The 230,686-nt window shown below is 40.0% G+C and carries 160 protein-coding genes and 2 tRNA genes (2 of these 162 running past the window's edge); 45 read left to right on the forward strand and 117 right to left on the reverse strand.

Features of this window, described 5'->3' with window-relative positions; all coding sequences use genetic code 11:
* From IFO69_RS11410 to IFO69_RS11450, 9 genes are all read right to left on the reverse strand, one after another.
* Positions 1-1,871, reverse strand: the 5' portion of a protein-coding gene (locus IFO69_RS11410) for a xanthine dehydrogenase family protein molybdopterin-binding subunit (RefSeq protein ID WP_192010227.1). Its footprint begins 265 nt before the window's first position; the window shows 1,871 of its 2,136 coding nt (coding positions 1-1,871); its start codon is at positions 1,869-1,871; the stop codon falls past the left edge of the window.
* The gene (locus IFO69_RS11415) at positions 1,868-2,329 is read right to left on the reverse strand and encodes a (2Fe-2S)-binding protein (RefSeq protein WP_192010228.1); all 462 of its coding nucleotides are present in this window, start codon (positions 2,327-2,329) and stop codon (positions 1,868-1,870) included. The genes IFO69_RS11410 and IFO69_RS11415 overlap by 4 nt, the downstream gene beginning before the upstream one ends.
* A 141-nt stretch (positions 2,330-2,470) precedes the next feature.
* Complete coding sequence (locus IFO69_RS11420; RefSeq protein WP_192010229.1) at positions 2,471-3,610, reverse strand: BamA/TamA family outer membrane protein; 1,140 nt, start codon at positions 3,608-3,610, stop codon at positions 2,471-2,473.
* 127 nt (positions 3,611-3,737) lie between these two features.
* Positions 3,738-5,450, reverse strand: coding sequence for an acyl-CoA dehydrogenase family protein (locus tag IFO69_RS11425; RefSeq protein ID WP_192010230.1), 1,713 nt, complete (start codon positions 5,448-5,450; stop codon positions 3,738-3,740).
* Between the two features lie 275 nt (positions 5,451-5,725).
* Positions 5,726-7,021, reverse strand: a complete 1,296-nt coding sequence (locus tag IFO69_RS11430) for a TRAP transporter large permease (protein ID WP_192010231.1) — start codon at positions 7,019-7,021, stop codon at positions 5,726-5,728.
* Between the two features lie 2 nt (positions 7,022-7,023).
* Positions 7,024-7,518 (reverse strand): TRAP transporter small permease, encoded by a 495-nt coding sequence (locus IFO69_RS11435; RefSeq protein ID WP_192010232.1) that lies wholly within the window; start codon positions 7,516-7,518, stop codon positions 7,024-7,026.
* Positions 7,511-8,515, reverse strand: coding sequence for a TRAP transporter substrate-binding protein (locus tag IFO69_RS11440; protein ID WP_192010233.1), 1,005 nt, complete (start codon positions 8,513-8,515; stop codon positions 7,511-7,513). The genes IFO69_RS11435 and IFO69_RS11440 overlap by 8 nt, the downstream gene beginning before the upstream one ends.
* A gap of 6 nt (positions 8,516-8,521) precedes the next feature.
* Positions 8,522-9,190, reverse strand: a complete 669-nt coding sequence (locus tag IFO69_RS11445) for a bifunctional 4-hydroxy-2-oxoglutarate aldolase/2-dehydro-3-deoxy-phosphogluconate aldolase (protein ID WP_192010234.1) — start codon at positions 9,188-9,190, stop codon at positions 8,522-8,524.
* An 8-nt stretch (positions 9,191-9,198) separates the two neighbouring features.
* The gene (locus IFO69_RS11450) at positions 9,199-10,194 is read right to left on the reverse strand and encodes a sugar kinase (protein WP_192010235.1); all 996 of its coding nucleotides are present in this window, start codon (positions 10,192-10,194) and stop codon (positions 9,199-9,201) included.
* A gap of 135 nt (positions 10,195-10,329) precedes the next feature.
* Between IFO69_RS11450 and IFO69_RS11455 the strand changes: the two genes are divergently transcribed.
* From IFO69_RS11455 to IFO69_RS11465, 3 genes are all read left to right on the forward strand, one after another.
* Complete coding sequence (locus IFO69_RS11455) at positions 10,330-11,976, forward strand: UxaA family hydrolase (protein WP_192010236.1); 1,647 nt, start codon at positions 10,330-10,332, stop codon at positions 11,974-11,976.
* A 241-nt stretch (positions 11,977-12,217) separates the two neighbouring features.
* The gene (locus IFO69_RS11460; protein WP_192010237.1) at positions 12,218-13,609 is read left to right on the forward strand and encodes a 3-keto-disaccharide hydrolase; all 1,392 of its coding nucleotides are present in this window, start codon (positions 12,218-12,220) and stop codon (positions 13,607-13,609) included.
* Between the two features lie 150 nt (positions 13,610-13,759).
* A complete protein-coding gene (locus tag IFO69_RS11465; protein WP_192010238.1) occupies positions 13,760-15,115 on the forward strand; it encodes a Gfo/Idh/MocA family protein in 1,356 nt (451 codons plus the stop codon).
* Between the two features lie 41 nt (positions 15,116-15,156).
* Here IFO69_RS11465 and trmB read toward each other — a convergent pair whose 3' ends face one another.
* The 9 genes from trmB to holA all read right to left on the reverse strand — a co-directional run bounded on the left by trmB (position 15,157) and on the right by holA (position 25,891).
* Positions 15,157-15,816 carry a tRNA (guanosine(46)-N7)-methyltransferase TrmB gene (trmB, locus tag IFO69_RS11470; protein WP_192010239.1) on the reverse strand — a complete coding sequence of 220 codons (660 nt, stop codon included), beginning with the start codon at positions 15,814-15,816 and terminating at the stop codon, positions 15,157-15,159.
* A gap of 1 nt (position 15,817) precedes the next feature.
* Entirely contained in the window at positions 15,818-17,110 is a 1,293-nt protein-coding gene (locus IFO69_RS11475; protein WP_192010240.1) for a bifunctional folylpolyglutamate synthase/dihydrofolate synthase, read from the reverse strand.
* A 7-nt stretch (positions 17,111-17,117) separates the two neighbouring features.
* Positions 17,118-18,074, reverse strand: a complete 957-nt coding sequence (locus IFO69_RS11480; protein ID WP_192010241.1) for an energy transducer TonB — start codon at positions 18,072-18,074, stop codon at positions 17,118-17,120.
* A 4-nt stretch (positions 18,075-18,078) separates the two neighbouring features.
* Entirely contained in the window at positions 18,079-18,471 is a 393-nt protein-coding gene (locus tag IFO69_RS11485) for an ExbD/TolR family protein (protein WP_192010242.1), read from the reverse strand.
* 1 nt (position 18,472) lies between these two features.
* Positions 18,473-19,168: a MotA/TolQ/ExbB proton channel family protein gene (locus IFO69_RS11490; protein ID WP_192010243.1), complete on the reverse strand. Its 696-nt coding sequence runs from the start codon at positions 19,166-19,168 to the stop codon at positions 18,473-18,475.
* A 1-nt stretch (position 19,169) separates the two neighbouring features.
* On the reverse strand, positions 19,170-20,021 hold the full coding sequence (locus tag IFO69_RS11495) for an SPOR domain-containing protein (protein WP_192010244.1): 852 nt from the start codon (positions 20,019-20,021) through the stop codon (positions 19,170-19,172).
* 108 nt (positions 20,022-20,129) lie between these two features.
* Positions 20,130-21,833 (reverse strand): TonB-dependent receptor, encoded by a 1,704-nt coding sequence (locus IFO69_RS11500; protein ID WP_192010245.1) that lies wholly within the window; start codon positions 21,831-21,833, stop codon positions 20,130-20,132.
* 31 nt (positions 21,834-21,864) lie between these two features.
* A complete protein-coding gene (locus IFO69_RS11505; protein ID WP_192010246.1) occupies positions 21,865-24,852 on the reverse strand; it encodes a tetratricopeptide repeat protein in 2,988 nt (995 codons plus the stop codon).
* Between the two features lie 16 nt (positions 24,853-24,868).
* Complete coding sequence (gene holA / locus IFO69_RS11510; protein ID WP_192010247.1) at positions 24,869-25,891, reverse strand: DNA polymerase III subunit delta; 1,023 nt, start codon at positions 25,889-25,891, stop codon at positions 24,869-24,871.
* A gap of 218 nt (positions 25,892-26,109) precedes the next feature.
* Between holA and IFO69_RS11515 the strand changes: the two genes are divergently transcribed.
* Complete coding sequence (locus IFO69_RS11515) at positions 26,110-26,829, forward strand: tetratricopeptide repeat protein (protein WP_192010248.1); 720 nt, start codon at positions 26,110-26,112, stop codon at positions 26,827-26,829.
* Here the strand turns inward: IFO69_RS11515 and IFO69_RS11520 are convergent, their stop codons facing one another.
* From IFO69_RS11520 to IFO69_RS11530, 3 genes are read right to left on the reverse strand one after another with little or no spacing between them, the layout of a single operon-like run.
* Positions 26,830-27,663 carry a universal stress protein gene (locus IFO69_RS11520; RefSeq protein WP_192010249.1) on the reverse strand — a complete coding sequence of 278 codons (834 nt, stop codon included), beginning with the start codon at positions 27,661-27,663 and terminating at the stop codon, positions 26,830-26,832. It lies immediately after the preceding gene.
* 30 nt (positions 27,664-27,693) lie between these two features.
* Entirely contained in the window at positions 27,694-28,614 is a 921-nt protein-coding gene (locus tag IFO69_RS11525; RefSeq protein WP_192010250.1) for a 2-hydroxyacid dehydrogenase, read from the reverse strand.
* Positions 28,615-29,223: a DNA-3-methyladenine glycosylase gene (locus IFO69_RS11530; protein ID WP_192010251.1), complete on the reverse strand. Its 609-nt coding sequence runs from the start codon at positions 29,221-29,223 to the stop codon at positions 28,615-28,617.
* A 90-nt stretch (positions 29,224-29,313) separates the two neighbouring features.
* On the opposite strand from IFO69_RS11530, the gene IFO69_RS11535 reads away from it, so the two are divergent.
* Positions 29,314-30,165, forward strand: coding sequence for a DUF2911 domain-containing protein (locus IFO69_RS11535; RefSeq protein ID WP_192010252.1), 852 nt, complete (start codon positions 29,314-29,316; stop codon positions 30,163-30,165).
* A 58-nt stretch (positions 30,166-30,223) separates the two neighbouring features.
* On the opposite strand, the gene IFO69_RS11540 is transcribed toward IFO69_RS11535, so the two are convergent.
* Positions 30,224-31,939: a sodium:solute symporter gene (locus IFO69_RS11540; RefSeq protein WP_192010253.1), complete on the reverse strand. Its 1,716-nt coding sequence runs from the start codon at positions 31,937-31,939 to the stop codon at positions 30,224-30,226.
* Positions 31,940-32,032: 93 nt separating this feature from the next.
* Positions 32,033-34,504, reverse strand: coding sequence for a PIG-L family deacetylase (locus tag IFO69_RS11545; RefSeq protein WP_192010254.1), 2,472 nt, complete (start codon positions 34,502-34,504; stop codon positions 32,033-32,035).
* Positions 34,505-34,785: 281 nt separating this feature from the next.
* On the opposite strand from IFO69_RS11545, the gene IFO69_RS11550 reads away from it, so the two are divergent.
* Genes IFO69_RS11550 through IFO69_RS11565 form a run of 4 tightly spaced genes read left to right on the forward strand, consistent with a single transcriptional unit; the run spans position 34,786 to position 37,274 of the window.
* Positions 34,786-35,454 carry a DUF4136 domain-containing protein gene (locus IFO69_RS11550; RefSeq protein WP_192010255.1) on the forward strand — a complete coding sequence of 223 codons (669 nt, stop codon included), beginning with the start codon at positions 34,786-34,788 and terminating at the stop codon, positions 35,452-35,454.
* A 9-nt stretch (positions 35,455-35,463) separates the two neighbouring features.
* Positions 35,464-36,072, forward strand: coding sequence for an OmpW family outer membrane protein (locus IFO69_RS11555; protein ID WP_225444102.1), 609 nt, complete (start codon positions 35,464-35,466; stop codon positions 36,070-36,072).
* 24 nt (positions 36,073-36,096) lie between these two features.
* Complete coding sequence (locus tag IFO69_RS11560) at positions 36,097-36,645, forward strand: DUF4136 domain-containing protein (RefSeq protein ID WP_192010256.1); 549 nt, start codon at positions 36,097-36,099, stop codon at positions 36,643-36,645.
* 26 nt (positions 36,646-36,671) lie between these two features.
* The gene (locus tag IFO69_RS11565) at positions 36,672-37,274 is read left to right on the forward strand and encodes a hypothetical protein (protein WP_192010257.1); all 603 of its coding nucleotides are present in this window, start codon (positions 36,672-36,674) and stop codon (positions 37,272-37,274) included.
* 96 nt (positions 37,275-37,370) lie between these two features.
* Here IFO69_RS11565 and IFO69_RS11570 read toward each other — a convergent pair whose 3' ends face one another.
* Both IFO69_RS11570 and IFO69_RS11575 read right to left on the reverse strand, forming a co-directional pair.
* The gene (locus tag IFO69_RS11570; protein ID WP_192010258.1) at positions 37,371-41,687 is read right to left on the reverse strand and encodes a cache domain-containing protein; all 4,317 of its coding nucleotides are present in this window, start codon (positions 41,685-41,687) and stop codon (positions 37,371-37,373) included.
* A gap of 318 nt (positions 41,688-42,005) precedes the next feature.
* Positions 42,006-42,494 (reverse strand): hypothetical protein, encoded by a 489-nt coding sequence (locus IFO69_RS11575; RefSeq protein WP_192010259.1) that lies wholly within the window; start codon positions 42,492-42,494, stop codon positions 42,006-42,008.
* 158 nt (positions 42,495-42,652) lie between these two features.
* On the opposite strand from IFO69_RS11575, the gene IFO69_RS11580 reads away from it, so the two are divergent.
* The 5 genes from IFO69_RS11580 (at position 42,653) to IFO69_RS11600 (ending at position 53,580) form a co-directional block, all read left to right on the forward strand.
* A complete protein-coding gene (locus tag IFO69_RS11580; RefSeq protein WP_192010260.1) occupies positions 42,653-49,288 on the forward strand; it encodes an alpha-2-macroglobulin family protein in 6,636 nt (2,211 codons plus the stop codon).
* 116 nt (positions 49,289-49,404) lie between these two features.
* Positions 49,405-49,770, forward strand: a complete 366-nt coding sequence (locus IFO69_RS11585; protein ID WP_192010261.1) for a hypothetical protein — start codon at positions 49,405-49,407, stop codon at positions 49,768-49,770.
* A 287-nt stretch (positions 49,771-50,057) separates the two neighbouring features.
* On the forward strand, positions 50,058-51,206 hold the full coding sequence (locus IFO69_RS11590) for a Gfo/Idh/MocA family protein (RefSeq protein ID WP_192010262.1): 1,149 nt from the start codon (positions 50,058-50,060) through the stop codon (positions 51,204-51,206).
* A gap of 75 nt (positions 51,207-51,281) precedes the next feature.
* Positions 51,282-51,986, forward strand: coding sequence for a pseudouridine synthase (locus IFO69_RS11595; protein WP_192010263.1), 705 nt, complete (start codon positions 51,282-51,284; stop codon positions 51,984-51,986).
* A gap of 112 nt (positions 51,987-52,098) precedes the next feature.
* A complete protein-coding gene (locus tag IFO69_RS11600; RefSeq protein ID WP_192010264.1) occupies positions 52,099-53,580 on the forward strand; it encodes a M28 family peptidase in 1,482 nt (493 codons plus the stop codon).
* A gap of 57 nt (positions 53,581-53,637) precedes the next feature.
* Here the strand turns inward: IFO69_RS11600 and IFO69_RS11605 are convergent, their stop codons facing one another.
* From IFO69_RS11605 to IFO69_RS11615, 3 genes are read right to left on the reverse strand one after another with little or no spacing between them, the layout of a single operon-like run.
* The gene (locus IFO69_RS11605; protein WP_225444103.1) at positions 53,638-54,588 is read right to left on the reverse strand and encodes a DUF4097 family beta strand repeat-containing protein; all 951 of its coding nucleotides are present in this window, start codon (positions 54,586-54,588) and stop codon (positions 53,638-53,640) included.
* An 8-nt stretch (positions 54,589-54,596) separates the two neighbouring features.
* Entirely contained in the window at positions 54,597-54,995 is a 399-nt protein-coding gene (locus IFO69_RS11610) for a TM2 domain-containing protein (protein ID WP_192010266.1), read from the reverse strand.
* A complete protein-coding gene (locus IFO69_RS11615; protein WP_192010267.1) occupies positions 54,988-55,293 on the reverse strand; it encodes a DUF2752 domain-containing protein in 306 nt (101 codons plus the stop codon). The genes IFO69_RS11610 and IFO69_RS11615 overlap by 8 nt, the downstream gene beginning before the upstream one ends.
* A 224-nt stretch (positions 55,294-55,517) precedes the next feature.
* Here IFO69_RS11615 and IFO69_RS11620 point away from each other — a divergent pair, with 224 nt between their 5' ends.
* The 4 genes from IFO69_RS11620 (at position 55,518) to IFO69_RS11635 (ending at position 59,802) form a co-directional block, all read left to right on the forward strand.
* Positions 55,518-56,444 (forward strand): TolB-like translocation protein, encoded by a 927-nt coding sequence (locus tag IFO69_RS11620; RefSeq protein WP_192010268.1) that lies wholly within the window; start codon positions 55,518-55,520, stop codon positions 56,442-56,444.
* 108 nt (positions 56,445-56,552) lie between these two features.
* Complete coding sequence (tyrS, locus tag IFO69_RS11625) at positions 56,553-57,851, forward strand: tyrosine--tRNA ligase (RefSeq protein WP_192010269.1); 1,299 nt, start codon at positions 56,553-56,555, stop codon at positions 57,849-57,851.
* Positions 57,852-58,085: 234 nt separating this feature from the next.
* Positions 58,086-58,787 carry a TetR/AcrR family transcriptional regulator gene (locus IFO69_RS11630; RefSeq protein WP_192010270.1) on the forward strand — a complete coding sequence of 234 codons (702 nt, stop codon included), beginning with the start codon at positions 58,086-58,088 and terminating at the stop codon, positions 58,785-58,787.
* A 247-nt stretch (positions 58,788-59,034) separates the two neighbouring features.
* The gene (locus IFO69_RS11635) at positions 59,035-59,802 is read left to right on the forward strand and encodes an SDR family NAD(P)-dependent oxidoreductase (protein ID WP_192010271.1); all 768 of its coding nucleotides are present in this window, start codon (positions 59,035-59,037) and stop codon (positions 59,800-59,802) included.
* A 4-nt stretch (positions 59,803-59,806) separates the two neighbouring features.
* Here the strand turns inward: IFO69_RS11635 and IFO69_RS11640 are convergent, their stop codons facing one another.
* The 8 genes from IFO69_RS11640 to IFO69_RS11675 all read right to left on the reverse strand — a co-directional run bounded on the left by IFO69_RS11640 (position 59,807) and on the right by IFO69_RS11675 (position 65,430).
* Positions 59,807-60,715 (reverse strand): YihY/virulence factor BrkB family protein, encoded by a 909-nt coding sequence (locus IFO69_RS11640; protein WP_192010272.1) that lies wholly within the window; start codon positions 60,713-60,715, stop codon positions 59,807-59,809.
* Positions 60,716-60,801: 86 nt separating this feature from the next.
* Positions 60,802-61,362 (reverse strand): 1-acyl-sn-glycerol-3-phosphate acyltransferase, encoded by a 561-nt coding sequence (locus tag IFO69_RS11645; RefSeq protein WP_192010273.1) that lies wholly within the window; start codon positions 61,360-61,362, stop codon positions 60,802-60,804.
* A 5-nt stretch (positions 61,363-61,367) separates the two neighbouring features.
* Positions 61,368-62,165, reverse strand: coding sequence for a patatin-like phospholipase family protein (locus tag IFO69_RS11650; RefSeq protein ID WP_192010274.1), 798 nt, complete (start codon positions 62,163-62,165; stop codon positions 61,368-61,370).
* Complete coding sequence (locus tag IFO69_RS11655; RefSeq protein WP_192010275.1) at positions 62,155-62,997, reverse strand: MBL fold metallo-hydrolase; 843 nt, start codon at positions 62,995-62,997, stop codon at positions 62,155-62,157. The genes IFO69_RS11650 and IFO69_RS11655 overlap by 11 nt, the downstream gene beginning before the upstream one ends.
* Before the next feature lie 118 nt (positions 62,998-63,115).
* Positions 63,116-64,063 carry an acetyl-CoA carboxylase carboxyltransferase subunit alpha gene (locus IFO69_RS11660; RefSeq protein ID WP_192010276.1) on the reverse strand — a complete coding sequence of 316 codons (948 nt, stop codon included), beginning with the start codon at positions 64,061-64,063 and terminating at the stop codon, positions 63,116-63,118.
* A gap of 224 nt (positions 64,064-64,287) precedes the next feature.
* Positions 64,288-64,893: a DUF502 domain-containing protein gene (locus IFO69_RS11665; RefSeq protein WP_192010277.1), complete on the reverse strand. Its 606-nt coding sequence runs from the start codon at positions 64,891-64,893 to the stop codon at positions 64,288-64,290.
* 360 nt (positions 64,894-65,253) lie between these two features.
* Positions 65,254-65,327, reverse strand: a tRNA-Asp gene (locus IFO69_RS11670).
* Between the two features lie 29 nt (positions 65,328-65,356).
* Positions 65,357-65,430: transfer RNA gene (locus IFO69_RS11675), tRNA-Asp, on the reverse strand.
* A gap of 300 nt (positions 65,431-65,730) precedes the next feature.
* Between IFO69_RS11675 and ilvA the strand changes: the two genes are divergently transcribed.
* Positions 65,731-66,981: a threonine ammonia-lyase IlvA gene (gene ilvA, locus IFO69_RS11680; RefSeq protein ID WP_192010278.1), complete on the forward strand. Its 1,251-nt coding sequence runs from the start codon at positions 65,731-65,733 to the stop codon at positions 66,979-66,981.
* 981 nt (positions 66,982-67,962) lie between these two features.
* Here the strand turns inward: ilvA and IFO69_RS11685 are convergent.
* Positions 67,963-71,055, reverse strand: coding sequence for a hypothetical protein (locus IFO69_RS11685; RefSeq protein ID WP_192010279.1), 3,093 nt, complete (start codon positions 71,053-71,055; stop codon positions 67,963-67,965).
* Positions 71,056-71,538: 483 nt separating this feature from the next.
* A complete protein-coding gene (locus IFO69_RS11690; RefSeq protein WP_317173455.1) occupies positions 71,539-74,595 on the reverse strand; it encodes a PKD domain-containing protein in 3,057 nt (1,018 codons plus the stop codon).
* A 453-nt stretch (positions 74,596-75,048) separates the two neighbouring features.
* Between IFO69_RS11690 and IFO69_RS11695 the strand changes: the two genes are divergently transcribed.
* From IFO69_RS11695 to IFO69_RS11705, 3 genes are all read left to right on the forward strand, one after another.
* The gene (locus tag IFO69_RS11695) at positions 75,049-76,284 is read left to right on the forward strand and encodes a Bcr/CflA family multidrug efflux MFS transporter (RefSeq protein ID WP_192010281.1); all 1,236 of its coding nucleotides are present in this window, start codon (positions 75,049-75,051) and stop codon (positions 76,282-76,284) included.
* Between the two features lie 211 nt (positions 76,285-76,495).
* Complete coding sequence (locus IFO69_RS11700; protein WP_192010282.1) at positions 76,496-78,115, forward strand: ABC-F family ATP-binding cassette domain-containing protein; 1,620 nt, start codon at positions 76,496-76,498, stop codon at positions 78,113-78,115.
* Between the two features lie 87 nt (positions 78,116-78,202).
* Entirely contained in the window at positions 78,203-79,387 is a 1,185-nt protein-coding gene (locus IFO69_RS11705) for a class I SAM-dependent rRNA methyltransferase (protein ID WP_192010283.1), read from the forward strand.
* A 36-nt stretch (positions 79,388-79,423) separates the two neighbouring features.
* Here IFO69_RS11705 and IFO69_RS11710 read toward each other — a convergent pair whose 3' ends face one another.
* Entirely contained in the window at positions 79,424-80,281 is an 858-nt protein-coding gene (locus IFO69_RS11710) for a formate/nitrite transporter family protein (RefSeq protein WP_192010284.1), read from the reverse strand.
* 56 nt (positions 80,282-80,337) lie between these two features.
* A complete protein-coding gene (locus tag IFO69_RS11715; protein ID WP_192010285.1) occupies positions 80,338-80,946 on the reverse strand; it encodes a hypothetical protein in 609 nt (202 codons plus the stop codon).
* Between the two features lie 257 nt (positions 80,947-81,203).
* On the opposite strand from IFO69_RS11715, the gene lhgO reads away from it, so the two are divergent.
* Complete coding sequence (gene lhgO, locus IFO69_RS11720) at positions 81,204-82,406, forward strand: L-2-hydroxyglutarate oxidase (protein ID WP_192010286.1); 1,203 nt, start codon at positions 81,204-81,206, stop codon at positions 82,404-82,406.
* Between the two features lie 30 nt (positions 82,407-82,436).
* Here lhgO and IFO69_RS11725 read toward each other — a convergent pair whose 3' ends face one another.
* The 7 genes from IFO69_RS11725 to IFO69_RS11755 all read right to left on the reverse strand — a co-directional run bounded on the left by IFO69_RS11725 (position 82,437) and on the right by IFO69_RS11755 (position 89,293).
* Entirely contained in the window at positions 82,437-83,945 is a 1,509-nt protein-coding gene (locus IFO69_RS11725; RefSeq protein WP_192010287.1) for an FMN-binding glutamate synthase family protein, read from the reverse strand.
* 114 nt (positions 83,946-84,059) lie between these two features.
* Positions 84,060-85,022 (reverse strand): YheT family hydrolase, encoded by a 963-nt coding sequence (locus IFO69_RS11730; RefSeq protein WP_192010288.1) that lies wholly within the window; start codon positions 85,020-85,022, stop codon positions 84,060-84,062.
* 70 nt (positions 85,023-85,092) lie between these two features.
* A complete protein-coding gene (locus IFO69_RS11735; RefSeq protein WP_192010289.1) occupies positions 85,093-85,470 on the reverse strand; it encodes a hypothetical protein in 378 nt (125 codons plus the stop codon).
* Entirely contained in the window at positions 85,467-86,681 is a 1,215-nt protein-coding gene (locus IFO69_RS11740; RefSeq protein WP_192010290.1) for a BaiN/RdsA family NAD(P)/FAD-dependent oxidoreductase, read from the reverse strand. Before IFO69_RS11740 ends, IFO69_RS11735 begins: the two co-directional genes overlap by 4 nt.
* Positions 86,682-86,783: 102 nt before the next feature.
* A complete protein-coding gene (locus IFO69_RS11745; protein ID WP_192010291.1) occupies positions 86,784-88,322 on the reverse strand; it encodes a helicase HerA-like domain-containing protein in 1,539 nt (512 codons plus the stop codon).
* Between the two features lie 87 nt (positions 88,323-88,409).
* A complete protein-coding gene (locus IFO69_RS11750) occupies positions 88,410-88,817 on the reverse strand; it encodes a DUF4332 domain-containing protein (protein WP_192010292.1) in 408 nt (135 codons plus the stop codon).
* Positions 88,818-88,843: 26 nt separating this feature from the next.
* On the reverse strand, positions 88,844-89,293 hold the full coding sequence (locus IFO69_RS11755) for a DUF937 domain-containing protein (protein WP_192010293.1): 450 nt from the start codon (positions 89,291-89,293) through the stop codon (positions 88,844-88,846).
* Positions 89,294-89,607: 314 nt separating this feature from the next.
* Between IFO69_RS11755 and IFO69_RS11760 the strand changes: the two genes are divergently transcribed.
* Positions 89,608-90,363 (forward strand): molecular chaperone DnaJ, encoded by a 756-nt coding sequence (locus IFO69_RS11760; RefSeq protein WP_225444104.1) that lies wholly within the window; start codon positions 89,608-89,610, stop codon positions 90,361-90,363.
* Between the two features lie 63 nt (positions 90,364-90,426).
* On the opposite strand, the gene IFO69_RS11765 is transcribed toward IFO69_RS11760, so the two are convergent.
* On the reverse strand, positions 90,427-91,029 hold the full coding sequence (locus IFO69_RS11765; RefSeq protein ID WP_225444105.1) for a tetratricopeptide repeat protein: 603 nt from the start codon (positions 91,027-91,029) through the stop codon (positions 90,427-90,429).
* A gap of 8 nt (positions 91,030-91,037) precedes the next feature.
* A complete protein-coding gene (locus IFO69_RS11770; RefSeq protein ID WP_192010294.1) occupies positions 91,038-91,853 on the reverse strand; it encodes a 2,3,4,5-tetrahydropyridine-2,6-dicarboxylate N-succinyltransferase in 816 nt (271 codons plus the stop codon).
* Positions 91,854-91,895: 42 nt separating this feature from the next.
* On the opposite strand from IFO69_RS11770, the gene IFO69_RS11775 reads away from it, so the two are divergent.
* From IFO69_RS11775 to IFO69_RS11800, 6 genes are all read left to right on the forward strand, one after another.
* Positions 91,896-93,014, forward strand: a complete 1,119-nt coding sequence (locus IFO69_RS11775) for a glycosyltransferase (protein ID WP_192010295.1) — start codon at positions 91,896-91,898, stop codon at positions 93,012-93,014.
* A gap of 455 nt (positions 93,015-93,469) precedes the next feature.
* Complete coding sequence (locus IFO69_RS11780; RefSeq protein ID WP_192010296.1) at positions 93,470-94,135, forward strand: metal-dependent transcriptional regulator; 666 nt, start codon at positions 93,470-93,472, stop codon at positions 94,133-94,135.
* Positions 94,132-95,058: a metal ABC transporter solute-binding protein, Zn/Mn family gene (locus IFO69_RS11785; protein ID WP_225444106.1), complete on the forward strand. Its 927-nt coding sequence runs from the start codon at positions 94,132-94,134 to the stop codon at positions 95,056-95,058. Before IFO69_RS11780 ends, IFO69_RS11785 begins: the two co-directional genes overlap by 4 nt.
* The gene (locus tag IFO69_RS11790) at positions 95,055-95,843 is read left to right on the forward strand and encodes a metal ABC transporter ATP-binding protein (protein WP_192010297.1); all 789 of its coding nucleotides are present in this window, start codon (positions 95,055-95,057) and stop codon (positions 95,841-95,843) included. The genes IFO69_RS11785 and IFO69_RS11790 overlap by 4 nt, the downstream gene beginning before the upstream one ends.
* 1 nt (position 95,844) lies before the next feature.
* Positions 95,845-97,137: a metal ABC transporter permease gene (locus IFO69_RS11795; protein ID WP_192010298.1), complete on the forward strand. Its 1,293-nt coding sequence runs from the start codon at positions 95,845-95,847 to the stop codon at positions 97,135-97,137.
* Entirely contained in the window at positions 97,134-98,024 is an 891-nt protein-coding gene (locus IFO69_RS11800; RefSeq protein ID WP_192010299.1) for a metal ABC transporter permease, read from the forward strand. Before IFO69_RS11795 ends, IFO69_RS11800 begins: the two co-directional genes overlap by 4 nt.
* Positions 98,025-98,055: 31 nt before the next feature.
* Here IFO69_RS11800 and IFO69_RS11805 read toward each other — a convergent pair whose 3' ends face one another.
* Positions 98,056-99,147: an AI-2E family transporter gene (locus tag IFO69_RS11805; RefSeq protein ID WP_192010300.1), complete on the reverse strand. Its 1,092-nt coding sequence runs from the start codon at positions 99,145-99,147 to the stop codon at positions 98,056-98,058.
* Positions 99,148-99,331: 184 nt separating this feature from the next.
* Between IFO69_RS11805 and IFO69_RS11810 the strand changes: the two genes are divergently transcribed.
* Together IFO69_RS11810 and mnmE are read left to right on the forward strand one after the other, a co-directional pair.
* Positions 99,332-99,784, forward strand: a complete 453-nt coding sequence (locus IFO69_RS11810) for a thioredoxin family protein (protein ID WP_192010301.1) — start codon at positions 99,332-99,334, stop codon at positions 99,782-99,784.
* A 136-nt stretch (positions 99,785-99,920) separates the two neighbouring features.
* Positions 99,921-101,303 (forward strand): tRNA uridine-5-carboxymethylaminomethyl(34) synthesis GTPase MnmE, encoded by a 1,383-nt coding sequence (mnmE, locus tag IFO69_RS11815; protein WP_192010302.1) that lies wholly within the window; start codon positions 99,921-99,923, stop codon positions 101,301-101,303.
* Positions 101,304-101,338: 35 nt separating this feature from the next.
* Here mnmE and IFO69_RS11820 read toward each other — a convergent pair whose 3' ends face one another.
* The 4 genes from IFO69_RS11820 to IFO69_RS11835 all read right to left on the reverse strand — a co-directional run bounded on the left by IFO69_RS11820 (position 101,339) and on the right by IFO69_RS11835 (position 105,365).
* Positions 101,339-101,929, reverse strand: a complete 591-nt coding sequence (locus tag IFO69_RS11820; RefSeq protein ID WP_192010303.1) for a hypothetical protein — start codon at positions 101,927-101,929, stop codon at positions 101,339-101,341.
* Between the two features lie 191 nt (positions 101,930-102,120).
* Positions 102,121-102,975: an alpha/beta hydrolase gene (locus tag IFO69_RS11825; protein ID WP_192010304.1), complete on the reverse strand. Its 855-nt coding sequence runs from the start codon at positions 102,973-102,975 to the stop codon at positions 102,121-102,123.
* A 104-nt stretch (positions 102,976-103,079) separates the two neighbouring features.
* The gene (locus tag IFO69_RS11830; RefSeq protein ID WP_192010305.1) at positions 103,080-104,183 is read right to left on the reverse strand and encodes a glycoside hydrolase family 43 protein; all 1,104 of its coding nucleotides are present in this window, start codon (positions 104,181-104,183) and stop codon (positions 103,080-103,082) included.
* Positions 104,184-104,237: 54 nt separating this feature from the next.
* Positions 104,238-105,365: an endo-1,4-beta-xylanase gene (locus tag IFO69_RS11835; protein WP_192010306.1), complete on the reverse strand. Its 1,128-nt coding sequence runs from the start codon at positions 105,363-105,365 to the stop codon at positions 104,238-104,240.
* Between the two features lie 537 nt (positions 105,366-105,902).
* On the opposite strand from IFO69_RS11835, the gene IFO69_RS11840 reads away from it, so the two are divergent.
* Positions 105,903-107,771, forward strand: a complete 1,869-nt coding sequence (locus IFO69_RS11840; RefSeq protein ID WP_192010307.1) for a 7TM diverse intracellular signaling domain-containing protein — start codon at positions 105,903-105,905, stop codon at positions 107,769-107,771.
* A gap of 258 nt (positions 107,772-108,029) precedes the next feature.
* Here IFO69_RS11840 and IFO69_RS11845 read toward each other — a convergent pair whose 3' ends face one another.
* The 48 genes from IFO69_RS11845 to IFO69_RS12080 all read right to left on the reverse strand — a co-directional run bounded on the left by IFO69_RS11845 (position 108,030) and on the right by IFO69_RS12080 (position 189,393).
* Positions 108,030-110,750 (reverse strand): glycoside hydrolase family 3 protein, encoded by a 2,721-nt coding sequence (locus IFO69_RS11845; RefSeq protein WP_192010308.1) that lies wholly within the window; start codon positions 110,748-110,750, stop codon positions 108,030-108,032.
* A 43-nt stretch (positions 110,751-110,793) separates the two neighbouring features.
* Positions 110,794-112,152, reverse strand: coding sequence for a DUF1593 domain-containing protein (locus IFO69_RS11850; RefSeq protein ID WP_192010309.1), 1,359 nt, complete (start codon positions 112,150-112,152; stop codon positions 110,794-110,796).
* 152 nt (positions 112,153-112,304) lie between these two features.
* The gene (locus tag IFO69_RS11855) at positions 112,305-113,453 is read right to left on the reverse strand and encodes an endo-1,4-beta-xylanase (protein WP_192010310.1); all 1,149 of its coding nucleotides are present in this window, start codon (positions 113,451-113,453) and stop codon (positions 112,305-112,307) included.
* 728 nt (positions 113,454-114,181) lie between these two features.
* Positions 114,182-115,102 carry an alpha/beta hydrolase gene (locus IFO69_RS11860; protein ID WP_225444107.1) on the reverse strand — a complete coding sequence of 307 codons (921 nt, stop codon included), beginning with the start codon at positions 115,100-115,102 and terminating at the stop codon, positions 114,182-114,184.
* A 243-nt stretch (positions 115,103-115,345) separates the two neighbouring features.
* Positions 115,346-117,088 carry a glycoside hydrolase family 43 protein gene (locus IFO69_RS11865; protein WP_192010312.1) on the reverse strand — a complete coding sequence of 581 codons (1,743 nt, stop codon included), beginning with the start codon at positions 117,086-117,088 and terminating at the stop codon, positions 115,346-115,348.
* 233 nt (positions 117,089-117,321) lie between these two features.
* On the reverse strand, positions 117,322-118,695 hold the full coding sequence (locus IFO69_RS11870) for a glycoside hydrolase family 43 protein (RefSeq protein WP_192010313.1): 1,374 nt from the start codon (positions 118,693-118,695) through the stop codon (positions 117,322-117,324).
* A 13-nt stretch (positions 118,696-118,708) separates the two neighbouring features.
* Complete coding sequence (locus tag IFO69_RS11875) at positions 118,709-120,073, reverse strand: glycoside hydrolase family 43 protein (RefSeq protein WP_192010314.1); 1,365 nt, start codon at positions 120,071-120,073, stop codon at positions 118,709-118,711.
* 8 nt (positions 120,074-120,081) lie between these two features.
* Positions 120,082-122,028, reverse strand: coding sequence for a glycoside hydrolase family 97 protein (locus IFO69_RS11880; protein ID WP_192010315.1), 1,947 nt, complete (start codon positions 122,026-122,028; stop codon positions 120,082-120,084).
* A 105-nt stretch (positions 122,029-122,133) separates the two neighbouring features.
* Positions 122,134-124,053 (reverse strand): alpha/beta hydrolase-fold protein, encoded by a 1,920-nt coding sequence (locus IFO69_RS11885; RefSeq protein WP_192010316.1) that lies wholly within the window; start codon positions 124,051-124,053, stop codon positions 122,134-122,136.
* A gap of 13 nt (positions 124,054-124,066) precedes the next feature.
* Positions 124,067-124,903 (reverse strand): sialate O-acetylesterase, encoded by an 837-nt coding sequence (locus IFO69_RS11890; protein WP_192010317.1) that lies wholly within the window; start codon positions 124,901-124,903, stop codon positions 124,067-124,069.
* A 164-nt stretch (positions 124,904-125,067) separates the two neighbouring features.
* Complete coding sequence (locus IFO69_RS11895) at positions 125,068-125,277, reverse strand: hypothetical protein (RefSeq protein ID WP_192010318.1); 210 nt, start codon at positions 125,275-125,277, stop codon at positions 125,068-125,070.
* A 210-nt stretch (positions 125,278-125,487) separates the two neighbouring features.
* Entirely contained in the window at positions 125,488-126,447 is a 960-nt protein-coding gene (locus tag IFO69_RS11900) for a glycoside hydrolase family 43 protein (protein ID WP_192010319.1), read from the reverse strand.
* A 27-nt stretch (positions 126,448-126,474) separates the two neighbouring features.
* Positions 126,475-127,890: a glucuronyl esterase domain-containing protein gene (locus tag IFO69_RS11905; protein WP_192010320.1), complete on the reverse strand. Its 1,416-nt coding sequence runs from the start codon at positions 127,888-127,890 to the stop codon at positions 126,475-126,477.
* An 18-nt stretch (positions 127,891-127,908) separates the two neighbouring features.
* Entirely contained in the window at positions 127,909-130,386 is a 2,478-nt protein-coding gene (locus IFO69_RS11910) for a glycoside hydrolase family 95 protein (RefSeq protein ID WP_192010321.1), read from the reverse strand.
* Between the two features lie 374 nt (positions 130,387-130,760).
* Positions 130,761-132,146: a family 43 glycosylhydrolase gene (locus IFO69_RS11915; protein WP_192010322.1), complete on the reverse strand. Its 1,386-nt coding sequence runs from the start codon at positions 132,144-132,146 to the stop codon at positions 130,761-130,763.
* Positions 132,147-132,295: 149 nt separating this feature from the next.
* A complete protein-coding gene (locus IFO69_RS11920; protein WP_394354470.1) occupies positions 132,296-133,822 on the reverse strand; it encodes a glycoside hydrolase family 43 protein in 1,527 nt (508 codons plus the stop codon).
* 84 nt (positions 133,823-133,906) lie between these two features.
* Positions 133,907-134,968, reverse strand: coding sequence for an endo-1,4-beta-xylanase (locus IFO69_RS11925; RefSeq protein ID WP_317173457.1), 1,062 nt, complete (start codon positions 134,966-134,968; stop codon positions 133,907-133,909).
* 620 nt (positions 134,969-135,588) lie between these two features.
* Positions 135,589-135,957, reverse strand: a complete 369-nt coding sequence (locus tag IFO69_RS11930) for a hypothetical protein (protein ID WP_192010325.1) — start codon at positions 135,955-135,957, stop codon at positions 135,589-135,591.
* 45 nt (positions 135,958-136,002) lie between these two features.
* Positions 136,003-136,377, reverse strand: a complete 375-nt coding sequence (locus IFO69_RS11935; RefSeq protein WP_192010326.1) for a hypothetical protein — start codon at positions 136,375-136,377, stop codon at positions 136,003-136,005.
* Between the two features lie 85 nt (positions 136,378-136,462).
* Positions 136,463-138,064, reverse strand: a complete 1,602-nt coding sequence (locus IFO69_RS11940; RefSeq protein ID WP_192010327.1) for a peptidylprolyl isomerase — start codon at positions 138,062-138,064, stop codon at positions 136,463-136,465.
* Between the two features lie 210 nt (positions 138,065-138,274).
* A complete protein-coding gene (locus tag IFO69_RS11945; protein ID WP_192010328.1) occupies positions 138,275-139,531 on the reverse strand; it encodes a cellulase family glycosylhydrolase in 1,257 nt (418 codons plus the stop codon).
* Positions 139,532-139,605: 74 nt separating this feature from the next.
* A complete protein-coding gene (locus IFO69_RS11950) occupies positions 139,606-141,744 on the reverse strand; it encodes an endo-1,4-beta-xylanase (RefSeq protein WP_192010329.1) in 2,139 nt (712 codons plus the stop codon).
* Between the two features lie 29 nt (positions 141,745-141,773).
* Positions 141,774-142,799 carry a DUF5627 domain-containing protein gene (locus IFO69_RS11955; protein WP_192010330.1) on the reverse strand — a complete coding sequence of 342 codons (1,026 nt, stop codon included), beginning with the start codon at positions 142,797-142,799 and terminating at the stop codon, positions 141,774-141,776.
* Between the two features lie 52 nt (positions 142,800-142,851).
* A complete protein-coding gene (locus IFO69_RS11960; protein ID WP_225444108.1) occupies positions 142,852-144,615 on the reverse strand; it encodes a RagB/SusD family nutrient uptake outer membrane protein in 1,764 nt (587 codons plus the stop codon).
* A gap of 30 nt (positions 144,616-144,645) precedes the next feature.
* Complete coding sequence (locus tag IFO69_RS11965; protein WP_317173458.1) at positions 144,646-147,666, reverse strand: SusC/RagA family TonB-linked outer membrane protein; 3,021 nt, start codon at positions 147,664-147,666, stop codon at positions 144,646-144,648.
* 40 nt (positions 147,667-147,706) lie between these two features.
* Positions 147,707-149,605: a RagB/SusD family nutrient uptake outer membrane protein gene (locus IFO69_RS11970; protein WP_192010332.1), complete on the reverse strand. Its 1,899-nt coding sequence runs from the start codon at positions 149,603-149,605 to the stop codon at positions 147,707-147,709.
* Between the two features lie 13 nt (positions 149,606-149,618).
* The gene (locus tag IFO69_RS11975) at positions 149,619-152,972 is read right to left on the reverse strand and encodes a SusC/RagA family TonB-linked outer membrane protein (protein ID WP_225444109.1); all 3,354 of its coding nucleotides are present in this window, start codon (positions 152,970-152,972) and stop codon (positions 149,619-149,621) included.
* 230 nt (positions 152,973-153,202) lie between these two features.
* Complete coding sequence (locus IFO69_RS11980; RefSeq protein WP_192010333.1) at positions 153,203-154,231, reverse strand: FecR family protein; 1,029 nt, start codon at positions 154,229-154,231, stop codon at positions 153,203-153,205.
* Positions 154,232-154,268: 37 nt separating this feature from the next.
* Positions 154,269-154,916 (reverse strand): RNA polymerase sigma factor, encoded by a 648-nt coding sequence (locus tag IFO69_RS11985; protein WP_192010334.1) that lies wholly within the window; start codon positions 154,914-154,916, stop codon positions 154,269-154,271.
* A gap of 1,102 nt (positions 154,917-156,018) precedes the next feature.
* Complete coding sequence (locus tag IFO69_RS11990; protein ID WP_192010335.1) at positions 156,019-157,182, reverse strand: DUF1254 domain-containing protein; 1,164 nt, start codon at positions 157,180-157,182, stop codon at positions 156,019-156,021.
* A gap of 30 nt (positions 157,183-157,212) precedes the next feature.
* The gene (locus IFO69_RS11995) at positions 157,213-158,766 is read right to left on the reverse strand and encodes a DUF1254 domain-containing protein (protein WP_192010336.1); all 1,554 of its coding nucleotides are present in this window, start codon (positions 158,764-158,766) and stop codon (positions 157,213-157,215) included.
* 55 nt (positions 158,767-158,821) lie between these two features.
* Positions 158,822-160,345 (reverse strand): DUF1254 domain-containing protein, encoded by a 1,524-nt coding sequence (locus tag IFO69_RS12000; protein ID WP_192010337.1) that lies wholly within the window; start codon positions 160,343-160,345, stop codon positions 158,822-158,824.
* A gap of 14 nt (positions 160,346-160,359) precedes the next feature.
* Positions 160,360-162,747, reverse strand: a complete 2,388-nt coding sequence (locus IFO69_RS12005) for an arylsulfatase (RefSeq protein ID WP_192010338.1) — start codon at positions 162,745-162,747, stop codon at positions 160,360-160,362.
* A gap of 12 nt (positions 162,748-162,759) precedes the next feature.
* The gene (locus IFO69_RS12010) at positions 162,760-165,135 is read right to left on the reverse strand and encodes an arylsulfatase (protein WP_192010339.1); all 2,376 of its coding nucleotides are present in this window, start codon (positions 165,133-165,135) and stop codon (positions 162,760-162,762) included.
* A 750-nt stretch (positions 165,136-165,885) separates the two neighbouring features.
* On the reverse strand, positions 165,886-167,493 hold the full coding sequence (locus IFO69_RS12015; protein WP_192010340.1) for a DUF4127 family protein: 1,608 nt from the start codon (positions 167,491-167,493) through the stop codon (positions 165,886-165,888).
* Between the two features lie 223 nt (positions 167,494-167,716).
* Positions 167,717-169,279, reverse strand: coding sequence for a RagB/SusD family nutrient uptake outer membrane protein (locus IFO69_RS12020; protein WP_192010341.1), 1,563 nt, complete (start codon positions 169,277-169,279; stop codon positions 167,717-167,719).
* 29 nt (positions 169,280-169,308) lie between these two features.
* Positions 169,309-172,764 (reverse strand): SusC/RagA family TonB-linked outer membrane protein, encoded by a 3,456-nt coding sequence (locus IFO69_RS12025; protein WP_225444110.1) that lies wholly within the window; start codon positions 172,762-172,764, stop codon positions 169,309-169,311.
* Positions 172,765-172,927: 163 nt separating this feature from the next.
* Complete coding sequence (locus IFO69_RS12030; protein ID WP_192010342.1) at positions 172,928-173,965, reverse strand: FecR family protein; 1,038 nt, start codon at positions 173,963-173,965, stop codon at positions 172,928-172,930.
* A 130-nt stretch (positions 173,966-174,095) separates the two neighbouring features.
* Positions 174,096-174,743, reverse strand: coding sequence for an RNA polymerase sigma factor (locus IFO69_RS12035; protein WP_192010343.1), 648 nt, complete (start codon positions 174,741-174,743; stop codon positions 174,096-174,098).
* 456 nt (positions 174,744-175,199) lie between these two features.
* The gene (locus tag IFO69_RS12040; protein ID WP_225444111.1) at positions 175,200-177,644 is read right to left on the reverse strand and encodes a glycoside hydrolase family 95 protein; all 2,445 of its coding nucleotides are present in this window, start codon (positions 177,642-177,644) and stop codon (positions 175,200-175,202) included.
* A gap of 89 nt (positions 177,645-177,733) precedes the next feature.
* Positions 177,734-179,251, reverse strand: a complete 1,518-nt coding sequence (locus IFO69_RS12045) for a RagB/SusD family nutrient uptake outer membrane protein (RefSeq protein ID WP_192010345.1) — start codon at positions 179,249-179,251, stop codon at positions 177,734-177,736.
* A gap of 23 nt (positions 179,252-179,274) precedes the next feature.
* Complete coding sequence (locus tag IFO69_RS12050; protein WP_225444112.1) at positions 179,275-182,661, reverse strand: SusC/RagA family TonB-linked outer membrane protein; 3,387 nt, start codon at positions 182,659-182,661, stop codon at positions 179,275-179,277.
* A gap of 68 nt (positions 182,662-182,729) precedes the next feature.
* Positions 182,730-183,776, reverse strand: coding sequence for a FecR family protein (locus IFO69_RS12055; RefSeq protein ID WP_192010346.1), 1,047 nt, complete (start codon positions 183,774-183,776; stop codon positions 182,730-182,732).
* 129 nt (positions 183,777-183,905) lie between these two features.
* A complete protein-coding gene (locus tag IFO69_RS12060; protein WP_192010347.1) occupies positions 183,906-184,589 on the reverse strand; it encodes an RNA polymerase sigma factor in 684 nt (227 codons plus the stop codon).
* Positions 184,590-184,728: 139 nt separating this feature from the next.
* Positions 184,729-186,906, reverse strand: a complete 2,178-nt coding sequence (locus tag IFO69_RS12065) for a hypothetical protein (protein ID WP_192010348.1) — start codon at positions 186,904-186,906, stop codon at positions 184,729-184,731.
* A 28-nt stretch (positions 186,907-186,934) separates the two neighbouring features.
* Positions 186,935-187,438: a hypothetical protein gene (locus IFO69_RS12070; protein WP_192010349.1), complete on the reverse strand. Its 504-nt coding sequence runs from the start codon at positions 187,436-187,438 to the stop codon at positions 186,935-186,937.
* A 364-nt stretch (positions 187,439-187,802) separates the two neighbouring features.
* Positions 187,803-188,387: a hypothetical protein gene (locus tag IFO69_RS12075; protein ID WP_192010350.1), complete on the reverse strand. Its 585-nt coding sequence runs from the start codon at positions 188,385-188,387 to the stop codon at positions 187,803-187,805.
* A 211-nt stretch (positions 188,388-188,598) separates the two neighbouring features.
* Entirely contained in the window at positions 188,599-189,393 is a 795-nt protein-coding gene (locus IFO69_RS12080) for a LuxR C-terminal-related transcriptional regulator (RefSeq protein ID WP_192010351.1), read from the reverse strand.
* Positions 189,394-189,952: 559 nt separating this feature from the next.
* On the opposite strand from IFO69_RS12080, the gene IFO69_RS12085 reads away from it, so the two are divergent.
* Genes IFO69_RS12085 through IFO69_RS12105 form a run of 5 tightly spaced genes read left to right on the forward strand, consistent with a single transcriptional unit; the run spans position 189,953 to position 197,365 of the window.
* Positions 189,953-191,686 carry an FISUMP domain-containing protein gene (locus tag IFO69_RS12085; protein ID WP_192010352.1) on the forward strand — a complete coding sequence of 578 codons (1,734 nt, stop codon included), beginning with the start codon at positions 189,953-189,955 and terminating at the stop codon, positions 191,684-191,686.
* 24 nt (positions 191,687-191,710) lie between these two features.
* Positions 191,711-193,072 carry a fibrobacter succinogenes major paralogous domain-containing protein gene (locus IFO69_RS12090; protein ID WP_192010353.1) on the forward strand — a complete coding sequence of 454 codons (1,362 nt, stop codon included), beginning with the start codon at positions 191,711-191,713 and terminating at the stop codon, positions 193,070-193,072.
* Between the two features lie 24 nt (positions 193,073-193,096).
* On the forward strand, positions 193,097-194,500 hold the full coding sequence (locus IFO69_RS12095; protein ID WP_192010354.1) for a fibrobacter succinogenes major paralogous domain-containing protein: 1,404 nt from the start codon (positions 193,097-193,099) through the stop codon (positions 194,498-194,500).
* Between the two features lie 24 nt (positions 194,501-194,524).
* Entirely contained in the window at positions 194,525-195,943 is a 1,419-nt protein-coding gene (locus IFO69_RS12100) for a fibrobacter succinogenes major paralogous domain-containing protein (protein ID WP_192010355.1), read from the forward strand.
* A gap of 24 nt (positions 195,944-195,967) precedes the next feature.
* A complete protein-coding gene (locus IFO69_RS12105) occupies positions 195,968-197,365 on the forward strand; it encodes a fibrobacter succinogenes major paralogous domain-containing protein (RefSeq protein WP_192010356.1) in 1,398 nt (465 codons plus the stop codon).
* Between the two features lie 84 nt (positions 197,366-197,449).
* Here IFO69_RS12105 and IFO69_RS12110 read toward each other — a convergent pair whose 3' ends face one another.
* Entirely contained in the window at positions 197,450-198,010 is a 561-nt protein-coding gene (locus IFO69_RS12110; RefSeq protein WP_192010357.1) for a type 1 glutamine amidotransferase domain-containing protein, read from the reverse strand.
* 674 nt (positions 198,011-198,684) lie between these two features.
* Here IFO69_RS12110 and IFO69_RS12115 point away from each other — a divergent pair.
* Entirely contained in the window at positions 198,685-199,128 is a 444-nt protein-coding gene (locus IFO69_RS12115; protein WP_192010358.1) for a rhodanese-like domain-containing protein, read from the forward strand.
* Between the two features lie 96 nt (positions 199,129-199,224).
* Here the strand turns inward: IFO69_RS12115 and IFO69_RS12120 are convergent, their stop codons facing one another.
* The 5 genes from IFO69_RS12120 to IFO69_RS12140 all read right to left on the reverse strand — a co-directional run bounded on the left by IFO69_RS12120 (position 199,225) and on the right by IFO69_RS12140 (position 207,197).
* Positions 199,225-202,017: an NPCBM/NEW2 domain-containing protein gene (locus IFO69_RS12120; protein WP_225444113.1), complete on the reverse strand. Its 2,793-nt coding sequence runs from the start codon at positions 202,015-202,017 to the stop codon at positions 199,225-199,227.
* 24 nt (positions 202,018-202,041) lie between these two features.
* Positions 202,042-203,550, reverse strand: coding sequence for a sulfatase (locus IFO69_RS12125; RefSeq protein ID WP_192010359.1), 1,509 nt, complete (start codon positions 203,548-203,550; stop codon positions 202,042-202,044).
* A gap of 14 nt (positions 203,551-203,564) precedes the next feature.
* On the reverse strand, positions 203,565-204,620 hold the full coding sequence (locus IFO69_RS12130) for an alpha-L-fucosidase (RefSeq protein ID WP_192010360.1): 1,056 nt from the start codon (positions 204,618-204,620) through the stop codon (positions 203,565-203,567).
* Positions 204,617-205,714, reverse strand: coding sequence for a glycoside hydrolase family protein (locus IFO69_RS12135; protein ID WP_192010361.1), 1,098 nt, complete (start codon positions 205,712-205,714; stop codon positions 204,617-204,619). Before IFO69_RS12135 ends, IFO69_RS12130 begins: the two co-directional genes overlap by 4 nt.
* A gap of 73 nt (positions 205,715-205,787) precedes the next feature.
* Positions 205,788-207,197, reverse strand: a complete 1,410-nt coding sequence (locus tag IFO69_RS12140; protein WP_225444114.1) for a sialate O-acetylesterase — start codon at positions 207,195-207,197, stop codon at positions 205,788-205,790.
* 450 nt (positions 207,198-207,647) lie between these two features.
* Between IFO69_RS12140 and IFO69_RS12145 the strand changes: the two genes are divergently transcribed.
* Positions 207,648-208,316: a Rossmann-fold NAD(P)-binding domain-containing protein gene (locus tag IFO69_RS12145; RefSeq protein WP_225444115.1), complete on the forward strand. Its 669-nt coding sequence runs from the start codon at positions 207,648-207,650 to the stop codon at positions 208,314-208,316.
* Positions 208,317-208,380: 64 nt separating this feature from the next.
* On the opposite strand, the gene ppsA is transcribed toward IFO69_RS12145, so the two are convergent.
* Positions 208,381-210,819, reverse strand: coding sequence for a phosphoenolpyruvate synthase (gene ppsA / locus IFO69_RS12150; protein ID WP_192010362.1), 2,439 nt, complete (start codon positions 210,817-210,819; stop codon positions 208,381-208,383).
* A gap of 706 nt (positions 210,820-211,525) precedes the next feature.
* Between ppsA and IFO69_RS12155 the strand changes: the two genes are divergently transcribed.
* Complete coding sequence (locus IFO69_RS12155) at positions 211,526-211,756, forward strand: hypothetical protein (RefSeq protein WP_192010363.1); 231 nt, start codon at positions 211,526-211,528, stop codon at positions 211,754-211,756.
* Between the two features lie 18 nt (positions 211,757-211,774).
* On the opposite strand, the gene IFO69_RS12160 is transcribed toward IFO69_RS12155, so the two are convergent.
* Positions 211,775-213,097 (reverse strand): DUF5690 family protein, encoded by a 1,323-nt coding sequence (locus IFO69_RS12160; protein ID WP_192010364.1) that lies wholly within the window; start codon positions 213,095-213,097, stop codon positions 211,775-211,777.
* A 377-nt stretch (positions 213,098-213,474) separates the two neighbouring features.
* On the opposite strand from IFO69_RS12160, the gene IFO69_RS12165 reads away from it, so the two are divergent.
* Both IFO69_RS12165 and IFO69_RS12170 read left to right on the forward strand, forming a co-directional pair.
* Complete coding sequence (locus IFO69_RS12165) at positions 213,475-214,395, forward strand: alkaline phosphatase family protein (protein ID WP_225444116.1); 921 nt, start codon at positions 213,475-213,477, stop codon at positions 214,393-214,395.
* A 13-nt stretch (positions 214,396-214,408) separates the two neighbouring features.
* Entirely contained in the window at positions 214,409-215,383 is a 975-nt protein-coding gene (locus IFO69_RS12170; protein WP_192010366.1) for a metallophosphoesterase family protein, read from the forward strand.
* A 337-nt stretch (positions 215,384-215,720) separates the two neighbouring features.
* On the opposite strand, the gene IFO69_RS12175 is transcribed toward IFO69_RS12170, so the two are convergent.
* The 5 genes from IFO69_RS12175 to IFO69_RS12195 all read right to left on the reverse strand — a co-directional run bounded on the left by IFO69_RS12175 (position 215,721) and on the right by IFO69_RS12195 (position 225,730).
* Positions 215,721-218,207 carry an outer membrane protein assembly factor BamB family protein gene (locus tag IFO69_RS12175; protein ID WP_192010367.1) on the reverse strand — a complete coding sequence of 829 codons (2,487 nt, stop codon included), beginning with the start codon at positions 218,205-218,207 and terminating at the stop codon, positions 215,721-215,723.
* Positions 218,208-218,475: 268 nt separating this feature from the next.
* Positions 218,476-218,898: a DUF5018-related domain-containing protein gene (locus IFO69_RS12180; RefSeq protein ID WP_192010368.1), complete on the reverse strand. Its 423-nt coding sequence runs from the start codon at positions 218,896-218,898 to the stop codon at positions 218,476-218,478.
* A gap of 24 nt (positions 218,899-218,922) precedes the next feature.
* Positions 218,923-220,758: a RagB/SusD family nutrient uptake outer membrane protein gene (locus tag IFO69_RS12185; protein WP_192010369.1), complete on the reverse strand. Its 1,836-nt coding sequence runs from the start codon at positions 220,756-220,758 to the stop codon at positions 218,923-218,925.
* Positions 220,759-220,778: 20 nt separating this feature from the next.
* The gene (locus IFO69_RS12190) at positions 220,779-224,003 is read right to left on the reverse strand and encodes a SusC/RagA family TonB-linked outer membrane protein (RefSeq protein ID WP_192010370.1); all 3,225 of its coding nucleotides are present in this window, start codon (positions 224,001-224,003) and stop codon (positions 220,779-220,781) included.
* A gap of 431 nt (positions 224,004-224,434) precedes the next feature.
* Positions 224,435-225,730, reverse strand: coding sequence for a DUF5690 family protein (locus IFO69_RS12195; protein WP_192010371.1), 1,296 nt, complete (start codon positions 225,728-225,730; stop codon positions 224,435-224,437).
* Positions 225,731-225,967: 237 nt separating this feature from the next.
* Between IFO69_RS12195 and IFO69_RS12200 the strand changes: the two genes are divergently transcribed.
* A complete protein-coding gene (locus IFO69_RS12200; RefSeq protein WP_192010372.1) occupies positions 225,968-226,552 on the forward strand; it encodes a helix-turn-helix domain-containing protein in 585 nt (194 codons plus the stop codon).
* A gap of 9 nt (positions 226,553-226,561) precedes the next feature.
* The gene (locus IFO69_RS12205; RefSeq protein WP_192010373.1) at positions 226,562-227,635 is read left to right on the forward strand and encodes a zinc-binding dehydrogenase; all 1,074 of its coding nucleotides are present in this window, start codon (positions 226,562-226,564) and stop codon (positions 227,633-227,635) included.
* Positions 227,636-227,657: 22 nt separating this feature from the next.
* Here the strand turns inward: IFO69_RS12205 and IFO69_RS12210 are convergent, their stop codons facing one another.
* Together IFO69_RS12210 and IFO69_RS12215 are read right to left on the reverse strand one after the other, a co-directional pair.
* Complete coding sequence (locus IFO69_RS12210) at positions 227,658-229,634, reverse strand: SGNH/GDSL hydrolase family protein (protein WP_192010374.1); 1,977 nt, start codon at positions 229,632-229,634, stop codon at positions 227,658-227,660.
* Between the two features lie 61 nt (positions 229,635-229,695).
* On the reverse strand, positions 229,696-230,686 hold the 3' end of the coding sequence (locus IFO69_RS12215) for an alpha-L-fucosidase (RefSeq protein ID WP_192010375.1). Its footprint extends 1,253 nt past the window's final position; 991 of the gene's 2,244 nt are visible here — the last part of the coding sequence; the start codon falls outside the window, past its right edge; it ends in the stop codon at positions 229,696-229,698.

The raw sequence follows: 230,686 nt of genomic DNA on the forward strand, positions 1-230,686 counted from the left end.
ATAATCCCACCCTCAACCTGTGTTTCTGCACCACTTTTATTAATCACTATCCCACAATCCACCGCACAATACACTTTCTTTATTTTGAGCTTTCCATCATTCATTTTTTCTAATTCTACCACTTCAGCAACATAGGAGCCAAAGGAAAAATGAGCAGCCAAACCTTGATATATTCCGTCCGGTTTTACTTTGTTCCATCCTGCCATGTCAGCTACTTTCTTCAGCACATTCGCATATCGCTCAGTATCATAATCAACTTTTCCTACAGGATTATCCTCTGCCTGCTTGAGTAGTTCCAGCCGAAATGTAAGCGGATCCTTTCCGGTTCTATTGGCTATTTCATCAACAAAAGACTCCTCAGTAAAGGCTATAAAATTATGATTGGGTGCTCTCCAAGGCCCTGTTGTGACAGGTGTTTCGTATAACCTAGAATCTACCCTAAAGTTTTCCACTGCCCCTGCTGGGAAATTATCCTGGCGGGAAAGATTACCAGAACAACCAATTGAATCATGATGCCAAGCGATTAAATTATGGTCCGCATCTAATGCAGCTTTGTATCTGTAATAGCCCATTGGACGGTAAAATCCTCCTCCCATATCATCCTCTCTGGTCCAGATCACATTTACTGGAACCTGAGCAAGCTTGGAGACCATGGCTGCCTCTTCTACAAAATCAGACATTAATCGCCTACCGAAACCTCCTCCCATTCGGGTTAATCCCAACTGGATTTTTTCTTCCGGAATTCCAATCTGCTCAGCTACTCTTTTTCTTGTTCTTTCTGGTGTTTGAATGGGTCCATATAGTTCAGCACTATCTGTTTTCACATCTGCAAAGAAATTCATCGGCTCCAAGGTATTATGGGGAAGAAATGGTGCTTCAAAATCAAGGCTAATGATTTCTTCAACTCCCTCAAAAGCAGTATCTATATTTCCATCATTCCGTTTTGGATCCTGATTTGACTTGGTCTCCAGCGCTTTCTTAAAATTAGTAAGATAATCTTTTGTACTGTCAAAGCTTTCATTGCCTGTCCATTCAATCTTCAAAGCTTTGACACCCTGCATGGCAGCCCAGGTATTATTGGCGAGTACTGCGATTTTATGATCAAAGTCGATTACTTTCTCCACCCCAGAGACTTTTAGACTTTCTGTCGAATCATAAGAAACTAGTTCCTGACCAAAAGCAGGTGGCCGAGAAATACATACATATTTCATTCCCTCTCGCTTCGTATCAATCCCGTACAATTGTTTACCTGTAACAATTGCATCATTATCTACATTAGCAATTCGCTTCCCTAATAGTTTGTATGTCCCTGGTGATTTTAGAGGCACATCTTCAGGAACTTTTTGTGCAACAGCTGAATTAACCAAATCACCATATTTGAATTGTTTGTCACTATCCTTATGATAAACCGATCCGGCTGATGTATAGCATGAAGAAGACTCAACGCCCCATGCTGCAGCAGCTGCATTGATCAACATTACCCTTGCAGTTGCCCCTGCTTTTCTAAAAGAATCCCAGCTTGACCTAATAGAACCACTTCCTCCAGCTACCTGCCTGCTATACTTTTCTGTATCCAAACCCGCTTGTTCTATTTTTACGTTTTTCCAATCTACATCCAGCTCTTCAGCAACAATCATAGGAAGTGATGTTTTTACCCCTTGTCCTATTTCAGGATTGGGAGACATTAAGGTGACCATTCCTGAAGAATCTATCTTGACAAATGCATTGAAATCTACCTGCTCATGAATCACTCCCTCTCCTGATGAGTTATTACAGGCTCCCAACCAACTAAATCCCAATAGCATTCCTCCTCCAGAAGCCAAGCTTACTTTCATAAAGCCTCTACGGTTCATAACTCCTAACTCCTTCATGACTTACCTCCTTCAGCAGCCAATTTGATGGCCGATTTGATACGATTATACGTTCCACATCGACAAACATTGGTCATCCCTCTATGGATATCCTCATCCGAGGGATTGGGCTTTTTATTTATTAGGTCAACAGCGGCCATGATTTGGCCGGCCTGACAATAGCCACATTGGGGCACATCCATTTCCTTCCAGGCCACTTGTGTGGGATGACTTCCATCATCAGAAAGTCCTTCTATCGTGGTAATTTTAGCATCACCTACATTCGAAATCGGCAATACACATGAGCGCATCGCTTTTCCATCAAAATGAATCGTACAAGCCCCACATTGGGCTATTCCACATCCATATTTGGTACCTGTGAGGCCAATGATATCCCTGATTACCCACAAAAGTGGCATTTGGGGATCAACATCAACGTCATATTTCTTTTGGTTGATTGTCAGATTAAATTGGGACATTTTATTTGATTTTAGGTTAGTGACGAGATCAAAACTCATAGCATTGCTTGTGTTGTCTACATTCAATTTACCAATCAAATTTTAAAAAAGATAGCCGGATGAATTTATTTCTATGAACGGCATATCTAAGCCCAATATGGATTAAAAAGCCTCTCCAATATAAATATAAAAACCATGACCTTCTTGGGTAAAAGCAGCATCCAGTCTGGTATAAATATCCTTATTGGGAAATAGCAGGAAGCGGATACCAGCACCAGCAGACCACACCATTTTATCCAAAGATAAATTACTGAAATCGGAAAATACAGTTCCAGTGCCGGCAAACATTGCTGCTCCAAAACGATTGGAAAAACCTAAGGGCAAAGGTAAAAACCTAAGCTCTACTTGTGAGGAAATGTAATTTTTATCCCTAAATCTTCCATAATAATAGCCCCTCATCATACTCTCACCGCCAAGAGCACTCATCATATTGAAAGGGACATCTCCTGTATTGAACTGTCCAAAAAGTTGAGCTGCAAAAACATTGTCCTTGCCTACTGGACGATAAATTCTATTATCTGAAACTATCGTTCCAAACTCATAAGTAGCTTCCCAAAACGGTGCGTATTTTAGATAAGCTAACTCAGAGAACAAACCATTTCGAACATTGAGCACATTATGACGGTTATCATAAACAAAGCCAAGACCTAATCCTAAATTCGTTGATCCCTCACTCCCGATCGGCATTTCAATGCTCGCTCCTTCTTCCTTGGGATGAAATTCCACCGAACCAAAACGGTTCAAGTCAAGTTCCATCCCTACATAAAAGTCTTTCTTTAGTTTCCTCAGCACCCTCTCTTTAATGAGCACTTGCCGAGAATCCACTAAAGCCAAGTATTCTTCAGGTGTATCCGGTCCCAATCCATAGTAATACATCGGAAACCTTTGGAACCTCAAACGTCCCAAGAAAAACCAATCCTCTTTATCGGAATAAACTGCATGATCAAACCAAAATCCATATTGCCCTTCCAAAGTAACAAAAGTAAACCCATTGATTTCACTCAAGCGATTCGCTGTATCTTTTTTGGCGTAGTAAACATATAAGGAGCTCAGTCCAATTTCCCAACTTGTCTCTGGCGCATAGGCCAAGGTAGGGTAAACAAAAAACTGGGGTTCGGAAACATCACTGGAATCATTGATAATGCTATTCCAATATCGCTTTATAAAGCTTTGTTTTTGTGCCTCAGCTAAGGTGTAACTCAGTAGCCACACCATAAAAGACAAAAATATATTTTTCCTCATGAACAATCTGCTAAAGATTCTAGATTAGCTTTATAACGCTAATACTTTAAGATGGTTGGCAAATTATCAAAATAGAAGAAAAATAATGCTTAAATGACATTATAATTACATGAGAGTTGTAATATAATCAAAATCCCCAACCAATCATTCTTATGATTTCATCAGTAGAAGGAGGAACAACTGTCCCTGAAGGCCTTCCATAAATTTTTTCATTGAGGTATTTTAGGGCCGGACCAATCCAATAAGTGCTCTCACTGTCTTCAGCCCTCAATAAGAAACCTTTTTGCACAAATAAAGTTAATTCTTTAAAAATATATTCAGAATTAATTTCCATATGGTCTTTATCCATGCTCCTAAGCTCTGCCATATCCGACAATAAAACTGTTAACCTGTTTTTATCCTTCTCATACTCATTTCCCAAAATCAAATGTTTATGAGTGTTTTCCATCAAAGGAATTAAACCATTATTCTTATTGTAAGTTCTTAGCATATCCAAGACCATCATATTGCTGGTACCTTCCCAAATTGGTAAAACAAGTGTGTCTCTCATAAATTTGGGGAGAATGGTATCTTCCATATACCCCATCCCTCCCATCAGTTCCATACATTCCCGTATTCCATATACAGCTGTTTCAGCTGTTTGTCTTTTCACCATAGGAGTAATCATTCTCAAAACTTGTCCACTTGAAGCATCCCCACTATCTGCCTTATCCAGGAATGATATGGCTTTCCAAGTCAGGTAAAAGTCTGCCGTATACCTGCAACATAAATCATATAATTTGTTCCTAACAAGTGCATGATCCAAAACTCTCCTACCAAAAGAGTGACGATGTGAAAGAAATTGATAAGCCTCTATCAAACACCTTCTAAAAGCTGAAACTGCAATCACCGAATTCCACAATCGGGAGAGGTTGATCATTTCAACCATGATTTTGAAGCCTTCACCTTCTTTGCCTATCAATTTCCCAAAAGTATCTGTCAAGATGATTTCAGCACTAGCCATTGATTTAGTTCCCAACTTATCTTTTAGCCGAATGATATCCATAGGGTTAATTTGCCCGTCAGGCTTATGCTTTTCAACTAAAAATAAAGAAAGACCTTCAGTTCCTTTCACATCAGGATTGGTCCTAGCTAAAACCAACTTGATTTCTGCATTTGCATTACTACAGAACCACTTTTCACCATTCAATAAGTAATAGCTACTATCAATTCTTTGAGCAGAAACCAAATTTTTACCTACATCAGACCCACCTGATTTTTCAGTTAAAAACATGGCACCGGTAAACAATTGTTCTACATCATTGGTATAAATATGTTTCATTAACCGATCCCTATCTTCTGCATCCGCAAAACTATTGATCACCCTTGCTACCCCATCAGTCATACAAAGAGGACAGCTTACACCGCTTTCACCCATCCCGTAGAGAAATGCCAAACTAAAGCACAATCGATTGGAATAACCCTTGTATTCTTCTCTGAGTTCGGGATCCCATTTGACAGAGAGCATACCTGACTCTACTGCTATCTGCAACAGTTTTTTATAATCTGGATGAAAAACAATTTCATTTATGGTCCTTCCATAAGCATCTCTTTTTTTTAAAAAAGGTGGATTTTTGTCAGCAGAAAGAGAAAAATGATCTAATAATGATGCAGCTTTATAGCCTAAACGACTTAGTTTTGGTTGCATAAACGCCCATGCCTCTTTGGATATCTCCTTTTGAAGAAAATGAACAAAAATTTGATCACTGACAAAAAAATTTTTGCTAGGCATGTAGGCATTGTCTAGCACAGTGTCGGAAGTGAATAATTTACCATAAGAAAAATTTAGAACTCCTTCCATAAATTAAATTTAACCTATTAGTTAATCTAATAAAATTTTAGGTGAGAAGTAAACAATAATTAACAACATTTATCAATTTAGCCCTCATCCCTTTTAATAAGAACGAAAAAACAATTGAATCGTTTGTTGAAATATTACTTTAACCCTTAACAGTAATGTAAAAGGTTTAAAAACCAAAACAAGACGCATCTATTTGTCACAGCGACCCTATAAAACACTAAAGACTGTCCAAGTGACAGTCTTTAGTGTTTTATAGGGTAAGAAAGCTGTTAATTTTATAGCCCAAATAAGTTTGGCAACCAAAGGACCATCTGAGGCCAAAGGGTAATCACTGCCAAGCCAATGATCATGGCCACAAAGAATGGCAAAAGTGGTTTTACAACATTAGCAATTGAAGTTTTCGCAACACCCACTCCAATAAACAGTACAGAGCCAACTGGAGGGGTACACAATCCAATGCATAAATTTAAAACCATTATGATTCCGAAATGAACTGGGTCTATTCCTAGTTCGGTTACTACAGGCAAGAATATTGGAGTAAAGATCAATACAGCTGGAGTCATATCCATAAATATCCCAACAAAAAGAAGGATAAGGTTGATGATAATTAGTATCACATATTTATTATCACTTAAAGAAAGTAAAACACTACTTATGGACTGAGGAATATCTTCACTTGACATGACCCAAGACATCGCCATTGATGTGGCAATCAACATGGCCACAACTGCTGTGGTTGCAGAGGACTTTAATAAAATGGCGTGAAGATCCTTCACCTTTAATTCTCTATACAAGAAAGAAAGCCCCAAACAATATAGAACAGCAATTGCCGAAGCTTCTGTAGCGGTAAATATACCTGCTACAATTCCACCAATTACAATGACCAACAAAGTCAAACTTGGAGCAGCATCTATAAATACTTTCCCCAATTCTTTAAAAGAAGTACTTTCACCCGCTGGTAATTTTTTCTTTTTGATAAAATACGCTGCTGTAAGCATCAATAAAAGCCCAATAAATAATCCAGGAATGTAACCTGCCACAAACAAAGCTGCGATAGACACACCACCACTGGCCAAAGAATATACAATCAGTACATTAGAAGGAGGAATCACCAAGCCAGTAGTGGAAGAAGTCACATTGACAGCTACCCCTAACTCTTTTGGATAACCTTCATCTTCCATTCTCTTACCCAAGATCCCACCCAAAGCAGAAGCTGCGGCCACAGCCGAACCAGCGATGGCTCCAAATAGCATGGCTGCAATCACATTCACATACAATAACCCACCTGGCAACCTTCCACTGAGCGCTTTGGCAAGATTAATCAAGCGATTGGCAATACCTCCTTTATTCATGATTTCCCCAGCGAGGATAAAGAAAGGAATGGCCAAAAGGGAAAAACTATTCAACCCTGCTCCCATCCGTTGAGCAATAGTCGTCATGGACGGCACAGCAGCAACAGTGACCAATAGTGTCAATAAACTGGAAAAACCTAAACTCCAGGCCACAGGTACCCCTAGCCCCATCAAGGTTATAAAGCTTAAAACTAATATGATTATAGTAATATATTCCATGATTAAAATTTTGGGTTATGTTGAAGAATAAGCTTGATGTCTGCCACTTGGTAGATAAAAATCAATATCCCACTCAGAGGAATCACGGTGTAAACATAGGCCAGTGGAATTTGTAAAGTGGTTGATTTCTGTCCCAGCATATAAGTGATATAGACCAAATTGCTACCTCCAAAAATCATAACCGGCACTGCAAATCCAATGATGATTAGGTGAATAAATACCATCAAATTATTCTTAGCTTTTCCGGTTAACTTACTTGGCAAAATATCAATGGCCAAGTGCTCATTATGCCCCGCTACATATGCTGCTCCCAACATACCCAACCAGATCAAAAGGAAACGAGCCAACTCATCAGTAAATGAACTAGGAGACATAAAAACATACCTGGACAATACCTGCCAGGTTACATTAATCACCATAAGCGCCATAATTACAATCAAAACGTAACCTACCTTATGGTTGATTTTATTCTTTAAAGAATTGCTTGGGTTATTCATGGTTTCTGATCTTTTCAATGATTTCGTACATTTCCGGTTGGGTTCTTTTGATTTCTTCATACATCGGCTCCACAGCTTTTCTGAAAGGCTCCTTGTCCGGATATGTAATGGTCACACCAGCTTCTTCCAACTGTTTCATCGACTCCTCTTCAGCCTCTGCCCAAATCTTGTACTCGTATACCGCTGATTCATCAGCTGCTTCCTGAAGCCATTCTCTTTCCTGATCACTCAATCTGTCCCAAACCTTGGTACTAACAATCAACATATCAGGTACCGCTGTATGCTCATCAATGGAATAAAACTTGCAGATTTCATAGTGTCTGGAACTGATCACACTCGGAGGATTATTTTCTGCTCCATCTACTATACCTTGTTGCAAAGCAGTGTAAAGCTCCCCCCAAGATACCGGTGTAGGTGAGCCTCCAAAGCTCTTGACCATATTAATAGCTGTATTACTTTCCATTACCCGGATTTTCTTTCCTACCAAGTCATCTGGAGATTCTACAGGTTTATCTTTACTATAAAAACTTCTCGACCCAGCATCATAAAAACAAAGTCCTTTTAGCCAAAATTGGGTACCCTCATTTAGTAGCATTTTTCCAATTTCTCCATTCAACACCCTTTCCCTGTGTGCATCATCTCTGAATAAATAAGGCTGACTGAGCACTTGGATTTTAGGCGCAAAACTTTCCATGACGGCTGAGCTAACTTTGGTCATCCCAAGGCTTCCTATTTGAAGTAACTCAACCAATTCCCTTTCATTTCCAAGCTGAGCATTGGGATAAACCTTTAGCTCCATCTTTCCTCCAGATTTCTCTTCTAGCTTATCAGCCATGTACAACATCGCGGAGTGAACCGGATGGTTGGTATCTAGCCCATGCCCCAATTTAATAACTGTTTTACCACCTGTACCTTTACATGAATAGAGGGAAAATAATGAAATAAAAATCAGTAGTTTAAGAAAAATATTGGGCTTAAAATAATTGACAAACTTCATTTTAGATTATTTAGAATTTCGGATTGTTTCTATAATGCCTAATGCTTGTGAAATCTGTTTTTCAAGCGCATCAAATTGCTTCTGTTTGATCCATTCTTTATTGAACAATTGGGAGCCCATACCTACGCAGGTCACCCCTGCATCAAACCAAGTGGAGAGGTTATCCTCAGTTGGTTCTACACCTCCAGTAGGCATGATCTTGATCTCTGGCAATACTGCTTTGACAGCTGACACAAATGATGGCCCCAATACATTTCCAGGAAAAGCCTTCACCACTTCAGCTCCCATTTCCTTGGCATTAAAAATCTCTGTCACCGTTCCACAGCCTGGAATCCAAAGTACATCCGCTTTAGAACAGGTCACAATGACATTGGGGATCAAAGCCGGAGAGACCACAAAATCAGCTCCCGCTTCCAAAAATTCTTCCACTTGCTTAGGGGTAAAGATGGTGCCTATCCCCAAAATCAATCCTTCATACTGGGAAGCATGACTCTTTAACTCCTTAAAAACTTCCAGTGCATTTTCTCCCCTATTGGTAAATTCAAACACGCGGACACCTGCTTTAAAGGAAGCATCCAATACATCTTTGGCCACAGCAATATCTGAATGATTGAAAACAGGAATCATTCCTGTCTCTTCCATTGCCGCGATAACCTCACTCTTACTGAATTTCATAAATCTATTTATCTTAATAATTTCCCTATATTTTCTCCTTTTACCAACTGGCTCACCTCATCCACAGACACAAAATTGGCATCCCCGGGGATACTGTGTTTCAAAACAGATGCTGCTACCGCAAATTCCAAAGCCTCCTGGTCTCCCGACCCCAACAAGCCATAAATCAATCCGGCCATATAAGCATCTCCACCACCTACCCTGTCAACAATATGGGTCATGTCATAAGTCTTTGACTCTAGAAGTTCTTCTCCATTCCATAGCACCCCGCACAACTTGTTATGGGAAGCACTGATGGACTCCCTGTAAGTGGTCGAAACATACTTAATTGAGGGGCATTTCTCCTGGGCCTTTTTGCAGGCCGTTACATAATCTTCCTCATGGATATCCATGCAGTTTTCAAAATCCGTAAGGCCGGCAATAATAAGGTCCGTTTGGGCAATCAGATCGGGCATAATATCCAAAGGCTGCTTGCCATATTGCCATAGATTCCTTCTGTAATTAATGTCTCCACTAATTTTGACTCCTTGGGCCTTGGCAGCCTTGACAGCATCCTGGCAAAGTTTAGCAGCTGAGGCTGAAATGGCAGGCGTAATTCCTGTCCAATGGAACCAATCCGCTCCTTCAAAGATTTTTTTCCAATCAACTTTGGAAGGGTCAAAATTAGCAAAAACGGAGTCGAAACGATCATAAATGATTTTAGATGAACGCTGCATGGCCCCGTTTTCCACAAAGTATAAACCCATTCTCCCTTCATCAAAATAAACGTGTGAGGTATCCAAACCGGCAAACCTAAGATATTGCACTGCTGATTTACCGATATCATGGTTTGGAAAGGCAGTGACATGAGCAGCGGAGACTCCCCAGTTGGCCAAGGATATGGCTACATTGGCTTCTGCTCCTCCAAAAACTACGTTGTAACTGTCTGCACTGATGAATCTTTCGTACCCTGGAGTGGATAATCTCATCATGATTTCCCCAAGGCTAATCACTCGTTTATTCATGGATAAGTTCAATTTTATTTCCCGAATTAAGCCCAAAATAATTTCCTTTAGAAAAAAAACGGGAATTTTATTCTCATTAATATTTTTTTACCTAAATTGTGCAATCGATTGCGCAATATATAAATTTTAATTCACATGCTACATAAAATTTTAAAGATTCATCCAAATGACAATGTGTTGGTGGCTCTTACAGACCTTAAAGCAGGAGAAAATATTTCTTTTGAAGGTAAAGAGATCACATTGACACATGATGTCAAGGCGAAGCATAAATTTGCCGAGATGGATTTTGCCAAAGATCATGACATCTACATGTATGGTATTATCTGTGGCAAAGCCATGAATGACATTGCTGAAGGTGAAGTATTAACAACCCAAAATGTTGCCCACAAGACATCTGAATTCACTGGAAAAAGAGATTTTAAATCTTGGACGGCTCCAGATGTATCAAAATGGGCAAATCGAACCTTTATGGGCTATCACAGAGAAGATGGCCAAGTAGGAACAGCGAATTATTGGCTGGTCATTCCTTTGGTTTTCTGTGAAAACAGAAATATCGAAATTATGAAGCAAGCCTTTGTAGAAGAGCTTGGTTTTGCCAAACCAAATAAGTATAAGACTTTTGTAAAGCAAATGCGTGACCTATATACCCAAGGGGAAAAAGAAAAGATTGCCCAATTGAGTGTGGAAACGATTGATCAAGATGGGGAAACCCGAATCTTCAAAAACATAGATGGCATTAAGTTTCTGACTCATCAGGGAGGTTGCGGAGGAATTCGACAGGACTCTGAAATGCTGTGTGCCCTAATAGCAGGATATATAAACAACCCCAACGTAGCAGGTGCCACTATTTTAAGTTTGGGCTGCCAAAATGCTCAACCTACTATCCTGCAAGAGAAGCTGGACAAGATCAATCCTGACTTGAAGAAACCAGTGATATTACTGGAGCAGCAAAAGGAAGGGACAGAAAGTACTTTGCTGACCAACGCTATTCAAAAGACATTCTTGGCACTGACAGAAGCTGATCAAACCGATCGAAAACCTGCTCCTTTGAGCAAATTGACCATTGGCCTTGAATGCGGCGGATCTGATGGTTTCTCTGGGATTTCGGCGAACCCATCTGTAGGCCATGCTTCTGATTTAGTGGTTGCTTTAGGAGGAAAAACTATCCTCTCCGAATTCCCAGAACTATGTGGAGTGGAGCAGGAGTTAATCAACAGATGCACAACAGATGAAGCGGCTGATAAGTTTGTGAACTTAATGAGAGCTTATGCTGCATCTGCTGAAGCTGTGGGCTCTGGGTTCGATATGAACCCAAGTCCTGGAAACATCAAGGATGGCCTGATCACTGATGCTATGAAATCTGCTGGAGCTGCAAAAAAAGGAGGTACCTCTCCTATTGTGGATGTTTTGGATTACGCAGAATATGTCACCAAGCCCGGCCTTAATCTTTTGTGCACTCCTGGAAATGATGTGGAAAGCACTACTGCCATGGCAGGATCTGGAGCCAATGTTATTCTCTTCACCACTGGCTTGGGCACTCCTACTGGAAACCCAGTAACCCCAGTTCTTAAAGTCTCCTCCAACCATATATTAGCAGAAAAAATGTCTGATATTATTGATATCAATACTGGAGGTGTGATTTCTGGAGACAAAAGTATTGATCAAATGGGTGAGGAAATCTTGGAACACATCATCGAAGTGGCTAGTGGAAATAAAAAAGCAAAAGCTATGACTTTGAATCAAGATGATTTTATTCCTTGGAAAAGAGGGGTCTCTTTATAAGACCTTAACTTCACTTCAGAAAATATCAAAAGGGCACCAAATGGTGTCCTTCTATTTTTACTACCATGCACCAAATATTAAAAGTCACAAAAACATATTTACTTTAAGCAAATACATTTACCACTTCATATAAATTGACATTATCGGAATCGATTTCGTAATTAAACTTTTTCCATTATTTGACAAGCAAAGATTAAATCCTCATTTTTAGATTACTAAAATCAATAAAACTGAGTATAACATGTTTAAGAAATTTTCTTTTCCACTTGCAGTAATTATTAGTGGAATAATTTGCTTTTCCTGCTCCGAAAAGGCTGTTAGTTCTGAAGATAGTAAAGATGGTGAATGGACCTCTCTCTTCGACGGTAAGTCTCTTGAAGGCTGGAAGCCACTTGGTGGTGAAGCAGAATTTGTAATCGAAGATGGTACCATCGTCGGAATCTCTAAAATCAATACACCCAATACATTTTTATCCACAGAAAAAGAGTATAGTGATTATATTCTTGAATTGGATCTTAAAATAGAAGATGTTACCAGTAATTCTGGTGTAATGACTCGTGGTCAATATGACGCTGAAAAAAACAGGGTATTTGGTTATCAGATTGAAGCAGACCCGAAAGAGAGAGCCTGGTCTGGTGGTTTGTATGATGAAGCAAGGAGAGGCTGGATTTATCCGCTCACTCTCAATCCAGAAGCGAGAAGTGCTTTCAAAATGGGTGAATTCAATCATTACAGAATAGAAGCCATTGGAAATGTAATTAAAACATGGGTAAACGATCAACCTGTGGCTTATGTGGTAGATGATATGGACAGCAAAGGATTCATTGGACTCCAAGTTCATAGCATTGGTAAAAACCCTGACCATGCGGGAAGAAAAACCTATTTCAAGAATATTAAAATCCAAACAGAAAACCTTGAGTCAAAGCCTTTCCCTAAAGGAATTTATGTTGTAAGTACCAAGGACAATACCCTTACTGACTATGAAAAAGAAGATGGTTGGAAATTACTTTTCAATGGTCAAAATAGCGATGGTTGGAGATCTGCAAACGGAGATGAATTCCCGTCAAAAGGATGGTCTGTAAATGATGGAGAGTTGACCATTGCAGAGTCTGATGGCAGTGAATCCCAATCTTATGGAGACATAGTTACAAAAGATCAGTACAGTGCTTTCGATCTATCTTTTAACTTCAAACTTTCCGAAGGTGCCAATAGCGGTGTAAAATACTTTGTAACCCTTGATGAACAAACTTCTGGGTCTGCTATTGGGTTAGAATATCAAATTTTGGATGACGAAAAGCATCCTGATGCCAAAATGGGCAGAGATGGCAATAGAACTTTATCCTCCCTTTATGACCTTATTACAGCAGCCAAAGAAGGTAGGTTTACCAAAAAAATAGGTGAATGGAACCTAGGCCGAGTGGTAGTCTATCCTAACAATCATGTAGAGCATTATTTGAACGGCATTAAAGTTTTGGAATACGAAAGAGGTTCTGAAGATTTCAGAAAGCTTGTTTCAGAAAGTAAGTACAAAAAATGGGAAAACTTTGGTGAAGCTGAAAAAGGTCATATCCTATTACAAGATCATGGCAACTTGGTAAGCTTTAAAAACATCAAAATCAAAGAGCTTAAATAATCCCATATCTCATTAGGGCATATGATATAAACCACAGCAACTGAAATGACTCTGATACTCATATAAACTTGAGCTATCAGGGTCTTTCTTCCTTAATAGGCGTTGTGGAGTTGAAAACCCAGCATAACCATTAATCCTAAATTAGAAAAAATGAAGACCAATAATAATAGAAGAGAGTTTATCAAAAAATCAGCTTTGGCCACTGCAGGTCTATCCAGCTTGGGAGCATTAGGCTTTTCGGCCAAAAGCTACGGAAATATCCTTGGAGCCAATGAAAGATTAAATGTAGCTATTTGTGGCTTGGGAAGAAGATTAGGAGCTTACTATGATCCTATTGCTTTGCCTCAATCAAATGTAAACTTGGTTTACCTGTGTGATGTCATGAAATCTCAAAGGGAAAATGCTGCCAAGAACTTTTCTAAAAGACTGGATTATGTTCCTCAATTGGAAAACAGCATTTTTAAAGTAATAGAAGATCCCAAAGTGGACGCTATCATCAATGCCACTCCTGATCACTGGCATGCGCCAGGAACTTGGATGGCTGTTGAAGCAGGCAAACATGTCTATGTGGAAAAACCATGTAGCCATAATCCAAGAGAAGGTGAACTTTTGGTAGAGTACCAAGAGAAGTATAACAAAGTGATTCAAATGGGGAATCAACAGCGTTCTTCAGAACCAAGTATTGAAATCATAAAGGCCATCCATGAAGGGGCTATTGGAAAAGCCTATAAAGCCACTGCCTTTTACTCCAATGCCAGAGGTGAGGTGGTCAATCCTACCAAAGCCCCCATACCAGAAGGGTTAGATTGGGATCTTTTCCAAGGACCTTCCCCTAGAAAAGAATACATGCATGACACTTGGAACTATAATTGGCACTGGTATGGTTGGGATTTTGGTACTGCCGAAACAGGAAATAACGCCACTCACGAGTTGGATATCGCCAGATGGGCACTCCAAGTTGAATTTCCCAACCGCGTCATGGTTGATTCTGGAAAGTATCATTGGCCTGAAGACGGTTGGACCATGTACGACACCATGGATGCTGTATTCAAATTTGAAGAAAACAAGACCATCCAATGGGACGGAAAAAGCCGGAACAGCATGCAAACCTACGGTGGTGGCAGAGGAACTATCATTTATGGAACTGAAGGATCGGTATTTATTGACAGAAGTGGCTACAAGCAATATGACCGTGATGGCAAATTGGTAAAAGAAAATTACGGATCTGGTTCTGAAGCTGGTACTGCACTTGGTGGCGGAGGTGATGTTTCCACTACCCACGTCTACAATTTCTTTGAAGCCATTAGAGGCAAGCAAGTTCAAAATTCTCCAATTGGAGAAGGAGCTAAAAGTACCTTGTTATGTCATTTGGCAAATATTGCTTCCAGAACAGGAGAAATATTGGAATGTGATACTAAAAATGGCCATATCACCAACAGTAAGGCCGCTCAAAAACTTTGGTCTAGAGAGTATGAAAAAGGCTATGAACCAACAATTAAGGTTTAAGTTATTTTAATATAAAAAAACGCCCTTGGGAGGGCGTTTTTTTATTTGAACCTGAATTTCAGGTATTTTATTTTTTCTCCTTTTTCACTGAAGATTGCTTCATAGCGGGTCTTAATTCCATGATGGTCATCCTTGAATTCTGAAGTATAAAAATCATGGGTATACACTAAATCTTTAATATCTTCCCTTGAATTTAATAGCTCCAAAGTATAATCAAATAGACCTGTATTGTCTGTTTTGAAATGGATTATTCCGTCTCCTTTGATCATTGGTTTGTACATTTCTAAAAAGCGAGGTGATGTCAACCTTTTTTTCTCATCCCCATCTCTTGGTCTTGGGTCAGGGAAAGTTATCCACAGTTCATCGATCTCCTTTTCATCAAAAAACCGCTCCAATAGCTCAATCTGAGTTCTCAAAAAAGCCACATTCTCCAGTCCCTCAGCAATGGCTATGGTGCTTCCTTTCCATATTCTTGAACCTTTAATATCCACACCGATAAAGTTTTGCTCTGGATATTCACGGGCCAAACCTACCGTAAATTCTCCCCTTCCACAGGCCAATTCTACCACAAGCGGTTGATCATTATGAAATTGTTCTTTTCCCCAGTTTCCTTTGATGCGTTCAAAAATCTCTTTTCCTTCCTGAACAACATTTCTGTTTTCTTCGTTGGCTTTAAATCTGGCCAGCTTATTTCTACCCATTTTACAAGTTTTCGATTTCGGCGACCACAAAGGTACTTCCTCCTATAAAAATTAAGTCCTTTTTATCCGCTTTTTTTAATGATATCGCCAATGCCTCATTTACATCTTTCACAATATCACCTTTCAAGCCATGCTCTAACGCTTTTTGTTGAAGCTGTTCAGCTGGCAGAGCCCTAGGGATGTTGGCCTGACAGAAGATGTATTGAGCCATTTTGGGCAATAAAGCCAGTGCTTTGCTGATATCTTTATCATTGACCATACCCAAAATAATATATAATTGCTCAAAATGCATTTCACCGATCTGCTCCATCACTATGGAAAGCCCTTCCACATTGTGGCCTGTATCGCAATAAACAAATGGGTCTTCTTGAAGTTTTTGAAAACGTCCTTTCAAACCTGATGTTTGTGCCGCTGAAGCCAAACCTTTGTGGATAACTTCATCATCCAGCTTCAGCCCCTGCTCCTTTAGCACCTCAAAGGCCATCAATATACCTGGCAAATTTTTCTCTTGATACTTCCCAAAAAGATCCATCTTAAAGACCGATCTCTCTCCATTCTTTGCAACCTCATAATCACATAGTAATGTCTCATTATTAATACCCAGCTGTTTCACTTGATAAAATTGGTCTGCAAAGAAAATGGGAGCATTCCTATTCATGGCCTGCTCTTTAAACACAGAAAAGGTTTCAGGCTGGTTTTGGCTGATAATGACAGGAGTTTTTTCTTTAATTATTCCTGCCTTTTCTCCGGCTATTTCCGCCAAGGTTTCTCCCAAAAACTGGGTATGGTCCAAACCAATATTGGTAATCAAACAAAGCTCTGGGCTTAGTACATTGGTGCTATCAAGCCTTCCTCCCATTCCAACTTCCACCACAGCGTAGTCCACTTCCTGTTTGGCAAAATGATCAAATGCCAAACCAACTGTCATCTCAAAAAAACTAGGCTTTAATTCATCTAAAAAAAACCGATGATCAGTTACAAAATTGACCACGGATTGCTCCGGAATTTCCAGTCCGTTTATTCTTATCCTTTCTGTAAAAGACTTCAAATGGGGAGAGGTATATAGACCAACCTTATAACCTGCTTCTTGAAGTACCGCAGCTATAGCATGCGAGGAACTTCCTTTTCCATTTGTTCCTGCTACATGGATGGATTTAAATTGATGTTGGGGATTGCCGAGGTGATCACATAATTTGATCGTATTGCTGAGGTCTTTCTTGAACGCAGCTGCACCGATTCTTTGAAACATCGGCAAGGCATTGAACAGATAGTCCAACGTTTCCTGATAAGTCATCTTAAATCTAATCTACTTTGATGATGAAGGTGATTTTTCCTTCGGAGTATTCTGCAGTAGGATTACCGCTTTTTCTTTTGAAATTGAGCTTATTTACAACTCCTCTGTAATAAGCCAATACTTCGTTGCTGACATTGTATTCCAAAGGTATAGCCTGTGCTATCCGGCCATTGTCATCCACAACAATCTTAAAAACTATTCTACCATTCCGGTTGGAAACCCTATCCTGAATGTTGGGTTTACTGGCAAAATCCCATCCAGCAAGGTCCAAATTATATCCGGCACCATTCCCGGCATTTCCTTGGCCTGATTGCATAATAGAGCGTCCATCGATAGTACCTTCAGGATTTCCTTGGTCGCCTTTCTGAGTGGAAGTTCCTTGGCTACTTCCTGCAGAAGATTCACTACTTCTTCCTTTGTTCCCTCCTGCTCCCAAAATAGCTCTTTGGTCAATTTTTGGTTTTTCTTCTACTTTTTCCTCAACCTTCTTTTCTTCTTTCTCCGCAGGTTGAGTAACTGGTTTTGAAGTCTCTTTGGGTTGATTGGTCTCCTTGACAGCTTCTGTGGTTTTTTCAGCTCCTTTGAGAGGGCTTGTCACATTGGATTTGGTTTCCAAACTGCTTTTGGATTCAATTGGCTGAGGTTTGGCAGCAGGCTTGGTTTCTGGCTGTACCACAGGTTGTGCCGGTTCTGTAACCTGCTCTACTGGAGTACCAGGTGCTGGAGATTCCGTATTGATTTGCTCACTTTCTGAAGGAGGAGTTTCAGTTTGGTTGTTTCCACTTCCCGCATTGGTAAAGCCAAGATTAAGTTCCAAACCAAATTGGGCCATGGGTGGCACAGGTGGACGCCAAACCACAATAAAGTAGATTCCCACCAATACCAGCACATTCACAATGATGGTAATGATAGTAGCTTTCTTCTTGCTATCTAATTCTTCTTTATTGATACTCTGTACTTCCATGAAATTATTGATAAGGTTTAGTAGCTATGGAAACATTGGCCTCCAACATGGCAGCTATACCTCCTATTTCTACCAAATATTCAACAGGAACTTCTTTGTCAATGTGCAAGACAACTTGTCCATCTTTACCCTTTAATAACGCAGTCAATTCATTTTTGATTTCCTCTCTGCTCACAATCTTATCATTAACTGAGTATTTCAGGTCCTTGGTCACCGTAACCGTTACCTCCTGCATCACAATATCAGATGCCTCACTGGAGGGTAAATTGACAGGAAGTCCTGAAGGTGTTATGAAAGAGGAAGTAAGCATAAAGAAAATCAAAAGCAAGAAGATAATGTCTGTCATGGATGACATGCTAAATGCTGCATTGACCTTATGTTTGGATTGAAGCGCCATATTACTTTTTATCCTGAAGTAAATCCATAAACTCTACAGTAGTGTATTCCATACTATGAATCAGCTTGGAAACCCTAGCCACAAGGTAATTATACCCTAAATAGGCAATGATCCCAACAACCAAACCTGTTGCGGTCGTGATCATGGCTTCATAAATCCCAGTGGATAGTAGTTTTGGGGAAACCATACCTTCTTCTTGGGCAACTCCAATAAAAGCCCTAATCATACCCGCTACAGTACCCAAGAACCCGATCATAGGAGCCGCACCTGAGACAGTCGCCAATAGGTTTAGGTTTTTCTCCAATTTATAAATTTCTATTTTTCCTACGTTCTCAATCGCTACTTCAATATTCTTTAACGGGCTACCAATTCTTTCCAAACCTTTGGAAATCATATTCGCCACAGGGGTATCTTCCTCTTGGCAGATCATTTTAGCACCCCCAATATCCCCTGTTTGGACCATCATTTTTACTTGGTCCATCATTCCTTTAGGTGTTTGGGCTGCTTTTTTCAAAGTAATGATCCTTTCCACAAAAATGTAAATTGCCAAAATAAAAAGGGCGTACAAAGGGATCATCATGTATCCACCTTTGATCAGCAAATCCAATAATCCAATGCTGTCCGAACTGTTTTCCATGACAGCAAGCGAGTCAGCTACAGCTTCCCCGTTAGTTGATAAAGTTTGTAGTAGTATCATATTAGTATTTAAAAACCCATAAAGTTTCTTCAAAATTGGCCTGCTCTTTTTCGATCATGGCCGTGGCGTCCACCACATTGTCAAAATCTGCTATGGCCAACTTGTAGAACGAAGAACCATAGCCGGGAAGTATTAGGTAGGTATTATATCCTTTATTGTTCAATTTCTTAGAGAAGTCTTTGGCCAAGTCACCATCAATAAATGCACCAACTGTCACCAAATACCTTGGCAGATCACCCTTTTCATTAATTTCAGTCATTGATGGAGCACTAGAAGCTTCTGGAGCACTAACTTCCGGTTCTACTGGAGCTGGAAGTTCCTCACTTTCCTTTGGCTGAACTGGTTGAATTGCTTCCTCCGCTTGATTCAAATTTGAATCTGCATTGACATCCACAGGCTGATAATTGAAGTAGTATACCGCATAGCCTATGATCCCCAACAAAAAGATAAGAAGAACAATCAACCATGTTTTACTACTGCTTTCATCCTTCTCTTCAACTGTGTTGGATGGGGGCACGATAGGTTGATTAGTTTTAGGCTCATCCACCACAGTAGGCTTGGTTTCTTCTACCTTGGCTTTTTCTTCTGTTACGGTAGGAACCACCACGGGCTTTACAATTTTTGGCTCTTCCTGTTTACTAATAGGTTCCTCTTTGCTTTTCTCTTCTGATTGTTTTGTATCATCCTTTTTCTCAGCAGTATTTGAGATGGGCACAGCTAAAGGGGTAGCTTCGGGAGCAGGTTTGGATTTTTCTTCTTCGCTGGAGATAGGTGTGATCTCGATTTCAGGCAAGCCAAAATCCTTATCTTCATCTTTTCGTTTAGAATGTTTTCCCTGATCCTTTTTAGCCATTATCGTCTTTTTTCTTGGTGGTTTAAATTGCTAAGCTAAGATAAAACCTGCAATTACTCAATACAGCAAATGTGTTTAATTCCATATTTTCAGTAATACTAACTGAAACTAAAATTTAAAGGTCAAACCACCAATCCCTTGAATTCCACGCGATTGATAATTCCAAAATCGTTCATTTTTTTGATTCAATAAATTATTTCCCTGTGCAAAGACAGAAAAGCGATCTGTGATCTTATAATCTATTTTTGCATTTAAATCAATGATTGGATTCAAAGTATCTGTGGTAAATGAATTCCCATCAGATTGAAGGTTGAGCACATCAATGCCTCCCATCATATCCAAGCCAGCTTGAATCAACCACTTTTCATCTGGCGTAAAGGTATTGTGCACATTGATTTCCCAATTGGGTCTTTGCCATGCCACAGCAGTCTGGTCGAGCCCCGGCATCAATGCATCAATATCATCCAAGCTATAGTGATAATAATTACCTTCCGCGGTCAAGTGATAAAAATCGCCAAAGCTGTATCCTAATGTTCCGGTATAATTTAATACGGTTCCATTATTGTACATCAATTGGAATCTGGTGCTATCTTGTGCACCGTTCGCAAAGAAATGCATATTATTATAATCACCATAAGCTATACCAAGCTTATAAGTAAATGCATCACTGACACTTCCTTTTATTCCTCCCTCTGCCCTAAATTTCTGAATGGTATTCAACAATTGATCACTAGGCCCCAAATAAGGATTTTCCATAGCAAAACTGTAGTAAGTATTTCTCTTTACATCCCCTTCATAACTGGCATATACTGCAAATTCTTCTTGTAAATTATAGCTGGCATTTATGGTAGGAAAAATGTGAAAATCACTGTCTTTTCCTTCATAAACATCATTTTCCAGAATCACGTTAGCTCCTGCCCTTACTTCAAATGATTCATTCTGATAAGCCACAAAAGGTGTAAACTTCACATAATTTCTATTAAGATCAGCATAAGTAGCATCTGAAGGAGATGTCAAGAATGCGGCTACATCAACACCTGCTTTAGTCTCATCATTGAAATAATAAGAAGTCTTTCCCGATAAATTGATCTCGTGCTCTCTGGCAGCATAATCATCATTAAAAAGTCTGGCTCCTATGGCTACTTCATAATTGAAAGGCTCATCTTTATCTATATTCCTAATTCCTGCTTGACCATAAATGGTATGGAAGAATTGCTGGATATCATCTGCCATCACCTCAAGTCCTGGCGTGTATCCATAAAAATGATAACGGTCACGATTATAACCCAACTGACCGAATACCTCAAAGTATTCATGAAAATAGTTGGCATTTAATCTAATCTGCGTATGGTCCTCTGCTGAATTTTCCTTGTCTACCGGACCTTCATAAAAGCCTTGATGCTTCAAGTAAACGCCATAATTCAAGTAATCACTTTCTAAATTATTAAGGTATAGTTCGGCTAATGGCGACTGATAATTACCAAAACCCAACCTTACCAATCCATGGTAAGCCTCATCAGTATTGGATAGAAACTTCTTCTGATATGGTGTCAGAGGTGAATTGGTCGGTGCCAAATCAAAAAAGAAATCCCGAACATCATAATTAAAATTACTATGTCCTTCAGGTTGCGGCAAAGCAGGAACCCTTTCAAAGTTTCTTGGCCGCTTTGGCAAACTCAATACCCGGTCCTTCCTAATAATGAATTCCGCATCAGTTACCTCTCCACGCTCGTTTCCTTTTTGGTCTTGAGCATTCACCAAAGCCACCGGAAATAAAACTGATAAATATATGATTTTTAATATTTTATTCATCTTCAATTAAATCGATACATCAATTAAAAATTTATTGAATTGCTTCTAGTTCTGCTTTGGCCTCTTGAATAATTTGTTCATTCTTAGCATTTTCAATGACAGATTCCAAAGTAGCTTTAGCTTGAAAATTTTCATTTAGACCTTTATAGTTTTTAGCCAAAAGCACAAAGCATTTTCCATACCAGTAATCATACACAGCATACTTTTCAGAGAAACTAAAGATGGTTTCATTGGACTGGGTGAAGTTGCCACTTTCATGGAAAGAAAGAGAAAGTAAGTAAAGTGCTTCCGCTCCTTGAATTGATTCACTTTCATTTAATAACACCATTAACTCATCCTGGGCTGCTGCTGTTTTTCCTGTTTTCAAGAGCGACTTGGCTTTAATCAGCAAAGCATTGGCTTCTGCGTCTGCTGTGATATCTCCCAATGCAATCACTTTATCGGCATAGAAGCTGGCCGAATCAAACTTACTGGTTTCATAATAAGCCGTCATCAAACCTTTATAAGCTTCATACTCTTCTATCCTATCTCTGGCTACTTTACTGCTGCTGATAAAATATGGAATCGCTTTTTGATAATTCTTTTTCTCAAATTCAATTTCAGCAATTCGTTGAATGGCTTTCGCGCGTTGACTTGATGCCCCCATTCCCTCTAAATCATAGAAGGTCTGCAGCGCTTGGTCTTTTTGGTCCAAACGATAATAGGCATCCCCAATAAAATAATTGGCTTCTTGCTTTTGACCTGAATTAGGGTAACTCTTCAAATAGGTTTCAAAAGCTCGGATAGATTCCTGATAAGATTGATTGAAAAATAGGTTTTTAGCCGCTTCAAATTCAATGGACTGGAGGCTTTCATTTCCTGGATTGGCCGTTTTATAATCAGAGAGGTAATTTGAAAACTCTCCAGACCTACCTTGAAGTGAAAGCGCTTCTTGAAGTCCTACCAAAGCTGCATCAGCATTGGTGGCATTTGGATAGCTGTCCAAGATCTTCTTATAGTCATTGATCGTCTGATCATAATTTTTCAATGAATAACTTGCAATCGCCCTACCTTCCAAAGCAAAAGGCACGAATGGACTGTTAGGGCTTTGATTGATCAGTTGAGAATATCCCTGTCTGGCCTCAGCATAATTGGATTCTTCCATATTGATCTGAGCTTTTTGGAAAACTATATCATCCTTAAATCTGCTATTTGGATACCTACTTAACCCCCTATCCAGTTCCGCAATCGCTTCCCGGTTTCTATTTTGAAAATTGAGTACTACGCCTGCCATATAATGGGCATAGTCTGCTGCTGGATTGCGATCATCTATGGCTCTTCTAAATGTACTTAGAGCATTATCAAATTTCTTTTGGATATAATAACAGTCTCCCAGACGCATCACTGCATCATCATAGTAACTCTGTACATCAGATTTCTTTATTTTATCGATGTACGACCTAAATTGATTTTCAGCTTTGGCATATTGTTGGGTATTGAAATAAGCATAGCCTAGTCCATAATGGCTCCTGATCAACGCTGGATCCAAAGAAGTCAGACGCATGCCGGTTACCTGCTCATAAGCCCTGATAGCTTCTTTCGTGTTATCTCCTGCAGCATAAGCTTCTGCCTTCCAAAAAAATGCTTCATGTACAATGCTTTTATCTACTGGGTATGCAATTGACTTATCGAAATAGTTAATGGCTTCTTTGTACCTTTTATTTCTATAATAAGTTATTCCTTGATAGTAAGTAACCTTTTGGTAGGCTGCCCTGATTCGAGGAGACTTATTGCTCATTCTTTCAATATGCTCAATTGCCCTCAAGTAGTTGTTGGTATTGATCAGGGCATCGCTTAGCAAGTTCTCCACTTCTGCTACATTCTGGCCTTGGGGATACTTTTGAAGGTAGGAATCCATGGCATTGATAGCTTCCTGAAAGCTTCCTTTTTCTAGATTTAACTTAGCAAAATTGAAAAGCGCTTCTTCTTGGATATTGGAGTCAAAATCACTCTTGTAAGCTGTGCTGAAACTGGTAACAGCATATTGAGGATTGTTGAGTTTCAAATAGGAATGGCCCAAATAATAACTGGAAACCTGACCCAATCGATCATTCTCCAATGCTACCTTTTTAAAATAATCTGTTGACTGTTGGTATTTTTGAACTTTGAATTGGGCAACTCCAGCCTTGTACATTTGCTCACGACTCATATTTCCCCTGCCTGTTTTGGAAAAAGCATCATAATAAGTCGCAGCATTATTAAAATCACGACGTTCATAATAAGCTTCTGCTAACAACAGGTAGATTCCTTCCTTCCTATCCAAATTATTCCTTGATTGGATAATTGGTGTAGCATAATCGATTAATTCATCATATTGCTGCTGTCTGTAGTACAGCTCAGAAAGCATGTAAGGCACTTTTGGCTGGTATTCAGGGTAGCGGTCTGCTTGTTTGAAATCTGCAATGGCCTGATCATGTTTTTGTAGTTCCATGGCCACATACCCTGCATAATAGTAGCCATCTCCCGTGTATGAAGTCTGCATTTTCTTTACCGGATCAAAATACCTGGCCGCATTGGCATAATCCTTCAATTGGAAATAAGCATAGCCTGTTTTGAAATAAAGCTTAGAGCGATCCTCCAAACTGACCACATCCACATTGACCATGTTGTACTTTTCTATGGCCACTTTATAGTGACGTTTCTCGAAATAATAGTCTCCTAAAAGAAATGCTGCTTCATTGGCTTTAGGGTCGGTAGGATAATTTTTGGTAATATTTTCCACCAAACTTGGACCGTCTGGATTCTCAATCTTCAAGGCAGAAACTGCATGATAAAAATCCACATCTATCCTTTGCGATGGAGTCAGTTCCTCTTCCTTGAGGTTTTCAAACTCGAGTTTGGAGGCACTGTAATGGTGTTTATCAAAAAGCTCATAGGCATCATCTATCTTTTTTTCCAGGCCTGTTTGATAAAGACCTGATTGTGCTTTTGCCTGATAGAAAAAACCGGAGGCAATAAACAATAGTAGTATTTTTCTCATGGTAAAGTCTTGCAAATTAATGCATCAATTTGAAAATGAGTTCTTTTAATATTTCGGCTTCACTCATTCCGCTGGCATCAATACCCTTTGAACGAAGGTCGGCTTCTTTTAAGTATCCGATGTTATCAATAACCTTGCCTAAAGGATAGTTTTTGGAGGCAATCATGTATTCTTTCATAAAGTATGGATTCACTTTAAGTTTTCCTGCTAACTCACGCTCACCAAGCTTTTTGTTGGAATGTACCAAAAGTAAACGGGAAAAATGAAGGTATAAAAGTGCTATAATTGGTATTAAAGGGTTTGATTTAGGATTTTGACTGAAATAGCTGATGATTTTGTTGGCTTTCAAAATATCCCTAAAACTCAAAGCCTTGGTCAGTTCAAAGTTGTTATAGTCCTTGTTGATCCCTATAAACTGTTGGATATGGTTACTGTCAATCTGAATAGGCTCACTGAAGTTGATCAACATCTTATCAATCTCATTGGTCAACACTTCCAAGTTATTGCCGATGGATTCTGCAATAATCTGACATGCCTTCGGCTCAATGGTAAAGGACTTGCTTTTAAGGTAACTGTCTATCCAAGGACTTAATTTGTATTCGGGGACTTTGTCAGACTTCACCAATACAGCTTTTTTATCCAAGTCTTTGGCCAATGCTTTTCGACCATCCAACACCTTGTACTTATGGGCAAATACTAAAATCGTACTGGGTAATGGATTGGAAAGGTAATTGATCAAAAGACTGTCCCCTGCTTCCTTGCCCAGATCAGGAAGATTTTGAGCTTCTTTGACAATAACCACTTGTCTTTCTGCCATCATGGGAAACCTTCTGGCATTGGTCAGCACCTGACTCATGGTGGCATCTTTGCCATACATCATGATCTGATTAAAACCCTTCTCATGCTCAGGGATGGCATTTTTTTCAATAAATGAAGTAATCTGATCAATGAAATAAGGCTCGTCACCCTGTAAAAAATAAACGGGAGCATATTTCCCGCTTTTCAACTCTTTTAAAACTGCATCAGGTTGGTTTGGCATAGCTCTATATTTCTACTCAAATATAGAAATTATTGACTTGATAGGAATAATAAAAGGCTATATTCCTGCCATAAAACACCACTGACCCTGAGTCAATTTTAATGAACTTCGTCCAGTTGTAGTTTTAGCTTTTTCTACCCTGAATAAACTTCTTGACAGGATAGTCTGTTAAGTATAATGTTATTAATTTTGACCAAAATTTAAAACAGTACTAGATCGTGAGTGATATCAATCAGGGAATAGCTTATTACAAAGAAGGGAAGTTTGAAGAAGCTTTGGATATTTTTAATCCATTGGTTTCAGAGGATCCTAAAAATGCCATGCTTTTGCTGCACCGAGGAAGAATATTATCCCGGCTTGGCAAATTGGATCAAGCGCTGGCAGACTTTGATAATTTGATTCAAATTGATGCTTTCAACCCAGATTTTATAAGCGATCGGGCGGTAGTTCTTCATCTGCTTCAGAGAAACGAAGAGGCATTGAGTGAATTGGACCGTTCTTTAAATTTAGATCCTAAGAACCCCTACCGATATTCAAGCAGGGCTTTCTTGAAAGATAGAACTGGGGACTTAAAGGGAGCCATAGCCGATTATGAAAAAGCCATTGAGCTTGATCCGGAAGATGCAGTTTCATATAACAATAAGGGCATTGTGGAAGAAAAGTTAGGATACAAACAAAGATCCAAACAAAGTTTTGACAAAGCCGATAAACTGGTAGGTTATCAACCTAAAGAATACAAGAGCACATCAGCCCCCAAGGAAAAGCCGCAGCTAGAACCTGAAAAGAATATTCCGTCCCAACTTGAACCTGACCAAAGTGATCCTAAGTCGGTAAGCTTTAAAGATTATTGGAAGACTGTTGGTAAAGTCTTAGGTGACAAGGACACCAGGGCTGAATTCTTTAGCTTTCTCCAGTCCAAGTTTGGGAAAAGGAAGTGATCAAACTTCTTTGATCACTAATAATGGTTTATTGATAAAATAAGACATTTTCTTCGAGAGATTTTGAGTAAAGAGTTGGTCAAACCAGCTCTTTTTTTTGCTCAAGGTCACAAGAATATCCCCCTTTGCTGTGATGAGGTAATTTTCCAAACCCAAACCAGGTTCATCTCTATAGGTCTTCAGCACATAACTAATTTTCTCATACCTGATAAAGGGCTTGATCTCTCCCACCATGGTTTGGTGCAAAGCTCTATCGATAATTTTGTTTTTGGTCCCTACGTGGACTATATCGATCTCACTATCGTAAAAATTGGCCAATTCCACCACCTTTTGTATAGCCAACTTATCTTCTTCCAAATAGTCAGTTGCATAAACAAATTTCCGGGGAGATTTGAAAAACACCTTTCTCGGCACAATCAAAACATCCTTTGAAGAATCCTCTATTACCTTGCTGGATTTGGTGCCGATAAAATTGGTTTTGATATCATTGACTCCTTCCGTGCCCATCACAATGAGATCAATATCATTTTCATTGGCAAACTGGATGATGGTCTCTACTGTTTTTCCCTCTTTTACGGCTGCAGTGCAGGATATAAGGCCTTTGTCCACACTTTCTAAAACCACCTCAGCAATCAGGTTATCCATCTTCTTTTTCACAAATTCCAGTGATTCCTCCTTGGGTTGTCTAAAAAGCTTTCGATAATCTTCCATACTAGGTACATGGAAAAGTATCAACTCTGCCTTGTATTTCTCTCCTAACTTCGCCGCGTACTCTAATGCATTCAGCGAGCATTCTGAAAAATCAGTTGGGCAAAGAATCTTAAAAGTTTTCATGGTTACTCTAATTAGTTATTTTTGGTATTGTTAATATCCTTTATTTCGATCAATTTGATTAATGAGTCCTTTTCCTTCTATTACGTTAAAGTAATTCTTTATTATCTGGGGAGCAGCTGCATCGGGATTGGTTATACTAGCAATGTGCGGTGTAATGGTAATTTTAGGATGTTCCCAAAATGTATGCTCCTTAGACAAAGGTTCCTGTCTAAAAACGTCCAAAAGTGCTCCGGACATATAACCTTCGTCGATCGCTTCAATCAAATCCCCTTCATTCAAATGTTTTCCCCTAGCCACATTGATCAAATAGGTGTCTTTTTTACAAAGTTTGAACAAATCCATATTTAAAAAACCTTCTGTCTCTGGTGTTAATGGTAATAAGCATACTATTACGTTTACCTTTTGTAGAAACAATGGGAGTTGTTCACCAAAGTAATAGGGATGTCTGAAATCGCTTTTATTGCTGTTACCATAGCCATAAACTTCTATACCCAATTGCGCCAATTTATCCAACACATCTCCTCCTAGTTCTCCAACACCCAAAACACCCACCCTAATGGGTATTTCTGGATTGGACATGTCCCAGACTTTCTTTGCTTTGTCTTTCTTATAACGATCAATTTGACGGTGATAATTCAACACCCCCATGACTACATAATTGGTCATTGAAAAAGTAAGTCTAGGATCTACAATTCTGGTAATGGGAATGTCTTTTGGGATGGTTTCATCCCCCAAAATATGGTCTACTCCAGCTCCCATTGAACAAATTAGCTTGAGATTTGGAAAAGCTTGTAGAGAACCTTTGGGGTGCTGCCATACCATCGCCACTTCAACATTATCCGGATCTTTAATGTCAGGGTAGATTTCCAAAGGGATCTCTGAAGCCGTATCTGCTAAAATTTTTAACCAAGGTGCTATATCCCTATTGGGTGATATGATCGCTAAACTCATTTACTTTTTACTGATATGTGGATTACCTTTAATATAATACCTCCAAGGTAGCAATGCATCCTCTTCCGCATAATCTACACCTACCCTAGTGCTTACACATATTTCAAAAATAGTGTTATTCATTTCACTTCCAATGTAAATTATACCATTTTCTTGAAATAACAACTTATCATTATGTTTTAAGTTTAATCCCAAAGCCTGCGCTACTTTGCCTGGTCCATTACCAAGTAACAATTCACTGGAGGTATTTCTTCTATTTTTCATGATCTCTACTCCTTCAATGGGCTGAACAGCACGCACTAAAACTGCATTGGCAACTCCCTCCTCATGTGTCACAATATTAAAAAGATGATGGATTCCATAGCAAAGATAAACATAACTCCTCCCACCTTCTTTAAACATTACTTCGGTTCTTTTCGTAAGCTTGTTTGGAAAAGCATGGCACGCTTTATCAATGGTTCCATCATAGGCTTCAGTTTCGACTATCCTAGCCGCAGTGTATAACCCGTCAATCTGTGTGACTATGATTTTCCCTAAAAGATCTTTGGCTATTTCTGTGACATTTTTCTTCAAAAAGAATTCCTTTGGAAGAATTTTAATATCTTTCATTGCTTGTTAATGTACATTAATATCTAAAATTTAGTGGTCATTTAAAACCTTTGTCAAAACTAATTACAATTTATCAAATCCGTTTACCTTATGAATTTCAGAACAAGTTTCCTGTTGATTTTCTTGATGGCTTTCTCCACAGGAGTCTTGACAGCCCAGCAAATCCAAATGCCACAGGCCAGTCCTGCTGCTAGCATTAGTCAAAAAATTGGTCTTACAGACGTCAAAGTCGATTACAGTAGACCCAGTGTAAAAGGTAGAAAGATCTTTGGTACTTTGGTGCCCTATGGAGAAGTCTGGAGAACAGGTGCCAATTCCAGTACAAAAATCACTTTCAGTACAGATGTAATTCTAGAGGGTAATAAAGTGCCTGCAGGTACCTATGCCTTGTATACCATTCCTGGTAAAAAGGATTGGACCTTTATTTTATCCAATAACCTTGAACTTTGGGGGGCTATTGGGTATATGGATGACAAAGATGTTGTTAGATTTACTGTCCCAAGCAAAAAAAGCCCTGAAGCGTATGAAACCATGGAAATCAGTTTTAATGACATGACTGATTCAGGTGCTTCTTTGAACCTACATTGGGAAAAAACTGCTGTTGGCTTTAAGATTGATACTGAGGTAGAACCTGTAGTAATGAATCAAATCCAAGAAATGGTAATTGATCAAAACACGGAAAATCCAGGATTACTGTATCAAGCTGCTTCTTACTACTATTCTGTTGATAAGGATATGGAGCAGGCTCATGAATGGATTGAAAAGTCAGTTGAGGCAGATCCCAAATATTGGACCATGCACTTAAAAGCTAAGATTGAGGAAAAATTAGGCATGAAAGATGAGGCCATTGCCAGTGCCCAGCTTTCCAGCGAAATGGCCAAAGAAGCCAAGAACATGGATTATGTAGGACTTAACGAAAGGTTGATCAAAGCAATCAAATAGTTAGAAAAATATAATCAATACAAAACGGCCATCCGCCTAGGCGGATGGCCGTTTTGTATTATGCTTTGGCTTTCGGAGGACTAAACAATTGGAAAACTGCTGATAACAGCATTAAGAGTAAACAGCCAATGGCATTATACCATAAGTAGCCAATATCAATAGAAATACCGAAAAGCTCACTTCTATTTTTCCAGTGAATCAATAGAATAACTACTTCAGTGACTAAAGCGGCAAGAAATACTGCATTACCCCTCACCCATTTCATGTAAAAACCTACTAAGAATATACCCAAAATGGTTCCATAAAAAAGGGATCCCAATAGATTTACTGCCTGGATAAGGTTCTCAAACAAGGTCGCATAGGTAGCAAAAAGTATGGCAAAGACTCCCCAAATTGCTGTCATTAACTTTGAAGACAGCGTATAGTGACGTTCATTTTGGTTTTTGTTGATTGACCTTTTATAAATATCGATAGTAGAAGTGGCTCCCAAAGCATTCAATTCTGAGGCCGTACTGGACATGGCTGCTGAGAAAATGACAGCAAATAATAAGCCCACTACTCCCTGAGGCAGATAGTCCATCACAAAACGCATAAAAACGTAATCTGTGTCTCGGGTTTCTGCATTAGGTTCATTTTTTATGATCAGTTCCTTGACATCCGATCGGATGGCTTCCTGCTCTTCCTGTTTGGTGCTTATTTCTGCTCTTAGCTCATTAACTTTTTCCTCATCACCCTCTTTTTGCGCTTGGATCATTGATCTCAACACTAAATTCTTTTCTTCAAAAGTGGCAGAATAATCAGACTGCAGTTGTTCGAAATCATCTTTGTACTCACTTTGAGCCAATTTTTCGGTTTGTACCTTATTGAAAAATATAGGTGGTTCATAAAATTGATAAAACACAAACACCATCACACCTATAAATAATATAATAAACTGCATGGGGACTTTCAGAAAGCCATTTGTAATCAAGCCCATTCTACTTTCCTTCAAGGAACGACCGTTAAGGTATCTTTGTACCTGAGACTGATCAGTACCAAAATAAGACAGAAAAAGAAACAAAGCTCCAGTGATACCCGACCAGAAATTATAACGATCTCCCAAATCAAATTCAAAATTAACGATGTTCAACTTACCCATTTTTCCAGCTACGTGCATGGCATCGTTAAATGAGACGGGAAGCATATTGATCACCAAAATCCCGGCCAATATCATTCCCCCCATCATTACAGTCATCTGCTGTTTTTGAGTGATTGAAACTGCTTTTGTCCCCCCTGATACAGTGTAAATGATCACAACCAAACCAATAAAAATATTGGTAAAGGTCAAGTTCCAATTCAATAAGGTAGAAAGAATAATGGCTGGTCCATAGATAGTAATTCCTGCGGCCAGGCCTCTTTGAACCAGAAAAAGCAAAGCAGCTAATGTTCTTGTTTTTAAATCAAACCTAGATTCCAAAAACTCATAAGCTGTGTACACCTTTAACCTATAATAAATTGGAATAAAAGTAACCGATAAAATAATCATGGCTATTGGTAGGCCAAAGTAGAACTGGACGAAACGCATTCCATCCTGATAGGCCTGACCTGGAGTGCTCAAAAAAGTAATGGCGGATGCTTGGGTAGCCATAATCGAAAGGCCTATTGTCCACCAACCCAGTTCACCTCCTCCACTCAAATAGCTATACATATCCTTGGGACCATAGGTTTTATAGATCCCATAACCAATAATGGATATTAGCGTCCCAAAAAGGACGATCCAGTCTAGATTACTCATGAATAATAATGGGTAATGGCAGAGAAAATCAAAATCATTCCAGCCAGTGCAAGAATTAGTAATAAATACAGTTTATTCCAGTTTACCGACGGTTCATCCATTCCCTTGTTCAATTAAATTAACAAATAGCTTTATTGCTCCAGGCACACCTGCTGGCAAAAGTCTAAACCAAGATATGCCCGAATATGTATAGGCCCCTTTTCCATAATTCACTAAAAGTAGACTTCCTTTGCTAGGGCTTTCACCTAGGTCATGCATGGAAATAGGCGTTACATAATGCTCATCCCAATGATCAGGAAAGTAAAGTCCCCGTTCTTGAATCCAATTATCAAAGTCCTCTATACTGATCTTGTTGGGACCTTGGAGCACTTTATGGGCTTTGAAATCAATCTCCACTGGCGAGTCTTCCACGGAGACTCTTTTTCTGGATATGTCAAATGGATATGGCCCGAGATGATTTGTTTTCAACGAAGCGGTAGTATTATATTGGACAATTAGGTTTCCTCCACTTTCCACATATTCCATCAAATCATTGAATTGTTCAACTACCTGATCATTAACATTGAAAGCCCTGATACCGATGATGATAGTGTTAAAAGGAGCTAAACTTTCTTTGGTCAGTCTTCCACTTTCCAACATGGTTACATTGTATCCCAAGCTTTTGAGCACCTCAGGAACATCATCACCTGCTCCCGGAATATACCCAATACGTTGATCACTCATTTTCAAATCTAGCTTGATCAAATCAAAAGTAGCTTCGGGAAAATAAGTCAATTCAGGAATATGCTTGTAAGAAATATGCCTTAACCCTGTATCAAAAATATCACCTGACACTGTTACGTATTGCGCCTTTACGGTTGTTTTTCCCAACTTGGCATCTCCATTAATGCTGAGCTGATAAATTTTTTCTTTTTTCTCAGGATGACTAAATTCATTGAGGACTTTATAAGCTCCTTGGGGAAGTCCAATCAACTCCAACTTTCCATCCACGATATCTTTGGCAAAACTTACATTTATACTGAAAATTGCAGGCTTACCCGAAATGGCATATACTTGTTCTTGTTCAATAGAAAGTTGTACGGGTGGTAAAACGACAAAAGGCTGATTAACCTCCCCATCTACAGGGTCATTGTATTTATATTTTAAAGGAATATCCATTTCCAACAATTCATCAGCTACCTTGAATGTCACTTTTCCCGAAACGGTTGGACCGTTAAAAGGCATACCAATTTTGCTCTGCTCTTTGACTTGAAATAAATTATCCTTTGGTTCATTTTCAATCCAGTAAGGCTGAGAAATGGGACTATCCTTTCCAAATTCCAACCTGATAGGCTCCCTCTTCACTTCATTGTTTGTCAAAGTAGTATTGATCGAATGGTTTCCTCCTTGTACATCAATCTTTACTAACTCAACAGGCACAGGGGATGGATTATTAAAAAGTAAAGTTGAAGACAGTTCTTCTCCTAAGTAAGCTTGCTGCTTTTCCGCTAAAAATTCAATCTTCAAACCTAGTGACTGGGCTATAATTTCGTTGATTAGTTTTTTCTTGTCCAATACCCACTTTTCCGAGGAATCAACATCATCTAAAAGTTTTTTTATCTCAATCAAGGCCGGAATATTTTTATCCAAATGGACAAAATCAAATTCCTTAATCACTTTATCCAAAGCCACTTTTATCTGATCTCCATGAGCTACATTATTCCATCTGTTTTCTATTCCTTCAAATGGGCTAGATTCAAACTTCTCACCCTCCACCAATTCTATGACATCTTCACTATTCCCAACTGAGGCCGTTGAACCAAAACCTTGAGATTTGTGCATGGTCCTACTATCCGCTGCTATTTGGGCATAGGTGGTTCCAAGCAGATCATTGTATTCTCCTACTGGAAAAGCATGATATAAACTTCCAGCTTCAGGCTCATAAGGTCTTCCCCAACTGTAAGCGTTCCAAAATACCCTCTTTGCTTTCCAGGTTTCTACCATGTCCAATTGTTCCGGAAACGCATTGGGATCAGCTGCTGCAGAAAAGGCTTCTATGGATAGAATAGCAGAAGTAGTATGGTGCCCATGTGTGGTTCCTGGAGTAGTGTTAAAGCGATTGATAATGATGTCTGGCTGATAATTTCTGATTATCCAAACTACATCAGAAAGGAGCTTTTCTTTGTCCCAGTTGTTCAGCGTTTCATTTGGATTTTTACTGTATCCAAAGTCAATCGCCCTTGAAAAAAATTGCTGACCTCCATCAGTTTCCCTAGCCCTGAGGAGTTCTTGAGTCCTGATCATGCCTAATTCTACTCCTAATTCCTTTCCTATCAGGTTTTGTCCCCCATCTCCTCTGGTCAAAGAAAGGTAACCTACTTGTAAATGTTCCTTATTACCTAAATAGGCAATGAGCCTTGTATTTTCATCATCCGGGTGGGCAGCGATGTACAACACACGCTTGGTTTCCCTAAGCTTCAATAACTGATGATATATTTCTGATGATGGGTGTCTGTCAGCACTCCATGAAACGAGAGGACACAATACAGAAAAAAGAAACAAAAAAAGCGAGGTATTAAGCTTCATATAAATCGGGTTAACTAGACGAATCTAAAATAAGTAATTAAGATGGGAAACCACTTTTATACCAATGGTTAATCAACGGAAAAGAAGCGAAAGTGTTTTTTCATATTTTCAGTCATTCTCGCATCAAAAAGTCAAACAACTGTGAATCAGGCTTTGCTATTATACAAATTGGCAACATTCATAAATTTTAGCAAACCAATAAAAAGTATTAAAAGGTAGATGCTTTTAATTTCATTAATTGAATTGTAATTGAATGTCGTTTTATATAATCATTTTCCTTTATGTTAAGAAAGCTTAAAACCAACATTTTAGTCGCCAGTATTTTTATGGCAATGGGTTGCACACCCAATGGTGCAGAGTTTGTCGACGAACTGGACCTGGTGTTGACTGTCGAAGATCCCGATGTCAATTATGACGACTACGAAACCTATTATATGCCCGATAGTATTGTCCTTATATCAAATGACAATAATTCTAAACTGGATAAAGTCACCGAGCAATTGATCTTGGTAAAGATTGATGAACATTTCCAACAAATGGGCTGGGAGAAAAGGGTAAATGCAGAAACCGATGGGTCAGATGTGGTGCTACTTGTATCAGTTATAGATTTGGTGAATTTCCAGATTGTCGGCTGGTGGGATTATTGGGGCTGGTGGCCAGGATGGGGATGGTATGGCCCTGTTTATCCTCCCGGAGGATGGTATCCAGGTTATCCAGGTGGCTGTTGTTATTTTGGTGGGGTATATTCTTATAGAGAAGGGACACTGATCATTGAAATGGTTGATCCGAACAATGCTACGGCAAATTCTGATAGTGAACCAGATCCACTTCCTATTTTATGGGCAGGAGGGTTAAATGGCCTCTTGGAAGGCAGCCAAAGCAATCTCAATAATAGAATTGATCGTGGCCTTGACCAGATTTTCACGGACTCACCTTATTTGAACAAATAATCCCACAGCATGATGAAATTGAAAATATTATTAATAGCAATACTAACAATTGTGGGACTTAACACAGTTAATGCCCAGCAAGGATATTCTGAATTCCAACTTAACTACTTACCATCATTACCACTTGGTGAAACTAAGGACTTTACCAGCAAGTTCTCATTTAGAGGCTTAGGGATCGAATACAATTATTATATCCAGGATCATCTTTCTGTAGGACTAGCCACTGGAATTGTCACATATTACGAAGCGAGCGATGGAATACAAAGCCTAACCGTAGTAGAAGATGGTAATAATGTTACCCTGAGTGCCAAACAATATAACTACACCAATGTAATCCCTATCCTAGCCAATGGCACTTATTACTTACAGCCTTCTGGTCAGGTACAACCATATATTGGCTTGGGGATAGGTGGATACTATGTCATGCGCTGGGTAGAGATGGGACTTTATCAAGTAAAGGATGATAAAATGCAGTTTGGAGTAGCACCTAAAGTTGGTGTCATGGCTCCTTTGTCCTATGGACTGGCCCTTAACCTTGGCCTTCAATACAACAGTGCTTTTGGTGACCAACCTTTCAACAGTCTGGATTTCAAAATAGGATTAGCTTGGAAATATTAGCATTAACCTAATTAATTACCAAAAATGAAAACATACATAGCAATTGCAAGTGCCCTATTGGTTTCAATTATTCTTGATTCCTGTTCTGTAGGTAAAGTATTGGACACCTCTTCTGCTCCGGATTTCAGCATCAGTGATTACCAAAGTTTTGATTTTTACAAAACGGATTTGGATATCACTGAAATGCCAGAATATGGAAAACGAGTGGATTGGATCAAAGAAGCCATTAAGAGTAAATTGTCCACGATGGGCATAGAACAGGACACTGACAATCCTGATCTATTGGTAAACATCGGTATCGTTCTGGAAGAAAAAGTACAAACAAGAGAAACAGACCTGAGAAGTGACCCTCTCATGTATGTAGGCCAACGAAATTACCACTGGGAAGTCCAAGAGGTACCAGTGGGAACCTATAAGGAAGGTACTTTTACCGTTGATTTGGTAGATAAAGAAACAGACAAAATGGTATGGCAAGGCATATCCCAAGGCGTTATCACAGAAAATGATGAAAAAGCTAAAAAATACATCGTTGAAGGAGTGAATAATCTTATGTCAGAAATAGAAGAAAAATAATCGTTAAAATAAAATATTCAACAATCATGAAAAACAAAATATTCTTATTCGCATTTCTCTTTTGTGCTTGCTCGAGCTCTACCTCAATTGTCAGTTCTTGGAAAAACCCAGATGTACAAATGGGTGATGTTGATTTTTCCAAAATCATTGTAGCAGTACTAGGTAACTCTGAGGCCAATAGAAGAATTGCTGAGGACAAGGTAGCTGGACTAAATGACAAACTTTTTCCATCCTATCAAGTTCTAACCAATGAAGCCACTGCAACTGATAAAGATAAAACCGGGGACATTCTTAAATCTGAAGGCTTTGATGGAATCATTGTAATGAAGCTGTTGGATAAAGAGAAAAGTCAAAACTATGTCCCAGGAACATATACGGGTGGATATTGGAATATGCACCCGTATTACTGGGGAGGTTTTGGATACGGTGGATACTATGATCCAGGATATTATACCGAAGACACTAATTATGTCATAGAAACCAGCTTATACGATTTGAAAGACAACTCCCTCGTTTGGTCTAGTATTTCCAATACCGTCAACCCCTCCTCTGTAGAAAAAACGGTAGAACATATCGCAGTACAATCTTATAAGCAAATGAAAGAAGATGGTTTAATTCCAGCTGAATAAATTATAATTGATTCCATGAATCAGTAAATCAAAACAACAAAGCGGCCGCAATTGCGGCCGCTTTGTTTAGCTTCTATTTTTCCCAGCCTTCCTCCCCTATCCTTTTACGGACTTACCTATAGCAAATAGCCCTCCTAACCTCAAGAGTAAGGTTAATGCAGCACCAGCAGAAGCTACAACCGTATTTACCTCACTCAGCACATGGACTTTTCCAAAAGAAATAAAGACCAATAAACTAATCACCACAAGTACAAGTACTGCTGAGGCAGTATTCCAAGTGCCCTTTTGTTTAGACTCCAATTCTCTTGCCAAGGCCTCATTGCTATTAACCTTTGAGAGGACAAAATTGGTAAAACTCTCATTCATCAACCTCAGCGAATGATCAAATATCAAAATCCCTTTGTGCAAAAGGTCAATGATCCCATCAACATTATTGGTATTTACAAATTTATCCTTTGCGATATCAAATACTATGTACCTTTCTTCTTTGGAAAGGCTATTCCAAATGGAGTAATAATAAGAATAAGAAGTCTCTTGGATGTTCAGGATTACGTCTTCATCGGAAACATCTTCAGCATAGAAATCTGACTTTAGGTAAAGCTGATTGAGATACTGTCCATGACTCAATTCCTCCTTTAGGGTTTCATTGTTATGGCTGGCAAGAACCTTTTCTTCCCATTTATCTGGTAATGGATCAAAAGCAATGCTGATTCGGTAAAATCCTCCTAACAAATACAGCCACATTTTATAATCAGACTTCAACCGGTCCATTTCTTCAAAATTGACATCCTTTCCGGCTGATAGGGCTTTATCAAATTTCTTAATCTCATCTTCGTAATGCTCATAGATTTTGACCGGACTGATACAAGATGAAATTACCACTCTAATGGATGGATTATTGACTAATCGCTGTAGAATATTAAGTTTAACGCGATTTAGCGCAAAATCATCATAATCAAATTCAAAATGCTCAATGTACACCATTACCTGAAAAGGAAAGGCTCCAGCATATGATTCTGCATCAAATTTATTGGACAATGCCCTTTTCAATGAATCATGTCCTCCCCTGGCAGCAATAAATAGGTACTCCAAGGGAATATTCATACCCAATTCCTTGTTTTCAAAAGTATAATCCTTGACAATGGCAGTACCTGTAGAAGAAGACTCATTTACCAAACGATCCAAATCCATATTCAACAAGTTGGGTAACTGCATCAGATCAAGTGTATAAAAATCGTTTTTATACTCCTTTTTGAGGCAATTGTAAATATTCCTGATATGCGAAGCATTGATACCTACCAGCAATGTATTGTTGAAATTGTCCAGTTGGATATTGTTCGCATTGATTCTTCTCAATCGGTCTGACTCTGCATAAATCTGGATTAATTGTTCCCCATGCTTTTCAAGGTTGTTGTTCAAAATCAACTTGTCTGCATAAGCCTTAAAGTCCAAACCGAATATTTTCTGGGTTGTTGCTCGCAACAAAACATAGTTTAAAATGACCAAAACTACCATTAACGCTAAAAACAGTATTTTATACTTTCCCAATAAGGCCGAAAATGACATTACATCACCACTAGCAGTTATCCCATTTTGCTGCCCCTGCCCCATCAGGTAAAAAGTGTCATCCCCTACAAAATACCACTTATGATCACATGCTTTATCTTTGACATAACCTTCTGAATCGTTACCATATTGGTTGAAGTCGATCCGCATTTTAGGATAAACTTTATCAAAATACGAGATAGCTTTTGACAGTCCTCCTGTTTCCAAAACAACATTTTCAGTTACTATGTCAGAATAAGCTTGGTACAGTTTTTCCTTTGTTTTCATACCCCTGATAAATTCCTCTGCACCTATTACCTTTTCGATCTTCTTGTTTTCCACCCAATCGTAGTACTGTGCTACTTTTGCACCCTCCCAAGCTAAATATTTATTGACAAGTTCATGCTTTGCATACTTGAGAAGTATTTCATTTTCCTTGTTATAGCTAATAGAGAAAAAAATAAAAGTGGGAACTACTGAAATCAATGTCAACAATGAAAAGACAAATATCTTATATGACATATAAGTCTTCCATTTTTCTCCGGACTTCACTTCTTTATGGCTATGTGTATCCTTTAAGACATAATCCAACAAGAAATAAATTATATAGGCCACGATGGCCATAAATATTACATCTGTAACTACAGATACTGCAGAAATTTGAAGATTTCTATACAAGTGAATAGAACTAAATATAAAGCATAGACCTACGATAATGAATAAAATCCTCAGAGAAACCGTATTTTCTCCCTTATGAAATAATGTGTAGAGTTTCTTACTATTGGGCAATCTTTTGGATAAAACAATATAATTGATGGCCATCCATATCGCTCCGATCATAAGGGTCTTCTGAATCAACATATCGGGATAGTTTGAAAACTTTCCCCAACATATAAGAATATACAGGACTCCCAATGCATTGATATATCCCAATACCATATAGGCTACTTTAAACTCATTTAAAGGATAGGTGTATGGTCGAAGCCAATTAAAAATAAATATCTTTTGCCTCAGTTTATTGGCTTTAACTGAGAATAAATACATCAATGCATAAAACAGGAAAAGCAAAGTCAAATATCCCAATTGCATCTCTAATGTAAGGTTTATGGCAATAGCATTAGGGGAATTGATATATTGCTGATCAGCAAAGGTGGCCAAATAATAACCATCCACAAATTCCAGCTTGTTCACTGACATATAATGCGGCTTATTCATATAATTGACCGATTCAAAAACCGAAGTGCCACTTTTCATATAAGGCTGAAACTTTTCTCCTGTTTCCTCCAAAAAATTTTCGTTTAGGTTTCTCACCTTTTCAGAGTGAAACAAGGTTTTACCTGTTTCGTCAAACAGACAAAAGCCATATCCCTTATCCAATATAGGGTCAATTAATGATGATAAAGAAAAGCTGCAGGCCAAGGCTTTTAGGTATGGGTGTCCTGTGGGTATGCCAATGCCAATCTCATAATTCCCGTCACTCACCGACCTTATGGACTCAAAATAAATAGGTACTTTGTCAATTTTTTTACTTTCACCATTGATATTTTTCATCACATAGTTTCTGTGACTAAGGTCTGATAACTGTTTGGGTTTATTTTCGCTGGAAATATAAATCTTAACCTTTCCTGCTGAATCGGTCCAAAAAATCGAGTTAAAGTAGCCAAAAGTATCAACCAATTTATCCAAGTCAACTGGATTTTCAGATGGTAAGGCGTTTTTAAAATCCTTTCCCCTTACATTATGAAATGCAGCATAATATGGCCCATTAGCTGATTTCATACCAGTCTCATCTGGTAGGCTATAGAAAAATCCTGAAACCGATTTTAACTGGTTGATCATCGGATCAAACTCATATTTGCTACCATTTTTCCATTCTTTTTCATTATTAAGTAGTTTTTGGTAGTCCAATTCAGAAGTATCCGGCAGTTGATCTTTGATGATGTTCAGCAACGCAATAACATTCCGAAATTCTGTTTGAAGATTATTACTTAAGGTACTGTTTAATACCTCTAAATTCACTTTTGTATCATGCCTCGATTGTATCAATTGGGTGGTAAAAAACATGAAAAGCAGGATAATTACAGCCGGAAGAATGGTTATGGATGCTCCTGTAAAGAAGACGTCTTTGATATACAACCTTTCTACATTGCTCATGATGAACAACTTAATAATCGGTAAGGCCAACACTATAAGAATAACCAATATAATTGCAAAAGATATAAAGAATACGGAGACCTCTCGCTTTTCGTCATTAAACCGATCCGCATCAATAAACCCACATACATATATCATGCTTTCTTCATCATTGATATGAAGGCTGTTAAAGGTTGTGTAGCTGGCATAGCCTAAGTCGAGCTCGAATATATTCTTGGTCTGAAAAACATTGACAATACTGTCCTTTGAGTAATAAAGGCTTCCAATGTCCTTGTTACTGTACAATGTGATAAGGTCTTGCTTTTCCCCCAGCTTGATTTTAATAATACTTACAAAGTCAAAAACATCCTTTCTGTATACCAAAGGATTATCAAATATTTCATCATACTTTTCGCTGGCAACTGTAACAGTATCATTTTGTTTAGCCTCGCCCTTGATAGTAATATCCCTTATTTGTTTATAAAGAATTTGATGATCCTTATATTCAAAGAAAATTTCACCTCTATTCTTCAATGAATCACTATTACTGATGATCTTCCTATTATTTTCCAGCAGGTTTTCAATATTGTGGTTGATATTATTGAGCACCCTTTGATTATTGGAAATCAGGGTTTTTTCATTGCTTTTTACATACACAAAAAAATAGAACATAAAGGAAAGCGCAATCAGCACCATGGTTGTCAAAATGACAACCCCTTTCTTGGAGACATGCATAAGTCAAAATTTATATTATAACTAGCGATGTGTGGTTCTTAGAATCAATCCTATGCAGCTGGATCTTTCTATCATGAAGACCATCCAGACTTGGTGAGGGCTGGACGACTTACCTTTTTCCAGAAATGTGGCAGTTTGGATTCTCCTGATCAAAAACTTCAATAGTTTATATACTCGCAGCTATTGCCTTAAGTACTTTGGGGAGAAAAATAATCTAAGCGTAAGAAATGGTAATGTATTACAATTTATTCTATTTGTTATAAATTTAACTGGTTTTTAGTGATTTTTCAATACCCAATACACGGTATTCTCAAGTAATTATTGATTGATGTTATGAGCCAATTCTGCAAAAAGTTCCTGATAGTCATACTGCAAGTCTTCATGTAAACCTCCTATCAGTTTTTCAATCTTATTTAATTGCATGACATAAAGATTATTGATCACAGGATGATTAAAGGATAAAAAATCATGATCACTTAACTCTCGGCAAAAAAAGGCAATCAGCTCAATCTGAATGGTTTTGTCCTTGGTAAACTTTAAGTATTTATTCAGCTTTCTCCTAATGGCTTGGGCTGATTTTTTGGCAAAATGAGCGTGGTCCAAATTGGCATTTTCAAATGCTTTCTGAAGCTCTTCTTCTACCATTTCCTGAAAGAAACTCGGGTTCTCCCGTCCATAAACTTTAAAAAATAGAAATTGCTTATTGTCTGTAGTGAACTTCGCTGTTTCCATTAACAGGCCAATCAATTCTTCTTCAGGCAAATGGGAAAGCTCTTTTTTAATCTGGGCAAGGCTTGGAAGTTTCATAGATTCCCAAAAATATCAAAGATTAACTTTTGGTCAACACAATTTACCCAACTTTCTGTAGAATATCTCCGTAACATTAAATTATTAGTTTAGCAGCACGCGCTATTCTGCTTCTGAAAAAAACATTGACTTTTACAAACCCATCAAAAATTACTTTTATGCCAAAATTCTTATTGTTATGCTGTTTAAGCATTTTAGCCCTTCCTGTATTTTCACAATCCGACTATCAAAGTCAATGGGATCGGGTAGAAAAGTTAGAGATTAAAAATTTACCCAAGTCCGCCCTTCAGCTTACCGATTCTATTTATACCGTGGCCAAAGAAGAAGGCAATTCCCCTCAGTGGATCAAGGCCCTTATTTACAAATCCAAGTTTGCCAGAACTCTGGAAGAAGAGGCTCAAATGAGTATTATCCAGCAGTTTCAACAGGAAATCAAAACTGCCCAAGCACCAGAAAAGAATATCCTAGAGAGTATGCTGGCCCAATTTTATCATGCCTATTTCCAGCAAAACAGGTGGAGGTTTTATAATAGGAGTAATACAGCAAGCATCGTAGACAGTACCGATTTCCGTACCTGGGATTTAAAGAACCTTTATAGTATTATCCATAAACATTTCCAGTATTCACTGCAGGACGCCAAGCTTCTGCAAAATACAGCTTTAGAAGAATTTTCCGCTATTCTAAACAAGGAAGAGCAAACTATTCCTCTCAGACCTAGTCTATTTGACTTCTTAGCCCATAAGGCCATTGATTTTTATCAAAATGATGAAAGTAGCATTAACCAGCCTGTGGCACCATTTAAGATTGATAAACCTGTCTTTTTTGAAAAAGAGAACTATCTCCCACCTTATGAATCGAACAGCTTCTCTCCTACTTATGAAACCCTTATAATATACCACGACCTTATCCAATTTCATTCTAAAAACTCCATGCCAGATGCCAAGGTGATGGCAGAATTGGACCGTCTGGCATTCATAGCCGAGTCATATGTGGGAATAGATGGCTCAACCCACCATGAAAAAGCCCTCAAAAGCTTATTGGATAAGTACAAAGGCCAAGAAATCAGTGCCATGGTCACCTATCATTTAGCTAAACTTTATCATCAACTTGGGCAGGAATACGAAGCAGGAGAAGACATTACCCATCAAAATAAAAAGAAAGCAGCTCATCAACTCTTGTCTGAATCACTGCATAAATATCCAAATAGCGTTGCTTCAGGTATTATTCATGAATTAAAATCGATCATAGAGCAGCAGACTTTGGAAATAAAGATGGAGAAATACTTACCATCTAATCAACTTGGGCGCATCATGGCTGAGTACAAGAATATGGATAGTTTAGATTTTAAACTTTATCCATTGAGTATTGATCAAGTAAAGGACTATGGTCAAAAGTATTCTAATGAGCTCAAAGAAAGTTTCATTGAAAATCTCGAGCTGACCAAAAGCTGGAAAAGTAATTTGATCAATGAAGGAGATTTTCAGGTACACGGAATGGAAAGTCTCTTCCCTGCAATGCCAAAAGGCGCCTATCTGATCACTGTGCAAGGCCGATCAGCAGTTCCAAACGACAACGAAATTCACAAGTCTTATGGTATTGTCCAAGTAAGTGACCTGGCACTCATTCAACAAAAAGTAGGCAATCTGTTTCGCATGCAAATTATTGACAGAAAAAATGGAGTCCCTATTTCCAAAGCCAAAATCAGCTTAAATGGTTATAAGCAAGGAAACTATACTGCTATCAAGGATGGATTAGTCACTGATCAAAATGGCTTTGCTGAGGTGAGGTTTAAAGAGAATTATTATAATATCAGCGCCACTGTAGAAAAAGGCAAAGACCAGGCTTTATTCGGCGATTTACACTATTATCAACGTTATTCCGAACAGGAAACAGGTACTACCATCAAATCCCAACTTTTCACTGACCGAAGCATTTACAGGCCTGGACAAACGGTTTATTTTAAAGGCATTCTTTTCACCCACCAACAGCAAGGCAGTGAAGTGATGGAAAAAGAACCTGTGGAAGTTACACTCTATGATGTTAATGATGAGGAAGTGTCCACTCTTTCTCTTTGGACCAATGAGTTTGGTTCTTTCAATGGGGAATTTTTATTGCCTTCAAGCGGCCTGACAGGAAAATACTATCTGGAAGTAAGTGAAGATTTTGATGAGGAAAGCAGTGCTCAATTTAATGAATATGACTTTATCGATAACGAGCATTATATCTCGGTGGAGGAATACAAACGTCCTACTTTTGAAGCCAGCTTTGACCCAATAAAAGAAGAATATCAGGTCAATGACAGTATAAAATTGAAAGGAACAGCCAAGGCTTTTTCAGGAAGCAAGCTCACCGATGCCAAGGTAGTTTATCGGGTATATCGCAAGGTGGAAATGCCTTATTGGTATTCTTTCAGAAGCAGTTTTCCAAGAGGCCAATCCCAGGAAATTGCCCATGGGGAGTTGCAAACTGATCAAGACGGAACGTTTACCATTCCGTTCAAAGCTATTCCTGATCTTAGTGTGGACAAGGAACAGCAGCCGGTTTTCCACTATGAAGTGACAGTTGAGGTAACGGATATCACAGGAGAAACCAGAAGCTCCCAGACCACGGTCAATGTGGGGTACCATGCCCTAGTACTGAATTTGAAAACTCAAACTAGCTGGACAAAACAGCAAGACAGCCTTTTCCTGCAAGTCAGCAGCACCAACCTCAACGGAGAATTTATACCTACAAAAGGCAAACTAAAAATCTTTAAACTCCAAGCTCCTGACCGGGTTTTAAGGGAAAATCCTTGGAGCGCTCCTGATTATAAACGTTGGAATAAAGAAGAGTTTAAAACCCTTTTCCCCCATGATCCTTATGATCAAGAATCCACGGTGGAGAATTGGGACAAAGGGGAAATGGTCTGGGAAACAGAATTTGATACAGAAAATTCAAAATCCATCTATTTTTCTGATTTCAAAGATTGGTCAAACGGGCAATACCTTGTGGAGGTAGAAGCACTTGATAAATATGGACAGCAAGTGAAAAGCAAGGAATTCCTTAAACTATTAGATATAAAGGCTAAAAAAGTTGCCGAAAATCAACTGTTGGACATCAGCTTGGACAAAAAACAGTATCTACCCGGTGATAGGGCAAGATTACAAATAGGTACCGCTGCCAAAGACCTGACTTTGGCCATTGTGGTCGAGAAAGATGGAACAATCCAGAGCACTCGATTGATTCAACTGGATGCTAACTATAAGTATTTGGTCATACCAGTGGAAGCATCCGATTGGGGAGGGTTTGTCATCCACTACAGTCTGGTCTTCGCCAATTCTGCCAAAATCGGTCAGTTAAAAGTTAATGTTCCTTACCCTAAACGTGAACTGGAAATCGAAACGATTAGCTTCAGGGATAAAATACAACCAGGATCCCAACAATCTTGGACCTTTAAAATCAAAGGTCCTCAAAAAGATAAGGTTGCGGCTGAGATGTTGGCCAGTATGTATGATGCCTCTTTGGATCAATTTGAACCACACCGTTGGAGTTTTAATCCAACCCATAATAAGACCTATTACAGTCAATTATCCATTGGCACAGGTTCAAGTTTCGATTTGGCCTATTTTGAAAGAGATTACTTTTATCAGAACACTTCCCTCGCCAAGCTAAATTTTACCGATTTTGACTGGTTCGGTTTTGACTTCACCAATACCTATGCTAATAATGCCTACCTGAGTCGACTGAGGGAAAAGTGGATGCCCATAAAACCTGAAATCAATACTTCATTTGATCCAAGTCTAGAAAAAGGCATGGTAAAAGGTCGGGTGACAGATATGGAAGGCAATCCATTGCCGGGAGTTTCCATCATCCGGACTCCGGACAAAACCGGAACAGTAACCGATATTGAAGGTAACTATGTTTTGAAAGCAAAAAGTGGGCATCAATTGCAGTTTAGCTATATAGGGTATATTAGCACAAAAACTTTGGTTACTGGAAAAGTCAATGTAATCAAGGTGAAACTAGCAGGGGATATCAGCAATTTGGATGAAATAGTAGTAGTTGGCTATGCAGCCCAGAGAAAGCAATCCATAACAGGGGCTGTAGTTAAGGTGGCTGATGATGTAGCACTTGAAGAAGTACTTGAAATACCAGAAACTGAACAACCTGGTGTGGCTATTCGAGGAAATGGCTCCAATACAGAAGGAGTTATTTACATTATCGATGGCAAAGTAGCCAGCTCCTACACTGGATTTGAAAAGGATATCATTTCCATGAATGTTTTGAAGGGTGATGAAGCAGTGGTCATTTATGGAGAAAAGGCTGCCAATGGCGCCATTGTGATCACCACACATGCCGGACAAGCTGAACTGGAAAAACAGCTCAATCAGGTCAAGGCCAGAACCGATCTCCGGGAAACAGCTCTCTTCTATCCTACACTGCATACGGACGAGGAAGGAAATATCAGTTTTTCCTTTACCGCTCCAGAGTCCCTTACCCGTTGGAAACTTCAGTTATTAGGCCATACCAAAAACCTTGATGTGGTTTACAAATCCTTGGAGACCCTCACCCAAAAAGAGCTAATGGTGGTTCCTAATGTGCCAAGATTCTTAAGGGAAGGCGATCAGATTCGAATCTCTGGAAAGATTTCCAATCTCACCGATCAAACGCTTATCGGTAAAGTAAAACTGGAGCTAATAGATCCTATTACCGGTGAGAATATGGATACTCAACTTGGAAACAAGCTAGCAAGCCAAGATTTTCAAGTCATGGGCAGAGGCAATACTGCTATCCATTGGAACATCAGCATCCCTGAGGGCATTCAGGCAGTTCAATACAAAATGGTGGCAGCCGCGGGCGACTTTACTGACGGAGAACAAAATGCCCTGCCGGTTCTTTCCAATCGCATGTTGGTGACCGAGACCATGCCCATGTGGATCAGTCATACTGGAGAGAAGGCTTTTAAAATGGAGGCTTTGACCGATATGCAATCCAATACTCTTCGGCACCATAACCTGGCCTTGGAGGTCACCTCCAACCCTACTTGGTATGCGGTTCAAGCCTTGCCTTATTTGATGGAATATCCTTATGAATGCTCTGAACAAACCTATTCCAGATTCTTTGCCAATGCAGTAGCCAAACATATTGTGGACAATCAGCCCAGGATAAAGGCCGTGTTCGAACAATGGAAAACTCAGAATGCTGATGCCTTGCTAAGCAACTTGGAAAAGAATCAGGAGCTTAAGTCACTGATCATCCAGGAAACCCCTTGGCTAAGGGATGCCCAGTCTGAATCGGAGCAAAAGCAAAGAATCGCTCTACTATTTGACTTGAACAAAATGAATTATGAACTGTCGAAAAACATTAATAAACTGCAGGATATACAGTTCGGAATGGGCAGTTTTCCATGGTTTAAAGGTAGTCAACATGCGAATCGACGCATCACACAATACATTATTACTGGACTTACCGAAATGAGAAGCATGGGGATTCAAGCTGCTTTTGATCCTGCTGTGGAGGAAATATTGAAAAAGGGAAATGGCTATTTAGATCAGCAAATAAAAGAGGATTATAAGCAACTTCAAGCTGAAGCGGAGCGAATCAAAAAGAAAAGCAAAAATAAAGCTGAGGGCTCCAATGAAGCTCAAAGCTTCCTGAATAGAAAGCATATCCAATCCACCCAAGTTCAATACCTCTACTTAAGGTCCATGGATAAAGACAGGGTCTATCCTAAGGAACTAAAAGAAGCTATTAACTATTATCAAGCACAGGCAAAGCGCTATTGGGCAGAATTTAATTTACAGGACAAAGCCCATATGGTCTTGATCAGCCACCGACTTCATGCCAATGCCACTAAAGAGGCCATTATGAAATCCCTGGTAGAAAATAGCATTAGCAGTCCTGAATTGGGGATGTATTGGAAGGCCAATAAAGCAGGTTGGCTGTGGAGTGAGGCTCCCATAGAAACACAGTCCTTACTGATCAGGGCTTTTGCTGAAGTAGCTACAGATTATGAACAGAGCGATAAGCAACAGGAAATAATCAATCAGATGAAAATTTGGTTGCTGAAGCATAAGCAGACCAATCGTTGGAGCACGACTAAAGCTACTGCTTCCGCGGTTCAAGCTTTGCTACTGGAAGGAACTGATTGGCTGAGTATCACCAAATCCGTCAATGTACGCGTTGGAACCGAAAACATCTATCCTGACCAAGATCCAAACATAGGAAAAGAGGCCGGTACAGGCTATTTCAAAAAGTCCTGGCATGCAAATGAAATCAAATCTGAAATGGGCAATATCACATTTAAAAAGGAAACCGCGGGTGTCACTTGGGGAGCGCTTTATTGGCAGTATTTTGAAGATCTGAACAAAATCAACAGCAGCACCACTACTCCACTAAAGATCAAGAAAAAACTATTTGTAAAAACCCATACAGACAGCGGGGAAGTTTTTGAAGCAATTGATGATTCCAATCAAGTTCGTGTAGGAGATTTAATTAAAGTAAGAATAGAAATCAAGGTGGACAGGGATATGGATTTTGTACACCTGAAAGACATGCGGGCTGCAGGTTTCGAACCGATCAATGTACTCTCATCCTATAAATACCAAGATGGATTGGGCTATTATGAAAGCACCCGAGATGCCAGCACCAACTTCTTCTTTGAGCAACTGAACAAAGGTATCTATGTCTTCGAATATGAACTTCGGGCCAATAATCCAGGTATTTTCTCCAATGGCATCAGTACCATTCAGTGTATGTACGCCCCAGAATTCAGCAGTCATTCGGAGGGCATAGAAGTGGAGATAATTGAGTAAATTTGTATATGGATTTAAAGCATTATTAGGAAGGGAATAATTCTTAACCTATTTTCCCTTCCTACTATAATTAATTGTTATCCCAATCTCTTGTCTCCCATCCATAGTATAATCAAATGCAAGAAACCTGGAATTTTACACTATCCAATCCTACTACTTCAAGCAATTCGGAAGAACTTACTTCACTCCTTAAAAGGACTTTGGAATCGAATGAAAATGAACTTAGAATTTTCCTTTCCTTATATACTAAAATAGATGGAGCGGTAGCAGAATTCCCAGAATTTGAAAAATTGATTGAACAAAAGTCAATACAAGAAGGAAGCATTTCAATTCTCTTCAATAAGGTATTTTTTAATGCTTGCCTGAATATCAATGAAACTGAAAAGGATCGAATAATACTCCATTATTTAGTAGACCAAGAAAGAGCGGAACTCCTACTTACGGGCCCTTTTGTACCGGAAAGAGGTATGGATGACATTTAGATTACAATCTTGAATATGGAGAATTGAGTATTAAGATTTTAGACTTCAATGATTAATCACAGACCTGCTATGAGGTTTCACAGAGTTTTTGGTCGGACAATTAATACTTCGGGGCTCTTTGTGCAAGCTTTGTGACCTTTGTGGCAAATTAAACAACAAACTCTTGACCTTAAATAGTCCCAATATCCCAACTACTCTTTATGCAACCGATAAATTTGAAAATACGTTTCTTGCTCCTATCTTTATTGCCCATTCTTTTATAATAAAACCTATAGAAACCTAAAACCATGACAAAGACAATCAAAGCGGCCATTGTTGGTACTGGCTTTATTGGGCCAGCTCATTTGGAGGCGCTGAGAAGAATCCCCAACATTGAAGTAATTGCCCTGTGTGAAGTAAACCAGGAACTCGCTGAGGAAAAGGCCAAACTTTTGGGCATTCCCAATGCCTATACTTTTGATGAGATGCTCAAGCAGCCTGAAATTGATGTAGTGCACATCTGTACTCCCAATTTCCTCCATTACTCCCAATCCAAAGCAGTTTTAGAAGCGGGTAAACACGTTGTTTGTGAGAAACCGTTGGCTACAAAAATTGAAGAAGCGGAAGAATTGGTTGCATTAGCAAAGGAAAAAGGATTGGTCAATGCAGTACATTTTAACCTTCGTTATTACCCAATGGTACGTCAGATGAAGACCATGAGAGAAAGTGGTGAATTGGGGGATATTTATAGCATCATGGGTTCCTATCTACAAGATTGGCTTTTTCTCAAAACCGATTACAACTGGAGATTGGAGCCGGACAAGTCAGGAGATTCCAGGGCCATTGCCGATATCGGATCACACCTTTTAGATTTGACAGAATATGTGACTGGACTAAAAGTCACAGAAGTTATGGCTGATTTTTCAACCGTGCATAAGACACGTTTGAAACCTTTAAAGGCCATTGAGACCTATTCTGGCAAAATGCTTACCGAATCTGATTATGAAGAAGTTGACATCAACACTGAGGATCACGCTACTGTCCTGTTAAGGTTTGACAATGGCAATAAAGGCTCAGTGACCGTAAGCCAAGTAAATGCTGGAAGAAAAAATAGGTTGAACATTGAAATTGCAGGTTCCAAGTCCAACTTCGAATGGTGCTCAGAAAAACCTAATGAAATGTGGATAGGGAAACGAGAAACCGCCAACCAGCACCTGATGAAAGATCCATCCTTATTTACACAAGAAGCAGCAGGGTTGATCAGTTTTCCAGGAGGACACAATGAAGGTTTTCCAGATACTTCCAAGCAAATGTTCAAAGAAGTGTATGCTGCCGTAGCAGAAGGCAAACAGCCAGAAACCCCTTCTTTCCCAACATTTGAAGATGGATACCGCGAATTGCTAATTTGTGAGCGTATCATAGAAAGTAACAAAAAACAAGCTTGGGTAAAGATCTAATTTATTGCCAAACTTTAACTAGTATATGCCTTTCCTGAGATCAGGAAAGGCTTTTTCATTCAACAATCAATCCTCATGGAACTCAGTATACTCTTTGAAGATGACCACTATGTGGCTGTAAACAAACCAGCAGGGATGATGGTCCACAGGTCCAGCATTGCCATGGATGATGAACCAGTTTATGCTTTACAAACCCTTCGCGATCAGATTGGATTAAAAGTTTTTCCGCTGCACCGTATTGACCGACCAACATCAGGAATCCTGTGGTTTGCCAAATATGCTGAGGCCGTACCACCTTTTCAAGATCAATTTATTCAAAAGGATATAAAAAAGTATTACTTGGCTGTAGTAAGAGGTTTTACCAAAGAAGAAGCTGCATTGATTGATCATCCTTTGAGGAAAAAGTTAAAAAAAGAGTTACAGGAAGCCCGGACGGAGTATTTGAGATTAGGGCAAATTGAAATTCCCTATGAGAGCTCTCCGAGACATTCCACCAGCCGATATTCCTTGGTGAGAGCTTATCCACTCACCGGAAGAATGCACCAAATCCGGCGCCATATGGCCCATGAAAGGAATTATATTATTGGGGATAATACTCATGGGGACAATCGGCAAAATATCTTTTTTCGCACACACTTTAAAATGTACCATATGTTGTTGCATGCTTGGCAAAATGAATTGAACCATCCTATTACAGGAGAAACAATCAAGGTAAAATCGCCCCTACCGGATTACTTTAATCGCATGCTAGAGGAATTTTCCTGGTCACACTTAATCTAATTGGATTTAAGGTGAGTTTGATCAACTTACTTTAAAATGGATTGACAATCTAAAAACCTGATTTTAAACTCAAATAGACTATATTTATAAAGAGATCATTTAATACAATCGCATGAAAAAAAATTTAATCTTTTTAGCTTTGGCTATTACAGCTTTATTACCCAAAAAAGCTGAAGCTCAAAAATCCGCTATTGACAATTGCATCCTTGAAAAAGAGGCTATGTCCCACTTTAGGTATCTCGCTTCAGACGAGTTAATGGGACGTGATGCTGCTAGACCAGAGATAGACATTGCAGCAAGATACGTTTCAGAGCAGTTTTGGAAATATGGTGCTAAGGCCATTTCAGACAACTATTTTCAATCTGTTCCTTTTAGACTATCTGCTCCTCCTAGTTCAGGAACTCTAAAATTAGGAAGCGAAGAATTGACCCAAGGTCAGACAATATTGGTGCTTGATGGCAAATCATTAGAAGGCAGTTACGAAATGGTAGTAGCAGGTTATGGACTTGAAGAAGACCTGGCAGGAAAAGACATTTCTGGTAAAATTCTGGTTGTTCGTGTGGGTGGACCGGAAAAAATGGGCCCTTCCCAGCTCTTTGCTGCTGGGAGAAAAAAATTAGCTTTAGCGCAAGAAAAAGGAGCCATTGCCTTGATAGAAATGTACAACCTCCCTACTACCCCTTGGACTTTGTTGACCAACTATCTCAATAAACCGCAAATGACTTTGGCACAGGGGGAAAGTCAAGAAGCCGGAATTCCCTATATCTGGGCCAAAGATTTGGATGGAGCGCTGATCAAAGCTATCGACAAAGGCAGTGCAGCAAAAGCAACCGTTGCTATCACAGGAAAGGTTAATAAATCCTTCAATGGTAAAAATGTCATTGGAGTGATTGAAGGAACGGATCCAAAACTCAAAGAAGAGTATGTGATGTTGTCTGCTCATTATGATCATATTGGTGTAGGCTCTCCCAATGCCGAAGGTGATACAATTTACAATGGAGCCAGAGACAATGCAGTAGGTACTGTAGCCATTATCAATGCAGCCAAATTCTTCGCTGAACATCCTCCTAAAAGATCCATTCTTCTTTGTGCATGGACAGCTGAGGAAAAAGGTTTGCTCGGTTCTGCTTATTTTTCTGAGCACCCTTTAGTACCGCTCAATAAAATCATTTATAACCTTAATATAGATAATGGAGGTTATAATAATACTGAAATCATAACTGTCATAGGCTTGGGCAGAACATCTGCTGACCATTATATCAAAGAGGCTGTATCAGCATATGGCTTAGAAACCACTGCAGATCCCTCCCCTGAGCAAGGCTTATATGATCGCTCTGATAATGTCAATTTTGCTAAAAAGGGTATCCCTGCCCCTACTTTTAGTTTGGGTTTTACAGCATTTGACGCAGAAATCATGAAATATTATCATCAAGCCGCAGATGAAGTAGATAGTTTTGATTTGGACTATGCCATGAAATATTGGAAATCTTATTTACTCACAGCTCAAAAAATTGCCAATGCGGAAGATAAACCTATATGGGAAGCCGGTGATAAATACGAAGAGGCTGGAAAAGCGCTTTACGGAACTGAATAAATAAAAATGGCCAAGGAAGATTCCTTGGCCATTTCATTGTTGTTTAATTCAAGTCTATTAGTTTTCGATAGTAATATTACCGGAGCTAACAGCTCCCCTTACCGTTTTACTTGAGTTATTATCTATTCTCAAACTTTTGCCTGTTTTCTGGTTACCTACTCTCAAACTTCCACTACTTGCGGCCAATTCAAAATTATAATTGTCCAAGTTATCAGGCGTCTGAATATGTACAGAGCCTGAGGAGAATTTCAAATCGGTATCCCCTCCTAAACCGGCATTGTCTGCAGAAATACTTCCAGAAGAACCTATCAATTCGCCAAGCTCTCCAATATCATCCAAAACAATTCTACCAGAGCTGATCTTGGCATCTACTTTTCCGGAAATATCCTCCAAAGAAATTTTACCGCTGCTGCCAATCGCATCCACATTGCCTTTCACATCATCCAAATGAGCTTCGCCAGAGGATACTTTACAGTAAACATCTCCTATCAAATCTTCTCCTTCTATTTTTCCGGAGCCCACTGATAAATGAATTTTACTCACATTCAGTTCACTGGCTTTTAAATGTCCTGACCCAGCGGAAAGATCGATTTCTTCATGATTTACATTGGAAACAAAAGCAGTTCCTGATCCACTGTTTACCTTCAACTCAATTTCTTTGGGACCTGTAACACTGATAAAGCCTTCGTTGCGAAAATTGCCCCAACCGCTAAATCCTTTGCTTTGCTCCCATTTGACTAAGAGTTTGTCTCCTTTCACTTCGTAAGTGATTTCTACTCCATTTGATTTATTGGATTCAAGATAAGCGTTTAAGGAAACCTCTGTAGCCAGATCTCTTCCTTCATACGTCACTTCCAAAGGACCTCCATGGATTTCTACGGCTGTAATTCCGTCAAAAACTTCCTCAATATCTGACACCACGGTCATTTGAGAATATGAACATCCTGGCAAGAGGGCTGCCACAAAAACAAGGGCAACAGTTAAGATTTTATAGTTATGCTTCATCATTTTATTTTTCATTGTTCAGGAGCAGGAGGAGTTGATGGTGCAGGCCCTGGTTGTGGAAAGCCATTTGACATCATGGATAGCGTTTCGTGAGCAATTTTCATATTGTACTCATACGCCAAACTTTTATAGTTGACCAAATCCACTATCGTACCGATCAAACACAATCCACCAGTAAATAAATATAAAATACCCAATCCTATCTGGCCCAATACGAAACGGTGCAAACCGGCAAACCCAAAGAAGCCCAATAAAGCCAAAATAAGAATCATTTGACTGTCTTTTCTTCTTGCTCTATAAACTTGCGCAAACAATGAAGCTTGCTCATCATCCATATTTTTAAGGATACCTTGAATATAACCTAATTCCATCCCTTCCAATTCCGGAAGGTGTTTTAACACATTAGCCATAGTTTCTTTTTGCTTTTAAATGTTTTATTAAATTAAAAATTCTCAAAAGAATCACAATCCACGCTAAGCCAGCTAGGGGATGCATTTCCCACGAAGCTTTAAAGTTTCCTTCTATCAACAATTTCATGCTTCTGCCCAGACCACATCCGGGACACCATTCAAATCCCAAAAGGCCTATTGGGCACAACGTGAAATGCTGTGTTGAATCGGTGTCGATCAATAAGATACCTATGATCCCCAGACACCAAAATATCAACTCAGTCGGAAATGTTTTTATTGGATAACTGTTTCTTGTCATTCGGTTTGGAAGATACGAAAAGAATGCCAGTTGTTAAAAATGGCTCTAAAGGGGTTTTTAACAATTTTTAACACGATTTAGATGATCACAAACGGACAAAAAATGATCGGTATTGAACACTATGAATAAGAAATCCGTACACTTGTTTTACTATTATTGAACTCATGTTCGACAATACCAAATCCTTTCGTAATTTAGCTTGACTTCAGCCAAAATATTCCAAAATGAAAAAATTAAGTGCAATTCTTTCCTGCTTTCTTTTTATAATTCCTTCAATATTAGTTCATGGACAGCAATCTTTCGATTTAATCTCCCTTGAGTCTAAAACCTTCTTCGGTAATTTTTCCATAGTGCCAGGCAGTGCCAAGAAAATCACAGACAGGGCAGGATATGACAATCAACCTTGCTTCATCAACAATCTGCAGGTTGCTTTTTCTTCTATTGATGAAAAAGGAAACAGTGATATCATCCTGTACAGTTTTGACAAAGAAAATTTCACTAATATGACCAGAACCTCGGATAAAAGTGAATTTTCTCCAAGATTGACTGACTGTGGCCAGTACATTTCTGCCGTGACGGTCGAAGAGGACAGCACGCAAAGACTTTGGCTCTACCCTATCAACTTTGGTGAACCCGAATTACTTTATGATGATATCGAGCCGGTGGGATATTACGCTTGGTATAATAATATCGCTGCCATGTATCTTTTAGGAGAACCCAATGAACTGGTTTACCCTTACAGCAGGGATAATGTAATCACTTTAGCTGAGAATGTTGGAAGAAGCATTCAAAAAAGACCCAAGACTAGCCAAATCACTTATATTGATCATGGTGCAAGTGTAGTCCTAAATGGAAAAAGTACTTATGAAATTAAGTTCTATGACATTGATGAGAAAAATACCGGAAATTATGGAGTAGCCTTAAGTGAAAGTGATGATTTTGTCTGGATAGATAAAAACACCATGCTGATGGCCCAAGGTCAAGAACTTTACATCAAAAAGGTGAATAAAAACCTGGACTGGGAGAAAATAGCCAGTGTTTCCATGCCTGGATATGGTAATATCAGTAGATTGGCTGTGAGTCCCAAGGGTGATAAAATCGTATTGGTTATGGAAAGGAAAATCGATACTGTAGCCACCAATGCTGACTAATGCTAACAGATTGCCAGTGACTTGGCCAAATATCAAATCAATCCTTTAATTCTAAAGCTGCAAAACCTATATTTGCAGCTTTAATTGATTAAAAGCTGCAATAAAAATATGAATAACTTTATCGAAGAACTGCGTTGGAGAGGCATGATCCAGGACATGACCCCAGAATTGGAAGAACACTTGAATAAAGGCGTTACTTCTGCCTATCTGGGTTTTGATCCAACAGCGGATTCTTTACACATTGGTCACTTGGTTGGTGTGATGACCCTATTACACTTTCAAAGGTCAGGACATAAGCCATTTGCGCTGGTCGGTGGTGCAACGGGAATGATCGGTGACCCTTCTTTTAAGTCAGCAGAGAGAAACCTGCTAGACATGGAAACCCTTGAAAACAATATTGCTGGAATCCAAAAGCAGTTATCCAAGTTTTTGAATTTCGATGATGATAAAGAAAATAAGGCTGAATTGGTTAATAATTATGATTGGATGTCTCAATTTTCCTTTTTGGATTTCATCAGAGATGTAGGAAAACACATCACTGTAAATTACATGATGTCCAAGGACAGTGTCAAAAGAAGGCTTGAAGAAGGAAACGGACTATCTTTCACAGAATTCACCTACCAGCTGATCCAAGGATACGATTTCTACCACCTTTGGAAAAACAAGAATTGCACCATGCAGCTTGGAGGTTCAGACCAGTGGGGAAATATTGTGACCGGTACTGAGCTGATTAGAAGAAAAGAAGGTGGAAGTGCTTTTGCATTGACAGTACCTTTGATTACCAAAGCTGATGGATCTAAATTTGGTAAAACTGAAGGCGGTAGTGTTTGGCTGGACCCTGAAAAAACATCACCTTATGCCTTCTATCAGTTCTGGCTAAATGTTTCTGATGAAGATGCATCCAAATATATCAGGATCTTTACCACATTAGACCAAGCTACCATTGAAGGTTTGGAGAAAGAACATTCAGAAGCACCTCACTTAAGAATACTTCAAAAAGAAATCGCCAAAGAGATTACCATCATGGTACATTCAACAGCTGACTATGAGATGGCGGTAAAAGCATCTGAAATCCTATTCGGAAAGTCCTCAACAGAGGACCTTGCTTCCTTGGATGAAAGAACTTTCCTACAGGTATTTGAAGGGGTTCCCCAAGTGGAAATTTCGAAATCTGACTATGATGAATTGGCTGGTATTTTAGATCTTTTAGGAGATAAAGGCCAAGGAGTAATTTTTGGCTCTAAAGGAGAAGCTAGAAAAATGGTCCAAGGAGGCGGCGTCAGTATCAACAAAATCAAAGTATCTGATCCACAGGCAAGCACTGAAAACCTTGAATTACTTCAGGGAAAATACTTGCTTGTTCAGAAAGGAAAAAAGAACTACTTTATAATTAAAGTAACTGCATAATTTTTTATTCGGGAGGTATATAACCTCCCGATTTTACTTTTTAGCAGTCCCCTATCCAAATAAACTAAATCTAAGTCAATATATTTATTCAACTCACAATCAACCATTTAACTAACTTTATTTAAGGTTTTTATTTAGAAAATATATTTATCTTTTTTTGAGTCCAGTTATCGTTTTTTAAATAAAGTTCAATAACTTTAAACCTTATTTAAATCACGTTTACTTTTTGTACACATGGGAGTTTACGAAAGACAGAAAAAGGAAAAAGAAATACTCGAAGCAGCTATTCGGCTATTCGCTTCAAAAGGCTACCAAAGTACCAAAATGGATGAGGTGGCCAAATCGGCTAAAATGAGCAAAGGACTTATCTACTTCTATTATAAGAACAAGGAAGACCTATATATGGCTGTCACTAAAAAGGCATTTGAGGAATTGAAAGACGTATTTAAGGATACCCAAAAGACCAAAGGAAAATCAGGAATAGACCTGATCAAAATGCTAATTGAGAACTTCATCAGGTTTACTGAAAACAATAGAATGTACCAAGAGGCCATCCTCAATTTTATGGGATTAATGGCACAGTACAATGATGCTGAAAAAAGAACTCACATTGACCCTTTAATCCTCGAAAGTCCCAATTTCACCCATTTGTTGGAAATCCACCACGACCCTGCAAAAATCGGCATTCAAATCATTTCACACGGCGTGAGAGATGGCAGTATGCGCCCTGACCTCCAACCGGAAATTACCTTCTATACAATCTGGACAATGATGATCGGTTACGAGAGACTTCGTGGCCCCATTGAGTATGAAAATAAAGAAATCAAAATAAGTACAGAAAACTGGCAGAATGGATTTATCAAGTTGATCAATGATTTGCTGGTAGGAACCATTCAAGCACAAAGACCTAAAGCTGTTCAAGGCAGCTTATTCTAAAACGAATTTCTAAATCTGACATATTACCTTACAAAAGCCCATTTCGTTGAAGTGGGCTTTTTGTTTTTACACAGGGGATTATGACAGATCACTTTGCCACTAAAATAGATTCAAATAGTTCTATCTCTTATGGGAATTTATACGAAATAAAATATTATGGAAAAAATAATAATAAAATGGCCTACTTATTGAAGCTTATTCTTTAAATTAAAAACAGATTTTTAGTCAAGTTAAACCCTCGACATCCATGAATTTATCAACTTTATTTTCCCTAAACAATAAAATAGCAATTATCACTGGAGCGAGCAGAGGTATTGGCTTCAGCATTGCCAAATTCTTTGCGGCAGCTGGAGCCAAGGTAATTATGGCAAGTAGAGACCAAGAAGACCTTAACAAAGCAACGAAAGCTTTGAGCAATAAAGGATACGATGTTTATGGAATGACTTGTAATGTTGGACATCCTGATGAATTACAAAGCCTTGTAGATAAAACAATAGAATTATATGGACAGATAGATATTTTGGTCAATAATGCTGGAACAAGTCCGTATATGGGACCTATTCATGAAACTCCTTCAGATGTGTTTGACAAAGTAATGAATATCAATGTCAAGGCTCCATTCGAACTGTCGAAACTTTGCTTACCCCATTTGAGAAAATCATCTTCTCCCACCATAATCAACATTAGTTCAATAGGGGCAATTTCTCCTGAACCTCAATTGGGAATATATAGTGTAAGTAAATCAGCTTTACACACATTGACCAAAGCTTGCGCCAAAGATTGGGGACAGCAAAAAATCCGCGTCAATGCCATTTGTCCCGGTGTCATCAAAACTAAATTCAGTGAACCACTTTGGGGAAATGATCAGATCATGGAAGCCATCATGAAACGACTTTCCATTAAAAGACTTGGTGAAACGGATGAAATCGGTGCATTGGCTCTGTTTTTGGCTTCTCCAGCTGCTAGTTATATAACCGGTGCCATTTTCACTTCTGACGGTGGTTACACAAGCTGATCTTTTAATCCTCTATTTCTTTAATTTCAACTTTAACAGCTTGTTTGATTGGCCTGATTCCCCTTCCAGCCCTTTCAGCAATGTAATAGGTGATATGGGCTCCAAAGAGAAAAATAATCACCGAATAATAGACCCAAACTAAAAAAATAACAAGGGATCCAGCAGTACCATAAGCTCCCCCTACATCACTATTACCCATGTAGAAACCAATAAGGTATTTTCCCAATGCAAAAAGTAACATGGTTACAAAAGCTCCTAACCATACATACCTCCACTTTACTTTAGCATCAGGAAGAATTTTATACATTAAGCCAAATATCAGCACCATCAATGATTGGGTAAAGATAAAATTGGTCGCCGAGGCCAAATAAAATGAAAGTCCTTCAAAAAGCTGTGAAACATAATTAAAGAAAATAACGATCATGGCGTCCACCACTAAGGAAACAATCAGTATAAAACCGATAGAAGCCACCATCGAAAAGCTCAGCAGCCTGTTCACTACAAATTTGACTAGTCCTTTTTCAGGCTTAGGTTTGATATGCCAAATATGGTTGATGCTGTTTTGTAAACTGACAAATACAGTAGTGGCACTGAATGCCAATACACAGATTGCGATAATTCGGGCAATGAACCCATCTGTATCCAAAGAAGCGTTATAAATGACTTGATCAAGTGTTTCAGCACTTTCCGGGCCACTTAAGTTTGATATCTGAGCCAGAAGCTCCTCTCTTACTGTTCCTTTATTATAAAATGTTGCTCCTATGTTCAATAAAATAATCAATACAGCGGGCATGCTAAAAATGGTGTAAAAAGCCGTACTGGCAGCGTAAGTCATCGAATCACTTTGACCAAAAGCAAAAACACTGTCTTTTAATATCCTAAAAACTGTTAGCTTTTTTATCTTTTTGATCATAGTATCTTGATTTACTAAATATGTAAGAAATCAATCAAACCACATGCCACCATACGCTTATAGCGTTTACTTTTATCCCAAATCTTTTAACGGATGCCCTGATCAGGATACTTACCTGTAACTTGTCGTCCATACGTTTTCATTTCTTCTATTTGCTCGTCCATATTCCCGTTTGGAACAATCAGAGGACCAATTCCCGCTTCTTTTTTCTTATAATCCAAAAAGCCTATAACGATAGGAACCTCGGCTCCCATAGCCACGTGATAAAATCCAGACTTCCACCTTTTCGCATAACTTCTGGTGCCTTCGGGAGTGACCATAACGACCAACTCATCTGCTTCTTTCAACATCTCAACCATGGCTTCAGTATAGGTTTGTTTACGCTTTCCAGCTATTTTCTTACGGTCAATGGAAATCCCTCCAAGCCCCCTGATAAACCAACCAAGAGGACCAACCATCACTTCTTTTTTTATGGTGAACCTAACTGGAACATCCATGATATAAAAAGCTGACCTGGCATACAAAAGATCCCAATTACTGGTATGAGGAATGGCAATCATTACTGCCTTTTTTAAATCTTTTGGCCAAGCTCCTACTACCTTCCAGCCCGTAAGCCAAAACACAAACCTCGCTAATAACTTCATCATTTGATCTAAATTTCTTCTTGTATCTGTTGACCTAACTTAACCAATACCTCATTATAGGAAATAAACCGCTTTGTTGATTCATAGCCTGCAAAAAATATATCCTTAGCTTTTCTAAGGTCAAAAACCCCATACTGCGCCAAACCTTCCGGCTCAATAAAAAAATCACATTTATTTTTTCTGCTATAAACATTGTAGTTCATAGACATAATCACTGTTCGCTCAATTAAGCTCTTTATATTACTTATGTTGTGATCTTCCTGTAAATGATTACAATTTACACCGATTATATAATCACATCTGCCCTCCAATGGCTCCACAGGCAAATTATTCAAAACTCCTCCATCGATATAAAACCTACCATCAATCTGAATAGGATCAAACATCCCTGGAATACAGGTAGAAGCCATGATAGGTCGAATCAACTCCCCTTCCGAGAAATAGACTACCTTTCCTCTTCTCAGTTCTGTTGCTGCTACTGTCAAAGGTATTTGAAGCCGCTCAAAGCTGTTTTCAGGCAAGTGAACTCTGTACAACTGCTCCATGGTGTCCATCTTCAAAATTCCTGTCCAGCTGATGGCTGGCCTTAAAAATTTGAAATAATTGGTTTTAATAATAATATTAAGGATTTCATCTGGACCAAATCCAGAGCAATACAAAGAACCAACAATAGCTCCTGCACTTGTACCAGATACAAAAGAAGGCTTAATACCTATTTCTTCCAAGGCCTTTAAGACCCCCAAATGAGCAATGCCCCTGGCGCCACCTCCAGAAAGCGCTATACCAATTTTTGTTTCAGATTTCACTTAAAGAAAATGTTTGATCTAGGCGAACTCCCTTCTCAGTCATCTTTACCGTACAGCATTCATTCACGGCATCGTGTTCCAAAAACAAGATGTACTCTTTCTCTGCTGCCTCCTCTAAAAAAGCCTGCTTTTCCTTTAAAGTCAATAAAGGTCTGGTATCATATCCCATTACATAAGGTATTGGAATATGACCAACAGAAGGTAATAAGTCCGCTGCAAAGATAATAGTTTTTCCTTTGTATTGGATTTTTGGAATCATCTGTTTATCGGTATGCCCATCTGCCGTAAAAAAACCAAAACCAGAAAATAACTCAGGCTTTTCCAAATCCAAAAAGCCTAACTGTCCACTTTCTTGAATAGGTAAAATATTTTCTTTTAGGAAAGATGCTTTTTCCCGTGCATTGGGAATGGTAGCCCACTCCCAGTGGTCTTGATTGCTCCAATACTGAGCATTCTTAAACACCATCTCCAACTCATCAGAGCCTTCTTTGTATTTCACCCCACCACCACAATGGTCAAAATGCAAATGGGTCAAAAAGTTATCTGTAATGTCCGATTCATTGAATCCTGCCTTTTTCAATGATCCGGATAGGCTATCATCACCATGAAGGTAATAGTGCGAAAAAAACTTAGCACTCTGCTTATTGCCAATTCCATTATCAATCAATACCAAACGGTCTCCCTCTTCTACTAAAAGACACCTCATGGCCCAAGTACATAAATTATTCTCATCAGCAGGGTTGGTTCTTTGCCAAAGGGATTTGGGCACAACTCCAAACATGGCCCCTCCGTCTAGTTTAAAAAAACCTGTATTGATTACGTGTAGTTTCATGATAATTTATTAATTATAAAAAACTGATAAACAATAAATTAAATGGAATAATTTAAAGTGAATTAGACAAAAAAACCTCTGTTTTAGCAGAGGTTTTTTGTATATATCTTGGTAGTATTTACTCATTTACTACCCCCATTTGAGAGAATTTATTGATCCTTTCTTCAATTCTCTTCTCAGGTTTTATTTTATCCAATTCTTTGAGAGCTGCCAAAATACTTTTCTTCAAAATACCGGCCATCCCCTTCATGTCCTTGTGTGCTCCACCTAGTGGCTCAGGTATGATACCATCTACTAACTTATTATTTTGCATATCAGTAGCTGTCAATTTCAAAGACTCTGCGGCTTGCTCCTTGTAATCCCAACTTCTCCACAAAATAGTGGAACAGTTTTCAGGAGAAATCACAGAATACCATGAGTTTTCAAGCATCATCACCCTATCTCCAATGGCAATTCCAAGCGCACCACCAGATGCTCCCTCACCAATGATGATACAAATTACAGGCACTTTCAGCATAAACATCTCCTTGATATTTCTAGCAATGGCCTCTCCTTGCCCTCTTTCCTCTGCCTCTAAACCAGGAAAAGCACCTGGAGTATCAATTAAAGTCACAATAGGCTTCCCAAACTTCTCCGCCATTTTCATCAAACGAAGCGCTTTACGGTAGCCCTCTGGATTGGCCATACCAAAATTACGCTCTTGACGCTGTTTAGTATTACGTCCTTTTTGCTGACCTATGAACATCACTGTTCTTCCATCTATATCTCCCAAGCCACCAATCATAGCTTTATCATCCTTTACATTTCTATCCCCATGAAGCTCTATAAAATCATTGGTGATTTCATAAATGTAATCCAAGGCATATGGTCGATCAGCATGTCTTGAGAGTTGAACCCTCTGCCATCTGGTTAAATTTTGGAACGTTTCCTTTTTCAAAGTTTGTATTTTTTCTTCCAAAGACTGAATATCGGCAGACAAATCAAGTTTCTTACCTTCAGCCAATCCTTTCATTTCCTGAAGTTTAAGCTCTAAATCAGCAATCGGCTTTTCAAATTCTAAGACCATGTTTTCATTTTTTAACCATGACAAAGATAAAAAGATTATCGCGAAGTAAAATCATTGACTCCCTTGTCTTTCAAATTATGGCCCTTCTCATCAAAATTTATCTTAGAAAGATAATTATAAATGTTTTAATATCAACCTTTTAGTTTTGGGATAGAGGCAATTACTTTTTAAGTAATTTTTCTGAAAATTGTCTTCACTCTTTGAACGATAAATTATATATCCAATTAGATGTTCTCTTTACCATAAACCCCTTTGGCAATAACTTGTTTCTCTCCAATGCCTGTCTGCTTTAATATCCTTAAAGCTTCTGGCTGAGTAAGGCTGGTTTCCTTAACCTGTTCCTTTTTAAAGATAATTAAGTTTCCTGACCAAGGATCTGGTGAGCCTGGCACAAATACCAACTTATCCCCATCTGGCAGATCATCAATTAGAAAGGCCAACATCAAACCATCAATGGGAACCAGCACTACAGGGAGTTTATCGTTTTTGGTAATCCCGGCAGCTGATTCAAAAGTATTCTTCATCAACCTGTAGGCGGGGAACATCACCAAAATGTGATTTTCAATCCACCTCACAAAATCCGCACCGATTACCGATGAAGCCATCAAGCCAAAAACAAAACATATGATCACCAAGAGAATCACTGCCACGACATAGCTGAAATCCAGAAAGTTTTCTTGGGCAGGATCCATTACTCCAGCCAGTTTGTTGGCCAATGGTTGTATGAGATGGATGGCCTTTCCCAGCAACATATATGCAAGTACTAAAGGGATCAGAAAAAAAAGACCTCCCTTCAAGGTCTTGTTGACAAAATCCAATATTAATTTCATAGCGTTTGGGTAAGTAAAAATGATTAATCTGTAAGTAGTATTTTATCTAAAATAATCAAGTTTTGAGCGAATTGCATGCGCTAGCCTGATAAATATACCCTTTTCAAAAATTATTTTGGATCAAACGGAAAAGTTGAGGATACAAGAATATTTTGATAGCTAAATGCCTCCATTACCATCTTTCATTTCTGTCCGTGGTTAAAAATAACTTTAAGGTAGAGGACCATTAAAGCTTAACACCGATATACCTCTCTTATAAAAATATTGCTTGATCCAGAAATTTAACTTGATCGCTATTTCCGAATCTTAACATAAGTCTGCTTAAAACCAAAAAAGCCTTACATTGCTGTAAGGCTTTTGCGGAATGGACGGGACTCGAACCCGCGACCTCCTGCGTGACAGGCAGGCATTCTAACCAACTGAACTACCACTCCTAATGATTGGAATTTTTTAAGAAATTAAGCGGAATGGACGGGACTCGAACCCGCGACCTCCTGCGTGACAGGCAGGCATTCTAACCAACTGAACTACCACTCCGTATTGCTTTTTATGTTTTCTTCTCGTTTGAAGTGATGCAAAGGTAGTAGTTCTTATTTTTAATGCAAAACCTCTTTAGAAAAAAAAAGACCCCAAAGCCTTACCTTCCTCTTTTTCAGGTTAATAATTTTCAAAAAAAAGTTAATGTAAACCCGTTCTGACCGTTTTTAATCCTTCAATAGATGTTTTATGGTCTTTTTACTTTCTTAAAATTCCTAATTCACTAAACATTCAATTAATTTCACTAAGCATAATTATGCCCGTATATTTGCTGTCTGTAAAATTCAGCTTCATCTAAATATGAATCCAGTTACTTTTGAGGGTATTAATACCGCAAGCCAGGTTTTAAGTGATGTCACCAACTTCACCCCTTTACAATTCAATGAACAGCTAAGCGAAGACTATGGCTGCAATGTTTATTTAAAGAGAGAAGACCTTCAACCTGTAAGATCATATAAAATAAGAGGAGCTTATAATAAGATTTTTTCATTGACTGAAGAAGAAAAATCAAGAGGGGTTGTATGTGCTAGTGCCGGAAATCACGCCCAAGGAGTTGCTTTTGCTTGCAAAAAGTTGGGGATCAAAGGAACTATCTTCATTCCTTCCACTACCCCCGCCCAAAAAATCAACCGAATGAAATTGTTTGGTAAAGAAATGGTCGAGGTTGTGGTAAGCGGAGATACCTATGACGATGCTTTCAAAACAGCATCAGACTATTGTTCCAATAAAGGTGCCGTATTTGTTCACCCATTTGATGATCATAAAGTTATAGAAGGCCAGGGAACCGTGGGAAAGGAAATTTTAGAGGCAGCCAATTTTCCTGTGGATTTTCTGTTTCTTCCTATTGGAGGTGGTGGTTTATCCGCTGGAGTTTCTACCTATTTTGGCCGAAAAAGCCCCGAAACAAAGATAATAGGAACTGAACCTGAAGGCGCCCCCAGCATGTTGACTTCAATTCAAAACTACAAAAATACCATTCTGGAGGAAATAGATGGCTTTGTAGATGGCGCAGCGGTCAAAAAAGTAGGTGATCTTACTTTTGCTATTTGCCAAAAAAACCTGGACGAAATGCTTTTGGTGCCTGAAGGAAGAATTTGTACCACGATCCTAAACCTCTATAACAATGAAGGAATAGTGGTAGAACCTGCTGGTGCGATGACTTTGGCAGCACTTTCTCTTTATGATAAGGAAAAGATCAAAGGTAAAAATGTGGTTTGTGTTGTTAGTGGTGGCAACAATGACATTATGAGAACTGCTGAGATCAAAGAAAGATCATTGATATATGAAGGATTGAAGCATTACTTTATGATTCAGTTTCCACAGCGTCCAGGAGCCCTTAAAGACTTTGTTTCCAAAATTTTGGGACCAAATGATGACATCGCCTATTTTCAGTTTACCAAAAAGAATAACAGGGAAAATGGTCCAGCAGTGGTTGGAATTGAACTGAAAAACCCTAATGACCTTTCTGAAATATTTGAGAGGTTAAAAGAAAATAGGTTCAAATATAATTACCTGAATGACAACCTTGACTTACTAACACTGTTGATGTAATTAAACAATCTGATTTTCCGCAATGACGCCAGTAACCATACATTCTTTGCTTAAGTGGTCGGAAGCCTGTCTAACTGCCAGATAGAACTGAAGCCTGAAGCAGTGGATACCTCAATCAAACAAAACGATCGTTTCCATTCGCTTTTAATCTTTTCTGGTACAGTTGCGGATGTACCTATTATTAAAAATGTTTCCTTGCACATAAATCATTTGTTTAAACTATTAAATGGATCAACTCAAGCATTTAGAATGTAGCCGTTCTTCAGTATGCATTTATTAAAGCCCGATGCTACAATTTGACCCAAGTAGGATAGCAACCTTTGTGTTCATCGAAATATGTTGTAAGAAAATCTTATCTGAGGTATCTGATCCCCCAACAATTCGAAAAATCAAATCATCCATTCAGCTCCTTAATAGTTGGAAAAATATTGGCTTATCGCGATGAGGGACAGAAGGATTCCCAAGGTTCTTATAACCAAAACATTGAAAGGGATGTACCCAAGTTTTTCCAGGACTTAAGGTGTAGACAAGCCTGAATCACTGATAAGAGAAACACGGGATAAACACGGGATAAACACGGGATAAACACGGCTTAACTAGGGGTTAAATATGGGTTAAAGAGTCAATGTTAAAAATGTTACATTCATTAATATGGACCAATTTCACACCAGTAACCTGACTCCCACTGCCTGTCCGTCCCGCAACGGAGATTCCATGGACCTAGCAAGGGCAGTAGAAAGGATTAAACAATCATTTCTATGAGATCTGAGCTGTTTTTGAGAGAATGTTTTGAAGGGGTAAATGTACTGGTGAAATAGCGGATATATAGAATAAAAAATGGATCCCCACAGTTATTCAAGTAAAGACTAAAGGGGTGTCCAAATGATCATTTTGATTAAGTTATCCACAACTTCGGTCTTCGGACACCTGACTACCAAAGCAATGAATTAAAGGTCACTGGCGTCGTTTCGGGTAATCAGATTAATTAATTATGGTAAATGCCCCCCTTTTCTGAACTTGGTAGGACTTTCCATCAATAGTATAACTGTATTCCAATAAATACGAATAGGTACTAGGCAGAGCTGCTTTTCCCTTAATCATACCATCCCAACCTTCTGAGCCAGCATAGATAGGCTCACCCCACTTGCTATAGATGATCAAGAAAAAGTCTACCGGACAATTGGATACTGGCCCAAAAAGCTCTTGATCTGCTGTGTCATTTGGATCAAATCCTGTTGGCATCCTCACTTGGGGCTCCATTTCTACTAACATGGTATTGGTAAAACTTATACAGCCGTTGGCATCCTGAACAGTTACCATATAATTACCATCAGGGATTCCCGACAAGCTTGAAGTAATTACACTTCGGTAATCCCAGGTATACTGATAGGGAAATGTTCCTCCTGATGGTACGGCCAAGAGTTCTCCAGTGCTTTCTCCAGGACAGCTCCTATGTAAGACTTCAACTTCAATGGTTAGTGGTTCAGGCTGGGGAACGTTTAACTCATAACTTAAAACACATCCAAAAGCATCGTATATTTCAAGATTCTGTGTGCCTGCAGTCAAATTGGTTAAATAAACTTGGTCACCAACTACGCTAGAATTTGGAAAATCTGTAAAAAAAGGTGGAGTTCCTCCGAATACCTTCAAAATCACCTTTCCATCCTCATTCCCATAACAAGAAGTCCCAGGATTGGACAATATAGTGGTACCTAGTTTTTCTGGTTCTTCGATTTGAATGTTATCAACAAATGTTTTACAGCCTAGAGAATCCAACACTTCCACTGAATAACTTCCTGCTTTTAAACCTACAGCTTGTGGTCCTGTAAGACTTTTATCATGGCTCCATGTATAACTATAAGGAGCTATTCCACCAACTGGATTGATCATTATTTTACCTGAACTAGCCCCATTGCATCTAACATTCTCTGAATTATAACTTGCTGAAAAATCACTACGAATTTTTACTTCAAGCTTCTCAGAAGCTACTATACAATTGGGATTCTCCAAACTGAACTCTTCATACCATAATTCACCTTGACTTTCGGGTGTATTCCACCTCACCTCTATTTGTTTACCATCGGAATCAGAAACAAATTCCCCTCCTACTATGTGCCATTGATAACCATAAGTATCATCATGTTCATTCACCTTATATAAATGTGATATCTCCAGATCATAACAGATCTCGGTTGGGCCAATAGGAGGACCGGGTTGAGCCATCATCAAAAAGTTCACTTCCTTCTCGATTGGATTTCCTGGGCATCCTTCTAAGGTATAAGGGATAACACTTAAAGCACTACTGTCACTTGAAGCATCCCACAATACAGTGGCAGAAGCCAAATCAGATTCAATGATTTCTCCTCCTGTGATCAACCACTCGGTTTTTGATATGTTGTCCATTTCCAAAAGATGATACTTGGCTTGATTATCTGCTGGGCAGACTACAGAAGAACCTTCTATTACAGCCTTGGTTTCCAAGACTTCTACCTCAAATCTAATTTCCTCTAATTCATTGCAGATAATTTCTCCGTCGCTTGCTAGGATAGTGACCTGATAATTCCCCGGTTCCTCAAATAAGTACCTGATACTATCACCTTCAATTCCATTGTTATCATCACCGATATACCAAGTAAAATGATCAAATCGAGGATCTGAAGCTTTAACAGTCCAAGAAAATTCATTTCCCAAACAAGTCACATTATCCCCTGTCACTTCAAAGTCCTCGTAATGGCTAGCTGTCTCAAATTCCAGATTTTCTAAATTTGCGCCCACAGCATATCCATAGGACTCCAAGTCCCCAAAACCATAGACATAAGCAATGAAACCTTCAGGGTTGTTCAAGTGATGTACACCTCCGCTAATATTGATCTTAGCATAAAAAAATTCTGTATTGCCCGGTACTGGCTGAAAGGCATGGGCAATATTATTTCCATCCAAAACCGTTTGATTTACCGCATACTTCTTTACGATCACATTAACAAAATGATAAGAGATTTGCACTACATTCATTGCCTCAAAAGTTATGTCCTCCAATAATCGTTCATTAGGATTGTAACTCATCATAAAGGGATCACCAAAAGCGTAATATGGGTCTCCTACAACATTACAGTTTCTACTCTTTGAAAAAGCCGTCACAGAAATGGGATGGTTGGAATTAATAGTTACCAATTTATCTGGACCAAAATCGAATGCTTTCCATTCACCTTTGTTCAAAGTTGCTACAAAATCAGTGTCAATATTAACTACTGTATTATCTTCGGAAGCTACCACCTTAATCAACTCCCCTGAAGAACGTGTTTCCAAGGGCACATGAATATAAGATTTTCCCCAGGTATTAAGTGGATACATTTGCTGAAACAGGTTATCGGGCGCAGAGCCGCATTCCCCTACCCCCGTCCATTTGTTTCCTCCAAAAACAGCAATATTTTTACAATCTTCCAAACTACTTCCTACTACCCTTACCCGACTACCTGTCAAATCCGCCTTGGATTTTAGTTGATAACTTTGACCAGAATTTAAGGTTATTTCAAAAGACATTCCAGCAGTTTTGCCATCTATTGTATTTGCGGATGGAGTGATTTCAATACGGGTATTATCCTCTACCCCAACAATTAAAAAAAGGCTTTCATCATTTTGATTCATGTCTTGACCTGGGATATTATTGGGGGTCACTTCATAGTGAGAGGTGATCAAATAATCCTTTCCCAAAGTACTTTTTGGTAAAACCACAGTTCCATCTGCACTTTTCCACCTTTCATTAAAAGCATAAACAGAAATATTTCCTGTTGAAGTAATGTTAATTCCTCCATTTTCTATAATACCAGAACTACGATGAAGTAAATCCAAATCATACTCAGGGATTCTCATGGTGTAGCTTTCTCCCTTTTGCAAGTCAAAATGATAAGTCAAGCCATTTAAAAAATTACTCACATCAATGGTACCTTTAGCAGACTCATTAGCAGAAATCACGATAACGGCTCTTCCGTTTAACCCATCGGTGTTGTTTTCCATAAAACCTACCCAAAATTCCTTACCAACAGTGGTGAGCTGCGCGTAAGTATGCCATGACATTCCAACCCACATTAAAAATATTAAATATACATACACCCTGATCTTCATATGAAAAATTGGATATAAATTGGTAATAGTTGGTGATTTCATTCTTCACAATATCCAAAATCAGGCAGGGGCTTATGAACATTTAAGCCTCACTTAACAGATCTTCCCGATTGCCAATTTTGTCAATTATTAATTTAATATACTGGATAAAAGTGAAAAGAAGAATGCTCTAGTTCATCAAAAAACCTTGAATGCGTGCTACAGAGGCACACTTTATTTACATTTATAAACAAAAAATTAAATTGAAAAATCTAAAAATAATTTTGATGCAATATATTTTAAAGTTTGACCTAAAAAAAAAGAACTTGACAATATCAACACCTATTAGGTAAAAAATCACCAGATACTAATAAGGTAATGTAATTTGGATATAGTCCCTAAAAGTGAAGGAAAAGAAATAAATTAACTTCATTACCGATTAAAATAAGTTATGAATTACCTTAAAACTGTAAAAACTCCTCTCTTTTGGACGGTTTGGCTCTCCCCTTCCAAAACAAAATTATACTCCAATAGGTAGGTATAACTTCCATCAGCAACTACGTTACCATCAATCTTTCCGTCCCAAGGTTCTTTTGCCTTAAATATCAGCTCTCCCCACCTATTGTAAATGGATAAATGATAGTCTAAAGAACAATTGGATATAGGCTGGAAAAGGCTGTTCACTCCTTCTTCATTAGGGTTGAAGCCAGTTGGCAACCTGACATCAGGGGCTTCTTCCTCAAGTTCTGCCGATCCTATGCTAATACATCCATTATTGTCCAATACTTCGACTGTATATATACCTTTTGGAATGCCACTCAATGTAGCCCCCTGGCTCTGTTCGTAATCCCAGGTAAAGGTAAATGGATCATTTCCTCCTCTTGGCACAGCCAATAATTCTCCGTTGGCTTCACCAGGACAACTTCTTTTAACTATTTCTACATCCACCAACAGTGGCTCCGGACTCGGTACAGTTACTAGAATAGGGATATCACAACCATTTGCATCAGTAAGTGTAAACACCATCTCTCCTCCTGCTACTTCAGATAAGTTTATGGTTCCGCCTTGGATGGAAGCATTTTCATGATCAATTTGGTATGGTCCCACTCCGCCAGTTACCGAAATACTCACTTTTCCATCTGATTTTCCATAACAACTAGTCCCGCTAATTGATGTAACATTAGCCAAAAGATCTTCAGGTTGATTGATTACAATGCTTTCATGACTGACCTGACAACCTTCACTGTCGGTCACAATGACACTATAATCCCCCGCAGCTAAATTACTGGCAATATTTTGATTAAGGCTGGCATCATGACTCCACTCATAGCGATAGGGAGAAACCCCTCCTTCAACATCTAGTTGAATTTTTCCGCTGTTATCACCATAACATAGGACATCGGTAACCTCAAAATTGCTCACCAATGCTTGGTGTACCACAACATTTAAAACTTCTGAAACACCCGAGCACATGGCATCTAACTGGCTAAATTCCTCATACCATATTTGTCCTGAAAGGTCAGGAGTGTCCCAAATAACTTCCACTTCTGATTGATCTTCATCAGAAACAATCTGGCCTCCCTGAATGTACCATTGATAAGTTCTGTTGGTCACTATTTCTGAAACTGTATACAAATGAATTTGATTGATATCAAAACATATAGATGTTTCTCCTTCAGGTGCTAAAGGCTCTATGCGTTGGTTAATAATCACATCAGTTCGGATGACTTCCCCGGGGCAACCTTCCTCAGTAAATGGAGAGGCAACGATAAATGCATTATCACTAGTTTCACCCCATAAAACAGTAGCAGTTGAGTCGGTTGTACTGGTTATTGTGCCACCAAAAACTTCCCATTCTGCTCTGGCGATATTTTCCGTATTCACCAATTTATAGGTAACCTCCTCAACATCTGGACAAACCATGGAAGGACCATCCAGCTCACCAACCGTTTCTAAAACATCCACCTCAAAGGCGATATTCTCTTGTTGTTCGCAGGAATTTTCACTAATTGAAGCAACAACTTTCACTGTATAGTTTCCAGAAGTTTCAAAAGTATGGTCAACTTCTTGGCCTACTTTTATGGGAGAACCATCACCAAAATCCCAAGTAAAATAAGTGAAAATGGGATTTTCAGGTTCAATGCTCCATACTGACTCTTGGTCAAGACAAGCTACATTTTCACCATTTACTTTAAATTCATAGGACGGCTCCACCAAGAAATTTAGATTTTCCAGACTGGCTCCCACAGAATAGCCATACGATTCTATTTCACCAAAACCATAAACATAAGCAATAAAACCATCACTATTCTCCAGCTTATGAGAACCACTTCCAATATTTATCCGGGCATAAGAATATGCTGGATTACTGGGGACAGGATCAAACTCATTCGCTACTAAATTTCCATCCAATATGGTTTTATCCACAGAATTAGTGGCGACTATAATGTTTACATAACTATATTGTATCTGCACCACATTCATGGCTTCAAAAGTGATACTTTTGAGCAGTTGTTCATTAGGACTATAAGAGATCATAAAAGGATCGCCTAGATTAGAGTGGAGTGCCGATCCAATATTACAGGCTTGGCTTTTCGAATACACAGTAACTGAAATGGGTTTGTTACCTTTGATAAACTTGATGTCGCCAGGACCAAAATTAAAACTTCTGAATTCCCCCTGATCCAAAGTAGCCACATTCACACCATCAAAACTTATTTGGGTATCATCCTCAGCCGCTATAATTTTTACCAGTTCTCCTGATGACCTATCCTTCAAAGGAATGTGGATAAATTCAAGTCCCCAAGTATTGATAGGATATATTTGTTGAAATAGGTGGTCATTTGCTGAGCCACACTCTCCTACCCCTGTCCATTTGTTTCCCCCAAAAACAGCAATATTTTTACAATCATCCGCATTACTACCAATTACCCTCACCCTACTTCCTGTCAAGTCACTTTTCGATTTGAGTTGATAGCTTTGACCTGTGTTCAATACGATTTGAAATGGCGAATTGGCTGCTTTTCCATCAAGGGTTCTTTGTGTTGGTGTGATTTCTATTGTTGTGTTGTCTTCTACCCCGACAACCAACATCAAGCTTTCATCGTTTTCGTTGAAGTTCACTCCCAGATTACCTCCAGGTGAGGTCTCATAGTGAGATGCCACATAATAATCTTTTCCTAAAGTAGAAACAGGCAACACCACAGTTCCATCAGCACTTCTTAACCTTTCATTGAAAGCATAAACAGAAACTTTTCCGTCAGAAATAACATGAATTCCTTTATTCTCAATTCTACCAGAGTTTCTGTGTAACAGATCCTGTTGGGACTCTGGTATTCTTAAGGTATAGTTCTGGCCTGTTTGCAGATTAAAATTATAGGTTAAACCCGCTTGAAAATTACTTAAATCAATTGTTCCTTGAGCGGGTTCATTCGCAGAAATGACAATTACTGCCGTTCCATTTTGGCCATCTGTATTGTTTTCCATAAACCCAAACCAAAATTCTTTTCCCACAGTGGTTAACTGAGCGTAGGACGTTCGGTTTATTAGTAAACTGAGCAAAATTAAAGTAAAAAGTACTTTAAATGTTCTCATGAATTAAAGGAGCTAATAAAGTGATTATCAATTGACAGAGACTATCGATCAAGTAAAATTCTCTAAATACTACTTTCTTTTGTAGCATAATTTAGCAATTATACACTTATTGAATCGCTTTTCAATTTTTTTTCTCAACAACTATAATTGCTCTTTAAGAACAGTTACCCTAATGAATCAACTCTTTGCTGATGGATTCAACATATATAATTCTACAAAACCACACTTTTCATTAATATATATATATCACAATCAATTCATTTTTAATAAATAATCAACAAAACATATGTAATTTTACGAACTAAGCAGAATATAATCATGTTTACATTAAATCGCATTATTTTTTTAATGTGAGCATAAAGAGAAAGCGATATGAGCAAGAAGCAGTATTTTGTAATTATTCTAATTTTGGGTGCATTGAGCACTATCAGCCCTTTTTCGATAGACATGTACCTTCCCGGTTTTCCTTCCATTGCGAAGAACTTAGGGACTGACATTGCCAATGTGCAGCTTTCTCTTACAAGTTATCTGATTGGTATTGCCATCGGTCAATTGTTTTATGGACCTTTATTGGATCGATTTGGAAGAAAAAAACCTTTGTACGTTGGCCTCATCATTTATGTATTGGCGTCAATTGCTTGTGCTTACACTACAAATGTTGAAAACTTAATTATCATGCGCTTCTTTCAAGCGATCGGAGGTTGTGCCGGGATGGTCGCTGCCCAAGCTATGGTAAGGGATGTTTTTCCAGTAAACAAAACCGCCCAGGCAATGGCATTGTTAATGTTGGTCATTGCGGTTTCCCCAATGATCGCACCTACGCTTGGAGGATATGTAACAGCCCATTATTCTTGGAATACGGTATTCCTAATCCTAGCCAGCATTACTTTGGTAATCATTGTTGCCTCCTATTTCTTCCTACCTGATGGTGCCACTCCGGACAATGAAATCTCATTAAGGCCAAACCAGGTTGTAAAGAAATATGTGGAAGTAACCAAAAACCGTCAGTTCTTGGTATATATGTTGATTGGTGGCATTGCTGGTGCTGCGCCTTTTGCTTACATCTCTGGATCTGCTGATGTATTTATGAACATCTATCAAGTTTCTGAACAGCAGTACGGCTGGATCTTCGCTTTATTGGCTACGGCCATGATCGGATCCACTCAGTTGAATCATATATTACTAAAGAAATTCAGCAGTGAGCAAATCATCAAAGTGGCTTTGACTTATCAAACCATCATTGGATTTATCATGATCCTTGGAGTTTGGAACAATTGGTTGAATGTTTATACTTTGATAACACTCATGTTTGTTTTCCTAACCGGACATGGTTTGTGTAACCCAAATGCTGCTGCCTTGACTCTGGCTCCATTTTCCAGAAATGCAGGAAGCGCTGCTGCCATGATGGGAAGTATGAGGATGGCAATGGGTGGTGTGGTTTCTGCAGCCGTCAGTATTTTCCACAATGATACTGCTAGCCCAATGGTAATCATGATGAGCTTCTGTGCAATAGGTGGATTACTGACATTAATTGTGGATACTTACTTAAAAAAAACAGAAAGAAAAAGAAAGGCCTTAGAAGAAGAACAACACTCCATGGCCATATAAATATTGATTGACAGCCGATTTATACAATTAATCCCGGTGTTCTGATTTTCAGTTCCCGGGATTTTTTACATCCACAATCCCATATAATAAAACAGTAGAAGCTTTCTTCAAATAAAGGCTCTTCTCTCTTTTGATTTAACAGCTAATTTGATTCCCAGCCCCAATAAAATTTGTATCTTTGGCACTTGTAAAAATAGAAGCTAAATAATTCATGATTTCAGTTGATAATCTTTCCCTAAAGTTCGGAAAAAGAACCCTTTTTGACGAAGTAAACCTCAAATTCACTCCAGGCAATTGTTATGGTGTTATCGGCGCAAATGGTGCCGGAAAATCTACTTTTCTAAGGATCCTTTCCGGAGATCAGGACAGTACATCAGGAAGTATCAATATTACTCCAGGACAGCGTATGGCTGTTTTGAAACAGAACCACTTTGAGTTTGATGAAATCGAAGTCCTGAAAACCGTCATCATGGGCCATAAAAAGCTTTATTCGATCATGGAAGAAAAGGATGCGATATATTTAAAACCTGACTTTTCTGAAGAGGATGGTATTCGGGCTTCTGAATTGGAAGCGGAATTTGCTGAAATGGATGGTTGGAATGCTGAATCAGATGCAGCGGCCATGCTTTCTGGCCTTGGCATCTCTGAAGATCTTCACTACGTCCAAATGAAGGAGCTTGCCGGTAACCAAAAAGTAAGGGTTTTGCTAGCCCAAGCGCTGTTTGGAAATCCTGATATCTTGATCCTTGATGAACCCACCAACGATCTGGATGCCGACACCATCAGCTGGTTGGAGGACTTCTTGGTTAATTTCAAGAACCTCGTAATCGTAGTATCTCACGACCGTCACTTCTTGGATTCAGTATCTACTCATATCGTTGATATTGACTTTAGTAAGATTAAAATATATTCTGGAAACTATACCTTCTGGTATGAATCTTCCCAGCTGGCTGCCAAGCAGAAAACTGACCAGAACAAAAAGGTGGAAGAGAAGCGTAAGGAACTTCAGCAATTTATTGAAAGATTCTCTGCCAATGTGGCTAAGTCCAAACAAGCTACGGCAAGAAAGAAAATGCTCGAAAAACTTAATGTGGACGAAATCCAGCCCTCTACGAGAAAATACCCAGGTATTATTTTCAAACCAGAAAGAGAAGCTGGTGACCAAATCTTCATGACAGAGGAACTGAGCCTACAAGATGATGGTACTGTATATTTCAAAGACGTCAACCTAATGGTAGACAAGGGAGATAAAATAGCCTTTATTTCCAAAACCAAACAAGCTGTAAATAAATTCTTCCAGACAATCATGGAAGAGATTCCTGTCCAAAAAGGAGAATTCAAATGGGGGGTTACCATTAATAAGGCTTACCTTCCAAACGACAACTCCAAATATTTTGACACAAGCCTAAACCTTATCGATTGGCTAAGGCAGTATTCCTCTAATCAGGAAGAAGCTTACGTGAGAACTTTCTTGGGCAGGATGCTATTTACCGGTGAGGAAACCTTAAAATCTGCTTCTGTTCTTTCTGGGGGTGAAAAAGTGAGATGTATGGTTTCCAAAATGATGCTGCAAAATCCAAACCTATTGGTCATGGATGAACCAACCAACCATCTTGACTTGGAGTCAATCACTGCCTTTAACAACGCTATCATAGAATTTAACGGTACTGTATTGTTATCATCTTATGACCATGCCTTTGTTCAATCTACTGCCAATAGAATCGTAGAGTTTACCCCTAATGGCACCATAGATAGAAGAATGTCCTATGATAATTATTTGGAAAGCGATGAAATCAAAGCCTTGAGAGATCAAATGTACCAAAAAGGTTAATCGCTTTTTTTATACATAAACTGATAAATCCCTTTTTGATTGGTGTATGAAGCCAAACACAAAAAGGGATTTTTATCTTCAAATAATATGACAAATTATCCCAAAATCATACTTAAAAAAGGCAAGGAAATATCCTTGAAGAGAAAGCACCACTGGGTTTTCTCCGGTGCCATTGCCAAGGCTGATGAAGGAATCACTAATGGCCAATTGGTAAGTGTCTACAGTAACCGCAACGATTTTTTGGGCATTGGACATTACCAGCAAGGCTCTATCACAGTAAGAATAATCTCATTTAAAGATCGGCTAATAAACACGGGTTTCTGGATAGAAAAAATCCAAGCAGCCTACTCAATGAGGTCAAAAATTGGCTTGGTAGACAGTGAACAAACAAATGTATTTAGGTTGATACATGGAGAAGGGGACAAACTACCGGGTTTGATCATTGATTATTATAATGGGACAGCTGTAATTCAGGCGCATACCATCGGTATGTATGAGCACAAAAACGATATCTCAATTGCTTTACAAAAAGTTTTGGGAGAAAAACTGGATGCGGTCTATGATAAAAGTGCCGAGACGCTTTCTAAAAGTCAAATGGCAGTTGATAACCAATTTTTGTTTGGAATGCCTAAAACCAATATTGTGGTTGAAAATGGTAGTAAATATGAAATCGACTGGGAAAAGGGCCAAAAGACTGGCTTTTTTATTGATCAAAGAGAAAACAGAAAACTACTCGGGTCTTATAGCAAAGGCAAAAAAGTATTGAACACCTTCTGTTACTCTGGTGGTTTTTCTATAGCAGCCTTAGAAGCTGGCGCCAAAGAAGTTCACTCTGTAGATATCTCAGCTAAGGCCATTGAATTAACAGAAAAGAACTTGGTCCTCAACCCTGAACTAAAAGGCAAGCATGAATCCAAAGTAGCGGATGTGGTAAAATACATCAGGGAAATCGAGCAGGATTATGATGTCATTGTCCTAGACCCACCAGCCTTTGCCAAAAATATGAAAGCTAGACACAATGCTGTTCAAGCTTATAAAAGATTAAATGCAGAAGCACTGAGGCACATCAAGCCAGGTGGAGTCCTGTTTACCTTCAGTTGCTCTCAGGTAGTGGACAAGCAACTATTTGCCCATACGATCACTGCAGCAGCAATTGAAGTTGGCAGAGAAGTTAAAATCCTTCAGTATCTCTCCCAGCCTGCCGATCATCCTATCAACATCTATCATACTGAAACGGAATATTTGAAAGGTTTGGTCCTTTATGTAGCCTAACGAATAAAGCCTCTTCCTTAATTAGAAGAGGCTTTATTATTTAATATCTATATTATAGACAAAAGCCCTGTACTTTAACAAAGCAACAAAAACTGCTCCGCCAACTGCATTGCCAAATAGTGCAAAAAACTGAAAGTTAAGGTATCTCAGTAAATTGATCTGTTCAGAGCTTATTAAGCCAGAAAATACTTCTACATTGCCTACTATACTATGGTGTAAGCCTGTAAAGGACATGGTCGCTGTGATGATGAAAATGATGAAAATTCTACTCAAGGTATCCCTAGAAGAGGTCATCAACCATGAAAGCAAGCCCATTAGCCAACCGGCAAGCACCCCACTACTGAATATGACAATTGATTGAAAATCGGTTACATGCAGAGCTATTTTTTCTACAGTCTCCAAGTCAAACATGCCCAGCCTAGGACCTATCCAAATCAGTAACAATGCAATCAAGTACCCCCCTATCATATTTCCGAAAATGACCAAGCCCCAAATTTTCAATAAACTCCAGATACTCCTTTTCTTATTCAACACAGGCAAAGTCAACAAGGATGTCTGCTCGGTAAACAAAATGGACTGACCCAAGATCACCATTATAAACCCAATTGGATATACCAAGGAGATTAGTTTGTAACAATATTCTTCAGAAAGAAAACCAGAACAAAAGAAGAAAACAGCACAAATCAACAGGTAACTAAAACCTATCTCCAGACCAGCTGTCACCGAACTCAACAGTAGACTACTTGGTTTACGATCATAGGTCTCTAGTCCCTCCGTGATTTGTTGCTTTAGGATTTCTCCATGGGATTTGGTCGAATCACTGGAGATAGAACCAGATTTATTCAGTTCAGAGTCAATGCTCTTTTGTTTTTTCTCTTCTTCTTTGTTGGCCATAAAGCTGTTATTAAAAGCTAAATAGCACAAAATTCATTCCTGAAATGGCATAATAGTTACTTCTTTAGAAGAAACCCTACTTTATAAGTCAACATAGCATGCCAACCATAATAGCCATCATAACCAGTCACAGAAATATCAATAGATTGTTTACGATTGGCTTGGTTTCCTATCCAATCAAAAGACAGTTGCGTGAGAAGTCCAACTTGGCTTCTTGAGATTCTTTGGTACCCTTTTGAAACCAATACGTTGTGCTCATCATTACCATAACCCCTAAAATAATTATCTACCCCATAATGATAGGAAGGCCCAGCTGCTAAACCCACATGCAAGCCATAATTGGTCTTCAGTAAATCTGCTTGAAATGCAAAGTTCATCAAAAGCGCTGTGCTCTTATCGGCCAACTCTGGATAGGGGTTAGAAGCCGTTTTTTTCTGTGAAAAATCTGTTGACTGGAAAAATAACAGAGAAGGATTTAGGGACAAGCTCTTGCTTAGGTAATAATTCAAATCATTGCTGATGTTGATTCCGGGAATACCTACATTTCCTTCCGCTCCTATCCCTCCTCCAATATTGTAATATATATCAGACTTTGACTGGGCATTAGCATTGGAAAGTGTGGCAATAACAATAACTAAGCTGGCTAAAAGTAGTTTAATTTTCATATCTTGGTAGTTAAATTTTCTCCAAAACTAGTGATAATCATAGATAATTTTATCCACAATTTGAGATATTGGTTAATGATCTACTCTTACACGCTGATTACCAACTGGTTCAACTCTTTGCATTATTTTACCACCCATCAACCCATGAATTGCCGTGGTAAGCTTTATCTATCTGACATAGTTAGTGTATATTTGTAACTGTTAATGTAATTGCATTGATTGATTTATTGATTGACTCTCCCTGACTAACCAATTATATGACATACGATATCACAATTGTTGGTGGCGGCATTGTAGGGCTGGCCACTGGACTGAAAATAATACAGCAAAACCCTTCCTTGAATGTGGCTATTCTGGAAAAGGAAAATGAATTGGCCAAACATCAAACAGGAAACAATTCTGGGGTAATCCACTCTGGGTTATACTATAAGCCAGGTTCACTAAAAGCTACCAATTGCATCAATGGCTACCATGAATTGATTCGCTTTTGTGAAGAAGAAAATATTCCTTTTGAACTGACTGGGAAAGTAGTGGTTGCTACCAAAAGTGAGCAAATTCCTTTACTCCAAAATCTACTACAAAGAGGAATTCAAAATGGCTTGGAAGGTACCAGGCAGATTTCATTGGACGAGTTAAAACACTACGAACCCTATTGTGAGGGAGTGGCTGCTTTGCATGTTCCGCAAACTGGCATTGTGGACTATAAGAAGGTAGCTTTAGCATATGGTGAAAAATTCAAAACTATTGGCGGTAAAGTATTATTAAACCATAAAGTTTTGAAAATCAACCATAAAAATAATCTAATCGAAGTAATTACTTCAAGTAAAACCTTAATATCCAGATTGGTTATCAACTGTGCTGGATTGTACTCTGATAAGGTGGCTGACATGAATGGAGAGCTTGATTTAGATGTCAAGATCATTCCTTTCCGTGGTGAATATTATAAGTTGAAGAAGGAAAGAGAATATTTGGTCAAAAACCTTATATACCCAGTTCCTGATCCCAACTTCCCGTTCCTAGGTGTTCACTTCACCAGAATGATGAAAGGAGGCGTAGAAGCTGGTCCAAATGCCGTAATGGCTTTCAAAAGAGAAGGTTACAAAAGAACAGACTTCAACTTAAAGGAATTCAAAGAATCCATCACTTGGCCAGGTCTACAAAAGGTAGCTGGTAAGTATTGGAAAACAGGATTAGGAGAATATTACCGTTCTTTTTCCAAAGCAGCATTCACTAAAGCGCTTCAGGAATTGATCCCAGACATCAAAGAAGATGATTTGGTGGATGGTGGAGCTGGTGTCCGCGCCCAAGCTTGTGATAGGACAGGCGGACTTTTGGACGATTTTGCCATTACAGAAAATGCACATGCCATCAATGTACTGAATGCTCCAAGTCCTGCAGCAACCAGTTCTCTATCCATAGGCGGGACTGTCGCTGAGTTGGCACTAAAAAGATTTTACTAAAAAAGGAGGTCAATGACCTCCTTTTATTTTTTAATCTACCCTATTCAATACAGAGTCTGGGAAATATTTATTGGTTAGAGCAACCATTTCATCACCCTTGACAAACATGCTGATATCTATTTCATTGGTATGTTTTACGCCACAGGCTCCCAATAATTCCAAAACAGCATGCATGGTATTTCGGTGGAAATTATATACCCGTTCTGCTTTATCATCCACCACTAGTCCTTTTACCAACATCTTATTTTGGGTGGCCACACCTGTTGGGCAATCATTAGTATTGCAGCGCAAAGCTTGAATACAGCCCACGCTGAACATAAAAGCCCTAGCAGAGTTACAAATATCAGCTCCCAAAGCCCGCATTCTCAATATTGAAAAAGCAGTCAGCACCTTTCCACTGGCAATTACCTTTACTTCTTGCCTCAACCCAAACTTTTCCAAAGTTCTATTGACAAATATCAGTGCCGGTTCCAAAGGAATTCCCACAGAATCTGAAAACTCCAGCGGTGCGGCACCTGTGCCCCCTTCTGCACCATCCACCGTAATAAAATCAGGAACAATTCCGGATTTTTTCATTTCGGCACAAAGGTCTATGAACTCTTCTGTCCGCCCGATACAAATCTTGAACCCAATAGGTTTCCCACCACTTAACTCTCTCAGTTCTGAAATAAATGAAACCAACCCTTGAGGATTAGAAAATTTCCGGTGACTGGGAGGAGAAATCACAGTTGTATAAGGCTTTAAACCTCTAATCTTTGCTATTTCAGGTGTGTTTTTTTCAGCTGGCAGTACTCCTCCATGCCCGGGTTTAGCACCCTGGGAAATTTTGATTTCTATCATTTTAACCTGCTCATGAGCAGCTCTTTCCTTGAATTTATCAGGGTCAAAATCACCATCTTCTGTTCTACATCCAAAATACCCTGTACCAATCTGCCAAACCAAATCTCCTCCTCCTTCCAGATGGTATGTAGATAATCCACCTTCTCCTGTATTGTGATAAAAATGGCCTTTCTTTGCACCTTTGTTTAAAGCCAAAATGGCATTCTTACTCAAAGACCCAAAACTCATGGCCGATACATTCAAAACTGAAGCGCTGTAAGGTTTTTGACATAATTTACTGCCTACTATTACCCGTGGAATCTTGGTCACAGGAGGTGTGGCATAGATAGAGTGTCTGATTGCTTCATAATTTTCACCAGTGATTTCCAATTGCGTACCAAATGGATGAGTATCATTCACGTTTTTTGCTCTTCGATATACTAAAGCCCGATGGTTTCTGCTAAAAGGCTTTCCATCTGTGCTTCTCTCGATAAAGTATTGCTGGATTTCAGGGGCGATCATTTCAAACATATACCTGAAATATCCCAATAGAGGAAAATTCCTAAGGATTGTATGTCTTGTTTGAAACCGATTATAAACTCCTACAATGGTCAATGGAATTACAACAATAAATGCCCAAATCCATTGCTCATAATAATAGGATAAAACAGCTATTAACAGGATGAGGATAATGGTTATATTATAAAAAAGATAGCGCATATTTTTTGAGTTTAATGATTAAAGATAAGCTTTTTCACGACGATGAAAAACTAATTAGTCACCTAAAAATATGCCCTATCATGCCAAAATTTACTTATAGATACTACTATCTATTTAGGAGTTCAAAAACTGGAACATCCGGTATTCTACCCAAGTAAACTCCTCTCCTTTCAAAGCAAAACCTGTATGGCCTCCCCGTTTGGGCATTTCCAAATAAATATTGGAATGTCTTTCTGCCAATTCCATTGGATAACACCTTCCTTCAAGTAAAGGGTCGTTTAAAGCATTTACAATTAATGTAGGAATAATAATCTTGCTCATCCAATTGTCAGCACTAACAGAGTGGTAAAAATCATTGGCATCTTCAAATCCATGGAGTTTGGCTGTAAAATGAGTGTCAAAAGTGTCAAAATCCTTCACTCTCTCCAGTAACTCTAAGTCTAACAGTCCAGGAAATTGCTCGGCTTTCTGGACCATTTTAACTTTTAACTTAGATAAAAATTTATTTCTGTAGAAATAATTACTGGAATACTTAAGGGTGGCAGCGCTGTCTGGTAAATTACATGGGGTACTGTATACCGCTGCTTTTCGAATCTGAGTCGGAATATCCACATTCTCCTCACCTAGATACTTCAGCGTTTGGGCTCCTCCCATACTAATCCCTGCCAAATAAATATGCTCATAAGGGTAAGCATTGCAAACATAGTCCACCACAGTTTTTAAGTCATATGAGGCTCCATGATGGTACATTTTTTGGCTCAGGTTCATTTCTCCACTACAGGAGCGGTTATTCCATGCCAAAACATCATAACCTCTTTGATTGAAAAGCTTGACCAAAGCGGTCACATAATGTCTTCCTGAACTACCTTCAAGACCATGGGATATAATTAGTAAGCTTTCACTACCCACATTGCTCCAATCCAAATCTAGGAAATCCTGATCGAGCGTAGTTATGCGCTCCCTTTGGTAGCTTACACCTTCTACCTTTCTGAAAATACTGGGAAATATAGTCTCAAAATGACCATTGAAATATAGTGCTGGAGGTCCTGGGTAAGATGAGTTTGTTATTAAAGGCATGAGCTAATTTGTGCTAAATAAATCGAAGCACAAGTTAGACTATCTTGAAAAATGAAAAAAATTAATTAAATCAATTAATCCCTAAATCACCTTCTTCAATATCTCGAAGCAAGTTATCGGTAGCTTTCAAAAATTCTTGAAAATGATTGTCAAAATTGGCATCCATACCAGCAGCAGCAATTAGTTTTCTACCATCCTCCAAAACCTCACTTAAATTTCTGAGTTCAAATATGGTAACTGTAGGCCGAACTTTATGCCGAGCCTGATGGATAAGCTCTTCGTCTTTTCTATCAATGGCTTCTCGATACCTTTCTTTAAGTTCAGATACAGAATTGGAAATTGCGAGCAGAAGCTCTTTTTGAAATGCCAAATCTCCTTCAGACATTTCTTGAACTTTTTCCATGTTAATGTTCCTACTACTTACCATATATGTTGCCCCGTTGTTCATATTTTCAAATTTGGAGAAACTCCTGCTATAAATCCAGTGGTCCAAGCCGCTTGAAAGTTAAAACCACCTGTAATTCCATCTAAGTCCAATACCTCTCCAGCAAAATATAAATGCTGTACCAGCCGGCTTTCCATCGTGGTAGGATCCACCTCACTGAGCTTTACCCCACCTGCCGTAACAAACTCCTCCTTGAAGGTTGTTTTCCCTCGTACATGCAAGATATAGCAAAAAATTTGTTGTTCCAAACTATTTATTTGCTTTTTGTTAATATCCATCCATGTGTTTGAATTGGAAATATCAGATTTATCAATTAAATGTTCCCATAAGCGTTTTGGCAAATCAAACAGTTGATGTGATACCACCTTTCTTTTAGGGTGTTTGTGTTTATAAGTCTGCAGTTCGTTTCTAATTTCCTCTTCCTTCAATGCAGCATTCCATCTAATATGAGCATTGGCTCGATAGGAATGATCGTGTAACCAATGGGCACCAAATGCAGATAATTTTAACACGGCAGGCCCACTTATCCCCCAATGGGTGATCAGTAGAGGTCCTTGATAAGCCAACTTGGTACCTTCCAATCTCACATAAGCATCTGGTACGGATATTCCGGGCAATTTTCTTAATTCAGCATCTGGTGAATTAAAAGTAAATAATGAAGGAATTGGAGCTTCAATGGTATGGCCCAAGTCAGCCAAAATTTTGTAGGACTCCAGTTTTGGACTTCCCCCAGTAGTTACTATAAGTCGATCTACGTTGGTTGTTCTTTCATTTAAATATAATAAAAACCCATCTCCATTTTTTTCTATTTTATGAACAGGACTTTTTAACAAAACCTTTACACCCAGAATTTCGGCTTCTCTACTTAGGGCATCTATGATGCTTTGGGATTCGTCCGAAATGGGAAACATCCGACCATCAGCTTCAATTTTTAACTTTACTCCACGACTTTCAAACCATTCCACGGTATCTTTTACCTGAAACTGTTTGAAGGCTTTTTTGAGAAAGTTTGCCCCTCTGGGATAATTCTTAATGAGCTTAGAAACCTGAAATGCAGCATGAGTAACATTACATCTCCCACCGCCGGAAATCTTTACCTTTGATAGTATTTTGTTGGTCTTCTCGTAAATTGTAACATCAGCTCCATTTTTGGCAGCATGGATTGCAGCAAAAAAACCAGCTGCACCACCGCCAATTACTCCTATTTTTAACATAAGTGTAAAAATATTGAGACTTGATCAAAATTAAAAAAACAATTATTGTATTTTTTACTTAAAATATTCTATAAATATTACACATCCTAATTTTTTTAAAATTTATCTCTTTTTTCCTGACAAAGTCCCCATAATGCTTCTTGTCAATTCCCTGAAAATCGTCCTCCCAATTTGTCTGACCATAGTATTTTTAGATATCTCTTCAAAAAAACTTTCTTCTTCCTTTTTCAGATTAGATTTTCTGGAGGCCTGCTGAGCAGTCTCACCCACCTCTTTTGCTTTTTCTTCTGAATGGCTGATCTTTCTACCTAAAATCTCATAAGCACTTTCCCTATCTATGTTTTGATTGTACTTGAGAACCAACTGGGATCGGTCCACCAAATCCTTAATTTCTGATTCTGTCAAGATATCCATCCTACTGACAGGTGCTCGCATCAATGTATGCGACAAAGGTGTGGGCATTCCCTTTTCGCTTAATGCAGTGACCAATGCTTCACCAATCCCCATAGCAGTGAGCACTTCTTCTGTATCATAAAACTCTGAAATCGGGTAATTTTGCGCTGCCTTTTGAATTCCTTTTCTATCTTTAGCCGTAAAAGCCCTTAGGGAATGCTGTACTTTTAGACCCAGTTGGCCCAAAACACTTTCAGGAATATCTGTTGGGCTTTGCGTACAAAAATATACTCCTACCCCTTTTGAACGGATAAGCTTTACGATAGCTTCAATTTTTTCCACCAACTCATCTGAGGCATTGTCAAAGACCAAATGGGCTTCATCTATAAACAGACATAGTTTAGGCTTGTCTTGATCTCCCAGTTCAGGAAATGTCTCATAAATTTCTGTCAATAGACTTAGCATAAAGGTAGAAAACAATTTTGGACGACTCTGAATATCAGTCAATCGAATGATTGAAATCACACCTTTACCATCTTGTACTTTTACCAAATCATCCACATCAAATGAAACCTCACCAAAAAATTGCTCTGCTCCCTGCTGCTCCAACTCTATGATCTTTCTCATAATCGTATTCACCGACGCTGACGACACTGTTCCATATTCTTCCTTGATCTCTTCCTTGCCTTCATTGATGATATACTGCAATACTTTTTTTAGATCTTTCAAGTCCAAAAGTGGTAACTTCTTTACATCGCAATAGCAAAAAACCATGGCCATAATGCCTCTTTGGGTATTATTGAGTTCCAAAATCTGTGACATCAGTATGGGGCCGAATTCTGTCACCGTCGCTTTCAGCCTTGCCCCTTTTTCTTGACTCAAAGTCAGTAGTTCAACTGGAAGCCCCAAAGGGGTATACTCTACACCGATCATATCACTTCTCCAAGTAATATGGTCATTAATACTTCCAGCTTGAGCCAAACCTGACAAATCCCCTTTTAAATCCATCAGGACACTTGGAATATCTTTCAAGGACAGCTGCTCTGCAATAACCTGTAAGGTTTTGGTCTTTCCTGTTCCTGTGGCACCAGCAATTAATCCATGCCTGTTTAGGGTTTTCAATGGAACTTTTATACTCGCTCCCTTGATAGGTTCCTTTTCTAAAATACCTGTTCCCAAAACAATAAAGTCCTTCTTAGTTGCATAACCATCAACTATCTGTTGCTGAAATTTTTCTTTGGAATTCATATCTATAAGGTGATTGGCTGAAAATAAAATATAAAAAAATACCTTAACCGGATTATCCGATTAAGGTATAAAATACACAAGGTTAGTCTAATAAGTGACCATAGGCTCAAGTTCTTTGGCCTTGTTGATAAAGTCCTCTATTTGGCTCAATGCAGGAACTACCCTGGTCAATTTCTTTTCGGCATTGGTTTCAGTAAGTGCTTTATGCAAGTTTTCAGCATTTCTATTTCTCAGCTCTTTAACGGTATCGACACCGGAAGCTTTCAATAGTTCGGCGAATTGACTGGCTATTCCAGAAATGCGGAACAAATCAGCCATGTTCACAAATGTCAGAATCTTATGTTCATCAATTCCAGTGACTTCAGCCAATTCCTTTCTGCCTTTTTTTGAGGCTCCTTTTTCTAATAAAGCTTCTACAGTTTTAATTCCTGCTTTACCTAATTTTTCTTCATTTACCGGACCGATTCCCTCAATACTTGTTATTGTTTTTGACATAATTGTTGTAATTATTGTATAGTGAATTATTTAAATAAGTTTCCCAATCCTCCCAGCATGTCACCTGCCTTGCCTTTCAGTAAATCACCGGCACTCCCACCAATTAGTTTCATTAAATCTGCCTTTCCGGCATTTCCTCCAGTTTGCGCAGCGATTTTATCCAAAACCAAAGGCAAAACAAAACCAGTAACCTGTTTGGCAATCGTTGGAGAAATTCCCAATTTGGAAACGTAATCTCCCGCAAGATTACTCGCAAATTTCTCGAAAGTACTTGTGCCAGTGGCTCCACTACCCTGGTTTACCAAGGCAAGAAGTCCATCAAAATTACCGGATCCAGCTTCTTTAGTAGCTGTTTTGGTTAAAGATTGCTTAGTGGTTTCCACTGCTTGGGATGCCTGGTCTTCCGTCAAACCAAACTGGCTGGTGATATTAGAGATCACTTCTGGCCCAATATTGCTTAGGATATCTTTGATCATGATTAAAAATTATTGGTTTTAAAATATGAATGAGATGATTTGGGATTTTGACAAACAACAACCCTTCCTCAATTTTAAATATTTCATAATAATATACTAAAAATATAAAATATACGTAAATAAAAGTTTGAATTATGTCAATGTATTACCAAATTGTTAAAACAAATTCATAGAGAAAAACATCATATTTCGTTAATAAACCTTAAAATTTTCAGAAAAAACAAGGACATTTCAATCAATTTTAGGTTCTTTAAATTATTATTAAGAATACCTCTGTGCCAAATATGCTAAAATGCAATAGACTACTTACCCATATGGGTAAGTTTCCAATACTCAACAAAACCATCAAGCTTTCTTTCGTACTTCTTATTTTCATGGCTTCAAGTGCTTTGAAAGCCCAAAACTCCCCTAACCTGGGCCAAACCAGTAAGCTGATGGAGTTGGCAAAGTCTTCCATAGAAAAAGAAGATTATGAACGGGCAAACCAATATTTTAGACAAATCATTGATAGCGGTGTCCCTATTCCTTCTGAAATGCCTTATTATTTTGCGGAGACGCTTTTCCAACTCAGGCAATACGATAACAGCAGCAACTTTCTTCATAAATATTTAGAAATAAATGGTTTTCAAGCGGATCATTATGAAGAAGCCAAGGGACTAGAAAAAAGGTTGGAAGCTCCCTTAAAAGCGATTAAAGATTGTGATCTCTGTGACCACAGAGGATACAGGTACCAAAGCTGTTTTACCTGTGAGGGCAAAAAAGTACTTGAGCAGGATTGCCAGTATTGTCGAGGTAAGGGAATTGTGGGTTGTAGTCGTTGCCAAGGTTCTGGACTCGTGACTAAAAAGAATATTTTCAATATAACAGAATACTTTCAATGTGCGAGATGTAAAGGACAAGGAAGACTTACCTGTCCTAAATGTAAAGGGAGTTTGAAAGAAATCAGCGCTTGCAAAACTTGCTCCGGATTTGGAAAACTTCATTCCGATGAACTTTGTGACCATAAGGAAAAAGAGCCAAATCAAGACAAAGTAGATGAAGAACCAGAAATTGAGAATAATTTGTTTTGAATTTAGGTCAAAACAAAAAAGCTGATCCAATTGGATCAGCTTTTTTTATGCTCTTAGTTTAATTTATTGACAATATTTCTCTAAGGCAGTTTCAGCCGCTTTGTAGTTAAGCGAAGACGCTTTCCTAAAATCATCACAGGATCCCCTCTTTTTGGTCGCATATTTTAAGACACCTCTGTAATAATAAGCTTGACCATAATTCTCATCCATTTTGATCGCATTGCTGTATTCCTTCAAGGCTTCTTCTGTGTTACCAATCTGATGAAGCGCTCTTCCCTTCATGAAATAAGCTGTGGCAGGAGCTCCAGGCACTTCCACAGCATAATCTGCATACAATAAGGAACGTTCAAAGTTATCCTGTTTTTGATAGAGGTTGGATAAGGCAAGCAGCAACTTCACATTTTTAGGATTAATCTTATAACCCGCTTCAAAATCCTCTTTTGCACTTTCAAGATCTCCAAGCTCTTCATGAGCCCTTCCCCTTCGATACAAGGTTTCCACATTTTTCGGTCGTGAAGCTAACTCATCCGAATAAGAAGCAATAGCTTCTTGGTATTGCCCCTGCTCAAATAAATTATCTCCTTCAGATCCTCCCTTGCTTCCACATCCCCACATCAAACTTGCCCCAAAACACAAGGCTAAAACTGGTTTTTTAAAATTCATCATTTACATTTTTATACTGCGACATTGTTTTCACGCAAAGCATCATTTAAAGATGTTTTGCGATCTGTCGATGCCTTACGCTGACCAATGATCAGCGCACATGGTACTTGATATTCACCTGCTGTAAATTTCTTGGTAATGGAACCAGGAATCACAACTGATCTTGGTGGAACATAACCTCTGTATTCTTTAGGTTCATCTCCTGTAACGTCTATTATTTTAGAGCTAGCAGTCAAAGTAACACCAGCACCAATAACAGCTTCTTTACCTATGTGCACACCCTCTACGATAATTGCTCTTGATCCAATAAATGCACCATCTTCAATAATCACCGGAGCTGCCTGCACAGGCTCTAAAACACCACCAATACCAACACCACCACTCAAGTGAACATCTTTGCCAATTTGGGCACAGGAACCTACAGTAGCCCAAGTATCCACCATGGTACCACTATCCACATAAGCACCGATGTTCACATAAGAAGGCATCATTACTACTCCACTCGCAAGAAATGCGCCATATCTGGCTACTGCATGAGGAACTACCCTTACACCATGCTTGGCATAGTTGCTTTTCAGTGCCATTTTATCATGGAATTCAAAAGGTCCTACCTCTATAGTTCTCATTTTTTGAATGGGGAAATAAAGGATCACGGCCTTTTTCACCCAGTCATTTACCTTCCACTCTCCTCCTTCTACAAGCTCGGCCACCCTGATTTTCCCTGTGTCCAAATCATCAATAACCGTCTTGATGGATATTTGAACATCTTTTTCCTTTAACAACTCCCTGTTTTCCCAGGCCTTTTCAATGATAGTCTGTAATTCCATAAATTTATATTAGATTCGCTCTGATAGTATCTTAAGTTTTAAATGAAAAAAGCCAAAGTAGTCATTGCCTCAGTATTGAAACCAGTTACGGATACTAGGGCTTTTGATAAACTTGCAATTTCACTTTGTGAAACAAATAAATACCACATTAACATCATAGGATTTTTAGAAAAAAAAACGGCCAAAATCGCAAATATTGAATATTCAACAATTTTCAGCAGACATAGACTCCATCCTTTTAGGTTTTTTGCACCATTTAATTTTGCCTACCACTTAACCAAGTACAAGCCTGACTTGGTAATTGTTACGACATACGAGCTTTTACTCGCTGCTGCATTCATTAAAAAATTAATGGGCTTTAAATTGATTTATGATATTCAGGAAAACTACTCTAAAAACATTCAATACAACCATACTCTTCCAAATTGGCTTAAAACAGTACCAGTAAAGTATATACAATTTGTGGAAAAAATCACCAATTCATCCATTGATCAATACTTGTTTGCTGAGCAATGTTACGTCGATGAGTTCCCTCATATTTCCAATTTTACTGTTTTAGAAAACAAGTATGTTGAAAAAATCATACCCCAAGCTCCTCTTAAACTCGGATTTAGTTCACTCAAATTTATTATTACTGGTACTATAACCCCAGTTTTCGGAAGCTTAGATGCACTATACTGGTTTAAATATATTCAAGAAAAATTGCCTCAAGCTACTTTGGAAATCATCGGTCATGTACCGTTGGGTGCTTTTAAAAAGACGCTAGAAAATACCGCTAAAAACATCCCAAATGTAATGCTTAATATTAGCAAAAAACCAATTCCACAGAGTCAGGTTTATGAGCGAATGAAAGCCTCGGACATACTGCTTTTGCCGTATCAAAAAACTCCAAGCATTTGGCCCAAAATCCCCACAAAAATTTACGAGGCATTAGCACTTGGCCTCCCCGTAATCATCCCCAAAAACAAGCTTTGGGAATCCCTCATTTCACCTTATCCTGCGGGTGTAGCTTTGGACTTTTTAAATCCAGAAAAGAGCATGGATGGACTTAAAAAGCTTCTTGAAACTGAACTGTTCCTAACCCCTGTATCCAAGGAGGTATTATGGGAAGCTGAAAAGAAAAATCTTCAAACTCTGGTCGCGGAACTTTTAAATAATTAAGGACAAAATAAGTTGTCCTGGATAGCCAAAGGATTGACATTTTTTAATCAAATAACTAAAGCTCCAAAAGCTTTTGTTCATGAACCATCCATTCCTCCAAGAGTATCCATGCTACCGCTTCTGATTTATTTTAAAGTTTAGGCGAGCTTATTGATTCACATTTTTGTAAAAGTTATCCACTTCTCACCCTGTTTAAAAACTTTGGCCAGCTTTTAGGAAACTCATTTAAAATTAGATTTCGATCGGATGCATGCTAATACAACAGACAATAAAGACACTAATAAACAAACACTTACAAAACATTTAGTTTAAAACTAATTTATTTTTTAGATTAATCTAAATCAATAATCACAAACTAAAATGAGTTATCCACAAGCGATTTAGGTTTTATTGAAATATTTTTTTAGTATTATCTAAATTATTATATTTGACCTATCAACTTTAAAAATGACTTAATGCCAAGCTTAACATACGCAGAAGAAAATTATCTTAAGGCCATCTACCATTTGTCCGACGGTGGTAAACACAATGTCTCCACCAATGACCTATCAAAAGAGATGAAGACGAAACCTGCTTCTGTAAGCGACATGCTCAGAAAATTATCCGACAAAGAAGTTATCAACTACAGGAAATATTACGGTGTGACCATTACTGAGGAAGGGAAAAAATCCGCCCTACAAATCATCAGAAAGCATCGACTATGGGAAGTCTTCTTAGTGGAAAAATTAATGTTCAGTTGGGATGAAGTTCATGATGTTGCTGAGGAGTTGGAGCACATCAAATCCACCATCCTCATCCAGCGTCTTGATGACTTCTTGGGTAACCCAAAATACGACCCTCATGGTGATCCTATTCCTGATGAATTTGGGGATGTAAAAGCCCGTCCAAGGATTCCGTTAAACGACCTCGGATTAAATGATTCAGGACAGATTGTAGCAGTAAAAGATAGCAGTGCCGCTTTCCTAAGATACCTCGATAAGGTGGGCGCTTATATAGGTGCTAGAATCAAAATTTTGGACAAGGTTGAGTTCGATGGTTCGTTGGAGATTCTTGTTGACAATAAAAAGACCTTGTTCATGTCTAAAGATGTGGCAGGGAATATTCTAATTATACAATCATGATGAAGATAAGGCTGGTATTAATTACTACTATTATTGCCGTCCTTCTTTCTTCATGTAAGTTTGACCGCAAAGGAGACCAAGGTAAATTTCGCATTACGGCCACTACCAATATCATGGCTGACGGTGTAAGGTCATTGGTGGGTGACAGTGCCATTGTCACTCCTTTGATGGCAGTGGGTGTTGACCCTCATCTTTACAAAGCCTCCCAAAGGGATCTGGATTTACTGTTTGATGCAGACTTGGTCGTTTATCATGGCCTACATCTAGAGGGAAAAATGGTTGAGGTACTTCATAAGTTTAGTAGAACCCATGAGGTCATTGATGTGGGAGCATTCCTCCCTCCCACCCTTTTGATCTCCAGCCCTGCATTTGCTAATACTGTAGATCCCCATATCTGGTTTGATGTGAAACTTTGGAGTTTGGCCATGGAACAATTAAAGGATGCTATCCTTGAAAAGAAACCAGAATGGACTGATTATGTGAATACTAATTGGGAAAAGTACCAGACACAATTGACAGCATTAGACCAATATACTGCCCATGAAATCAAAAAAATCACCAATCAGGGCCAAGTTCTAATCACGGCTCATGATGCTTTCTCGTACTTTGGAAAGGCCTATCAGATCGACGTCAAAGGACTGCAAGGTCTCTCCACATTGAGTGAACCAGGGCTAAATGATGTGTCCAAGCTGGTTAACTTTATTATTGAGAGGAATATTAAGGCCATTTTTATTGAACAATCCATTTCTCCGAAAGCCATTAAAGCAGTAGTTGAAGGGTGCAAGAGAAAAGGCCACGATGTAGTATTGGCCGGGCCACTTTACACTGATAGTCTTGGGGAGCCTGAAGGACCAGCAGGGACTTATTTGGGCATGGTAAAGACCAATGTGGATGCCATCGTACAAAACTTGAAATCAAAATGATAGAACAAATAAACAATCCGGTAGTTGAAGTACATGACCTGATGGTCAGTTACGGCCAAAACCCTGTACTATGGAATATTGACCTTACTTTGCCAGCAGGAAACCTTATAGGAATTCTTGGTCCCAATGGAGCTGGTAAATCCACATTGATTAAGGCAATTATGGGATTGGTAGAAGCCAATAGCGGATATTCCAAGATTTTTGACCAAGATTTAAACCATGTTAGAAACCGCGTAAGTTATGTGCCACAGCGCGAGTCAGTAGACTGGGACTTCCCTGCTTCTGCACTGGATATCGTCATGATGGGAACCTACCACCATTTAGGGCTTTTTAAGCGGCCAGGCAAAAAGGAAAAAGAATTGGCTATGGATTGCCTTCAAAAGGTCAATATGAAAGCTTTTGCCAAAAGGCAGATCAGTGAATTGTCCGGTGGTCAACAGCAACGAGTCTTTATTGCCCGTGCATTGGCCCAGCAGGCTGACATCTATTTCATGGATGAACCTTTTGCCGGTGTGGACATGAGTACTGAGAAAGCTTTGGTGAGTTTATTTCAGGAAATGACTGCCACGGGCAAAACCGTGATCGTCGTTCACCATGATATCTATTCTGCAGGTAAGTACTTCAATTGGCTTATTATGCTCAATATGCACCTTATTGCTTCAGGACCTACAGAAAAAGTTTTGACAGAAGACTTACTGACCAAAACTTATGGAGGCAAACTTTCTATGCTGACAGATATAGGTGAGCTGATCAAGAAAAGTGATTTCAATCCTTTGAAAAACTGATATGGAAGATTTCTTGTACTTCTTTTCTTTTCAAGATCCCAATGTGCTGATGGTCGTCATTGGCATATCATTGCTGTCCATCAGTGCGGCCATGGTAGGTACATTTACCTTCTTAGATAAAAAGGCCCTGGTGGGTGATGCCATTTCCCATGCCGTTTTGCCCGGAGTCTGTCTGGCTTTTATGTTTTCCGGAAACAAAAACCCCTTCTGGATTGTTTCTGGAGCATTTTTTACTGGCGGCCTATGTACCTATGCCATTACTTGGATTTCCAATTACACCAAACTCAAAGAAGATACAGTGATTGCATCCGTTCTCTCAATTTTCTTTGGTGTTGGGATAGTCATGATGACCCAGCTGCAACAAACTGGCAATGCTTCCCTATCTGGCTTAGATCATTTTATTTTTGGAAATGCTATATCCATTGTTAGAAAAGACTTATGGGTGTATGGATTTCTTGCCTTGGCAATCATTCTATCAATTCTATTCTTCTATAAGGAATTTAAAGTAATGGTCTTTAACCGATCCTTTGCAGAAAGCGTCGGACTGCCTGTTAAACGTCTCGAATTTCTTTTCAATTCATTGATGGTTTTGGCTGTGGTTACAGGTATTCAAGCCATAGGCGTGGTGTTGATGGCAGCACTTCTGATTACTCCAGCGGCTGCTGCCAAATTCTGGACAGACCGATTGGACAAGATGCTTTGGATTGCTGTTTCCTTTTCCTTGGTATCAGGAATTACGGGTGCTTACATTTCATTTGTACTCCCCCACATGCCCACCGGCCCTTGGGTAGTCATTGTACTTTCATTGATTGCTTTTCTATCTTTTTTCTTCTCCGTCAAAAAAGGAATTCTCACCAAATGGATAGCTAGAAGAAACTACCAAAGAAAGATCCATTCAGACCACATTCTTAAGGCACTGTTTGGGGCTCGGGAAAAAGGCATTACAAATCTTTCAGTTGAATCCATTTTCAATAATTTCCCTGGTAAATCTTTTAAAACGCAGTATTCAATTAACAAATTAATTAATAAAAAATATATAACTGATAATCAAGGAAGTATATCATTAACAAAAAAAGGATTAACAGAAGCAAAACGGATAGTTCGGCTTCATAGACTATGGGAGCTTTACATGACCGAATACATGAATATTGCTCCGGATCACGTGCATGATAGTGCGGAAAAGCTGGAACATATTATTACGCCAGAATTGGAACAAAAGCTAGACAAAAACCTCAATTTCCCGCAAGCAGATCCCCATCAGTCCATCATTCCTAGAGACCAAGATAAATCATGAGTTTTGACCCAAATGCATTTATAATTATCCTGACCGGCTCCATGATTGCCATTTCCTGTGGATTGCTTGGTGTATTTCTGATGCTCCGCAAGATGGCCATGACTGGTGATGCCATTTCGCATGCTGTGTTGCCCGGAATTGTCATTGCCTTCTTGATTTCAGGCAGTCGACATGGTTTGGCCATGGTAATTGGCGCTGGACTTGTTGGGATCATTGCCACTGTATTTATAGAGTACCTCAGCAACAAGGTGAAACTTCAGTCGGATGCTTCCATTGGGATTACCTTTACTTCCCTTTTTGCCATCGGCATTATCATGATCACATTCTTGGCCAATCAAATTGACCTGGACCAAGACTGTGTATTATATGGGGAAATTGCCTACGTGCCCATTGATCTATGGATTACTGGATCAGGAACTATTATGGGACCAAGGGTAACCTATCTATCATTGATCAACTTGACCTTAGTGAGCCTTTTTATTTATTTGTTTTTCAAAGAGTTAAAGATCAGCACCTTCGACAAAGAGTTTGCGGCAACCATCGGTTTATCTACTGTTGGGGTCAATTACGGCTTGATGGGCATGGTTTCTTATACAACTGTAAGTTCTTTCGAAGCTGTGGGAGCCATTTTGGTGGTTGCATTGATGGTTGTCCCTCCTGCCACAGCATTTCTCTGGACTAAAAATTTAAAGCGCTTGATACAATTAACAGTTGCTTTAGGAATACTGGCTTCCTTTCTGGGATACTACCTAGCATTCTTCCTCAACAGTTCCATTGCTGGTGCCATGGCCTCTGTAGCAGGTTTCTTTTTCTTTCTGAGTGTCATCTTGAACCGCAAGCAAATTCCAGCCATCAAAAAGAAGCTTTCCAAAATGAAAGTGGCCTAGGACAAACCTAGAATAATAAAGGATGCAATAGTTAACTAGCCTTGGGGGGTTTATCCTTAGTCTTTTTAAGATGGGTTTTATCCTCACCAAGTAACTTGGCAAAAGGCATGGTACCACTATCCAGTTCAAATATTCTACGCATGATGGCCAAAGTAGGTATGATCAGAATCATGCCGGCAATGCCCCAAATTGCCCCACCTACCAATAGTCCCAAAAAAGTGATAAAAGCGTTTAGGTTCACATTGGATCCCACGATCTTCGGGGTAAGGAAATTACTTTCTATCAGTTGAATTACCGCAAATAGAACTAGGATGAAAAAAGGAGAAACCATAGAGTCTGACGTCAGGAAAGCATAAAAGAATGGCAGAATAGCCCCCAAGAAAGGGCCTAAATAAGGGATTACATTTAATAAGGCCGCAAAAAGCCCAAAGAACAGGGCATGATCAACTCCAAGAACGTATAAAGCCGTTGTATTCAATACCGCTAAAATGGCCATCACTTTCATCAAACCAATGATATAACCTTGAACCATTCTTCTGATCCTAAAAATTTCTAGTCTCACTTTTCTAGGATTTTCATGCTTGAATAAATGTGCCATAAAGTCCGCCAAGTGATGCCTATAGATCAACATAAAAAAGATAAATACTGGAGTAAGCACCAAACCGGTAAGCGATCCAATGGTATTGATCATTACTTGGGGCAAGCTCTGGTTTCCAGACTTAAAAAACTTGATAAATTGAGATAGATCAAAACCACTTTGTAATCCAATTTCATACCCCAAACTGCTAGAGAAAAACGCATCTACTCCAGCAAGCCACTCATTCATGTGCTGACCAACATTCTCCAAATCTTGACTGACTCCTTTGATCTGTATAATAATAAGGGTAATGATCCCTCCCAAAAAAAGCATTCCACCTAACCATGCCAGTAAAACACTCAATGTTCCGGGAACCTTTCTCCTTTCCAGCCAGGTACATATTGGCGTCAATAAGATGGAAAGCATTCCTGCCATCATCAAGGGAACCAATAATTTTTTACCCAAAATCAGAATAAAAACTATGGTGATGATCAACAAGAGTACAAAAAGCACCCTTATGAATGTGGGAATTATTATTTTTTGCATAAGCACTTCATAACTTAATCTTATTACTTACTAATATTATGCAAAAGGGATGGAGATTCCGAATTTTATGTTACTCCTTCGTGTAAAAGAAAATTGCTGAGAATATTTCCATGAACTCTTCATGAAATTTTCCGTAATGAACTAAGACTGAAAATGCGTAGTTTAGCAAGTAATTATGAATGAAATGAAAAGAATACTTACACTGGTTTTTTTGATGATTTTAGGGTCTAGTGTTTATGCCCAAAAGGCTAAAATACAGTGGCTCAGCTTTGATGAGGCAACAGCCATGAATCAAGAAAATCCTAAAATGCTGATCATTGATGTCTATACGGACTGGTGTGGTTGGTGTAAAAAAATGGATAAGGAAACTTTTACGGACGAAGGAGTCATCAAATACATTAATGAAAATTTCTATGCTGTAAAGTTAGACGCAGAAAACAGTAAGAAAAAGTTTGAATTCAAAGGCAAAGAATATACTGAAAAAAGTATGTCGCGTGCTATGAGGGTGAGCTCCTACCCTAACTTTGTAATTATGGATGCAGCTATGGAAAACATTACCCAACTACCAGGCTACAGAGAACCAGAAGTTTTTCTCAAAGATCTAGTAGCGACAATTGAAAAATTTACCGGGAAATAAGGACTCCATAATCTTGAGTAGAGAGTATTAAAATTCAATTCTCATTACTATTTGATTAATATCAATTCCTAAATTCCTATTATCTAGAGCCCATTTTTTATCTTGCATCTTATATTTAGAATTTAACCAATCAAAAATGGCTTTTTCCATTACCGAAAAAGAAGATACGATCATTGCATTGGCCACTCCACAAGGAGTTGGTGCTATAGCGGTCATTAGACTTTCTGGCAAAGAGGCTATCAAGCTGACCAATGAGGTTTTTGCTGGAAAAGACCTTGAAAAACAGGATTCCCACACCATCCATTTTGGAACTATTCGTGATGGTGAAAAAGTAATTGATGAAGTATTGATATCTTTGTTTATCGCTCCAAAGTCCTTTACGAAGGAAAATGTGGTAGAAATCTCTACACACGGTTCCTCCTACATCATCAATCAGGTGATCAAACTTTTCATTAGAAAGGGAGCCAGACCTGCAAAGCCTGGAGAATTTACTCAAAGGGCCTTTTTGAATGGACAATTTGACTTAGCACAGGCGGAAGCAGTGGCGGACTTGATCCATTCTGACTCTGAAGCGTCCCACCAAGCAGCCTTGCATCAAATGCGTGGTGGTTTTAGTGGAGAAATTAAGGAACTCAGGGATAAACTAATCCACTTTGCCTCCATGATAGAGTTGGAACTGGACTTTGCAGAAGAAGATGTGGAATTTGCCAGTCGTGAAGATTTACAAAATTTGGTGGAGAAACTACTAAGAGTAGTAGAACAGCTGATCTCCAGTTTTGATTTGGGCAATGTAATTAAAAACGGTGTACCTACTGTAATTGCCGGTAAACCCAATGCCGGTAAATCCACCTTGCTCAATGCTTTGCTGAACGAAGAAAAAGCCATTGTTTCCGATATTGCAGGAACTACCAGAGACTTTATTGAAGATGAAATCAATATAGGTGGTGTGATCTTCCGTTTTATAGATACTGCAGGATTACGGGAAACTACAGATACCATAGAAGCAATTGGTGTAAGCAGAACGCAGGAAAAAATGAAGACTGCTTCTTTGATCCTTTACCTTTTTGATCTGGCTGATACCGACATGGTAGAAATCAATAGGGATATCAATAAATTGGAAAACTTAGGCGTACCCTATGTTAAAGTAGCCAATAAGATAGATAAATCTAAAACCAAGTTTATCAATGAGTTAAAAGAAAAACATCCAGACACTATTTTTATCTCAGCGGGACAGAAAGAACACCTGGATGATTTGAAGGACAAGATCCTGGAGCTAGTAAATCTGGACAAGTTCAAAACGGGGAACACCGTGGTCACCAACATCCGTCACTACGATTCTCTGGTCAAAACCCGGGAATCTTTACTCGATGTCCTTGGCGGCATCGACAATGAAATCACCAATGACTTTATGGCCATGGATATCCGCAGGTCCCTACATTTCCTCGGGGAGATCACCGGAGAGATCACCACGGATGACTTGCTAGCGAATATATTTTCTAAGTTTTGTATCGGCAAGTAAAACCAGTCCGGATTTTAAATCTGGACTGGTTTTGTTCAATTATTGGATTCATATTTTTTTTTTAAACCAAGCTCTTTGGCAAGCTGTTTAAAAGCACCTTTTGCACCATCATAAACTGCTTGTTCTGGTTTAGGATAGGTCAAGTAAGTATTTCCTTCATAAGTATTGTGTACGGTATGCATGACCAATTCGCCTTTCTTATTAAATAACTTTAAATAAACCACAGTATCAAAATAATTACGGTAATTACTCCCGATAACCCGATAGTTCACAGGAACATAAATTAATTTAGGGATAATTAAACCTTTTAACTTCTTTTCATGGCATAGTTTCTTTATATAAGAAGAATTAGAGTCCTCATATGACAACGGTTTATTTAATTGTACCGGTTTGCCTATACCATAGTTAAGAAAACTTTCCTTTATGGAATTATCAAAATATTCATTTGTCTCCCAGAAATGAAATTGATTTATATGATATACGGTCTCTAAGGGTGCTATTCCCCAATTATCTGTTTCAATAGGAACATCCGTTTTATAAAGTGTCTTTGATCCAATTGCAGCGCAAGAAGAGAGTAGACTCGCCAGAAGAACGGTTTGAAAAATATGGTGTTTTTTTTGGTTCATTTTTGTCAGAAATAATTTTCCGAAATTATACCAATTGCTGAATAAAGGCCAATTATTCTCTTCTAAATATTATCCTAAAACAGATCAACCAAGGTTTCGAATTTAAAAAAAACCGGAAAGGAACCCTTTCCGGCTTTTTTGATTAGTAAACCCCTATAAATTATGAAATAAATTATAGCATTTTTATAAAATCATTGAAACCTATATTGATCCTTAAACAAAAGTTGGGCAAACCAGTAAAGATCATTTTTCCAAGTGTGGTAGCCATAACCTCCTTTTCCAAAACCATAAATATGATCAATTTGGTTAGCTAAAAGTTCTTCACTAATGGCATCTATTAGCCTTTTACATTTATCCTTTTCCCCACAACTTATCCAAATTAGATTCATTCTTAAATTTAGTAGAGTCCATTTTGCTGCCTTGGTAAAATTAAAGTTTGGTGCCGAAGTGAATGCTCCTACCCAAGAAAAGAGGCGCTGGTTTCCCAATCCTATGTTCAAAGACTGCCCTGCTCCCATACAAACCCCGGCAATGGCCCGGTGATATGAATCTGGTATTACGTTAAATTTGGATTCAACAGCATAAATCAAATTCTCCAATAGGTCTTCCTTGAATATGTCAAAAGCAGCAAGTTTTTCTTTATCAAATAGATTACCCAAAGGCCTGTCATTTTTCATTGCCCGGCCATTGGGAAAAATGAGGATCATTGGTTTTGCTTTCCCCTGATTGATCAAATTATCCAAGATTATATTAGCTTGGCCATTGATAAACCAAGCATATTCATCCCCCCTAATACCATGTAATAAATATAAAACCGGGTATCTCATCTTCTCGTCGTAGCCTGGAGGGGTGTAAACCAATGCTTTCCGAATTGAATTTGTCGCATTAGAGTAGTACTTCATTGTACTGATTTCACCTCTAGGACCACCCATCACTTTATCAAAACCATAGGGAGCTTCTTCAACCATTTCCTTTTCCCTAGCCTTCAAAGAACTAATAACTAAGCCCATTGCAGTAAAAATCCCTGTCAGTAATGCTGTTTTCATATTCTTTGGTTTTCTATGTTAATTGTAATTGATCGAGCCATAATAATCTGGTTCATAGCGGTATAGTACTTCCATTTCCAAACACCCAATCATGAAGCCCCCATTTATTTTAAAGTGTAAGGTTTGATTTCTTGAATAGAACCATCAGGATTATGAACTAACTTGGTCATTTTAATATTTCTTAGATAGTTCTTTCCAGACATCTGTGTATCATGGTAAAATAAATACCATTCTTCCTCAAATTTCACAATAGAATGATGATTGGTCCAGCCCTGAACCGGATGAAGAATCACTCCACGATAAGTGAATGGCCCATAAGGGTTATCCCCGGTAGCGTAAACTATTTTATGGGTATCTCCGGTCGAATAGGAGAAATAATAGGTTCCATTATATTTATGGACCCAAGAAGCTTCAAAAAACCTTTTATCATGATCTCCTGCCTTAATAGGCTCCCCAGACTCGTCAAGAATCAATATATTTCTTGGACTTTCACCAAACTCCAACATGTTGTCTTTCAGGATAGCTACTTGCGGGGAAATTGCCGGCTCTTCATCCAAGGGCTCATCATCATATGGGCTATCACCAGTTGAGAGATATTCACCCGTTCTCCATTTTTGCAATTGGCCGCCCCAAATACCGCCCCAATATATATAGTACTTTCCGTCTGTATCTTCGAATACGGCAGGATCCATACTAAAACTTCCGGAAATTGGTTCTGGCTCTGCTTTGAAAGGTCCCTCTGGGTTTTCCGATACGGCTACACCAAGTCTGAAAATATCATCTTCATCCTTGGCTGGAAAGTATAGGAAATACTTGTCATCTTTCTGGGCTGCATCTGGTGCCCACATTTGTCTTTTGGCCCAGTTCACATCCTCGATATCCAATGCAACGCCATGGTCAGTCACTGAGCTACCCGGGTTGGACATGGAATAAACATGGTAATCTTTCATATCATATTGTGCTCCGGAATCATCTTCCTTTGTATCTGATTCTACATCATGAGAGGGATAAATATAAATTTTTCCATTAAAAACATGTGCTGACGGATCAGCGCTGTACAAATCCTCAACCAAGGGTTGATTTAGATAACTAATGGTATCAGTTTCTATACTGTCACTTTCCTGCTGATCATCTTCTTGACTGCCGGAATTACAAGCCATCAATAGAAAATTTGCCACAAACACGGTAAGTACTAGGTTGTATTTCATTTGGGTGATAGGGTTTATAATTGATAATTCGCTATATATTTGAGTAAATACTTATCATTTATCATCAAATTTTTTGAACTGTAATTCTATTTCTGGTTTAAGTGTGTAATCATTTTCAAAAAGCAATGGATAGGCAGTTCTACCTCGAATGGGCCAGTTATTCAACCAACTGTCTTGATCCCTGATCCCCCAGAGGGTCACTCTTGTCACCACCGCCTTATGCTTTTCGAATAAGGCAAAAAGATCATAATAACGCTGAGCCAGTGCTTCACGTATTTCCTCTGGAAAACCATCTTGATAGGGATCATATTGCTTTTCGTATTCGAAATTATCATCGATATCAGCCCCACGCCTATTGGTTGGATTAGGCAACACATCAATATCCAATTCTGTTATCATTACTTTAAGTCCCAGATCAGCAATTTTTAAAATAGAAGCCTCTATCTGCTCAAGTGAAGGCGATGTTAGCCCATAATGCCCTTGCATTCCAATTCCATCTATGCGTATCCCCTGTTCCTTTAAAGAAGAGGCCATTGCCACCGCAGCATCAATTTTTTCAGGCTTCCAAAGGTTGTAATCATTATAATAGAGTTCAGCATCAGGATCTATCTCATGTGCCTTTTTAAAAGCTTTTGCGATAAAATCCTGGCCGATAATGTTATACCAATGTGATTTTCTATATGCTCCATTATCGGTAAAAGCTTCATTGACTACATCCCAACCGTTTATGCTTCCTTTATACCTGCCCAAAACAGTAGTGATATGATCCTCCATGCGCTTGGTAAGCTCTTCCCTGTCTAAAAATTCGCCTGATTCATTTTTAAATACCCAATTTGGCGTTTGATTGTGCCAAACCAAGGTATGGCCAATAATAAAGGCATTAAGCTCTTTACCTAAATTGACAAAGGCATCTGAGGGGTTGAAATTATAGCTTTCAGGGGTAGGATGAACAGATTGCCACTTCAATAGATTTTCGGGGCTGATACTGTTGAAATGGTTCACGAGCGTATTCTTTACCATGGGGTCATTGCCCATTACGTCTCTTCCATTCAATGCGGCACCAATTTTAAAATCATGCGCAAAGGTTTGACAAATGGAAAACGAACCGCTTGAATGTTCATGAACATCCATATTTAGAATGGATATGAAAGCGAGGACATAAGTCAATAGGAAAGTATGCATCCTTATTAAAAATTAGGTTATGTTTCGGGTATTATTAATTTGTCAAAATGAATAATTGAATTAAACACATCTGACAAAACAAATGTAAACAGCGAATAAATTATTAAAAAGTTCCAACACAAAACTTAAAGTATTGATAATCAATTATTTATAATTTAATATTCGGTTAAATAACAATTATCCTTATTTGAATTATAATTGCAAATTCCATTTAGCACAACGAAAAGCGGATATATGAGTTGGTATTTCAACTGTAAACATTTACTTAAGCGTAAATTTAATTGCACTTAAATGAAACGACTGATTTTCAATACTTTAATATATATTTTTTTTTAAATTGTTTATGCTTCAACCTGTATATTTTGACTTAAAAACAGGCTATTTGTAGTTTGGGCTTTAATAATGTAGAGGTGAGAACTTATAATTTTATATATTCAATCTCTATTTTAATTCACCTAGCAATAAAGCTTCAAAATAACCCATTAGTTACCTACTGTGAAAAAAAGAACTTTAAATCCCCCTTTCATCTTCCTGATCATGATAGCATTAATGCTATTTATTTCTTTTCCAGGCTTTGCCAAGGAAGGAAAAACTTTTGTAATTGAAGGAGGAGAAGATTATGATAATATTATTGAGTATATGGATTTTTTGGTTGATCAAAACAATGATTTGACCGTAAACCAAATAGCTGAACATAAATTTGATGGTGCATTCCAGCCAATACTATATAATAATATATTATATGACAGTTTAGAACATGACATATGGCTTCGACTTATTGTCAAAAATAATGATATAATCCAAGATCATTCCTGGTATTTTGAATCTTGGGGCTTTGATATTAACCAATTCACTTTTTATTTTCCAAATGCCGATGGCACATTTACAGCCAATACATCAGGATATGATTTTCCTTTCGACCAAAGAAACATTAAACACAAAAACTTTAATTACCTACTTGATATCAGGCCAGGAGAGCAAAAAACTTACTATTTTAAGGTTAGAAGAAGTTACCCGCTTGCTTTTAATTTACATTTAAGAACCAATGAAAAATTCATAGCGCACACGCTCAATGAATATTATTTTCTAGGAATATACTACGGTGTACTAGCACTTATTCTAATCTTCAATTTATATCTCGTTTATAAACTGAAGGATACTTTATACTTATATTTTGCCGGTCTGATTTTGGCATGTATTTGGTTTTCATTTGGAAGGGATGGCTTAGGATTCCAATATTTATGGCCCAACCATCCAGATCTCAACTATTGGACCAAGGGAAATATCACACAATTCGCGGTGGTGATAGCTACTTTACTTTTTTCAAACAGATTTGTTCAAAAATATAATGTGAGCCAATTAATGTTAAAGGCAACTATCCTAGCTATCTTCCTTAAAGGCCTGCTTTTTATTGCCCAAGACACCTTTATTATTATAGAGGGCCGTTTGTATGTCGGTTTAACGATACTTATCATGCTGGTCCCTTTTTGCATAGGATTATGGCTTCTGATAAAGTCTAAGATCTATTCATGGTCATATATTTTCGCGAATGCCTGTTTATTTTTGATCATTATCAACAGTCATACTATAGTCTTCGCGTTGTTTGAAGACCAAGTTATCAATTGGTATTTTGTTCATCCTGTAATCTTTTTGGAGGTGGTACTCTTTTCACTTTCCATATTCAATCAAATCAAATTTCTTCAAGATCAATATCAAACGGTCAGTGAAGAAAAAACATTGGCACTGGAGGAGAAAAATAGACTAGCTGATGAGCTTAATAATAAACTCCAGCAAAAGGTTAAGGAAAGGACAGAGAAAATTGAAAATATGGCGGCAGACTTGGCCAGTAAAAATGTACAGCTTCAAACCACCAATTTAAAGTTGCAGGAATTGAACATCCAAGTCAATCAAATCAATGACTATCTCAGGAAAAACAATGAGCAACTTCGGACCAACATGGAAGAAGTCACCAAGAACCTGGCTTTGATGAAAGGTTTGGATTTTGATAGTTTCAAAAACGTCTTCCCTGACAAAGATAGTTGCTTGCAGTTTTTATCGGAACTGAAGTGGAAGCATAAATATATTTGTAAAAAATGTGGCTATAATAAATACGCTGAAGCTCCCAATCATGGTAGAAGATGTAAAAATTGCAACTACTTTGAGTCACCGACGGTGGATACTTTATTTCATAAACTTAAGTTTCCCATTGAAAAAGCTTTCTATATTTTATACCTGTCCAACCGGAAGGATGTAGAGCTTACCTTAAATGAACTTTCTGAAATTTTGGATCTCAGGAGAGAAACTTGCTGGGCCTTTAAAAATAAAATTTCCCAAGCTATGGAAAAGGTGGGACACAATAAGGATCTCAGTGGTTGGGAAACACTAGCGCTGGTTCATTTGGAATAAACTGGTTTATACTATTTTGGGAACTGTGATTGAATTGAATGCAGAATATTTAACCTAATTCCCTGCAATGATGTTAAAGGTCAAATTTGACTTGCTTGGATGCCCAAAAATAAATAAAATAGCTTTTGACTTTTTAGCGTGTTAAAAAAAGTTACTTCCACTTTTCTTATTAATAAATCTAATTTTAGTCCATCACTATGGGTAAATTACTTTAATGGTAAGGCTTGTTAAAAAGCCTTACCATTAGCAACTTAAAATTTAAAGATCAGCTAGCTCCTGACTTCCCTTGACCTGAAATTCACCTTTTACCACCATGGTGGTTTCTGCATCCAAATCACCCTCAAAACCTGGCTGCTTTCCACCCACATGCACCGTAAAACGTCCTTCTTCAATGACCCTTTTGGATTGGGCATTGATCATGGAAAGCTGTCTGGGGGATAAGGTAAAACGCACTTCTTTACTTTCTCCAGGTTTCAGGTGTATCCGTTCAAAAGCTTCCAGTTGCCGAATTGGCCGAACCGTGGAAGCCTCATTGTCTGTCAGGTATAACTGAACCACCTCATCACCTGCCCTGTCCCCCGCATTGGTCACTTTCACACTCAGAGATACAGCTTCTCCTGCTTTTACCTGAGTAGGAATTGTCAGCTCGGTATATTCAAATTGGGTATAACTGAGTCCATAGCCAAATGGATAAAGCGGAGTACCTTCGAAATAACGATAGGTCCTGCCTTTCATATCATAATCTTCAAATGGAGGCAAATCCTCCACCGATTGATAGTAGGTGATGGGCAACCTGCCCGCCGGATTGTAGTCTCCAAAGACCACATCTGCAAGCGCATTACCACCTTCTTCTCCCGGATAACCAGCACTGATGATGGCATCCACATTTTCCTTGGCCCAGTTGATGGCCATGGCACTCCCTGCATTCAGCACCAAAATCACCGGTTTTCCCGTAGCCTTAACGGCCTTGAGCAAAGCTTCCTGTTGAGCCGGCAAGGTGATAGCGGTACGGTCTCCTCCATCAAATCCCGGAGTAACCACATCCATGCTTTCCCCTTCCAACCTTTGGGACAATCCCAGCACCACCACGGCCAAGTCCGCACTCTCAGCCAGTGCCACCGCTTCATCTATTTTGCTGACATCCGGCCTAGCCCACAGCATTTGGGCGATGGCATTGGTCTCATCGCTGAAGAAGGTAACTTCCACCTTATACCTTTTCCCTGCTTCCAAGGAAACAATATCGGTGGCATATCTTCCCCGGTGAATGGTACCTGACCCATTGGAAATTTCTTTCCCGTCAATTCGAATTTTCATACCCCTTTTTGAAAAAACACCGAATTCATAACGTCCACTGGCCGGAGGAACCAGATAACCTTCCCATTTTACAGAGAAGTTGTCAATCAGCTCTTTAGAAATGGGCTGGTGTTCCCATGAAAAATCAATTTGATCATCTATCCGCTCCAAAACCGGAGTCCCCTCCCAATTTAGATTATTAAAATAGGATGCTTTAAGCCCCTGACGTCCGTCTTCAGTTTCAAAATAAGCAGAAGGAATGGGCTTCAGGTTATAAAACCCTTCCGCAGGATGTACGCCTTCTGAATACAATACTTCAGCCTTTGGTCCCACTTTGTGCTTTATTCCCTCCAGAAAAGTGACCGGCTTTTTGGGTATGCCATGATAGTTGCCCAATAGCGATTCCACATTGTCCGCATTGGGGCCTATCACCGCTATTTTTTTGACTTGATCCACCGATAGTGGCAGCAAATTATCTTTGTTTTTGAGCAGCACCATGCTCTTTTGGGCTGCTTGTCTTGCCAAGGTATTATGGGCCTCGGAGCAGACGATTCCGAAGGGAATTTGGGCATAAGAAACCGCTTCCTCTGGATCAAACATTCCCAATTTGAACCTGGCCAAAAACAGTCGCTTTACAGCAACATCAATTTCTTCCTCGCTTACCAGTCCCTCTTCAACCGCTTCCGTCAAGTGGGTGTAATAATTCCCACAATTCAAATCACAACCACCCGAAACCCCAATTGCCGCAGCTTCCGCTGCTGTTGAGGCAATCTTATGGCCCGTATGAATATCTTGGATCGCTCCACAGTCCGAAACCACATAGCCTTCAAATCCCCACTGTTCCCTCAAAACCTTATTCAGCAAAAAGTCATGGCCACTGCAGGACTCCCCTCTAAAACGATTGTAAGCCCCCATGATGGAATACACCTTTGCCTCTTTGACCGTTTTGCGGAATGCCGGAAGATAGGTTTCATAGAGATCCCTGTCACTCACATCCACATCGAATGAATGCCGAAGTGGCTCCGGACCAGAATGGACGGCAAAGTGTTTGGAAGTCGCAATGGTCTTCAGGTATTTGCCATCGTGATCCTGCAAGCCCTCAATAAACTGGGAGGCCAGCTCTCCAGTGAGATAAGGGTCTTCCCCGTAAGTTTCATGGCCCCTTCCCCATCGTGAATCCCTAAATATATTGATATTGGGTGACCAAAAATCCAATCCGGTATAAATTCCCCTTTTGCCATTTCTGATAAACTCATGGTGCTTGGCCCTGGCCTCATCGGAAATCACAGTGCCGATTTCCTTCATAAGACCTTTATCAAAAGAAGCCGCAACGGAAATGGACTGGGGAAAAACAGTGGCATATCCTGCCCTGGCCACACCATGTAAACATTCATTCCACCAATTGTACTCAGGTACTTTTAGACGGGAAATGGCCGGAGAGGCATTCATCATTTGGCTTACCTTCTCCTCCAGAGTCATCTGATCCACCAGAATATCCACCCGCTCCTCAAAGCTCAGTCCTGTATCCAAAAAGGAAAAATCAGGACCGTTTTCCTGGGCATGGCTGCTTCCTAATCCTAAAAGCAAAAAAATGAAGTAACTAAACAGCAACCTCTTGTTTTTTACATCAACAAATAGGTGTTCGACCTTAAACCTTATTAGTCTTTTTTTTAAGTAATTCTGCATGGTTTTATAATTTGAATTAAGTCAATTGGATTATAACTATTTGTTATTTATTTGACTGTATATTTAAAATCAATCTCCGATAGGCATACAGGTTTGGTTCTCCATCATCATATACTTCCAAAACAATATGAATACTTTTTCCTTCTGCATCTGAAGGGATTTCCAAATCAGCTTTTAAAGAAGTACTATTTTTAATGGTTAAAGCCCCTTTGTAGGAACTAGGTGCTTTATAAAATATCCATTTATAATATAAACTGTCACCATCAGGATCACTGGAACCAGCTGCGTTTAATGTTATGGTTGAACCTTCAGTAACTGTCTTATACAGCACATTTCTGGTCTTATCACCATTCATCACAGCAGTTGGATGGTGATTTGCATCTTGGTAGTTATTAGTAATACTCCAATCCAAGCGGGCAACAAAATCGTTGTTATAGCCATTGCTCCACCGCTTTATGGCCTGAATACCTTCTTCTGTATTTCCATACATATAATAAGGATCAAATTTTGATTCTGAATATTCATCAATTTTCGCCACTTCCGACATGCTTCGTATCCCTTCCACTTTATTATAACTAAAACGACCTCCCCAGCCTCCCTGATCAATTTTCTCTGGATCGTTTAATCCATTGGGATAAATATGCATAAAAGCTGGTGTATCTCCTTCTGGAGCATATTTCGTATCGGGATAAACAGCGCCTAATGGGCCTTTTTCTTGGATTTGCTCACGATAATAGTCACTGTTTTTTAAAGGTAGCCAGCCATACACCCCCGTTGCTCGGATATAGAAAACATCTGGGAAGTTTTTGGCAATCCATGCTCCTGAATCATCCTGTCCTAAAATATCAAATAGTCTTAATCTACTTAAAAATTTTGCTAATTCTTCTGAGGAACGGGTCTCACGCACTTTCCAAATAGCTTGAGCGACATTATTCATTCCACCCCAGCCCATTACCCAAACAGGGCGCGGATCATCTCTATCAACTGATGCAATAATCAGTTCAGAACCCGGACTATCCTTCCCCGTCCCTACGTCACTCATTCCGTACCCACTTTGCCCCATAACTGAAATAGATTTTAAATAATCAGGTTTTGGGTATCCTTCTGCATGAATAGAAAGATTTGAATAGACCTCACCATAAGCCTCTACAATCTTATCAAGAATATTGGTATTTTCCTGCGTTTTCTTCCAACAACCAGTTGAAACAATTAAACCCTCTATATCAAACTCATTGGAGCAAACCAATTGTCTCACCATTGATTGCTCGTCATCAGGATCGGCCCCCAAGTCTGTGGTATTGATAATACGGGGCTTGATCCAATTTTCTTCTACACCTTGGCCAAATGAATAACTAGATACACATATTATCAGTACTAAAATGGAAATTTCGGGCAGTTTCATTTTTTATGAATTTAATTAATAATTAATCCTTCATTTTGTTATCCTAAAGGACTCTTCACCACCTCTTTGAATTCATAACTATCTTTCTTTGCGCCTTCTGCGCCTTTGCGAGAGCTTTTAAACATCAACTCTGTAACACTGAAGGGGGAGCATCAGTAGTTTTGCACCAAGTCCTGCACTTCAAAATAAGCCGGTTTGGGCTGTAAGTTTTCGTCCAGCAAAAACGGAAAAGCCTTACGTCCCGGCTTGTCCAGCCAAGTCCCATCATCTCCAATACCCCAAAACGTCACTCCTGAAATGATATCGCTGTAATCTAGCAAGACCTGGAAAATCATGCGATATGCTTGCTTTTGCCTAATGGAAAATGCTTCCGTGTAGGACTCAGAACCTGTCTCGTCTCCTGACAAATATACCGATACGTCCAATTCCGTAATCTGAATTTCAACCCCCAACTGTCTGTACAAATCTAATGTGGTTCGGATATCTTCCTCAGAGGTTCCTACAAACCAGTGTCCCTGCATCCCGATGCCATCAATAGGGATATCATTCTCCTTTAACCTTTTAACCAATTCAAATATCTTATCCCTTTTCCAGCCAAAAATAGAATTGTAATCGTTGTAAAAGAGTTTGGCATCTGGATCGGCTCTATGGGCATATACAAAAGCTGAATCAATATATGACTCTCCTATCATTTGATACCAAGGAGAATCTTCCCGGTAAAAGATAAGCCCATCAGGATCCCAATCGTAAAGGGCTTCATTCACCACATCCCAGGCATATACATCTCCTTTGTACCTGGACACTACGGTATTGATATGTTCTTTCAGTTGATCCAAGGCAATTTCCTTGGATAAAAGCGCTCCATCTTCATCATAAAACATCCAGTCCGAAGTCTGGGAGTGCCAGGTCAGACAGTGTCCCCTGACTTTGATATTGTGCTCCTTGGCAAACTGCACTATCTTATCGGCATTGTCCCAGGTAAACGTTCCCTTATTACGTTGCAATTGATCCGGCTTCATGACGTTCTCCGCTGTCACACTGGAAAAATGTTCCAACAGTGCTTTCCCATGCACCGTATTGGGATCCGCATGCTGAGGTGTGATCGCTGCTCCAATAGGGAAATAGTCTTTGAACAGTTCTTTTAGCGGAACGGCCTCTACTTCTTCGTTTGGGGGCTGTTGGTCATCATTGGGATCCGGCTGACCATCCATGTCCGGTTGCATCTCATCAGAAGGGCTACAACTGAATATAAATAGACTTAATGCAATAAAAGTCCAAAAATTTAGTCCAAGTTTTTCCATTAAATAGGTTTGTTTTGGGTTTAGGGTAATAAATTGATATGACTATTCGTTATATCGCACGTAGCTATATTTTCTTTGGTTTATGCTTTTTTAATTCTTTTTCTGTCCTTTTCCATTGATGAAAAGGACCAAAAATCTAGGCCTGTGGTGCGGCTTTTAAATTGGGTACAGCAATTTATCTTTAAATAGGAATTCTTTATCCCAATTTAATTTTAAGAAAACTGTTCCGGCCTAAAAATGATCGGATCTCGCTGTTCCACGACGCGAGCTAGCTCATTTTCTTAACGGCCTGCTCATTTTCCTTAAAACCTACCCCACCAAGGGCCATCCTTACATTTCGATACCATAGACCGCTTATAAACCTGTACATGCTAGATTGCAGATACACATATAAATTGACCTTAGAATGGACCGAGGAAATATGGGATATTTGTTTTTTTAACCTTTTATCCAATTCAAAGCTCTTGTCTCTTTTCCAGAAAAATAGACTTGTAATCACTGTAAAACAGTTTGGCATCTGGATCAGTCATGTGGGCATATACATCTCCCTTTTACCTGGACACTGTGGGAGTGATATGTTATTCCAGTTGATCAAATCTAACCTTCTTGTACAATAGCACTCCCTCTTCGTCATAAAACATCCAGTCCGAAGACTGAACGTGTCAAATGTCCAATTTCAGGTTATAGGTATAGGTTGACTTCCTTCTCCACACCCCAGTTTTTATCTTTCATTCCCCCTTCAGAAAATCATTCACATCCAACCAATGCATAAATGCCTCAAACCAATGGTTGCTGGTGCGATCGGGGTTTCCAAGGCCGAAACCATGACCTCCATTTTGGTAAAGGTGAAACTCTACTGGTATACCAGCTTTATACCACGAACTGATCACACCAAATTGCCCGTTAAACAGAAAATCATCGCTGGCAATCACATTGAACATCGGAGGAGCATCCTTTGGCACATCTACTTCTCCCATCCCCCCGTAGATCGGACCGATAAAGGCCAAATCCATGGTCTCTGAGTTGAGTGTGCAGTGCATGGTAAGTCCTGCTCCTGCCGAAAAGCCAATCATGCCTATCCTGTTTGTATCAACTCCCCACTCTTCGGCACGCTCAACAATCATGGCATAAGCGGCTTCTGCGTCTTCGAGTTGATCCGAAAGGTTCCTTCGAGGTCTCGGAGGAGCTTCTCCATCTTGTGTATCTTTAGATGCTGCTTCAAAAGTTCTATTCATGGAATTGCTGAAATCTTCCAAGGATTCGGGAGTCGGATGTAGTCTGTATTTGAGTACAAATGCCGTAATCCCCTGCTCAGCTAAAGCTTCTGCCACTTCCCAGCCTTCATTACCCATTGAAAGCCATCTAAACCCACCTCCGGGCGCTACGATCACTGTAGTACCGTTGGCCTTGCCGGGTTCTGGGAAGAAAGGGGTCAGGGTGGCGGTACTGATATTTCTGGCCATTGGGTCGCCCCATTGACGGAACCAGCTCTCGGAAGAAGGTTGACCTTCCACACCTCCTGTACCCAGTGGGATGGCATTGGGTTCCTCCGGGTTTTCAATTGGATACATGGTGCCATCCTGCGCCATGATGGGTTTGATGCAAAAGAGTAATACAATTGCAAAAACGGTTTTAGTGAGGGTTTTCATTACATAAAGCATAATAAGGTTATTAAATAGGTTAAAATTAATCGATTGTATCATTGGACGTTACCTCATACAAACCAAAGTCCTCAAAGTCCTATTCGAGCAGGGCTCCTTTGCCTAATTCTTAGGTATTTTCCACTCAGGATATAGTCATTAAAGAAGTGAGGACATAAAGTCCCCACTTCTTAAGGTTGGTGGTTTAAAAAGGTATTTCATGTTTTGGTGTTAATGGATTTTTAAATCTGTCTACTCCGTAGGGTAGGCATCATTGGCTTTGGTAGCATAAAGACCGATCAAATTGCCTGTAAACCCACCAGCTACATTCGTGGAAAGGATATCGCCGGACACTGTACCTCCCAGATTTTGGAAATCATTTCCATTGGTGGAATAACTGAACTGAAATTCATCTCCTTTGGCACTTATTCTTAATGACACAGGATTCTTGAGGTCAATCTCCGTACTTGCCAAGATTTCAGACTTCACCTCACGGTCTCTTCCTCTGCCCTGTGCTTCAGTTCGCTGCAGTACCAGTACATTTTTCTTTCCGGATTTGGTAACTCCAAACACATAATTGAAGGCTTCACTTTGCACACTGGTCAAACCTGCCAAGTCTTTTTCCGACTCAGGCTGGTACGTCATGGTAGTAGTAAAAGAAAAGTTTTTGTGCTGCTGCCTGTGGAAGAGCGTAGAAGTAGGTTTCACCTCTTTGATATTGGTGTCAAAAGGTTGGATCTGCAAACCGCCTTTAGTTTTGGAAATAAATGCTTCCCTTGGTCCCCTTAGACCTATCCAACGGTAATCCAATTTCTCTGAAGAAAAATCCTCTATAATAGTAAAGTTACCATTTGGAAAGAACCCTTCCTGTCCTGTTTTGTTCTCCACGCCTTCAGGCATTTTTAGTTTGGGCTCCATCGGCACCAAACCATTTTCGAAAACCGGAAACTCACCTGACCAATCCACTGGTAGGATAAAGGTTTCCCTGCCTGTATTTACCCAATTTTTTTCATTGGGACGAATACCCAAGAAAACGCCATAATACTTATCATCCGGTCCTAATACCAAGTCAGCATGGCCCGCCCAGTCCACTTTATTCTGTCTATTTTGAGATAAATACCGCTGGCTAAGAATCGGATTGCTTGGTGCTGGGATATAAGGTCCTTTTGGATCATCGCTCACAAAGACCACTTCACTGTGCCATCCCCCGGTACCGCCTTCAGCACACATCAAATAATACTTTCCATCCTTCTTATAGATATGTGGGGCTTCGATCCAAATCGGTTTTTGGGACAGGTCCACCCCCCCATTGACAATCACTTTATCTGTTCCGGCAATAACCTGGTCCTTTTCCAGATCATATTCCCAAACCTTAATCACGCGATGACCATTATACAATTCCTCTCCCTGCGCCGGTGCATCATTGTGCACCACATAGGCCTTCCCGTCTTCATCAAAGAATATGGCGGGATCAATCCCTTGAAAGTTCAACTTATACGGTTCACTCCAGCCTTTCATGGGGTCTTTGGTTTTGACCACGAAATTCCCCAAACCTCCTGCAAATGCAGTGGTAATCATATAGAAGGTATCGTTGTGAGGATTATAACGGATATCCGGGGCGTACACTCCTGCACTGATTCCTGTATCGTGCACATCTAGCTGAGAGGTTCTGTCCAGCACATGACCGATCTGGGTCCAGTTCACCAAATCGTTGGAATGGAAAATCGGCACCCCCGGAAACATGGCGAAAGAGGATACTACCATATAATAATCATCACCCTTTCTGGTAATGGCCGGATCAGGATAACATCCTTGAAGAATAGGGTTATAAAATTCATCCTCAGCTAAAGGGTTGTTTTCATAGACCTCGTCATTTCCTTCATAAACTGCCTTCGAAAATACGGGGGCGTTTTTTGGTTTCTTTTGGCTATAAGCTCCCGTCAAGGAGAAAACAGTCATCAAAACTGCTAAAATACTTGTTAATTGCTTTTTCATTTATCTATTTGTTTTTCATATAGTTCTACAATTCAACTGATTACAGATCATCGAAAATACATTATCCCAGACAATTTGGGCATGTCGGATGTCCGATTCAGGGTCCAAATACATCGGGCTCTCGTTGCAGACCTGCCAGGTTTGTTTAACGAGTATATGCAAACCTGGCAGGTCTAAGTCCTTGTTTCGGTCTTCCGGCTACGGTCCCATTACACCTGTCTTCCGGCAATGCCTCAATCCGAAAACTTCCAATAGTCGAAATACAGGATATTATTGGGTGCTTTTCCTTTGAAAACAAAATACAGGTCATGGACACCTTCCACCTGTTTTACTTCCGTGGACACCAATGACCACCTGTCATCTCCGCCCGTTAGCGGCACATTGATGGTACCCAATAGCGCTCCATCTAAACTGTCAAGTCTGATCTCTATACTTACATTGCCATTATGGACAGTCCCGACCCTTGCCGTAAATTCAGCAGGACCTTTATCACGAAAATCCACCTCCTTTACCTGGGAATAGGCCTCGTTTTTGGTGGCAATAATAAAATTTCCCACTATCTCATTCTTATTGGCTTTTACCCCTTCCGACCAAGCAATGGTCTCCGCTTCATTTTTGATATAAGGATTGATTGTTCCTAAACTCTTGGTGATTCCTGCTGTCATTTTCATAGGAACAATGGTCCTGTCTTCATTGAACTTCACCTCATCGACACAGACGGATCGGGTAAATCCACCTCCTCCGGGCAAGGCGCCATTATGATAAAACAAATAGGTTTTCCCCTTGAAATCCACTATTCCTGGATGATTGGTAAAGCTACTGCCTTCGGTGGGCATCAAAACGCCTTGGTATTTCCATGGGCCAGTCGGACTGGTACTGGTTGAATAGCCAATATGTTCAGGTAATGGACCCGCCGCAAAGAGCAGGTAATACAGGTCATTTCTTTTATATAACCATGGACCTTCCTCGTAGGTCGTGGGACGTCGTGGATCCTCTTTCCCTTCACGCTTGCCAAATGCTGCTATCGTATTGGGAAACTGTCCTATCTCCCCTTCAAGAGAAATCATATCCTCATTCAGTTTCACATAATAACACACCGGGTTTCCCCACATCAGGTAAGCCTGACCATCATCATCCACAAAAACAGTCGGGTCTATATCCGCCATACTATTGCTGATCAAAGGTTTGCCCAATGGATCGATGAATGGGCCATAAGGGCTATCCGCTACCGCTACACCAATGCCGTTTTTATTGTTTCTATCAGTAATCGGCACATACATATAGAATTTCCCGTCCCGTTCTATACACTGAGGTGCCCAGGCATTCATCTTACCCCAACTAAATTCCTTATAGGACAAAACAGCCCCATGATCTGTCCAGTTGACCATATCTTCCGTTGTGTACAGTCTCCAGTCATTCATGGTAAACCATGTTGAATTATCCTCATCATGGGAGGTGTATAAATAGACCTTATCATGGTACACCATAGGCGCGGGATCCGCGGTATAGGAAGTCTGAATGATAGGGTTTTGTGCTTTTGTTTGTAAAATACCCGTACCTGAAATAAGCACGGACATTATGAGTATTCTGAAAATAAATTTCATCATTTATCCGGATCTTTTATTTAGTAAATTTCCACCAGTCCAAATTGAACAAGTCCTTTTCTCCTTTAAAAACAAAGAACAGGTCATGTACATCCTTAATATCGCTTACCGCCGAGGTAATGGTCTTCCATAAATCGCCCTGACCTTTTGCATCTATATTAACTGTTCCGATTAAGGGCCCATCAATATTATCGACACGAAGTTCAATTTTCCCTCCATACAATGAAGCAACACTTACTTCAATCGCCTTTGGGCCATCGGAAAAATCCACCCCTTGCACTTTGATATAATCTCCATTATGAATTGAGGTCGCAAACAATCTTTCCGCTATCTTTTTTCCTTTGTCCCAGGAAATGTTTCGTTCCCATTCCGTGGCAAATTCGGTTTTCACTCCTTCACTCCAGGCCATGGTTTCGGCTTCAACACGATTGTAAGGGTTTAAAGTACTGACTTGTTCCACATTTCTGGACCAGAAAGGGTGTTTCTGAATGGTCCCATCAGCGTTGTAGGTCAACTCTTCAACACAAATGGACCGCCTTTCATAATGCTTTGACATGGTTTGTTTCAAAATGTTATAATTGAAGCCAAACACATAGGACTTGCCTTTGTAATCAATAATTCCTGGATGGTTTCCGTTTGAACGTTTGTCCCCGTCCATAATCATACCCTTGTATTCCCAAGGCCCAGTGGGAGAATTACTCATGGCATAACCGATGCCTTCAGGACAACAGGTTGAAGCATAAGACAGGTAATAATGTCCGTTTCTTTTCCAAACCCAAGGTCCTTCCTGGTAATTATCCGGAGTTGAAGGATCTTGAATGATCTCTCCCGAGTAAGAAATCATGTCCTCGTTCAATTTCACATAATAAACCTTAGGGTTTCCCCAATAGAGGTAAGCCTGTCCATCATCGTCAATAAACACCGCTGGATCAATGTCATGTTCACTTTTTTTAATTAGAGGTTTTCCAATGGGATCTTTGAACGGTCCATAAGGACTGTCAGCAACTAAAACACCTATCCCTACTCCACCAGGTACTGGACAGTAGAGATAGAATTTCCCATTACGTTCTATACTGTGGGCTGCCCAAGCTCCATTTTCATGCGGAACCCAATCAAAATCTTGTAACGAAGCCACCGCTCCATGCTCGGTCCAATTGACCATATCGGTCGATGTGTAGAGCAACCAATTGTGCATTTTAAAGCCAAATGCATCATCCTCGTCATGACCGGTATAAAGAAAAACGGTGTCATTATGGACCATTGGAGTGGGATCAGCGGTGAATTTTGTTTGGATGATCGGATTCTGAGCCTTTGCTGTCAGAAAAACTGCTCCTATCATAAACACTGATAATATTAATTTTTTGCAGGTTCTTTTCTTCATATCGTTCATTAGTACGTTATCACAAAACCTCCCCTCGACTGAACCGTAACGGTCAATTCTCCATTTTTCCCAACTTTCACCGTTTGGAGTGTGGGCTGTCTTTCTTTATCGTCATTGTACAGGGATACCTCCTGCCCTTTGAGCATAGGAAGATCGATTTTCAACGTCTTGGCAGTATTTTCAGCATTGACTCCTGCGATATACCAATGCTTGCCACTTCTTCGGGCCAGGACACTATATTTGCCCGGATATCCATCAATAAAGACTGTTTCATCCCAGGTAGTGGGCAGCTTTCTTAAAAAGTCCAGTTCAAATTCAGGCACATCGGTCAGATTGTTTGGCGTCAAACCAAACATCTGAACAGGGTTTTGAAATAGTACCCCAGTGGCCAATTGGAAGCTGTCGGTGGTCAAGCGCTCTTGGCCCTTTTTGTTTCCCCTGTTGAGAAATTTATTGAGCAAAATTCCTCCAAACTCCATGCTGCCCACTGCATTTCTGATAAAGGGATGCAATGAGGCATAAAATGCTTCTTTCTCGCGGACACCTTGGGAAAATATGAGCATTTCCGATGCCAGGACAGCTTCACTTCCCACAAAATTAGGATACATTCTCTCCCATCCCCTCGGAAGTGTGGTCCCATGGAAAATCACCATTAAGCCATGGTCATTGGCATCCACCAAGATGTCTTCATATAGCCGCATGGTCTCCTGCTTGTCCCCACCAAAAAAGTCCACTTTCAAACCTTTCACTCCTACTTCCTTCAGCCATTTCATTTCCTTTTTCCTAGCGATAGAAGTGTTCATTTTGTTCAAGGGCGTCTGGAAAGCATCATTGGTAGTTCCGTTGGAATTGTACCAAAGGAATACATCCACATCTTTTGAATTGGCGTAGTCGATCAGTTTTTCCATCTTTTCATAGCCAATTCTTTCATCCCACCAGGCATCGATCAGGATGTATTCAAAATCCATTGCTGCTGCCAAATCGACATACTGCACCTGGTCTTCATAATTCATACTGTTGTCTTGCCATACGATCCAGCTCCAACTGCCTTTCCCATATTGGTAAGCTTGGGAAGCCTCATACAGCGGCTCCACCACATCAAAAGGAATGGTGGTTTCCACAATCGGTTGGAGCGTTTTTCCAACGGTAATGGTGCGCCATGGTGTAAAGCCCGGAAGACCTATTTGTGCGCCTGTGCTGCCAAAGCCATTATTTTGCTCCATTTGGGGATATTCCACGGTGTACATGCCATCTTTAAAGTTACTGAGGTGTGCTCCGTTATAATTACTTCCTACTCCGGTTTCGGAAAGCAGTACCCATCCATTTTCACCGATTTTAAACAAGCCAGGAAAAACATAGCCAAATTCCGCCGTGGTGCTTTCCAAAGCCGCATCCGTCACATAACCACTTTCATAGCTGGGCGCTGTTCGTGCAAAGCCCGTCATGGGCTTCATCATGGAAGAGAGAAAAGCGCTAGTAGCTGAAGGAAACCTAAACCCGGTCACTTCCCGCTCCACTACTGTTGCCCTGGTATCTCCCCATTTGGGCAATTCATACCGAAATGCGATATCATGATCGCTCACCTGAAAGTGATAAGCAATTTGCTTTCCTTCCTCATTCTTGGCCGTATAAGTCAAGGTATTGGACTGATACTGTACAGCGGAAGTCTTGATCTTATCCTGGGTGTAGGACTTGTCGATTTTCCCAGTGGAAGCATCCTCAAAACTCATATTGGAGGTAAAGTCCCCCTCATTGGTCACTAGGCCCAAAGGGGAGTTCTCCAGCATTACCTTATCCTGATAGTGAACCGAATATTGGGCCTTGCCATTGCTTATAGCCACCCTGACTTCAAGGTGGCCATCAGGACTGGAAACGGACTTGGTATTTTGTGCATTAGCTTCCCCAGTAAACAGCAAGCAGAAGACGTATAATAGCGTAAAAGAAATAATTTTCATTTTTGGACTTTTGAATTATTTGGGAGTCAACAATCTTACTTTTTGTATTTGAGAGCAAGGAAAAACCTGTCAGGTTTTAATAGTACTCCATTATTACTTAAGCACTTATTGAAATAGTAAAGGCGCAAAGCTATGGAGATCATGCCTCCATACCGGCCAGGTATGCCCTCCGGGATACTCGCTATACTCATAGTCTATCCCAATCTTATCAAACTCCCCAAGCATTTTCTCACAATTATTATGGGCGATATCTTCTTCTCCTCCCATGGAAATCCAAAAAAGGCTTAGGTCATTATTGATCTTTTCTGCATTTTCACTCATATAAGCGTATTGACCCTCAGCTATGCTACCTTGACGCTGAGAGATCCATCCTGAGCTGAAGACACCCAAGTGGGAAAACAGGTCTGTATTATTGATTCCAGCATAAAGTGTCTGAATTCCCCCCATGGAAAGTCCTGCCAATGCCCTATTCTTAGCACCTTTTTGCGTGCGGTAGTGCTTCTCTACATGTGGAATGATCTCATTCTTTAATTCGTTTTCGAACATTTGCAGTCCTCTTTCCTCAAAAGCAGCTATAGGCATATTTCCGTCGGGCATAACTACCAGCATGGGTTGGGCCTTCCCTTCAGCAATAAGGTTATCGAGGATCAAGTCGGTTCTCCCCTGCTGTGCCCAGCCTCTTTCATCTTCACCACCTCCATGCAAAATATAGAGTACCGGATATGCCCGGTCTGAGTCCAAATCATAGCCGGGAGGAGTATACAGGAAAAACCTCCTCCATGATCTTAATAGCGATGAATAGTACCTGACCTGTCTGATCTCACCGTGAGGAACATTTTTCACTGCGTAATAATCATCTCCATCGAAAGGCACTTCGATTCCACTGGCCATCCTTCCCATACCGTAATAAGCTTCACTGGCCGGATCGGCAACAGGTACTCCATCAATCAATAAGGAGTAGTAGTGAAAACCTTCTCCCAATGGATCCGTGGTCACTTCCCATTCCCCCTTACCATTTGGGGTCATTGGGTATTTCTTTCCCAGATCAAGTTGAACATTGTCGGCTACAGGCGCCTTTACCTTAAACTTAGCGCTTCCATCAGGCATAATTTGTGGATATTTGGCTCCCCTGACATTTGTAGAAGCTGGAATCCCCAAGGGACTGTATTGGTTAAATTTGGATGTGTCAACCGGCTTGAAAAGCATTTTGGAGAACATGTATAGTCCATTTTTCCATACCTTAAAATCATGGCCACCTTCCTCTAAATAATAAATATGGGGAACTTCATTTTTGACCAAGTAATCATGGGTGCGCTGACTGAAACCCAAAAGCCCATCTTGATCTCCACAAGAGATCCATAGCAACTTTAATTTATCCTTGGCATAGGCTGGATCAGGAACGAGTAATTCTGGACTTTTGGTATTGGGTGCTGCAGAATAACTGCCTACCCAAGCGAATTGGTCTAAATTTCCCAAGCCGAAATTCAGGGTTTGGCCTCCTCCCATGGACAAACCTGAAATGGCCCTATGTTCCCTGTCCGCCAACACTGGATAATTATTTTCCATAAAAGGTATCAGGTCATGAAGCAGGTCTTTCTCAAAAGTGGAAAAGGCCTCCACTTTATCTTTGGCCATGATATTTCCGGTAGCGCGGTCATCCTTCATCGCCCGGCCATTGGGCATGACGATGATCATGGGTTCTGCCTTTCCTGCTGCATAAAGATTATCCATGATCACATGAGGATGTCCACCGCGTAACCATTCCGTTTCATCTCCACCTATTCCATGCAGCAGATACAATACGGGATATTTTTTATTCTTATTAAAGTTCGGCGGGGTATAAACAACTGCTTTGCGCTTTGTGCCCACAGTTTTTGATTGATACTCCACCGTATCTAACTTTCCATGTGCAATTCCACTTTGCACTTTGTCAAAACCCTCTGGAGCTTCTTTTTCTATTTGCTGACCAAAGCTTGTAGCAACGGTCCCAACAAGTAAAATCAATAAGTAGGTTATTTTTTTCATAATTTTTTAAAAGTTAATTGCCAATAATCGATAGCATTTGAGCTCCATATCGTCTACCCAGTTCCCTGTATCCTGCTGCTGAAAAATGTAGCCCATCGGAAACGGCCTCACAATCTTCAGATGAAATCACATGTGCATTGGGGATCACTTCAGGTAAAGTAGCAATGATGGCATTCATACTGGCGCATTTTCCCCCTTGCGCTGCACTGACCATTTCACCAGCCAATAAAGGAACTTCTTCTGAAGCCAAGCCCAAGTCTGCCAGTAGATTTTGATATACTCCTTTTACTTTTTGTGGCCAGTCTTTATCCCCTGTATTGGACTCCCCTTGATGCAGTAGTATTCCCTTGACGACCCCATCATTTTGGGCAGTTTTTGCCAGTTCTACCAAATGGTGGTAAGGGTTTCCGTCATATTCATTGACCATGTTTTTAAGCCAGTCAGGGGCTGTCTCCACGTAGGATTGATAATTGTCTTTTTCGAAAAGCTCTATTCTACATCCTCCCACAGACACATTGATCACGCCTACCCGTATGCTGTCAGGGAGATTTTCCACCAAAGTCCTACCAAAATAATCCACAGGTGTAAGCCCTGTATGACATCTGGTCAAGGGAGGCACAGCAGGATACCAATTGCCTTTTTCCCTATCCAGACCAGAACAATCGATAGACTGCAGCACCTGAAACCTCGGGTCCACGTCCATATCCTGTTCCTCAAACTTTGCAGCTCCTTCCATATTGGACTGGCCAAAAGCCAGAAAAATGTAAAAATTCTTGTCTTGTGCTTGGCTTGAAAACCCCATGGCCATAATGACAAGCGCCAGAGATATTTTTTTGAATGGTTCTTTCATTTGTATGGTTTATTAATTGGTTATATTTTGTTTTCTGACCCTGCAATCACGATAGCTTTCGATATCCGTTAATTTAAGCTGAATAAGCATCTAAACATTTCAGTGTTATCATCTCTACTTCTCAGGTTTTTACCTTGTAACTTTTTTGCTTCAGGTCAAAAAAGTCACCAAAAAACCCCGCCGCTGTGCATCTTTTGGCTAAAATTTAAGTCCACTCCTGCACAGGCAAACTTCTTCTTTGTGAGCAGCACCCATTGCTGATTGCTATTGGCCGTCAAACAAGCCAGTGCCTTTGCCATCCCACTTCTTAAATTTCTTAACGCCAAAACCTGCAAGGCGGAAAAGCTCCTTCCAATAAATTCGGTTTTCTTCATAGTGATCAAAATCCGTCCTGTGTTATTTTGAGGGCATCCGCCACACCATAGTCTTAAATATCCTTAAGTTAGCGGGAGTAGATAGCTATCCGGATATCAGGGTTCACAGTTCGCACTCTGCCTCGTCCACCCTGCCTTTGGCGACAGACAAGAACGGCGGAGCCTCTTTACTCTTTACTCTTTTTTTTATGTCTTGATACAGCTGGATAATCACTCTGCCGAAAGTACTCCCTCTTTTGTCTGCGTCACTTTCCGGATGGTGCCATCTGGGTTGTAATGCATATAGTCAACACAAATGGATCTTCGGTAACTGCCTCCCGAAGGCAGCACCCCATTATGGTAAAAGAAATAATCCTTCCCCTTATAATTCACAATTCCAGGATGGACCGTAAAACTATTGGGGACATTGTCCATAATTATCCCATGATAGGTCCAAGGCCCTTCAGGACTTGATGCGGTACAGTATTCTATCATTTCAGGTTGGGTACCGGCACTGGCATATACCAAGTAATACAAGTCTTTCCTTTTGTATACCCAAGGGCCTTCTATAAAATGCTTTGGCTTAAAATGGTGAATAGGGCCGTCCAATTCGACCATATTGTCTTTGAGCTTGGCCCATTTACAGCTTCCGTTTCCCCAATAGAGATAAGCCTGACCATCATCATCAATAAAAACTGCCGGGTCAATATCATCCCAACCATGTTCGTTATCAGTAGTCATTTCATTAACAATCAAAGCCTTTCCTAAAGCATCCTTAAAAGGTCCTGTAGGACTGTCGGCAACTGCCACTCCAATGGCCGCACCACCGCCACTATTTTCATCCTTTTTATGAAAAGTGGATACATACCAGTAAAACTTACCATCTCTTTCAATACAATGGGCTGCATAAGCATCACCCGTGGCCCATGAGAAAGACTTTGGGGAAAGTGGCGCCCCATGATTGGTCCAGTTGACCATATCAGTGGAAGAAAAAACCAACCAATCTTTCATTTGGTAGTTGGTGGCATCTACACTTGCTGTATCATGGCTGGTATATAAAAAGACCGTATCATTATAGACAATCGGTGCTGGGTCTGCCGTGAAAACCTCACGGATGATTGGGTTCTGGCCATAAGATTTCCCTAACACTACAACACAAAAAAGAAAGGTTAAACGGAATATCTGTTTCATTTTTTATTTACTTAAAATATTATTTTTTTATTTATTAGGGTTCCAATATCGGGAGGCCCAAGCGATCCATGTGCTCCAGTTGGGTCCAGTGGAATGGCCTCCTGCGTGTTGCCTGTATGCAATCTCCCCTTCAGTCATTGAAGCGCCCATTTCCGGAAAATCCGAAGAGGTAAACCCTTTCATGCCCAAAAGCTCATAAACAGGACTTGCATGGACTCCTCCCAAAAACATTCCTTTAGCATCCACCCACTGTCCTTCTATAAATGGTGAACCTGCACTTATAAATGCAGGCCTTGGAGCACAAAGCGCCATTAAGGAATGGGCATCTATTGGAAGATCATCCACAGTAAGGTCACTGGCATATTTCAGGAAATTCCCACAAAACCAATGGTACTCAGCCGATGAGGCCAAGTTTTCTACCTGCTCGCCGAAGTTCCTTCTCAGAATTGATGCACCACCAGCTCCGGAAGAGCCGATAAACCCAAGTGCAAACCGGTCGTCAAATGCCATAGTGACCAATGCTGCTTTCCCATAACGTGAAGTTCCTTCAACACCAATTCTGGAAGCATCCACATCAGGATCTGACTCGAAATAATCCATGGCCCTACTGGCTCCCCATGCCCAAGCCCGCAAGGCTCCCCATTGTTTTGGGTTCCGGAATCTGCCCTTGTTAGCCAGACCTATGATACCTGACCTTAAGCCTGCTCCGTGGTCAGCCTGAATGCTTGAAGGAACCAGAATAGCATATCCCCACCCTTTGCTAAGTAATTGCTGTTTCCAGCGAGGTTCATAAGGAGAAATAAAGTAACTATTAGGCTCTGCAGGAGGACTGCCAAATGGCCATCGGATAAATCCAAACTCCATTACAACCGGTACTGCTTTGGTAGCTGCTACAGGTATTCCCACTAGCAGTTCAATCTCCACATCTATTTCGGGAAAAGAAGCATTGTCCACTTTACCGATAAGTAACTTCTCGGTTACCGGATAATTTGCAATTATAGTATCCTTCTCAGCAACCACCTGCCAGGTCACAGCGGGCAAGTTTTCTGGAAGAGTTCCAAACATTTCAGTTTCCAAGTCCTTGAGGATTTGAGGTCTTCTTACCTTCCACCAAGCATCCTCTGATGTAATCAGGTCCCCCTCATTGGCCACCAAAGGGTCTGGCAAAGTATATTTTCTCACTTTTGATTCATCAGTGTTTGCTGCATTAGGGGCACTAGGATCCCCGGAAGGTCCTGGACGCATAGCGGCTTTAAGTCCCAAATTTTGTATCATTTCTCCGTAGTCCAGCTGGGTCTGCTTATTAAGGCTATCACGGTTCCAACCTTGGGCAAGAAGTCCATTATCCACCAGTGACAGGACATTCAGTAAAACCAGAAATGATACCATTAGCACCTTCCTATTCGGCCTTTTTTTATTGTATTGCTTGATCAGTTTTTGCATGTTACTATCTGATGAGGATCAATTAGCTTGAAGTTCATATTTCTCACCTGCTTTGGTGGACAAATCGTATTCATATATTTCATCCAAAACGGGTGGCACTAATGTAGTTTCAGAAGCAACCAAAGCCGGTTTTACTTCAGGAGTCTGAAAAAATGGATTGCTGTTTTTCCCAGTTGCTGGTTGAAGTCCTTTTCCATTCAGGGGGAAATAAGACCGGATCCTGCACAATCCTCCCAGCGAGGACTTGATGACTACCTGCTGAGTTTTTTTCTCCTTCCATTCCATCGCCACTTCAAATCCACCTCTGACACGTAAACCACTCACTTTACCATCTTTCCAAGCATCAGGCAAAGCCGGCAAAAGATGGATAGCACCATCATGGCTTTGTAATAACATTTCAGCAATTCCCGCTGCACAACCAAAATTACCATCGATTTGAAAAGGTGGATGGGCATCAAACAAATTGGGATAGGTTCCTCCTTTTTGTTTTCCATCAGGTTGTATCGATGGGGACAGCTGATCTTGGATCAGCTTTAGGGCATGGTTGCCGTCAAGTAATCGCGCCCATAAGTTTACTTTCCAACCCATGGACCATCCTGTTGATTCATCTCCTCTTGCTTCCAAAGATGTTTGTGCAGCACTGAACAGTTCTGGATTACGATAGGGAGAAATCTGATTGGAAGGGTATAACCCGTATAGGTGAGAAACGTGTCGGTGATGATCTTCTGGATTGTCCCAATCGTACATCCATTCTTGCAGCTGACCCCAGCTTCCTATTTGCATCGGAGGCAACTTCTCTAGCTTTTCGTCAATTTTTTGTCTCAGCTCTGTGTCGACTCCCAAAATTTCGGCAGCACGTGCCGTTTTGATGAAAATGTCAAAAACCAGCTGATTGTCCATAGTGGTTCCTGCCGAAACCGATGCGCCATGATCGGTAGCAGGTGCATTTTCAGGTGATACTGAAGGCACCACTACTAACCAGCCCTTGTCTGGCTCTTCCACCAAAAAGTCCAAATAGAATTGGGAAGATTCCTTGAGAATAGGGTAAACAGACTCCAGGTAGGCTTTGTCACCGGCATATTCATATTTTTCAAACAAATGTTGGGAAAGCCAGGCTCCACCCATGGGCCACTGTCCCCAAAAAGCCCCATCAACTGGTCCAGTAATCCGCCAAATATCCGTATTATGATGCATCACCCAACCTGAAGCTCCGTACATATCCCTAGCCGTTTTCTTCCCTGTTTGGGATAGTTCTCTGACCATTTGGACCAAGGGCTCATTCATCTCAGTTAGATTGGTGATCTCCGAAGGCCAATAATTCATTTCCGTGTTGATATTGACCGTATACTTGCTATCCCAAGCAGGCTTGAGTTGATCTGCCCATATCCCCTGTAAATTGGCCGGTTGACCTCCTGGACGGGAAGAAGAAATCAACAAGTAACGGCCAAACTGAAAATAAAGGGCCACTAACTGCGGATCATTTCCCTGTGAAAATTCAGCAATTCTGGTATCTGTGGGCTTATTCACGGAGGCAGTTTCCCCTAGATCAAGACTCACCCGCTTAAAGTATTGTTGGTAATCGGCCACATGATCATTTAAAATATCCTCAAAACCTTTGCTGATAGCCTTTTCCAGATAGGCATTGGCTTTTGCAGCTGCATCCCCAGAGATATCCTGGTAGTTTTCAAAGTTGGAGGCCATGGAAATGTACAAGGTGGCCATATCCGCACCGCTTACTTCTAAAGTCTTGTCATTAGCAGTTATTTCTCCACCTTCACTGACAATTTTTACCTGTGCTTCAAACTCCACTGCTCCTTTGATGCCTTCATGATCACTGGAAGTTCCCGTGAGGATCAATTCATCATTGCCATTGGTGTGCAGATCAAATTGCTCCGGACGGTCCATGGTGGCTGAAAATTGGATGGCACCTGCCTTATCCGCCGTTATTTGGGCTACAATCACCTGATCAGGAAAGGAAGACAGCACTTTGGTTTCATAGTTTACGCCGCCCTTTTTATACCGGGTGCTTGCTATGGCTGTTTCCAGATCAAGCTCTCTATAATAATCGGAAGTAGGTTCCCCGCCTTGAAAATCCAACCTTAAGTTTCCCAATGTTTGATAAGGCATTCCATTAACACCACTAAAAAACTTCTGATCGATAAGTCCTTGCGCTTCATCATACTTCCCTTCAAAAATCAGCTTTCTGGCTTCTGTCAAAGCTTCTTTGGCCTTGGGCTTGTCATTTCTATATGGCTGTCCGGCATATAAGGTATTCTCATTGAGTTGGATGGTCTCCTTATTGGGGTCGCCAAATACCATCGCCCCTAATCGGCCATTTCCGACCGGTAAAGCTTCCACCCATTGTTCTGCAGGTTCATCGTACCAAAGCCGCAAATGAGCATCCGAAACCACGATGCTTTGGTCCACCTTTTCGGAAGTCGTACAGGACAGAAAAAGCAATAGAAAAATTGTTAAAAGGGTTATTTGTTTATTCATTGTTGAGTTTTATTAGTATGGGTAGTCGATATATTAAATAGGAATCACAGTTCCGGCCTTTTGGAGCATTCGGTTTTGGGACAATTGTGGAGGGCGTTAAGAAAATGAGTTAGCTCGCGAAGTGGACGAGCGAGATCCACTCATTTTCAGCCCATAGCAATTGGTCCAAAATCAAATTGAGCTAATAGGGACCTCTTCGTAACCGAAATTTCCTCAATTTGAATATCTTGCCCGCCCGTGGCGGGAGGCTCCACTGGCCTAGATTTTTGGTCCTTTTCATCAATGGAAAAGGACAACCAGCATTAGAGCATAATGCAAAGAACATCTTTCTACATACAAGCTTGTAAACATTCATACTCAGTTATATATCCACTTCACTTCGATAAACTTCCCAGTCCTTCCGTGGGCTTTTCCCACCTTACCCAATCCACTTCTATCGTTCCGCTTCCTTGTAAAACCAAATCCTGAATGCCAGAAGGCTGATGTGCCACTGGAACCGTGATGGATTGCCATTCAGCATTCCTGTCCAGCTCTACCTCACTAATCACCTGGCCCTCTTTGCTTCCTTGTCTGATTTGAACTTTACCACCTTGGGGAGCCCTGACCCTCCAGGTCATATTTTGGGCATTTCCTTTACCAAAATCCACCGCATCAAATTTGACCCAGCCTTCCTGATTTCCCAAAATTGTTTTCCAGCCTAGAAATGGATTTGACTCCTCCAAAAAGGCGATTGTAGCTCCAGTTTCACTGAGCTGACTGTATCGATCCAGATGGACTTTCTCATAAGCACTGCTCAATCCTATGCCCCGTAGGCTAGGCACTACCTTTCGAATCCTTCCATCTGCTTCAAAAAACAAACTATCAGCCCTTATAGACCTGTTTTTATCAAAATCAGGGGAATAATCATTATGGTGGTAGAAAAGATAATGTTGTCCTTTGAAATCGATGATCGAATGGTGGTTGGTCCAGCAGCCTGTGGGAGATTCATCCATGATCACCCCTTGAAACTCAAATGGACCTAAGGGTTGATTGCCCAGCGCATATTCAAGTCTTTCAGTCTTATTTTCCACATGAGGATAGGTCAGGTAATAACTTCCTTTCCTTTTGAACATATAGGGCCCTTCTTTCAGGCCTTTGCTCGGGAGCTCCTGTAAAATCACAGGCTCAGTTGCTAATTCCAGCATATTTTCTTTGAGCTTTGCTCCATAAATATGTCCTTGAGACCAATAGAGATACGCTTGGCCATCATCATCAATAAACACATTCGGATCTATTCCCTTTACCCCTTTTATCGGTTCTGCTTGGGGGACAAATGGCCCTTCCGGATGGTCTGCCACAGCCACCCCAATGGTAAAGCCCTCACCATTCACACTGGATGCATTGCTATGGTCAGGAAAATAGAAATAATATTTTCCGTTGCTTTCGATACAGTCAGGTGCCCACATGCTATTGGCAGTGCGATTTCCCCAAGGGACATTCTCTTGCCGGAGGATAACCCCGTGATCTGTCCAGTCGGTGAGGTTTTCGGAGGAAAAAACATGATAATCCTGCATGCAGAACCAGTTTTCCCTACCGTTATTTTCCTCCCAATAAACATCATGTGAAGGATAAACATAAACCCTATCCCCTACTACCATGGCAGATGGATCCGCTGTGAATTGGTCCCTGACCAAAGGATTCTGGGCCATTACGGCAGTACCAGTACACACAGCTAGACTAGCCGTCCATATACTTCTATTGAACAAATTCTTAATATTCATATCCGAATACACTTAGTCCTATTTTGCAATGGTTGAAATAGATTGGTAAACCTGTCAGGTTTAAAGGAGTGGACACGCCGAAATTGACTCCTGGTGCATATAAAAACCTGACAGGTTTTATCCCTTTTAAGTAATATGAACAGGTTAGATCAGTCACCAATATTCTCTTTGATGTGAAAGTAATCGAAGTCTACATGGCCTCCCGGTGATTTGGTCGCATAATTGAACAAAGCAAAACGATAGCCCATAAAATGGGGCAGCGTATACTTCATGTGCAGGGTCGACCCGATAGCCTTCCAATCTTTGCCATCAAGACTGTAATAGAAATTGGCTTCATCCCGGCGATCGGTAAAGTCACAAGTGGCTTTCAGGTAAACAGACCTTGTGTTGAGTGGGACACGTTCAATTTCTTTAGCCTCTCCAGAATCTGCATTGATCATCACCAACACCTTTTGGCCATGCTCATCTTTCACCCCTAATTGTCCGTAAAGTTTTTGGAGCAGGGCAAGGCCAGCGAAGTCCCCATCCTTCATCCCCGCTAAATCAATTTTGGTGACGCCTGTACATTTTGGGCCTATGGTCCGCTGGGTCAGGGTATTTTTAGCTTCCATAAGAGAAGCATCTACCCTGGACGTCGTTATGCGCAGGTATCCTTTTCTTTCCTTAACCGACCAATACGCCGGATCGGGGTTGTGGTTCCACTGCCAAACCAAAGGTAGGTCCCTGTCTTTCTTTTTGCGATTAAAATCATCTGAAGCCACAATACCGGGGATCAGGCTTCCATTGGCGGGAAGGTCCAATTGGTCGGGTACTTTCCCTTCCTCTCCCAGTAGAGGCCAACCATCAACCCACTCAACAGGCACCAAATAGGGAATTCTGCCAACAGCCCCATAGTCTCTAAACAAATAGGCATACCATGTCCCTTCTGGCGTATCAATTAGTCCTCCCTGAGCGACTCCTTTGTCCTGCAACATGACCTTTCCTTCATAAGGCCCGGTTATCTGATCAGCCCTATGGACAATGACCGTCCGCATTCCCCCTTGGGGCCAAGAGATATTGAAGAGGTAATACTTTCCGTTTACCTTGAACAATTGTGATCCTTCTGCCGGAAGCATCACATTAGGTCCCGAAGGAGCAGTGGCGTTTTCTATCAACACCCTTTCAGTACCTGACTTGACTCCTGATAGATCTTCTTTTAACTCCACCATGCGGAGTTTTCCCCCTCCCCAAATCATATAAATTTTGCCATCCTCATTGAAAAACAAGGTATGGTCATGATAGGAAGGGGAAAAAGTATGGGATTCCCAAGGCCCATTTTCCAAATTCTCAGTGGTAAAAATATAGGTCTTCCCTGTCGTGGAAGAGAAGGTACTTACATAATAAGTTCCCTTGTGAAATCTCAAGCAACTTGCCCAAGACCCCGCTCCGTAGGCGTTCTTGCCATTTTCCAGATTGATTGCATCCACTTCCCCCAATCGATCATAAGCGTAGTTGATCAGTTCCCAATTGGACAAATCATTGGATTTCATAATGGGAACACCTGGGTTCATATGCATGGTGGTACTACTCATATAATAAGTATCACCAACACGTACCATGGACATGTCCGGAACATCCGCATGGATTATAGGATTTTTTGCGGCCTTACCTTGGGCCAACACTGTGTGGCTCCACATAACCGTTATCAAAAAAGCTAATATCGTTAGTAAATCTCCCTTTTTTCTAATTCTATACTTTACCATGATTATTTCAATTATGGTTTATTGGTTAGCCACCCTAATCAGTTTTTCTACAATAGGCTTTGCTTTATTTTCTCTGTCAAAAAGTAAAGGATAATCTGTTCTTCCTCTTATAGGCCATCCGTTTTTCCATGAATTGGAATCATTTACCCCCCAAAGGGTTACCCTTGAAATCTCATCCTCATATTTAATAAACAACTTAAAAAACTCCAGATAGCGATCATCAAATGCTTCCTCTACGCTATCAGGCAATCCATCAGGATAGGGGTTCATCTTATTCTGATAATCCACATTATCCGAGATATTAGCCCCTGCATCTCTATTCCATGGAGAAGGAAGTACGGAAAGATCCAATTCAGTAACCATGACCTGCACACCCAACTCAGAAAAGGCCTGAATGCTCTTTTCAAATTCCTCAATTTCCGGATGTTCTAAACTTATATGTCCCTGCATGCCTATACCATCTATCTGTATACCCTGTTCCTGAAGTTCTTTTACCATCTTGACTACACCCTCACGCTTGCCAGGTTGGGACATAGAAAAATCATTATAATACAGTTCTGCGTCCGGATCGGCTTCATGGGCAAACTGAAAGGCAAGTTTGATAAAATCCTTACCCAAAATTTGATAAAATTTGCTATTTCTATAGTTTCCATCATCCAATATTGCCTCGTTGACCACATCCCAGGAATGCACCCGACCTTTATAACGTTCCACTACTGTATAAATGTGTTTTCGCATTCGCTCGGTCAGCAATTCTGGCGACACCTCATTCCCCTCTTCATCTGTAAAGAACCACCTGGGAGCCTGAGAATGCCAAACAAGGGTATGACCATGGATCCGCATATTGTTTTCTTCACCGAATTCCACAAACTGATCGGCCAGATCAAACCGAAAGTCCCCTTCCCTGGGCTGAAGCATTCCACTTTTCATAATGTTTTCTGCAACAATACTATTGAAATGTGTTTTCACCACCTGCATCGTGGCAGAATCCCTTCCCATTATTTGTGGAGCATTGAGGGCTGTACCTATCAGGAATTTTTTCTGAAAAGCATCTTTTAAAGTGGATGCTGATTTTTTCACGGATTCTCCTGAGGTGCTGCACCCCAGTAGGAACAAACATATGAACCCGATCAGTGCGGGTTTAACATGATATAAGTTGGATCGAAACTGCATGTTAGTGGTTATTATATTGTTAATTGAATAGGCTATATTATTAGCCAAGGCTAATTAAGGATACGAAATCAAGCTAAATATTCAGCAAGAAAAGGGGATAGATTAGGTCATGGTCGATATTTTTTTGGGTTAAATGAAAACTAACTATCTAAATCAAAGGTAAAACCAACTAGAGTTGATTCAAACTTCACAATAATATCACAATAGGCTATACATCAATGATTTAACTAGAATCATTGCACTTATAAATCACTTTTATTCATGATAAATATTGGTCATTCTACTTCTACAGGTTTTAGCATTTTATTTATTGTTTAAATCTTAGTTCGCTTAAGACAAAATACTGACTGTAAGCAATTTAAATCAAAACAGATCCCTGATCGAAAGGTAGGATATGGTCTTTTATAAAATCATTTCTATTCCCCTAATTAAAAAAGGAGCAGAAGAAGCAGTACATGAAACCCGTTTTAAACACCCACGGCCCTTCTGCTCCCTATTATTGGTTTATAGATTATCCTTCTAGATTATCACCCCCAACTTAGTCTTGCTGTTCCCGAACAATAATTCCCACCTAAGTAAAAGTAAATAGTGCTCCAATATCGAGGGGTATTATACAAGGTAGAATAGCTATTATTATTGGAGCCTAGGTTATAATAGTGTTCTCCAATCAAAATATCGCCAAATGCTTGAACAGCACCATATCCATTTTGACTAGGTGACCAATTGGCTTCTAAACGTACATATTGGCAAGTATCATTTATGTTAATAACCAAACTTGCATTAGTAATATCATCCCCATTAACATACAATTGTTCATGCGATTGACTTTGTACAAATGCATAACTACCTGAATAACTAAACAATAAAACGAATAAAATTAAAGTTAACTTTTTCATCAGTATTAGGTTTTAGTTGTTAATTGATTTAAACTATAAAATTTCTTACCAGTTTAATTGACCATGGGCATACGCATTATTAGAAGTTGCGCTTAATGTCAATGTATACCATTGCCCTGTAAAAAGTTCTGTAGAGCTATACATAGTTTGAGGTTCGGGATAACTCCCACCAGAGACTGCTGTTCCCGCTACATAAAAGCCTCCTTGTCTAAGGAATACGCTTCCTGAATATTGATAATCAGGATCTGCTCTATGAATCACATAATAAAAGCGTATTTCACAATAATCATTGATGACTGCTTCATCTGAATCCGCACTTACCCATGGCGTAGCCATTACACCAATTCCATTATCATAAGCAAAACTGCTTGAAAAGGCCATAAATACCATAGCAAACATTAGGATTAACTTTTTCATCATTTTTAAATTTAAATTGTTAATTGATTAGTATAAAAAACGGGTTTAGTTTAGTGTATTATTCTGACTCCAAGCATATCTAAATACTCTATGTGTCTAATAAATCAACTTTTATTGGATAAGAATTTTTCAAAAGAGATATATGTTTTTCATATACTTCCTTCTCCATTTTCTTTAATACAGTTTGACGGATCCTGTCCCGAACCAAAGAGTATGGAATTACTCCCTCTCCGGATTTAGACAGCAATTTGACCAGCCAAAAAGACTCTCCTACTTTAACGGGCATGGACAATCCCCCAGGGCTTTGCTTGATTACAGTCTCTATAATTGGCATAATATATTTCTCATTAGGCATTTTAATCTCTATGATCTCTACTTCAGCAGTACTTTCTTTAGTCCTTTTTTCATGAAACTGAGTTTGCTCCTGCAACAATTGCCTGCTTTCCATGGCCTGTTGATAATCAGCATGCTTATAAACCTTTATCTTCGACTCACCAAAACACTGGAATTCTTCTGGATTGCCGTCATAATATGCTTTAAATTCATATTCAGACATTTTCAATTCCGGTAAAATCTTTTTCCGTTTAAAACGGTGTACAAAAACTCCATTTGTCCTGTTTTTAATCCACTGTAAATACTCCTCATCCTCCTCCATCCCCATTTCCTTAGCTTCGAGAAGTATAAATTTACCAATCAAAAAAGTTTTGAGCATTTGCTTCACATCATTTGGGTCAGATAAATTTCCTGTAAATACCGGTTGATGCCGGACAAACTCCATAAAGTCACTAGCTGTATATGTACACTCTTCACCTTGAAACCAATATTCCATCAACACTTTATCCTGATCTATACCTGGCCAGTCTTTTTTGCTTGAGTCAAACTTCGTGGCCATCTCTATAATGGATTGCTCATTCATAATAGGATCAGCCTCATTAAAAATGCGCTGTTGGCTCTCCCATATGTACTTTTCTTTCAAACCAAAAAGTAAATCCTGTTCAATAATAGATTTTTCTTGCTCATAAGGCTTTAGAGATCCTCTTTTTGAATTGGTTACATGGACAATAAAAAATCCATTTAAAGTCTCCAACGGCCCAATAACATCCCCAATATTCAATTGATCCAAATTTTCAAGGTATATCCCCATTGGGTTAAATGGGTAATGGGATGTGTAAGTATAATTTTTAATCCTTTCATCCTCATCAACCTCTTCCTTTAGTCTATTAAAACCTTCAACAGTATTTACTTTTACTTCCGGATCTAGGTATTCCAAAAGCATTTCCCTCGTAGGAATAAGTATCACATCTATATCATACCCTACATTTCTGCGCTTATAGGCCTTTTGAAGTGCTTCCTCATCTACCTTTAGATGTGGCTTCACCTTTTTATTCCAAACATAGCCGTCTACAGTTGAAGCATAAAAACGTTGAATATATTCCAGTTGCTTAGTTATTTGTTTTATGGTATCATACTGGTGATCCAATGCATAAGCCAAGATCAACCCTTCTTCTCGTAAGCGTTCATGTAACAGGTCTGTCGATAGTTGACTATACTGTTTGTTTTTCTTAATGGACTCATATTCTGTGGCGGTCATTGTGTAAGAACCGATTTGAAGCAACACTTTACCTTGCTTCCGGTCACAAGCAGCACCCAGCAAAAGGAGTAAAAAAAGAATTATTATAGCTGATTTCATCAGATAAAAAGATTTTTAATTTGCATACTTATTTATAATCCATAAAACATATAACAATAATGCAGTAGCAAGCTATAAAACCTTTTAAATTAAGCCCAAGTCCCTTGTTTTCATTTTATGGTATTAACACCATCTAATTTGGACATAGTCACTATTGGCCAAATTCGGTCGTTCAACTCCCTACTTTTAATTCAAAATAAAATTTCACCATTACTCTGCTCCATTACACAATTCCAATTCTTTCGCATATTCCCTAAACCAATCATGCACAGGCTTAGCACAGGCATCTGGATCAGCACCAAAAGCAATTCCTCCTTCTGGATCTCCACTATCGATCAGATTTTCAGGTGATAATAGATTCCAGCTTACATTGCCGGTTTCATCAGCCAATAATTTAAAATTGGCCCCAAAACCCCAACCATTGGCTACACCGGTAATGCCTCCTTTTCCCCATACCGAATATTGCTCCGGAGCCCAATCTATTTCTGTTACTGCTATAGGTGCAAAATCAGCAACAGGTTTAAAATTCCTTTCCCACTGATGGCGAAGAACTGAGGGATCGTTAAGATCCTGGCCCCAATAGCCGGTATACAGGTGCACCGCATAGCCGATATTATCTCCCTCTATGGGATAGTCTTCATAGCCCCGATAATGGGACTGGTATCCCGAACCTGGAATCCATAGAATATTTTCTGTCCCATTGTCCCTGATCCTATGCACAATTGGCTGGAAGAACTGCTGCAAGGCTTCGTAATGGGCAGGCGTATCACTACCATATTCACCATTGGTTCCCAAAATATGTATGGGCTCATTGGCCAACTCAAACATCACATGGTCCGCATTTTTCAGATCAGGATGTTGCGAGAGGTAATCCCAAATATTCATTAAGTAGACATAATAATCATCCCCAACAGCGATATCATGAGGGCAAACACCTGGAGGTCGCAGAATTACATACATGCCTCTTGATGCTGCATGTTCAATCAAAGGCACAATGACCTCATCAACAGCGGTGACAAAACGGTCAAAATCAAACCTTGAAATATCATTTTCGGGAATGGGTTCCCCAGGTGTATTGGACCAATAAGGATCTATATGCAGTCTGATATAGTTCAAGTACCAACCATCCTCATCGCCTGCGGATAGTTTGTCCATAACCGCTTGATTATATTCAAGACAGCCTTCCACGTCATAATTATTCCATCTCCATTCCCCTACAGCACCCCCATTAAACCAAGGACTGGGTGTCATCGCCACACCATGAAGGTTAACGTTATTCCCACATGGATCTTGAAGGAACTTACCTTCCACATGTAGGGGAAGTATTGAATTTGGCCAAGAAAAATTCTTTTCATGTTGTTGTATCTCATTGGGTTCTTTAGGATCTGAAGGTGCTGAATCCTCCACCTTACAACTAAAAAACAAACATAATAATATCACTATGCCTACTGCACTGGCATTCTTCATGTTCACTGATATTTTAAGCTAGAGATATGACCAGTGATGGTGTTATTATTCCATCACTGGTCAAAATGCATGATTTATAAACCTTGCAAACCTTCCACAAAACCCACATAGGCCGGTTTCCTATTAAGGTTTTGGTTCCAAAGGCCTTGCCTTTCACCGGGAAGCCAAGAGGCATCATCGGCACTGTCCATTATGCCCCAAACGGTGATTCCGTATTGTTGTGACTTAGGTACATATTCATTGTACATATCCACTACGTATTTATACATTTCTGCTTGTTGCCCTAATATTTCCGCATTAGGTGTAGAAGTGTTGACCCTTACATCTAATTCTGAAACCTTGATCAACTTTCCTGTGGCAGCAAGCATCTCAAACATCTTGGCAATATTTTGTTTGTTGGAATCAATCCCAATGTGCATCTGGGTCCCGATACCATCCACTTGTGCACCTTGACTTTCCAGGTACGCTACATAATCGATGATGCCCTGGCACTTATCCAGGTTATATTCCAAATTATAGTCATTGATAAAATGAAGGTCATCGGGGTTACCGTATTCCCTTGCCCACTGAAATGCCTTGACAGCGTAATCCTTGCCCATATAATCCTGCCAATAAAATTCATCAGCAGCTTTATCTGTTTTTCCAATTCCTGTTTTCAGCTCAGACGGGTTGTTGTCATCCATTGGCTCATTGACTACATCCCAAGCTTTGACATGTTCGGCACTGTTGGTAACCATCTCTGATATCCATCTTTCCAACTCTCCGGAAATGATCGATTCTTTTTCCTCAGGTGTTTTCTGCACCAAAGTAGTGCTACCTCCAGATAAGGAAGCACTGCTCAGCACCACATTGTCAATGTAAACCGTACCGGCATATTCCCCATAACTGAAAATAAGCCTGCTTCTGTCGTCTGCGGTTGCCGTGGTAGTCAGTTCGACCTGCTGCCATTCCTGCGTTACCATCACTTGGCCAAAGCCATTTGAAGAATAATCGGGGCTCTGGAGTTCTGGTCTGATAATGCCCTGGGCATCTCCCTTTACCCAAAAGGACAATTTGTAGGCTTCCCCGTTTTCAAGGGGTTCCGCAAAACCATAAGAGGTCTGCACTTCCCAAAAACCTCCGGTTACAGAAGGGTTGGTGACATAGAAGGCTTTGCCTTCTCCACCAAAACCCATCCCGTCTTCGGTGATTCCTCGGGTAGAACCATTGCCCCAACCTCCCCAGCCGGTACCGGATTCAAAATCCCCATTCATAACAAGATTATTGATCATTGGCTCGCCATTGGGATTATAGACATACAGGTTGTTAATATCCAGGTAATGGCTAGCACCAGGAGTATAACCTAAATCAAACTTGATCTTGAATGTTTCCCCCTGAAAATCACTGACCCTAAACCTTATTTCTTTCCAAGACATGGTGGTTTGAAAAGTAGATGAAGCAGTGCCAGTTCCCATCCAGTCCATCTCTGGTTCATTATTCTCCAATCCTTCAAAACTGATTCTTCCTTCAGCAGCCCTATCGGATTTGATATAAGCCACTATCTCGTATTCATTTCCTGGCTCGATGGTAATCTCAGGCGTAACCAATTGCAGGTCTTCAGGTGCTGATAAGTTAGCACCAGCAGTCAGTTTGAAAGCTGATGTTCCTTCGCCCATTCCATCATTTTCGGACAAAACCATATCTCCTTGGCTGGTCCAGCCAGTAAGGTTTCCCGACATGGCTCCTGAAAGATCAAGTTCATTTGCAAAAGCTGGAGAATTCACCACAAGAGGCTCCAATAATCCATTTAAGTAGCCTGCATTTTGGTTAGCATGCCAGCAGAGCGTATGACCATAGACTGTCGTTCCTGCCGCAGTAGCAGCTTCAAACAAGGCATTGACTCCACCTAACAGCAAACTGCCATCCGCCTGTACGATAGCACCGTGTTTCATGCCATAACCGGCCGTGATTTCATTGAAATTACTATTGATCAAACGGTACATCACCCCTTTATCGGCATATTCGGACTGGTTCACCGCTCCACCCAGGATAAATCCTGGATGGGCAGTGCTGTCCACATAAGATTTTAAGGTTTGATAGGCATTGATCTCTTCTTGAAGTGCGATGCTTTCCGGTTTTTCAACTTGGTATTCATCTGTAGGCACATAATCCACGCAGGAAGTCATTAATGACAAGACCACTCCGCCTAGAAAACTGATATATCTTTTTTTCATATTAATATCGGATTAAAGTCATCAATAGATTATTTAAGTACAGGGCTAAAGACCTCCATCCCAACACCCCGGTCCCTGAGCACCAAGGTATCCATTGAGGCCACATGCATTTGGGGCAAATCAACCTCATATTCCAGGTATACAGCATCTCTGTCTTCATTTCCCCAACTTGACTTTTCTCCATCTTTCACAAATCTTCCGCTACCGGATGCGGTGTACCCACCATGTGCGGCAGAAATGGAGCAATTACCCTCACTATCAAAAGTCAACAACAAGTCGGCGGTAATATTTTCACCTCCCTCACCCGAAAAGGTCAACGGGAACAAAACCTGAGAAAGGGATTGGGTAAGCAATTCATTGATCTCATCATATTCCACACTTTCCTCACGTCTGGTAATGGTTTCATCGACTATCCCCACTTCTTTTCCCGTAATGATATCCCTTCCTCTACGGAGGTAATTCCCATGCCATTCATTCACATATTTCAGGGCATATAAGGTAAAATCCTTTGGTGCTGGAAACCAGTCATCAGCTATCGCCCTCTTAGGATTCTCCACTATCGGTATACCGGATAGCACAGAGTCAGCATTGGTAACATTGGTAATCCTGACCGGTAATACAAAGGTTTTTTTGATGGCCCTTGGGTCATTGAAAAAAGCCCCGGTCAACTGTACTTCAACTCCTCCGGCTATCTCTCCTCTGGGAATGATCACCGTCTCTGTATTTAGTTGGTAATATTCTGATGACAATACTTCTATGTCGTCACCTCCTTCTTCAAACAACAGTCCTTCTGCCAAAGACTCGTCCACTTCTATCTGAACAGATACATCATTGGGTGAAGAATAAACTCCTCCTGTTGTTACCATTAGTTTAAATTTTCCTTCATTGTCCAGGGAAGTGTCAAAAATATCCTCCCCCATAGTGATCGTACGGACAGGAAATTGATAGGCGAAATATACCGTTTGGTAATCAAAGTCAGGAAATTCCCAATCCTCATTCTTGCAGGATGAAAATATCAAGACAATCGCTATAAATATGTATGGTATCTTTTTCATTGTTTTTGAATTTAATTCACTTAAAACCAGTTATGCATAGCTTTCAAAACAATTACCAGCCGGTATTCTGTTGAAGTGCACTGAATTTCAATCGCTCGCTATAAGGTACAGGGCCATAGATCATATAATCCTGATAAACCCTGTTTTCTACATTGATAACGGAATACTCATTCTCATTTTCAATCCGCATCCCTTGTGCCGTTTCGGTCAGGTCTGCGTCCCACCTTCTCAGGTCCCAAAAGCGGAAACCTTCAAAACTAAGCTCCAATCGCCTTTCATTTCGGATCAGTTCCCTCATGGCAGCTTGGTCACTTTTTACAGACTCCAAGTAAGCATCTCCATTGTCAGCACCAATACCAGCCCTTTCACGGATCGCCTTGATGACATCATAGGCTGAGAACCCGAAAGATCCACTGGCCATTGGCCCCCAAGCTTCATTGGCTGCTTCCGCATAAATCAAAAAGAACTCAGTATAGCGCATTCTTGGCTGCAGGTGCCGCTGCCCAGTATTGGCCACAGGATCGAGGTTAACATCTTGGCGCAATAATTTGCGCATATAATAACCTGTACGCGTGGATGTTTCCACCTTGTTCAGTCCATCGTTGGTATCCGAATCCAAGGCGGTATTGATGGAAACGCCCGTTGGGCCGGCAGTACTTCCATTGAGCAAAATGAACTGGGCCAACCTTGGGTCCCTGTTGGCATAAGGTGTATCCTCCGTATACCCTGAGGCCGGGTCACCAATGGGATAGCCATTGGCCATCGGGAAGGCATCCACTAAATTCTGGGTAGGATTGACCAAGCCTTCACCGTACAAGGTAGGGGGAAAATTCTGTGTTTCCAGGTTATTGGTAGGGCCGCCGACAGAACCTCTCCAGAGGATTTCCGGTGGATTGTTTCCGGCTCCCAGCCCGTCGATTACCGACCTGTTATTGTACCAAGTCACTCCATTGGGATCCAAACCACTTACTCCGCCGATATCATTTAATAAATTCCCCGCATAGGTTGCGGCATCGGCCCACTTGGTCTGATCATTGTCCAAATTAAAAGAAGGGCTAGCCGCCAGCAATGAAGCCTGTGCTCGGATGGCCTGTACGATTCTACCTGACACCAGCTGTTTGGCATCATCTCCGAATACACGGTTGTAATCATTTACCCCAGTCCCTTCTTCCCGGTACTTGGAAGGTATCAGCGATTCATTATTGATATTATAGTAATCCATAGGCAAGAGCTCCAAGGCCTTCTCAACATCTGAGTAGAGTTGTGCCATACAAGCCTCAAAGGTTGCCCTCGGTATATTAAAATCAGAATCTACTGTTTGTGGTTCCAAAAATATAGGAACCCCCAATAGTTCTCCTCCTGCTAATCCACCGTGTGCTTGAAGCAAATAATACATAAAAAGGGCCCTCAAACCGTAGGTTTCTCCAGTCAATCGATCCATAAACATTTGATTGACAACAGGTTTGGAAGCATATTCTGTATTACCTACTTCCATTAACATCTCATTGAGGTATTGGATGGCGGAATTGGCGGAATTCCAACGGTCCGCAGGGTTGAAATTGGACGCCCATTGACCAGTAGCCATATTCAGGAAGCCATTGTCAAGATCATTGCTGACCGCATCATCCGTGGCCATTTCACTGAAGTTATAACTGTTAGTAGGAATCCTTAAATAAGCATTCAACAACAATCCCTGTACCATACTGGGCCTCTCCCTGATCAGATCCTTGCGCTGGATATTTTCCACTGCGGGATCAATAAGGTCACTACAACTGGTCGTCAACACCAAGGCCATAATGGCGAGTTTTATATTCATTTTTATCTTCATGGTTATTTTCGGGTCTGGTTAAAACTTCGCTTTGATACCAACATTATAAAACCTGTTCTGTGGGGCACTGCCAATATTCATCTCGAGAATGTCCCTGTTAGGAGAAATAGTCAACAGGTTAGCACCATTGGCATAAATATCAAGTCCTTTTAGAAATCGCTCGCCAAACATGCTGCTTGGGAAGGTATAGGAAAGCTGGACCCGAGAAAGGTCAAACCTGTTCGTACTGTACATCCAAAAATCAGAGTTGCGGAAATTATTGGCACCATTTAAAGTAGTAAGCCGTGGAAATGTGGCTGTTTCTTTGGTGGCTTCAGTCCATCTATCTCTGACCACTTCGGAGTACTTATCATCCCCATTTACCCAGAAATAATTATCGGTTTTCATGGCATAAGCTCCTGTCCGAGCTGTTCCCAAAGCAAAGAAGGTGAAGTTTTTGTATTTAGCAGATAGGTTAATGCCCATGGTCAATGGAGCTCCTGACCAACCTCCCCTACCAAGATAAACTTCATCTTGAGCATTGATAATACCATCATCATTTTGGTCTTTGTATTTAATATCACCAGGTTTTACTTCACCAAAAGCCTGTTCCGGGGAATTCTCAATATCATCTACCCCTGAGAAAAAGCCCAAGCTTTGAAGTCCCCAAATACCATCCAAAGGTTTTCCAACTCTAGTCTGGTAATCGAATTCAAAATTTTCAGATCTCCTGGAAGCCTTGGTGTCATAATAGAGACCTGAAAACCCTAGGCTCCAATCCACCTGCCCAATGCGCTTGTTCAAATTCAATTGGAAATCCACACCTGTGCGCTGGTCATTATTATAATTGATATAAGGAATCCAAGAGGATATTGGCCATCCTGTACTAAAATAATTGGGATAAATAATGTTATTCTGGACAAATAGGCCGGTCATTTTACTGATAAAAAATGAACCGTTCAGCGTAATGAACTTATCAAATAGGGAAGCATCCAGCCCCACACTAAGCTCTTCCCGCTTTGGCATGGCCAAATCAAGGTTCTCACCCCTCCTTACATCTGTCGCGTAATTGTTCAGTCCATCCTTCCACTCATACCAAGAACCATCATCCGTATATATACCCTCATAAAGGTAATACTCCTCAATGTCCAGGTCGGTATGAAGAATTCCTCCTGAAACGGATAATTTAAGATCATCTACCACTGAAGAAGAAGCCAAAAAGTCCTCCTCACTAAGTCTCCATCCCAATGACAAAGTAGGTGAGAAAGCATTTCGATTGCCAGGAGCCAATTTGGCACTACGAAGCACTGCACCACTAAAATCCAAATAATACTTTGATTTATAGTCATAACTTCCATGTAAGCCAAGATTGGCATTACTTACTTTATGGTAAATGCCAGATTCACCAGTCTGAAAGCCATTCGCTATCAACATGGCGGAAACATGATGCCTGTTGTCTATGTTTTTCTGATAGTTCAGTTGTCCAGAGAAAGACAGCGTTTGCCTGAACCAGCTGTTATCAATGTTTTGAGTTTTGGAACTGGCATCTTGACCATATCTGGTCAAGCTTGCAATTTCGTCCTCCCCGTTATAATTGATCCAGCTGGGCTGGTAAACAGCATAGTCATTGTTAAATGAAAGGTTATAAGAAGTGGCATAATCCAGTCCAAAAAGTGAACTGAAGGAAAGGCCCTCTAATACATTTCTTAAATCGGCATCTAGGCCAGCATTAAACTGGAACTGCCTACTGGTATATTTTGACGATCCACCTGCATAACTTCCCGCAATGGGGTTGGTCTGATCCAACTGTGTCCCTCCCAACAAATATTTTCCATCAATCAGGTGCTGGCTACTCTGCACATAATTTTGAGATACCTCATCATCTGGGGACAGCATATCGATCGGAACCAGCGGAGTAAAACGGTAAGGGCGTAGAGTGGTGGATCCTCCCCAATAATCTGCATTGATTCCTTTGCCATTGTAGAAGATGGCCGCCGCATCCACTTTTGCCGAAATGTAATCATTCAAGTTGATATCTACATTTCCACGCACATTGAACCTTTCATTGGCGTTTTCGGCAGCTTGCCCAAAATCCAACACGGAACCCTCTGTCCAAAAACCAAGGTTGGTATAATACCTTGCCCTTTCATTGCCACCTGATATCTCCATGGTAGCGTCATAGCGAGTAAAGGCTTTCTGTAAATAGTCGTCTGAATAATAATCAACATTAGGATAGCGATAGGGATTGCTTCCCGAAGCATGATTATAGATATCTTCTTCGGTATATAAGGGGCTTAGTCCATCATTGGATCGCGCCTCATTATACAAGCTCATGTACTCACCCGAACCCAGATATTTGGGATAGCTTTTGGGGACATTGACACCGACATTGGTCCGTACATCAATGGTTTGGGTATTGGCTACGCCTCTTTTGGTGGTGACCAACAATACCCCCTTGGCACCTCGGCTTCCGTAAAGGGCAATGGCATTGACGCCTTTCAGGAAAGTAATCTGCGCAATTTCCGTGGGCATAACACTTCCCAAGTCACGTGGTACACCATCAACCAAGGTCAGGTAACTGTTATTACCCCATAGGTTGCCATTGAATCCTCCCACATAAGCTTCCATCCCATCCAGTGGATAGGTAATGTAATTTTCCTCCAATATTTTGGGCATGTTTACGTAGGAAGCACCCCCTGTGAGATCTCGCTTATCCTTCTTTTGAAACGCAACCAATACTTCCTCTCCTTCCAGATAAGGAAACAGCACAATTTCATCCAGTCCAGGATGTGCCTGTAGGATTTTAGTCTCATAACCCGGAGCCTCCACTGCCAGATAGGCATTGGAAGTTACTTCCAACTTTACGTTTCCTAAGCTATCCGATACGGCCGAATAGTCATCCTGATCACTAGTCACTATAGCTCCTCGTATTGGGTTCCCAGAGCTGGCCCTAACCAAAGGCTCAATGCTAATCTTCAAGGCATCCTGCGCCACCAAGTGCATTGGAAAAAGCACGAGGAAAACATAGCATACCGAAATAAATTTTATATATCTCATCATTTAAGTTCATTAAGTTTTATCATCAAAAAAGTAATACAACTTACCATCCTGGATTTTGATTTAATTCAGGATAAAGGCTTACATCGGCCAGCTTCAGCGGAAGCCAATAATGCTTGGAAGTGAAATTTCGCTCAATGATCACCTCCTCCCTCATGTTCACAATTCGGTTTTGGGTAGGATCATCAGTATTGAATTCCCCTGCGCGATCAAACTCAAATGAAGTTTTGATGGTATAAGGCTCATTGATTAACAGCATCCACCGGCGAAGGTCGTTGAACCTATGTCTTTCAAAAGCCAGCTCAACAGCCCTTTCTCTTCTCAATTCATGTAAAAACACATCTACTGAACCTAAAAACTTGTCGTGAATGCCGACCATTCCGGCACGCGCCCGTATCACGTTTACCGCTTCCACAGGAGTTTTAGTGAAGGTAGTAGAAGTAGCACTCAAACTATTATATCCCATCAAAGTGGCCTCTGCATACATCAGGTAGATGTCGGCTAATCGCATATAAGGTACATTGATATGCAGGGCAAATCCCCAATCATAAGCCCTATCGAATTCATTGGCTGCCAATGGTGAAAACTTGTGCGTGGCATATCCTGAGAGACTTCCTGTCACCACTTCCCGATAAGTACCTCCGGTATGGAGGTTGGCATATCGATTGACTTCTCGATTGGGATCTGGAATTGCTCCTTGGACCACCTTTACACCATCGAATACAATCGTCTTGTAAAAACGTGGATCACGTTCTTTCCAGGGATAGTTGGGATCATAACCTGATTCAAGATCAGCTTGGGTAATGTCATCGGGTAGCGGCAGGCCATTGGCCATGCCAAAATTATCATGGACATAGTTGGCAGTTGGGTAGAAATTGGTCGGGTCACCTTCATCTATAAATGTAGGTTTATACTGCTTTGAAATTCGCCAGTGCGTATCATTGGCAGAGTAGTAAACCGACCTGAATATAGCTTCAGTTCCTCCGGCCAATGCCCAATTTTGTCCCATCGTATAGAAATTATCATTATATCTGTCAAAAGGCAGCAAAGCGTATTGGGTTTCTCCACTTTCCACAAGGTTTAATAATTGACCAAAAGTATCTGCAGCCTTCTTACAATATTCAACATGATAAGTTTCGCTTCCTGTAGATACTGAATTCATCAAGGGACTTCCTGCCCAAAGATAATTTTTACCCAAATAGCCCAAGGCCATGATTTTATTGATCCGTTGCTGGTTCTTGCCCAATGTCCTTCTCCCGGTAGTGGTATCATCCCAATCAATCGGCAACAATTCAGCAGCCCTTTCCAAGTCCTGAGCAACCTTATCGGCACATTCATGATAGCTTAAACGTGGCAAAGTCAATTGCTCATCACTGGGCAATACCTGGTCCACGTAAGGCAGGCCTCCAAAGTACTGGATCAGCGAAAAATGGAACCAAGCCCTGAAAAACAGGAGTTGTCCCTCTATCAACTGTCGCTCTTCTTCGGTGGCATCTGTCATTAGGGAAAGATTTTCCAATCCCATATTGGCTTTGCGGATACCATACCACGCAAGCGGCCAGAGGCCTTTGTTTTTATGGTCCCTGTTTGTATTGGCTCCGTTTGCATCCAGCCAGCCATTGTTTCCTGCACCATTTTCTACCTGCCAGGCCCAGAAGTTGCCTCGATCGATATTATAGGACAAATGGAAGGTGCCCGCAGTGGACTCGATTTCATCATCGCCCCAATTCCAGGAACTGGTCCAATTGGACAGCGTGAAATTGGGCACGCAATGGTACAACTCCTCCACATACCCCTGAAAATTGGTGAAATTTTGGAAGGCCTGCTCCTCGGAAATGATGGATTCCGGTGCTCTCTCCAGATAGTCTTCGCAAGAGGAAACGATTAAAAACATCGCTATCCAAATGGATCCCCTCAATAATGATTTTATAGCATTGTTCATTGGATTGGCTCGTTTAGAATGTAACATTAAGGCCCAAATTGATCCTTCTTACAGTGGGATAGGCTCCTTGCCAGGATGGTCCCCCAAAGTTGGACTCTCTGTCATCTGGCATGTCCGTCCAAAGCAAAAGATTATTGCCATTGATGTATAATCGCATATTGCTCATTCCTATGTCTCTTACCCAGTCAGATTGGAAATTATAGGCGACTTCAGCATTCTTCAACCTTAGATAAGATCCATCATATAGGTATCTAGGACCGTAATTATAGCTGGAAGGTTGAGACCGCCATCGAGGCAAAGGAGAATCAGGAGACATATTTTCCTTGGACCAATAGGTTCCCTCGTCATAAACCAAGTTCAAGCCTCCGCCCAAACTACTCAGTGAAACATCCCGCGTCACGTTGTTTACGCCGTAAAACTGTACATACAGGCTCAGTCCCTTCCATTCTATCCCCAAGTTGGTACTATAGGTATTTTGGGGTACGCCTGAAAAGCCATAGGGAGCAGAATCAAAAGCATCTACTACACCATCACCGTTAAAATCCACGATATAATAGTTTCCGGGTAATTTGGCCATATCATTGGTATTGTGCTGGGGACTTCCATATAGCTCATCCCAGGTATTATAATAGCCTGCACTGATATGACTTCGGTATTGTCCTAACTGATAACCAGCATTCTTTTGATAATCAGGACGTAGCTCGGGATCATCTCTATCAATAACCTGATCGATAGCATGGGTCATGGAAAAATCTCCCCAAAGCCTGATCCCACTATCAAAGGTATGATTTAGGCCTATAGTAAGCTCATAGCCTTCGGTTTCCACTCTTCCCAAATTGGCCGCTGGCGCCGTGGCTCCATAATAACTAGGCACTGAACGACCACTGGACATCAGTATATCCACCCTATTGTCCCGGAACCAGTCCACACTACCATTAATCAACCCTTGAAAAAAACCGAATTCCAATCCCATATTGTATTTATACACTGTTTCCCAATGGACATTCGGATTCCCTACTGCATTTTGCTGGAACCAAGTATAAGTGCTGTTTTCCCCAGATTCATTAATCACACCCATTTGGGAATTACCTCCATAAGCCCATTGGTCCATAAACAGGAACCTTCCTCCGATATTGTCATCCCCCACTTCTCCATAGGAAGCCCTGAGCTTTAACCGGTCCACAAAGGTCAGGTTTTTCATAAAGTTCTCTTCGGAAATATTCCAACCTAATCCTCCTGATGAGAAAAATGCAAAACGGTTTTCAGGAGAGAATTTCTCAGACCCATTATAAGCACCGTTATACTCGATCATGTATTTGTTCTTATAGTCATAGGTGGCCCGGAATACCCAATCTTCCCGATAACTGGGAATGACACTTCCTATGGCATCCTCCTGCCTATTCAACAGCCCCATTAGGGAGTAATTATGGGTCCCTTCAATACTTCCTGCATAGTTCAATTGCAGTTGATAGAAAAGCCTTCTTTGAGATGCATTATTGTCTACACTCCCAGCTTGATCCTGCCATGTGATTGCTTCTGCATAATCAAATCTGGTATTGGGATCCAGTATATTTGTAAAGTCCTCTTCTCCCGTAAAAGGGTTGATCCACTTGGTATTAGGACTATTATAAAGGTCATTGATTCCCTTATTGGCTTCCTGAAAAGAGTTATCTACTGCAAGGGTTCCTTTAAAATTCAGACCTTTCAAAACCATGCCCAGATCCTGCTGTAGAAGGAAATTAGTAGAAAGCCTTGTCGTGGTAATATAATTAATGCCACTGATAGCCAGGTTCAACAAGGAGTTTGTAACCGCATAATCATCAGGGCTGTATGTCCCGTATGCCCCATCCGAGTACCTGGGCAAAAAGACATCAGGTGGACTTCTATAGGCAGAGTTCCAGTAACTTTCCGGGAAGTCATAGGCCCAGGGAGATTGGCGAACGCCATAAGTCCCCCCCAAGTTTACCCCCAACTTGGTACTTGGTGTCAACTGAAAATCGAGGTTACTCCTAAAATTGATTCTATTATAATTAAATCCAGCCTGATAGCCCCTTCCTGTTTCAAATTTACGGAACAGATCACCTTCGTACTGATAATCGATACTGGTAAAGTATTTGACGAAATCGGTGCCGCCCCGTACGCCCACATTGGCATTATAGGCCATAGCCTGGTCCTTGAATACCACGTCCTGCCAGTTTACATTCGGGTACCTTTCCATTTCTTCTAAATTGGCAGGAAAACGGTATTTTAATCTCATTTCCTGAGGAATTATCTCCCCCCAACTATTTGGGCTTAAAGACAACTCACGTTCAATTGCTAAGTTCCTAACCCCTATGGCATCATAAGAATCCAGCTTGCCTGGTAGTTTGGAAACGGACTTCATGGTGCTGCTTATATTGGCCGTAATTTCTGCTTTTCCTTCACGGCCACGTTTTGTAGTCACGATGATAACGCCATTAGCCCCCCGTGATCCAAAAACTGCTGTAGCTGAAGCATCTTTCAAGACAGAAATAGACTCTACAGAATTAATATCCATGTTTGCAAAAAACTCAGGACGTTCTACACCATCCACCAAAATCAAAGGTGAATTGCCGTTCCAGCTGTTTTGCCCTCTGATGACGATCTGGGGCATTTCTTCCCCAGGCGTTCCCACACTTGATGTGGTGATCACACCAGGCAGGTTACCGGTAAGCGCCTGTCCAACATTGGAAACCCCACCGGTACGTTTGAGCACCTCTCCATCGGTCTGGGTCACTGCACCTACAATGGTTTCCTTTTTCTGTTCGGCATAACCTACTACAATTACCTCATCCAATGATTGAAGATCTTCCTCAAGAACAATATCGATGACGCTTTGAGAACCTATCACTACTTTTTGTTCTTTAAAACCAACGAAGCTGAATACCAAGGTTTCACCTTCATTAACTTCTATGGTAAATTTTCCATCTACATTAGTAACAGTTCCTTTAGTGGTTCCCTCAATTCTTACAGTTACCCCAGGTATGGGCATTCCATCCGAACTGGAAACAACACTTCCTGAAATCTGCTCTAGCCATTTCGGATTTTCATCCTTTACGGCCTTTTCTCCATCTTGCTTTTTAGTGATATGAATGTTGTTATCCACCCTTACAAATTTCAAATCTGATTTGACTGAAATTTCCCGTAAGACATCCGATAATGGAGTCTCTTCTCGATCGATATCCAATCGGATATTTTTAAAAGCGATTTTGCTTTTGTTGTAACTAAACTGGAAATCGCTCTGTTTTTCCAGTTGTTGAATGATGTGTTCTAATCCTTCACCTTGTGAGTGGATAGTAACCATCACATCATCCAAGCTTTTCAGTTGGGCTTTACTTGTGTTTGCCATTAGCACAGCTGTAAAAAATAGCTGAAAGATAAAAGCGCACACAAAATATTTGGAAAGCATAATAAGTTGCCTAAGTATTGATTTTTCCATACTTTGTTTAAGATTTTAAGTGCATAAAACTTGAAATTAACCTTTGACTGATTTGGCGATTGGCACAAAGGTTGTTTGGCAGGAAAGCGTGCTTTTCTGCCATTTCTTTCAACTGGTGTTTTTGTGAATTATTTTCATGGTTATTTATTGTTTGGGTTAGTAATTGTTATTTTTTTTTGGTTGATTTTGAAGTCAAAATCTGAGGCGATACTGATACCTTCCAGCACATATTCTAAGGATTTGTCATGATACACCCCAGAGTATGACCAAGTACTGTCTACCTTTAGATCAGAGACTATTTTCACACCAAACCATTTTTCAAGTTTGCTGCTAAGCTCTACAAAACCATCATCTTTAAAAATCAGGTATTTGTCTTTCCAACCAGTTACTTCCAGCATGTCAAAAGGAGTTTTGGAGACTTTACCATTCTTATCTTTGACCAACATCTGGTTGGGTTTAATTCTCACGGTATTTCCCTCTGCATCTTCATAAGCAACACTCCCCTTTACCAAGGCTACTTTCAATTCATTATTGGAATGAACTAGATTAAATGAAGTCCCTAAAACTTTGATTATATCGTCCCCGGTCTCAATAATGAATGGACGCTCTTTGTCTTCTGCCACATCAAAATAAGCTTCTCCTTTCATGGACACCCTTCTTTCATCCTCTATAAATACTGATGGGTAGGTTAATTTACTACTTGCATTGAGGTATACCACTGTGCCATCAGGTAATCTAAATCCGGTTTTTTGACCACTAGGATTACATTTGGTGATCATTTCTGGCACATCCGATGAAGAAATCATCTTGTCATTTGATAAAAAATGCCGAAGGCAATAAACACTTGAAAATACCACAATGAGGATCGCGGCTACTTTATGCCAATTTTTCCAAGGAAACTTAACCTTTTGGTCAGGAATTGTGATATCACTTTTCTCTACAATATTTTCATACAGATCCATATAATCCTTATCAGAAAGTACGCTTTTGTCCTTATAATCGATAAACAGGATTATTTCTCTGGCCTTTTGAATCAAATGAAGCTTTTCTGGATGCTCTCCAATCCATTTTAGCCAGAAATGATCTGTTTCGTCCCCAGGCTGTTTTACCCACTGGATAAAAAACTCATCATTGAGAAAATCTTCTACATCAAATTGGTCGTACTTCATATCTTCATTATCCAATGCCTCATCTTTTAGGCCGCTATCAAACGTTAAATATTCCTTTGAGCTTGTTCATAGCTCGGTATACTAGTGTGCGGGCTGTCTTCACTTCTTTGAAATCCATGATCCCAGCAATTTCCTTGTAGGAAAGTTCTTCTCTGTAAAGCAGTATTATGGCTTGTCTCTCCCTTTGTGACAATTTATTTAGCGCTGCTTCAATGTCATTTTTTCTTTCTTCGCTGAATTCTTCTGCTATTAGCTTGGTTTCATGGGAAGCTTCTATAAAAAAACTATTGTCTTCTTTATCCAAGGAAACAAATGTCCCCATGCCTTTCCTCTTGCTTTTGATCAACTTAAAAAGTGTCCGATGAAAAACAGTAAATAAATAGCCTTTGATGCTTTTCACCTCTCCCAGTCTACTCCTCCTTTTTCTAATATCCACAAACATCGCTTGCAGACTATCCCTCACCCATTCATCTTCTTTGCAAACCTGCATACCATAGTTATACAGTTGCCTCACATGCTTTCTATATATGTAGTTAAAAGCTTTTTCCTCTCCTCGCTTAAAGGATTCCCATACATGGCTGTCAGACTTCTCCGTATAGGCTATCATCACCTTGCTATGCTGCATCAACAACTTAGCAGATCCTGGTTCATTTACATTTAGTGTATTATTTTGGGCGTTTTTCATGTTGGAGCGGTACAGTATCTTCACTCTTCACTTATAAAGAGGAAAAAAGGGTTAAAAAGAACCTCAATTATTTTTCATTTTTTCTACTTGCATTCAAACAAAACTTCCAAGTGGGTATGAGATAAAGGAAATCTTGGAAGATGGTTCAAGAAAATTCAACCGCTGAATTGTCGAATTGTAATAATCTTTAGTTCGGTCAAGTAGCGAAGTATATGGGCTGGAGTTGTTCAAAAAGCTTTAGTAACAGCTTCCTTCTGTCTTTATAGGTATGGGTATTTGTTTAGGAAAATAAAAATCTGTGGATAGAATATAAGCGACCAAATAACAATTATAAGATTGAAATTTAATCCTAATTGATAATTGTGCTTTTAAAATTCTTGTCGGAATACTTATGTAAAAAGAAGGTATAAAGTTTTTCATTGGTTTATGGGTTAAATTGTTAATCAATAAGATCAATATACTTATCTTAAGTAATATTACCCATAGTAAAACCCTTCCGCAAACAGCTTAAATACAGCATTTTATCTTTTTTATTGCGGTTCATTCCAATTAAAACGTAAATTAAAAAACCAGTTATAGGAGATTTGCTGACCCAATGGAAGCAATAAGTGGACAACCTTCATTTCGCTTAAGTAAAAACCCTCAATATCAGCGATTTAAATATAAAAATTCTACGAATATATTTTAGAAATGCTACAACATGGCTTTAAAAAGCTTGCTAGCTTGATAAGTTTTATTTATCAAATATGAAGGAGGATAGAATTAGAAAGAAGAAATACCAATACCATTCCTATTAAATAGGCTTAGCATTCATTAATAGATTCCAACTTGGGACTTTGAGGCTCTGTACCCAGACCTTAGGTTGGCTGAGAAGTAACGAAGCAGCGCCAATCGTCCATTAGGTTACAGCTATAGTCTTTCAAAAACACATTGGTCTTCTACGTAAGAATGAGTTGCTTTTTGGTGATATAGATGATAGATGACACCACAAAAGAACGGCTGGTGCTTGAAGTATTACCCATTAACAAACTGGCTGAGGGTGCTAAGCCTTACATAAAGCCAATGAAGGAGTTTGCTGCCAAAACCGGCATGGATGTTAATGTTATTCTACGGTAAGCACTTTATGATTATTCACAAAATCCTTCCGGTATTCAACTATACTTGGAACCGAGGTCGGCAAATAACATCTAAATAAGGCATTCCAGTTTTCAGGGACTTTAATATTGTTTAAGGCATCATCTCCCCCATTAAAATTAAGCGTAATACTTCCATCTGCATTCGGTACAGCCTTGGTAGAGTTTGTATTAAAAGGATTAGTTACTACCCAGCCCTGCTCATTGTAAATGGTGATCGACCAATAAGCAGCACGGTCGTATTGTAAATCTGGCACATCAAAAGTCACTGAACTATGTTCCCCATTTTTAGCTCCTTCATCCCCTGGCAATACCACAAAATAATAGGCATGTTTTGCCGGTAACCCTGCCCATCCTGCTGTATTAATCATTTGGTATTGAGGATCTTTAATGTCTTTTATATCCTCTATAAAACCTTCTTCAATCACTCCTTCTGTAATCGCACGTTTTAGCAATTCAGCTCGTAATTTATTAAAGGATTCCACATCATATTTGACTTCAGATGTATAAGGATTTGCAGACCCAGCTTTCACCATTACAGCATCTTGTCGCTTACGCATTTCCTCCATTCCTTTCTCATCGTAAGTTCGTGGACGGGTACGCATAAAGAGATATACGTGATCACCATAAGACAAATCTTCTTTATCAAAATTCTTGGTATCACCAGGATAAACCACACCTATGGTCACCGAATTTTCATCCAAAACCTGAACTATTTGGTATAAGTCATATTCTGGTACTGATATTTCTAGACCTCCAGAAACATCGTAAACGGCATAAGAATATACTGCATCGAAATTGGAACGGATCACAGTTTGGTTATCCAAATCGATCCCATTTCTTTCGTGGCGAAAAGTATTGGGGCCACTGGTGATCGTCTCGGCAGCTAGGTATTTTGCAGTTTCAGCACGGACGACATTCTCCATTGTCACAAGCTCACCCCCCTCATCCACAAAGGCCGGATTTACAGCAGTTGCTTCACCGTTTTTACCAACACCAGTATCTACTTCGTCTTTGGCTTCAACAGAAACTTCTTGAGTTGACTGGTTTTCTGTATTTTCTTTTTTCTGTGGCTGGCAGGCCGTCACGAGGACAGCTGCCGCCAGAGATAAGTGTAAAATGTGCTTTTTCATAAAATTTATTTAACAGCTCATTGGCCAGCTTTATTCAACCTTTTCAAAATCTCCCGGAACCCAAGTTTTGTCAAAAAAGGCTTCTTCAGGACCATACAGTCTAAGTAAGGTAAACCAACCTTTACCCGGTACCGTTTTCACCCAATTGCCTTCCATTCCTTTGGGAGCTTCTGGAGAAAAATAGATGGTGGTAGAGCCATCCTCATTTTTCTTTGGCATATCTCTTGAACCTAGAGAAGGAAAAGCTTGCCCGTTATCAAGCCCTGCGGCCGTAACAGGATCATAAGCCGTGATAGACCAGAAGTTTTTCGCAGGAATATTTGCTGGTAAAGTTAACTTATACGTTTCGCCACCATCAAGGAAGTTGCCGTCAGAATCTTTTGCAGCTTCAAGATATTTTGCTCCGACACCTGGTGTGGTGCTCCCCATTCCCGGGCTAATGGAATAGGCATTTAAGAACATATGCAGTCTTGCATCCACATCAGTTTCCTCCATACCAGCTACTTTGAATTCAAAATCATCGTATGCTTTTCCAAATGTTTCCCCTCCATCTCTAATATGCGAATTCCATTGACGGTCGCTATACCATTTTGCTTTTGGAAGGGTTTCCCAAGTATTAAATGCAATGACCTTGGCCATTTTCCAGGCCGTTTTCGCGGCATCGTTTAGCAATTTTTTCTGGTGCTCAGTAGGCTCAAATGGTTTCCCTTTTTCTATACCGATAGCCGCTAGCATTCCCCGCATATAACTATCAGATTCATCAACCACTTCATTTTGAACAAATCGATTCAGTATTTCGAAATAGGTGATATCCTTAGAAGCTACCATATTAATGGGAATGTTAGACGCATTTGGGAATTTCATTTCCTTCGCCTCACTTTCTTTACCGTAAGGATAAATTTTAATCCTCATCATATTTTCAGCAGCAGGTTTCAAATTGTTAGGGTCTTCAAAAAAGGACCTTAAAAACACAAACACTCCATTCGTTCGGCTGTTGTAAACAAAATAATTTTCGGCATCAATATCTCCGGAATAACCGGGAGGCAAAATGAGGTATTTTCCACCTTTGCCTTTGTCTGGCCCAGGCAAACCAATATCTGCCGAATATTTTTTCCCATCAATTGTAGGCCCATCAATAGGACGGTGCCACATATCATCAATCAACGCCTGCAACATGGGCGGAGCGTCAATTACCATCGGGCCATCCGCTTTCAGGTCCAGAAAACCTATTCCATATATCACATCAGAATTTGGAGTAGTGATGATCGTTTTTGCATTCAGCCTATCCTTATACACCGCCAACACCTCATAGCCATTACCAAATTCATTTGCTACCGCCTCCTTCATGGAATACATATTCATGGCAGGTAGAGCCCAGTGGTACACTTGTACCGCACGTTGAAAATAAACTTCGTCTTCTAATGTTTTTACTGTTTTCTTGGTAGGGAAATCATTTTCAAAAGGTAGGTTTGCCAAAGTTCCATAATGGTCAGTTTCAGCGATTGTAGCATGTTTTTCTTGTGGCTGGCAAGCGGTAAAAACAATTGCCAACCCTATGGATAAGTTTAAAATATGTTTGTTCATAATTTTAAAATGTATGGTACTAAGTTTTTCTGCTTTATCTGCAACAGTTCATATTCTAGTCGATCATTTCCCAATCCGGTAGTTGAAAGGATTTATCAAAAAATGGCTCTAAGGGTGCATATAATCGGAAATAAATAAACCATCCATCATCCCCAACAGTCTTCAAATGATTTTTCTCAAATCCTTCAGGAGCTTTTGGTCCAATATAAATATCGATGCTGCCATCTTCATTCACCACCAAATCTTCTAACCGACTATTAAGCCCCGATCCGCGAATGGTTCCTGTTCCGTTTTCATACGCTCTTCTGGTGTTTTCGCTATAAAGGGTTATAGACCAAAATTGCCCAACAGGCACATCCTTAGGTACTCTTAGTTTATAAGTTTTGTCTGCTCTTAAAAGCTTCCCATTTTTATCGCGCTTAGATGTCATGTACACCTGACCCTTTCCTGGTACAGGGTTTACCATGCCTTCAGAGCTTCCTACTGCTTCATAAAACCAAGTGGCCCGTTCGTCTAACTGAACTTTTATATCTGTTTCCTGAGCTGTTGTGAAATCAAAGCTTTTGTACCAATAGGTTCCTTCCCAATAAGGTTTGGTAAACCTCGGATTTATTTGGTTGTTTCTAGCCATTAATTCACCAATTGCTGCACCTTTCAGAAGTATTTTCGTCTGTCTTTCATTGGGATTAAAATCCTTGCCTTTGTCTATTCCTAAAGGTTCTAACATGGCCAACCAAACTTTATCCTGTTCTCTTACAGGTTCATCGTTGATGATGTCGCTTAGCTTTTTCCAATAGTCCAAACCTCTTGGCGCAGTGGCAGACCAGGCTTTGTCCAGACCTTCAGTAAACTTGATATCGGCTTTAGTTCCCCCCTGGGTCATTCCCAATTCGCTCTGAAACTTTTTACTAAATGCAGGGTCTGGGTTGATGATACGGGTGGCAATCAAGATATTATTTGTGGCAGATTGAAATAGAAAAACGCCATCTTTTTTATACTTTGATAAATCTTCTTCAGGACCAACTATAATGTATTTTCCACCTTTCCCCTGATCAGGGCCTGTAAGTCCCAAATCGGCTACTGGACGTTGCCAAAAATCCAGAATTCCACCCGCAGTTTGACCTACTGGGTAATCGATCTCCAGCACGCCATTGGATAAATTTGCAAATGAAAAAATATAAGGGGTGGTGAGGTTTGCGGTAACGATTCCTAACTTTTCATTAAAACTTTGCAGAACGGCGAAAGTTCCAAATTGATCTGAACCATACACTTCACCCTGATTATCTCTCCAGGTAGTTATACTCACTAGCGGAGTTGACCAGATGTACGCCTGAGAAGCCCTTTGCAAGTCCATGGCATTAAACAACTTCTCGGAACTTTCATCTGAAATATAATTATCTGTCAATGTTATCTCTCCATAAGGCGTAGTGATTGTTTCATCTCCTTCTAAAGTGGCATTTTCAAGTGCCATCCCATTGGATATTTCATTGTTTCCGTTTGTAGTTTGCTTTTCTTGTGGCTGGCAAGCCGTCACGAGGACAGCTGCCGCCAGAGATAAGTGTAAAATGTGCTTTTTCATGAGTATTAGCTTAATTATTCCTCAAAATCTACCACAACCTTTTTCAGACTTCCTGTAAACTTGAATGGCGTTTTATAATCTTCAGAAACCGGGGTTCCCGTGTCCATTCCTACATCTAGTGTTTCATCCAAAGAGAAACGGTTTGGTACCGTTCTTGGAATTTTTCCTGTAGCCACCGAGGTGCCATCAACCAAGAGTTCAACATTGGCGCCTTTGCCCAGTCCGCCACCATCGTACACAAACTTAAGGGTAATGGTGTGCTTTCCGTTTGAAAGTGGTTTTCCTTCAATTGAAGTAAAATCCTCCTGTAGCCAGTTGTATGTAAACTTCGGTTTTCCTGCATCCATCATTAAGCCCCATCCCGCAAAAAGCCCACCTTGAGTAATGATCATACCTTCGGTTCCGGCTTTTAAAATTTCTACATCTGCCGTAAGTGTAAAGGTTTTGTTTTTAAAGTTAGGGGCACTTCCTTCCGGCAAACGAATCATACCGGGGTAGTAGGTGAAATGATTTACTCCCTCTGCCGGACCTGATGGACGTCCGGTAAGTTCTGCACTAAAACGCTGCGCGGCACGGTCGTCCAACGGAAATACATCATGTGCTTCGGCCTCTTTTAGGAACAAAGCTTTCAGTTCTTCCAGCTTTTCCGGATTTTCTGCCGCCAGGTCATTGTTTTCTGTAAAATCTTCTTTGATATTGTACAGCTCCCATTTGTCTGTTTCGAACGTAATGTCCTCCGAACGCTCATCCGACCAAGGGTTTAGACCATGAGCCGTAGCAGCAATCCAACCTTCATGATAGATGGCACGGCTTCCGCCCATTTCAAAGTACTGCGTAGTGTGCTGTTCTGCTTCATCTCCATCTGTGAAGGAATAAACCATACTCTTTCCTGACATCGGGGTTTGTTCAACGCCATTTACCACTTTGGGTTGAGGAATGCCACATGCCTCCAAAATGGTTGGTACAATGTCATTAGCATGTGAGAACTGTGAACGGATAGCTCCTTTGTCTTGAATTACTTTCGGCCAAGAAATCACCAAACCATTGCGTGTTCCGCCAAAGTGGGAAGCCATACGTTTGGCAAATTTTAAGGGAGAATTCATGGCCATAGCCCATCCTACGGGATAGTGGTTGTAAGTTTTAATCGTTCCAATTTCATCCATGCGGCTCAAAGCATCCTTTACCACATCCGGGCGGTAGCTGTTAAAATCGGCAGCCACTTCATTGAGTGTTCCGGTAAATCCACCTTCGGCAGATGCGCCATTGTCGCCCACTCCATATATCACCAATGTATTTTCTTTCTGTCCTGATTCTTCCAGGTAATCCAGAACTCGGCCAATTTCATAATCGGTATAAGCCATAAATCCTGCATACACTTCCATCATTCGGGCATATACTTTCTTCTGATCAGCACTCAACTCATCCCAAACACCTACTTCTTCAGGTATGGGATTGTATTGCGCATTTTCAGGAATAATACCTTCCGCTTTCATGCGGTTGAAAGTGTTTTCGCTGACTTTGTTCCAACCTTCGTCAAACTGCCCTTTGAATTTATCTATCCAATCCTTAGGTGCATGATGCGGAGCATGTGTGGCGCCTGGAGCAAAGTATACGAAATAAGGTTTGTTGGGTGCGGTTGACTTTTGATTGCGAATCCATTGGATGGTTCGATCGGCCATGTCTTTGGTCAAATGGTAATCCGGGTCATCTGTAGGAGGCAAAATGGGCCTTGTATTTTCAATTAATGGTGGAGCATATTGATTACAATCGCCTCCGTTAAAACCAAAGAAATATTCAAAACCCATACCGGTAGGCCATTGTGTAAAGGGTCCGGCCTGCGAGGTTTCGTAGTCGGGTGTGTTATGGTTTTTCCCAAACCAAGCCGTGTTGTAACCATTGTTTTTTAGAATGGCACCAATGGTAGCCGAATTGTCCGGCATAATGGAGTTATAACCCGGAAATCCGGTAGCAATTTCAGAAATTACACCAAACCCGGCTTCATGATGATTTTTACCTGTAAGCAAGGCAGCCCGTGTTGGCGAACAAAGTGCGGTGGTGTGCCACTGGTTGTAACGCAATCCCTCGTCTGCCAAAGCATCTAAGTGTGGCGTTGGAATGGGTCCACCAAAAGTTGAAGTAGCCCCAAAACCTACATCATCCAATAAAATCAGCACAACATTGGGTGCACCTTCCTTCGCTTTTCGGGTGATGGGAAAATCGGCTTCCGACTCTTTATAGGTCTCGGCTATTTTACCATTAAACTCTCCCGGGCGTCTGTCGGGGATTACCTCTCCGGGTTTTGAAGCCTCAGATGTTTCCGTGGTACGCTGACTTTCCTGTGGCTGGCAGGCCGTCACGAGGACAGCTGCCGCCAGAGATATATAGATGATGTGTTTTCTCATAATTAAAATGGATTAAGATTTCTTTTCCGGCTTCAATTCAATGTTCACTTCAGCGATTTTTCCTTGGAACTCAAAAGGAGCCTTGTAACTTTTGGTTACCGGAGACCCTGTATCCTCGCCAATTCCAAAGGTATCGATACCGAAACGTGCCGGAACAGTAGCTTCTACGCGTGCTTCGGCCACTTTTTCGTTGTTGATGTAAAGGGTAAACAAACCGCCTTTTCCACGTCCGCCACCATCGTAAGCGAAATCAATTTTCACAGAAGCCATTCCATCTGGCAGCTTTTTACTGGATTTAATCTTAGTGATTTTATCCTGGAAGAAATTGTATTCGAAAGTTGGATAACCGTCTTTCACATACAACACATAGCCGGCACTGGAACCTCCAATAGCATTGATCACACCATCTTTATGCCCAGAGGCAGTTTCCAACATTGCTTCCATTGTCCATGAAGTGTTTTTCGTATTTGGCGCCACAGGCTCTGGAATACGTGTTGCACCCTCGTAGTAAGTAAAGGAAGTACGTCCTGTGATGAGTGAAGGCTTTGGAACGGTCAACCTTGCAGCTCCTCGATCATCCAAAGGGTAGACATGGTACTTTTGAGCTTCCTCTTCCCACATGGCTTTCAGCTCTTCCAACTTTTCAGGGTATTGATCAGCTACGTTGACAGCCTCCGAAAAATCTTCTTCAATATTGTACAGTTCCCAAACCTCATTTTCGTATCCCGGAGCAATATCCTGTCTCCAAGGTAAGGTATGCTGGTGTGCTGCCACCCAACCCTCATGGTATAAGGCGCGGTTGGATAAAATCTCAAAGTATTGCGTTTTACGAATCTCGGGCGCATCGGCGTCGGTAAAGGTGGAAACGAATGATTTTCCATCCAGCGGTTTTTGCTCCACGCCATCTACAAAGTCAGGCGCATCCATTCCAGTGGCTTCCAAAATGGTTGGCAACACATCGATCACGTGTAAAAATTGTGAGCGAATTCCACCCTTGTCTTTGATCACTTTTGGCCAGGTAACCACCATGGGGTTACGGCTACCACCAAAGTGAGATGCTACCTGCTTTGCCCATGGGAACGGCGTATTGGCAGCCATTGCCCAACCTACGGGAATGTGTGGTTCAGAACCTGGTTCACCTACTTCATCGGCTCTTTTCAAGTTATCAGAAAGTTGGCTTTGGATACCATTCAATGCTTTGATTTCATTCAGCGTTCCTTCCAATCCCCCTTCGGTACTGGCGCCATTATCTCCCACGATATACATAATCAGGGTATTATCTGCGTCAGGTAGTTTGCCAATAGCCTCTAACAAACGACCGATTTCATGGTCAGTAAATGCCATAAAGCCTGCGTAATTTTCTTGCAAAAGGGCATAAAACTTCTTCTCATCTTCAGAGAGGGAGTCCCATGTTTTGATATTCTCATTTCGCGGTGAAAGCTTGGCATCAGCAGGGATTACGCCCATTTCCTTCTGACGGGCATAAACAATTTCCCGCTCACGATCCCAGCCATGATCAAACTGACCTTTGAATTTTTCTCTCCATTCTTTAGGAGTATGATGAGGCGCATGAATAGCCCCAGGAGCAAAATACATAAACACTGGCTTATCAGGAGCAATAGCTTTTTGGCCATGAATCCAGGAAATAGCCCGATCAGTCATATCGGTCATGAAGTGGTATCCTTCCTCCGGAGATGTTTCCGGCTCCACTGGCACCGTATTTTCAAAAAGTACTGGATTATACTGATCGGTTTCTCCGGTATTAAATCCGTAGAAATAATCAAAACCAAGGGCTGTAGGCCAACGATCGAAAGGTCCGGCAGCAGATGTTTCCCAATCTGGAGTGTTATGATTTTTACCAAACCATGCCGTATTCATTCCATTGTATTTTACCATTTTTCCGATAGTAGCAGTACTTCTCGGAATCAGGGTATTATAGCTTGGATACCCTGTAGCCCATTCAGGCAGGAAGCCATTGGCGGCATTATGGTGATTTCTACCTGTTAACAAAGCAGCTCTGGTGGGACCGCAAATCGCTGTAGTATGGAAACGGTTGTAGCGTAACCCTTCGCTGGCCAAGGAATCTAAATAAGGAGTGGGTACAGAACCTCCAAAGGTACTGGTCATACCAAAGCCAACATCGTCCAGTAGGATGACAATTACATTTGGTGCTCCCTCCGGTGGCGAAGGAAACTCCGGCCAGTCCATTTCGGAGTCTTTATAGGTTCTCCCAATTTTGCCTTTGAAAGCAGGGTCATCATAGGGGAGTTTTACATTACCTCTTTCCTTATTGATACTTTTGTCGGATGAATCTTGAGGATTACAAGAAAAAAATAAAAGGGGTCCCAAAGCTAAAATCCAACACTTTACATTTAAATAATTTTTCATAAACAGCAATTATTTTATTATTTTTTACCTCTTCATATAACATTACCTATTTGAAATTTAAAAAAAATTGGAGGTTCAGCTGCCTGTGGAATTTTTTTCTTGCTAATAATTATAGGTTTTTGCAATGGAATCAAGAAACAACATCCACCGGAAGACTCTTGCGTATAGTTCTAAATGGATAATATGCCGATCTTTTGGTTTTTCCTGAGAAGGTCTTTATGTCCCTAAAATTTCCGTAACACTCCTGTCATCCAAGGGAATAAAAAGAAAGAAAATCTTATCCGAGCTATCTAATCCCCAAACAATTCGAAAAATCCAATCAGCCATTCAGCTCCTTAATAGTTGGAAAAATATTGGCTTATCGCGATGAAGGACAGAAGGATTCCCAAGGTTCTTATAACCAAAACATTGAAAGGGATGTACCCAAGTTTTTCCAGGACTTAAGGTGTAGACAAGCCTGAATCTTTGATAAGAGAAACACGGCTAAAACACGGGATAAACACGGCTTAACTAGGGGTTAAATATGGGTTAAAGAGTCAATGTTAAAAATGTTACATTCATTAATATGGACCATTTTAACACCAGTAACCTGACTCCCACTGCCTGTCCGCCCGCAACGGAGATTCCACGGAACTAGCAAGGGCAGTAGAAAGGTTTAGACAATCATTTCTATGAGATCTGAGCTGTTTTTGAGAGAATGTTTTGAAGAGGTAAATGTACTGGTGAAATAGCGGATATACGGAAAAATTTTTATTCCAGATTTACTGAAGTAGGGTTAACCAGTTTAAAATCTATTAACGCCTCAAAAGTTCTTTTCCAAGGAAGTGAAAAGTCAATTTGTTGAATCGTGTAGGGTAGATCCTTTCCAAAAAACACTTTTTCTAAATGCGCCAATTCACCCTCAATTGATTCTTTAGCCATTTCCTCCATTTTCCTTACAACATCTTTAGAACCCAAAGTTGAGCTTTTTCCCTCTTGATTAAAATACCTATTTAAATCGCTCCGAATAAGGTTATTATAGTAATAGTCATTTATAATTCGATGTAGGGTAAACCAATATTGGGACTTTTTAACCTTCAAGATTTCCTGCCCATTAGAATTTGCCAACTTTAATCCATTGAGGTACAAAATAGCCTGAGGCAACGCTGTCCCAATTGTATTACCAGTAGTATTCCATGATGCGTAACCATACACTTTATCCATACAGTCCATTTCCTCTAGCATGCTCGTGAAACTCTCTGCCCCTCCTTGCACATCTCCCACAGGATCAATATCAGCAATGATCAAACGCTTACCTTGTTGAAGTGCTTGATCTATTTCTTTTACAAATGCCTCCGATGCTCCATCTATTTCTCTCGAAGTAAAAACATAATAAAACAAATCCGCCTCCTCCTCATTGCTTACCGGAACTCCTCCTACTGCCTTAATATGACTGGAAACTGTAATATTTAAAGGACGATCCTCAAAAGGCATGATTTCCTCCGACATACTTTGAGAAGAATAGACAGGTTTGATCTTTGGAAAAGTCCCGGTACTTTCATTGATCATTCTGGCCAAAAGCAACATTGCTACCTCGTCTGTACCAGCCTGAACAATGACCTTATCTTCCAATTGAGCCTGCTTAATATCCTCTAAAAGACCTTGCTTTTCCCTTACATGTACACCTTCAGGTTTCGCATCATCTTGGGATAGGATCAGATAGTCTATTACGCCACTTTCCGCATAACTGATCATCAATTCATTGACAATAAAATTTCTTTTCCTAGTATCCTGATAGTCATTTAAGGCCTTAAATGGGATGATCTTTTCCAATTCAGAAACTTCTTCTTGTGATACTTGATCCTTTTTGACAGAAATCTCAGCCCACTTGGCCAATGCTTCTCTATACCTTTCATTTTTTCCATCAACAGTTGGGGCTAAACGCATAATGACACTTTGAACATAAACTGGTACAGTTGGTGCTAGCCTCCTAATTGCTTCCAGCACTTTGAGCCTTTCCAAAGCAACAGCTTGATCAACCATCTGGACCCTGCTCGCCACCAAACCGCCATATGCCAACATATCGGCCGCAATAATTACCGCTTTTACATCAGTATAATCTTGAGCTAATAACCAGGAAATAATTTTATCAGATTTCCCAGGTGATTGTAAATTCCCCAACAACTCCATAGGCGGAGTGATCAAAGTGATGGATGCTATCTCTGCCATTCGTACTGGAAACTGCAAGCAAGGAGGCCTGTCATCCAAGGGAATAAAAATCACCTTTTGATCCGAATCACTTTGCGCATCTTGAGCAAGAACAAATTGACTTCCTAGCCCTATAAGTACTGTTAAAAAAATTAAAACGGTTATTTTCATTTTATACTTGTGCAATATTTGCCCTTTTTATAAACTTTCTAAAATACCATTTTAAATCTACATCAAGCTACCTTACCTACTATTTTATAATGGCAGCTAATCATCAAATTAAACCTTTCAATAATGAACTTTAAAAACATAATCCCCCAGAAAAGCCCGTTTGACTATTCTGAGGGATTAAAAAACATCGAATACAATTCAAATTCTTTCTTCTATACTCTAATTAACTGCCTGCTGGGCCAGGATATCCCGGGTTCTGGGGAGTAAGGTTCGGATTATTCTGCATTTCTGGTATTGGAAGAGGAAACAAGTAATGCTTCTCCTGCAAGGTCTGGTCTGAACTTAAATTGGTATGACCTACAAAATCATCAAAGCCTTTAGTGGTTTCGTTGAATACTTTGCGGAGACGAACCATATCAAACCAAGTGATGCCTTCATAACAGAACTCATACCACCGTTCTCTCCACACAGCTTCGCGGAAACTGTTCTGGTCAAAAGTTCCCATAGCAGCCGTTGTCAATTCCGCCCTATCTCTAATGGATTTCAGTGCATTATACGCTTCAACGTTCGGCCCATTTCCTATTTCATTTTGAGCCTCGGCATAAATTAGCAAAACTTCCGCATAACGTAACATAGGCACATTAAGGTTGTCCTTGGCTGTTCCAGCCACTCCCGGACTGCCATTGGCGGTGATGTTAAAGTGTTTGAAAATATATGGTGCACCTAAATCAAAGGGTTCTCCATTGCCATTCGTATAATAGGAAGTATAGAAATAACCGTCTTGGTCAGTTGTCCTTTTGTCACCTGCTTCGTATGATTCGAAGAACGAACGAGTAGGCACGGTACTTCCTGTACCAGATGGGCCACGATAAGAAACAGGTTTAAAGTTAGGGAACATATTGCCCATCGGGTTACCTGCCACTAGGTCGTTATATTGAATGCTGAATAGGTGCTCTTTGGTGTTCCCAAGGCTTTCATCATGAACTTCATAATAAGTATCAAAAAGCCCTATTTCACTAGGATTATCGATGATCTCCTTTGCTTTACTAGCAGCCAACTGATAGTATTCACTGCCTTTATTAAGAGGGTATCCCGCCATGGTCAGGTAGACTTTGGCAAGCAAACCTTTGGTTGCTGCTGTAGAGATCCTTCCACTGGAATTCATCCAACCCAAACCAGCACTTTCTGCTATTTTCAAATCTTCAATAATTTGAGCATAGACATTTTCCTGTGTTTCACGAATGGGGAAAAAGTCCTCGGAAGTGGCAGTTTGTGGAGTAAGCACCAATGGGACATCTCCCCAAAGTCTAACAGCATAGAAATAAGCCCAAGCCCGAAAGAACCTTGCCTCACCTAGGATTTTTGTTTTCTGCGCTTCATCCATAGGAGTAATTCCAGGAACCTTGTCTAAAACCAAGTTTGCCTGTGCAATCAATCGATATAATCCTCTCCACCAATTTTTGATATGGCCTGTATTTCCATCCCAAGTAAGAGAGTAGAGATTGTTCAAATCAGAGTTTTGGGCAGTTTCTGTAGTAGAAGTTCCTGTAGGTGCTTCCAATAATTGCCAGTTGGAAGAGAAGATACCGGCTCCATCTCCGTAAAACCTTGAGTTATCATACACGGAGGCTATCGCAGCTTCAGCATGGTCAGGAATGGTATAAAAACTCTCAGGCGTCAAGTTGGATGGATCCTCTTCATCCAAAAATCCTGAACAGCCAGTCCCCATCACAAACATACTGCTAAGAAGACCTGTATATATATATTTTTTCATGGTAAGTTTCATGGTGATCTTTTTTTATGTGATCAATAAAATTAAAGTCCGATTTGCAGTCCCAATAGGAATACAGTGGGCTTTGGATATTCATGCCACTTCATTCCTTGAGAGAAAACGTTATTGCCATCATTTCCCCTAATTGGCGTAATCTCAGGGTCACCTATCACTTCATCATTGACAATCAAAAAGAAATTTTGGGTTGAAGCATAAAGTCTTAGGTTGCTTAAACGCAATCGGTTGATCAATTCTTTTTGGAAGTTATATCCCACTACGAGATTTCTACCACGGATAAAAGAACCATCCTGAACCCAGTGTGAATCCACATTGGTCACATAACCTGCACGGGTATCTCTCACTTGGGCAATCATGGTGTTCTGATTTTCTGGAGTCCAAGCATTCAAGACAGTAATGTAGCTATTTGCCAATGCCTGACGGTCTTCGCTAGAGTGAAGGTTCATGTCCATTATGTCGTTACCATAGGTAAACTGAAGGTCAAGTGTCAGGTCAAAATTCCGGAACCTTACATTGTTTATAAAGGAACCCCAACCGTCAGGACTACCATTACCGATGATCATACGGTCAGCATCCGTGATTGCTTTATCACCATTCACGTCTTCGTATTTAATATCACCGGGAAGAATAGTCAAGCCATTTCGATAACTGGTATATTCAGCAGCTTCAGCAGCTTCAGCAGTTCCCCAAACCCCTAGTCGGTTCAAGCCCCAAAAAGCTCCTGCAGGTTCTCCTACCCTAATGATACTTGTTTCATTGGTAATTCCTGGGCCACCCACTCCAAATATATCAGCGGGAGTTGCTAAGGAGAGCACCTTGTTTCTGTTAAAGGAAATGTTGAATGCAGTGCTCCAGGTAAAATTAGGTCTGTCTATGTTGATGGTATTGAGTGACAGCTCCAATCCTTTGTTTTCCATGGAACCTACGTTTCTCCTAATCGTAGCATAACCGCTTGTTTGAGGAACAGGAGCATCCAATAACATATCTGTGGTTTTTCTGTAGTATAAGTCCGCTTCAAATGATATTCTCCCTTTGAAAAGCTCCAACTCCATTCCAAAATCATATTGGCTTGTTTTCTCCCATTTCAAATCTGGGTTGGCCAAACGGTTAATCCCTGTACCACCTACTCTAGACTCATTGATAATCGCAGCATAGCCTGAGCCAAGCAATGATAAAGAGGAATATGGAGGAATCTCGGAGTTACCGGTAAGTCCATAACTGGTTCTAAGCTTAAGGTTAGAGATAACTTTATGGTCTTTCAAGAATTCCTCATCAGATAATCTCCAAGCTAATGCTGCTGATGGGAAAAACGCATATTTGTTGTTATCACCAAACTTCGAAGAACCATCCATCCTGCCAGTTAAAGTAAAGAGGTATTTGTTCATCAAAGTATAATTGAAGCGACCAAAGTAGGAATTAAGTGCCTCTCTTCTATTATTTGATCCTACCCCCAAGTTGTTACTTCCAGCGCCAATATTATTGTAGGAGAAATAATCGGTAGCATAAGTCCTGGCTTCCATATTCATGTTGAATTCATTGGATTCCTGCCAAGAAATACCCAACATACCAGTGAAAGAATGTATTTCAGAGAAAGTCTTTTTATAGGTCAGGTAGTTTTCAAAGGACCAAAAAGTTTCCCTTTCATTGGCAAGCCAAGCCCTTCCTTGTGAACCAATCTGAATGGTTCTACCCTCGTACCTGTCTGTTTCCCGGGTAATGACATTAGAACCTAAAACCGTTCTGAACTCCAAGTCTTTCCCAAGGTTAATATTGGCAAAAACACTTCCTAGGAGCGTTTGGGTATTTAAAATGAAGGTTCTTTCCATCAGGTTATGAACTGAACTCATGGTTCCTTCTGCATAAGGATAATCCCTATTGTCTGCATAAGTCCCGTCTTCATAGTATACCGGCAAAAAAGGGAAATCCTCTACCATCCTTCTTGGCACTTGGTCATTGTAATCCACTATATTTTCTGATTGGTAGTTGTAGCTCAATGAAGTACCAACTGTCAGCCAATCTTTAACTTTGGTATCAACGGTTAACCTTCCAGAATATCGAGTTAGGAAGGAATTGATATAAAGTCCCTCATCATTTCTATAGCCCAATGATAGTGAATAGGTTGTACGTTCACTTCCACCACTGAAGTTTAATTGATGGTTTTGGGAAAGCTTACTTTGGGTGGATTCCTTGATCCAGTCCGTATCATAATACGGATTACCATTACTATCAAATATCCTAGGGTCTGTTCTTTTTAAGGCTGGATTTAAATAAGCCCACTTACCTGCTGCCCAACCCTCTGGATCGAATTTCTCCATGTTTTCCCAAGCCAGCTGCTCCACTTCCATATACTGTTGAGTATTGAGCACCTCAGGTTTGTTGGGGCCATAAGTATTGGTGCTGAACTCCGCAGTGTAAGAGATTTTACCCTCACCGGATTTTCCTTTTTTCGTCGTGATCAAAATAACACCGTTGGCACCTCTTGCTCCATAAATGGCTGTTGAAGAAGCATCCTTAAGCACTTCTACAGAAATGATATCACTCGGGTTAATGTAGTCAATGGCATTACTTCGCTCAGCTTGATTGCCTACTGGCAATTGCACTCCATCTACTACAAACAGTGGGTTATTGGATGAGTTGATGGAACTGAAACCCCTTACCCTGATATTGGTCTTACCGCCAGGTCGACCGGAATTCACATTGACCTGAACACCAGGAATCCTACCCGCAATGGACTGGTTGATGGAAGTAGCAGGGCGCTGTAGCAACTCATCGGTGGTAACCGAACCGACCGAACCGGTCAAATCTGATCTTTTCTGGGTACCGTAACCCACCACAACTACTTCATCCAAATCTGAAAGGTTTTCACTTAATACAACCCTCAGTTGATTCTGATTTCCAACTTCTACAACCTTGTCATCATAACCAATAAAAGAAAATACCAGTACTCCTCCATCTGGAACATCGATTGAAAATTTACCGTCCACATCTGTAACTGTTCCCACAGTGGTTCCTTGGATTAAAACAGTTACACCCGGAAGCGGCTCTCCACTTTGATCAACGACAGTTCCGGTTACATCAGCTACCCTTTCTTCTTTCCTTATCAAAACTGGAGATGCACTATCATCCTCCTTGACATCAATACTGTTGTTAACTTGTCTAAACCTTAATTTTGATTGTTGTGATACTTGTATTAAAAAACTCTCTACGGATCCTGAACTTTGACTGAGGACCACCTTACTGTTTGTATCGATTGATTTTCTGTCATACAGAAAGTTATAAGTCGTTTGATTTTCGATGGTTTTAAAAAACTGACCTAATGAAATCGATTCCTTTTCAATTTTTACCCAGACTTTATCTATTGGTTTATATTGGCCATTGACACTTGTCGCAGAAACCAAATTGATCAACATTAGCTGGGCAACAAACACACACAAGAAGTACCTTGACAACATATATATTGTCTTTTGTAAGTTTAATTTCATATTTTTAAACGGTTTATTGAAAATTTCATTAAACTAGGTCTCAAGGGGCATCCTATTCCCCAATAGATTTAAACACCCTTCAGACCGTCAACATGTGCCAACTGACCATATTATCAGTTGGCCTTTTTTTAAGAATCATTGAAATACATCATACTTTTTTGGATTAAAATTTTAACACAATATGCTTATTACTAAGTTGATAGCTAAAGTTTTCAATATTGGACATGCTTTTGAGTACATTTTCTAGGGTTTGGTTTTCAAACTTTCCATTGAATTCCCAATCGCTTTTAGGGGCTCCAACAACGTCGATATCCACTCCATACCATTTCTGAAGTTTTTTGGTAACCTGTCTAAATGAGGCATTATTAAAAATGAGTTTTCCAGATTTCCATCCTACTTCTGTGTCAAGATCAAAAACATTGATTTCTGCTTGGTGTTCGGCATTTTGATATGCCAAGGCGAGCCCTGGTTTTAAGAGGTATGAAATACTGTCCTTTTGATGCTGCACAGCAACTTTTCCTGATACCAAAGCTATTTTTACTGTTTCCCGGCTGGAATGATTAATATTAAAAGATGTTCCTAAAGCAGTGGTCAAAAGGCCATTTGTCAAAACCTGAAATGGTTGATTGGGATTTTCGGAAACTTCAAAAAAACCTTCTCCCTCCAATTCCACCAACCTAACTGTAGAATCAAAACTCTCTGGATACCTCAAGCTGCTTCCAGAGTTAAGCCAAACTATTGTTTGATCTGGAAGTCTAAAGTTTAATTTTTCTCCTTTATGCGTGGATTTCACCAGCCACTTTGTCTTAACTTGGTTCTGACCACTAGAATCTTCTCCTTTTAGACTTAAAAAAAGAATAGTAAGCAATACAGCTACTGCTAGAATAGCTGATATTTTCCCAAAAATCCTGTTAGCATACCAACCTTGATTAGGAGAAAAATCTAACTCTGGACTCTCTTTCATTGAGGACATTTCTTGTTCTCTCAGCAAATTGGCGAACACTTCTTGCTTGAGTTCTTTTGAAGGAAGTTTAGATGGAAATTGTAGTCCCAAAATTATTTCACGAGCAAGCATCACATCCTTAACCCTTTCTGGATTTGCTGCCATCCAGCTCTTCCAAAAATTATCCAATTCCGTATTAGGAAATTTTACCCATCGGATAAACTCTAAATCTTCCAAAAGATCAGAAGCCTTACTCATTTTCTTGCTAAATTGTTTTACTAAGTAAAGCAAGAAAGAAGCAAAACAACGCCAAAAATAATCACTTTTTTTTAAGCGATTAACATTACTAAAATATTATCCTAATATTAAATTACCGAATAAAATAAACTCATATGGGCACATATAAAGAAAAAATTACTGGTAGAAAACCTGCCGAATTCCTCAGGCATCTCAATGCTTTATAAACCAAATCCCTAGCTGATTTAGCGTCACAAAGTTCCATTAGTTCAGACACTTGCTGATAAGACATTCCTTCGTAAAACACATAGTATATGGCTTCTCTTTTTCGGGGGCTGAGTTGCTGAATAGCACCATCAATCAACCTGGCCTTTTCAAGATCTATCTGTTTATTGATCAAGGTTTGCTCATGCGAAAAAGTAATGCCAAAACTATCCTGAAGCACCAATTCTTCCCTTTGGCCTTCCCAAACCTTAAACTGCTTGAATATTTTTCTTTTTAGGCATTTGAAAAGATAAAACTTGATTGAGTCAGTATTGCCCAATCCTCTACAGTTTTTTTTCAAATCTAAAAACACATCCTGAATGGCGTCTTTAACCAAGTCTTCATTGTCTTTTATTCTGATTCCATAACTAAACAAACTATTAAAATACTTTTTGTAAATGTTCAAAAAAGCAGCATTGCTTCCGTCTTTAAATGCTTGCCACATCTCAGTATCATTTGAATACGGAATCAGAAGATTATTCCGAGAAACCTTTCTTTCCGGAATAGGGATCGGGGTTGTTAGGTGATTTTTCATTTGGGTTTGGGTTTAATGTCATTTAAATTAAAGAATATTTCCGCTCATTTAAAACCTAATCCCTTTAAATGAATGTTACTCATAGAAAAAACTAACTATTTGCTTTTGCTAATACGATTTTCCAATTGAACTCATTGGTTTCAAGGATTAAGTTTTATATATACAGAATGGGTGAACTTATAACATAAAAAAAAGATTTTCTCCACTACCGATTATCCAAAAAATTCAACTTAAAAAGTCAATACCCTTACAAAATAAAACGCTGTAAAATTAAATTTTACAGCGTTTCAACCCATTAATTTATAACCACTTATCAGTTCTATAAATTTTTATTTCAAATATCTAAACAATCGCTCCACAGATTTAAATCTTCATTTCTTTAGTCAGCGTTAGATGATTAAAGATTTGTCTATTTTTGATAGACCCATTTAAAATTTGGTTTTTGGTTCAATCAATTTACTGCAGTCTATAGGTTTCGCCTGTAACTGTCTCAAAAGAAACAACTTGATCCTCCATACTGGAATTTTTTGAAATGAGTTTACCTTGGTGATCATAAACTGTCATTTGGGGAGGTAGCAAAACAGATGCATTTCCTCCTTTTTCGGAGGTTATTGTTGCTGACTGTAATCGTCCTCTTTCCCATTCAAAATCTACTGAAAAGCCACCTCTTGCCTTCATTCCAGCTACTCTTCCTTTTTGCCAGCTTTCATCACTTGGTAAAGCAGGCAAAAAACGCATAACTTCTTCATCTCCATGGCTTTGAAAAAGCATTTCCACTATCCCAGCTGTTCCACCAAAATTACCATCAATCTGAAATGGAGGATGAGCACAAAATAAATTAGGGTAAGTTCCACCGTTACTCATTACGATTTTCTTTCCATCTCCACCTGCAGGTTGAAGTAACTTCTTCAACAACAACAAAGCATGGTCTCCATCTCCCAAGCGCGCCCAAAAGTTAATCTTCCATGCCCTACTCCAACCTGTTCCATCATCACCTCTTTGGATTAATGTCTCCTTTACTGCTTTAGCCAGGTCAGGGGTTCCCCAAGGCGTGATTTCATCATATGGATGAAGGCCATATAAATGTGAAACGTGCCGGTGATGTGGGTCAGCATCATCCCAATCATGTAACCACTCATTCAAATCTCCTTTGACTCCTATTTGGTTTGGAGCCAGACGACCTCTGACTTCCGATAACTGCTCTGCAAACTTTTGGTCCACTCCCAAAATCTGAGCAGCCTCAATTGTATTTCCAAATACCTCTCTACAGATCTGCATATCCATAGTAGGCCCCATTACGGTATGTCCGCGATAGCCATTTGGTTTGACATAAGTGTTTTCTGGTGAGTTGGAAGGAGCAGTGACCAAATAATTATGTTCCGGTTCTTCTATCAAAATAGAGGACAAAAATTCCGATGCTCCTTTCAGTACAGGATAGTATTGCTTTAAAAAAACAGTATCTCTCGAATAGCTAAAATGCTCCCATATATGTTCTGTCAACCAAGCTCCTCCGCTCATCGTAGAACCCCAACTCGCTCCCTCCCCAGGAGAAGTAAAGTACCACGGATTACTGATCACATGTGCCACCCAACCTGAAGCATCATAGTAGGCCTTGGCAGACTTCTCTCCATTTTTTACCAGGTTTGCTGTAAAATGATGCAATGGCTCGGTAAGATCCCCCAACCCAACTGGTTCTGCTGGCCAATAATTCATCTGGACATTGATATCCAAATGATAATCACCATTCCATGGTGCTTGATACTCCGTAGCCCATATTCCCTGCAAATTAGCTGGCAATTGACCGGGCTGGGAGGAAGAAATCAAAAGGTACCGGCCAAAATTATAGTAAAGTACAGGAAGTTGGGAATCTCTTTCTCCTTGCGCATACCTTTGGAGACGCTCTGGAGTGGATAAGTTTATATTATTCTGCTTTGTAATCAATTCAAAAATATTCCTATTGTAATATTCCTGATAAGATTGAAGCTGTCGTGCTTCAATTTTTGCAATATCAAGGGCATCTAAATGTTCCCTTACACTTAGAGTTGGGTCTTTTCCTCTTTTAGCAGGATCACCAATCAGGTAGTCTGTAGAGGTAGTCAAAATGATCATGCATTCATCAGCATCCTTCACTTTTATTTGATTATCTACCGCTTCACTACTTCCCCCTTTATTGATTATTATGACTTGAGAAGAAAACCTCATGCCTTCTTTATCACCATTTGGAAGTTGTCCCTCCAATAAAAGACTTTTATCACCTACACTCTTAGTGCTGGCATTTTCTTTCCTATCCAATCCGATTTTAATATTGATTGACTTGGATTGGGAAGCGCTAAGCTTCACCACGATCACATTATCGGCAATACTGGCCATTACTTCTTCTGTAAATGTTTTTCCACCTCTGGTCCAGGTAGTGCTTGCTTTAGCTTTTGACAAATCCAACACTCGGGAGTAATTTTCGAAAGCCTTTAAAGTATCTGACCACATAATCCAGAGATCCCCAAGGGTCTGATAACTTCCATAAGCAACATTGGCTCCATTTCCATGTCCTGATCCATCTCCTGCACTTACAAAGTGTTGGGAAAGCAGTTTTTCTGCAGCTTGGTTACTTCCTTCCAATAATAGCTGTTGTATCTGTTCCAAATATTGGTGGGCATTTTCTCGATCTGCCTCCTGAACTCCCCCTGACCAAAGTGACTTGTCGTTGATCACGATACGTTCTTTGTTTGGGTTTCCAAAGACCATCCCTCCAATCTGACCAGTACCGACTGGAAGAGATTCTATATAGCTTTTTGCAGGTGCCTTAAACAGTAAATGCTCCGCTTGATTTTGGGCTATAGAGAGGTTGGCTTGACAAAGAATAATGGCCGTAAAAATAGCCAGTTTAATTGTTGATGTTTTCAAGGTTGATTTGATTTTAATTGGATCCAAAATAGGAAAGCCCATGACTTGTATCAAAAGACTTTCCTAAATTAATTATCTGTTATTAAAGGTCAATAATCAGGGTTTTGCTCCAATACCCCATTACTTTTATCAATTTCAGATTGAGGTAATGGCCATTGATAAAATCGTTCTTCAAAATGGTATGGAATAATCCCATCATCAACATTGTTCAGAACTTCTTCGGCTATTTTCCAACGCTTAAGGTCATAATATCTCAGCCCTTCAAATGCTAACTCTATCCTACGTTCATGCCGGATGCTTTCCCTCATTTCTTCTTGGGAAATTCCAGCCGGAATGTTTGGCATATCAGATCTTTCACGAACTTCATTGATTGCATTATAAACATTTATAGTGGGACCAGAGAGTTCATTTTCTAGTTCGGCGTACATCAAAAGAACATCTGCATACCGTAACATTACCCAGTCCTGTTCACTTCTGGTTGAATAGCCATAAGGAATTAGCTCTGGTGTCAGGAATTTCTTCACTCCAAATCCAGTTGGTCGATTATTGGAAGGCCTGTGCTCATTACCTCCTCCCCAATCCACATAATCCACAAAGATGGTTTGGAGCAATCTTGGGTCCCTATTTTCATATGGATTATCAAGGTCGGTCATTGGAGACTCCCCAAAGGCCATCCCATCCTCGTATTCAAAATCATCCACCAAATTCTGCAAAGGGCTCACCACTAGCCAATCACCAAACCATTGGTCCATGGCTGTTGCATTGTCAGGAGCTAGGAATTTTACGGAGAAAATAATTTCTTCATTCCCTTCCTGTGATCCCGTTCTAAATACGCTTTCCACATCATCTACCAAACGGTACTGTCCATCCATTAAATCGGCGGCCAACAGTTTTGCCTCTTCCAAAACACTTGTTACAGCTTCTCCTGAATTATCATAAGCATTGTACATCAAAGCCCTCAACAATAATGCTTGGGCAGAGGACTTCACTGAATGGCCTCCAGCATTATAATAAGGCTCTCCCTGCAATTGTGAAATAGCTTCTGTAAGGTCTGATTTCATTTGTTCAAAAACCTCTTCTGAAGTGTTCTTGGCCTGGAACTGATCTTCAAGGTTCAATGGTTGTGTCACCACAGGAACAGAACCATAAGTCATATAAAGTTGAAAATAGAAGAAGCCCCTAATGAACTTTGCTTCTCCTTCATACTGGCTTTTGGTTGTGGCATCAATGTCAGTGCCTTCATAGGTTTCCAATTTGTCCAGAAAGATATTTACCCTGGCAATTCCCTGATAGGCTGTCGAATAAATGGATGAAATATAGCCCCCAGAAGAGGGGAAGATATTTCCTTGTACTATTCCATTGCTTCCCCAATAGTTATGTTGCCCATAGCCATTGTCTGTCAGCGCGTCCCAGTTGGGAGCACCAAAGGTATACAAATCCCCTTGGAGCGAACCATATGCAGCTGTCAGTGCATTGTCGAAGTCACTCTTTGTTTGCCAAAATACATCAGCAGAAAGTTGATCAGTTGGGTTTCTATCCAAATAGCCATCACAGCCATTAAGGCTCAATGCCCCAACCAAAGCAAGATATATTGGTAATTTTTTCATGGTTATCAAATTTGGGTTTGTAATTATAGTTGTACTTGTAATCCGAAAGAATAGATTCTATTCTGAGGATAGTTAACGAAATTACCATTACCTCCGCGCTCTGGATCAAGTCCAGGATATTGGGTAAAGGTGGCCAAATTGTCTCCAGAAAAGTAAACTCTCAATTTATTGATATTCAACCTTTCCAAAACAGCTTCTGAAAAGCTATAGCCTAGCACAAGATTCTTCAACCTTAGGTAAGAAGCATCTTCCAAATAATATGAAGATGTTCTACTGATCTTTCCAGAGTCATTCCATCCCCAATACATCCTAGGCATAGTTGTCGAAGGATTTTCAGGTGTCCATCGATCTCTCCATTCCACAGTAGGAGGTGCACCTTGAATAAAAGGTATCGTTCCCCAGTTATTGACATAAATATCTCGGTCATGGACCCCTTGGAAAAAGGCAGAAAGGTCAAATCCTTTCCAAGAAGCATTGAAGTTAAATGAATATTCAAATTTCGGAAAAGGATTACCTAGTACTACCCGGTCATCATTATCTATGACTCCATCATTATTTTGGTCTTTATAGCGAATATCGCCTGGAACAGTGTTATCGTTAAACTGTTTTGGAGCATTGTTAACCTCCTCATCAGTTTGAAAGATTCCCTCCATTTCCAACATATAGAAACTTCCCCATGGTAAACCTTCCCGGTATATCTGATAGCCACTGATTTCCTCTGCTCCAAACTCTACCAACTCATTTCTAAATCGATCAATAAAGAAACCTACTTCATAATTAAGTCCCTCAAGACTGCCTCCTTTAATAAAATTCCTATAATTAAAATTGACTTCTAAACCGGTATTTTGCATCACACCGTCATTGATAGTCGGTGGTGAAAGTCCAACCACTCCAGTTAATTGAGAGCTTCGTAGGATATCAGAAGTCGTTTTTCTATACCAATCCACGGTTACATTTAACCCATCAAATACCATTAAGTCCATTCCTATATCCGTAATCTTGGTGGTTTCCCATTTAATGGCAGGATTGGACAGTCTGGTTTGGGCCACACCAGTAGCTAAATCACTGTTGTCATACGGGTAAGCACCTGTAAAAACCAGTATATCTTGATACGGGTAGATCCCGATATTTTGGTTTCCCAATTCTCCATAAGAGGCCCTGAACTTCAAATCATTTAACCAGTTGACATTTCCATCTGCTATAAAAGATTCTTCAGAAACTCTCCAGCCCGCTGACACAGAAGGAAAAACACCCCATCGGTTATCCGGGTTCAAGCGGCTCGTTCCATCATATCTAAGATTGGCTTCAATCAAATATCTTTCATCAAAATTATACCCCAATCTTCCAAAGAACGATTGGATGGCCCATTCTTCACTTGATCCAGATGCATTTTGGACTGCTGGGCTTCCTGCATTCAGCTCTTGCAAAAGGTTACTTGAAAATCTTTCCCTATAGCCGATCAAGAATTCATACTTATTGTATTCTTGACTGTAACCTGCCTGAAAGTTAAAATGATGCACATCTGAAATGGACTTTTCATAAGCCAAATATGAAAATAGGTTGGCATAGATATTTTCATTGGAATTGACGTTTAGTCCTCTTCCCCCAACATCCAAATCAGTCATAAAGTCTCCAGTCAGGTAGTTGTATAAAGGCACTTCAGGTCTCCAATCTTTTGATTTGTTGAAATCAGCAATGATAGCTCCTTTGGTATACCATCTTAGGCCGGGAGCTAACTCAAACTCTGTCCATGCCTGGGCATTAATGGAATGATCCACCAACCTGTTCAAGACACCATTTTCGACTATTGCTACAGGGTTTTTATTGTTACTCTCAAAATCAAAAGCCTTGTAGGTATATCTACCGGATCCATCTGGTAAAACGGGTCCATAAGTAGGGGCTTGGCTCAATGTGCTCAAAAAAGTATCCACTGCTCCCTGTCTTGGGTTTTCTCGCTCTCCTCTTTGTAAGGATAGATTTGTACCAAATCGAATCTTTTCATTTAAGCCAGAGCTGAGGTTAATTCTAAAATTATAACGCTCGTAATTAAATCCTTTCATCACCCCTTCTTGGTTTACATAACCGAGGGAAACATTGTACGTCGTCAAGTTCTCTCCACCATTAAAGGACAAGTAATGATTTTGGGTAGCAGCAGGATTAAATATTATATCCAACCAATCGGTATTTGGATATTGCTGCCTATCTGTGGCATTCCTATATAAATCGATTTGTTCTTGGGTATATTGTCCTGAACTTATCCCACTATTGGTTTTGGCCTCATTCCAAAGTTCCATATACTCGGCGGAATTCGTAATGAAATCAGGCATTCTGGAAGGAGTGTAAATCCCAACATTTCCATGATAGTCAATTTTCAAACCTCCTTTTGATCCTTTCTTAGTGGTTACCAATATCACTCCATTGGCGGCCCTTGAACCATAAATAGAGGCTGATGCTGCATCTTTCAATACAGAAACATTCTCAATATCATTGGGATTTATATCCGAAAGACTGCCTTCTACCCCATCGATAAGTACCAATGGGTTTGAACCAGCCCCACTAAAAGTACCTTGTCCTCTGATTTGTATGCCAAGGCCTTCATCACCTGGCTGACCTGAGTTTTGAACGACCCTCACCCCCGGCATTCTCCCTTGAAGCATGGACGCAGCATTGGTCACAGGCCTTTTGGCCAGTACTTCCCCGTCCACATCTGCTACAGCTCCGGTTACATTCACTTTCTTCTGTGTCCCATAACCCACTACCACTACTTCATCTAGCCCTTGCAAATCTTCCTCTAAGGTTACGCTAAGTGTTGTCCGATTACCAACTACTATTTCTTGGTCTTTATAGCCAACAAAGGAAATTACCAAGACTGCATCATTATCCGGTACATCGATTGTGAATTTCCCATCAATGTCGGTCGCTGTTCCACGACTGGTTCCCTTAATACTAACAGTAGCTCCTGGAATTGCCTGGTTGTCGACAGCAGAAATAACTATACCACTTACAGTTTTATCCACCACTATTTCTATCCTTTCACTGCTATCCTTTTGTTTGGAAACATGGATAGTATTGTTGATACTTTTAAATTTTAACTTGGCCTTTAATGAAAGTTCCTCCAAGACTGACAGCAAAGTTCCATTATTATAATCCAAACTCTGTGGAGTCAATTCTCCAAGTTCTGTTCGCTCATAGGAGAAACCATAGCCTGTCTTTTCTTCTATCTCATCGAAGATAGAGTACACGGACTTATCCTTGACATGAATACTTAAAAAAACTTGGTCTAAGTCTTTTCGTTGCCAGTTATCCGAACGGGCTAAAGCAAATTGGAAGGAACTTCCAAGAAAGGTTACAAAGAACATAAAAAGCATCAGCTTACGTCCTTCTTTTTTGATGGGTATTTTCTGTTTCATAATCTATTGGGTTAATTGAAAACTGTTTTATTACAATGTAAACCAGCTGGCCAACTGAATTTATTTCATTAAGGGAGGCTTACGATTACTTCCCGTTCCTTTATCTCAAAATGCATTTTGGTGGTATACTCCATTCCTTTGAGTACATTTTCCAATGATTGGTTCTCAAACCTACCAGTAAAGTCCCCCTTTAAAATCATCCCTTCAGGAATAACCACGTGTACATCATACCAAATAGAAAGTTCTCGGAAAACTTCATGGTAAGTGGCACGGTTAAACTTTAGAATTTTGTCTTTCCAACCTATAAGCGCCTCATAATCGTAATGCTGTTTACTGAGGGATTTAGATGATTTATGGTAAAAAGAAGCCTCTGTTGGGGTTATATTGGTTTCAATACCATCATCTGTACGAACATTTACCTTACCTGTCACCACCGCCACATGAAATACCTCTAGTTCATCATAGGCTTTCACATCAAAAGAAGTCCCTAATACGCTGGTTTGTATTTCTCCACTTTTTACAATAAATGGATGAAGGGTATCTCGTTCCACATCAAAAAAGGCTTGCCCTTTCAAATGCACCACACGTTGATCTCCGAAAACAGCTGGATAGGTAATTTCACTACCTGAATTCAAAATAACCCTACTGCTATCCGGAAGAAGAATGCTTTTTTTAACACCCTTGGGAGCAGTTTTAACAACCATGGGGATTTCCACCAAAACGGGGTCATTACTTTCCTTATGTGACCCAACCCATATAACCATGGCCATGCCCATCAAAACAATAGAAGCAGCAATAGATCCTCCTAGTGTCAAAAATCGACGTTGAGATTTTCTTTGCTTTTTTGACCTTTCTTGATCCTTGTCAATCGAATTATTAGCTGCGATAATACGATCCAATCCCAGTTGGTATTGATCTGCAGAAAGTTGGTTTGATTCCTTTGGCTGAAGTCCTTTTGCTATTTGAATAGCTTCCAAAAATATGGCCTGTTTTTCGGGATTCTTGGTGTTCCAGCTTTCCCAATAGCGATCAGTATGTCTATTAGGATGTTTAACCCATTTGACAAAAAATGGATTTTCTAAAAAATCTGAGGTTCTAGTGGGATTAAATTCCATCTGTATCTTATTCTATCTAATCTACCTTTTAGACTATAAGAGACACAGCACGAAAAAATGACATCGGTTAGAGGTGTATTTATTTTATTTTAATCGAATTTGTTTAGACTGTCCATTCCTTTGGCAATTTTATTGGTGAAGCGGAAAAACCAAATAAAGAGCAAAAATAAGGTCTTCCTTTCCCTTTAAGGCCTTTTGCATATTGGCAATGGCTTTGTACAATAAGTTTCTGGCAGATCTGACATGTGACATGTCCATGATTTCAGCTACTTCCTGATAGGATAGCTCTTCGAAAAAATAAAGTGTGATTACTTCTCTTTGCCTAACGGGCAAATCATTACAAATTTTTTCCAACATCTTTTTCACATCTATGGTCAATGGCGTAGACAAAGAATAAAAAGATTCGTCCATTTCAACCATAAAACCATCACTTCTATGATATTCATCATTTAGTTGGATTTTGCGGTTCCTCTTCATCAACCTTAACAATCTTCTTCTATAGGAAGCATAGAGGTAATTTTTGATGGACTCAATCTTTTTCAGTCCAAGCTTTTTTGAAACAATGTACATAAAAACATCCTGAACCACATCAAAAGCCAAATCCTTATCCAAAGTAATCTGGGTACCATAGTTGTAAAGCTTATTAGCATACCTGCTGTACAGGGAAGCTAACGCTTCATCACTACCTTTAAGTACACTTTCCCAAAGTTGATTGTCAGTGGGTTCTTCCACTCGCGGAGTCACCTCAAATTCATTTACAGGAGAAGTATCATGGTTAATGACAACACATTTATTGGTAACGGGTTTATACATGTTCTAATAGTGATCATTTCAGGTTACGATATGAAAAAAGACATATTAAAATGATTCTCAAAATATTAGAACACAAATTAAAATCGATCGCAAATATTGTATTGATATTAGAAAAAATAGTAGCTATTAAACCTATCAACTACCTAAAGTCCCTGACCACATTGATTACTTTTTCTTGATTACCCTTCTGGTAACTTATCTTAAGGGCTGTTTCTATTTCTTCATCCTGACGGATAATCCGGGCATAATGAAACATCAAAAAACCCAGTACTTTTACCCTGTAGATATTATTATGGAATTGGTTAAAACCCCTAATAATTTTTTTTACGGTTTCTGGTGCACAACTCTCTCCCCCTCTGCTTACCAATATATCAATCGCACTGTTGAGGTGGTTGATATGGTTCATATTGATTTGACTGCCATAAGCTTTGAGAGTAGGGTGATCCAAATGAGGGTTTTTAAGGTAGAGTAAAAAGTTTTGACCATGGGTCGCTATACGTTGCTCCACCGTACTATTACCGGAAAACATACAGGCAGCCAAAGCATGGGAAAAGATCGAATAATAATTGTCCATACTCCTCCGCTTTACTTCATCAATGGCCCTAATGATTGAATTAAAAGCATCGTCTGGAATGTCTATTTTTAAAGCAACATGAATGTCTGTTGCACTCTTATTCTTCAATTCATGGGTTAATTTATCGATCAACAAATCTCTTCTATAATCCTTGATCAATCCCCAAAGTACTGCTGTATCGGCTATTTTCTTGATTTCACCCTCTTCCAATTTCTTATTTTCACTCCATTCAAAGCCCAAATGAAGTTGGCAACTGAGGTCGCTGATCTTGGGACTATAAACAAAACCCTTTGTTTCCGCTTGCAAGCCTGCTGTCCATTTAAAAGTTTCCCCAAAAAACTCACCTTCATAAGATTTATCCGACTTGGTAACAAGATGAAGAAAGCCTATTTGCTCATTGTATCGCTCAAGGATTTCGATACTTGAATCATGGTCAATACCTATTCCTTTTTGAGCCACTTTCAGATCAAAGCCAAAACCTCGCTTCCGCTGATATCCTTTTTCCTGCAAAAACTTCTTGATGACAACTCCATCACTTTTATCTTTTAATAGGTCCTTAAGCTTAAACTTTATCAAGTCAGCATGGTAGTTTTCTAAAGCAGATTCAGAAAGTGTCCCTACCATAAAGCAGTTTTCAGTCCTTATTTGACTATACTCATAACTTACTCCTAGTTCAATCTTAGCTTTAACAAATTGGGCAATTGTATTTCTCAGCCTTTCTAGAAAGGACTCCCAACGCTGCTTGACTTCCATAAATTTATTTGAAACAGGTCCCAAGCCAACCATTTCAGCCATTTTTTCTACGGTTTCCAATTGCTCTGCATTCAAATCCTGCATATTGGCTTTGGCCAATACCTTATTGATTTCTGCTTTTGCCTTTTGAAGATATTGTTCGAGCAATCCATCCAAAACCTTCTCCAGTACACCATGGTCTTTTTCTGCCAAAGATGCTGATATGCCTATCTGGGCACTAGCACCTAGGGACTGTTTTTTATTCTTTTTCACCCCAACTTGAAACTCACTTCCTGACACCCGCTTAATGACCAAAACAAAGTGGTCTTGAATACCAAAGTCGAAACGAACTGTGGCCCCAGCATCCACTTCCAAAGCAATTGGAGAGGCTGATTTCATGATTTTCGAAATCCCCATCAAACTTCCTGAGTAAAGGTCGCTCCAACTTACCTCAAGCGCTGAACTCAGCTCTCCTGCAAATTCCAGTGTACAAACTTCATTGTTTTTCAAATTCTTCAGCTCATTGAGACTAAATATCCATGGGAATTTTTTCAGGTCGTGCGTAGCTGCCTTGAGTAATGAATGTTCCCGTGGATGAAGCTTATAGGTACAGGCGCGAACCTTTGCACTACCCGAAAGAGAAAAACCCAACTGTTCCAGAGGCACACCAGCTTTGATAGAAACCCCTATTCCATATTGGATGATGGCATGGGAATCATAATTGGGCACTACCAAGACCTCCTCCTCAGTAGCTTTATTCTGGACTATATCGTGTTCATCTTCCTCCTCATCCCGTGTATTATCTTCTGGGTCATTGAATACAAAAATCCTCGGCCCTATATTCAAACTACCTATCAGTTGAATAGACTTTCCTCCAATATTTAGACTTTCATTAATGTCCAATACATCTAGTTTATAAGCCTCATTGGGAATATCTGACAAAGGCTTTTGGAATGGAGGCAATGTCTCCAATTTTGCGAGATAACTCTCAAGGTTGTTGATTAATGGCATATCACTAAAAGTTAAGGTTGACTACGAATTAATATTGGTTGTAAATGGTACTGACCTCGGCATACCACTTTTGAATGACCTGTTTGACTTCATTTCTTTTACTATCTGTAATTCGATCAGGAAAAGTATGGACAAAGGCATCTGTAATTCCAAAATCAAATACTCCTCCCGTAACTCCTTTTTCCCTAAAAATCAATAAAGGCAATTTCAGTCCAAATAATATCCCTGCCTCTATATGGTTCCAAGGAGTTGGAATCAACATGTTCATTATTTCTCTTTCCTCTGCAGTACCTTTTTTTCCAATTCCCGTAGCCACAAATACTTGCTCAAAACCCAAAATGATCCCTCCACTACAGCGCTTGGCAATGATGGCAATTTCCTTCATCGGAAAATCCTTAGGGTAGTCACTTCTTCCCAAAGCACGTGGTTCCATACTCAGGTCTTCTATGATATCAATAATCAATTTTCTATAGGCCCTTTGCTTTTTATTGAGGACGGTTGGACAGGAAATAAAAACGGGAATTTTACTCATTTTAAAATGGCTTTATCTTCTCCAAAATACTTTTCACTTCTCCTATTTTGGGCCTGATGGATGTTTTGAAGTCCATATTGACCAAGCTACACAACCAAAACCTACCCATTCTACCCCTTTGCTTTTTTAATCTAAGTATGTCAGCAATATTACCAGGAAAGATTAAAAGCGAGTAGAAACGACCCTTTTGATTAAAGTATCAAATGCTTCGGTCTTCAGACTTCAGGTGTACCTGGCAGTTAGACAGGCTTCTTAATGCTAGAACAAAGAATTTAAGATCACTGTCGTTATTGCAAATTATCAGATTAAAATTATGGATCACTCATCTTCCTTCTTTACTAAAAGCTTCATGAGGTAATTATTATCAGCTCTTTTCTTCATCTGTATCTTCCGTTCCTTCCCCATTATTGCCCTTTAATTTTCCTGAACGCTCATCTTTAGGTTGAAACAAAGTGTCAAAAATTTCTCGCAATTTTAGCGTCGCTCTATCACTAAATAGCCCGGCCAAACCAGATAGGGTCAACACCCCATAAAGGTTAAGTGATTCGGCAGGAGTACTGGTCAAAAGACCCCCACGAAAAACCAAATAAAAAATAAAGGCTACCGCCATGCCTTCAAATGGCCTAAGTAAGTACCACCAAATCCAAGATTTTTCCATTGTACCCTCTCCTACAAAGGAGGCAAAAGAACCCACTGCATGGATAAAACTTCCAATAGCTCCTGTGATCAACACCAAAATTATTGTGCGCTGCTCCAAGGAAAGACTAAACTCCCAACACCAAATAGAAGTCTTTTCGATATATACTTCCTTGTTATCTATTTCTTTAAAACATGGCCATAGTGCATAAATCAAAAGTCCTAATAGAACGAAAAGAACAATAAAGCTTATTCCCATCAGGTTAATCACCCAACCGGCAGGAAATTTATTATTTTCATTATCCGTATCCATTGATTTAAAGATCTTGATCCTATATTAACCCAGCATCTGACACAAACAAATTATCATCTTAAAAATGAACGTAATAACAACTATATTATATATATAAATAAATTCAACAATCTTTAATACTCACAATTTAACTAAATACAGTACAACATCAAATACCGTTTTTATGGTATTTTCAACAATTTAAACAGTAAAAACCCATATAAATCCCACTTCAAATCACCCCTTCCAACAAACACCTGCTGATCAGTTCTGCAGTGTTGGAGCACTTGGTTTTCTTAAGAATGTTTCTTCTGTGCGTACAGGTGGTATTGAAAGAAATAAACAGCCGATTGGAGATTTCCTTGGCATTCAGTCCCTTTTGGATCAGGCGCACAATCTCAGTCTCTCTCTTGGTGAGAGAATTTACCATCAAATTCTCTTCCTTTGTTTCCAGGGAAGGGTCAAAGTAACCTTGTTCTGCGGGTAAATTATAATAGGACTTTTTTCCGTTCAAACTGACAAAAGACAGTCTGTCAGTAGGTAGTGGCCCCAAGTAAGTAATGTCTGTATGAATGATAAAGGCATGTTGAAAAGAGTTATTATCGGTTATGTTAATAGGAGTTCCTTGCACCATCATTGTTTTTCTTCCAAAAACCGGATGCATAAAACAGTATGTATACATAACTTTATAATACAATTGGTCCTCACTGGAAAGGTAATTGACAAAGAAATCATTCACCACTTCTTCTTTCTTCCTGACCAGACACAATTCATCCTGATCCAAAATACTGACAAGTTTTTCAATGTCAGCTTCCTCAGGGGGTATTCCCAAAATCTTCATGACATTAGGGTGAATGTAGTCTATCTCTAAATTATGGTAGTTAATGATATAGTAGTAAAAATCGCCTGGACTGCACATTCCTGCTATTTGCTGAAACTGATTGGTGGCCTCAAACTTTGAATATTCCTTGATTTGCCCAGTATATACCTGCTTCCACAAATCGATAACTTGATTATTATCATTCATTATAAAAACAATTAGGTTACAAAATAATGTTTACAAGTAATCAAGCCACTTTCCTGACCTATGCTATTAAAATAATATACAAGAGTTTTAATTTTATACCATATAAAATACTTATATCACTAAAAATTCAACCCTTATTTAATTAAACATTTAAATATTAAACAACAAAATTCTATACACAAACATCATAATTTAACATCGTAAAAACATATACGGAAATCATATCATTTATTTAAATCAAATCTTTTATTGGAATATTTTCTTTTATACTGAAATAAGTAAAAATCCCCATGTTTAAAATAGAAATAGCTATTTTAAACATATGTAAACAATTAACAATCAATAACTTAACAACAAAAAGACTTACACAAATTTTAAGCAATGCTATAAATTTGAGTCGTGGTTTTAATATTTTTTTGATCAAATCTCTAAGCTCTCAAAGTGTTTGAATACAATTATTTATAGTTTATATACATAATATTATATTCAAAAGGATTTGCCTGATCTTTTAACTAACTTCATAAAATTCATTTTTTTCAATCCTTACTTTTCAATAGTGATGAATAAACCCATTCTTTTAGCATTACCTATCTATCTGTTTACCAAATGGGTATCCAAAGAAACAGAAGATTTCAAATTGGGAGTAAACAGCTTTATGGCTGATATTGTTGCCCATTTTTACAGCACATACCGCTTTATTCTAAAGGCCATTTTTTTTGCATGGAAATCCTCCTTTTCGAAAACCATTACCATGCACATCGCTGATAAAACCTCTGTTCAAAAATATCCACTCAGATACAATCTAAACAACTTCACGAAAACTTGCGGGTTCAAACATCCCAATAAAAAACAAAACATTTTTTGGAAAGGGACAAGTTTGGACTTGAAGGGTTCATGCTATTCATTGAACAAAAACTTAAAAATCCATATAACAGCTACTCCTATGAAAAATTCAATCTATTACCTATCCCTTCTCTTCCTGCTGGCCACTGGCTGCGTACAGGAAAACCTTGAGGCACCCAAAATGGGAATGGTGAGCTTCTCTGAAGTAACATTCGAACACTTTGGTAATATATCCCCAAAGGGTAGGATAGCTGCGGACTCTGAATGGAAACATATCTTGACAACATTCGCCACTATGCTCATTACAAACAAAGCGACCGGGCAAGAATACACGCTGGAATATAATCCCAGCGACTTCACCGAAGCCTATCAGATCCAACTTCCTTATGGGGAATATACCGTGTATTCGAGAGTAGAAGGCCTAGACTATGCGAGCTTCATGCCCTTTACGATTTCGGGGGAATTTACCTTGGATGAGACCAGCTTGGACATCAGCTTGCAAGGCAGCACGGAATATGGCCTGGTAACGGTCAAAAATGAATTTGTCCAGTCAGCAAACCTCCGTGGCGACCAGTACGGAATGCAAATCAGCGACGATGGGGAGGTTCTTTACCTTTACGTAAAAGCAGGCCTTTCGCCTACCCTGACCATTTACGAGAACTTTAACGGACAGGCTTTTCAAAAAAAGCTGGACATTGTTGCCAATAACCATTACCACTTCTACCTTAAACTGACCGAGGTTCAAGGAACGGTCAACTTTATCGAACTGGCCATCGGGCCATTTGAGTACCATGAGGGGTTTTTAGAGATCGGTGAGACAAGCTGCAATAGCGAACGTTATGACTATGTATATGATATAGCATATTTATACGATATAGAAGGAAACCGCTATCCCATAGTAGAGATTGGTGATCAAGTCTGGATGTCGCGAGATTTGCGCACCAAAACTTATGCAAATGGAGATCCAATTATAAACGAAGGAAACAACACATCCAACCTTGGTTATACTTGGTATTCTGCCGTTGATAACCGAAACATCTGTCCCTGCAACTGGCATGTTCCTTCCAATGAGGATTGGCTAAAACTAGAACGCTTTTTAGGGTTACCCGAGGATGAAGAAGGAATAGGTTTACCTGGTGTTCGTGGTAAAGATGAAAGAATAGGAGCCAAACTGGCCAATCCGGGTCAATGGTATTACAGGACTGAATATTATTATTATTTCACCAATGAAACCGGTTTTTTTGCGAACTCAAATGTTCAGTCTGGGATGGATGCCTTTTACCTTTCCACAGACATAGAAATTTCCAAAACAGATCCAGAAGAGGATGGCGTTTTAGTTAGAAATATTAGTCATAGAGCTGTAGGTATAGGTCTTTTTGGGGCACAAACAGATGATCAAAGAAATTTCGGTAAAGGTTCGCTAGTAGGCGTCCGCTGTGTCAAAGACTAAAACATCAATATAACCGCTACTCCTATGAAAAATTCAATCTATTACCTATCCCTTCTCTTCCTGTTGGCCACCAGCTGTGTGCAGGAAAACATCGAACAACCCAAAATGGGCTTGGTCAGCTTTTCAGCCATATCATTTACCCACTTTGGAGGAACGTCACCCAATGCCCGGGTGCTTGAAGACTCCGAGTGGAAACATATCTTCAAGGAATCCGCTACACTGACCATTACCCATAAACAAACGGGTGCAGAATATTCCCTCCAGTACAACCCCAATGACTTTACCAATGCCTACCAGATCCAGCTGCCTTATGGGGAATATACCGTGTTCTCCGAAGTGACCGGAGGGGATTTTGAAAAGTTCCTGCCCTTTACCATCTCAGGGGAATTTACCTTGGCAGAAACCAGCCTGGATATCAGCCTGCAGGGAAGCACAGATTACGGTCTGGTCACCGTCAAAAAAGAATTTGTGCTCTCTGCCAATCTCGACGGGGAACACGAACTGGAGATCTGCGATCAGGGCTTTACCCTATATGCCTACGTCAAGGATGGACTGACCCCTACCCTGACCATCTATGAAAACTTCAATGGACAAGCACTGCAAAAGGAACTGGACATTGCGGCCTACAACCATTACCACTTCTACCTTAAGCTGACCGAAGTTCAGGGAACCGTCAACCTGATCGAGCTGGCCATTGGGCCGTTTGAGTACCATGAGGAGTTTTTTGAAGTAGGGTATTTGGGATGCGGTGATAAAGATGGCTATGTCTATGATATCAATGGTAATCAATACCCTGTCGTACAAATTGGTGACCAAACATGGATGGCCAAAGATCTAAAAGCAACCTATTACAATAACGGGGATCCCATTGCCCTAAATCCAAATCAACCAAACCTCTATACACCGGCTATGCGTGTCAATGCAGATAATGGTATAATGTACAACTACTATGCAGGCGCTGACCCTAGAAAATTATGTCCATGTGGATATCATTTACCATCTGATGAAGAATGGAAAACAATGGAGCAATTTCTCGGAATCACCATATCTGATGATGTTAATGATGATATAAACCTTTCCATCACGCGTGGTAGTGAAGAAAATGTTGGTGGCAAATTAAAGTCTATAGAAGGTTGGGAAAGTCCTAATGTAGGAGCCACCAACGAGTCAGGTTTTTCAGCACTACCCTATAAAAGAACAGGTGAAAGTCAACTTACATCTGCCTACTATCTGACATCTACCATTCATCATGATAATAGAGATGAGTGCGAATGTGAGGAGGAAGTTGAGATACTATGGAGATGGTTAAGTAATTATAGTTCTGGAATTGCGATAGAAATAGACCACCCCTCGACTTATGGTCAAGTAAGATGCGTCAAAGACTAAAATATCAATATTACCGCTAACATCATGAAAAACTTCATCTATTACCTTTCCTTCCTTTTCCTGCTGGCCACTGGCTGCGTACAGGAAAACCTTGAAGCACCCAAAATGGGAATGGTCAGCTTCTCGACGATTAACTTTACCCACTTTGGCAGTTTATCTCCCAATGCTCGGGTGCTTGAGGATTCCGAGTGGAAACATATCTTCAAGGAATCCGCTACACTGACCATTACCCATAAACAAACGGGCGCAGAATATTCCCTCCAGTACAACCCCAATGACTTTACCAATGCCTACCAGATCCAACTGCCTTATGGGGAATATACCGTATTTTCCGAAGTGACCGGAGGGGATTTTGAAAAGTTCCTGCCATTTACCATTTCAGGGGAATTTACCTTGGCAGAAACCAGCCTGGACATCAGCCTGCAGGGAAGCACAGATTACGGTCTGGTTACCGTCAAAAAGGAATTTGTGCTCTCTGCCAACCTCGACGGGGAACACGAGCTGGAGATCTGTGATCAGGGCTTTACCCTTTATGCCTACGTCAAGGATGGACTGACCCCTACCCTGACCATCTATGAAAATTTCAAAGGACAAGCACTGCAAAAGGAACTGGACATTGCGGCATACAACCATTACCATTTCTACCTCAAACTAACCGAGGTTCAGGGAACCGTCAACCTGATCGAACTGGCCATTGGGCCATTTGAATACCATGAGGAGTTTTTTGAGATCGGGGGTGAGGAAGAGATCACCAGCGTGACCGATGCTGACGGAAATGAATATAAAGTGGTCAAAATTGGTGAACAATACTGGATGGCCGAAAACTTAAGAAATACTACCTATTGCGATGGTACACCCTTGGAAACAATAACTGCCCTAAAAGGAAACTTTCCTTTAGGTTTCAATCAAAAACCAGATTTTGTAATAAGCAGAAAAGATCCTTATACATTAGAAAATAATTATTTCTACAGTTACGAAGTAGCAAAAAGCGAAAAGAACATTTGTCCCTGTAACTGGCATATTTCTTCCGATGAGGACTGGTTAGAACTGGAACGTTATATCGGAATTCCTGAAAATGAACTACTTAATAGTATTAGAGGACAAGAACAAAATGCTGCCGGTCAGCTAATGGCATTGGATTGGGAAGAAATCTATGGGGATGTAGATCCTAAGGTTACCGTTACCAATTCTACTGGATTTACCGCGTATCCAAATGGATATTGGTATTGGGATTTTGATGAAACCGGCGAAGGAATCGTTATGATTGGAGGGACAAAAGAAACAAGATGGTGGACTCCTATAAATAATTCTTCTTTAATAATGTATAGAAAACTATATATCCAATACACATATGCTCCTTCCATTTATAGAAACTTGGAATCCCCATCCAGTGATGCAGTTTATAGTATCCGCTGCGTCAAAGACTAAAACATAAACATAACAGCTACTCCTATGAAAAATTCAATCTATTACCTATCCCTTCTCTTCCTGTTGGCCACCAGCTGTGTGCAGGAAAACATCGAACAACCCAAAATGGGCTTGGTCAGCTTTTCAGCCATATCATTTACCCACTTTGGAGGAATGTCACCCAATGCCCGGATGCTTGAAGACTCCGAGTGGAAACATATCTTCAAGGAATCCGCTACACTGACCATTACCCATAAACAAACGGGTGCAGAATATTCCCTCCAGTACAACCCCAATGACTTTACCAATGCCTACCAGATCCAGCTGCCTTATGGGGAATATACCGTGTTCTCCGAAGTGACCGGAGGGGATTTTGAAAAGTTCCTGCCATTTACCATCTCAGGGGAATTTACCTTGGCAGAAACCAGCCTGGATATCAGCCTGCAGGGAAGCACAGATTACGGTCTGGTCACCGTCAAAAAAGAATTTGTGCTCTCTGCCAACCTCGACGGGGAACACGAACTGGAGATCTGCGATCAGGGCTTTACCCTCTATGCCTACGTCAAGGATGGACTGACCCCTACCCTGACCATCTATGAAAACTTCAATGGACAAGCCCTGCAAAAGGAACTGGATATTGCGGCCTACAACCATTACCACTTCTACCTCAAACTGACCGAGATTCAGGGAACCGTCAACCTGATCGAGCTGGCCATCGGGTCCTTTGAATACCATGAAGAGTTTTTTGAGATCGGTGCTGAGGAAGAGATCAAAAGCGTGACCGATGCCGATGGGAATGTTTATAAAGTGGTCAAGATTGGTGAACAATACTGGATGGCAGAAAACTTAAGAAATACTACCTATTGCGATGGTACACCTTTGGAAACATTTATGCCACCTGGCATTACCATGCCCTATGGCTTCAACGAACAGCCTGATTATGCCTTCATAAAAGCGGATAGGTACACCTCCGAAAACAATTATTACTATAATCGAGAAGTAGCAAGGAATGAAAAAAATATATGCCCTTGCAATTGGCATATATCGACCGATGAAGACTGGATGGAGCTTGAGCGCTACCTAGGTATACCTGAGTCCGACCTCTATAGCCGCAGAAGAGGCTACGACCAAGAAGCAGCCGACCAACTCATGGCACTGGATTGGCCTGACATCTATGGTGCGGTACCTCCGGAATTGAACATCACCAACTCCACGGGATTTACCGCTTACCCAAATGGCCGCTGGATTTATGACATTGACGAAACAGGCGAAGGACTTCGCTGGAATGCTTTTTCGTTCACTGCCTGGTGGTGGTCCCCCAAAGAAGATTCGTTAAAAATGAGAAGTATACAATCTGAAGGCTTCTCAGTATCACCTGAAGAAGTTTCGGCCATTTACCGAATGGGTAGCTCTGATGGAGCACGAGATGGCCATATTTTGAGTATCCGCTGTGTCAAAGACTAAAACATCAATATAACCGCTACTCCTATGAAAAATTCAATCTATTACTTATCCCTTCTCTTCCTGCTTGCTACCAGCTGTGTGCAGGAAAACCTTGAGGCGCCCAAAATGGGAATGGTCAGCTTTTCAGCCATATCATTTACCCATTTTGGAGGCCTATCTCCCAATGCCCGGATGCTTGAAGACTCCGAATGGAAACATATCTTTAAGGAATCCGCTACCCTGACCATTACCCATAAAGAAACAGGCGCAGAATATTCCCTCCAGTACAACCCCAATGACTTTACCGATGCCTACCAGATCCAACTGCCTTATGGGGAATACACCGTATTTTCTGAAGTCACCGGAGGCGATTTTGAAGCGTTCCTGCCCTTTACCATTTCAGGGGAATTTACCCTAGCAGAAACCAGTCTTGACATCAGCCTTCAGGGAAGCACAGATTACGGTCTGGTTACCGTCAAAAAGGAATTTGTGCTCTCTGCCAACCTCGACGGGGAACACGAGCTGGAGATCTGCGATCAGGGCTTTACCCTCTATGCCTACGTCAAGGATGGACTGACCCCTACCCTGACCATCTATGAAAACTTCAATGGACAAGCACTGCAAAAGGAACTGGACATTGCGGCCTACAACCATTACCACTTCTACCTTAAGCTGACCGAAGTTCAGGGAACCGTCAACCTGATCGAGCTGGCCATCGGGCCATTTGAATACCATGAGGAGTTTTTTGAGATCGGGGGTGAGGAAGAGATCACCAGTGTGACCGATGCAGATGGGAATGAATATAAAGTGGTCAAAATAGGTGAGCAGTATTGGATGGCCGAAGACCTGAACACAACCAAATTCTGTAATGGTGAGGATATCCTAACACTTAGGACTGAACAAATATTTGAAAACATTACTGAACCCAATATGAGCTTTGCCGTACAAAATCGGTCAACTATGCTCTATTACAGTGAGGCTGCCAATTATGATGAAAGGAACATTTGCCCCTGCAACTGGCATGTGTCTACAGATGAAGATTGGCGTAGTTTAGAAACTTATTTAGGTTTACCGGAGAATCAATTCGAGAGTGGCTTATACACTAGAGGTGCTACACAAAACATCGGGGGAAAACTTAAAGCAGTTGAAGAATGGCCTTTTCCAGATGACAACTTCAATTATGTAAATACGGGCGCCACCAACGAATACGGTTTTACAATTTTACCATACGGTTATGTATATCCTGATGATGAATTTGATGGAGTTACTTATTATTCCACATTCGAGGATGAATATGAAGCTGCATATATATGGACACCTATTGAAGGCAGCCATATAGAAGATAACGCTTTATACATCCGTGAATTCCGCTACTCCATTGATGGGATAAGACGCTCTCGGTTCAATCCTACGGCAGCTTCCGTTCGCTGCGTCAAAGATTAATCAAAATAATTACCATTATAAAATAAAAGAAGAGCCAGCGCAAATAATACGCTGGCTCTTCTGTCTTAAATTATCCAATTCTTATTATACCATTTGTCTGCTGTGGGTGCCTTCTCTGACTTCTTCCACCAATTTTCTGTTGAAATCGGGAAGGTCATCAGGGGTTCTGGAAGTAACCAAACCATGATCCACCACTACAGCTTCATCAAACCATTTGGCACCTGCATTCATCAGGTCGGTTTTGATGGAATGGAAAGAAGTCAATTTTCTACCATTGACCACATCCGCTTCCACCAAGACCTGTGGTCCATGACAGATAGCGGCTACCGGTTTATGGTTTTTAAAGAAAGCCCTAACAAACTGGATGGCTTTTTCACTCCTCCTGAGTTGGTCTGGATTGATCACTCCACCTGGCAGCACCAAGGCATCGTAATCTTCTTCATAAACTTCTTCCAGCGTTTTGTCCACTCGCACACTATTGCTCCAGTTGCCATTCTTCCATCCTTTGATTGACCCTGTTTCCAAAGAAACAACATCTACCTTAGCCCCGCTTTCTTCCAAAGCCTGTTTGGGACTGGTCAATTCTGATTCTTCAAATCCGTTCGTGGCTAGAATGGCTACTCTTTTATTTTGTAAGTTTTCCATGGTTGTTAAAATTTTGGTTAGCGATTAATTTATCATTATTCGTTACCCTTAAAAATGCAAGCACTATGCCAACAACCCTATTTTTCAACATTAAAATAAATATTTTTACACTATTTAACTATATAAAAACATATATATTAATAAAAAACATAACTATTTTAATAATTTATATATATTTAAGCAATTTCACCAGTAAAGATTAAAAGCGAGTAGAAACTACCCTTTTGATTAAAGTATCAACTGCTTCGGTCTTCAGATTTCTGATTTACTTGGCAGTTAGACAAGCTTCCCACCACTTGAGCAAAGACTGTATGACTACTGGCATCATAGCAGATAATTTATCCAGTATGCGTTGAGGTAAATAAAACTTGACCTTTATATAATCCCATGCAAACCCATAGTTATCCCGTGTTTAACCCGTGTTTTCTTTATTAAAGAGTTACGGTAACCATTGGGTAGAGTAGATAGTAACTTAATAAATAAATCATCCGATGACCTATTAATTAAATTAAATCATTGGACTCAATTTATAAATTGTCCGACAGCTACTCCACACGATATTCCACGCTTTGGGGAAATGGGAAACAGTTTTACATTGGAACCTTCTTTGCCTTTTCAAACCAAAAAATGTTACCTTAATGGTTTAAATTCCAAAGTCAAAACCTGAAGCTATAATGAAGGAACCAAAAACTTATCCACGCTTTTTTTCAGCCTTTGTATTGATATTGGTCATCTTGGTTTCATTTCAGTCTGCTGAACCTTGGACAGCCAAACAAATGGTCTCCCCCTACGACCTGAGCCAAAGAATGGAAAAAAGTAAAGAAAAGCTCCCCTTGATCTTAAGCATAGGTCCCCAAGCTGTAATCAAAGGCTCCAAGGACATTGGACCGGGTCAAGACCCAAGCAATATCAAGAAGCTTACCTTGGCGGTAAACAAACTCTCCAAGGATACCGAAATCATATTGTATTGTGGCTGCTGTCCTCTACAAAAATGTCCCAACGTAAGGCCAGCTTTCAAAACCCTCAATGAATTGGGCTTTAAGAACCATAAGCTCTTGGCCATCCTTAATAATGTCAAAACCGATTGGATCGATAAAGGCTACCCAGTCCAGGAGTAAAGCAGTTCATCAAGAACACTCCAAAAAAGCTGTCCCATCAAATATCTACGTTGATGGGACAGCCTTTTGTTTCTTTAATTGCAAGCTAATTGAACGTTATTCAATTACATACCAAGTATAGGAATTGGCAGGAATAATGACTTTTAGATGGATATTGTACTCCCGATCCAAAGTGTAATTAACGCTCTTTCCTTCTTTTTCCCGCACTTTTGCCTCATCTGTCAGGCCCGTGTAGTAAAGAGGAAGCTTGATTTCCCTGACCATTTCCTTATCCGTTGGGTTAAAGAACATGGCCAGTCCCTTTTCTTTCAAGGCCGGATTGGCGTGCATAAAGCCATCCCAATCTTTTCCTGATGGCCTTCTCAGGTGAATGATATCACTGTTGAGAATATTTCTGTACTCCTTGTACCAACCTATCACTTCCTTGACCAATTTTTTGGTCTCTGGAGCATCATATAACCTCGGCCCCCTGTAACATGCCTGAACACCAGAACCATAGTTTTGCATCATATGGTTTTCATAATCCTTCAAATGATCTTTTAGAGGCTCCAAGGTAGCCGCTGCTCCACCTCCATGATATTGGGTCAAGGGCACAAACGTCCAACACATGCTGGGTATCCTGTCCCATAGCCCATCATAAATGTTCAACCGCCCATGCATCAGGTGTCTTTCTCGAGGCAAGGACCAATTGACTTCTCGGTAGCCAATTCCTGTTTTATTGGTACCTGAATTGACATAGAAGTCCGGTACATTCATATAGATGCCTTCAGCCCTCATCCATTGATACAGCCCTTGGATCTGGGCATATTGCTTCCACTGGGAATCCCCCAATCCATTGTGATGGGCGTGGCTGGTAGACGCACAGACATTGCCTGGATAAGAACCATCATTCTCAAATACTTGCATCCCAGTTTGGTTAAAAAATTTCTTGATCTTTCTGAAATAATCATAACCCCATTCACTGCTGAGACAAGGAGAGGAACCAAAGATCATCCCTCCTCTTTTGCCTGTCTCAGGATTGATCACATCCACTTCCTCACTGATCCAACGACTGGAAAGCAAAGAATAACCGCCTAACTCTATGCCCTTGGCATTGGCATATTCTCTTAATTCACGGAATTTTCTGTAATTTTCTTCAGACTCATCCTCCATGTCCATACCACTACCGAAGCTCAGAATGATCATCTCATAGCCGACTTCGGCACATTGGTCAACTGCTGTTTTGACCACCTCAGGGTCCGTAGAGGTCAAGTGAAGGAAGATGGGGTTTTCTGTGGTCCATGGAGAAATGGTCCGGTACATCTTCCGGATAAACAAGCCATTTCTTTCTTCATCGCGAGAATCCATCGGCAATTCCCACACCCTGAATGTGCTCAAGGTATCACCTACTGCTATGGCAGTTTCTGGTCCCAATGGCGGTTTGACTTCTAATAGACAAGGCAGGTTGAGTGGATAATTAGTCTGTGTGGTATACCTTGGGTCCTTTTCCCAAAAAACGGTCTCTTGGGAGGTTTTCTGTTGCATCCCACCAAAAGCATAGTCTGTTTGGATATGGATATTGGGCTTCACCCAATTCTCTGGAGTCTCCACCAAGTTTTCTCCTTCCACCATGGCCAACTGCTCCAACTTAAAGCTGTTCAGCTGCACGATCAAATCACTGTCATTAATTACTTCTATCCACTTGGAAAGCGTCGGGATACCATCATACAAGGCAAAGTGAACCTTGACCAAGATACCCTCTTTTTCAAGCGTAAAAACCACCTCTTTTCCGCTTGGCATCTCTTTGTTCATGGCCCAGCGAACCCTTTTCCAAACCAGTCTGTCCGTAATTTCCCTCACTTCAAAATCCTGGATCTGGAAACTGTTTTGGGTAGCCATCAGTTCCTCTGTCCATTTCATCAGCGTGTAGCCATACTCAGGCTGGGGGCTTAATCCGCCGATATCATAACTCCGACCATCAATGGTCAGCACTCCTTCATTGGACACAGCACGGAGCAAGGTTTCTCCGGTCATCAAATTTGTAAAATCAATAGTTGCCAAGTTAGGGCTTAACTTAAAAGTTCTTGCAATCAGCCCATTGCTGAGCACTAGTTGGTCCTCTCCACTTTTTAATACTTCAGCCTTAGCCTTTGAATGATCAATTAGCCAATCATAATTCGGCTGGCCAAGCGGCAGTTGCACCGCTTTTAATTTACTTAATTTTCCAAGTAAGTATTCCCTTACCACACTATTCTGTTCAACCTTCTCCCCTACAAAATCACCTGGTTTGATCACTGGGGCTATTTCGAAAAATTCAATTTTTGGCTCTACCCAAACTGCATGATCACCACTCGGCCCATCTCCAGCATCCTCAACAATAAGCTCCAGTACACCACCTTTTACATCTAAATCAATGGATTTGGCCGCATCACCTTTTCGCATGATCCCACTGTTATATATTTCCTCTCCATTATGAACTAATTTGAAGATGACCGACCCCTGATCTACGGAACCATTCTCCCCTTCCACGCCAACAAACTGCTTTTTGCTGGACGTTACTTCATAAAAAATACGCTTACCATCTGTCAGCGGTATGGTTTTTATATTTTCTGACTCATAGTCAACCTTCGAATCATTCACTCCAACCTTAGCAGAAAAGTGACTTCCATTGTTCATTTTAATCTTAATGACCGAATTGGAATGTACTCCTATGCCATCAGAAAAATACTCCCCACCAATAGATAGCTCCTCTCCCGTTACTGAACGGTTTTTCACAGGAGCAGCGTAAGTTTGCTCACTGAGTGAAATATTCAAATCCTGCAAAGCCGTGTAAGTCTGAGCCTGAATGGTTTTACTCCAACCAAACACCAAAGCCAATAGCATTAATGTCTGGAATAATTTCATTTTCATTTTATTCAATTTTTATCTTAATCTTTATTTCAAAAGCTCACTGGGATAGGGAACTGGTTTTCCTGTGGCTTTGATAGTCGGCATTTGTGCGTCTGTATCCTTCAGGAGCTTGGTCATCAACTGGGCCATTTCCATTGTTCTATCCAATTCCTTTTCACTTAAATCGGTGGACTCGCCTATATCGTCATTTAGGTTATACAACTCCAATTTTTGATCTACATGGTGATAGATCAATTTCCAGTCACCTTTTCTTACCACACTATAAGGGGGATTATAATAAGTGTTGGGATAGTGCCAAAGCAATGGTCTTGTATTGGATGACTTTTTTCCTTTAAGTTTTCTAACAAAGCTATGACCATCCATGCTCGTTTGAGCTGCTTCCTTGAGTCCAGCCATTTCGAGAAAAGTTGGAAAGATATCCTCAATTATCACATAGTCCTCATTAACTGAATTAGGCTTGGTTTCATCTGGCCATTTTACCAAAAGTGGCACCCGAATACCTCCCTCATATGGACTGAGCTTATGACCTCTCAAGGGTTTGTTTTGAGGCACCTGCTTGTGGGCACCATTATCGGACATAAATACAATAATGGTGTTATCCGAAACCCCTAAATTTTCCAAATGGTCCATTATGTCTCCAAGTGATTTATCCATACCTTCAATCATGGTGGCATATGTCGCTTCGTGTTCACTAAACCCTTGTTCAATGTATTTTTGATAATAGCGTTTGTCCTTTTCCCAGGGAGCATGGATCGCATAATGTGACATGTACAAGTAAAAAGGTTGCTCTTTTTCCACTGATTTACTAACTTCTTTTAAAGCCTCACGGGTCAAAGCTTCCGTCAAATAGATTTCTTGTCCATGGTATTTTTCCAAGTCAGGAATATCCCAAATGTGGTTTCCAGCATCTCTCCAATCTGCACTAAAATCATGGATTCCCAGGTAACTCCCTGGACCACCTGCAGCATGGCCTCCAATATTTACCTTAAAACCTAAATTTAAAGGATCCTCCCCAGGAGTTCCCTCAGCACCAAAGTGTGCTTTACCCACATGGATTGTTTGGTATCCCCCTTTACTAAGGAGTGTGGGTAAAGTTTTGGCACTAATGGTATAAGGAACCGATGAATCAGGACTGAGTCCATTGACATTCCATTGGGGTGATTCCACAACTGGATTTTCAGTATCTGGTGATACATCTTTCTTCAAGGTCCAATTGGTCACCCGATGCCTGGCCGCATTCATTCCTGTCATCAAACTGATCCTTGAAGGGGAACAAACCGCGCTTGCATAGGCTTGGGTAAACTTCATCCCATCATGGGCCATCCGCTCCATATTGGGGGTTTTATAGCGTTTGTTTAACTCAGTCACTTCCTTAAAAAAAGGAACAGAAGTATCCTGCCAACCCATATCGTCCACAAAGAAAAAAACAATATTGGGTTGGTTCTTTTTCTTCGGTTGTTGGTTTTGGGCCATAGCTTTATTAGCTGAAAATACCATCGCCAAAAACAATAATGAAGTACGTATAAGCATCATATTTTTCTATATGGTTAAATTGAAAGCCTCTCCTTCAAGGACTTTAGTATTTCTACATCTTTTTCCCTCAACCTGCCTTCCCTGTTGGGTGGACAATTAAGAATCAAAATATTGTCATTGGCGGTGGCTTTTCGATAAAGCTTTTCCAGTTCATCCAAGGATTTCCAAACGGTATCTTGCGTATTGTAAAACCATCTTTGACTCATACAAACGGTAGATTCCCAAGGCATGTAATAGGATTGGCCATCATAGGTAAATATTTTGGGATCATCTTCTGCAGGTAGGTAGGGATCTCCCAATCTAAAATCACTGGGAAAATACCGGATGGGGAACCCTTCTTTTTGTTCTTCAGGTTTGACCGGATGGTGGTCAGGATCGTTGGGCAGACCTATAGACCAATTGACTCCTATTTGACAATCAGGCTCGCGCTGCTTTATGGCTTGATAAAGTGCTTTGATGGGCCACCTTGAATTTTCTTTCACCCATCCCCCATCAAACCAAAACTCAACAATCGAGGTATGCTTTTCAGTGATGTCAATCAACTCTTGAATCTGGTGGAGCATGTATTCATTGTAAGTACTGTCTTGGTCTGGGGCTTCCACATTCGAGTTTACTTTTCGGTCCCAAAGGGAGTAATATAAACCCAGCCCAATATCATATTTTTTACATGCTTTGGCCACTTCCTCCACCACATTGGTAGAATTGGGTGATGAGGCGACATCATAGGTGGTCAATTCGCTGTCCCAAAGACAAAAACCTTCATGATGTTTGGTGATCAAAATCACATACTTCATTCCTGCTTCCTTTGCGGTCCTTATCCATTGTTCCGCATCTATGTTACTTGGGTTATAGCTTGAAGCTTCTTTTGAGCCATCTGTCCATTCCATATCATGAAAGGTATTCACCCCAAAGTGGATGAACATACCATATTTTCGTTCCATCTGTGCAAGCTGAGTTTTACTTGGAGAGGTAGAAGGTTCGGGCATGATTCCCTTGTTTTCCTCTTGGGAATGCTGACAGCCAAAGGAAAAAGCTGAAGCCAGTAGTAATCCTATTAGGTACTTTCTCATTTTGAAGGTTTAATTGGAATTGTAACTATAAATGAGTCATTGCCCTTCTTGCAGGCCAATAACAGCACTTGAATATCTCCATTCTCCCGATATACATTTGGTCGTTCCATTCGGTCAGGATTGAGCTTTTCCCCTTTTTTCATTGGAATTTCTTTTGGCATAATCTCAAATTCATCGTTTTTATTCCAATGAATTCCATCTTCTGAACTTACTAAGCCAATAAAAGTATGAGCGTGGAAAATACCGAAATATTTACCTCGAAGATCATCATACCATAAGGACATATCTTCTGTATCCAAATAGTCAATCACCGGCTGATCCTGAATAACAAAGGGACCTGCGGGATGATTGCCTATTGCCAAAGCCTGATTTCTTGTAAAATTAGTATCATTCGGTTTGTCTCCTTTGACGATAAGATAGTATTTCCCATCCTTTCCCCTATCGATTGCCGGGTTCACTGTCAATGTGGTGATCGGTCCCGATGGTTCTATCAATGGAGTATCCATGCGCTCCCAAGGACCTGAAAGTGAATTCGCCACGGCAACGCCTGTTCTTTGATTGGGTCTTAAAATTTTCCAATTAGGATGTGTATAGCCTGTCAAACTTGTTTCTAGGAGTTCCTCTCCAGAATAGGCTATATTATTTCCTAAATTTGTAGAGATATAGTACAAATAATACTTGCCCTCAAAATACTTGATTTTAGGGTTGTGGGCAGTTATGGCATCCCAGTGGCCTTTTCCTCTACCATTCAGTACTGTTTCTTTATATGTCCACGGGCCTGATGGTGAAGCAGAAACAGCATGAGCCACTTCTGAGTAAAGCAGCCAGCCTGTAAATTTTGTATCCCTGGGCCATCTGGAGTAAAACAAATGATATTGATTGTCATCTCCTTTAATAATCGAGCCTCCCCAATTGAAAAAGTCTTCCGAGCGAAAAATGTTACTTTCATCTACCGGTTGGATTTTATCCCTGAACATAAAATCCTCATGGATATTCTGGGCAATGACAGGAATGAAGCCTAATAATAAAACGATGAAAGTGGCTAGACCATTTTTATAATTGCTTAGGAAAACCCGCCCCTCTTTAAGTATCATAAGTTGTTGATTTAGTGAGAATTAAATAGGAATAATCTATTATCTGTCTGCTTAAGAACTTTAAACATTTATTTTATTTAAGCTCCCAGTCATCAGTTCTGAAAGCAGATGCGGGTAAGCCATCTTTGTTGAAAAGATTGGGCAGGGCAATATCAGAGAAGGCAAACCGCACCGCAACAGGTTCTTTGACCTCTTTGGAACTTATAACTACTTGACTTCCCTCTATTTTTGCTTTGGCTAGATAAAACTTCCGATCTACTCCCGCAATATAGAATTCGAGTACATCTTTTCCTTTTGCAACCAAGCCTCCCTCAGCATGATCAAAACGGACAATGATTTTATTTTTATTCACCTCCATGCTACTAAAAACGGGGCCGCTTGGCTCAATATGCTCTACCCCATAGGTTTTTGCCAAAGCCCATAAAGCAAGCCTTCTTCCTACTTCCTGTTTATTTCCAGGATGAATGTTTTTCAAATTACCAATGTCATTGGTAACCACCATACCTGTATTGGCTACTTGCTGCATGGTCTTTAACTGGGCATCCCTTACCACTGCTGGTTCCAAGTCTTCCAAATCATTGTTGTTATAGTCAAAGGGTGCTATCTGTACATAGTAAAATGGCAAATCAGCATTTCCCCAGGCCTTTCGCCACGAGTTGATCATCATAGGGAAGGTTTCATAATAATAATCGGCATTTTGTCTGTTAGACTCCCCTTGATACCAAAGGTATCCTGCAATGTCAAAAGGAACCAAAGGGTTGATCATCGCATTATAAGCCGATCCGGGGGTTTTGGAGTACCATTGGTTTTCCGCTATATGCTCCGCAGCATCGTTTAACAATTCAGGCTTTTCCACCAACCCTAAGGGTGACCAGATTTCTATGGGAGTACCTCCCCAGCTGCTATTGATTAAACCGATGGGCACTCCCAATTCTTCCAGAAGTTCACGACCAAAAAAGTACCCAACGGCACTGAAAGACCGCATACTTTCGGGAGTACATACTGTCCATTCCCCCGGTGAGTTATCTTGCAAAGTTTCAGAATTGTGTCTTGGAACGCTGAAAAAGCGAATATTAGGATAATTGGCTGCTTTTACCTCCTCCTCTGCATGGTCAAAGCCATTGTTTGCGCTCCATTGCATATTGGACTGGCCGGAGCAAAGCCAAACTTCTCCGATCTGGATATTTTTTAAAACAATCTCTTGATGCCCTTTAATGGTTACTGTAAATGGACCTCCATAACTTGGCGTGGGCAGTTCCACTGACCATTTTCCTTGATTTACTGTGGTTTCTAATGGCTCATTATTCCAAGATCCGGTTACCGTAATTTTTTCAGTGGTCTGTGTGCTCCAACCCCAAATGGTTGCATTGGAATTTTGCTGTAGTACCATGTTATCAGATAGAATGGAAGGCAACCAGATTTCACTTTTTGCCTGTAAAGCCAAGTGGAACACCACAAGGGTCAACAATAGCCTTTTCATCATTTTGGGAGTAATATTAGTGACAACAATAATTTAACTTGATTTTTTTTATCAATAATAAACTTTTAAAAGCTTTCTATTTATTTTCAAAACACTCTCAATTAACACAAAAACAACTTCATTTCCTAAAAGATCAACCAATTATCTTATGAGACTCTATTTTAATATTAGTAAACTTATCTTTCTAAAAATTATTTAAACACCTAGTAATTTTACTAATGATAAAAAAATATTAAATCTGCTCCAATAGGGCATAAATTGAAAAATCCTTAACAATAAGGAAGTAGTAAATCAAAGTATTCAACGAATTACTCCTCCGATCCGTTTTAAGTATAATCGCTCGAATGCTTAAACCGGAAAAATCCCACTATAATAAAAATTGACCAGTATCAACATTTCGGCTAAGCACGATGAATGGAAGAATTACCCCAACTAATATAGGATCAAAGAATAATGAACATAAAAGCAATTATTACAGGATCAACCGGCATGGTGGGTCGTGCCGTACTTCTTGAATGTCTTGACCACCCTAGTGTAACACAAATATTGGTCATCAATAGAAGTCCGCTGGGAATCGCCCATCCCAAACTCAAAGAAATAGTTATTGAGGATTTTTATGACCTTAATCAAATCGAGGAGGAGCTTAAAGGATACAATGCCTGCTTTTATTGCTTAGGAACCTCTGCCTTAGGCATGAATGAAGAAGACTACATCAAAGTCACCTATCAAATGACCAAGGTCTTTGCAGATACTTTATATCGACTTAATCCGGAAAGTATTTTCAATTATGTTTCTGGCGCAGGAACGGATAGTTCTGAAAGTGGGCGCATGATGTGGGCCAGGGTGAAAGGCAAAACGGAAAACATGATCTTGAAACATGGATTTAAAGATGCTTATGCATTTAGGCCTGGTGTCATTTTACCCGAAAAAGGTATCCAATCCAAAACAGGCTGGTACAACACCATGTATGCTATCACCAAACCCTTATTTCCTTTTCTAAAGAAATTATCATCAGTGACCACTACCACGAATGTGGGTAAGGCCATGATTGAAGTTAGCCTCTATCCATACCGTAAAAAAATACTTGAGAACAAAGATATTAATCATATGGCCAAAAATTAATCACATCAAAAACGGAAGGTTTTAACTCCCGCTTTTGATGAAACTAACGAAATCATTGATTCATTTAAATGGCCTTTCTGATTTCTGCTTGGTAAACGGCCTGAATGGTTTTGGAAATAGCATCAGGGGTAATGCTGATGGTATCAATCCCTTCTTTTACCAAGAAATCCGTAAACTCAGGAAAATCAGAGGCACCTTGACCACAAAGCCCCACCTTGACGTTATTTCTTTTTGCGGCAGCTATAAGCATCCTAATCATGGTTTTGACGGCTGAATGTTTTTCATCGTAAAGATGGGCCACCAAAGAAGAGTCTCGGTCTATTCCTAAAGTGAGTTGGGTCAAGTCATTGGAGCCAATGGAAAACCCATCAATATGTTTGGCAAATTCATCCGCAAGGATAATATTGGAAGGAACCTCTGCCATCATATAGACCTTTAAATTATTTTTCTTCTGTTCTAAGCCTTGCTTCTTCATCACTGCTTTGACTTTCACGAGTTCCTCTACAGTACGACAAAAAGGAATCATTAAGATCACATTATCCAAGCCCATCTCTTCTCTGACCTTTTTGATTGCTTGACACTCTAGGTTAAAGGCAGGCTTAAATTTCTCTGAATAATAGCGGGAAGCACCTCTCCAGCCAATCATAGGATTTTCTTCCACTGGCTCAAAATAATTCCCTCCAAGCAGGTTGAAGTACTCATTGCTCTTGAAGTCCGAGAACCTCACTACAACCGGTTGCGGGTAAAATGCAGCCGCTATTTTTGAAATCCCAAAAGAAAGCTTCTCAATAAAATAATCCTCCTCAGAATCATAAGCACTGGTCAATTGGTGAATTTTTTCCGAAAGTTTCTCATCATTAATTTCCCGGTGGTTTAGTAAGGCCAGAGGGTGAACTTTAATATAATTATTGATGATAAATTCCAACCTGGCCAAACCAACCCCACAGTGCGGATATTGGGCATATTTAAAGGCACTGGATGGCGAACCAATATTAAACATAACAGGGGTACTCACTTTAGGAAGACTCTCCAAATCCAAAATTTCCTCTCTGTAATTCAGGTGCCCCTTATACACTTTTCCTACTTCCCCTTCTGCACAAGAAACTGTTGCCGTCAGGTTGGGGGTCAATATTTCCGTGGCGTTACCACAGCCCACAATTGCCGGCACCCCTAATTCCCTGGCCACAATTGCTGCATGGCAGGTACGTCCTCCCTTGTTGGTAATAATGCCTGAAACCTTTTTCATCACTGGCTCCCAGTCGGGATCGGTCATATCCGTAACCAACACATCCCCTTTCTTCACCTTATGAATCAAATCATGGCATTCATCATGTTCGCCTACTACAAAAACTTTTCCAGCTGCTATCCCATCTCCCACTGCAATTCCCTTAAGCAATACCCTGGAGCTATCTTCTTTTTCATCCAAATGGAATAGCTTTACATCTGAATGCTTTTTGGAGGAATGGATGGTCTCTGGCCTGGATTGAACGATGAATAATTCTCCACTTTGTCCATCCAAAGCCCATTCCACATCCATAGGACACCATCTATTGTGTACCATACTATAGTGTTCTTCTATCACGCAAACCCATTTGGCCAATTGTAGGATATGTTCATCCTTTAAACAGAACCTTCTTTGTCTCTCAGGACCAACCGGGCAGATTTCTACCCTCTTGCCCTCCACCATGGAATAAACCATTTGATGGTCCTTCGTCCCCAATTGCTTCTCTATAATCGCAGGAAAACCGGCTTTAAGCTTTGGTTTATGGACCAAAAACTCATCTGGTTTTACAGCCCCTTGAACCACCATTTCCCCTAATCCATAGGATCCATTGATCATGACCACATCTTTAAACCCCGACTCAGTATCCAAAGAAAATGCAACTCCCGATGCCCCTAAATCAGACCTCACCATTTTTTGAACACACACAGCAATCCCCACTTTTAGATCATGGTAGTTGCGCTTTCGCCTATAGCTAATGGCTCTTTCAGTAAATAGAGAAGCAAAGCATTTTTTAATACTTAAAATCAGGTCTTCTATACCTCTTACATTTAAATAGGTATCTTGTTGGCCTGCAAATGAAGCATCCGGCAGGTCTTCAGCGGTAGCAGATGACCTTACAGCCACGTCAGCCTTCCCTACACCATAGGTAGCGGACAAATTGAAGTAAGCTTCTTCAATGATCCCCTGCAAAGTAGCTGACATAGGCGCTTCTGAGATCGTCTTTCTGATCAATTGAGCTTTTTGCCCCAAAGAGATCAAATCATCCACATCAATATTTGCTAATATCAACTCTATATCTTCCCTGATATTTCCTTCTTCCAAAAATTGATAGTAAGCATCTACAGTAACAATAAAACCTTCCGGTACCTTTACGCCTTTTTGGGTCAGATTTTTCAACATCTCTCCAAGGGAAGCATTCTTCCCCCCTACTTTTTGGATGTCCTCGATACCAACCGAACTTAACAATTTTATAAGAGAACTATCAATTAAAGGTTTCATATAGCTATACGTTTGATGATACTCTATAAATTTCACGAAAACGATTGAAAAACACTAACCATTAATTAACAATTTCACACACTTAATTGACAATTATTAACAAATAAACAATTATAGACGTATATATTAAATTATTTATAAAAAATTATAGACTTTATTGATAATGATAATGCAAAAAAATAGACAAAGTACCTGATCTACTAGAATTACATTTTCAATAGTTTTACCTAAACCCACAATTCTTGGATAGTCGTGCTTCTTTTTGGATTGAAATTGTAACAAATACAAAAATGAACTAAAAAATAGTATGAGTTAATTCCCCATTCATCACTACACTTTAAAGATCATCTAACACCAAAATCACCGCCCTTTTGTTACGCTTGGCTGGTAAATGAGAAAAAGTGATTTAACTCTCCAATATTGAATCAAATAAATTCCTTTTAAATATTGTTTTCATTATATTTTAGTAATCAATTTAATAAAAAAGCAAATCCAGTTTATTGATTATATTATCTAAGAATTTTAATAACAAAAAATATCAGTAATACTTTCAATAATACTAAAACATATACGTTTACTAGATTTAAAAATAATCTATAAACAATAAATTCAGCATGATCTCCACCATAAACTAAAAATACCCCAATTACGGTATATTTATCAGGGATAGATTTAGGATATTTAACTTCTAATACTTTAATCAAACATGAAAAATCGCTTTTACGTAAATTCTATGGCCTACTCAGATGGATACCATGAAGTCCACCATGAAAAATGTCAGTTATTGCCCAATGCCAATCAGCAATTATTTCTGGGTTATTTTGAAAACTTCAGTGAAGCTATTGGTAAATCAAAAAGAATTTACCCATTATCCATGGGTTGCCAATTCTGCTGTAAAAAGAAACACGACTCCAAGCAGGGAATATTCGAACTATAAACAGCTTCAAACTTTAATTTATGAGCCACTTTCAAAAGCTGTCAAATAATTTTGGCTCTTCCGCACCACTCCTCTACTATTAATCCTTCTGAAATGATTCATGGCAATAACAAGAAACAGCAAGCCAAAAATGGCCACACCATAACTAAAATTTACCAATAGATGATGCCAGTTTAAATCTTGCATGAAAAAAGATTTATACATCAACAAAGAGACGCTCCCTAGATAACCAATTGAATCACAGATATAGATAAAGAAACCAGCATTGGCCCTGAATTTATACAAAGCCAACATCCTATCGAAAAACACTGTCTGAATGGGTGTATAAGCCATGAATAGGCCAATCCCTAAAAAGACCATCCAGTAAAAAGGAGATAATACGCCAGCTTCATAGAGATAAGTGGAAAGACCCAGACCGAAAAGCCCTATAGCCACCAAAGCCGAGGTAGCCCAAAAACCAATTTTATTATTTTTAATCAATGACAATAGACTTATCAATACCAATACCGTTACTCCTGATATCAATTCAGTAATGGATAAGACACTTTTTTCCCAATCAGGATCGATTTCATTCCAGATCTCCACAGAAAAGTTATCCCTAAAGTCCCTCATGGTCAAGAGCAATGCATAAATAAGTACCATCCCTATCATTCCAAAACTGAAAAACCGGAACGTCTTGACCTTCCTACTCCTATTCATGGGAATCCGTTCAGTCCGCAATGTAACATCCTCTTCTGTGGGAGCCGGAATGACTGATAACATCCATACAAATACAATGAACAAAGGCAAAAACAAAGCCCCAATGGTAAAAGGCATCCAAAATTCCGGTATCCAGGGAAACCATTCCAACACTTGTAAGTAAATGGTTTTCAAGAGCCCTGAGGCAATAATCACACTGATGCTCAAGCCAAATATCAAGACTTCCGTAAACTTCCTTCCTTCCAAGAAACTAAAAACGATTCCCCACACCATTCCCAGGGGCAGGCCATTGAAAAATAGAAATACAAAATTATATGGATAAGGCAACAGGCCAAAACCTAAAAGCGTCAGTTCAGCAAACAGAATCAATCCGATGATCAATTTAATTCTTTGACTGGGCTTCAATTCAGAAATAACTTTGATCCCCGTAAATTTTGAAATCATATACCCTAACACTTGCGCTATGATCAAAATTGACTTGTAATCCATTCCCCATAAGTACATCCCCTCATATAGTCCCGTAATAAAAGGTTTCCTAAATGCATACATACTAAAGTAAGCTCCAAAGGAAGCCACTATGCACCATGCTATAAATAGAAACCTATTTTTGGTCAGCATAGTATTTTGAACATGGTTTCGCATTCGCTTAAAGTTTAATTTGGTACACACGGATAGTTAGAAAGCAACTCCCTAAATCTAAGAGAACTTGCAAATAAAAAGGAAACGGATACCTTTCAGTAATTTCGAAATTAAATGAAATAAATAGATTATTTAAAATAAACGAACAATTTTTTTTCTTAAAAAGAAATTCAATGAAATTATTTAGCAGGAATAAAACATCTTACAAATTGATATTCCCCAATAAAAACAACTTATTTTCAAGTTATTAAATATAAAATAACTTTCATTTAACAAATGAAAGTTTTTCATATATAGAAATTTTAATACCTTTACAACAGTAATAATTTTCTTTTTAAGAAAAACATAAAACTACTTTGTTATTAATGCTTAAACCATCCATGAATTTTAAAGTCCAAAGTTTTCTTTTGATAGGTTTCGTACTAATTGTATCTATTAGTTGTAAACAAAATGTTCCTGTCGCCAAGCGTGTGGTGATGATTGGGCTTGACGGTTTTAGTTTAGAAGGCTACCAAACCGCAAAGCACCCAAATATAAATGCACTGTTTGAAGATGGCGTCATCTCCACATCTACAAGAACAGTAATGCCTTCTGTTACCATGCCCAACTGGACCAGCCACCTTACAGGAGGTGGGCCAGAGCAACACGGTGTATTTGGCAATGGCTGGGAAAAGGAAGACCACCCTTTGGATCCTCAGGAAATGGATGCAGAAGGCTACTACCCTTCCATTTTCAAAATAGTGAAAGATAATATCCCCACTATCAAAACAGGATTTTATTGGAATTGGAAAAGCTTGATCAAACCATTTAATGAAAGGTATCTTGATGAGGTAAAGTTTGAGGAAAATGATGAATACACCCAAAATTATCAATCAGCCCTGGATTTCCTGGTTGAAAACAAAGATGTTCCTACATTGGTTTTTTTATACTCTGTTCATGTAGATCATGCAGGGCATAGTCATCAATGGATGTCGCCGGAATACATTACCGCAATAGAAGAGGTGGATGTAAAGATTGGAGAATTTATTGAAAAGCTAAAAGCTGAAGGTCTATATGAAGACACTCATTTTCTGCTCTTCACTGATCATGGAGGAATTGGAAATGGGCATGGAGGTACCACCGTCCAGGAAATGATCGTACCATGGATGATCAAAGGCCCTGGAATCCATACAGACAAAGAATTGACTTCCCCCAATTCAAATGCCAATACGGCTGCAGTTGTGGCCAGCTTATTTGGCATCAATCAAACCCCTGCATCGTGGATTGGAAAGGTTCCTTCAGGAATATTCATGGAGAAATAAGACAATAAAAAAGATGGATAGAAAAGAATTTATAAAAATAGGGGCCTTGGGTACACTGGCAATGTCTTTCAGCCCTTTGGCTTTCTCTGCAGAGAAAAAAGACAAGAAGGTTCGCTTTGGGATCATTACTGACCTCCACTATGACATCATGCACAATGGACAAGAAAGAATCTCAGCCTTTATCAGCAAAATGAATGAAGACCAGCCTGATTTCATCATTCAATTGGGAGACTTTTGTGTCCCTAAACCAGAGAACCAATCACTACTGGACACCTGGAACAAGTTCCCGGGAGAGAAGTATCATGTAATCGGCAACCATGATACTGATGGAGGCTTCAACAGGGATCAAGTAGTTGAATTCTGGGATGCAAAAGCGAAGTATTACTCCTTTGACAAAAACGGGTTCCATTTTGTCGTGTTGGACGGCAATGAACATAATGAAAGCCCAAATCGCCCAAAAGGCTATGCCCGCTATATTTCACCAGATCAGCTGGAATGGTTGGAAAAAGACCTTAGCCAAACCTCTTTGCCTACCATTGTTTTTTGCCATCAAGGATTGGACAATGAAATGGCTGGGATAGAAAATGGCATGCCTGTAAGATACGCTTTGGAAAAAGCCAATAAAGAAGCTGAGTTCCAAAAAGTCATTCTCGTTCTTTCAGGCCACCATCATCAAGATTATTATAACCACATCAATGATATCCATTATGTGCAAATCAACAGCGCAAGCTATTACTGGTTGGGTGACAAATATAAGACAATAAGGTATTCCAAAGAGGTAGATGAAACCAATCCTTGGATAAAATACACTGCTCCCTATAAAGACCCGCTATGGGCCATGGTAGAAATTTCACAGAAAGGAAAAATCTTTGTAGAAGGTAGGAAAACAAGTTGGGTAGGCCCAAGTCCTGAAGAGATGGAAATCCCATCTAATCAGGGGATCTACCCAATTGTTTCCGAAATATCCAATAGGGATTTAAAAATTTAGATAGTTATCTGCATAGTTTGAAAAGCCGCAGCCTTTGGCTGTGGCTTTTCTTTTCGTTCCACGTGTCTTTATGATTAGAAATAAGTACTACTCCAAAACTGAACGATCATGAATTCTACCCCAATTTTAATCACCTTGTTTGCCCTATTTATTTTATTTGTTTTCTTAGGTATATACGCCGCATTCAAAAATCTAGGCTATCTAGCCTTTCTTTCGGGCATAATCATCACCCATATCTACAACTTTATTATAAAAAAAATATAAAATACCAGAAAACTGGCCCTACAAGAGTCCCAACCTTCTGGTATTTTCAGGTAACTTAATCGATTTTAAACCTTCATTTAGATTTAAAGAAGTAAATATTTCCAGCAAAATCGCAGATATAGAATCCTTCAGGAGAAACAGCTGGACTTGTCATCACCGGTGCTCCTAAGCTATTTTTCCAAAGTAGCTTTCCTCTGTGGGCATCTATTGCATACACTTTGCCATCCATCGCCCCAAAAATCAATTGATCGTTTACCAAAACTGGGCTGCTTTCTAAACTCTGTTCTTGATTTTGAAAATAAGAAGGCGTATAAAATAAAGCCTGATCTACTTCAAACTGCCATAACTTAGTTCCTGAATTTCGTTCAAATGCGGCTATACCCGGATGTGATCCTGCGATGATAATTTTGTCATCCAATAGAACTGGACTTGAAGTACCTGTATTTTGCATCCCTGTTTCGAAGCTGGCCAAAGTCTCACCAGTCTTCAAAGACAGTTGATGCAACTTACTCACCTCAGGGTTCTCTCGCTCCGCTACCCAAAGGTTTTCGTCAGCATAAGTCACCACTCCATCCCGAAATCGAAGCCCATCATCGTTTCTTGTCCAGAAGTGTTTTCCTGTAAGCTTGTCAAATGCATCCATACCACCCCATTGCCTGTTCACGATCAGTACATTTTCTGCCAATGTCATGGTGGCAGTGGAGCCATAACCTCCCAGATTCTTATCCGATTTCCATAATACTTCTCCTGTATTGACATTGAGAGCAGTCAAACTTTCAGAAAAACCTGTATAAACATTTTCCCCATCAGTTACTATACCTGATACAAACCCATACTTTCTATTGTAACCAATATCCTTTTTCCAAATTCTTTCACCATTGGAAATACTTATGGCGTAAGTATAACCCTCCATATCCGTTGCAATCAATTTCCCCTGAGCTATCACCATTTGGTTTTTGACACCATTAAGGGTTTGATATCTCCAACGCTCCTCCCCCGTATTGGCATCCCAACAAACAATAAAACAGTTTTCTGCATTGCCATCATCAAAACTGGAAGTCATTACATACTCTCCATAAAGTACGGGAGAACTCATATAAATATTGCTGCCAATATTTGCTGTCCAGGAAAGTTGATAAGGAGCTTTAATGCTGTCTTTCACCTGTTTCTGATGGGCTGGATTTCCTCCCATATTAAACCAGGAAAGATTATTTTGTTTGGGGACATCTACAAATTTGGCGTCAAAAATGCTTTTGCGGTGAATGACCTCTCCGCTGCTTAAATATGCATCTATCACCAAAGTATATTTTCCTGGTTTCTCCAGCTTCACATCCACACTCCAGTTCCAATCAGATTGTTGTTTCATCACTGACCATTTAGATTCATCTAAGGAACTGGTCCAATTGAAACCTTCACTTCCCCAAAGGCTGTAACGGACACTGTCCACATCTGCACCAGTATCATAGACGTTTACAGAAAAGGCCAATCTACCTTCTTTATTGGCCAATCCAAAACCCTTGTTGGGGTTGACAATTTGAATCTCCCGATCCAAATAGGTCCATCTTAACCTGCTATCAATATTTCCCTCAGCATCTACCTTGACTTCTCTAAAAGAAGAGGGAGAATGATCAATACCACCCTGAGGCATGGAGGATGTGCCAAATGAACGGATTCCAGAATCTCCATGCTCCTTGGTCATATTCATATGCAGATGCCCAAAAAACCAAGCTTTTAGGCCATGCTCATTTAAATTGATTATTTCTTTTTCGTTGACCTTAAAATCAAAATCCTCTTCGCTGGTCAACAAATCGTGGTTAAAGAAAAACTTGGCCTTTGTATCTCCATATACTTCAAAAAGGTTTTTAAGCCAGCCTCCAATGTCTTCATGATCAAAGCCAGGAGGATAATCCCCGCCCATCATTGGCGTAATGACATAAACCACCTCCCCTGCTTCAAAAGCATACCAGGCAGGACCAAACTTTGATTCAAAATAAGACTCTCCTCGCTCTCCCTTGATCAAATCATGGTTGCCCAAACAATAGTAAATAGGAATCCCTAATTCCTTTTCCGTCAAATTTTCACTGTGCCATTTCATACCTGACTCATAGCAGATATCACCAGTATGCACGACAAAGTCCGGCTGATGGACTTTGATATACTTTTTCAGATTATCCACCCAGTCCCCATATTCAAAGGTCTCCGTGTCACTGATCTGTACAAAGGATACTTCTTGCTTTTTCTCTTTCAATTGTAGGGGAAAATCATATTCTCTTTTTCCACCTTCTATTGGAATATATCGAACAATTGCATCAAAATCGCCAGAAGGATAAATGGTAACAAATCGCTGCTTTTCCCATCCAGGTAATTTAAATCGTCCCTTTTTGTCTGTTTTGACAACATGATATCCGTCAGACAATATTGCCCCGACGTACACCAGTTCCCCTTGATCCTGCAAGCCATTTGAATTTTGGTCAATAAAAACCGTACCTGACATTTGCCCCAGCGCTATTCCGTATACCGTAAAAACTAATCCAATGGTCAATAATGCATTCCTCATCATAATAATTCTATTTTATGTATATCCGCAATTCTACCAGTAAAGATTAAAAGCGAGTAGAAAATACCCTTTTGATTAAAGTATCAACTGCTTCAGACTTCAGGTCTACCTGGCAGCTAGACAGGCTTCCGACCACTTGAGCAAAGGGTGTATGGTTACTGGCATCATTGCGGATAATCAGATTCTATTTTCTATTTTCCCATAAATCCAAAAAGAAGAGGCCAGCCTAAAAAAGCTGACCTACCTCTAACTCAGACTAACCCAAACTTAACTATTGCTCAATATTTACTGTCCAATCCTTAAACTCTCCATTAGCAGAGTGAATTCTGTAAGTAAATTCTCCAGCAGAATAATCACTCACTACCCCTGGGGTAGGTGCACCGTTCAAAGGCTCGACTTTTACGCCGTCATGATAGATATAACAAGCCATTTTAGAAAGATCTTCATCAGCTCCTACTGTAGAAACCACCCTAAGACTATTTACATCCACTTCTGTAGAAACTGTAATATCGTCCCTTCTTGCTCCTTCTACATCTCCCTCTGCCAGGGTAATATCATTTAACTCCCACTTGTAAAAGAACACTCCGCTGGTAATATCCGCATGCGTCCCCCACTGTCCCTCATCCAACTCGATACGTTGTCCACAGGAAGCCATCATAATGGCCATGACAAACAATACAACTAGCTTTTTCATATTATTTTTCATTTCTGCTTGTTATTAATTCCAATTAGGATTTTGTGTTAAAGTAACACCTCCTTTTTCTTGATAAAGTACTATCTGTCCTCTTGGTACAGCTTGGAGATAATCTCTATTTGCATTGAAAACAAAGCCTGTACCGCCATCCTGGAAATCCGAGCGGTGGCCTATTGGCAATAAGTAACCCTCTTCATCTAAATATATTCCAGAAGCACTTAAAGAATAACCTACAGCCTGACCTTCTGTAGAGTTGGCATAATCCAAAAACTGTTGGCCTTTGGCGCCTCTTGGCACCCAACCTATCAATTGCTCCAAAGCTCCCCATCTCCTGAGGTCATCATAGCGTTGGCCTTCCATCGCCAATTCAACCCTTCTTTCTCTTCTGATTTCATTGATCAAGTTACTTTCGTCAGGATACCGTTTTTGGTAATTTCCTCCCCATGACGTAACATTGGCCATGTCCATATGAGCCATCCCCACCCGGTCACGAAGGACATTGACCGTCCGGTCCAAGTCGCTTTGTGTAATGGTACCCAAAATAGCCTTTGCTTCTGCATGAGATAAAAGCACCTCTCCATAGCGAAGGTATATCAAACCTTGGCCAGCAGGAGAACCATTATAGACTGCATCTTGAGGTGCCACTCCTTTATAGCAAAAGTAGCCTGTTGAACACTTGTAATAAGTAATTGTACTGGTTATTCCAGGAGCTGTACCAGCATAAGACGACCCGATTATCTCTCCCAATGTACCCTGCCCAGGATGATATATCGTTTGTCCCAGCCTTGGATCTCGGGAAGCAACCACAGCTTCCAAAGTTGCGTCTCCCTGATAGTCAGCACTTAGCTCAATAGGTGTCCCATCCACCATCAAATAATCATCCACCAAAGACTTTGTCAGGCCAATTCCACCGCCACCGGCACCATTATAATTCCACCATCTGTGGCCTATTCCATCACTGGGAAGATATTCTCTATAAAGCAATACACTTGGGATATCATAATAATGGTCTTGATTGAATAAGGTCCTATAATCAGTGGTGTAAATATTATCCCCCAAACGGTCAATCAACATTTGACTGGCACTGATCGCCTCATTTAAGAAGTCTGAACCATCCTTGCCGTCAACCTTAAAAGGGCTTGCCATTTTAGCGTGATAATATTCCCATGAACCTTCAAATAGAGCCACTCTTGTCTTAAAGCCTAAAGCAGCTTCTTTGGTGATTCGCATGGAAGCAGCTGCAGGACCACTACCACTCCATTGCAAGTTTTCAATGGCCTCATCAAGATCATCAATAATCTTTTGGGCAAATTCATCTCTTGGAAGCCTCACCGCATACAATTCCTCAGAATCTGTGCTCAAGACCTGATCGATAAACGGCACCCCTCCAAAAGTTTTCAAAAGGTCAAAATTAACCCAAGCCCTGAAGAACAAAGCCTCGCCTACATAATGGGCCGCACTGGCATTGGCCAGTATATCTTCACCCACTTTATCCTTCTGTTCTAAGAAGTAATTGATTTTCCTGAGGTTATCATAAGCCCCGTTCCAAGTAGAACTACTGGCCGGAGCATCTCCATTGGTATTCCAAATTCTTCCATTGATCATAGTAACACCACGATCATCCCCGATCATGTTGTCAGTACCATTTTCCCATGCATATTTTGGTGCATAACCTGTATAAGATGGCAAGATATCATACAGCCCATTTACATAGTTCTCCAGATCCTTTTCAGAAGTCCAATATGCCGCATCAGAGATTTCATCCTGAGGATATCTCTCCAAGAAATCTTCATTGCAGCTACACATCAGTATGATGAATGCTGCTAGGGTCAAAAACCTTGTGATTAAGTATTTATTCATGTCTATTGTTATTTTATAGATTAGAATGTCAGATTAAGCCCCAAAGAGAAAGTACGCTGTGGTGGATAGGTCCTTCCTCCACTGTTGTTCAATAACATTGGGTCGATTTTTACATGGGATTTATTCATCAATAATCCCAAATTTTCGATAGATGTAAACAGTCTCAATTTTTTAACAGCTAATTTTTGAGTCAGCAGAGAAGGGAAAGTATACCCCAACTGAAGGGTCCTAAATCTCAGGTAAGCAGCGTTGGTCAGCAACTGATCATTGGTTCTAAATTTACCACCGTACTGGCTGGACATGTAAGGTCTTGGAAAATAAGCACCGGTATTTTCAGGAGTCCAATAATCAAGACTGTGTTTCATAAAAGTGGAAAACCACATACTTCCACCTGTGTCTACACCTTGATAATAAAGGCCCGAAAACCATAGGTCTTGTTTGGCTACTCCCTCAAAGTTCATTCGCATATCAAAACCATTCCAATCTGCAGTCAAAGTCACGCCATAAGTATAGCGCGGAGAAGAATTGCCTATATTGACCAAATCGCCTTTATTATACCAGCTACCCGTACCGTTTCCTACCATACCATCACCATCCAGGTCTTTATAAATCAAGTCTCCAGGAAACCAATAATCACTATACAGGCGGTGTAAGGACGCATTATTAGTGAAGTCAGCACTACTGCTGGCCGTACCTTCTACTTCATAACCATAGATTGCTCCGAAGCGCTCTCCTGGCGTCCAAGTGCCACTCATCGAACCGGAAGCATTTTCATATTCTACCACATAGCCGATGTAATCGGACAAGATGAATTTGGCTCCCCAGTTAAAAGGTTTGCCTGCTAAGGATGTATTGTCCCTCCAGCCTACGGACAACTCCCAGCCTCTGGTTTCAGAAACCGCATTGTTCCGTTGAGGAACACTTGTCCCTAATACTTCTGGCAACTCTTCAGAGACTCCTATTTGATCATAAATCGTTCTTTGGTACCAGTCATAGGTTAGGGATAGCTTATCATTGAAAGCCAATACATCAAAACCAATATCCAATGTCCGCGGCTTTTCCCAAGTGATATCAGGACTTACCAAACCTGGCATTCTTACAGCTGGCACCCTGGTACCTCCAATGACATTTCCGGTTTTAGCCGTCACACTCATGGTAGGCAAGTAAGCATAATTGGAAACATTTTGGTTTCCCAACTCACCATATGAACCTCTTAGTTTCAACATACTGATCTGGTCCAATGACCAGAAATCTTCATTAGTAATATTATAAGCTGCCGATACGGAAGGGAAAAATGCCCATCGGGTATCTGTTGGGAAGCGGGAAGAAGCGTCATACCTGCCATTGAACTCCACCAAATACTTCTCCTTATAGTTATACTTCAAACGACCGAAATACCCCCGGGTGGACCAATGAGAAAGCGCATCATCCACGGAAGGCGCTTCTCCAATTGCTGTACTCAATGAAGGAACATCCTCCGTAATTAAGTTGGTTTTGTAACCATATAGCTGTTTTAACTGCTTCAATTCTTCCTGATACCCCACAATAGCGGAGAAACTATGATCATTTATGCTCAAATCATAGTTAGCATATAGATCGATCTGATGGTAATTGTTTCTATTGAACTGGCTGACATAGCTGTTTGGATAATTTTCATAAGCCCATTCATAATACCAATAAGTACCTTCCTCATCTGTATAATCCGTAATGGCCGTGATGTGGTTATAAGCCTTGGCATAATCCCTTGAATAAGTATTAAAGGAATAGGAACCTTTGATCAACAAACCTTTTACGGGAGTCAGATCGATGGAAGCGGTGGTCCAAAAATCATCTTCAGTATTGATGGCATTTCCCCCTTCAGACAACCTGAATAGTGGGTTATTGTAGGGCATATTACCATCCGGATTATAAAATGGAACTGTAGGCCATACCCTGCCACCAATCATTTCCGTAAAGGAATAATCTCCACTTCCATAGTAAGGGCGATCTGATATGCTTCTGCTGTATCGGTTGTTCAATGACAGGCCTAACCATTTGTTTACTTTTGTGGAAAGTTTTAGGGTTGCATTATATCGGTTAAACTGGTCAGTAAGCAATTCACTCATCAATCCTTGGTTTTGGTTCCAGCCCAAACTTGCATAGTAATTCAATTTATTGTCCTCAGCTCCACCACTGAAGCTTACCGTATGCTTCTGGTTCACTTGCCAATCTCTATAGGCCGCATCCTGCCATTGGGTATTACCAAATTGGAAATCACCCCACGCTCCCCAACGGCCGTTTCCTGGATCGATAGCTGCATTGATATTACTTGTGCCATTCATATAGGCCTGCATTTTGGCTATGGTCTCCTCACTGAAATAGGGTGCCTGTTGGGCATTGACAAAAGCATCATTCCAAGCGTTGGCAAAATCTACCGAATTGATTCCTTCAGGAACACCGACGATTTGTGAAAACGAAACGTTGGAGGAAACATTGATCTGCATATCTCCGGATTTACCGGATTTGGTCGTAATCAAAATCACACCGTGTGGAGCCCTGGATCCATAAATAGCCGAGGAAGCTGCATCTTTCAAAACAGAGATACTTGCTACATCTTCCGGGTTAATGGTATTGATGTCCTGAGCAACACCATCCACTAAAATAAGTGGAGAGCCCTTGGAATTCATTCCCGTAAAACCACGAATATTGAAACTGGCCTCAGAATTCGGGGCACCAGAGCTAAGACCAATGTTCAGGTTAGGAATAAGCCCCTTCAAACCTTGACCAAGGTCTTTGATAGGCCGATCACTCAATACCTCAGAGGTTACCTGATCCACAGCTCCTGTAAGGTTTTCCTTTCTTACGGTCTGGTATCCGATCACAACGACTTCATCCAAAGCCTTTGTGTCTTCTTTTAATACAATATTGATTACGCTTCTGCCGGCTATCGAAACATCCTGTTTGACATAACCTATAAAAGAAAAGGTAAGCACCGTTCCTTCAGGTACAGTAATCCTATAGTTACCATCAAGATCTGTAACAGTACCTTTTCCTGTGGATTCAACAAGTACTGTAGCACCCGGAATAGGTTGATTATTTTCATCCATCACAGTGCCTGTAATGGTGATATCTTTTGCATTTTGAAATTCATAAGCAATGAGCCGGTCGGCTTTTGCTGAAAGACATATTGGCCCGAATAATGAAAAAAAAGCCATTGTCTTCAAGATTCTCATGGGAATGAGAAATCTAGATATAATTTTTTTCATATCTTTGAATGTTAAATTTTAATGTTAGCGCATTAAATGAGACTCATCCCGTCAAGGTTTTGGTCGATCGATGACAGGATAAAATTCTATAATCAATAGCCTGAAGCATCCCAGTTTCGGGCTATTGTTTTTTATGGTCATAGCTTATTACATAGGCAATAGATTTTGTTCTTCAGAAATATCTTTTTCGCTTCGCTTCATAATTTTTAGACTATATCAATACTTACTATTCATGTTTATTTGACTAAGCTTAAATAAATTTCATATAAAGAAAAGCTATTCTAAACATAGAAACCTACCTAATAAATCATAAACAACTGAAAAACAAGTAATTAAAACATTTTAATAACCTAAACATAAGTAAATAATAATTACTCAGCAAGGCTTTTAAGGAAAATTTTATGATAAATTTTTCTTTTTAAGAAAATAAATTAAACTTCCACTGTTCCTTTGTATAACTTTTTCAACTTTAGTTTGACCACTTGGCCATTCAAAATCAAAATGGAAAGTCCTACCATAAAGATGACAAGTCCTCCTCCTATCAAATTCAATCGCGTGAAGAAATTGATCCAAGAGTAATGGAAATCTGCAGTTTCCTTAAAAATCATAATTCCCACACTGGCCATATACCCAAATGCATCTGCTATATAAAACAGGTAGCCCACTGTACCTTTGTATCTCAATACTGCCAGAAACCGTTCAAAAAGTAAACAGTGAAATAAGATATAGGGCAAGTAAACACTGAAACCAGAACTAATCATCCAAAATACCGGGCCGATTAGGTCCTTGCTAAATAAAAATGTGGATACGATCATCAATATTCCGCTCAGCAGGGTCAAGAATAACCCCCAGTTAAAGGCCTTTTGATTGCTCAATATCAAAATTCCCAATGCAGATATCACCAAAACGACAACTGCAATTGGTACTTCTGCCAAAGTGATCAGTTCGGGCTGCCCAGAAAGGCCTAATTCAGCCCAAAACTCTACAATAAAATTGTCCCTAAAGTCCCTCACAACAGTTAAGACAACATAAATTAGTACAAGCCCCACAAAAGCAACCCCGTGTTTTTTCAAGAAGTCTTTCCGATCAGCCTTTTTCATAGGAATCCGTTCTGTTCGAAGTTCCTTATCATGCTCTGATGGGGCTTTGCTCTTACTCAGTACAAAAGCAGCCAAAACAAATAATGGAAAATAAATCAAGCCTGTCCAAAAAGGCATGGTCATTTCATTCACCTCAAAAGCTTGCATTAGCCAAAGACCAGTCGTTTTGATCAAGCCTGTAGAAAAAATAAATGTAGCGCTCAATCCCACCACCAATAATTCTGAATTTTTCCTTCCTTCCAGATAGACCAGAACCAATCCAAATATCATCCCTAATGGCAGGCCATTCAAAAACATGGCCACCGGTTTCAAGCTTACTGGCACATAGGCAAAAGCAAGCAACATCAATAAGCCAAACCCTACCAAACCTACAAGAGCTGCAAAACGCTTATAAGCCGGTAGTTCGGAAACCACCTTGATACCAATAAACTTGGACAACATATATCCTAACACTTGGCTGATAATCAGAAGAGTCTTGAAATGGAAGTCATTTATCACCTCCACCCCCTCATATTGCCCTGCCAAAAAAGACTTTCTTACTGCATACATTCCCGTGTAGGCCATAAACGCAGTAGCTATTAATATAATATCAGTCTTGGTTATGGATACTTTATTTAGTTTGACCATAAGGATTATTTTCTTTTCAAGTAAAAACCGATCCGGTTTTGAAGAAACGTATTTTCTTCAAATGTAAGTCTAAATGGCATGCTCCTGTTAAAAAACTGTATTATGAAAGCGTTAATATTTCATTAACGGAAATTTATTTTCATATTAGGAAAATTATTTTAATCTTGCGGTCTCAATAATATTTTCATATTAAGAAAAACAAACGTACTTTCACATAGTTAAAAGCACATAAATACTATGGAAAATTCTGAATACTTAACCACTTGGATAGGATCTAAACTTAAAGATATCCGTAAATCCCACAATTTAAAACTGGGCGAGCTGGCTGATAAAACCGGAATCAGCATAGCCATGCTAAGTAAAATAGAAAACGGCAGGGTCTTTCCCACTCTTCCTTCCTTGATTCAGGTACTGAACACTTTGGATGTGGACCTTAATGAGTTTTTTGCTGACCTGAAAGGTGATAAAGAATTTCCAGGGTATTTGTTAAAAAAGCGAAAAGACTATAAATCCATTAAAAAGGAAGAGGAATCCATTGGGTTTGACTACGAATTGATCCTTAATCACAAAATAGAAAGGTCTTCGATGGAAATATCTCTTTTAACCATCAAAAGTGGCTCCCAAAGAGACCAAGTTTCGACTGATGGTTTTGAATACATCTATGTAATTAAGGGAAATCTTCAATACGAATTGGGCGAAAACACTTTCGAACTGGAAGAAGGAGACTCACTTTTCTTTAATGGCAATATTCCCCATCTACCTGTCAATAACAAAAAATCAGATGCCATTCTTTTGGTGATCTACTTTATAGAACTTAGATAAAACCATACCATGAAAAAAGAAGCTGTAGCGAAGGTCTTTATAGAAGCGAAAACTCCATTTTCCAACACAACTATCGCCCTACCTACTTTAGCTGAAGGAGAAACATTGGTCAGCACCAGCTATGCCACCATTTGCGCCAGTGATCTACACACCTATTACGGTAGAAGACATTCTTGCAGCCACAGTATCTTAGGACATGAAATCGTTGGAATCATTGAAAATATTGCTGATGGAGGTGTAAAAGACTACTTTGGTGCTCCCCTCAAAATTGGTGATAAAATCACCTGGTCTGTTTATGCCCATGACCCGGGTTCTAAAAATGCCCAAAAAGGTTATCCTCAAAAGTCTGAAGGCCTTTACAAATATGGCCATGAGCAAATGAATGAGGACTATCAGCTTAATGGAGGTTTTTCCACCCACTGCCATTTACGGAAAGGAACCACTATTTTTAGACTCCCCGACACCTTAAACAATGCGGAAGCTGCCCCTTTAAACTGCACCCATGCTACCATTGCTGGGGCAATGAGGCTTGCTGGGGATTTGACCGGCAAAAATGTTTTGATCAATGGGGTGGGAATGCTTGGGCTTTCGGCATGCGCCATGGCCAAAGAATTTGGTGCTGACAACGTCTGGGTCCAGGACATTAGTCAAGAAAAAATTAAAAAAGCCAATTTGTTCGGAGCTGATCAAGCCTTTATTTACAAAAGCGATAACGTCAAGCCATTTACAAAAAGTAAAGGAGATATTGATGTGATCATTGAAACATCAGGTATTCCTGAGGCGGTCGAAAGCTGCATCCAATTACTGGGCATAGGAGGAACCCTTGTTTTGGTTGGATCCGTATTTCCTCAAAGAGACCTGAACATCAACGCTGAATACCTGGTGAGAAACCTATTAACCATTAAAGGCCTCCATAACTACATCCCTGAAGACCTAGCCACTGCTATCAACTTCTTGGAAAAGGTCCATAAGAAATATCCTTTTGAAAGCCTGGTGGGCATTGATTACCCTCTGGAAGAATTGGACAAGGCTTTTGAAACCGGCAATAAGGGAATTTACTACAGGGTGGGTATCAAACCTTGATTCTTTTCTCTACGCTAAATAGCTAATCTAATCCATTGACAAAAAAATACCGGATCCGAACGGCATTTCCTGAGCTGTTCGGATTTTTATCTTCTATCACTTTCAGCTCCAGTTTATGTTCTTCTGATTCCAAATCAATGGCCAGTAGATAATACCATGGCAAATGCAGGTGAGTACTCCACTGGGTAAACAAGTCTTGCGTTTTCCATTTACCATTATCGATTCGATAGGCAATCTTTCCAGCATCCTGCCCTGCAGCTACTGCTATCCCCACCGCATTTCCGTTAAACTTGAATTTGAGCTTACTTTTTGGAGATTCACTGACCAGCATGGGAACATCCACATAGTTAGCTCTTGTCCCGGTTTGAACAGTAGGTTTCCAAGCTTCTACTATTTGCCAACCTTTTCCTATTTTGGCCTTAGAAATATCAACCAAAACTCCTCTATCAAAAGCCGCTACATTAAGCATGGGCAATGATTGATTGGCGGTAATTTTATCATCTTGATCCAAGTGTCCTCCATAAGCTGTCTTTAGCATATCAATCATTGAATGCGCATACACCCCTTGCCCATATGGCGATGGGTGAAGGTTCTTAAAATCGTCTTCCCAAGTAAATTCCTTATTGGCAATCCTCCTTGTCACCTCTTCCGCCAAATTCAAAGAAGGTAGACCATAATACTCAGCCACCCGTTCATGGTTCTTGATCACCTCAGGAATCTCTCCCCTGTTATAGGAATCTATTTTATCAGGATCTACAAAATGAAAAAGAACCATATCCGCTGCAGGATTCTTTTTTCTCAAATGACGGACAATCCCTTCCATCGCCAATTGCTGCTCTTCATCGGTCCTTCCATTGGTCGCATCATTTACCGCAGCTTCTTCAAACAGCAGATCAATGGGGCCTGTGGAAAGCACATCACGCTCTAGCCTAAAAGCTCCCGGAACTGATCCCATAGAAGGAATCCCCGCTGTAATAAATTCAAACTCGGTGCCCGGAAACCTTTCTTGTAAAAAATTTACCACACTATCTCTCCAGCCGGAATTATAAGTAATCGACCCTCCTAAAAATGCCACCCGTCCTTTTTTATCTCTTTCAAACTTGATTTGGGAATTTTTAAGTCCTCCTCTTATTTTGTAAAACGTTTTCGAAGAAAGCTTTGCCTCCCTGACTGAGTGGTACTTGATAAAATCAGCCACCAAGCGAGGGCTTTCAATGTCAAAATGATGACCATGTAACTTCTGTTCTCCTTGGGTACAAGGCACCACTGTAGCTGGCCCTCCCAACCGAAGATAATTTTCTACTAGAATGAAAGTGTTCTCTTCAGGTGGTACCACTTGGTCTTCAAGCCCGATCATATGGAGTATTGGTACTTTATTCTTTGCCAACTCATCCAAGCCATCAATGGGATTATCATCATAACTATTAGCTTCTTCATCACTGGCAAATCCATAAGCCTCTTTTAATTTCTTCCAATCACTTTCACTACCTAATCCCTTGCCCTGTCCACCTGGCCAACTTTTGAAATCACAGACAGGTGCCTCAGCATAAATACAAGCCACTTTATCCGGATGCCTTTTTGCCCAATTGTAGACAAATAATCCACCACGGCTAACGCCTGACAATGCTGGCTTCCTGTTCAATCCAAACTTTTTCGTCATCAGGTCATAAACCTTATCCCATACTTCCATGGCCTGGGGACTTCCAAATAAGTTGTCGGTATTAGCATATACCAAATGAAATCCCTCTGCCACCAAAATACTGTCCTGTTCCGTATGCCAATCGGGAAACCTCGCTCGCCACAGCCAAGGCTTTCCCTTCAACTCAGATCTTGGAGCTACCATCCTTATGTCTCTTTCTCCTATTTTAAAGTTATACCTTTGGAAGCCTTTCCACTCAATGGTGTCAATGGAAACCATATCTTGGGCAGAGATGGATAAAGAAAAAAAGAATAAACAAAGAACATATGCTAAAGTAAAGGTTAATGACCTGCGATTCATGACGGTTATTTTATTTAGAAAAATAATAAAGCCCTGTGAAAGTCTCACAGGGCCAAGTAATTTATTTCACCAAAATTCCTACTTCTGCAATAGCTGCATGTCGCTGCCCTCCCGCTATTCTGGTTACTTCTAACTTTATATACCTTCCACTTACAGGTGATTCAAAATCATGTCTTCTTTTCGTTGGATCATTGATCAGGTTGCCAAAGACAAAATCCTCCGTAAATTCCCATGATTTCCCATCTTTAGAAACATAGAGCTTCCCTTCCTCAATCATACCTTCCTTATCATTCGTTGATGGAGAATAAGTAAACCCTGAAATATCAACTTCCTCTCCCAAATCCAAAACAAGTGTTTGGCCAGAAGGCTTTTCCTCTTCCGTTTTCCAATAGGTCTCCACATCTTCATCAAAGGCTTTATTGACCTCAAAGCCTTTAGCTGCATTACTTGAGTCTATAACCTTCCAATTTGCTTTACCTAGTCCGAAGAGTTCCTCTGCAAGGGCTCCCTCATCCTCTTTTCCAAAAGCAATGGCCTTAATTGTACCATGTCTAAATTCAAAAGGCCCTTTATAGATTGCTGATTCCTTGGTAGGGTCTGAACCATCCAAGGTATAATGGATGGACAAATCCCTATTTAGGTCCCCAGCAATATCCTGCTCATAGGTTTTCCATCCAAAATCCCCCTTTTGGGCATTGATACTTACTTTCCCTTCCAAATCCCTTACAATATCCAATTGAGGTGGTCTGGTTTCATAATAAAAAGCCGCCACTTCTGAGATAGACACAGGCATCAACCTGGCCTCAGCTATCCTAATTCTGATCCTATCCGTTGTCACCGTAGCAAATCGCTGAATACTTTTATAACCAATGTTTTTACCTTTTGAAATCACTTTCCACCTTCCGTCAAGCCAAGCTTCCACTTCAAATTCAGCCACCCTTTCTCCCTGGGTTTGAATAGCTTCTTGAATCATCAATCGATTAAGTCGAATGGGTTTATCCAATTTGAATGATAGTTCATTACTATGCTCAGGTAATAAAACATAAGTATCC

Origin of the sequence: Echinicola arenosa (assembly GCF_014841125.1) — a bacterium.
In the GTDB taxonomy this organism is placed as follows: domain Bacteria; phylum Bacteroidota; class Bacteroidia; order Cytophagales; family Cyclobacteriaceae; genus Echinicola; species Echinicola arenosa.

Excerpts from the sequence above, each read along its gene's own strand:
- IFO69_RS11415 (WP_192010228.1), bottom strand. The coding sequence starts at position 2,329 with ATGTCCCAATTTAATCTGACAATCAACCAAAAGAAATATGACGTTGAT.
- IFO69_RS11420 (WP_192010229.1), bottom strand. The coding sequence starts at position 3,610 with ATGAGGAAAAATATATTTTTGTCTTTTATGGTGTGGCTACTGAGTTAC.
- IFO69_RS11425 (WP_192010230.1), bottom strand. The coding sequence starts at position 5,450 with ATGGAAGGAGTTCTAAATTTTTCTTATGGTAAATTATTCACTTCCGAC.
- IFO69_RS11430 (WP_192010231.1), bottom strand. The coding sequence starts at position 7,021 with ATGGAATATATTACTATAATCATATTAGTTTTAAGCTTTATAACCTTG.
- IFO69_RS11435 (WP_192010232.1), bottom strand. The coding sequence starts at position 7,518 with ATGAATAACCCAAGCAATTCTTTAAAGAATAAAATCAACCATAAGGTA.
- IFO69_RS11440 (WP_192010233.1), bottom strand. The coding sequence starts at position 8,515 with ATGAAGTTTGTCAATTATTTTAAGCCCAATATTTTTCTTAAACTACTG.
- IFO69_RS11445 (WP_192010234.1), bottom strand. The coding sequence starts at position 9,190 with ATGAAATTCAGTAAGAGTGAGGTTATCGCGGCAATGGAAGAGACAGGA.
- IFO69_RS11450 (WP_192010235.1), bottom strand. The coding sequence starts at position 10,194 with ATGAATAAACGAGTGATTAGCCTTGGGGAAATCATGATGAGATTATCC.
- IFO69_RS11455 (WP_192010236.1), top strand. The coding sequence starts at position 10,330 with ATGCTACATAAAATTTTAAAGATTCATCCAAATGACAATGTGTTGGTG.
- IFO69_RS11460 (WP_192010237.1), top strand. The coding sequence starts at position 12,218 with ATGTTTAAGAAATTTTCTTTTCCACTTGCAGTAATTATTAGTGGAATA.
- IFO69_RS11465 (WP_192010238.1), top strand. The coding sequence starts at position 13,760 with ATGAAGACCAATAATAATAGAAGAGAGTTTATCAAAAAATCAGCTTTG.
- trmB (WP_192010239.1), bottom strand. The coding sequence starts at position 15,816 with ATGGGTAGAAATAAGCTGGCCAGATTTAAAGCCAACGAAGAAAACAGA.
- IFO69_RS11475 (WP_192010240.1), bottom strand. The coding sequence starts at position 17,110 with ATGACTTATCAGGAAACGTTGGACTATCTGTTCAATGCCTTGCCGATG.
- IFO69_RS11480 (WP_192010241.1), bottom strand. The coding sequence starts at position 18,074 with ATGGAAGTACAGAGTATCAATAAAGAAGAATTAGATAGCAAGAAGAAA.
- IFO69_RS11485 (WP_192010242.1), bottom strand. The coding sequence starts at position 18,471 with ATGGCGCTTCAATCCAAACATAAGGTCAATGCAGCATTTAGCATGTCA.
- IFO69_RS11490 (WP_192010243.1), bottom strand. The coding sequence starts at position 19,168 with ATGATACTACTACAAACTTTATCAACTAACGGGGAAGCTGTAGCTGAC.
- IFO69_RS11495 (WP_192010244.1), bottom strand. The coding sequence starts at position 20,021 with ATGGCTAAAAAGGATCAGGGAAAACATTCTAAACGAAAAGATGAAGAT.
- IFO69_RS11500 (WP_192010245.1), bottom strand. The coding sequence starts at position 21,833 with ATGAATAAAATATTAAAAATCATATATTTATCAGTTTTATTTCCGGTG.
- IFO69_RS11505 (WP_192010246.1), bottom strand. The coding sequence starts at position 24,852 with ATGAGAAAAATACTACTATTGTTTATTGCCTCCGGTTTTTTCTATCAG.
- holA (WP_192010247.1), bottom strand. The coding sequence starts at position 25,891 with ATGCCAAACCAACCTGATGCAGTTTTAAAAGAGTTGAAAAGCGGGAAA.
- IFO69_RS11520 (WP_192010249.1), bottom strand. The coding sequence starts at position 27,663 with ATGAAAACTTTTAAGATTCTTTGCCCAACTGATTTTTCAGAATGCTCG.
- IFO69_RS11525 (WP_192010250.1), bottom strand. The coding sequence starts at position 28,614 with ATGAGTTTAGCGATCATATCACCCAATAGGGATATAGCACCTTGGTTA.
- IFO69_RS11530 (WP_192010251.1), bottom strand. The coding sequence starts at position 29,223 with ATGAAAGATATTAAAATTCTTCCAAAGGAATTCTTTTTGAAGAAAAAT.
- IFO69_RS11535 (WP_192010252.1), top strand. The coding sequence starts at position 29,314 with ATGAATTTCAGAACAAGTTTCCTGTTGATTTTCTTGATGGCTTTCTCC.
- IFO69_RS11540 (WP_192010253.1), bottom strand. The coding sequence starts at position 31,939 with ATGAGTAATCTAGACTGGATCGTCCTTTTTGGGACGCTAATATCCATT.
- IFO69_RS11545 (WP_192010254.1), bottom strand. The coding sequence starts at position 34,504 with ATGAAGCTTAATACCTCGCTTTTTTTGTTTCTTTTTTCTGTATTGTGT.
- IFO69_RS11550 (WP_192010255.1), top strand. The coding sequence starts at position 34,786 with ATGTTAAGAAAGCTTAAAACCAACATTTTAGTCGCCAGTATTTTTATG.
- IFO69_RS11555 (WP_225444102.1), top strand. The coding sequence starts at position 35,464 with ATGATGAAATTGAAAATATTATTAATAGCAATACTAACAATTGTGGGA.
- IFO69_RS11560 (WP_192010256.1), top strand. The coding sequence starts at position 36,097 with ATGAAAACATACATAGCAATTGCAAGTGCCCTATTGGTTTCAATTATT.
- IFO69_RS11565 (WP_192010257.1), top strand. The coding sequence starts at position 36,672 with ATGAAAAACAAAATATTCTTATTCGCATTTCTCTTTTGTGCTTGCTCG.
- IFO69_RS11570 (WP_192010258.1), bottom strand. The coding sequence starts at position 41,687 with ATGCATGTCTCCAAGAAAGGGGTTGTCATTTTGACAACCATGGTGCTG.
- IFO69_RS11575 (WP_192010259.1), bottom strand. The coding sequence starts at position 42,494 with ATGAAACTTCCAAGCCTTGCCCAGATTAAAAAAGAGCTTTCCCATTTG.
- IFO69_RS11580 (WP_192010260.1), top strand. The coding sequence starts at position 42,653 with ATGCCAAAATTCTTATTGTTATGCTGTTTAAGCATTTTAGCCCTTCCT.
- IFO69_RS11585 (WP_192010261.1), top strand. The coding sequence starts at position 49,405 with ATGCAAGAAACCTGGAATTTTACACTATCCAATCCTACTACTTCAAGC.
- IFO69_RS11590 (WP_192010262.1), top strand. The coding sequence starts at position 50,058 with ATGACAAAGACAATCAAAGCGGCCATTGTTGGTACTGGCTTTATTGGG.
- IFO69_RS11595 (WP_192010263.1), top strand. The coding sequence starts at position 51,282 with ATGGAACTCAGTATACTCTTTGAAGATGACCACTATGTGGCTGTAAAC.
- IFO69_RS11600 (WP_192010264.1), top strand. The coding sequence starts at position 52,099 with ATGAAAAAAAATTTAATCTTTTTAGCTTTGGCTATTACAGCTTTATTA.
- IFO69_RS11605 (WP_225444103.1), bottom strand. The coding sequence starts at position 54,588 with ATGATGAAGCATAACTATAAAATCTTAACTGTTGCCCTTGTTTTTGTG.
- IFO69_RS11610 (WP_192010266.1), bottom strand. The coding sequence starts at position 54,995 with ATGGCTAATGTGTTAAAACACCTTCCGGAATTGGAAGGGATGGAATTA.
- IFO69_RS11615 (WP_192010267.1), bottom strand. The coding sequence starts at position 55,293 with ATGACAAGAAACAGTTATCCAATAAAAACATTTCCGACTGAGTTGATA.
- IFO69_RS11620 (WP_192010268.1), top strand. The coding sequence starts at position 55,518 with ATGAAAAAATTAAGTGCAATTCTTTCCTGCTTTCTTTTTATAATTCCT.
- tyrS (WP_192010269.1), top strand. The coding sequence starts at position 56,553 with ATGAATAACTTTATCGAAGAACTGCGTTGGAGAGGCATGATCCAGGAC.
- IFO69_RS11630 (WP_192010270.1), top strand. The coding sequence starts at position 58,086 with ATGGGAGTTTACGAAAGACAGAAAAAGGAAAAAGAAATACTCGAAGCA.
- IFO69_RS11635 (WP_192010271.1), top strand. The coding sequence starts at position 59,035 with ATGAATTTATCAACTTTATTTTCCCTAAACAATAAAATAGCAATTATC.
- IFO69_RS11640 (WP_192010272.1), bottom strand. The coding sequence starts at position 60,715 with ATGATCAAAAAGATAAAAAAGCTAACAGTTTTTAGGATATTAAAAGAC.
- IFO69_RS11645 (WP_192010273.1), bottom strand. The coding sequence starts at position 61,362 with ATGATGAAGTTATTAGCGAGGTTTGTGTTTTGGCTTACGGGCTGGAAG.
- IFO69_RS11655 (WP_192010275.1), bottom strand. The coding sequence starts at position 62,997 with ATGAAACTACACGTAATCAATACAGGTTTTTTTAAACTAGACGGAGGG.
- IFO69_RS11660 (WP_192010276.1), bottom strand. The coding sequence starts at position 64,063 with ATGGTCTTAGAATTTGAAAAGCCGATTGCTGATTTAGAGCTTAAACTT.
- IFO69_RS11665 (WP_192010277.1), bottom strand. The coding sequence starts at position 64,893 with ATGAAATTAATATTGGATTTTGTCAACAAGACCTTGAAGGGAGGTCTT.
- ilvA (WP_192010278.1), top strand. The coding sequence starts at position 65,731 with ATGAATCCAGTTACTTTTGAGGGTATTAATACCGCAAGCCAGGTTTTA.
- IFO69_RS11685 (WP_192010279.1), bottom strand. The coding sequence starts at position 71,055 with ATGTCATGGCATACTTACGCGCAGCTCACCACTGTTGGTAAGGAATTT.
- IFO69_RS11695 (WP_192010281.1), top strand. The coding sequence starts at position 75,049 with ATGAGCAAGAAGCAGTATTTTGTAATTATTCTAATTTTGGGTGCATTG.
- IFO69_RS11700 (WP_192010282.1), top strand. The coding sequence starts at position 76,496 with ATGATTTCAGTTGATAATCTTTCCCTAAAGTTCGGAAAAAGAACCCTT.
- IFO69_RS11705 (WP_192010283.1), top strand. The coding sequence starts at position 78,203 with ATGACAAATTATCCCAAAATCATACTTAAAAAAGGCAAGGAAATATCC.
- IFO69_RS11710 (WP_192010284.1), bottom strand. The coding sequence starts at position 80,281 with ATGGCCAACAAAGAAGAAGAGAAAAAACAAAAGAGCATTGACTCTGAA.
- IFO69_RS11715 (WP_192010285.1), bottom strand. The coding sequence starts at position 80,946 with ATGAAAATTAAACTACTTTTAGCCAGCTTAGTTATTGTTATTGCCACA.
- lhgO (WP_192010286.1), top strand. The coding sequence starts at position 81,204 with ATGACATACGATATCACAATTGTTGGTGGCGGCATTGTAGGGCTGGCC.
- IFO69_RS11725 (WP_192010287.1), bottom strand. The coding sequence starts at position 83,945 with ATGCGCTATCTTTTTTATAATATAACCATTATCCTCATCCTGTTAATA.
- IFO69_RS11730 (WP_192010288.1), bottom strand. The coding sequence starts at position 85,022 with ATGCCTTTAATAACAAACTCATCTTACCCAGGACCTCCAGCACTATAT.
- IFO69_RS11735 (WP_192010289.1), bottom strand. The coding sequence starts at position 85,470 with ATGAACAACGGGGCAACATATATGGTAAGTAGTAGGAACATTAACATG.
- IFO69_RS11740 (WP_192010290.1), bottom strand. The coding sequence starts at position 86,681 with ATGTTAAAAATAGGAGTAATTGGCGGTGGTGCAGCTGGTTTTTTTGCT.
- IFO69_RS11745 (WP_192010291.1), bottom strand. The coding sequence starts at position 88,322 with ATGAATTCCAAAGAAAAATTTCAGCAACAGATAGTTGATGGTTATGCA.
- IFO69_RS11750 (WP_192010292.1), bottom strand. The coding sequence starts at position 88,817 with ATGTCAAAAACAATAACAAGTATTGAGGGAATCGGTCCGGTAAATGAA.
- IFO69_RS11755 (WP_192010293.1), bottom strand. The coding sequence starts at position 89,293 with ATGATCAAAGATATCCTAAGCAATATTGGGCCAGAAGTGATCTCTAAT.
- IFO69_RS11760 (WP_225444104.1), top strand. The coding sequence starts at position 89,608 with ATGGGTAAGTTTCCAATACTCAACAAAACCATCAAGCTTTCTTTCGTA.
- IFO69_RS11765 (WP_225444105.1), bottom strand. The coding sequence starts at position 91,029 with ATGATGAATTTTAAAAAACCAGTTTTAGCCTTGTGTTTTGGGGCAAGT.
- IFO69_RS11770 (WP_192010294.1), bottom strand. The coding sequence starts at position 91,853 with ATGGAATTACAGACTATCATTGAAAAGGCCTGGGAAAACAGGGAGTTG.
- IFO69_RS11775 (WP_192010295.1), top strand. The coding sequence starts at position 91,896 with ATGAAAAAAGCCAAAGTAGTCATTGCCTCAGTATTGAAACCAGTTACG.
- IFO69_RS11780 (WP_192010296.1), top strand. The coding sequence starts at position 93,470 with ATGCCAAGCTTAACATACGCAGAAGAAAATTATCTTAAGGCCATCTAC.
- IFO69_RS11785 (WP_225444106.1), top strand. The coding sequence starts at position 94,132 with ATGATGAAGATAAGGCTGGTATTAATTACTACTATTATTGCCGTCCTT.
- IFO69_RS11790 (WP_192010297.1), top strand. The coding sequence starts at position 95,055 with ATGATAGAACAAATAAACAATCCGGTAGTTGAAGTACATGACCTGATG.
- IFO69_RS11795 (WP_192010298.1), top strand. The coding sequence starts at position 95,845 with ATGGAAGATTTCTTGTACTTCTTTTCTTTTCAAGATCCCAATGTGCTG.
- IFO69_RS11800 (WP_192010299.1), top strand. The coding sequence starts at position 97,134 with ATGAGTTTTGACCCAAATGCATTTATAATTATCCTGACCGGCTCCATG.
- IFO69_RS11805 (WP_192010300.1), bottom strand. The coding sequence starts at position 99,147 with ATGCAAAAAATAATAATTCCCACATTCATAAGGGTGCTTTTTGTACTC.
- IFO69_RS11810 (WP_192010301.1), top strand. The coding sequence starts at position 99,332 with ATGAAAAGAATACTTACACTGGTTTTTTTGATGATTTTAGGGTCTAGT.
- mnmE (WP_192010302.1), top strand. The coding sequence starts at position 99,921 with ATGGCTTTTTCCATTACCGAAAAAGAAGATACGATCATTGCATTGGCC.
- IFO69_RS11820 (WP_192010303.1), bottom strand. The coding sequence starts at position 101,929 with ATGAACCAAAAAAAACACCATATTTTTCAAACCGTTCTTCTGGCGAGT.
- IFO69_RS11825 (WP_192010304.1), bottom strand. The coding sequence starts at position 102,975 with ATGAAAACAGCATTACTGACAGGGATTTTTACTGCAATGGGCTTAGTT.
- IFO69_RS11830 (WP_192010305.1), bottom strand. The coding sequence starts at position 104,183 with ATGAAATACAACCTAGTACTTACCGTGTTTGTGGCAAATTTTCTATTG.
- IFO69_RS11835 (WP_192010306.1), bottom strand. The coding sequence starts at position 105,365 with ATGCATACTTTCCTATTGACTTATGTCCTCGCTTTCATATCCATTCTA.
- IFO69_RS11840 (WP_192010307.1), top strand. The coding sequence starts at position 105,903 with ATGATAGCATTAATGCTATTTATTTCTTTTCCAGGCTTTGCCAAGGAA.
- IFO69_RS11845 (WP_192010308.1), bottom strand. The coding sequence starts at position 110,750 with ATGCAGAATTACTTAAAAAAAAGACTAATAAGGTTTAAGGTCGAACAC.
- IFO69_RS11850 (WP_192010309.1), bottom strand. The coding sequence starts at position 112,152 with ATGAAACTGCCCGAAATTTCCATTTTAGTACTGATAATATGTGTATCT.
- IFO69_RS11855 (WP_192010310.1), bottom strand. The coding sequence starts at position 113,453 with ATGGAAAAACTTGGACTAAATTTTTGGACTTTTATTGCATTAAGTCTA.
- IFO69_RS11860 (WP_225444107.1), bottom strand. The coding sequence starts at position 115,102 with ATGAAAACCCTCACTAAAACCGTTTTTGCAATTGTATTACTCTTTTGC.
- IFO69_RS11865 (WP_192010312.1), bottom strand. The coding sequence starts at position 117,088 with ATGAAAAAGCAATTAACAAGTATTTTAGCAGTTTTGATGACTGTTTTC.
- IFO69_RS11870 (WP_192010313.1), bottom strand. The coding sequence starts at position 118,695 with ATGATGAAATTTATTTTCAGAATACTCATAATGTCCGTGCTTATTTCA.
- IFO69_RS11875 (WP_192010314.1), bottom strand. The coding sequence starts at position 120,073 with ATGAAGAAAAGAACCTGCAAAAAATTAATATTATCAGTGTTTATGATA.
- IFO69_RS11880 (WP_192010315.1), bottom strand. The coding sequence starts at position 122,028 with ATGAAAATTATTTCTTTTACGCTATTATACGTCTTCTGCTTGCTGTTT.
- IFO69_RS11885 (WP_192010316.1), bottom strand. The coding sequence starts at position 124,053 with ATGAAAAAAATAACCTACTTATTGATTTTACTTGTTGGGACCGTTGCT.
- IFO69_RS11890 (WP_192010317.1), bottom strand. The coding sequence starts at position 124,903 with ATGAAAGAACCATTCAAAAAAATATCTCTGGCGCTTGTCATTATGGCC.
- IFO69_RS11895 (WP_192010318.1), bottom strand. The coding sequence starts at position 125,277 with ATGAAGAAAACCGAATTTATTGGAAGGAGCTTTTCCGCCTTGCAGGTT.
- IFO69_RS11900 (WP_192010319.1), bottom strand. The coding sequence starts at position 126,447 with ATGAAACAGATATTCCGTTTAACCTTTCTTTTTTGTGTTGTAGTGTTA.
- IFO69_RS11905 (WP_192010320.1), bottom strand. The coding sequence starts at position 127,890 with ATGCAAAAACTGATCAAGCAATACAATAAAAAAAGGCCGAATAGGAAG.
- IFO69_RS11910 (WP_192010321.1), bottom strand. The coding sequence starts at position 130,386 with ATGAATAAACAAATAACCCTTTTAACAATTTTTCTATTGCTTTTTCTG.
- IFO69_RS11915 (WP_192010322.1), bottom strand. The coding sequence starts at position 132,146 with ATGAATATTAAGAATTTGTTCAATAGAAGTATATGGACGGCTAGTCTA.
- IFO69_RS11920 (WP_394354470.1), bottom strand. The coding sequence starts at position 133,822 with ATGTGGAGCCACACAGTGTTGGCCCAAGGTAAGGCCGCAAAAAATCCT.
- IFO69_RS11930 (WP_192010325.1), bottom strand. The coding sequence starts at position 135,957 with ATGAAAAAGTTAACTTTAATTTTATTCGTTTTATTGTTTAGTTATTCA.
- IFO69_RS11935 (WP_192010326.1), bottom strand. The coding sequence starts at position 136,377 with ATGATGAAAAAGTTAATCCTAATGTTTGCTATGGTATTTATGGCCTTT.
- IFO69_RS11940 (WP_192010327.1), bottom strand. The coding sequence starts at position 138,064 with ATGAAATCAGCTATAATAATTCTTTTTTTACTCCTTTTGCTGGGTGCT.
- IFO69_RS11945 (WP_192010328.1), bottom strand. The coding sequence starts at position 139,531 with ATGAAGAATGCCAGTGCAGTAGGCATAGTGATATTATTATGTTTGTTT.
- IFO69_RS11950 (WP_192010329.1), bottom strand. The coding sequence starts at position 141,744 with ATGAAAAAAAGATATATCAGTTTTCTAGGCGGAGTGGTCTTGTCATTA.
- IFO69_RS11955 (WP_192010330.1), bottom strand. The coding sequence starts at position 142,799 with ATGAAAAAGATACCATACATATTTATAGCGATTGTCTTGATATTTTCA.
- IFO69_RS11960 (WP_225444108.1), bottom strand. The coding sequence starts at position 144,615 with ATGAATATAAAACTCGCCATTATGGCCTTGGTGTTGACGACCAGTTGT.
- IFO69_RS11965 (WP_317173458.1), bottom strand. The coding sequence starts at position 147,666 with ATGATGAGATATATAAAATTTATTTCGGTATGCTATGTTTTCCTCGTG.
- IFO69_RS11970 (WP_192010332.1), bottom strand. The coding sequence starts at position 149,605 with ATGAACAATGCTATAAAATCATTATTGAGGGGATCCATTTGGATAGCG.
- IFO69_RS11975 (WP_225444109.1), bottom strand. The coding sequence starts at position 152,972 with ATGGCAAACACAAGTAAAGCCCAACTGAAAAGCTTGGATGATGTGATG.
- IFO69_RS11980 (WP_192010333.1), bottom strand. The coding sequence starts at position 154,231 with ATGAAGTACGACCAATTTGATGTAGAAGATTTTCTCAATGATGAGTTT.
- IFO69_RS11985 (WP_192010334.1), bottom strand. The coding sequence starts at position 154,916 with ATGAAAAACGCCCAAAATAATACACTAAATGTAAATGAACCAGGATCT.
- IFO69_RS11990 (WP_192010335.1), bottom strand. The coding sequence starts at position 157,182 with ATGAAAAAGCACATTTTACACTTATCTCTGGCGGCAGCTGTCCTCGTG.
- IFO69_RS11995 (WP_192010336.1), bottom strand. The coding sequence starts at position 158,766 with ATGAACAAACATATTTTAAACTTATCCATAGGGTTGGCAATTGTTTTT.
- IFO69_RS12000 (WP_192010337.1), bottom strand. The coding sequence starts at position 160,345 with ATGAAAAAGCACATTTTACACTTATCTCTGGCGGCAGCTGTCCTCGTG.
- IFO69_RS12005 (WP_192010338.1), bottom strand. The coding sequence starts at position 162,747 with ATGAGAAAACACATCATCTATATATCTCTGGCGGCAGCTGTCCTCGTG.
- IFO69_RS12010 (WP_192010339.1), bottom strand. The coding sequence starts at position 165,135 with ATGAAAAATTATTTAAATGTAAAGTGTTGGATTTTAGCTTTGGGACCC.
- IFO69_RS12015 (WP_192010340.1), bottom strand. The coding sequence starts at position 167,493 with ATGAAAATAACCGTTTTAATTTTTTTAACAGTACTTATAGGGCTAGGA.
- IFO69_RS12020 (WP_192010341.1), bottom strand. The coding sequence starts at position 169,279 with ATGAAACTTACCATGAAAAAATATATATATACAGGTCTTCTTAGCAGT.
- IFO69_RS12025 (WP_225444110.1), bottom strand. The coding sequence starts at position 172,764 with ATGAAATTAAACTTACAAAAGACAATATATATGTTGTCAAGGTACTTC.
- IFO69_RS12030 (WP_192010342.1), bottom strand. The coding sequence starts at position 173,965 with ATGAGTAAGGCTTCTGATCTTTTGGAAGATTTAGAGTTTATCCGATGG.
- IFO69_RS12035 (WP_192010343.1), bottom strand. The coding sequence starts at position 174,743 with ATGAAAAATCACCTAACAACCCCGATCCCTATTCCGGAAAGAAAGGTT.
- IFO69_RS12045 (WP_192010345.1), bottom strand. The coding sequence starts at position 179,251 with ATGAAAAAATTACCAATATATCTTGCTTTGGTTGGGGCATTGAGCCTT.
- IFO69_RS12050 (WP_225444112.1), bottom strand. The coding sequence starts at position 182,661 with ATGAAACAGAAAATACCCATCAAAAAAGAAGGACGTAAGCTGATGCTT.
- IFO69_RS12055 (WP_192010346.1), bottom strand. The coding sequence starts at position 183,776 with ATGGAATTTAATCCCACTAGAACCTCAGATTTTTTAGAAAATCCATTT.
- IFO69_RS12060 (WP_192010347.1), bottom strand. The coding sequence starts at position 184,589 with ATGTATAAACCCGTTACCAATAAATGTGTTGTCATTAACCATGATACT.
- IFO69_RS12065 (WP_192010348.1), bottom strand. The coding sequence starts at position 186,906 with ATGCCATTAATCAACAACCTTGAGAGTTATCTCGCAAAATTGGAGACA.
- IFO69_RS12070 (WP_192010349.1), bottom strand. The coding sequence starts at position 187,438 with ATGAGTAAAATTCCCGTTTTTATTTCCTGTCCAACCGTCCTCAATAAA.
- IFO69_RS12075 (WP_192010350.1), bottom strand. The coding sequence starts at position 188,387 with ATGGATACGGATAATGAAAATAATAAATTTCCTGCCGGTTGGGTGATT.
- IFO69_RS12080 (WP_192010351.1), bottom strand. The coding sequence starts at position 189,393 with ATGAATGATAATAATCAAGTTATCGATTTGTGGAAGCAGGTATATACT.
- IFO69_RS12085 (WP_192010352.1), top strand. The coding sequence starts at position 189,953 with ATGAATAAACCCATTCTTTTAGCATTACCTATCTATCTGTTTACCAAA.
- IFO69_RS12090 (WP_192010353.1), top strand. The coding sequence starts at position 191,711 with ATGAAAAATTCAATCTATTACCTATCCCTTCTCTTCCTGTTGGCCACC.
- IFO69_RS12095 (WP_192010354.1), top strand. The coding sequence starts at position 193,097 with ATGAAAAACTTCATCTATTACCTTTCCTTCCTTTTCCTGCTGGCCACT.
- IFO69_RS12100 (WP_192010355.1), top strand. The coding sequence starts at position 194,525 with ATGAAAAATTCAATCTATTACCTATCCCTTCTCTTCCTGTTGGCCACC.
- IFO69_RS12105 (WP_192010356.1), top strand. The coding sequence starts at position 195,968 with ATGAAAAATTCAATCTATTACTTATCCCTTCTCTTCCTGCTTGCTACC.
- IFO69_RS12110 (WP_192010357.1), bottom strand. The coding sequence starts at position 198,010 with ATGGAAAACTTACAAAATAAAAGAGTAGCCATTCTAGCCACGAACGGA.
- IFO69_RS12115 (WP_192010358.1), top strand. The coding sequence starts at position 198,685 with ATGAAGGAACCAAAAACTTATCCACGCTTTTTTTCAGCCTTTGTATTG.
- IFO69_RS12120 (WP_225444113.1), bottom strand. The coding sequence starts at position 202,017 with ATGAAAATGAAATTATTCCAGACATTAATGCTATTGGCTTTGGTGTTT.
- IFO69_RS12125 (WP_192010359.1), bottom strand. The coding sequence starts at position 203,550 with ATGATGCTTATACGTACTTCATTATTGTTTTTGGCGATGGTATTTTCA.
- IFO69_RS12130 (WP_192010360.1), bottom strand. The coding sequence starts at position 204,620 with ATGAGAAAGTACCTAATAGGATTACTACTGGCTTCAGCTTTTTCCTTT.
- IFO69_RS12135 (WP_192010361.1), bottom strand. The coding sequence starts at position 205,714 with ATGATACTTAAAGAGGGGCGGGTTTTCCTAAGCAATTATAAAAATGGT.
- IFO69_RS12140 (WP_225444114.1), bottom strand. The coding sequence starts at position 207,197 with ATGATGAAAAGGCTATTGTTGACCCTTGTGGTGTTCCACTTGGCTTTA.
- IFO69_RS12145 (WP_225444115.1), top strand. The coding sequence starts at position 207,648 with ATGAACATAAAAGCAATTATTACAGGATCAACCGGCATGGTGGGTCGT.
- ppsA (WP_192010362.1), bottom strand. The coding sequence starts at position 210,819 with ATGAAACCTTTAATTGATAGTTCTCTTATAAAATTGTTAAGTTCGGTT.
- IFO69_RS12155 (WP_192010363.1), top strand. The coding sequence starts at position 211,526 with ATGAAAAATCGCTTTTACGTAAATTCTATGGCCTACTCAGATGGATAC.
- IFO69_RS12160 (WP_192010364.1), bottom strand. The coding sequence starts at position 213,097 with ATGCGAAACCATGTTCAAAATACTATGCTGACCAAAAATAGGTTTCTA.
- IFO69_RS12165 (WP_225444116.1), top strand. The coding sequence starts at position 213,475 with ATGAATTTTAAAGTCCAAAGTTTTCTTTTGATAGGTTTCGTACTAATT.
- IFO69_RS12170 (WP_192010366.1), top strand. The coding sequence starts at position 214,409 with ATGGATAGAAAAGAATTTATAAAAATAGGGGCCTTGGGTACACTGGCA.
- IFO69_RS12175 (WP_192010367.1), bottom strand. The coding sequence starts at position 218,207 with ATGATGAGGAATGCATTATTGACCATTGGATTAGTTTTTACGGTATAC.
- IFO69_RS12180 (WP_192010368.1), bottom strand. The coding sequence starts at position 218,898 with ATGAAAAAGCTAGTTGTATTGTTTGTCATGGCCATTATGATGGCTTCC.
- IFO69_RS12185 (WP_192010369.1), bottom strand. The coding sequence starts at position 220,758 with ATGAATAAATACTTAATCACAAGGTTTTTGACCCTAGCAGCATTCATC.
- IFO69_RS12190 (WP_192010370.1), bottom strand. The coding sequence starts at position 224,003 with ATGAAAAAAATTATATCTAGATTTCTCATTCCCATGAGAATCTTGAAG.
- IFO69_RS12195 (WP_192010371.1), bottom strand. The coding sequence starts at position 225,730 with ATGGTCAAACTAAATAAAGTATCCATAACCAAGACTGATATTATATTA.
- IFO69_RS12200 (WP_192010372.1), top strand. The coding sequence starts at position 225,968 with ATGGAAAATTCTGAATACTTAACCACTTGGATAGGATCTAAACTTAAA.
- IFO69_RS12205 (WP_192010373.1), top strand. The coding sequence starts at position 226,562 with ATGAAAAAAGAAGCTGTAGCGAAGGTCTTTATAGAAGCGAAAACTCCA.
- IFO69_RS12210 (WP_192010374.1), bottom strand. The coding sequence starts at position 229,634 with ATGAATCGCAGGTCATTAACCTTTACTTTAGCATATGTTCTTTGTTTA.